The following is a 223,551-nucleotide window of genomic DNA, read 5'->3' as shown; positions in this document are numbered from 1 at the left end:
AACCCGTGGCTGGCCGAACTTCAGCAGGACATGTTCGTCGAGATCAATCCGCGCGATGCCAACAACCTTGGTATTCGAGACGGATCACAGGTCTGGGTCGAAGGTCCTGAGGGTGGCAAGGTCAAGGTGATGGCGATGCTGACCAACAGGGTCGGTGCCGGTGTGGCCTTCATGCCGTTCCACTTTGGTGGCCATTTCCAGGGCGAGGACCTCAGGTCGAAATATCCTGCAGGTGCCGATCCCTATGTGCTGGGTGAAAGTACCAACACCGCCCAGACCTATGGCTATGATTCAGTGACCCAGATGCAAGAGACCAAAGCGACTCTGTGCAAGATCTGGGCAGCGTAAGGAGGAGAAGAGAAAATGGCAGCAAGAGCAAAGTTTCTCTGCGACGCCGAACGCTGCATCGAGTGCAATGCCTGCGTCACCGCGTGTAAAAACGAGCACGAGGTGCCGTGGGGCGTAAACCGCCGCAGGGTGGTGACGATCAATGACGGTGACCCGGGCGAACGCTCGATCTCGGTGGCCTGTATGCATTGTTCGGATGCGCCTTGCATGGCGGTGTGCCCGGTCGACTGCTTCTATCAGAACGAAGAAGGGGTCGTCCTGCACTCCAAGGACCTGTGCATTGGCTGTGGCTATTGCTTCTACGCGTGCCCGTTCGGCGCGCCGCAGTATCCACAGGCGGGCAACTTCGGATCACGCGGCAAGATGGACAAATGTACCTTCTGCGCTGGCGGTCCCGAAGAAACGCACTCGACCGCAGAGTTCGCCAAATATGGTCGCAACCGGATTGCCGAGGGCAAATTGCCCATCTGCGCCGAGATGTGTTCCACCAAGGCCCTGCTTGCCGGTGACGGCGATGTGGTCTCGGCCATCTACCGCGAGCGCGTCGTTGCGCGCGGGTTTGGCTCAGGCGCATGGGGTTGGGGCACTGCCTACGACCAGAAGGACGGCTAAGACCGTTCTCTCCATGAACCAAACAGGCGACCCGCATCCGTGGGTCGCCTGATCTGGGATTATGACCGAGGTTCAGATGCTCCGCTTACTCATCGCATTGCTGTTCACCATTGGGCTGGCTCAGACCACCGTTGCGCAAACCAACGAGGCCGAGGCCCCTGCAACCGAGAATGAGCGCACCACAACCGGAGGCGCAACCACGCTTGAGGACATTCTGGCCCGGCAGCGTGGCGAAAAGGTGGATAATGCCTATCGCTCGGAAAACACCGGGCAAGGCAATGTTGAAGGACTGCTAGGTCAGTTCGGTGCAAGCGGCGTGGCCTCGGACAGCGACGTCTATCGGGCATTACGCTTTGGCTCGGCTGACGTCAGCGTTTCCTCTCATGGACCGGCTGACAGTGTTTTGATTCAGGACGGCGGCATGTGGTGGCTGAATTTCCGGACCGGGCCATTGCGCGAATATGGAACCTTTATTCTACTCGGCATGATCGCCATCATCGCGCTATTCTTCCTGCTCCGTGGAAGAATTCGGATCGATGGAGAAAAGACCGGCCGCACCGTCTTGCGTTTCAACAGTTTCGAACGGTTCGGCCATTGGCTGTTCGCTGGTTCGTTCATCGTGCTGGCGATTTCTGGTCTGCTAACACTTTATGGACGCGACTTCCTAATCCCGATCTTTGGCAAAGAAGGCTTTGCAACCATCGCGCAGGGGTGCAAATGGCTGCACAATAACCTCGCATGGGCCTTTATGCTGGGGTTAATCATCGTCACCCTAAACTGGATCGCCCACAACATTCCTAACCGGACCGACCTGAAATGGTTGGCCGCCGGAGGGGGCCTGTTCACCAAAGGCAGCCACCCACCCGCCAAGAAGTTCAACGCGGGCCAGAAAGTGATCTTCTGGGCCTGTATCCTGCTCGGCGTCTCGATCAGCTTGTCAGGTCTGTCGCTGCTCTTCCCGTTTGAGCTGCCAATGTTCGCGAAGACCTTCGCAGTGGCCAACTCAACCGGCATCCCGCAAGCCTTGGGCCTTAACCTGCCCGTTCAGATGTCACCGCAGGAAGAGATGCAATATGCACAAGTCTGGCACGTAATGGTCGCCTATGTATTCATCGCCATCATCATTGCCCATATCTACCTTGGCTCGGTCGGCATGGAAGGTGCCTTCGACGCCATGGGCACCGGTGAAGTCGAAGAGCAGTGGGCACGCGAGCATCACTCGCTTTGGCTGGAAGAGGTGCAGGAAAAAGAGGCCAGCAAGGCGGCGGCCTCACCCGCAGAATAGATGCGCTGGCTGGTTCTTGCAGTTGCCCTGATCCCCCTACCCGCCTGGGCTGAGTTCTTTACGCTCAAAGGCCATGGCGGGCCGATCATGGGGATCGCCACCGCCCCGGATGGGCGCATTGCAACCGCCAGCTTCGACAATTCGGTCGGTCTGTGGACCGGACAGACACCGGAATGGCTGGAGGGTCATGAGGCCGCAGTGAACTCGGTCGCCTTCAACGGAACCGCAATCTATTCCGCCGGGGATGATTTCACATTACGCCGCTGGCCCGGAGGCGAAGTGGTCGGGCAGCACAAAGGCAAGATCGTCGGTATCGCGGCGTCGAAAACACATGTTGCGACTGCGAGTTGGGATGGCACCATCGGGATATGGCCGGTGGATGGATCAAATCCGACTATACTTGGCCCAACCGGCAGCGGGGTGAACGCCGTCGCTTTTGCTCCGGATGGCACTTCGCTTTATTCCGCCGGTGTAGATGGTTCACTCCGCATCTGGGATGTCGCCAGTGGTCAGGAAACAGATCGCCTGATCGAGCATGGTTTTGGCATCAATGAGCTGGTTCTGAACACTCAAGACGGATGGATCGCTTATGGGGCGGTTGACGGCGTAACACGCATTCTGTACCTGAGCACCAGCGAAGAACGTGACTTTACCCTTGATCGACGTCCCATCCTCGCCATGGCGCTGAGCCCAGATCGCAAGCTGTTGGCAGTTGGCGATGGTGAAGGCTACATCATGGTCATCGACACCGAACAGTGGCACATCGCACAGGATTTTCGCGCCACGCTGCGCGGTCCGGTCTGGGCACTGGCATTTTCTGCGGACGGGCAGAACATCCATGCAGGCGGCATTGATGAGGCGATGTACAGCTGGCCAGTCCAGTCCCTGCGCGATCAGGAACAGATGGCAGCAGCTGAGCCGAGTTTTCTGAAAGACCCCGACGAGATGGACAATGGCGAGCGGCAATTCGCTCGCAAATGCTCCATCTGCCACAGCCTGAGACCGGATAGTGAACGGCGTGCGGGCCCCACCTTGCACCAGATTTTCGGACGGCGGGCTGGAACCTTGCCCGGATATTTCTACTCGGACACGCTGCAAGACTCTGATATCATTTGGAACGAAGAGACCATTAATGCTCTTTTCGACGAAGGCCCCGACCACTACATTCCGGGGTCAAAGATGCCGATGCAGCGGATCACGCAAGCACAGGACCGGATCGATCTGATCACGTTTCTGCAGAGCGCCACCGCATCACAGGAATGAGCCGGAGGACCAAATGAAAGCCTTTCTGACTGCTGTCGCCGCAATGGTCGTGATTACAGTCGCCGCCCCGTATACGCTGGATCAGTTCGGATTCAGCGCCGAGGATAAGACTTCTGGTTCGGCTGTCCGCCTCGACTGAATGCCGCAATACCTTACCACCAGAGAACTGGCTGATCTGCTACGCATTGGTGAGCGGAAAGCATATGATCTGGCCTCATCGGGAGAGATCCCCTGTGTGCGCGCCATGGGCAAACTTCTGTTCCCAAAGGCCGAGATCATCGCCTGGCTGAACGCCTCACGCTCAGGCCCGCAAGTGGCCCAGCCGCCTCTGCCGCCGATCGTCGCCGGCAGCCACGATCCGCTGCTGGATTGGGCTTTGCGGGAAAGTGGCTCTGGATTGGCAACCTACTACGATGGCTCTTTCGACGGGTTGAACCGTCTTGCCGATCGCAGCGCGCAGGCGGCAGCCCTGCACATCCATGAGCCGGATGGCTTCAACATCCAATCCCTACGCGACACAATGGGTGAAGCGCCGGTGATCCTTTATCAGATTGCACTGCGTCAACGCGGCCTGCTTCTGGCACCCGGCGTGTCAAGCATCTCGGGCTTTCAGGACCTGAAAGGCAGGCGGATCATCCTGCGGCAAGACAGTGCCGCCAGTCAGCGGCTATTTGATGCGCAACTCAGCGCCCACAACCTGACACGCAGTGATCTGAACACCCTGCCCGTCTGCGCCCGCACCGAAGAAGAACTTGCCACTGCCCTGCGGGATGGCAAAGCCGAGGTTGGGTTCGGCCTTGGCGCACTAGCCCGACCGAATGGCCTGAGTTTCGTACCCACTCATCCCGAGCGGCTTGATCTCGCTATCTGGCGACGCGCAATTTTCGAACCGCCGATGCAGACCTTGACCCAGTTCCTGCAATCCCGGCGTTTTAAAGAACGCGCAGCCGAACTGGGTGGGTACGACCTGACGGATCTGGGCCAAATCCACCACAACGGTGCCAGCGGCTGATCCTTCATCTTTTTCCAAATACTCTCGCCGAAGGTGAACTTACTTGGCGTTTGGAAAAAACAACTGCTCACCATCCAGCGCGTAAGACGCAATCGCCGCCTGCCCATCAGGACCGGTCAGCCAGTCGATGAACCTCTGCCCGGCAGCGGCGCGGACGCCTGTGTGCTTTTCAGGGTTCACAAGGATTACACCATATTGGTTAAACAGGCGCGGATCGCCCTCGACCAAGACCTCCAGATTGCCCCGGTTTCCGAAGGATAGCCAGGTTGCCCTGTCGGTCAGAGCATACGCGTCCATGCCGCTGGCCACGTTCAGCGTTGCCCCCATCCCCGATCCGGTCTCGCGATACCAGGTCCCCGACGCCGCCGTCGGGTCAACGCCTGTCGCCCCCCAATAGCGCATCTCGGCTTTGTGGGTCCCGCTGTCATCCCCGCGCGAGGCGAAGGGCACCTTCGTTTCGGCCACAGCTGTCAAAGCTGTTGTAATGTCGTTGCCCCCGGCAATTCCGGCCGGATCAGATTTCGGGCCAACCAACACAAAATCATTGTACATGACATCGAACCGTTGGACGCCCCAACCGTCTGCTACAAACTGCTCTTCAGCGGGCTTGGAGTGAACCAGAAGAACATCGCCATCCCCGTTGATGGCGTTCCGGATCGCCTGACCGGTCCCGACGGCCACAACGCGTACATCGATACCGGTTTCGGCCTCAAACCCCGGCAGGATATAGTCCAGCAGACCCGAATTCTGCGTCGAGGTCGTTGATTGCACAACGATAAAGGGTTCTTCGGCCAAACCTGCGCCTGCGGTTAGCCCAAGCGCAACAATTGATGCCCGAACGAAATCAGGGATCATTCGAAGTCTCCATCTCTGTTCATCAGGTTACCAGACCGCCAGCCAGATACCGGCGCGACTCGTTGCTTTTGGGGGCTTCTAGCACCTGCTGTGCCCTTCCGTGTTCCACCACTCGCCCTGCCTGCATCATCACAATGTCGGATGCCAGACGTCGCGCTTGCCCGATGTCATGCGTCACCATCACGATGCGCACACCCCGGGCCGAGGCGCGCAGCACCATCCGTTCGATCATCTGCATGGCGCTTGGATCCAATGCGCTGGTGGGTTCGTCCAGGAACAAGGTCTTGGGATCTAAGGCCAACGCGCGCAGGATCGCCAACCTTTGCGCCTCGCCACCAGACAGCGAACGCGCGGACTGACGTGCCTTGCCATCCAGTCCACCTTCGGCCAGCAAAGCTTCGATACGTTGCTTGCGCAGGGTACGGCGCATCGATTTCCGCTTTAGCACAAAGTCCAGATTGGCCGCGACCGAGCGGCGCAGCAGCACAGGGCTTTGAAACACCATCGCCTGCCGCGCTTTATGGGCCGCATTCAGCACGACACCGTCCTGGCAGACACGCCCCCTGTCGGGTTGGATCAGCCCATGCAGACAGCGCAGCAACAGACTTTTGCCAGCGCCGTTTGGACCCAAGATCATGGTCGGACCCGGGCCATCCAGACACAATTGCGGAACATCAAGCAGCACCTTGCCTTCGCGTGCAATGTGCAATCCACGAACTTCCAATACACCCGGCGCCTCAGTCACGACATCACGCATGGCGCAACCCTTCCCGCTCGGCCCGCAGGGTCAGCGCACTAACCATCGCGTTCACCGCCACGGCCAAACCGATCAGGATCAAACCCAAGGCCAGCGCCAGCGCCAAATTCCCCTTCGAGGTTTCAAGCGCAATCGTGGTCGTCATCACACGCGTCACGTGATTGATATTGCCGCCGACAATGATCACCGCCCCAACCTCGGCGATCGCCCGTCCAAACCCAGCCAGTAGTGCGGTGACCAGCGCCAGCCGCGCGTCCCACAACAGCACCGGCACCGAAGCCAACCGCGAAACGCCGAGCGAGCGGAGCTGTTCGGAATACTCCTCGGCCAATATTTCGACCACCTGCCGGGTAAGCGCCGCCATGATCGGCGTCACCAGCACCACCTGTGCTATGATCATTGCCGTGGGGGTGTAGAGCAATTCCAGCACCCCCAAAGGGCCGGATCGGGACAACATCAGATAGACCAGCAATCCTACAACCACCGGAGGGAACCCCATCAAAGCATTCACCAGAATGATCAGCGCGCGACGGCCCGGAAACCGCGCGACGGCCAGAGCTGCACCGATCGGCATCCCGATGATCGCCGAAATCAGCACCGCGAAGATTGAAACGCGCAGCGATAGCAGCACAATAGCCCACAGCTCAGAATCCCCTTCAAGGATCAGCGAAAGCGCGTGACTGAATTCTGATGCAAAACCCTGCATTTCCTACCGTTGCTGCCCCAATTTCTAACGAAATGCGTTAAAATACAGGGAAACACTAAAGACTCTGTCTCACAAGTACAGACACAAATTCGGCATTCAAAACAAGAAACGCGGCCCCGAAGGGGCCGCGCTAGACTAAAGCAATTTAAGCAGCGCTTAGTTCAGCGCAGCATCCGTGATCTGGTGGGTCCAGGCCCCATCAGGCTTCTGGGTGATTACCGGATCAGAGCCGCCTGCCAGCAGCGTATCAACCGTGCGGTCGAAATCTGCCGGGTCCAGCGCGCCATTCGATCCTGCGGTCAGCTTGGCGATCTCACCCATCATGCGCTTTTGATGCTCTTCAGTCTGGGCACCGGTTTCATCGTTCTCAAGAACGATCTCAGCGGCTTCATCCGGATTTTCTTCGGCGTATTTCCAACCTTTCATCGAGGCACGAACAAACCGTTCCATCTTGTTGGTGAAGTCTGCATCGCTCAGATTTTCTTCAAGCACATACAGGCCATCCTCTAGCGTGGCGACACCCTGATCCTCGTATTTAAAAGTCACCAGCTCTTCGGGAGTGACGCCCGCGTCGATGACCTGCCAATATTCGTTGTAGGTCATGGTGCTGATGCAATCCGCCTGACGCTGCAGCAGCGGGTCGACGTTAAAGCCCTGCTTCAGCACCTCGACACCACTGTCGCTTTTACCATCGGTGCTGATGCCCAACTGGCTCATCCAGCTCATGAACGGGAATTCGTTGCCGAAGAACCAGACCCCCAAAGTGCGGTTTTTCAGGTCCTCGGGTGAAGCAATCCCCGCATCTTTCCAGCAGGTGAGCATCATGCCCGAGCTTTTGAAAGGCTGTGCAATGTTCACCAGCGGCAGCCCCTTTTCGCGCGCGGCCAACGCAGCAGGCATCCATTCGACGGTTACATCGGCACCGCCGCCAGCAATAACCTGTGTGGGTGCGATGTCAGGGCCGCCGGGCAGAATGGTAACATCCAGCCCCTCTTCTTCGTAGAACCCTTTGTCCTTGGCTACATAATAGCCCGCGAACTGAGCCTGCGTGACCCACTTCAATTGCAATGTGACCTCATCCGCCGACCAGGCCGTGGTCGCGGCCAGGCTAAAGGCGGCAACCGCCCCGCTGAGTAGCTTTTTCATCTTCAAGTCTCCTAGTTGCTATTGTTGTCCCGTTTTCGGGATCTGTTGAATTGTTGCCCTTATCCGCGTTGCGACGGATGCCAGAAGGTCACCGCCTTTTCGATCATCGCTACCAGGCCATAGAAAGCGGTCCCTGCCAGCGCGGCCACCACGATCTCGGCCCACACCATATCCAGCGACAGCTGCCCGACGCTGGTTGATATCCGAAAGCCCATGCCCAAAGTGGGTGAGCCAAAGAACTCGGCCACGATAGCGCCAATCAAAGCCAGAGTCGTAGAAATCTTAAGCCCGTTGAAAATGAACGGCATCGCGGCAGGCAGGCGCAGCTTCAGAAAGCTTTGCCAATAAGTGGCCGCATAAGTTTCCATCAGATCACGCTGCATTGCTGTGGCCTCGCGCAGCCCAGCGACGGTGTTCACCAACATTGGAAAGAACACCATCACAACGACCACAGCCGCTTTGGAGTGCCAGTCAAACCCGAACCACATCACCAGAATGGGGGCCGTGCCCACAATCGGCAGCGCCGCGACGAAATTGCCTACAGGCAATAGGCCAAGGCGCAGGAAATCCCACCGATCCACGGCAATCGCCATCAGGAAGGCCGCACCACAGCCGATCAAATAACCACTCAGCGCACCTTTGATGATCGTCTGCACGAAGTCGGCCCAAAGGATCGAAAGGCTGTCACCAAAGCGCACCGCAATCACCGACGGCGCGGGCAGAATGACCAGAGGCACGTCGAGCCCGCGCACCAAAAGCTCCCACATGCCGATGATGGTCAAACCAAAGATCAGCGGAGCCAGAAGGCGCACCATCTGGCTGTTTGCCTGCGGCCCACTGGCAAGGCGGGTGTTGAGCCACCAGCCGAACAGCCACAAAAGGATCGCACAAAAAACCAGGATCATTGCGCCATCCCCATTCGCTTGAGAACCGTCCGCTCCAGCAGCCCTAACAAGCCCACAAGACAGGCGGCGAGAATGGCTGCTCCGAATAGGGCAGACCAGATTTGAACTGTCTGGCCATAGTAGCTGCCCGCCAGCAACCGTGCGCCCAGCCCCGCAACCGCGCCGGTTGGCAGTTCACCCACAATCGCCCCGACCAGAGACGCCGCGATCCCGATTTTTAGCGACGTGAACAGGTAAGGCATCGACGCAGGCAGGCGAAGTTTCCAGAAACTCTGCGAGCGGCTGGCGTTGTAAGTGCGCAGCAGGTCCAACTGCATCGCATCCGGGCTGCGTAAGCCTTTGACCATGCCGACGACGACCGGGAAAAAGCTGAGATAGGCCGAGATGATCGCCTTGGGGATAAGCCCCTGCACTCCGATGGAATAGAGAACCACAATGATCATCGGCGCCAGCGCAATGATAGGGATGGTCTGGCTGACAATCGCCCAAGGCATCACTGACAGGTCCATCACCTTGCTATGCACGATCCCAACCGCCAGCAGAATGCCCAACCCCGTGCCAATCGCAAAGCCCAAGATCGTCGCGCTGAGCGTTATCCAACCGTGATAAACCAGCGAACGTTTCGAGGTGATCTTCTTGTTGACCGTGGAATCCCACAGCTCAAGCACTACGTCATGCGGAGCAGGAAGACGGGGGCGATCTTGCTCCCAAGTCTCTGGAATGGCGAAACTATTGTCCCAGACCAGAATGATATCGTATTCCAGCAAGCGCTCTTTCGCGGTCGGCGGGTCCACCTCCTCGCCCGCGCGCTCGGCTGCGTTCAACGCGCTGTCGATATTCATCGGGATGCAGGCAATATACCAGATCGCCACAATGGCTGCGATGACCCACATTACGGCTGTGAACTGCTTCATGCCCGCCACTCCATCCGGATGACCGGGACCGTATCGGGCGGTACCGGCGGCTCCGTCCCTGTCTCAACAAACCCCTCGCGCCGATAAAACCGCTGCGCGTCGACGTTGGGCACGTGGGTCGTTAACCAAAGGTAGTCGCGACCCTCTTTGGCCTTTTCCAGCAATGTCTTGCCCATGCCCTCGCCTGTCCGCAGGCAATAAAGCGCTCCGATTTTCTTTTCGACCGGATCAACCGACATGTAGCAATCCACTGGATCGCCCGACACCCAGATGTCACGTTTTGGAAATGCCTCGCGGATCAAATCCTCTAGCTGTTGCTGAGGCAGGTCTTCAGGCATCCACTCCGTCTCATCGAGCCACGTCCAAATGACCCGAGCGCAAGCGGCCACGTCATCCACCGTTGCCTTTCTGATGTCATTGCCCGCCATCAAACGTCTTCCCCATGACCCGCCCGCAGCCCTTCGCGCACGCGGTGGGCCACTTCGATGAACTCAGGCGTATCACGAATGTCCAAGGGCCGCTCTTTCGGCAGCGGGCTGTCGATCACATCCGTAATTCGACCGGGCCGCGGACTCATCACCACAATCTTGGTGCTTAGATACACCGCCTCGGGGATCGAGTGTGTAACAAAGCCGATGGTTTTTTCGGTTCGCGCCCACAATGCGAGCAACTGTTCATTCAGGTGATCCCGCACAATCTCATCCAGCGCGCCGAACGGCTCGTCCATCAACAGGATATCGGCATCAAACGCCAAGGCCCGCGCAATGCTCGCCCGTTGCTGCATCCCGCCCGATAACTGCCAAGGGAATTTAGCACCAAACCCTGCAAGATCAACAAGTTCCAGCACTTTGTTGACACGTTCATCCTGCTCGGCTGAGGAGTATCCCATGATCTCAAGCGGCAACTTGATGTTCTTTGCGATGGTGCGCCAGGGATACAGCCCCGCCGCCTGAAACACATAGCCATACGCCCGCTTGCGCCGCGCTTCGTCCGGAGTCATCCCATTCACGGTCAGAGTTCCACCTGTCGGCATCTCAAGCGCAGCGATACAACGCAAAAAGGTCGTCTTGCCGCAGCCCGAAGGGCCGATGAAACTGACGAACTCCCCTTTTTCAATGGATAGGTTTACGTCCTTGAGGGCATGAACTGGCCCATCATTTGTTTGGAAGGTGAGGTCCAAGTTGTTGGCCTCGATAACTGTATTGCCTGCTTCGTTCATGTCTCTTTGTCCGTTGCCTTCCAGCGGGTGACCATATGCTCGGTCGCTGCAAAAAGGTTTCCATTTTTTGCCCTCAGACGCTCGCCACTGACGAAATTCTCAAGCCTGTCCCAATCTCGATAGAGCGCTGTGCGCCAGTAGTCACGCAAGATATCCTCGTCAATCGCGCCATGCTTGATCATCCGCGCCAACAGCCCATAAATGCTGAGAATATAACGCGCTAACCCGCGTTCCTCACTTTCCAAGTCGCCATAGTCTTGCGTGTGCAAGCCAGCAAAGAAACGCTGTCTCGCCTCGCGAAACTGTGCAGCCTGCAGAGTTTCGTGAATCACATGGATCGACTCTCGCAAGAACCGGCGCTCATCCTTGTCCTGCCCACGCGCTTGCAATCGCATCTGACGCCATACAAACGCAGTTGTCACGATCACAGCCAGCGCGGCAAGGATCGCCGCCACATCCGCCGAGATATCCAGCCAGAATTCCAAACTCATTTCAGCCGCGATCAAACCCCTGAGGCCGGAATGCCGGTCCGCTCAACAGGCCGAGGCGCTGTCAGCTCTTTCCAGGTGCTCAGCGCTTTGTTCACATGGGTATTGGCCTCACGCGCCACGAACTTCCCGTGCCCTTCCTGCGTCTGAATTTCTCCATCATGGACAGCCACTGCACCACGCGTCAGCGTGAACCGAGGCAACCCGCGTACCTCCTTACCCTCGAAAACGTTGTAGTCGATCGACGACTGCTGTGTCTCAGCAGAAATGACTTTGGCCTTGTCCGGGTCCCAAACCACCAGATCCGCATCCGCACCCACCAGAACTGCACCCTTTTTCGGATAGCAATTCAATATCTTGGCGATATTTGTTGAAGTCACGGCCACAAACTCGTTCGGCGTCAGGCGCCCGGTATTCACCCCATGAGTCCACAGCATCGGCATCCGATCCTCCAGCCCGCCGGTCCCGTTCGGTATCTTTGTGAAATCCCCCACGCCATAGCGTTTCTGTTCGGTGGTGAAGGCGCAATGATCCGTTGCCACAACGCTTAGCGTCCCTGATTGCAAACCGTTCCACAGGCTGTCCTGGTGCTGTTTGTTCCGGAACGGTGGGCTCATGACCCGCCGCGCCGCATGTTCCCAATCGTGGTGGAAATATTCGCCTTCATCCAGGGTCAAATGCTGGATCAAAGGCTCTCCCCATACCCGCTTGCCCTGCATCTTGGCGCGCCGAATGGCCTCATGGGCCTCCTCACAGGATGTATGCACCACATAAAGTGGTACTCCCGCCATGTCGGCAATCATGATCGCGCGGTTCGTGGCCTCACCCTCAACCTGAGGCGGGCGGGAGTAGGCATGCGCCTCTGGCCCGGTATTGCCTTCGGCCAGCAGCTTGGCACTCAGCTCTGCCACCACATCACCGTTCTCGGCATGGACCATGGCGGTGCCACCCAGCTCGGCCAGACGCTTGAACGAAGCGAACAGTTCATCATCATTCACCATCAACGCGCCTTTATAGGCCATGAAATGCTTGAACGTATTGATGCCGCGCGTCTCGATAACGGTTTTGATGTCATCAAACACCTGCTCGCCCCACCAGGTCACCGCCATATGGAACGAATAATCACAGTTCGCACGCGTCGACTTGTTGTCCCACCGCTTCAGCGCATCCAACAGGCTTTCGCCGGGATTGGGCAGCGCAAAATCCACAACCATCGTGGTTCCACCCGCCAGCGCCGCCCGTGTTCCGCTTTCGAAATCATCGCTGGAGTACGTCCCCATGAACGGCATCTCCAGATGCGTATGGGGGTCGATCCCACCGGGCATCACATAGCAGCCCGTTGCATCCAATTCCTTGTCGCCACGCAGGTCAGGCCCAATCTCGGTTATCACCCCGCCTTCGACCCTTACATCCGCCTTATAGGTCAGATCAGCCGTCACAACGGTTCCGTTCTTGATCACAGTGCTCATCTTAAACTCCCTGATGCGGTCTGCGCCGCTTGCTTCGTCTGGCTATAAATATCACGGGGGTGTCGCCCGTCGGGCGACGGGGGCAGAGCCCCCTATTCAACAATCTCTGCTGTCTCAACGACCGCATGCAACAGAACATCCGCCCCGGCTGCAGCCCAATCCTTGCTGATCTCCTCAGCTTCATTATGGCTCAACCCATCAACGCATGGGCACATCACCATCGCTGTTGGCGCCACCCGGTTGATCCAACAGGCGTCATGCCCGGCCCCCGAGATGATGTCCGTATGCGAATAGCCCAAACGCTCGGCCGCACCGCGCACCGCCGCTACGCAACCTTCGTCGAACTTGACCGGATCAAACCCACCGACCTTCTCAAACTCGATCTGCAGCCCCATCTCTTCAACGATATCTTCGGCGGCGACCCGCAGACGGTTTTCCATGTCGGTGATCACATCCAACTCGGGTGAGCGGAAATCGACCGTGAACACCGTCTTTCCCGGGATAACATTTCTCGAGTTCGGGTAGACATCGATATGGCCCGCCGCGCCAACGGCATGAGGCGCATGCGACCACGCAATCTCATCCACTTTTTCAAGAATACGCGCCATTGCCAGCCCGGCATTCTTACGCATTGGCATCGGCGTAGATCCGGTATGCGCGTCCTTGCCGGTCACCGTGACCTGCGTCCAGCTCAACCCCTGACCGTGCGTAACAACACCGATATCCTTGCCTTCGGCTTCCAGAATCGGTCCCTGTTCAATGTGCAATTCGAAGAACGCGTGCATCTTGCGCTCGCCGACCTCTTCATCACCGCGCCATCCAATACGATTCAGCTCATCCCCAAACTTTTTACCTTCGGCATCTTCGCGATCATAAGCCCAATCTTGTGTGTGCATTCCGGCGAATACGCCCGAAGACAACATTGCGGGCGCATATCGCGTCCCTTCTTCGTTGGTCCAGTTAGTTGCGACAATCGGATGCTTGGTCTTGATGCCAAGATCATTCAGCGTCCGAATGATCTCTAATCCGCCAAGTACCCCCAATACGCCATCATACTTGCCACCGGTTGGCTGTGTATCCAGATGCGATCCGACGTACACAGGCAGTGCCTCGGGATCGGCCCCTTCACGATGCGCAAACATGTTGCCCATCTGATCCAATCCCATGGTGCAGCCCGCATCCTCACACCATTTCTGAAACAAGGTGCGCCCTTCAGCGTCTTCGTCAGTCAAGGTCTGGCGATTATTCCCGCCCGCAACACCTGGGCCGATCTTGGCCATCTCCATCAGGCTATCCCATAACCTATCGCCATTGATCCTTAGGTTCTGCGCCGGAGCTGCCATCTTGTTCTTCCCTGTTGCTTGCGATTTGGCTCGCTTTTGGTGTCTTGATTTGACCATCTGGTCAAACTCACGCTATCACGGGTTCGACATCAGTCAAGAAATTGCAGTGACCTGCCGGAATTTTCGACATAATTGACGCCCATCTGGCCGAAAAAGAGACATCAGGTGAATATGCCCAAAGACCGCGCCCCTACCCGGATTCAACAAAAGAACCGTGCAGCGATTCTGGAGGCGGCCCTGAACGTGTTCTCTGCTCATGGTTTTCGAGGCGCAACCGTTGACCAGATCGCTGCCGAGGCTGGACTAAGCAAGCCAAACCTGCTGTACTATTTCCCATCGAAAGAGGCGATCCACACAGCGCTTTTGTCCGGGTTGCTCGAAGTCTGGCTCGCCCCCTTGCATGCACTGAATGAAAACGGCGACCCTCTGGAAGAGATACTGGCCTACATCCAGCGCAAACTTGAAATGAGCCGCGACCTTCCCCGCGAAAGCCGACTATTTGCCAACGAGTTGGTCCAGGGCGCGCCCCGAATTCACGATGCGCTGTCCACTGACCTCAAAAAGCTGGTCGATGAAAAAGCAGCGATTCTGACCCGTTGGATGGACCAAGGCAAAATCGCAAACTTGCATCCACACCATCTGATCTTCTCGATCTGGGCGCTGACCCAGCACTACGCAGATTTCGACGTTCAGGTCAGGGCGATTCTCGCGGACGAAGACCCTTATGAAGGTGCCTCTCCGTTCATAGAAACGCTCTATCGGAAACTGCTCACACCTTAATGGACGATTAACCCTACTGAGAAAAGCTCGGGGCATGATGACGTATCGGCCAGATCCCGAGCCATGGATCACTCAGCTTTTCTCATCCCGGTCTGCGCGAACGGGTGCCGTCGTGCGCCGCTCGGCTGCTTGGGTTGAGCGCGAAGTTGGTCACGCAGCCTTTCAGGCCGAAGTGAAACGGCGCGGATATCACCTGATCCGCACCGCCAATCAATATGTCATCATCTGCCACAACGGCCCGATCGACATTCTGTTCTAAGAAAATTCGTCGAATTTTCTCCACCAAGATTTTTCGACGAAAAATCTCTGACTACTCTGCTGCTTTTGCCATCGGGTTGTTCGGATGCGTCGTCCAGTTGGCATAATCTGGATCAACGACTTTGCCCGTGCGTGGATCAACGTCTCCTGCATCCATTGGCACCATCGAGATGCAGCCTTCAACTGGGCAAACATCCACGCAAAGATTGCAGGCCACGCATTCTTCATCGATGACCTCAAACACGCGGTCTGCCGACATCGAAATTGCCTGATGGCTGGTATCTTCGCAAGCAGCGTAACAACGGCCGCACTTGATACACTGATCTTGGTCGATCTTAGCCTTGGCGATGTAATTGAGATTGAGGTACTGCCAGTCCGTTACATTTGGCACTGCGCGGCCAATAACCTCTTCGACACTGGCATAGCCTTTTTTGTCCATCCATTCCGACAAGCCAGCCGTCAGTTCGTCAATGATCTTGAATCCATAGGTCATCGCTGCAGTGCAGACCTGAACATTGCCACACCCCAACGAGATGAACTCCGCCGCATCGCGCCAAGTGGTAACGCCACCAATGCCTGAGATCGGCAACCCATGCGTGGCCTCAGCCCGCGCAATCTCCGACACCATCGACAGCGCGATTGGCTTCACCGCCGGACCGCAATAGCCACCATGGCTGCCTTTGCCATCAATCGAGGGTTCGGGGCTAAACGTGTCCAGATTAACACTGGTGATCGAGTTGATCGTGTTGATCAGCGACACCGCATCCGCACCGCCATTCTTAGCCGCCGCTGCCGGTTTGCGGATATCTGTGATGTTGGGGGTCAGTTTCACGATAACCGGGCGATCATAATATTGCTTGCACCACCGAGTCACCATTTCGATGTACTCCGGCACCTGCCCGACGGCCGACCCCATACCGCGCTCGCTCATCCCGTGCGGGCAGCCAAAATTCAGTTCGATTCCGTCCGCACCGGTTTCTGCCACGCGCGGAAGAATGGCTTTCCAAGCGGCCTCTTCGCAGGGCACCATAATTGATGCGATGAGAGCGCGATCGGGATAATCCGCTTTTACACGGGCCATTTCTTCAAGGTTCACCTCAAGCGGGCGGTCGGTAATCAGTTCGATGTTATTGAGCCCCAGCAAACGGCGATCCGCGCCATAGATCGCGCCATAGCGTGGGCCGTTCACATTCACGACCGGGGGGCCCTCGGCCCCCAAAGTTTTCCACACCACACCGCCCCAACCGGCCTCAAATGCGCGGCGGACGTTGTATTCCTTATCCGTTGGCGGAGCTGAGGCCAGCCAGAACGGATTCGGACTTGAAATTCCCAGAAAGTTAGTCGTTAAATCAGCCATTTATCCGGCCTCCCTGATGCAAATTTGCATCTTTGTCTTAGAGTTTCACGCGCTCAGATTGGTGTGGATATCCATCGCGGCATCGCGGCCTTCGGCGACTGCAGTCACGGTCAGGTCTTCGCCACCTGCTGCGCAATCTCCACCAGCCCACACACCGGTCATTGAGGTACGTCCCGCCCCGGTAACAGCGATCTTGTTACCATCCAGCGTCAGCCCTTCCGGTGCACCATCCAGCGTCTGGCCTATCGCCTTGAGAACCTGATCAGCTGGCACGCGAACCGTTTCACCCGTACCGGCCAATCGACCATCATGGCTGGCAGTATACTCTAATTCGATCTCAGCTGCGGCCCCATTTCCGTGAACTGCCACAGGTTGAACGTTGCATAAAATCCGAACACCGTGCGACGCCGCCAAATCCTGTTCGTACCGGCTGGCCCCCATCGCGTCGCGACCGCGGCGATAGGCAATGGTCACATGCTCGGCCCCCAGCAGCTTCGATTTCACTGCCGCGTCCACCGCTGTCATGCCGCCGCCGATCACAACGACATTCCGCCCTACCGGAAGATCAGCCAAATCGCTAGCCTGCCGCACATCCGAAATGAAATCGACCGCAGGGCGCACCCCGTCTTTCTCGACTCCTTCAGCGCGCAGGGCGTTCACCCCGGCCAGTCCGATCGACAGGAATACAGCATCGTAGTTCTCCTGAAGCCCATCCAACGAAATCGTCTCGCCCAAAACCGAACCGGTCTCGATTGCGATTCCACCGATTTTCAACAGCCAGTCGACCTCGGCCTGCGCAAAATCGTTGGTCGTTTTGTATGCCGCAATGCCGTATTCGTTCAGACCGCCAGGCTTGGGTTTGCCTTCGTGGATGACCACATCATGCCCCAGCATCGCAAGACGATGCGCGCAGGCCAAACCCGCAGGGCCCGCCCCGACCACAGCAATTGTCTTGCCTGTTGGAACAGCGCGTTCGAAAGGATGAACGCCCGACGCCATCACATCATCGGTTGCATAACGCTGCAAGCGCCCGATCTCGACCGGTTTGCCCTCAGCTGTCTCACGCACGCAAGCCTCTTCACACAGAGTCTCTGTGGGACAAACCCGGGCACACATGCCGCCCAGAATGTTCTGTTCCAGAATGGTCTGCCCTGCCGCAGCTGGCTGTCCGGCCTGTATCTGGCGAATGAACAACGGAATATCGATATCCGTCGGACAGGCCGTCACACATGGCGCGTCATAGCAGAAATAGCATCGATCAGCGGCCACGGCGGCCTCGTGCGGGGCCAGCGGCGGATGCAGATCGGTAAAATTCGAGGTCAGCTCATCGCTGGAAAGCCGCCCGGAGACGATCCCGGGTGCCATCTGGCCCTGTGCCATCACTCTACTCCCTGTAGATATGTTTGTTCTGAGTTACAGCTTGCCACAAAGAAATTTTTTATCAATTGGTAAAATTTGCCAAATGGTCAAAAAATGAAAAATCGCGTCGGATTAACCCGGATTTGCGCTTATTTGCCTATTTTGGTGGCACTCATGGCGTTAGACCACTCCACCAAAGCGACCCAGCACCTTACGCTCGACGCAGGCGACAAATGAAACAACCCACATGATCCGGTCAATTCGAACGGCGAACCATTGCGCAAATTCCTTGTTGATCGGCTTCTTCAAGCATTCTGCAATGAGGGAAATTGAGTTCAAAATCGGGCCCGGATTCCAAACCAAGGTCTTTTGGGGTTTTGACGCCCTACACAGCTTGTTGTACTTCCCATTGAGGCAAATGCCGAATTCCGGCCCGATTAGAAAGCGCGACAAGATGCAGGCAAGCCCGAAGACATTCAACATCCTCATCATCGGGCAAAACAACCGCTTGCAATATGAGGTGCTTTTGTTTGCGGCCTCGCTGCGGCATAGCTCTCCGGGTTTCAAGGGGCGGTTGTTCGTGGGTGTACCGCAGCCCGGCCCGCTCTGGCCGCAGAGCCCCAGCCTTCAGGACCCCGAGGTGCTTGAGGCATTGCAGCACTTAGGTGCCGAAATCCTGCCCTTTGAATCTCGTGTCTTTGGAGCGCGCTATCCCTACGGCAACAAGATCGAAGCGCTGCTGGCGATGCCCGAGGGCGAGCCGTTCATTTTCTTCGACAGCGATACGCTGATCACGGGCGAGCTTGCCGATGTGCCGTTTGATTTCAACCGACCCGGCGCATCTCTGCGGGTTGAAGGAACATGGCCAAAACCAACGCTCTACGGCCCCGGCTATGAAGGTATTTGGCGGTCGCTGTACAACCGGTTTGGTCTGGATTTCGAAAGTTCACTCGATCCCAGCCAGCCGTCTGGGTATTGGCGGCACTACCTGTATTTCAACGCCGGTTATTTCTTCTATAAATGCCCCCGCCAGTTCGGAGAGCGTTTTCTGGACTACGCCCGCGCTATTCAAGACAAAGACATCCCAGAATTGACCGGGCAGGTTCTGGACCCGTGGCTGGATCAGATCGCCTTGCCCCTGGTCATTCATTCCTTTGGCGGTGGTCGGGATGTTTTGCCCGAAGGTCTGCTGGATGGATCGATCAGCTGTCACTATCGCCTGTTTCCGTTGCTGTACGCCCGCGAAAGCGATCATGTGGTCGAGGTACTGGAAACCGTAGTCGCCCCCAACAAGATCAAGAAAGTGCTCAAAGGATACGATCCGCTGAAGAAGCTGGTCATCCAACGCAAGGGCGCCAAAATCCGGGCGCTGTTTGATCGCAATACCCTGCCGGCGCGGGAACAGGTCATTCGCAAAACCATCAAGTCCAAGGGGCTTTGGCTGCGCTGACGCAAGCGTTGTGCCGAGCCGGGCAATGCCCTAGAGATTCATCAACACACATTCCAACAGGAGTTATTAACGATGTCTGACGGCCCCACCTACGGTTTCGATACGCTGCAAATTCACGCCGGGGCCCGTCCCGACCCCGCCACGGGTGCGCGCCAGACACCGATCTATCAAACCACGGCCTATGTCTTCCGCGATGCCGAGCACGCCGCAGCGCTGTTCAACCTACAGGAAGTTGGCTTCATCTATTCGCGCCTGACCAACCCCACCGTTGCAGTGCTGCAAGAACGCGTGGCGACCCTTGAAGGCGGTGTTGGCGCGGTATGCTGCTCGTCCGGTCATGCGGCGCAGATCATGGCGCTGTTCCCGTTGATGGGGCCGGGCTGCAACGTCGTTGCTTCGACCCGCTTGTACGGCGGCACGGTCACGCAGTTCAGCCAGACCATCAAGCGCTTTGGCTGGTCGGCCAAGTTTGTCGATACCGATGATCTGGACGCCGTGAAGGATGCCATCGACGAAAACACCCGCGCGGTGTTCTGCGAATCCATTGCCAACCCTGGTGGCTATGTCACCGACATCCGCGCGTTGGCAGACGTTGCAGACGGTGCAGGCATTCCGCTGATCGTCGACAACACCTCGGCCACGCCCTACCTTTGCCGCCCGATCGAACATGGTGCGACGCTGGTGGTGCATTCGACCACCAAATACCTGACCGGAAACGGCACTGTTACCGGCGGCTGCATCGTGGATTCGGGCAAGTTCGACTGGTCTGCGAATGAAAAATTCCCTTCGCTCAGCGAACCCGAAGCCGCCTATCACGGGCTCAAATTCCACGAAACATTCGGCCCACTGGCCTTCACCTTCCACGGCATCGCTATTGGTCTGCGCGATTTGGGCATGACGATGAACCCGCAAGCTGCGCACTATACGTTGATGGGGATCGAAACACTGTCCTTGCGGATGGAGCGCCATGTCGAGAACGCCCAGAAGATCGCCGCGTGGCTAGAAGCGGATGACCGCGTTGACTACGTGACCTACGCGGGCCTGCCCTCGTCACCCTATCACGACCGGGTCAAGGCGCATTATCCCCGCGGTGCCGGTGCCCTGTTCACCTTTGCGATCAAGGGTGGCTATGACGCCTGCGTCAAACTGGTCAATGCTCTGGAAATCTTCAGCCACGTCGCCAACCTCGGCGATGCCAGGTCGCTTATCATTCACTCGGCCTCGACCACACACCGTCAGCTGACGCCCGAGCAACAAGAGGCTGCAGGCGCAGGCCCTGGCGTGGTGCGGGTTTCGATCGGCATCGAGGATGCGGACGATCTGATCGCTGATCTGGATCAGGCTTTGTCCAAAGCAAGTGCCTGACCCGTGACCAAGCACAACACAAATGAACTGGGTCAACCCATCGGCTTGCCGGTCACGGGCGAGTTTCCTCGCCCCACCCCGCCTTACACACCGATGGAGGGCCGGTTCTGCTCGGTTGTGCCACTGGATGTAAATCGGCATGCGCCCGGCTTGTACCGGGCGTTTGCCAACGATACGGACGGCCACAATTGGACTTATCTGCCCTACGGCCCGTTCGACTCTGAGGCGGATTTCACCACATGGGCGCAGTCAAACTGCATGGATGCGGACCCGATGTTCCATACAGTGCTCAACGCGGATGAGGTACCCGTGGGGATGGCCTCGTACCTTCGGGTCGAACCAGCAGCGGGTTCAATCGAGGTAGGCCATATCCACTTCTCTCCCCTGCTCCAGCGTAAACCGCAATCGACCGAAGTGATGTATCTGATGATGCGCCGGGTATTCGATGAGCTTGGTTATCGCCGCTATGAATGGAAATGCGACGCCCTGAATGCGCCTTCAAGGCGTGCGGCCGAACGCTTGGGATTCACGTTCGAAGGCGTCTTTCGGCAGGCGACCCATTACAAAGGACGCAATCGGGATACCGCCTGGTATTCGATTATCGACGGCGAATGGCCGCGCATCCGCGCCGCATTCGAGAACTGGCTCGCGCCGGGGAATTTCGATGCGGCAGGCCAACAGCGCCAAGCGCTGCAAGCCCGCGCTGAGGCTTAGCCTACTCGGCGATCTCGAACTCCATCGCGATATTGACCGACACGGAAATCTCTCCGCCCGCGACAGGTACGCCACCCGCATCCGACATCGCCATTTCGCGCATCTGAGCCATCGGACGAACGCCCCCACCGTGATCGTTGATTGAAATCACCGGCCCGAGCGTGACGCCAGAGGCCTGTGCCAGTTGTTGCGCCTTTTCCGTCGCATCGGCCACAGCTTTGGCTCGTGCCTCGGCTTCAAGCGGTTTGGGCTCTTGCACACCAAAGCTCAGACCCCCGAAATCATTCGCACCGTCCTGTATGACAGCATCCATGATCTGGCCCAGCTTGTCCAAATCTCGAACGCGCACCGACACGCGGTTCGAGGCTGTAAAGCCGGTGATCTTTGGTGCCTCGTTGCTGGCATTGTTCCGCCCCGACCAAACCGGCGAAAGCGACAAATCGCGGGTCTGCACATCACGTGATTCCAGCCCCATTTCGTCCAGGCGTTTGAGAATCTGCGTCACCGCATCCGATGTCGCCTGCATCGCAACCGAGGCCTGAGCGTCCTGATTGGTCACGCCCAGCGTGATTGTCGCCATATCAGGTGCGGCGAGCGCTGTTCCGGTGCCGCTGACAGTGATGCGACGTTCTTCCGCATGGGCGGGCATTGCCGCCACTGCTGCGGTCATCGCAGCCAAAAAAGCAAGTGTCTTCAAGGTGATCCCTCCTGAATGCTTACCCTAAAGATGGAGGTGTCTGGTTGCACACGGCAAGGGGGAAACGCGCCTTTTTCTTTCCCTCGGCGGGTTCCTGCTCTAATCTCGTTGGGCAGACATCCAAGCGTTTGCATTGAAGCTGACAATTATGGTTCATCGCGATTATGAAACCCGCCTTTGCGCTGTCATTTTCTGAAAACGGCATTTCCTTGCATCATCAGTCGGATGGAGACTGGTACTGCATTGGAACCGTACCGTTGGATGCGCCGGATTTTTCGGATCAGATACAGGCCCTTCGGGAACAGGGATTCGCGCTGGAAAACGACCTGAGCTGCAAGCTTGTGATTCCATCAGATCAGGTTCGCCTGTTGTCGGTCGAGACAGAAGCGCTGGATTCAAAGGCGGCTGAACAGAAGATCGAAGAGACGCTTGCTTCAGCCACACCCTATGAGCTGTCGGAACTCTCTTATGTAACCGACGCGCAAGGGGTCGAAACCCAAGTTGCTGCGGTGGCTCAGCAAACATTGGACGAGGCCAGTGCATTCGCCACCGATCACGGCTTTATCCCCGAGGCATTCTGGGTCAGTGCAACCGGTGTGGATACTCTGGACCAGCCGTTTCTTGAATTGCCGATCGCAGGTGTTGAACCACCTGTGGTCGCGGCTGCGCCAGCCATACCCGAAGATGTGCCGGACATACCGGTCCACGCCATCGCTGAGGATGACGAACCACCGTCCTTTGAGCCCGCAACCAACGCGATCCCTGCACCCGAAAAGGCCGGGATCGACCTGAAACGCTTTGCCATTCCAGCGATTGCCGCGTCGGTGTTATTCGGGATGGTTCTGGGTGTCTGGTCCTTCAACAGTTCTGAGACTGAAAGCGTCGACGTGGCTGAGACGGCAGAGCTTGACCCCGAGCTGCAACCCGAGCCCGAAATCACATCGAACGAAACCGAGGTACTGCCCGAAGAGACAGAACCCGAAGCGGACGCAGAAGAAATCGCAAGCCTACCCTCTGAACCAGAGGTGCCAGAGCCGGCGGTGGACGCAGAAGAGGCCCTCACCGCAACGGACGAAGCGATCCTCGAAGCACTGAAGATTGAACCGCAACCCGTTGAGAGCATTGCTGAACCGCCTGAAACCCAAACCGAGTTTCTCGAGTTCACAGGATCAGTCCCCGCTGAGCCTTCCGATCTGACCGCCCCGCCCGAGCAGAGCGATGAGGACTTGTATCTCACATCCATAGATCGCTCGGACCTATCGACCGATGTCGTCGCGCTTCCCGATTTTGCCAGCCTGGATACAGACGCACCCTTTGAACCGATCTCTCTTCCCAGCCAGGCGGGGCAACGGTTCGAGTTGGATGAGCGCGGGCTAGTAACCCCAAGCACCGAGGGAACGCTGAACCCTGCCGGGGTAGTGGTTTATCTCGGGCGCCCCTCGTCAGCCCCCCCTGAGCCACCGACCCGATTCGAGACTGAGCCGGTTGTGATCGAAGAGGTCGATGAGCGGCTCGCAGGTATCCGCCCTCGCCCACGTCCGGAAAATCTTGTGGACCAATTTGAACGTCGGCAGTTGGGGGGACGCTCCCGGCAGGAGCTGGCGTCGGTTAGGCCCAAACTGCGACCAGATTCGTTGCAAGTTCCGCCGCAAGTTGACGAAACGCCGACAGCGCTGGCCGTCGTGCGCGTGCCTCGCCCAAAAATTCGACCTGCTGGAATTGCTGCCCGCGCAACGCAAAGGGCGAGCGCGGCCAGTGCCTCACAAGCATCAACTGCGAATGTGGCGAGCAATGCTGACGAACCCGGTTCATTCCAGCCCAGAACGGTTAACCCCAAGATCCCGTCCTCAGCATCCGTTGCACGACAGGCAACCATCGACAATGCGATTAACCTGCGCAAGTTGAACCTGATCGGCGTTTACGGCACCCCGGCCAATCGCCGTGCCTTGGTGCGCCTTCCCAGCGGCCGTTACAAGAAGCTGAAAGTGGGCGACCGCATTGATGGCGGGAATGTTGTGGCCATCGGCGACAGCGAGCTGCGTTACCAGAAACGCGGAAAGAACATCACCCTCAAGATGCCGCGCGGATAAACGCAAAGCGCCCCGTTCAGTGAACAGAGCGCTTTGTTTTCAAAATAAGCCTCAGGTCAGGCAGCCGAGATTTCACCCGATTCAATCTGTTCACGCTCGATCGATTCAAACAGGGCTTTGAAGTTACCCTCGCCGAATCCGTCATCCCCCTTGCGCTGGATAAACTCGAAAAAGATCGGGCCGATCACGGTTTTAGAGAAGATCTGCAGCAGGATCTTGGTCTCACCTCCATCGATGACGCCCTCACCATCGATCAGGATGCCGTGCTTCATCATGCGATGTTTGGGCTCATCATGGCCGGTCACACGGTCGTATGACATCTCGTAATAGGTCTCATTCGGGCCGGGCATGAATTTCAGACCCTTCTCGGCAATCGCATCGGTCGAGCCATAGATATCATCGCTACCCACCGCGATATGCTGGATACCCTCGCCATTGTATTTCTTCAGGTAAGACACGATCTGCCCAGTTTCACCCCGGTCCTCATTGATCGGAATGCGGATGCGACCGCAAGGAGAAGTCAGCGCACGGCTGAAAAGGCCAGTGTGCTTACCCTGAATGTCAAAGAAGCGGATTTCGCGGAAGTTGAACAGATCGCCGTAAAACTTGAACCACTTGTCCATGTTGCCCTTGAACACGTTGTGGGTCAGGTGATCGAGGTAATAGAACCCATCGCCGCGCGGTTTCGACTGCTCCAGCCACTCAAACTCCTCGTTATAGGGCGAGGTGTCATAATACTGATCGATGAAATAGATCAGCGAGCCACCGATACCCTTGATCGCCGGGACATTCATGGTCTTGTCGGCCCCATCATAGGGCTCAGCCCCTTTGGCGATCGAGTGCTCATAGGCCTTCTGAGCGTCCACAACGCGCCAGCCCATCGCAGGGGCGCAGGGGCCATGATCAGCCACGAACTTGGCGGCGAAGCTGTCGGGGTCCGCGTTCAGGATGTAGGTGACATCGCCCTGCTGCCACAGCTCGACCATGGGGGTGTCGCGGTGATGGCCAACATACTCGAACCCCATCCGCGCAAACAGATCACGCAGCTCCTGCGGCTCGGGGTGTGCGAATTCAACGAACTCGAACCCATCGGTGCCGGCTGGGTTTTCTTCGCTGATGACAGATTTCGGGGCGTTATGCGGGAAAGGACCCATGGCGCGTCTCCTCGGAAAACAGGAATTTCTTTGCTGATTCAAAAATACGCCTTATTCCGCGCTGTTTCTGCGCATTGTTTTCGTATAAACTAAGCTTGGATGCGTAATTTACGCATAATAACAACGAATTTCGAGGAAACACCGCACGTGCTGGATCGGATTGATATCGGAATACTCGCAGCATTGCAGCGTGACGCGCATCTGACGTCGCAACAACTGGGCGACGTGCTGAACCTATCTGCCAGTCAGGCGGGCCGCCGCCGACAGCGGCTTGAGGCCGAGGGGTATATCACCGGATACACCGCCCGGCTGGACCCGCTGAGGCTGGGGTTGCAGGTTCAGGGGTTCATTCAGGTGCATCTGGGCACGCATGGCCCCGAACAATCCGCAGGCTTTGCCCGCATGGTGAACACCCGCCCCGAGATCACTAGTGCCTGGACGATGACGGGTGAGGCAGATTACCTGCTTCATGTCTATTGTGACGACTTATCCGCACTCAATACCTTGCTTCACGAAGTGATCCTGCCGCATCCTGCAGTTGCACGGGTGCAAAGCCAGATCGTGATGGACCAATTGAAACGCGACGCGCCGCTCCCGACCTGAGCGGATTTAAGAGGACGATAATGAACGAGTTCCTTTATCAGGCATCGATCTATCTGGCAGCTGCGGTGATCGCGGTGCCACTTTCCGCCCGACTGGGTCTGGGATCGGTGCTGGGTTATCTGGCCGCAGGCATCGCGATTGGCCCCATTTTGGGCCTTGTCGGCGCCGAGACCGAAAGCCTGCAGCATGTGGCCGAATTCGGCGTCGTGATGATGCTGTTCCTGATCGGGCTCGAGCTTGAGCCCCGTGCCTTGTGGGATATGCGCGACAAACTGTTGGGCCTTGGCGGGCTGCAGGTCGGCCTGTCGACCGCAGCAATCGCGGCTGTGGCTTTCTTTGCGGGTCACCAATGGTCGGTGGCACTGGCGGTTGGATTGACCTTGTCGCTCTCATCCACAGCGATCGTGCTGCAGACCTTGTCCGAGAAGGGCCTGATGCAAACCAACGGAGGTCGAGCGACCTTCTCGGTCCTGCTGACGCAGGACATTGCCGTAATCCCGATCCTCGCCTTTCTGCCGCTGCTCGCCCTGCCCGCAAGCATTCACATCGAAGATGACGGCTCAATCGATCGCGGCGTCGACGCGTCCCATGGCGCAGATCACCACGCCACTCTGTCGCTGGTCGAAGGGCTGCCGGGCTGGGCCGTCACGCTGGTTACGATCGGAGCGGTCGTCTTTGTCGTACTGGCGGGTGTCTATCTGACCCGCCCTCTGTTCCGGTTCATTCACGCAACGCGACTGCGAGAAATGTATACGGCGCTGGCGCTGATGATTGTGGTCGGTATCTCTTTCCTGATGACACTGGTGGGGCTCTCCCCTGCCCTCGGCGCGTTTCTGGCGGGCGTGGTTCTGGCCAGTTCGGAATTCCGGCACGAAATGGAGAGCGACCTTGAGCCGTTCAAAGGGCTACTGCTGGGCCTGTTCTTCATCACCGTGGGCGCTGGGATCGATATCGGGTATTTCTTCGCCGATCCGTTTGACCTGATCGGATTGGCGCTGCTGGTCATACTCGCCAAAGGCATCATCCTGTTCATCGTCGGGCGCGCCTTCAAACTGCGCGGGCGCGATCACTGGTTGTTTACACTGGGTCTCGCGCAGGCCGGTGAATTTGGTTTCGTGCTGCTAGCCTTTTCAACGCAGCAGAATGTGATCCCACCCGGCCTGTCCCAGAAGCTGTTGATGATCATCGCCCTGACCATGCTGATCACGCCGCTGCTGTTCATCATCTATGATCTGCTGTCCCGCTCAATCGGTGAAAGCAAACCGCAGGTTGAGGCGGACGAGATCGATGAGCGTGGTCCTGTAATCATCGCCGGGATCGGCCGCTTTGGTCAGATCGTCAATCGACTGGTGCAGGCCAGCGGATTCAAGACCGTCGTTCTGGACCACGACATCGAAACAATCCAGCTGATGCGCCGGTTTGGTGTCAAAGGCTTCCTTGGCGATCCGACCCGCCCCGAGCTGCTGCGTGCCGCCGGGATCGAAAAGGCTGCGGTGCTGGTCGCGGCTATGGATGATTACAAGCAGGTCACCCGTCTGGTCGGCTATGCCCGTCGGCAGCGGCCCGATCTGCACATCATCGCGCGCGCGCGTGACCGTAATCATGTGTACGAGCTGTATCAGGCCGGAGCCAACGACATCGTGCGCGAGATGTTCGACGGATCGCTACGCGCAGGCCGCTATGTTCTGGAGAATATCGGCCTCAGTGAATACGAGGCCGCACAAGCCGAACAAACCTTTTATCACCACGACCGAGGATCGGTGCGAGAACTTGCAGAGCTATGGATTCCCGGCATGCCGACTGCGGAAAACAAGAAATACATCGAGCGTGCGCGGCAACTGGAAAAAGATCTGGAAACCGCGCTGCTGGAATTGGCCGAGGAACACGCCAAGAAGTCGGCTTAACCGTCAGTGACCCCCGCTTCGGCGAAGGTCGCCATGCCCGAATGGCAGGCCATGGCGCTTTTCAGGATGTTGATCGCCAACGCCCCGCCCGAGCCTTCGCCCAATCGCAAGCCAAGGCTTAGCAATGGTTCCTTGCCAAGCTTGTCCAACATTGCTGCATGAGCACCTTCGGCACTTTGATGGCCTGCAATAGTGTGATCCAGCGCGGTGTCCGAAATCTGCGCCAGACACGCTGCGGCGGCTGTGCAGATGAAACCATCCAGAATGACCGGAATGCGCAATACGCGCGCTGCGGCGATGGCCCCTGCCATGGCTGCGATTTCGCGTCCGCCCAGGCAACGCAGGATGTGCAAGCCGTCCCCTTGACCGTGTAGCGCGACGCCTTCGGCAACCACTCGAGTTTTGTTGGCAAGCCCGGCATCATCAACACCGGTACCGCGCCCAGTCCAGTCGGCAGCGTCACCGCCGAACAGTGCGCAGGCGACGGCAGCAGCCGGAGTTGTGTTTCCGATCCCCATCTCTCCGACGACAAGCAGATCAGCCTGCGGATCAACCGCCTGCCAGCCTGTACGCAGCGCGCTCAGCAATTCCTCTTCGCTCATCGCCGGGGTTTGAGTGAAATCTGCAGTCGGGCGGTCCAGCTCCAGCGCGTGCACATCCATCTTCGCACCCGCGGCTTTGGCCAGTTGGTTGATCGCTGCGCCGCCATGTTCGAAGTTCATGACCATCTGCACGGTCACCTCGGGCGGGAACGCAGAAACGCCCTGCGCCGTTACCCCGTGGTTCCCCGCAAATACGATGACCTGAGGCGCAGTGATCTGTGGCCGCGCATCCCCGCGCCAACCTGCGTACCAAATCGCCAGATCTTCAAGCCGCCCCAACGCGCCCGGTGGTTTGGTCAGTTGACCATTACGCTCTTCCGCACCCTGCCGCGCGGAGGTGTCCGGTCCGAGCGCACCGGTCAGCACATTGCGGAAACTGTTCAGATCTTTGAGTTCGGGCAGCATGAAAAGCCTCGTTGCATCAGAGTGGTCCTGTGTGTTTAACCGAAGCTGGCAATGCGACAAGACCTTGAAAGGCCTGGGAGTGACCAAAAACGACACCGACCCGTTTTCCCTGTGGGATATCCCGCTGGCTCTGGTCCTGCTGACCCGCCTGCCCCTGCCGCGCCTGCCCGATCAGGCGTTCGCCTGCCAGTCGCGCGCGGCTTGGGCCTATCCCATTGCCGGGCTTGTTGTCGGAGCGTTGGCGTGCGGGGTTGCCTGGATCGCCATCTGGGCGCAACTGCCCACTTTCGCCATCGCTGCTTTGCTGGTCGCCGTACTCATCATTACGACCGGAGCGATGCACGAGGACGGGCTGGCCGATACGGCCGACGGACTTTGGGGCGGCTTCACCACTGAACGCCGTTTGGAGATCATGAAGGACAGCCATATCGGCACCTATGGCGTGTTGGCACTTTTGTTTGCCCAACTGCTCAGGATTGCGGCTGTTATGGCTTTGATCGGCACAGGCCTGTTGACGGGTGTCTTGGCCGCCTGTGTCTTCTCGCGCGCCATGATGCCCGCGCTAATGCGCGCGTTACCTAACGCCCGCAAATCTGGGCTAAGCCATTCGGTTGGTGCTCCGCCTCTGTCTGCAGTTCTGTCTGGCATCGGGCTGGCCATGTTCCTGTCGTTGTTCCTGCTGGGAGGATCAGCCATCGTACCAATGCTCTGCGCCTTGATCGCGGCGGCGATTGTCGCGCGCACCGCCAAGATCAAAATCGGGGGTCAGACCGGCGATATTCTGGGGGCCACGCAGCAAATCTCGGAAATCACGTTCCTTTTGGCGCTGACAGCCGCGATCTAAGATGCCCCACCGGTTTCAATACGAAGCGTCGCACCACAATGCTTGCAATGAACCGCATCCGGGTCATGCCTGAACAGACCGCAGCTTGGGCATTTATAGCGCACCTTCTGCGGCATAAAGATCGCCTGCGCCAAACGCACAAATAGCGCCACGCCGACGACCATGATGAAAACGGAAAACAGCTTTCCCGCTGGTGTGCCCAGAGTAATATCGCCAAATCCCGTCGTCGTCAGCGTCGCCATCGTGAAATAAAGCGCATCGATATATGGCGTTTGCGCATCTTCAGGGACGAAAAAGACCAGCACTGCGGTCGAGGTTGCAAACACAAAGACCAACAGATTGATCGCTGCAATCACGGCGTCCTCATGCGTTCGAAAGAACGGGCTGTCGCGGCGCAGGTCACGAAGCAAATGATAGGAATGGATCAGCCGTAGCGCCCGCAATATCCGCAGGAACGCCAGGTTGCCGGTTAGAAACGGATCAAGCAGCAGAGATACGATCACAACGATATCTGCCAACGTGTAAATCTGGCGCAGCAATTTCCAACGGTCTTTGGAAATCCACATCCGGGCACAGAAATCCAGCAGGATGATCAGCCCGACCCCCATGCTAGCAGCAGTCAATCCCGGCCCGTGCGGGATGTTTGCAGTGGCAACAAAGAAGATGATCGATGCGATGTCGAACAGGATCAGCCCATAGCGGAACCAAACCGATATCGGCTCGTGGCTGATGTAGAGAAACTTGACAGTTTGCTTCATCATGACCCCGTATCTTCCTGCATTTGCGGAAAAATACCCGACAAACGCCATTCGACCAAGCATCAAGCCACGAAAAAGGGCCGCCTCGATCTTTGGGACGGCCCTTAATTGAATTCGAATGCGATCAGGCAGCGCGGGAGGTCAGCACCTCATCAACCTGCTTTGCGGCTGAGATTTCATCGGCACCGGACACGGCAGCCACTTCGCGGGTCAGACGCTCGAGCGCGGCTTCATAAAGCTGACGCTCGGAATAGCTCTGCTCGCGCTGATCATCGGTGCGATGCAGGTCGCGAACCACCTCAGCAATCGAGATCAGATCTCCCGAGTTGATCTTTTGCTCATATTCCTGCGCCCGGCGCGACCACATTGCGCGTTTGACTTTGGCCTTGCCCTTCAGCGTCTTCATCGCCTGGCTGATCACATCAGGAGAGCTAAGCGAACGCAGGCCGGATTCGGTTACCTTGTTCGTCGGCACACGCAGGGTCATCTTGTCCTTTTCAAAGGAGATCACGAACAGCTCAAGCGAGAACCCCGCAACGTCCTGCTCTTCGATCGAAATGATCTGACCCACGCCATGGGCGGGATAAACAACATAATCGTTCGGGCGGAACTCAAGCTTTTTCGACTTCGACATTCAGTTTCATCCTTCATTACAGATCGGGACATGAGACGGCAAAAACACCCCGAGCGTGGCCACACACGGCCCCGTCAGGCGCATCTCTTGTCATAAAATCAGGACTCCATAGTTGGCATACTAACGGAGCACTTCCCCATCACAGTCATCATTCAGATGTAAGTATATCACAAAATTACGACACTCGAAAGACCAGCCCCAGATCAGGGCTGAAAACGCATTTCAACTCAAGGGGATAAGGCATTTCCTGGTATTGGTACGGTCTGGCTTGGCAACCGAATCGCTTAGCCACCCTCGCCAGGCGCTTCCGAGAAATACTTCTCCATCTTACCCTCTTCGCCGTCGCGCTCTTCGGCTTCGGGCAGCGGGTCTTTCTTGGTCACAATCACCGGCCACATTTCTGAGAATTTCCGGTTGAACTCGACCCATTGTTCCATCCCCGGCTCGGTATCGGGGCGGATCGCATCGGCAGGGCATTCAGGTTCACAGACGCCGCAATCGATACATTCGTCAGGGTGAATGACCAGCGTGTTCTCACCTTCATAGAAACAGTCGACCGGACATACCTCGACACAGTCGGTGTATTTGCAGCCAATGCAGTTTTCGGTGACAACGTAGGTCATTGTTCAGTTCCCATGTGCGCTTTGGCCGACTAGCTAATTCAGTCTGCCCGCCTCTTCAAGAGAAGATCACCCCTTTGGGGTACGAGAAAGATCAAGCGCACGCCTTTCTTTCTTGGTTGGGCGACCTTTTCCTTCAAAACCCGGATTTTTGGGCGGTGCGTCCTGTTTTTCGGTCATATCGAAGTACAGCGTTTGCGCCTCAGGGGCCGGACCCCGGCGTTCGCCCAGCTTTTCGATGCGAACAACTCTGACGATCCGCCCCTGCGGAAAGGTCAGAACGTCTCCGGGTGCCACGGCTTGCGCCGGTTTCAGCACCCGGTTTCCATTCAATCTGACATGCCCGCCGCTGACCTGTTTGGCGGCCAGGCTACGGGTCTTGAAGAACCGCGCCTGCCACAACCACTTGTCGATCCGCAGCTTGGCCTGATCCATGACGGATCAGTTGCCGTCCTTCAGACCCATCAGCGCAGCCGCAAACGGGTTGTCGGGATCGATGGTCTTTTCCTTTTTCGGAGGCCGCGACGAGAAGGATTTGGCGCCCTGAGGCTTGCCGCCCTTCTTGCCATGAGGCTTACGGCCATCCTGAGGTTTGCCGCGCGGCTTGCCCTTGCCCTGCCCCTGCTCGCGGCGCGGGCCACGGTTTTGCTGACGCTGGCGGCCCCATGTGAAAGTGTAGAACACCTCAACCTCGGGCTCATCCGATGCCGGTTCCGTAACTTGAACCTCTGCGGGGGCCTCGGCTGCCGCCTCGGTGCTTTCGGTAGCCTCGGCGGGTGCGGCGACCTCTTCCGTTGCATTGTCTTGTGCAGGGGTCCCATCGGTCGCCGGTTGCTCTGTCGCTTCTGCTGCAGGTTGCTCCGCGGGGGCTGGCTTGACCTTGTCGCGCTCGCCGCGCTCGGCCTTGTAGCCCAATCCTTGCATCAGATCAGCGAACTGATCCAGCGTCATGCCGGTGATCGATAGCATATCGGGCTTGGCTTCGAACCCGCCCCGGCTGTCCTCGGACCGCAGCATGTCTGCGAGCCTTTCCAGCATGTCGATTCGGATCGAGCGTTCGCCCGCATCACGGTAGCCGCACATGGTGTCGTACCCTTGCGGTGCATCCTTGGCGACGGGCACAGTGACCAGTCCCGGAGGCGGCGCTTCGGGGAATTCCTGCAGACCGCTGGACAACGCCCAGAGCACCAAACGCAGGCGCGTTGGCGCGGGTTTCAGCAGCAGAGGCATGAAGATGGTGAACTGACCAAATCGGATGCCGTGCTTGCGCAGCGCGCCACGGGCGTCTTGATCCAGATCCTTGACCTCTTGCGCGACTTGCGCCCGGGGCAGCACGCCCAGCGCCTCGACCATGCGAAAGGCAAAGCCTTTGGCGAGGCCGGTAAGCTCTTCATCCCGCGATAGATTCAACAGAGGTTCAAACAGAGCAGCCACTTTGCGGTCGATGAAATGCTGCAAACGACGCTGCACTTTCTGTTCGACATCCGGCCCTGCGGCCTCATCCACTAAAACTTCAACCACAGGCCTAAGTGGTTCTGCCCCGGCAACCAGCTTGCCGACGGCATATTCGCCCCACATCAGGCCACCCTGATCAGTGAAATCAATTTCGGTATCGGGCGCATTGTAGAAGCGATCGGCACGCAGATGGAATTGCGGCGCGAGTGCTTGCAAAGAGGCCGATTTCAGGGCTTTCGCCTCGGTTCCCTGCGCGCTTTTGTCCGGTGTAAACCGGAACCCTTCCAGACGACCGACGAATTCGCCTTCGACGGTCACTTCACCCTTGTCATTTACTTCGGCCAAAAGGGCCTCCTTCTGTTTGAGCCGGCGCAGCAATACGGATGTGCGCCGGTCCACAAATCGCTGAGTCAAACGGTCGTGCAGAGCGTCTGACAGCCTGTCTTCTACAGTGCGCGTTTCTTCACGCCAATGGGATTCGTCACGCACCCAGCCGTTTCGTTGCGCAACATATGTCCAGGTGCGAATATATGCCAACCTTTTGGAGAGCGCATCGATATCTCCATCCGTTCGGTCGATCCGGCGGATTTGTCGCGCCATGAAGTCATCCGGGATCGATGCGCGTTCGTGCAAGTGGCCATAAATCACTTCAAGCAGGCTGGCGTGTTCGGCGTGGCTGATGCCGCGAAAATCGGGGATTCGGCAAACATCCCACAACAATCGGACCGACGGGCCATCGCTGGCACGCGCCATAACCTCGCTGTCCTGAGACAGAGATTTCAGCGCATTTAGGTCGTCAGCGGGGCGTGATTTGACCAGATGCTCGTCGTTCGGACCGACCTCAAGCGATGTGATCAGAGCTTCGATCGAGCCAAACCTAAGGGCAGCATTCCGCCAGTTCAGTTTTTTCATCGGCGTGAAGCGGCTGTCCATGATGGCTTGAGCCACGCCTTCGTCCAAAGGCGGCGCTTCGCCAGTCACGCCAAAAGTCCCATCGGACATGCCGCGCCCTGCCCGACCTGCGATCTGAGCCAATTCATTGGGGGCCAGCGGTCGCATCCGGCGACCATCGAACTTAGTCAGAGATGAAAACGCTACATGATTCACATCCAGATTTAAGCCCATTCCGATGGCATCGGTGGCGACCAGGTAATCAACCTCGCCGTTCTGATAGAGATCCACCTGCGCATTCCGCGTTCGCGGGCTGAGGGCGCCCATCACAACGGCAGCCCCGCCCTTTTGACGACGCAGCAATTCAGCGATTGCATAGACGTTTTCGACCGAAAACCCCACGATGGCGCTGCGAGCGGGCATACGGCTGATCTTTTTGGACCCGGAATAAACCAGTTGAGACATCCGCTCTCGCCGGACGAACTGTGCCTCAGGCACGAGCGCAGCAATGGCACCGCGCATGGTGTCGGAGCCCAGAAACAGCGTCTCATTGGTACCACGTGCCCGAAGCAAACGGTCGGTAAACACATGCCCACGTTCGGGATCGGCGCAAAGCTGAATTTCGTCAATCGCCACGAAATCCGCGCCCATGCCTTCGGGCATCGCCTCAACCGTGCAGACCCAATACTGTGTTCTAGGTGGCACGATCCGTTCTTCACCCGTCACCAGCGCAACGACCGAGGGGCCGCGAATGGCAACGATCTTGTCATAGACCTCACGCGCCAAAAGACGCAGCGGTAGACCGATGACACCCGTCCGGTACCCCAGCATACGTTCAATCGCGTAGTGAGTTTTTCCTGTGTTCGTCGGGCCAAGTACGGCCACTACCCGGGATGACCCGCTCACCTTTGCCCCCTGCGCCCTAAGACTTACAGCGCCTTGCCTTCAACCTGAGGCTTCAGCCGATTCACGGCATTGGTTACTTCTTCATGATGGGGATGTATAGCCAGCGCACGCGAATAGGCTTGAAACGCCTGTTCGGGCTTACCCACAATCTCGAAGATCAGGCCCAGACCATAGATGGCCTCATAATGGTTGGGATTAAGGGTCAGAGCGTGTTCAAGATCTGCCGCCGCCATGCCAAACCGATCGATGCCAAAGAAGACCGAGGCACGAACATGCCAACCTTCGGCAAATTCAGGCGCATGATCCGTCAGCGCCGTCAGGTGATCAAGCGCGGCATCGACATCACCGTCTTCCAACGCCTGTCGCCCACGCTCAAGCAGCAGATCTGCCGAGGCCGAGCCTGACTGTGACCACAGCGCCTGCAACTGCCGATCCAATCCCACCGCTTGTTCGGGCGTGGATTGCGCCAGTTTCTGCAGCAGCTCTGCCTCATCCCGCGAATCCGCCTCTTGCGCGGCGCAAGTGGAGGAAAACGTGACTATGACGACAAGTGCCGCGACGGTACCTTTGAGATTGTTGATTGCAATACCCATAACAATGGTCAGTGTAGCGTAGCGACCGAGGATGTCCATTCACGGCGCATGAACAAAATGAGGAAGACCATGAGCGATATTCTGGAAAAAGCCGCAGAGGCCTTGAACGAAAAACTGTCGGGCGGCGATTTCGATGCATCAGCCAAATTTGCAATCGCTGATCTGGGGTCTATCATTCTGGATGCAAGCGGCGCGCGCGTCAGCGATGAAGACGCCGACGTCACCCTAAGCGCCGATGCGGACACGTTCGAACAGATTCTCAGCGGTGACCTGAACCCCACGGGTGCGTTCATGTCTGGTAAGCTGAGCGTTGATGGAGACATGGGTATCGCCATGAAACTTGCCTCGGTGCTGGCCTGATGGATTTGTCGCCGGCCCCCTTTTTCGAAGATGTGGCCGGCGGTCCCGCCGGTGGAGCGGCGCATTGGCTGACAACGCAAGACGGCAAGCGCATCCGCGTCGGCCATTGGCGTCCCACCGGCGATGCCTGCGGTACAGTGATGCTGTTCCCCGGGCGCACGGAATATATCGAGAAATACGGCGATACTGCGAAGGAATTCGTTAATCGGGGCTTTGCCAGCCTTGCGATTGATTGGCGTGGGCAAGGTCTGGCGGATCGTTTGCTTGATGATCCTCGGATTGGCCATGTCGAGCAGTTCACCGATTATCAGCATGATGTACGCGCGACACTGGCACTCGCCCAGCATCTGGAACTGCCCAAACCATGGTACGTGATCGGCCATTCCATGGGTGGAGCAATTGGGTTGCGCGCGGTTCTGGAAAGCGCGGACTTCGCGGCCTGTGCCTTTACGGGCCCGATGTGGGGCATATTCTTTACCCCGATCATGAAACCGCTCAGCCAGTTGACCGCCTATTGGGGGCCGCGTCTGGGGCTTGGAGAAAAGACACCGCCCACGACAACGCTGGAAAGCTATGTCGCATCGCAACCTTTCGAGGGGAACGTGCTTACCCGTGATCCCGAAATGTATCAGATGATGCAGAACCAGTTGGCCGCGCATCCGGAACTCGCACTTGGCGCGCCATCCACGATATGGCTGCGCGAAGCGCTGGATGAGTGCATCTGGCTAATGGAGCAGACCGCACCAGACATCCCTGCCCTAACTTTCCTTGGAAGCCATGAGCAAATCGTCGATCGCAAGGCAATCCGCATCCGTATGGCGAACTGGCCCGGCGGGACTTTGGTTGAGATACCTGAAGGCGAGCACGAAGTCTTGATGGAAGCCCCCGAGGTGCGTGGACCGGTGTTTGATCAACTGGTGGCCCATTTCCTCAAAGCGGGATCCATATCCGAAAAAGAGCCCGCGCTGTCACGCTGATCCAAACAGGCTGCTTGTGATCCGGCAAAGCCGCGCCTAAATGTTTGCCAACACAGTCCATTGAGGTGATCCATGCGCGACCTTCCCTTCCCCGTCCGTGACGCAAATGCAGGTGGCGGTTCTGATGATCTGGGCAACTTGCCGGAATGGGATTTGACCGATCTCTACACCTCGGAAGACGCGCCGGAACTTTCCCGCGATCTAGACTGGCTGGAAGGCGAATGTGCGGCCTTTGCAACCGATTACGAAGGCAAACTGGCCGATTTGGATGCCGCAGCCCTACTGACCTGCGTGCAGCGAAACGAAAAGATCAACACCGTCGCCGGTCGCATCATGTCGTTCGCCGGACTGCGTTATTACCAGCTGACCACCGATGCCGACCGCGCCAAGTTCCTGTCTGACATGCAAGAGAAGATCACGGTCTTCACCACGCCGTTGGTGTTCTTCACGCTGGAACTGAACCGTATTGATGACGACGCGCTGGCCGCGCATTTCGCCGCCAATGCTGATCTGGCCCGGTATGAACCCGTGTTCCGCCGTATCCGCGCGATGAAGCCTTATCAACTTTCCGACGAGCTTGAGAAATTTCTGCACGATCTCGGCGTGGTCGGCGATGCATGGGAGCGCCTGTTCGACGAGACAATTGCGGGCCTGACCTTTACCGTTGATGGCGAAGAGTTGAATATCGAAGGCACGCTGAATCTGCTGACCGAGCAGGATCGTACCAAACGTGAAGCTGCCGCGCGCGAACTGGCCAGCGTTTTCCAAAGCAATATCAAAACCTTCGCGCGCGTGCACAATACGCAGGCCAAGGAAAAAGAAATCGTTGACCGCTGGCGCAACATGCCAACTGCTCAGACTGGTCGCCACCTGTCGAACGATGTTGAGCCCGAAGTTGTCGAAGCCTTGCGCGAGGCTGTCGTCGCGGCCTACCCCAAGCTGAGCCATCGTTACTACGAGCTGAAACGCAAATGGCTGGGTCTGGACGTCATGCAGGTCTGGGACCGCAATGCCCCTTTGCCGATGGAAGACACTCGCATCGTTGATTGGGCTGAGGCAGAGAAGACGGTGATGGACGCCTACAACGCCTTCGATCCGCGCATGGGTGAAATTGCAGCCCCATTCTTCTCGAAAGGTTGGATCGATGCGGCAGTGAAACCCGGCAAAGCACCCGGCGCCTTCGCCCACCCCACAGTCACCGAAGTTCATCCTTACGTAATGCTCAACTATCTGGGCAAACCACGCGACGTGATGACCCTGGCGCATGAGCTGGGCCACGGCGTGCATCAGGTTCTGGCTGCAGATCAGGGCGAGATGCTATCGTCCACACCGCTTACGCTTGCCGAAACCGCCAGCGTGTTCGGCGAGATGCTGACCTTCCGCAAAATGCTGGATCAGGCCGAGACCCCGGAACAGCGCAAGGTGCTGCTGGCCGGCAAAGTCGAGGATATGATCAACACGGTCGTTCGCCAGATTGCGTTTTACGACTTCGAGTGCAAGCTTCATGCTGCCCGACGCGAAGGTGAGCTGACCCCGGATGACATCAACGCCCTGTGGATGAGCGTCCAGGCCGAAAGCCTTGGGCCTGCGTTTGAATTCATGGATGGGTACGAGACCTTCTGGGCCTATATCCCGCACTTCGTCCATTCGCCCTTCTACGTCTACGCCTACGCGTTTGGCGATGGCCTCGTGAACGCACTCTATTCGGTCTACGAAAGCGGAGCGGACGGGTTCGAAGACAAGTATTTCGATATGCTGCGCGCCGGTGGCTCAAAACACCACAAGGAGCTGCTTGCCCCCTTCGGACTGGACGCCAGCGACCCCGAGTTCTGGGACAAGGGCCTTTCGATGATCTCTGGCTTCATTGACGAATTGGAAGCGATGGAAAGCTAAAGCCAAGGGGCAGCCGGTTCAGGCTGCCTCATTTCTCTTTGCTTGATTTCATCGTCGTCACGAAAATCGCCGTCACAATCAAAACCGCGCCAACAATCGCCAGCGGCGTGATCGTCGCGCCCAGAAACAGCGCCGAATTGATGAAAGTAAACACAACCGAGGCGGCAAATAGCAACGTCGCCGTCAAGGTCGAGACACGCGCGGCGGCCTCGTACCATAGATAATAGGCCAGCGCGGTCGGCAAAACGCCAAGTAGGATCAAGAAGACCACGTCATTTACGGTTGGTATCTGAAACGCGAACGCTGCCAATGGTACCAACAGCACCCCTGAACACAGGAAAACGCCAAACAGAAAGTTCAGCCTTTCGGCAGTAGTCTCTGACGATTGCATCGCGCGGCTGCTGGAAATCAGGAATACCGCCCAGCTAAGCCCCGCCCCGATTTCCATCAGATCGCCCAACAGAGGCTCTCCGCCGCCTTGAAAATCCCGATAGACCGTCAAAAACACACCAAGGATCGCCAACAGAGTTGCCAGCACGTCGGTGCGCCCGACGGCGGTATCTGCAAAGAAATACAGGAAAATCAGCACGAAAAACGGCGCAGTATTTTCCAGCACCATCGCATTCGCGGCACCAGTGTGTTCAAGGCCGATATGGAACAATATGTAGTTCACGACGGTAGACAACACCGCCAACTGAAAGTTCCAATCGCGATATTGGACCGAGACCCGTGCGCCCATCACCCGCAGCATGCAGTAAATCGCAAACGCAGCGATGAACAGGCGTGATACGGCGATCTGCAACCCGCCGAGATCGCTCGTCAGGTACCGAACGATGACACTGTGCGTACCCCAAAGAAACGCGGCCAGAAACCCAAGAAGCAACCCGTTATGCAGCAATGATTTCTGCGGTTGACCCTGCATCGGCGCTCCCAAAGTTACTTCAGCTGGCTGTCTTTCGACCCGCGCCGATTGATCCCGCTACGGGCCTTGAAACTGCTGTCACGCTCTTGCTGGCAATCGAGGCAGAGTTTGACGCCCGGCAGAGCCGCGCGGCGCTTTTCAGGAATCGGCTCTTCGCATTCGGCGCAATGGGTCAGGCTTGCGCCAACCGGCCGCTTTTGAGCCTGCATCCGCGCCAGTTCATCGGAAATCGACGCTTCGATTTGTTCGCTTACTGCGCCATCGCGCGCCCAACCGCCCGCCATAGAACCCTCCTGATCTGGTCGGATCAGGTTACGCGAGTCATTGCGGACGTTGCAAGCTACAGCGACATGGCGGTGTCAAAGACCTGATCGATCACCTCCTGCGTACCGCGCACGAATTCAAGCGGACAGGGATACGCGACCCCTTCGCGGATTGATCGGCCAAACGCTTCGACCTGCAATTGATAGTGGTTATCTGTGGGGAAACGCGTCACCTGAACCTCAAGCCCCGGTCGGTGCAGTTCAACCCGTGCCTCCCCGAACACACGAGGATTGAACGGAGCGGTTAGTCGGATCATGCCACCTTCACCGTGAAACGCCATTTCCTGATGCGGGTGCATGCGAGTCGAAACGTAAGTGGAATAGGTAAATCCCTGAAACTGCGCGCGAATTTCGGTGAAAACGTCCACGTCATTCTCCCAACGGATCGCACCGCTGACCGAATCTGGTTCTTGCCCCGTGGCAAATCGCGCGCTGCCGATCACATAGACCCCGATGTCACGCAGACCTCCGCCACCAGTCTCGGGACGGTTGCGAATATTTCCCGTGTCCGCCCGGTTGTCGTAGCTGAACGCACCGGTGACATGAATTAATTTACCTATCGCTCCATCGGCAATCAGCTTGCGTGTCAGATGCCACTGCGGATGATGCACGATCATATAAGCTTCGGCGGCCAGCAACCCGGTCTGACCCCGCTTGGCGATCAGCGCGTCAAACTCATCAGCCCGCATGGTCATCGGCTTTTCGCACAGCACATGCTTGCCCGCCTCCAGCGCCTTCAAGCTCCATTCAACATGAAGATGGTTAGGCAGTGGGATGTAGACCGCCTCAATCTCTGGATCTGCCAGCAGCGCGTCATAGCTGTTGTAGACGCTTAGATCAGGGCAATAGCTGATAAACGGGTCAGCTTTGGCCGGATCGGATGTCGCGAGCCCAGCCAACCGCGCACCATTAGCCGCATGGATGGCTGGTGCCATTTGCTGCCGGGCAAATTTCGCCGCGCCCAAGATGCCCCAATTCACCGGCTTATGCATATTCGTTCCCCCAAGATATTGATCGTGCCCACCAACAGCAGGCCCCTGCAATTCGGTCAGGAACTGTCTAGCAATCACCAACAAACATGTCAGGCCTTTCTGAACGCGCCTCGAAATCTCGCACTGTTTCAACAATTTTGATTGGGTTAAGAGAAGCGCATTAGATGACTGTAATTAAATATTAAAATACCCTTTCCTCATTCGCTGATTCAGAATCCAAAGCAGTTTTGTTGATCCACGCTGATGTTCCCTGCGTAGCCAAACTATCAGCGGGCAGGTGCATTCGCTCTGTCCAAAACCAAGGCATACAGGGTGGGAGGTATACCGAAATGCCAGCAACACACACGATTACTGAAAGGGTACTGCAAAGCGGTGCCCCTGGGACGTTTGACAACGACAACCAAGATTTCGACATCCTGCGCGAAGCGGTCATCTTGGCCGGGTTGGCAGACGCACTGAATGACCCGGAGGCTGCCCTGACGGTTTTTGCCCCAGCCGACGCTGCGTTTATCACTCTGGCGCAGACCCTTGGCTATCATGGCGCAGACGAAGCCGGGGCTTTGGGTCACATCGTCAAAGCGCTTACGCTGCTTGGCGGCGGCGACCCTCTACCTTTGCTGACCAATATTCTGCAATACCACGTAGTTGATGGCGAGTTCGACAGCGCCACGGTGATCAGCCTCGGGGATGGTGCCGAAATCCCCACACTGCTTGGGCCATCAGTCGAGCTGAACCTTGAAAGCGATCCACCAAGTCTGGGTGATGCAGACCCTGGCATTGCCGATCCAGGCTTGATCGCATTCGACGTCGAGGCCTCGAACGGTATTATTCATGTGCTCGATGGGGTTCTGTTGCCGGTGTCCGTGACAGGTATTCTCGGAAAGAAGAATACCGATTTCATCCTGGGCGATAGCAATGATGAATTCATCTATACTGGACGTGGGAATGATTTTGTTCTCGGCGATGGCGGTAATGATGTGATCAAAACCGGCTCGGGCAATGATGTGGCGCTTGGAGGCGTCGGAAATGACATCATCTTTGGCGGGCGCGGGAAGGATATATTGCGCGGTGACGAAGGCCACGATAAAATCTTCGGCGGTCGCGGGAAAGACATCATCGACGGTGGTGAGGGCAACGACAAGCTCTTCGGCGGTCGTGGTAAAGACATGTTCGTTTTCGAGGACGGCGACGGCCACGACTGGATTGTCGATTTCCGCGTCGGCAAGGACAAGATCGATCTGTCCGAGTACGATGGCATCACAAGCTTTGAAGACATCGAGGACGATATCGACGGCAAGTTCTTCGGCACCAAGATCGAACTGGACGAAGGCGACAGCATCTATCTATCGGGTGTCTGGGCAAGCCACCTGTCCGAGTCGGACTTCATTTTCGCATAAAAAATCAGCCCGCTCATTTGGCGGGCTGATGATTGGCTGGGGTCAGGTTGATCCCAGCATTCCCTTTTCGCGCGCAAGCTCTCGCATCTTCTTTTGCAGCTTTTCAAAAGCGCGCACTTCGATCTGGCGAATGCGTTCGCGGCTGACATTGTACTGTGTGCTGAGTTCTTCCAACGTCACGGCCTGATCCATCAGGCGGCGTTGGGTCAGAATGTCTTTCTCACGATCATTCAGCACGTCCAGCGCAGCGGCCAGCAGCTCACGACGGGCTTCAAGCTCATCACGCGCCTCATAGTCGCCTGCCTGGTCGGCATCTTCGTCTTCCAGCCAATCCTGCCATTGCATCGTACCTTCGCCCTCGGACCCAACGGTCGCGTTCAGCGAGGCATCGCCACCGGACATCCGGCGGTTCATGCTGATGACTTCTTCTTCGGTCACGCCGAGATCTTCTGCGATCTTGGCGACGTTTTCGGGACGCAGATCACCCTCTTCCAGCGCGCCAATGCGTGCCTTTGCTTTACGCAGGTTGAAGAACAGCTTTTTCTGCGCCGATGTTGTACCCAGTTTCACCATCGACCACGACCGAAGGACATATTCCTGGATCGAGGCGCGGATCCACCACATGGCATAGGTCGCCAGACGGAAACCCTTTTCAGGGTCGAACTTCTTGACCGCTTGCATTAGGCCCACATTGGCCTCGGAAATCACCTCGGCTTGCGGAAGACCATAGCCGCGATACCCCATAGCGATCTTGGCCGCCAGACGCAGATGCGACGTGACCATTTTATGCGCGGCCTCGGTATCCTGTTCCTCGACCCAACGCTTGGCCAGCATATATTCCTCTTCTGGCTCCAGCAGAGGAAACTTGCGAATCTCTTGCATATAGCGGTTCAGCCCCCCTTCAGGAGACGGCGCCGGAAGATTTGAGTAATTTGCCATTTATTTCTGCCCCTTGGACAAATGTTTAAGCCCTTAACATGGGATATGGGTACCTGACCCGGTACATTCAAGAGGATCTAATAACAGTCTGAAATTAACCATATGTAAAGGAAAGCTGAAAAGGCCATATTCACAAGCCTTTGCAGATTATTTCAACGGTTTTCTTAGATTTTCCAATAGCTCAGCCATATCCTGCGGCAGCGGCGCCTCAAAGCGTAGCGCCTCGCCTGTGACTGGGTGTTCGAACCCAAGTACGGCGGCATGCAGGGCTTGTCGTGGGAAAGCCTGCACCGCTTCTGCCGCCTCGGTTGTAAAGGCGCGCGCCGCCAGCTTGCGTTTGCCGCCATAAACCGGATCGCCAACCAGACCATGGCCAGCGTGGGCCATATGGACACGGATCTGGTGTGTCCTGCCCGTCTCAAGCCAGCATTCGATCAAGGACAGACCGCCGGGCGTTCCAAAAACTTCGACAATCCGTGCCCGTGTCACAGCATGACGGCCTCCGTGAAACAGCACGGCCTGCTTTTGCCGATCCGTCTTGTGCCGCGCCAGTTGAGTCGTAAGGCGCATGATGTTGCCGGGCTCAAAGCTAACGCCCTTGATCCCGCGCAACCGAGGGTCATTGGCATCCGGCACACCATAGCAGATCGCGCGATAGTAGCGCTCGACGCTATGCGCCTCGAACTGGGCAGCCAGCCCGTGATGCGCCGCATCCGATTTCGCCACAACCAGCAACCCGCTGGTTTCCTTGTCGATCCGGTGCACGATGCCCGGGCGCTTGACGCCCCCCACACCCGAGAGATCATCCCCGCAATGATGCAGCAGCGCATTGACCAGTGTCCCGTTCGGCGAGCCCGGCGCCGGATGCACGACCATCCCTGCTGGTTTGTTGATCACGATCAGATCGTCGTCCTCATAGACGACCTCTAATGGGATATCCGCGGGCCCGATATGGCTATCTTCGGCCTCGGCCACAGTAATTCCAACCAGCGCGCCTTCGGAAACCTTAGCCTTGGCGTCCTCAACCGAAATTCCATCAACGGTCACGGCCCCGTCACTGATCAGTCGGGCGAGCCGGGTACGCGATAGGTTCTCTTCCGCTGGCACATCCCGCGCAAGCGCCTTATCAAGGCGGGGCGGCGGTGAGGCCGCGATATGAAACTCTATCAGGCGGGTGCCCATGACTGTCCCTTCCGAACCTCAGGAACCGCTGGAAACGCCTCAGCTTCGATTGCTGCGGCGCATGGTCATGTTGCTGACCGCGGTAATGATTGGCGGGGTTCTAGTGACATTCGCCCTGATTGTCATCCGTCTATCGGATCGCACCCCGAGGCTGCCTGATCAGATCGAATTACCCGATGGTGCAAGGGCGCAGGCATTGACCATCGGCAGCAACTGGTACGCGGTCGTGACCGAAGACAACAGGATCATGATATTTGACAAGACAACCGGTAAACTGCGGCAAGAGATTGCGTTGGACTAAGATCACCCCTGCCCTGAAAGCCTGTTCAACTGATTGGTAAACCGCTTGTAGGGCGGATAAAGATCACGCGCTTTCTCTAGATACGGGCGAGCTTTGTTCTTGTTTCCGCGACGCAACTGAATCTGACCCGCCGCACCCTGAATGGCGACTGTGATTTCATCTTGATCGGCTGCTTCCAAGATTAGCTTCTCACCCTTCCCGGCTTGACCCGTCCGTTCAAGCAATCGGCCCATTGCAAACAAAAGAAACGGGCTTTCCGGGTCACAAGCCAACGCCTCGGCCATCGTTTTTTGGGCGGCCTTGAAGTCACCTTCTGCTTCATACAGCTCGGCCAGCCGTTTTTGATACAAAGTGCTCTCTGGCACGTCTGCCACGATATGCCGGACGTTATCGATCGCTTGGGCGCTGGAAATTTCGCCTAGATGTCTCTGCAGCATCACCTGCGCGCTCAGCAAACGCGGGTCATCTGCCGAAACGTCGGGCAGATCATCCAAAGCCACACTCAATGCCTCAAGCCTTTTGCGCTGATCGAACAACCGCCTTGCACGTTGATCAAGTGCCAGATCAGCCCAATCCAGCAGAACGAAATCGAAGTTGCAGGGCCGCCAGGACACCACCTTGTGCTGCACCAGATATAGGTTATTGAACGGCGGAAAACGGCGTTGCCGGACAGCCCTCTGTAGAGACCAATCAACCGGAGGCAGCAATCTGTGCGCCAGATGGGACCGATAGAGCATTCTGGACCCAAGCACCATAACGTCAGGTCGCAACGGCTTGGCCCAAAACGCTTTTGCAAAATGTCGGGTTGCAGCCCAACGTTTGCCCTGAACACCCAGAATGGCCCCGCGCAAGGCGCACATGACAGCGTAATCCTCAGGCCAGAGATGCGGGTTCTCTAACCCTTGCTTTGCAAGCGCCTCACTTTCCTGCCACTTGTCTAAATAGAAGCAATTCAAGGATTGCAGCAGCGGCATAAAGGCATTGTCAGCCCCAGCTTCCAGAATCGGCTTTGCGCTCTCATACGCCTCTTCACAGCGGTCCTGCGCTGACAGGTATTGTGCGGCCTTAGAATAGATGTGCGCCGCTTCCGAGGGGTTCAGAAACGCAGATGGCCCCTGTGCGACCCGTTCGATGACCCGTTCATTGGCCACTTGCAGCTCATCTTCGGTCAGCACATCGCGAAACACTTTGCGCTGTTGGCCGGATATCCGGGCCGCCGCCATTGAGAACGCAGAAATGTAAGGCGCGATGACCTGTTCGGCACGCGACATCGCATAAAGTTCAAGAAAATCCCGTTGCGCTCGAGGCAAGCTGGACAGATCGGCGATATCCGACATTTGCATGAGCTGCGGAAACCGCTGTTTGAAGCGGGCAATCAACTCGGGCTGATCAGAGAACATGATCGCCGTCTGGTCCTTGGATTTCTCCAGATGCGCCTCATAAAACTCCTCCGGTTCGATCTTTGCAGGCCAAGTCGAGTGCTTCCACGGCAAACCGTTCAGGATATCTCCGCGTCGGATGTGATAGGCCGATACCCCCTGCCCCGAAAGCTTCTGATCGGCGCGATCCATGATCTGGTGAATCTCTTCCACAAAACCAACGCTGCGGATAAAGTCGCGATAGCGCGGGCGGATGGCTTCGATATCTTCCCATGGGAATGCCAGCACCTCAAAGCCCTCTTCAACCAGAACCGACCGGCCCGACGCCAAATGGTCCAACAGCCGCTGCGGCGATGAATCGTTCTGGAATGCCCAAATCGGCAGAGCCGTCGCGCCCAGCGCGTCGAATTCGGATTGTTCAAGGAAATGTGCGTCCATCCAGTCAGAGGTGAACAATTCCTCAGGCTGATCCAGCTCCGGCGCGTCAGCGCCTTGCGGAAACCAGTTCACGCGGTAGTCGGTTCCGAAATCTTCGGCCAGCCGGATGCAGGTCAGAATCATCAGAAGACGTGCGCCCATCCGATCCTTGCGTTGACCAATGAATACGCCGGGCATCCGCTTCATGGAATGGTCCGGGCTGTCGCCCTAAAGCCGTTATTGCCCATCGCTTGAAGCATCAAGATATTCCCAATCCATATTCGCTTAATCTCTTATACAACCGCCACAGCTACGACGAGATGCGAAATGTATGAAGCATTGAGATCGCCACCGATGGAGGTCAGTCCGCAACAACAGGGCGTGCCTGCAACAAATCCGGAGATATTCGAATGGCCTGTGTTAGCTGGTTCAGGTGTGAAATCGAATTCTGAGAAATGATCCGTGCGGGAATGCGCGTCGCCGCCGCCAATGCGTCTGGCAATGAAACGCCAACTTGCTTTGTTAAAACGCTCAACGCCGTCGTCAGATCAAGATCGGCCCCGGCCAGCGTACCATTCTGCAGGGTCAACCTGCCGTTTTCACGCTGGATAATGCGGCCTTCCAATTGGAATTCGGTCAATTCTGTCCCCGCGACGGCCATCGCGTCACTGACCAGGAACAAGCGCCCTGGTCCTTGCTTGGCGGCGAAGGCTGCACGCATGGTTTGTGGGTGAACGTGGATCGCATCTGCAATCAGCCCGGCGGACATTTCCCCACTTGCCAGCGCCGCGCCAACAAGGCCCGGCTCACGATTGCCGAGTTGGCTCATGGCGTTGAAAAGGTGTGTTGCACACTGCGCGCCCGCCTTTGCGTAGGCCACGCAGGTTTCGAATTCGGCATCACTGTGCCCGAGCGAAACAACTACTCCAGCCTTTGCAAGAGTTTCGGCCTGAGCGGTTGTGACACTCTCGGGCGCAAGCGTAACCATCAAAGCTGGTAAGGCTCTAGCCGCATCTAACAACTGCTCCAGATCGGCCTCTTCCATGGGCCGGATTAGAGCAGCATCATGCGCCCCCTTGCGCCGCACGGATAGATGCGGCCCCTCAAGGTGCAGGCCGATAATCCCCTGAACGCCGTTCTGAATGGCGTGCTTCGCGGCTAAGATGGCCGCTGTCGTCTTTTCCGGCGTGTCCGTGATCAGTGTCGGCAGGATCGATGTTGATCCTAGTTGGCGATGCGCTGCGGCGATCCGCCGTAAAGTTTCGACCGATGGGTCGTCATTGAACATGACACCTCCACCGCCGTTGACCTGCAAATCGACGTAACCTGGGCTGAGAATATCGCCCGACAGGTCCTCAACCACTTCGTCTGAAGGCAACTGATCGTCGCGCAAAACGGATTCCAGCTTTCCACCGACGAACCGCGCAGCATGCCCCTCATGCACGTTGTCGCCGTCAAAGATCGGCCCGCCCGCGAAGGTGATCGATGCTCGGGTCATACCGTTTCCGTTACTTTCCTGAGGTGACGTGGAGCATCCGGGTTGATGCCTCGGCGTGTGGCGACCGTTTCGACCATTCCATAAAAGGATGCGATCGCGGCCACCGGGTCTGTCATCCAGTGCGACGTGCGCACATGCGGCAGCGAGACGGCTTTCGACACCTGATCGGTTGTTGCAAACACCTTTGCCCCCTTGCCTGCAAGTGCGTCGGCGACCTCAGCGATGTTGGATTCCGCTGCATCTCCCGACGAAAACGCAATCACCGGAAAGCCCTGATCGACGATAGACACCGGACCATGCAGCACCTCTGCCGAAGAATAGCTTTCTGCGTGGATCTGACAGGTTTCCTTGAACTTCAGCGCCGCCTCATTCGAAATCGCCCAAGTTGTTCCGCGACCCAGCGTAAACAGCGACTGCCCATCAACGGCCTCAACAACTGCACCCCAATCACAAGTGATCGCCTGCGCCAAGGAGGCTGGCAGCTTATGGATGGCGCGCAGCAAGGCATCGTCACGCTTGACCTCGGCCAATAGCCAAAGCCCGGTGACCAGCGAGGTCACGAAGGTCTTGGTAGCTGCCACGCTCAGCTCGGGCCCTGCATGTATCGGTAGTGCAGACGATGCAACGCCAGCCAATGCCGAGGTCGAATCATTCGTGATTGCAACCGAATAAGCACCACCTTCGGTCAGTGACTTAGTCAGTTTAACAATATCGGGGCTTTGACCGGACTGTGACACCGAAATACACAGCGTGCCGGGGCAGCACAGATCCACCCCGTAGATCGACTTCACGCTTGGCCCGACCGAGGCCATCGGCAGACCCAAAAGCAATTCGGACGCATATTTCAGATAACTGCAAGCATGGTCCGACGACCCCCGCGCGACCGAGATCAGAAAGCTGGGATCGTGGTCACGGATGGCGGTTGCAGTCTTGGCAATCGCCGTGCCACCTTCAGTGAGGAGACGCTCTACAGCGGCAGGTATCTCATTGATTTCCCGCCGCATTTGTGTTGTTTCAGGGAGCATGAACTACACCTTTCAGGTTGACAGCCGCAGCTCTGCCACAAAGTCGTAGGCATCGCCGAGATAGATGGATCGGGTCAGTTCAGCAACACGCCCGCTTTCAAGATATGATGTCCGCTGGATACTCAGCCCTGCCGTCCCTTCGGCCACGTTCAGCAAACCGGCCTCAGCCGCTTCGAGATTGATCGCCGAGATCTTCTGAATCGCACGGACCGGACGGTTTCCTGATTGTTCGAGGACCGCATACAAAGACCCGGTGACTTCAGTAGGATTTGGCAAAATATCCAACGGCAATGCTGCGCGCTCCAGGGCCATGGGTCGCCCTCCGGCAGCGCGCAATCGGTGGATACGCGCAACTTGGTCATTGGCTGACAGGCCAAGCGCCAACATCTCATCCGGCGATGGCAGGAATATCCCCCGTTCCAACCAGGTTGAAGTTGTTTCGTACCCACGGCGCTCCATATCCTCGGTAAACGAGGTGAGATGCGAAAGCGATTGCTCAACCCGCGCAACGGGCTGACGCACGAATGAGCCTGACCCCTGTCGCTGTTCGATCGCCCCCTTGCGCACCAGTTCCTGAATGGCCTTGCGGACAGTGACGCGCGACAAATCTGTCAGTTCAGCGATCTCGCGTTCCGGTGGGAGCGAGCTGTTCGGGGCCAGAATGCCTTCTTCAATCCCCTGCTCCAACCGATGGCGCAGTTGCACATAGCGCGGACCGGCAGTTTGACCCAACCACCCCTCGGGTTTCAGGAAGTCAGCAACGCTCATGTTCGATATCCTCCTGAAACACGTGAGCCAGCGCGATTGCTCCGGTCAGCGGATCCCCCAGCGGTTTGGTCAGGTCTTGCTGCATGAACTCTGGAAGATAAGTCGCATACTGCGGACCGATGCCTCCGGTCAGGCAAACCGGGAGGCCGGGTATCCATCCCATTGCCTCCAACTGATCCACCAGATACTGCGCACCGGATTCCAAGATCGAGACCGCAACTGCATCCCCTTGCGCAGCGTGTTGAGTCACCAAGGGTGCCAGCGCACCAAACTCGGTCGGCGACATCCCGGATGCCACCCGCACGATGCCCGCCGCACCATCAAAACGTGACAACAACACATTCGTCATTTCAGACATGGATCGAAGGCCATCGACACAGTCGAGCGTGCAAGCCAACGCACGCCTCCCAACCCATTGTGCCGAGGCCTGATCACCAAGCACCGGCCCCCAACCCCCGGCAAACAAACTTTGATCCCTCCTCTGGGCCGCCAGAAAAGAGCCGGTGCCACAATGGGCAACAAACCCATCTTTAGGCCCAAGCGCACCGCGCAATGCCGAGGGGCGGTCATCTTCGATGCGCGCGTGATCAAACGGCAGTTCTGCTGCCAACCGCCCTGCCAAAGCTTTACCAGTGACACCTGCAAGCCCGAGATAGGCGGGTGTACTGTTCAGCTGGCTTGCCTCCAATCCGATACGCTCTGCCAAAACGGAGATCCCTTGCCTCAATTCAGCGCAGGCAGCGCTGAAATCAGTCGACACATTCGCCGCCCCGACCTCAACCTGCTGAACGCGGGAGCCATCGGAAACAGCGATACGGCAGCGCGTGCCGCCGCCATCAGCGGCCAGAACAATGGTATCGGTAAGGCGACTCATGCAGATACCTTTATAATACCTATTTCCAATTTTGAAGACCTAATAATGACCAAACCGCACGCATATCGATAAAACACTGAAACATATCGACAGATAAATAAAATGGTAGACTAATGGTATCTAAAAGGTATGATATTCGAAATCTCGGGGGAGAATCACGTGGCCACGCCAGTAACGGAACAACTGCATCAAAAGGCGATCGGGCTTGACACCCGACCGCTGGCGGAAGTTGCCGAGCTGCTGGCAGGCTCCCAATCCGAAGCCGCAACTGCCCCCCTCACCGCACTGCCTGCGATATGCGCTGGCGCGAAGGCGATGGCGCAAACTATCCGCTCTGGCGGCACGCTTCGCTATGTTGCAGCAGGTTCATCCGGCTTGATGGCAGCTTCGGATGCGCTCGAACTTGGTGGGACATTTTCGATCCCCTCAGATCAGATTCGCATTCATATGGCAGGCGGTTTGCCGACCGGCACTGAAATGCTAGGTGATACCGAAGACGCTACAGACGGTCTTGCCGACGAATTGGCCGATCTGGCACCCGCCGATACCCTGATCGCTGTATCAGCCAGCGGAACCACCCCTTATACGGTCGCGGCGGCCCGCTACGCGCGCCAGCAAGGGGCTGCAATCATCGGCATTGCGAACAATCGCGATTCCGAGTTGCTGAGACTGTCCGATCACCCGATCCTTTTGCCCACACCGCCGGAACTGATATCGGGCTCAACCCGAATGGGCGCAGGGACGGCTCAGAAAATTGCTCTGAACATGCTGTCGACACTTATGGCGATGGAGTTGGGCCATATCCAGGACGGTATGATGATCAACTTGCGCGCCGACAACGACAAGCTGCGCGCCCGCGCCAATGGGATCGTTTGCCAACTGACCGGCGTTGATGTTGAACAGGCAGCATCGGCATTGATCTCGGCAAACGGGGACCTCAAGTGCGCCGCTCTTTTGGCCACCGGCGCGCAGTCTTTGGACCAAGCGCAAGCTGCGCTGCGCGAGACCAACGATCACCTTCGCCCCGCGCTGGAGAAGCTCAAAAACAAAGAAACTATCAACCTGGGAGATACAAAATGAAACGCAAAGTTCTAAGTCTTGCTTTGATGAGCACGGCGCTGGTCACAAGTGCCTACGCGCAAGACGCCACGCTGACGATCGAAAGCTGGCGCAATGACGATCTGGCCTTGTGGCAGGAAAAGATCATTCCGGCATTCGAGGCCGAACATCCCGGTATTAAGTTGGTTTTTTCGCCCTTCGCCCCAACCGAATATGATGCGGCGCTTAACGCCAAGCTCGAAGCGGGTTCAGCTGGCGACATAATTACCTGTCGCCCATTCGACCGCTCTCTGGGGCTGTACGAAAGTGGACATTTGTCTGACCTGTCTGATCTGGACGCCATGTCCAACTTCTCTGATGTTGCGAAAGCAGCCTGGCAAACAGACGACGGCTCGGCGACATTCTGTGTTCCGATGGCATCTGTGATCCACGGTTTCATCTACAACAAAGATGCGTTCAACGAGTTGGGCATCGAGGTTCCGGCCACCGAGGCAGAGTTCTTTGCCGCCCTCGACAAGATCAAGGAAGACGGTACCTATATCCCAATGGCGATGGGCACCAACGACCAGTGGGAAGCCGCAACAATGGGTTACAACAACATTGGCCCAAACTATTGGAAGGGTGAGGAAGGTCGTCTTGCCCTAATTGAAGGCTCACAAAAGCTGACTGATGAACAGTGGGTCGCGCCCTACGCGACTCTGGCCAAATGGGCAGACTATCTGGGCGACGGATACGAAGCGCAAACCTATCCCGACAGCCAAAACCTGTTCACACTAGGTCGCGCAGCAGTCTATCCGGCCGGTAGCTGGGAAATCTCCGGCTTTAACACATTGGCTGATTTTGAAATGGGTGCCTTCAAGCCGCCGGTTCAGAATGCGGGTGACACCTGCTATATTTCGGACCACACCGATATCGGTATCGGTATGAATGCGGCTTCAGAAAACCCCGAAGCCGCACGGGCATTCCTCGCATGGGTTGCGTCGCCAGAGTTCGCCAATATCTTCGGCAACGCCTTGCCTGGTTTCTTCCCATTGTCGAATGAACCGGTTGAGTTGGAAGATCCGCTTGCCAAGGAATTTGTAAGCTGGCGCGGTGATTGCGAAACGACAATCCGTTCGACCTACCAAATCCTGTCGCGCGGTGAGCCTAACCTTGAAAACGCGACCTGGGGCGCGTCCGTTGCCGCCATCAAGGGTGCCGAGACACCCGAAGCGCTGGGTCAGCAGCTGCAAGACGGTCTGGCCAGCTGGTACGCACCGCATCAGTAACACCTAGGTCACTCACACCGGACGCGGCCACCGCGTCGCGTCCGGACCTTTTTCCCTGGAGATTCCCATGCAGACCCGCCGCATACGCTGGCACATTGCCGTTTTCCTCGCCCCTGCGGTGCTGGTCTACACGGCAGTGATGATCTTCCCCTTGTTCAACACGCTGCGCCTCGCACTGTTCACCGAGGTTGATCAGACACGTATCTACGTGGGCCTGCAGAATTTCCGCACCCTGTTCTTCGATCCAATCTGGTCCGAGCAGTTCTGGAACGCTTTGGGCAACAACTTCTGGTTCTTCCTGATCCACATGCTGGTGCAGAACCCGATTGGCATCGCACTCGCTGCACTACTTTCGCATCCCCGCCTGCGGTTTGCGGCGCTCTACCGGTCCGCGATTTTCATTCCGACCATTCTGAGCTTTGTCATTGTCGGCTTCGCGTGGAAACTAATCTTGTCCCCGCTTTGGGGCATTGCACCTTCGATGCTGGACGCCGTTGGTCTGAAGTCGCTGTTTGCGCCCTGGCTGGGCAAGGAAGAATACGCGCTGACAACACTGGCACTTGTCTCGGTCTGGCAATTCGTCGGCATCCCGATGATGTTGATCTATGCCGCCCTTCTGTCGATCCCCGAAGAAATCCTTGAGGCCGGAGAAATAGACGGCATCACCGGCGCTTCGGCGTTCTGGAAGATCAAACTGCCGTTGATCATCCCTTCGATCGGCATCATTTCCATCCTGACTTTTGTCGGCAATTTCAACGCCTTCGACCTGATCTACGTATCGCAAGGCGCGCTGGCGGGGCCGGATTTCTCGACCGATATCCTCGGCACCTTCATGTACCGCACCTTCTTTGGCTTCCAACTGCAACTGGGCGACCCGCATATGGGCTCCGCCATCGCTGGCGCCATGTTCGCGATCATCCTTGTGGGTGTCTGCATCTACCTCTTCGGCATCCAGACCCGGATGCGACGGTATCAGCTGTGAGGGTGAACGCATGAACAAAGCACGCCATAACCCGCTGAACACGGCCGCCATGCACGGGGCGCTGATCCTCTACACGTTGATTGCCCTCTTCCCGGTCTTCGTGATCATCATCAACAGCTTCAAAACCCGACGCTCGATTTTCCGCGAGCCACTCGCCCTGCCCGATGCCGAAAGCTTCTCGCTGATCGGGTACCAGACGGTGATGAAACAAGGGGACTTCTTCCTTTATTTCCAGAACTCGCTGATCGTGACCGTGGTGTCGCTGGCCTTCGTCCTGCTGTTCGGCGCCATGGCCGCCTTTGCGCTGAGCGAGTACAAGTTCAAGGGCAACACCCTGATGGGCCTCTATCTGGCGCTTGGGATCATGATCCCGATCCGCATCGGCACTGTTGCGATACTTGAGATGATGGTTGCGACCGGGTTGGTGAACACCTTGTGGGCACTAATCCTTGTCTATACCGCACAGGGCCTGCCCCTAGCCGTGTTCATCCTGTCAGAATTCATGCGGCAGGTCTCGGACGACCTGAAGAACGCAGGCCGCGTCGATGGGCTGTCCGAATACACCATCTTCTTCCGATTGGTCCTACCGCTCGTCCGCCCCGCCATGGCAACGGTCGCCGTGTTCAACATGATCCCCATCTGGAACGACCTCTGGTTCCCGCTGATTCTTGCCCCGGCCGAGGAAACTAAAACCCTAACACTGGGCAGCCAGGTCTTTATCGGCCAGTTCGTCACCGACTGGAACGCGGTTCTGTCGGCGCTCAGCATGGCGATCCTGCCGGTGCTGGTGCTCTATGTCATCTTCTCACGTCAGTTGATCCGCGGCATCACTTCAGGAGCTGTCAAATGACCAAAGTTCTGATCGCCGGCCTTGGCAATATGGGGCTGAGTCACGCTTTGGCCCACCATCATCACCCGGACGCGCAGATTGTTGGGTTAGTGAACCGATCCGGTCGCGTGGATCATCCAGATCTGTCGATCTATCCGGCCTATTCGGATTTTCACACCGCTCTGGCCGAGACCAAGCCCGATCTGGTGGTCGTGGCCACCTACTCCGACAGCCACGCCGATTTCGCCTGCGCCGCGATGGAAGCTGGGACGCATGTATTTGTCGAAAAACCTCTAGCGACCACTGTGGCGGATGCCAAACGCGTCGTCGCAAAGGCTTTTGAAACCAACCGCAAACTGGTCATCGGCTATATCCTGCGCCACCACCCCTCTTGGATGCGCCTGATTTCCGAAGCACGCGGCTTGGGCGGGCCATATGTCTTCCGACTGAATCTCAACCAGCAAAGCAGCGGGGCCGAGTGGGAAACGCATAAGGCCCTGATGCAGACCACCTCGCCCATTGTCGATTGCGGCGTTCATTATGTCGACGTGATGTGCCAGATCACCGACTCCGACCCCGTGCGAGTCCACGGCATGGGCCTGCGTCTGAGCGATGAGATCGCCGAAGACATGTACAATTACGGCCAGTTTCAGGTGGTCTTCGAGGATGGCTCCGTCGGTTGGTACGAAGCCGGTTGGGGCCCGATGATGTCCGAGACAGCGTTTTTCGTAAAAGACATCGTCTCGCCCAACGGCTCAGTCTCGATCACCGATGGCAACAAGGGCGCATCCGCCGATATCGACGGCCACACCAAGGTCGGCGGCATTCTGGTACACCGCCCGGACGGCGATCAGACAATCGACATGCCCGATGAACCCGGCCATCAGGAGCTCTGCGACACCGAACAAGCCTATATGCTGCGCGCTATTGCAGAGGGTATCGACCTGACCCGTCACATGAACGACGCCGTGCAATCGCTCGCCGTCTGCCTCGCTGCAGATGAAAGCATCCGCACCGGCCAACCCATTTCGCTGAAAGAGGCATCCAAATGACCGCCCTGACGCTTACGAACGTGAACAAATCCTTCGGCTCTGTCGAAGTCCTCAAAGACATCAACATCGATGTGGAAGACGGAGAATTCGTGGTCTTTGTCGGCCCCTCGGGTTGCGGCAAATCCACCCTTTTGCGCGTGATCGCGGGGTTGGAGGATGTGACCTCGGGCGAGGTGCGCATTGGCGGAGAGCTGATGAACCTAACCCCGCCCTCCAAACGCGGCATCGCGATGGTATTTCAGAGCTATGCACTCTATCCCCACCTGAATGTGCGCAAAAACATGTCACTGGCGCTGAAACAGGAAGGTCAGAGCAAGCAGGTCATCGAAGAACGGGTCAACAAGGCCAGCAAGATGCTGAACCTTGAGCCCTATATCAACCGTTACCCCTCGGAATTGTCCGGCGGCCAACGCCAACGTGTCGCCATCGGCCGCGCCATCGTGCGCGAACCCAAACTGTTCCTGTTCGACGAGCCTTTGTCCAATCTGGACGCCGCTCTGCGTATGAACACGCGGCTGGAAATCGCAAACCTGCATCAGCAACTCGATGCTTCGATGATCTACGTCACCCACGACCAGACCGAGGCGATGACACTTGCCGACAAGATTGTCGTCCTGCGCGACGGGCGGGTTGAACAGGTCGGCAGCCCGATGGAACTATACAATAATCCCGCCAATCAGTTCGTTGCAGGTTTCCTCGGCGCGCCCTCAATGAACTTCTTTCCAGCCAGCCTGATCGGAGAAAGCGCGGATACCACCCTGGGCATCCGACCCGAAGACCTACAGCTGGCGGATGACGGCCCACTGACCGCAAACGTAACCCATGTCGAACATTTGGGCGGAGACACCAACGTGATCGCCATGATGCAAGACCACCAAATCACCGCGCGCCTATTCGGCCAACACCAGGTCAACGCAGGCCACCCCATCCGGTTTGGCTACACCAAAGACCGCACTTACCGCTTCGACGAACAAGGCGCGCGTTTAAACTGATGATGACCTGCTTCGATTTTCAGGATGTTGGTGCGGTCGAGAAGACTCGAACTTCCACGGGTGTTACCCCACAGCGACCTCAACGCTGCGCGTCTACCAATTCCGCCACGACCGCACTGCCAATGACTTGGTAGAGGGGCGTATAGACGCTGAACCGGGCGATGTGAAGAGGCAAAAACACAGCCGATTGAATTCCTTTGGCGCTGTCATATCTAAACGTGACTCGCCGAAGTTTCAGGAGCACCCCATGCCCTCGCCCAATCCCCGCCCCACCGTACAGATCGATGTCGTTTCCGATGTGGTCTGCCCCTGGTGTATTGTTGGATACCGCCAGCTCGATGCAGCATTGAAGCAAGAAAATGTGCTGGCTCAATTGCGCTGGCATCCGTTCGAGCTGAACCCCAATATGGGGGCCGAAGGGCAGAATTTGCGCGAGCATATTGCCGAGAAATACGGCTCGACGCCCGAACAAAGCCAGCAGGCGCGCGAGCGGTTGACCGGATTAGGGGCCGAACTTGGATTTACTTTCAATTTCAGCGATGACAGTCGAATTGTGAACACCTTCGCCGCGCATCAACTGCTGGACTGGGCCGAGGCGCAGGGGCGTCAGCATCCGTTGAAACTGGCTTTGTTCGACGCCTATTTCACCAAGCAGCAAGATGTCTCGGACACTGATGTATTGCTGAGCACAGTCGAGGCCGTAGGGCTGAACCCGAATGCGGCACATCAGGCGCTTGAAACAGGTGCGCATGTCCAGCTGGTGCGTGAGAAACAACAATTCTGGACCAGCAGGGGTATTTCAGGCGTGCCTTCGATGGTGTTTGGCGGAAAATACCTGCTGACCGGTGCACAAGGGGCTGACACCTATGCCCAGGTCCTGCAACGCTGCTTGGCCGAGGCCGCCTGACCCCTTTCCCCTACCCCGCAGACGGGCTAAGGAACGCGCATGGAATGGAAGACCACAGATCAGCTGATTGACTATGACGAGGCCACCGCCTTCATGGAGGCGCGTGTCGCTGCGATTGCGACGGGTGAGGCCGATGAATGTATCTGGCTGCTGGAACATCCGCCGCTTTACACAGCCGGCACGTCTGCGAAGCGAGAATATTTGACTGACCCCGATCGCTTTCCAGTCTATGAAAGCAAGCGTGGTGGTCAGTATACCTATCACGGGCCCGGACAGCGCGTGGTCTACGTCATGCTGGATGTCGGCAAACGCGGCCATGATGTGCGCCGCTTTGTAAAACAACTGGAAGAATGGGTGATCGCGGCGCTAGCCGAGTTCAATGTGACCGGAGAAATCCGCGACGGTCGCGTGGGTGTTTGGGTCCAGCGGCAGGACTTGCCGCTGACGATCAAAGGCCAGCCAGCAGAAGACAAGATCGCGGCCATCGGCATTCGCCTGCGGAAATGGATCAGCTTTCACGGCATCTCTATAAATGTCGAACCGGACCTGTCTCATTTCACAGGTATCGTGCCTTGCGGCATTCAGGAACACGGGGTTACGTCTTTGGTCGATCTTGGCCTGCCGGTGACCATGGATGACGTCGATGTCGCTTTAAAAAAGACCTTTGATAAGGTCTTCGCGACCGAAGGCGTCTAGTGCATAGGTGATTCCACGTATTCTGGGCGATCTGCCCAGAATGGCAGAACGACAATGCCGAAATTTAGGGCGCTCTGTTTCGAAAAAATCGTGTAAATTTCCATTGAATTGCCCCAATTCGCGTCAAATTCAGGGATTTTTCACATCCTCTCCTTACAAACGCCATCTGACCACATAGTATGTAGAGACCGTTCATGAGTGAGTGGTGTGTTAACCGGTGATCTCAGGGCTGCCCTGCGAAATCCGTGAAAGTGTTTGGTTACGAGTCTGCCGTTCCGACCCCATATCGGAACGGCAATTCTCGTTCTAGGGCCTCCGTTTTGCATTCAAATCAGCCTTAAAGCACAAGCGGGACCCCTTGCTGCTTCTCCAGCGAAATCGCCGCTAAACCCTTTCGGGCTTAGCTCAATGCAGCGCGGATTTTGTCGGCATGCTGAGCGATTAGGTCGAAATCTCCCATCTTGCCCGGCGGACGCAACGAGATGCCTTCGTGGCGCGGCAGAACGTGGACATGAAGGTGAAACACCTCCTGCCCCCCTGCCGCTTCGTTGAATTGCTGAATGGTAACGCCGTCTGCGTCAAAGGCGGCTTTCACGGCATGTGCCATCTTTTGCACGGTCGCCATCACCGCCGTCAGTTGTTCAGGCGTGGCATCCAGCATATTGCGGCAGGGTGTTTTCGGGATGACAAGCAGATGACCGTCGGCCCGGGGCATGATATCCATCAGGGCAATCGTGTCATCGTCTTCATAGACGCGGTTCGACGGGATTTCCCCGCGCAGTATCTTGGCAAAGACGTTTTCGGGGTCATAGGCGGTCATCTCGGGCCTCCGGTATTGGAACTTTCCGTTGTTCTGAGCCGCGCTGCCGTTTCGGTCAAGCGGGATTCCCCCAGCGCCACTTGAATTCAGGGACGGAACACCCAAATCCATCGCATCCAGGATCAAATAAACGCGCAGGCCCACCTGCCCGCGACAATTAATCTTGATCCAGATCAAACTCGACCATTGAAGGTCGCCCCTTGGCAAACTAAAACCAGCAGGAATCCCGCGCGTTGGAGAGGTCCGACTGCGCGGTGTAGTTGCAACAGGAGGCACCTAAATGGCAGACGCAGCCATTCATGGTCACGATCATGAAGACCAGCGCGGTTTCTTTACCCGTTGGTTCATGTCGACCAACCACAAAGATATCGGGATTCTGTACCTGATCTTCTCGGCACTCGCCGGTCTGATCTCGGTTCTGATGACCGTCTATATGCGGCTCGAACTGATGCACCCCGGTGTGCAGTACATGTGCCTCGAAGGGTTCATGGCCGACCCTTGTACACCAAACGGACACCTGTGGAACGTGATGATCACCTATCACGGTGTTCTGATGATGTTCTTCGTGGTCATTCCGGCCCTGTTCGGCGGATTTGGTAACTATTTCATGCCGTTGCAGATCGGTGCGCCGGATATGGCGTTCCCGCGGATGAACAACCTGTCCTTCTGGCTGTATGTCGCTGGTACCTCTCTGGGTGTTGCTTCGCTGCTGTCTCCGGGCGGTAACGATCAGCTTGGTTCGGGCGTTGGCTGGGTTCTTTATCCACCGCTGTCGACGACCGAGGGCGGTATGTCCATGGACCTTGCGATCTTTGCCGTGCACGTATCGGGCGCCTCCTCGATCCTCGGCGCGATCAACATGATCACCACCTTCCTGAATATGCGTGCCCCGGGCATGACACTGTTCAAGGTGCCTCTGTTCAGCTGGTCGATCTTCGTCACTTCGTGGCTGATTCTGCTGTCGCTGCCGGTTCTGGCAGGCGCGATCACCATGCTGCTGATGGACCGCAACTTCGGCTTCACCTTCTTTGATCCGGCCGGTGGCGGCGATCCGATCCTGTATCAGCACATCCTTTGGTTCTTTGGCCACCCGGAAGTGTACATTGTGATCCTGCCCGGCTTTGGCATCATCAGCCACGTGATTGCGACCTTCGCGCGTAAACCAATCTTCGGCTACCTGCCGATGGTCTGGGCGATCATCGCGATCGGTGTGCTGGGCTTCGTCGTATGGGCGCATCACATGTACACAGTTGGCATGTCGCTGCGCCAGCAGGCCTACTTCATGCTGGCCACGATGGTCATCGCGGTTCCGACCGGTGTTAAGGTCTTCTCGTGGATCGCGACCATGTGGGGCGGTTCGATCGAGTTCAAAACCCCGATGCTGTTCGCCTTCGGCTTCCTGTTCCTGTTCACCGTTGGTGGTGTGACCGGCGTTGTGCTGTCGCAGGCCGGCGTGGACCGTGCCTATCACGACACCTACTACGTCGTGGCACACTTCCACTATGTGATGAGCTTGGGTGCCGTCTTCGCGATCTTCGCTGGCGTGTACTTCTACTTCTCGAAGATGACGGGCCGTCAGTATTCAGAGTTCTGGGGCAAGGTTCACTTCTGGCTGTTCTTCATCGGCGCCAACCTGACCTTCTTCCCGCAGCACTTCCTGGGACGTCAGGGCATGCCACGCCGCTACATCGACTATCCCGAAGCGTTCGCGCAGTGGAACTTTGTTTCTTCGATCGGTGCGTTCATCTCATTCGCTTCGTTCCTGCTGTTCTTCGGCATCGTGATCTACGCCCTTCTGCGTGGCGCGAAAGAGACCCGTCCGAACCCGTGGAACGAATACGCGGATACGCTGGAATGGACCCTGCCCACCCCGCCGCCTGAACACACGTTCGAGCAGCTGCCCAAGCAGGAAGACTGGGACAAGGGCCACGCGCACTAATCCCGCCATCCAAACCAAATTCAACAAAGCCCCGCCTTGTGTGGGGCTTTGTGTTTTTGTGACCCCAGTCCGCAACTTGCTGCACCCAACACGTAGACGCACCAAAGATCAGGTCGCTAGTATTTGCGAAAGCGGCATAATCTACGACGGGTGCGCACCACATGATACTCCATCACGGCATCACACTTCGGCAACTGGTCAAAGGCTCTGCCGGGTTCATTTGCATCGTCATGGCCTGGATATTCCTGTTGGAGCTGATCGATGAAGTCACCCCGTTAGAGCTGATCTCGAACTCAAGCCCCCCGGTCACGATGCTGGGTCTGGCGGTGGCGTTTTTTCTGGGTTTCAAAAACACTTCGGCCTATGGGCGCTGGGTTGATGCGCGGAAAATCTGGGGCGATATGGTGAATGCGAGCCGCGACTGGGGAAATACGATCAGCAATCTGGTGCAGACGGATGGAACACCGCTTGATCCCGAAACCCGCCGCGAGCTGTTGGAGCGCCATATTGCGTGGCTGAACATGCTGGCCTTTCAGCTGCGTCAGCCCACCACCAACGGGCGATCCCGCCGCCCGTGGATGTTCGGGCACAAGCCCGTCTCAGACAAAATCGCGTTGCATCAGGATCCTGAGTGCTGGCGCAGCAGCCAGCTTGAAGCTGATCTGCCGCGGCTAGAGGGTAAATCCAACCGCGCTGCGTACCTGATGTTTCTGCAAGGTGAACGTCTGTCAGCCCTCGCCCAATCCGGCAAGATCGATCCCTACTGGCACGTGGCGCTGATGAACAGGCTGGCGCGGTTTACGGATGCGCAAGGCCAAAGCGAGCGCATCAAGAACACCCCTTTCCCTAGGCAAGTGGCCGAGGTTGGCAGGATCTTCAGCTATATTTTCATCTTTATGCTGCCGCTGGCCCTGAACGATCAGCGGTCGTTCACAGCAGGCATGGGTTTTCCCGTGGTAAAAGCGGTCGTGCTCGACTGGATGGTCTTTGCCCCAATCGGCGCGTTGGTGTGCTGGATTTTCTTCGTAACAGAACGCGTCAGCGCCTCGATGGAGGATCCGTTTGAGGGTGATGTCACTGATGTTCCAATCTCGTCCATCTGCCGCATGATCGAAATCGACCTACGCCAGATGACGGCCTGTGGCACTGCCCCTCAGCCAACCCAACCTATTGATAAGGCGATGCTCTGACTGCCTGATTTGGGCAAAGATCGAAAAATCCTTCATTTTGAGGTATTCTGGTAGGCACAGCCCCTTTTGACAGGAGCCCCACCATGCCCGAGATCGACTTTTGGTATTCCATCGGCAGCACTTACAGTTTTCTAACAATCACGCGCCTGGATGGCTGGTGCGAAGAAAACGATGCGACGGTTACCTGGCGCCCCTTCAACGTGCGCACGGTGATGTCGGAACAGCAGAATATTCCCTTTGCAGGCAAGCCTGTGAAATCCGCCTATATGTGGCGCGATATCGAACGCCGCGCTGCGAAGTACCATATCCACGCAAAGTTACCTGCGCCCTATCCGATCACGGATCTGTCGTTGGCCAATCAGGTGGCATTGCTGGGCATGCAAGAAGGTTGGGGCAAATCGTTTACTCAAAACCTCTATCGCATCTGGTTCGAGGAAGGCATTGAGGCGGGCAGCGAAAGTGCCATATCCGAGGCCCTGCTGCGGTGTCAGCAAGATCCGCGCCTGATCCTTTCGCGCGCCCATAGCCCCGAGGCTATCAGCGCACTTGAAGACGAGACAAATACAGCGATTCAGCTGGGCGTATTCGGCGCACCCAGCTTTGTTGTGCGCGACGAAGTGTTTTGGGGGGATGATCGTCTGGATGACGCCCTGTCCTGGGTGCGCGTCGGCCACGTCGTCTGACTTTTTGCTTCGCCTTGCGTACCTGCCGCGCTAGGTATCAGCCATGCCTTATCGATGGACGAAAAACTCGGATGCTGAACAGGAGTTGCGCCTCTGGCCGCACAACTCTCTGCCGCCGCGTGGCGCAATGATCGTCATCCTGTCGGTGTTTCTGTTCGGATTGATCCCTCTTTTGGCAATGCTGGGTTCGGTCGTCCTGTGGGGGCTGCTGCCCTTCCTGATACTGACAGTCTTGGGCCTGTGGCTGGCGATCCAAACCAACTATCGCGCGCGCAGCGTGTTTGAGGTGCTGACACTGAACCAAACGCAGGCGCGTCTTGTGCATCATCACCCGCGCAAAGGGGATCAGGAGTGGTCCTGCAACCGCTATTGGGCGCGCCCCGAGATGCACGCAAGCGGTGGGCCGGTGCCCCATTACGTCACGTTGATCGGCGACGGCCGCGAAGTCGAAATCGGTGCGTTCCTGTCCGAGGACGAACGGATCGCTCTATTTGATGATTTAACGCGAAAGCTGCGGAGCTAGCCGCCGTTTGACGCAGCGCACAGGTGGTCTTTGACCATTGGTCCGACCTTGCCGAAATCCATCTGCCCGGTATAGCGCGTCTTCAGCTCGCCCATCACCTTGCCCATATCGCGGATCGAACCCGCGCCAGTGGCCGTGATGGCGGTCAGAATCGCTTTGCTGACCTCGTCGTCGTCCAACTGCTTGGGCAGGAACTCCTCGATCACTTCAACCTCGCGCAGTTCGCGCTCGGCCAGGTCCAGGCGTCCGCCTTCTTCATAGGCGCGCGCGCTTTCCTTGCGCTGCTTGGTCATTTTCCCAAGGATCTCAAGCACCTCGGCATCACCGCAGCCCTTGGCCTCTTCGTTTTCTGAAGCACGCGATGCAATGTCACGATCCTTGATCGCGGCATTAATCAGGCGCAGTGTCGAAAGGCGCTCGGCGGCTTTGTCTTTCATAGCTTGCTTCAGGGCGGCATTCACCCTTGATCGCATATCCATATGGTCTGTCCATCCCCATGGCAAAGGAACCCTGACCATATCGAAACAAAAAGGCAGGCACAACAAGAGTGTTCGCAGTTAAGTCTTTGATTTTAAACAATAGCCTAAAATTTGAACAGACTTGACCCGGCGCACTAACCCCCTTAGGTATGCGTCCGTTTACCTTGCAGGAGAGTCGCGCCATGGCCCAGAACGCCCCGTCCAAGCCCACCGCATGTCTGGCTTTGGCCGATGGAACACTGTTCTACGGTATCGGCTTTGGCGCAGCCGGACAGACGGTTGCAGAACTCTGCTTTAACACTGCGATGACCGGTTATCAGGAGATCATGACCGATCCCTCATACGCGGGCCAGATCGTGACCTTCACCTTCCCCCATATCGGCAATGTCGGCGTAAACCCCGAGGATGATGAAACCGGCGATCCGGTTGCCGCGGGCATGGTTGTCAAATGGGACCCGACCGATGCATCGAACTGGCGCTCGACCGAAGAGCTGAAGACCTGGTTGGAAGGTCGCGGCCGTATCGCCATCGGCGGTGTCGACACACGCCGCCTGACCCGTGCCATTCGGCAGCAAGGCGCCCCGCATGTGGCGTTGGCCCATGACCCCGACGGCAATTTCGACATCGAAGCCCTGATCGCGGCGGCGCGCGGTTTTGCCGGGCTTGAGGGGATGGATCTGGCCAAAGAAGTCACCTGCGCCCAGAGTTATCGCTGGGATGAAATGCGTTGGGCATGGCCCGACGGCTACCCGAGGCAGGAGGCCCCGGCGCATAAGGTGGTCGCTATCGACTACGGTGCCAAGCGCAATATCCTGCGCTGCCTTGCCTCTGCTGGCTGCGACGTAACCGTATTGCCCGCCACCGCAACGGCTGCTGAGGTGCTGGCGCATGAGCCCGACGGAGTGTTCCTGTCAAACGGACCCGGCGATCCGGCAGCAACCGGCGAATACGCAGTTCCGATGATCAAAGAAGTTCTTGATACAACAGACCTGCCTGTCTTTGGCATTTGCCTGGGTCACCAGATGCTAGCGCTGGCTCTGGGTGGTCAGACCGTCAAGATGAATCACGGCCACCACGGCGCGAACCATCCGGTCAAGGACATGGAAACCGGCAAAGTCGAGATTACCTCGATGAACCACGGATTTGCGGTGGATGCACAATCTCTGCCCGACGGCGTGGTCGAAACCCATCGCTCGCTGTTTGATGGTTCGAACTGCGGCATCCGCATGACGGGCCGCCCGGTCTATTCAGTTCAGCACCACCCCGAAGCCTCACCCGGCCCGCAGGACAGTTTCTATCTGTTCGAACGCTTTGCCGCCGCGATGGCAGACCAAAAAGCACAGGTCTAAGCCTGAAATACCAGAGTTAACCGTGCGTTAACCCTGTTTGAGCAACCCTGTCGCCTGTGAATTGCGGCAGGGTTTTCTTATGGTTGAATTGAATTTGCAACGCCAGATACCGGCGCAACCGGTTCCTGACCCCCATGCACGCAAACCTTTGGGTGCCTGCCTCCGAGATCAAGGCGTTATTTCTGAGGCTCAATTGCAGCAGGCACTGCGCTTACAATCACGTCAGAATGCCCCTTTGGGTGAAATTCTGGTCGGCGAAGGCTGGGCCAGCCGGGGCGAGGTTCTCTCTGCCCTTTCCGTGCAAACCGGCCTGCAAATCGCCGATCTTGAGCAAACCCCGCCCTCTGCCGAGCTTTGCAAGATCAAACCGGTTGAGTTCTGGCTGGCCCATAATGCGCTGCCATGGATGCGTGTTGGCCCGATCTTATTGATCGCAACAGCAAGGCCAGACAGATTTGACGCCGTGCAGGACGCGCTTGGCGAAACGGGATATAACATCGTACCGGTTCTCGCAGGGACCGAACAGATTGACGCGGCCATCGCACACCGCTTTTCAACTGAATTGGTTGAGGCCGCTGAAACGCGTGTGAAGGCGCAGCAGAGTTGTCGCAATTGGACGTCGACGGCACAATCCAAACCCATCGTTGCTGCCTTGTTGCCGGTCGCCTTATTTGCCTCGTTTCCGACGCCAGGACTGACGATCCTGCTGTGGGCGACGCTGATCACTTTGGCGCTGTTTCTTACCCTTCGTTTGTCAGGGTTGATCGCCTATTTGATGCCTTCGAAGTCAATACCTGTCGCGGCTGAGCCCATTCGCTTGCCCTGCGTGTCTGTTTTGGTACCGCTTTATAAAGAAAAAGAAATCGCCGAGGTTCTGATCGCCCGCCTCCAGCGTTTGACCTACCCCAAGGCGCTGCTGGATGTCATTCTGGTGCTTGAAGAACAAGATGATGTCACCAAAGCAGCGCTAAGCGACGTCAAGCTTCCCAGTTGGATACGCGCGCTAGAGGTGCCGGAGCTGGGCAATCTGACCACCAAACCCCGCGCCATGAACTATGCGCTGGATTTCTGCCGGGGCGAGATTTTGGGCGTTTGGGATGCCGAAGACGCCCCTCTGCCGGATCAGATCGAAACCGTGGTCCGCCAATTTGCAACCGCCCCGAAGGATGTGGTCTGCGTGCAAGGCACTCTGGATTATTACAACCCCCGCACCAACTGGCGCTCGCGCTGCTTTACCATTGAATACAGCGGATGGTTCCGGGTCGTTCTGAAAGGCATCGCCCGGTTGGGGCTTGTGGTTCCGCTGGGTGGCACCACTTTCTTTTTCCGCCGGGATAAACTCGTCGAACTGGGCGGCTGGGATGCCCATAACGTTACTGAAGATGCCGATCTTGGCGTCCGCCTTTGCCGCGCCGGATACCGGACAGAGATCGTGAACACCACCACATATGAAGAAGCCAATTTTCGCGCCTGGCCGTGGATCAAGCAGCGCTCACGCTGGCTGAAAGGGTTTATGGTCACGTATCTGGTCCATATGCGCGCACCCCTGAGGTTGCTGCGCGATCTGGGGCCACTCCGGTTCCTGGGTTTTCAGGCATTTTTTCTTGGAACGATCGGGCAGTTCCTGCTCGCACCTGTCCTTTGGATCTTTTGGCTGGTGTATTTGGGCCTGCCGCACCCATTCCAGCACGTTGCGACGCCAGATTTCTTATACGGTTGCATCTATCTGTTTCTCATCGCCGAAGCTGCAAACCTGCTGGTCGGCATGCTCGGCGTTGTCGCGGGCAACAGGCGATTTTTGTTGCCCTGGGTGCCGACCATGGTCCTCTATTATCCATTGGGTGTGCTGGCGGCCTACAAAGGGCTCTGGGAACTCGCGGTTCGGCCATTCTTTTGGGATAAAACCCAGCACGGTCATGCGGTCGAAGAATGCATGACCCCTATTTCTCCCGCCGCACCGCATCCTGTTTCAAACGGGTCATGAACGCGACCGAAATATGGTCTTGCAGCGCGCGTGCTGCGCCATCTTCGTCACGTGCTGCGATGGCTTCCACGATGCCTTTGTGCTCACTCTGCGCGATCTCGCCTCGCCCCTCTACTGCTAGCGAAGTGGTTGCCATCAGCGCCATGGTCCGGTGAACCAGATCAAGTTGCTGAACAAGATAGCGGTTGTGCGAGGCCAGATGAATCTGTTCGTGAAACCGCCGATTGGCGCGCGACAATGCGGTAGGATCGTTCACCAGCGCATCATCTTCGGCAACCATATCCTGCAGGACCCGGATTTCTTCTTCGGTGGCATGTTTCGCCGCCAGCCGCGCGGCCAGCCCCTCCAGCTCACGCCGCACAACGTAAAGCTCGGCCATTTGGTTGTGATCCAGCGAGGCCACGATCAGTGATCGCCCGTCTCGTTCCAGCAATGATTGCGTCTCAAGCCGTTGCAGTGCTTCTCGGATCGGGGTTCGGGAAACACCAAACCTCTCAGCCAGCTCGCTTTCCACCAGCCGATCACCGGGTTTGTAAACGCCTACATCGATTGCTTCGAGAATAAGGCTGTAGGCGTCCGTATTGGACTGTTTGGATTGGGGCATGGGGTGCGTGATCTCCTCGTTCGGACATGTCTAGCCGCCTGATGCCACCGCAATCAAGAGCGGCATTGAAAACAGCTGCGCATCGCCCTAAACCACAACCATGGTCAAACCTGCTTTCGCTCACGTCACCCAATGGGTGTTCGACCTCGACAACACGCTTTATCCGCCACATATGCGCCTGTTCGATCAGATCGAGGTGCTAATGACGGATTACGTGGTGCAAGCCATCGGTGTCGACCGGCCCGAGGCCGACCGGCTACGCTCGCATTACTGGCGCGAATACGGAACCACGCTTGCAGGGCTTATGGCCGAGCATGATCTGGACCCCGATCCATATCTGCAAGCGGTGCATCAGGTGGACATGAGCCATATGGAACCCGATGCCACGTTGGCCGATCACATCCGCGCCCTGCCCGGTCGACGAATTGTCTATACCAATGGATCGGCGCCTTATGCCGAACGTGTGCTGGAAGCGCGCGGTTTGAATGGGTTGTTTGATGCGATCTACGGTGTCGAACACGCAGGCTATCGCCCCAAGCCCGAAAAGGCCGCGTTCGAGGCGATCTTTACCCAAGACGGGATCGACGCCGTAAAAGCCGCCATGTTCGAGGACGATCCGCGTAATCTGGCCGCCCCGCATGAAATGGGAATGCGCACTGTTCACGTCGCCCCCGACCCGCATGAGGCCGACCATATTCACCATCACACAGACGATCTGACCGGGTTTCTAGGTCGCCTGCGATAGGCTGTCACACTGCGACGATCTGTGCGTTTCGCGGACGCAGCATTGCCCCCATATGCAGCTCAGCGACGAACAGAATCGGAGACCCCAATGACCGCGCTTGAGATGCCGCAGCGCCTGCCTTTGTGGCAGCGCCTTTTGTTTGCAATCCCCCTGTTTGGCTGGTTGGCCCGGGACGCGGCAAATGCCGAGGCTGATGACTTGTTCTACACGGCCGCAGCGCTGATCAGCATGTGGGGCTGTTCGATCCTACTGTTCGGCCTGCCAGGCCTTTATATCCCGGCCCTGATGATGGTGCCGGTGATGTTCCTGATCCTTGTCCTGATCTCACGAGGATAAGGCGCGAGACAGGATGTCACTTGGCGGGCGACGCCCAACAGCACTAGTGTCTGCGGCAACGGAGACATACCTATGACTGACAGCTGCGACATCCTGATTTCCGGCGGAGGAATCGCTGGACTAACCGCCGCCGCCGCCTTTGGCGCGGCCGGGTTTGACGTGATCTGCGTTGACCCCACTCCTCCGATTACCGAGCGGGACGTGGATGGATCGGATCTGCGCACCACTGCATTTCTGCAACCCGCCCATGGTTTGCTCGAACAATGCGGCCTTTGGGCCAGGCTGGACGCCTATGCTGCGCCGTTGCAGATTATGCGCATTGTGGATGCCGGTGGAGATGTTCCAGAGCCCCGCGTCGTGCGAGATTTCAACGCGGCCGACATCTCGGATCAGCCCTTTGGATGGAACCTGCCCAACTGGCTACTACGCCACGAGATGGTAGCGCGACTGGCCGAGTTGCCCAATGTCGATTTCCGCCCCGGCACCGGTACGGTCAGCCTGTTCACCCGCACCAATGAGGCGCGCGTTGGTCTGAGCGACGGAACCCGCATCCGCTGCAAGCTGGTGATCGCCGCCGACGGACGTAATTCCCCAATGCGCGAGGCCGCCGGGGTCAATGTCCACACTACGCGCTACGGACAGAAGGCGCTGGCCTTCGCCGTCACCCATCCCATCCCGCACGAGAATGTCTCGACCGAGATCCATCGGTCCGGCGGGCCGTTCACCTTGGTGCCCCTGCCCGACTGGGAAGGCCAGCCGTCCTCGGCCATCGTCTGGATGGAACGCGGGCCACGTGCCGTTGAACTGCTAAACCTTGAATCCGACGCGTTTGAGGCCGCGATGACCGAACGCTCTTGCGGGTTATTCGGGGCACTGAAACTGGCCTCGCGCAGGACGATCTGGCCGATCATCAGCCAATCAGCCGAACGCTTGTCTGGCGAACGACTTGCCCTGATGGCCGAGGCCGCACATGTGGTGCCGCCGATTGGCGCACAAGGTCTGAACATGTCTCTGGGTGATCTTCGAACGCTGCTTGATCTGGCTGTGGACCGCCCTGACGGGCTGGGCGATGCGCAGATGTTGGATGCCTATCACAAGGCCCGCCACACTGAGATCGAGCTGCGCGTCAAAGGCATCGACCTGCTGAACCGCGCCTCGATGATCGAAGCGCGCCCGCTGCGCGATGCACGGGCGATGGGCTTGAACGCGCTCTATTCGCTTCCGCCGGTGCGCAAGACGCTGATGCAGATGGGCCTCGGCGTCCGCTAAGTATAGGGCGGGCTTCAGCCCGCCACAGGGTCAGAGCACCTGATCCAGAACGCGGGTCAGGCGCGCGATCGTGCCATCGACATCATAGAGCTTGTCCAAGCCAAACAGCCCCAGCCGAAACGTGCTGAACCCTTCAGGCTCATCACATTGCAGCGGGACGCCTGCAGCGATTTGCATGCCCAAAGCGGCAAATTTCTTGCCGTTCTGCACTTCCGGATCGGCAGTATAACTGACGACCACGCCCGGCGCGCCAAAGCCCTCGGCGGCCACTGACATCACGCCCTTATCCTTCAGATAAGCCCGCACTCCATCCCCCAGCGCCCATTGCGCCGCGCGCAGCTTTTCAAAGCCATGCTGCTGTGTCTCGGCCATCGTATCGCGGAAGGCGCGCAGCGAATCCGTGGGCATCGTGGCGTGATAGGCATGACCGCCCGCTTCGTAAGCCTGCATGATCTGTCGCCACTTTTTCAGATCAATTGCAAAACTGTCTGATGTGGTCTCAGCCAACCGGGCCTCAGCCCGTTCGGACAGCATAACAAGGCCGGCACAGGGCGTCGCGCTCCACCCCTTTTGCGGGGCCGAAATCAGCACGTCGACGCCAGTGGCCTTCATATCAACCCACGCACATCCCGAAGCGATGCAATCCAGCACCATCAGCGCGCCGACCTCATGCGCGGCAGCGGTCATCGCGGTTACATAGTCATCAGGCAGAATCACCCCGGCCGAAGTTTCGACGTGCGGAGCGAAAACAATCTCTGGCCGTTTTTCTCGGATTGTCGCCACGACCTCATCAATCGGAGCTGGAGCAAACGGAGAAGGACTGGCGTTACCGGTTTCGCGCGCTTTGAGCACCGTGGCAGAAGATGTCAGATCACCCGACTCGATAATCTGGCTCCACCGATATGAAAACCATCCGTTGCGCACGACCAGCACATTGGCACCTCGCGCGAATTGCCGTGCTACGGCTTCCATACCGTAAGTGCCCCCGCCAGGAATAACGGCGACGCCCTCAGCGTTGTAAACCTCGCGCAGCATCTGGGAAATATCGCGCATGACCTGTTGAAAGCTTGCGGACATATGATTGAGCGAACGGTCTGTAAAAACCACCGAGAATTCCTCGAGACCCTCGGGATCAACAGTATCCAGTAATGCCGGCATGACGCTTCCTTTCCATTGCGTTTTCTTCTTCTGCCTTGTCCTGCAGCGCTGGTAAAGCACCAAACCGGTCAGAAAGTTGACCTAAAGTAAACTACTGCCAGAAGTTTTACTTTGAGATTTTACGTGTCACTATTGCTAAAAATGACGCCAACTAGAGTCAGCAACCCTTTACACCCTAACGTGTTTCTGAACAGATACACTCACTTTGAACAAGAACGGATTATGTCACTCGTGACTGCGCAAAAGCGGATTAGTTTTCAGGTCGTCCGGGACGAAGTTAAACGTCGGATTGAATCCCGAATTTGGCCTCAGGGCTCAATTCTCCCCACCGAAACCCAACTAGCAGAAGAATTCAATTGTGCCCGCGCCACGGTAAACCGGGCGCTCAGGGAATTGGCGGAACAAGGCTTTGTCGAGCGCAAACGCAAAAGCGGAACCCGCGTCAAGAAAGAGCCTCGCAAACAGGCGAAACTGGAAATTTCTCTGGCACGCCAAGCAGTTGAGAACCAAAACTCAGCCTATCGCTATGCACTGGTTGAGCGGAACGTGGTCTATAGCCCCGGATGGTTGACCTCGCAGTTGAATGTCGAACCAGACGCGCGCGTTCTGCACGTGATCTGCATGCACTATGCCGATAACCGACCTTTTCAGCTGGAAGAACGCTGGATCAACATCGAGGCGGTGCCAGAGGTCGAGCAAGCCGATCTTAACAAAAGCGGACCGCATGAATGGCTGCTGAACGCCGCACCCTTTACCGAAGCCGAGATCGCCTTTTGCGCAATTTCTGCAGATAGTCGCCTGGCCGATTTCATGGGCACCACCACCGGCACCTCGATGATCCAATTAGAGCGAACCACCTGGAAAGACGGGCAGCCCATGACTTTTGCGCGCATGACCCACCACCCGGGGTTCCGAATCCGGACAAGATATTAACCGATCGGTCCTGGCAGGCGCTCCTCGCTCAGCAAGACATTGGCCTCGACATCCCCGGCCCCCGGTAAGGTCATTACCCTGCGTCGCAAGACCCGCTCGAAATCGGCCAAGTCTCGCGCCACGACGCGCAAACGGTAGTCATAAAGCCCAAGCACATGTTCTACAGTCTGAACCTCGGGGATCGCGCTGACGGCGCGTTCAAAATCTTCAAGGCTGACTTGCCCCTTGCGCGCCAGTTTCACGCCCAGAAACACGGTTACGCCAAAGCCCAGTGCTTCGGCATTCAAACGCAGCCGCCGCCCCTTGATCACGCCCGCCTCTTCCAGTCGACGAATGCGCCGCCAGGTTGCTGGTTGCGACAGGCCAAACCGCCGTCCCAGCGCCCCGGCGCTTTGGGTCGCGTCCTGCACCAGCGCGCGCAGGATTTTACGGTCGATCTCGTCCAGTTCGATCATACCGGTAATACCTCATCCCGCTTGACCCGCGCGATATGCATCAAAGCCTCGATATCCGCGATATGCGGCAGCGTTAGAATACGGTCACGATAGAGCTGTTGATAATGCGCCATATCCCGCGCCAGCACTGATAGGCGTACGTCTACCCGGCCCAGAAAAGTTTGGATCTCGATCACCTCGGCCACCTCGCGCGCCGCTGCTATGAATTCATCAAAGGCCCGCGCCTGCGTCTTGTCCAGCGTGATCCGCAAGGACACTTCGACCGCATATCCCAGTGCTGCCCAGTCGATCACGGCCTCCTGCCCTTCGATCACTCCAGCCGCCTGCATCTTTTCGATCCGCCGCCAGCAGACTCCTGAGGTGATTTGGCAGCGTTCGGCCAGTTCTGCCGTCGTCAGGCTGGGTTCGACCTGAAAATGGCGCAGAATCCGCCGATCGATATCATCAAGCATGATTTCTTCACTTTCTTAGAAGATTGCGAATTATTCTTCACCTTTTCTTCAAATACTCAATCCCAACCCTATCGCCAATACCAATCACTCGGGATAGAAGCACAGCAATCGAAACTGAAAGGACCGGCGAAATGCGCGTCTATTACGATCGCGATTGCGACATCAACCTGATCAAAGACAAAAAAGTGGCCATCTTGGGCTATGGCAGCCAAGGCCACGCCCACGCGCTGAACCTGCGCGACTCGGGCGCCAAGAACCTGGTCGTCGCCCTGCGCGAAGGCTCGCCCTCGGCCAAGAAAGCCGAAGCCGAAGGCCTGCAAGTCATGAGCATTGCCGATGCCGCAGCCTGGTGTGACCTGATTATGTTCACTATGCCCGACGAGCTGCAGGCCGAAACCTACAAGAAATATGTACATGACAATATCAAGCCCGGCGCAGCCATCGCGTTCGCCCACGGCCTGAACGTTCACTTCGGCCTGATCGAGCCAAAGGAAGGCGTCGACGTGATCATGATGGCCCCCAAAGGCCCCGGCCATACCGTGCGTGGCGAATACACCAAAGGCGGCGGTGTTCCTTGCCTCGTTGCAGTCGACAAAGACGCAACCGGCAAAGCGCTGGAAATCGGCCTGTCCTATTGCTCGGCCATCGGTGGCGGTCGTTCGGGCATCATTGAAACCAACTTCCGCGAAGAATGCGAAACCGACCTGTTCGGCGAACAGGCCGTTCTGTGCGGTGGTTTGGTCGAACTGATCCGCTGCGGCTTTGAAACTCTGGTCGAAGCGGGCTACGCGCCCGAGATGGCTTACTTCGAGTGTCTACACGAAGTGAAGCTGATCGTTGACCTGATCTATGAAGGCGGCATCGCCAACATGGATTACTCGATCTCGAACACCGCCGAATATGGTCAGTACGTCACCGGTCCGCGTATCCTGAAATACGACGAGACCAAAGCGCGCATGAAAGAGGTCCTCAACGACATCCAGCAAGGTAAATTCGTTCGTGACTTCATGCTGGAAAACGCCGTTGGCCAACCGACCATCAAAGCATCGCGTCGCGCCAATGATGAGCACATGATCGAGGAAACCGGTGCCAAACTGCGCGCCATGATGCCCTGGATCTCGGCTGGTAAAATGGTCGACAAAGAAAAGAACTAAGTCTGGCTTTTGTCAGCGAAAGGGCGGCCCCAGTGGCCGCCCATTTCATTTTCAGATCGCACCTGCGAAACATGTTGCGATCACATAGTCCCAGCCACCGCTATAGCCGTCGCGCTTGGCTTGCGCCTCGGCGGCCCAGACGTCCCAACCGGAATGGGTTAGCGTGACTTTGGTTTGTCCCTGCCCATGATCTTCAAACGTGACATCGACACGGGTTTGTTTCTCGGGATCGGTTCCCGGGTGCCAGCTCATACCAAATCCGCGGCCAGCCTCAAAGCTCAGTACCTTACCCCAATCTGCCCGGGCGCCGTCATGCATCATTTCATAGACCGCACCGCCAACCCGAGGCTCAATCACGACACCCAATGCCGCTTTGCCAGCTCCGGCGGATACCGCGTGCCGGTCCAGCGGCCACCATTTGGCTGTACGATTGACGAATATGTCGAATGCATGCTCTGGCGTCGCATTTACAACCACAGTTTTGATGATGGGATCAGTCATGTATCCTGCCTTCCTTCGTTAACCTCGGCTGCAAAACTTTCCAGAACTTCTGACCAGTATCGCTCCAGCCACTTTCGCATCTCACTTAACCCGCCGGGCCGCGCGGCATATATCCGGCGCGTGCCTTCTGCCCTGCACTCGACCAAACCGGCATCGGAAAGCACTTTCAGATGTTGCGATACCGCCGGACGGCTGACAGGCAATGCGCTGGCCAATTCACCAACTGGCTGTGGTCTTTCTGCGACCGCTTCAAACACTTGCCGACGCGTCGGATCACCCAATGCTGAAAATGTATCATGGTAAGTCATAACTTACGGTAAGAAAATACTTACATTAAGTCAAGATCACATCGTGACACCGGTCCGATCGCAGGCTAAGGGAATGGAATGGTTCAACAACCTGACCAACGCGACTGGAGCGGAATCGCAATACTTGGCCTCATCTGGGGTGCCACGTTCATGGTCGTTGCCATGGCGCTTGAAGGGTATGGCCCCGTCACCGTGGCGACCGCACGTACCACACTTGGCGCAGCCACCCTGCTGCTGTTGATGCGAGTTACACGGCGCAAATTGCCAAGTATGAACGCGCAGCTTTGGTGGTCAATCATCGTGATCGGAGCGCTTTCAACCGCCCTGCCCTTTATCCTGCTCAGCTGGGGGCAACAGTATGTGACGTCGGCCTTTGCCGGTCTCTCGATGGCGGTCGTGCCGCTGATGGTTCTGCCCTTGGCGCATTTCTTCTCGGATGAGCCGCTCATACTGCGTCGGGTTATCGGTGTTTTACTGGGCTTTTCCGGCGCGCTTGTGCTGATTGGCCCCGGTTTGCTGAACATTGGCCAAGGGGCCGGTCCTTTGGCTCAACTGGCCTGTATCGGGGCCGCGTTCTGCTATGCAAGCTCTTCAGTTATAACGCGTCGCTGCCCGCCAATTGATCCGGTCACGCTTTCTGCTCTGACGCTGGTCGTCGGATCGGTCATTCTACTGCCCCTCATGCTGCTGACCGAAGGCCTGCCCACATGGCAAGGCACCCGGCCTAGCCTGGCGATCATCACGTTGGGACTGATCCCAACCGCATTTGCAACCTTGCTACGGGTTGCCATCATCCGCAGTGCAGGATCGGTGTTCATGACGCTGGTCAACTACCAGGTGCCGATCTGGTCAATGATCTTTGGCACCTGGATTCTGTCCGAATCCCTACCGCTGCGATTTTACATCGCGCTGGCCATGATCCTGACCGGACTGGCGATCAGCCAATGGTTCAGTCTGCGCAAGCTACTGATTGGGCGCTAACTGGCTGCTGCTTCGACTTCGGCCACAATCCCGTCAACCACCTGGTACAACAGCGCGGAATCTTCGCATTCAGCCATGACGCGGATCAAAGGCTCGGTCCCGGACTTCCGGATCAGTAAACGCCCCTGTCCGTTCAAACGCGCCTCGGCATCCGATATCGCACTTTTGACGCTGGCAGCTTCAAGCGGAGCCTGACCGGCAGCAAAGCGCACATTCTTCAGCAGTTGCGGCACGGTTTCGAATTGACGCGACAGGTCCGAGGCTTTCTTGCCGCTTTGCACCAGTTCGGCCAGAAAATGCAGCCCTGCCATAAGCCCGTCACCGGTTGTGGCATAGTCGCTCATCACGATGTGGCCAGACTGTTCCCCACCCAGATTGAAGCCACCTTCGCGCATACGTTCGACCACATATCGGTCGCCCACCGCAGTGCGTTCCAGCCGCAGCCCCTGACCGGCCAGATACCGTTCCAGCCCAAGGTTCGACATCACTGTTGCCACCAACGCGCCGCCCTTCAACTGATCCGCCCGCGACCATGCAGTCGCTAACAGAGCCATTAGCTGATCCCCATCAGCAACAGCCCCGGTTTCGTCGATCACAACTACGCGGTCGGCATCCCCGTCCAAGCAGATGCCCACATCAGCACCATGTGAAACCACGGTCTCAGCCGCAACGCGCGGTTGGGTCGAGCCACAGCCAAGATTGATGTTCTTACCGTCCGGCGCTGTACCCACCGGAATCACATCCGCGCCCAGCTCCCATAGCACTTCGGGCGCGGTGCGGTGTGCTGCCCCATTGGCGCAATCAATAACCACTTTCAGCCCGTCCAGTCGCAGATCGCGCGGCAACGAGGATTTCACCCGTTCGCCATAGCGGAACCGCGCGTCATCCACACGGCGCGCGCGGCCAATATTCTGTGCTTGTGCAGGGCTTACCCCCTCTTCGATCAGCCGCTCGATCTCAAGCTCCGCCTGATCTGACAGCTTGAAACCGTCCGGCCCAAAGAACTTGATCCCATTGTCGATCGCCGGGTTGTGGCTGGCCGAGATCATTACGCCCAGATCGGCACGCATCGAGCGCGTCATCAACCCCACCGCAGGGGTCGGAACCGGCCCCAGCAAAAGCACGTTCATACCGGTCGAGGTCAATCCCGCCGTCAGCGCATTTTCCAGCATATAGCCTGACAGCCGCGTATCCTTGCCAATCACAACCCGGTGCACGCCCGACGCATCGCGGCGGAAATACCGCCCCACAGCCGCGCCGATACGCAAAGCCATTTCCGCCGTCATCGGGTGCGTATTGGCGGTGCCCCGCACCCCGTCGGTTCCAAATAGCTTGCGCATAAGTCGGTCTCCTGAAAATTCCTTTTGCCCGGATTACCGGACGGCAGCCCATAGACGCAAGGCCTGAGCCGTTTCGGCCACGTCATGAACCCGAACAATCTGCACGCCCTGCGACAATCCTGCCAGAGCGACGGCGATTGACCCCGGCGCACGCGCATCCTTGCGCGGCTCATTGCCTATCTGTCCGATGAACCCTTTGCGCGAAACGCCCAACAGAATGGGGCAGCCCAATCCGTGAAACAGGCTGAGATTACGCAAAAGCGTAAGATTATGGTCCAGATTCTTACCAAACCCGATGCCCGGATCGACGATAATGAGGTCTCGGTTCAGCCCCAGCGTTTCCAGATGCGCGATTTGCGAATCGAGGAAATCATAAACGTCCAGTAAAACGTCGTCGTACTGCGGATCATCCTGCATCGTGGCGGGATCACCCTGCATATGCATCACACAGACCGGAGTGCCAATTTCTGCGCAAAACGGCGCGAGTTCGGAATCGAACGTAAAGCCGGACACATCATTGATCAGCCCCGCCCCCGCCTGATGCGCCGCCTCGGCAACGCGAGCCTTACGTGTGTCGATTGAGATCAGCGCATCCGTCTCGCGCCGGATTACCTCGATCAAGGGGCGTGTGCGGGCGATCTCTTCGTCTTCGGGCACAAAATCAGCGCCGGGGCGCGTGGATTCTCCGCCAATGTCCAAAATGCTTGCCCCATGCGCCAACATGTCAGCAGCAGCGACCCGAGCGGCCTCGACCGAGTTGTGCACTCCGCCATCTGAAAAACTGTCCGGCGTGGCATTCAGAATGCCCATGACATGCGGTTGCGCCATATCAAGCCCGGCGATTGCTGGCCGCGCGCGGGTCAGACGATCCAACTGTTCCTCTGGAATTTCAACGGCATCGACGATCTGAGCGTTTTGCCCTCGTACGATCCGTTCGGCCTGCGTAAACCACAGCGCCTGCCCTGCCAGAGCCACCGCACCTTTTGGACGTGTGGCTCCGTGCTGCACCAATGGGCGGTAGTAGACTATCACAGTTGCGCCTGCTCCACTGGAACCGCACGCAAGGGCGTTTTGGGGGCTTCGGGCAGGTCTCCGCCGATAACCAGCATTTCGCTGGCCTCAAATGTAGCCGCGAACCATGCCGCCAGCGCCACCGAATCCGACGGTGCCGCCGAAGGACCATCAACCGCATCCAGCACAATCTTGGACGGGGCCCAAACACATATCTGGCCGTTTTTCATCGCCCAATCCAGCTCGGTTCGGGTTGAGACAACCACACAGCGATGATCGCGCGCGGCCAAGACCCATGCGTTCTGTTCGATGGCCAACAGATCGATCCGGCGTTGGGTCATCGCATGACCGGTCTGGGAAACAGCCAGATCAGAGGCACCAACACACAGGATCAACGGCCGCTGGCGGTTCTCAAGCTGATCGATCCAGCCGGTCAGATTGTCCGACGCAATCGCAGCATTTGACAAGAAGACCAACCGTGGATGCGGCCGCTCTTCCTCAGCCATATCGTGGTGCACCGCGTCCTTGCCGCGCACGATTTCGACACCCAAAGCTCCGGGGCCGCGATCCAGTTTTTCAATGCGAATAAAGGCTCTTACGGCCTGCGGCTCAAGCAATATGCGTTCTGCCACACGATCCGCCAATGTCTCAAGCAAGTTCAGCCGTTCTGCGGCCAGCTCGAACGCAATCGCCTCAGTCACCCGGTCATAGGACAGAATGCGATCCACATCATCATTGATGGGGTCCGTCAGCGGACGCACCTCAACCACGATGTTGAAACAAATCCGCTGGGTCGTGCCGCGTTCGGCCTGAAACGCCCCAATCTCGACCTCGACAATGTGGTCGCGCAGCGAGATGCGATCCAGCGGACCGCGCGTCGCGGTGGCCTCGGACCGTTCAGACGGGTGCGCAAAGGCGAGGCGGATTTCAGAGCTCATGCGGCGGACCTTTTCGGGCACGGTGGAATGATCAGCCCACTTTAGGCGTTTCGCGGGCGTATAACACCGCAACAAACGCCTTTCCAGCCATGGAATGCGGCGTCAGGCAACCCGGAACCAGCTCATCATCCCAGATGCCGCGTGACCAAGCATGTGGCAATGCAACAGCCAGTCACCAGGATTATCCGCCCTCAACGCAATCTGACGGGTCTGCCCGCGATCAACCAAAACGGTGTCGCGCCACGGTCCGAGACTGCCGTCAGCTAGGATCAAACGGAAATGATGGCCATGCAGATGCATCGCATGCGGAAATGCAGTTTCATTGGCAAATTCGATCCGATGAACTGATCCCAGCGGTACATCCAAAAACGGTTCAACTGGCCGTTCCGCGTGGCCGTTCAACGCCCAGAATCGTCCCAGCTGCGCCAGCTCTCGCCCCGAAAGCTCAGTCTCGCCCAAGCGCGCATTCTCAAGCCAGCGCATGGCGCCGCCCTGCATGGCCATGCGATGCAGCGGCGCGTCCTGCAATGTGACTTCTGGCACCGGGTTTGGTGGCAAGGGGTCAACGCCCTCTCTCGGAATGTTTGCCGAACTTCCGGCAACATCGAATTTGACCAAACCAAATGCGCCGTCGCGTTCCACACTGACAATACTTGCCACCTGACCAGAGGTGGCCGTTACATCCACGATCAGATCCGCCCGCTGTGCTGGTGCAAGCGGAAAACTGTCCTCCACCGGCAACGGCGCCTCAAGCGGCATTCCGTCCAGCGCCACAATCCAGCCTGTGATCCCGTCGAGCCCTACGTCGAAAATCCGCGCATTGGCCGCATTTATCAGTCGCAGCCGCAACCGCTCGGACGTCCGAACCGGGTACGATGGATCAAACCGTCCGTTCACGGTGACAAGATTGCCCAATCGGCCCGCATGGCTCAGATCATGGCCATTGTCGAAATCAGCAGAAATCTCGCCGTTCTCTGGGTTCAAGCGCCAATCGTCCAGCATAAGGACCAAGTCTTGATCAACATCGGGGCCGTCGGCCTCCTCAACGATCAAAGGCCCGTACAGCCCCCGCGCCACCTGCTCCATCGATTGGTTATGCGCGTGATACCAATAGGTTCCCGCATCCGGCACCGCAAAGTCATATTCAAAGCTGCCATTCGGCGGCACCACATCCTGCGTCAGCCCGGGCACGCCATCCATCGCATTGTCGATCCGGATACCATGCCAGTGAACAGTAGTAGGCTGCGGCAAAGCGTTGACCAGCTTGCGGCGCACCCGAGCCCCTTGCGGAACACGAATCTCCACCCCAGGGACACTGCCGCCATAGCTCCAGATCGGAGTTTCCGGATACCTATCGGGTGCGATCTGCTGGCTAGCAAGTTGTGCGACCAATTCGGTCTCAGATGCCAGTGCCACACGTGGCAGCACGGATAAGGCCAGGGTCGTTTGCAAAAACTGTCGGCGTGATATGGTCATTGCGAGCCTCCTGGCTCGCAACATAGTTGGTAAATTGATCACTGCCAGCACCCTTCCAGCGCTGGTGCGTCAATCAGTTACTCGCTGTGCGATAGTTGTGTTTATAAAAGATGTGCACGCCGATCCGCGCCGTTTCCTTATAAACACGCGACCAGGACGGGCGCACCGCCTTGGTGTGATAATGCGTAGCACCTGCAGTCATCTCGTCAGCCACACCATCGATTGCAGCACGGGCAACTTTCGAAACACGCTCATATGCGCGCTTTTCGTTGATCACTTCTTTATGGCCATCGCAAGTGTAGGTGAACTGACACTGATATCGCTTGCCGGTGCCTTGCTTGATCACGCCACACAGCGAATCCGGAAAGCGGCTGCTTTCGACCCGGTTCAGAATCACTTCGGCCACGGCGAACTGACCGCGCACGCTCTCACCACGGGCTTCGAAATACAGCGCTTCGGCAAGACAGCGAAAATGCTCGTCGCCAGTCGCCTTTGGCTGCTGGTCCAGCCAGCCTTTGGTATAGGAAATCTCGACCCTTTCCGGCGCCTTCCGTGGCTTGAACAGCTTCAGATAGTCGCGGAAATTCTGCGCTGGCAACTCGTTACGTGCAACCAACTCAACAGGTCTTGGTTCGTCCTGCCTTTCGGCAAAGGACGAATTCGGCAGCAAGGCTGCAGCCCCCACGGCAACAGCCACTATGTAGCGTCTCATCAGATAACCTCGCACAGGCACATGCGCGCCATACCCTCCCCCGGCGGGCGCGACGAGGCTAATACCCCAGACGAAGCGAGACGTCCAGTTCTGAAAAAAATGCAAGAGAAAAACCGCTCACGCCGCCAATTATTATCGACAGCGGAACGTTTCGTACGCCACTATTTCTAGGTAGGCGACAGTTAGTCAACCCCCAAGTTTGGACGAAATCGCCAGTTGAGCGGCAGACAGCCGAGCGACCGGCACCCGGAACGGAGAACAGGACACATAATCGAATCCAAGCGACCGGCAGATGGCGATTGATTCGGGGTTGCCGCCATGCTCTCCACAAACAGAAAGTGTAACGTCTGGCTGGGCTTCGCGCCCTCGCTCGGCCCCCAGCTTTAGCAATTCGCCCACGCCGTCTGCATCCAGAACGTGAAACGGATCTTCGCCAAACACGCCTTGGCGGACATATGCCGACATGAACCGCCCTGCATCATCGCGCGACAATCCATAGGTCATCTGGGTCAGGTCATTCGTTCCAAAGCTTAGGAACGCAGAATGCGGCGCAATCTCATTCGCGCGCAAACAGGCTCTGGGCGTTTCGACCATCACGCCCAAGCGATAGTCGAATTCCTGCCCTTGTTCCGAGGCTACTTCGGCCGCGACGGTATCAATCCGTGTTTTGACCAGTTCAACTTCGCGTTTGGCCGAAACCAATGGAATCATCACCTCGGGGACCACCGGATCGCCTTCTTTGCTGGCCTCAATCGTGGCTTCGAAGATCGCACGCGCCTGCATGTCGTAGATTTCGGGAACGGTCACACCCAGACGCACACCACGCAGTCCCAACATTGGATTATATTCGCTCATCGCCTCGACCCGACGCTCGACATCCGATACCGGCAGGTCCAGCGCCTCAGCCAGTTCTCGCTGTCCGGTGCGTGTTGTGGGCAGGAATTCGTGCAAAGGTGGATCGAACAGGCGGATGCAGACGGGCTGCCCCTCCATGATGCGGAACAACTGCACAAAGTCCTGCCGTTGCATCGGCAGCAGGCGTTCCAGCACAGCGGCCCGGCCCGAAGGCGTTTGCGCAAAAATCATCTCACGCATCACGGTCAGGCGACCGGGATCAAAGAACATGTGCTCCGTCCGGCACAGGCCAATGCCTTCGGCTTTGAAGTTCCGCGCGGTTTGCGCGTCAGCGGGCGTATCGGCATTGGCGCGGATCGCGATATCGCGTTCGGCATCTGCCCAGCCCATCAGCGTCTGAAAACAATCGTCCAACGCAGCTTCGAGCATCGCGGGCTCTCCGGCCAGCACCTGCCCCGACGTGCCGTCGATGGTCAGAATATCACCGGTCTTAAACACACGCCCATCTGGTGCGTTCAGCAGCTTTTTCTTGGTCTGAAACCGCATCTCGGACGCACCAACGATACAAGGCAGCCCCAACCCACGGCCAATCACCGCCGCATGGCTGGTGATCCCACCCTTTTCGGTCAGCACCGCCACCGAGGCATGCATCCCGCGTACATCCTCGGGCGAGGTTTCGCGGCGCACCAGAATGCACGGCTCACCACGGGCGGCGCTTGCCTGAGCCTCGGCAGCCGTAAACACTATGCGCCCGGTCGCGGCGCCTGGGCTGGCGGCGATAGCAGTTGTCAACACGTCGCGCTCGGCCTCGGGGTGAACCTGACGGTGCAGCAATTCATTCAACGAATGCGGATCGATCCGCATCACAGCCTCTTGCGGCGGAATGATTCCATCTTCGGCCAGTCGTACGGCGATCCGCATTCCAGCCCGCGATCCGCGCGGAACCCGGACGCCGTCCAGAATATGCACCTGCCCGTTCTGCACCACGAACTCAACCTGCATCTCTTCGCGCAGCTTCTCACGCATCTGCGCAGCGTGGGCTTTGAGATCGGCGAACGCTTCGGGTGCTACATCCTCCAGCGACGGACCGCGTTCATCCTTTTCCAGATACAGCGCGGCAACGCCTTCTCCCAGCGCGTCGCGCCCCTGACTCTGGCTCAAATACCGCCCCGTGATCTGCGGCAGACCGGTCGCCGGATCAATCAGTTGCAACACGCCTGAGCCGCATTCGCCCTGCCCGACACCCGGAATCATCTCTTGGATCACAAGCCCAAGTCCCGCATCCGCTGGCGCACCCTTGGCCTGCCGCAACAACCGGGCCGAGGTTCCGTCCCAGGCCCGCGCCATCGACCGAAGCACACCGATCAACTGCTCGCCCCGATCCTGAGGGAACGCCTCGTCGGTTTCATCTTCATAGGCACGCAGGGACAGGCTCAGCCCTTCGCGGCCATCCTCTCCGATATCGTCGAACACATCTGGGTCCAAGCGGGCCACGTGCAGCGCATAGCTCTGTACGAACCGCAGATACAGCGCCGCTGCCGCTTCTGCACCCATATCCGCTGATCGATCCAAATAGCGCGCGTCGTTCATGCCGATGTTCAACACGGCCCCCGGCCCGCCCCAATCGGGATCTTCCGAGCTGGGCCGCACGCATAACAGCGCTTCCGGATCAAACTGTTCCAGAATGGCCGCGATATCTGGGACGTCACCCTTGGCAATATGCTGCACTGCGTCAAAAGACAGTGCCACTGTACGCGGCACCGGCATGTCCAGCCGGACCAAGCGTTGCAGGCATTTCGCCCGCCCGCCATGGGTATTGGCGGCAACGGGCGCTTTTGAAGTGATAAGCGTGGTATGCGGATTATTCTGCACTGCGGCACCTTTTGGTTTCACCGCAGCATAAGCCCCTGCGCCCTTGGCGCAAGGGCGTTATCCCTCGATCAAAGACAGATCGGCAACACTGGAGCACACCTTGCGGATCTGGCTCAGCAGGTTCAGGCGATTACGGCGCAGGATGTCGTTGTCGGTGTTGACCTGCACATCCTCAAAAAACGCATCCACTGGTGCGCGCAAGGCTGCCATCGCCGCCATGGCCGCCGGAAAATCCTCTGCCCCAAGCGCGGCATCGATCTTGCCCTCCGCCGCGTCCAGCGCCCCAAATAGCGCCTTTTCGCTGTCGGTCTCGGCAAATTTCACATCCGCGCCATAGGAGTATTCGACCCCATCCTTCTCTTCCGCCTGAGACAGGATGTTGTTGGCCCGCTTGAATCCTTGCACGAGGTTCTCGCCATCCTCGGTCGCGATCACCGCATTCAGAGCGCGTGCACGTTTGACCAGCAGGTTGAGGTCGTCATTCCCCTCCATCGCGATACAGGCGTCGATGATGTCGTGGCGAATGCCTTCGTCCCGAAGGAAAACCTTGAGGCGGTCGTGGAAGAAGGAGAGGAGGTCAGAAGGAGCACTTGAGACTATCGAATTCACCGCCTCAAGTTGATGTGCCATGTCATGAACGCGCTTAGCTGCTGCCTGTGCTTCATCTTCTGATGCTTTAGCTTGAGTGGCTTTTGCACCCAGCAAAGCTGCCTGCCATTCCTCCTGTTTCAGCAATAGTTTCAATGCATCGGAGAATGTGTCGATCAGTGACAATCGGCGATCATTCGTCAAAACCAACCGAATAACCCCCAACGCCGCACGACGCAGGGCAAACGGGTCTTTAGACCCGGTGGGCTTCTCATCAATCGCCCAGAACCCGGTCAGCGTGTCCAACTTGTCGGCCAGCGCTACGGTCACCGACAGCGGCGCGGTCGGCACCTCATCCGACGGCCCAAGCGGCGAGTAATGTTCCTGCGCCACGGCGGCTACAGCGGCGTCTTCACCCGCCGCCTCGATGTAATAGCGCCCCATAAGCCCTTGAAGTTCAGGGAATTCATAGACCATCTCGGAACTCAGATCAGCCTTGGCCAGACGCGCCGCTTTTTCGGCCTGATCGGCATCCGCTCCGGTCACCGGGGCCAGTTCGCGGGCCAGAGCGGCGATGCGGTCGATCCGTTCCGCCTGAGTGCCCAGCTTGTTGTGGAAAGTCACATTCTCCAACGCGCGGGTCCATTGGGCGATGTCCGAGTTGGCCACGCGCAGGTCGTTCTCCCAGAAGAACTTGGCATCCGCCAGACGGGCCGAAAGCACCTTTTGGTTGCCCGCCAGAATGGTCGCGCCATTGTCGGTGGTCTCACGGTTGGCAACGGTAATGAAACGCTCGATCCGCCCCGTCTTAGGGTTCTTCACAGAAAAGAACTTCTGGTGTTCCTTCATCGAGGTCTGCAGCACCTCGGGCGGCAGTTCGAGAAACTCCTTGTCGATCTGCCCCATCAGCACCACGGGCCATTCGACCAGACCGGCCACCTCACTCAAAAGACCCTTGTCATCAACAACTTCCAGACCAGCGGCAAAGGCCATGTTCTGGGCATCGTTCCAGATATGCTCGGCGCGTTCCTCAGGCGACAGCAGCACGCAAGAGCGTTTCAGCTTGGCCTCGTAATCCTCGAACGATGTGACAGAAAACCGCCCCGGCGCCATAAAGCGATGGCCTTCGGTGCTGTCACCGGTTTTGATCCCTTCGACTTCAAGTGGCACGACCTGCGCCCCGGTCTCATCTGTTAGAATGCACAGGATCGAGTGCAAAGGCCGCACCCAACGCATCGACCCTGCCCCCCAGCGCATTGACTTGGGCCAAGGGAAGTTACGGATGGTCGCATCAAGCACCTCAGCCACGATCTCGGCCGCCGAACGGCCGGCTTTCTCGATGGTGGCGAAATAGACTGCACCCTTAGGCGTGTCGCGCTCTTCCAACTGGTCACGGGTCAGACCAGCACCACGCAGAAAGCCCTCGATGGCTTTATCAGGCGCGCCGACTTTGGGGCCTTTGCGTTCTTCCCGGATCGTGGGGCTTTCCGCCAGCAGACCCTCAACCGCCAGCGTTAGACGGCGCGGCGTGGTCAGCGCAGCGGCAGAGGCATAGGTCAGACCGCCCTCGACCAAACCGTCGGTGATCCGCTTTTTCAGGTCCTCACCAGCACGGGCTTGCATCCGTGCGGGGATCTCTTCGGAAAACAGTTCGATCAGCAGGTCGGGCATAGTCAGTCCTTAGAAACTCACGATCGTCTGGATGACGATGGCATTGGCGATATCCACAAAAAAGGCGGATACAAGGGGCAGCACGATAAAGGCAATAGGCGACGGGCCATATCGCTTGGTTACAGCGGTCATATTTGCAATTGCGGTGGGGGTTGCACCCAAGGCAAAGCCGCCAAAGCCAGCCGCCAGCACGGCAGCGCGGTAGTTCGATCCCATAAGCGGGAACAGAACCCACAGCACAAAAGCGACGGTAAATAGGGTTTGGGCAGTCATAATCACCGCGATGGCGAGGCCCAACTCCGCGATCGTCCACAGTTGCAGGCTCATCAGCGATATGGCAAGGAACGCGCCCAGAGCAAATTCCGAGATCAACGCCAGCGAGGGCGTGCGCGAGACCGGCTTTGCATTCGGTGCGAACATGGCGCGGAGATTCGCAATCACAATCCCCATGATCAGGCAGGGCACAAACAGCGGCAGTTTCAGCCCTGCGGCGCTGATTGCTTCGCTCAGGATCGCGCCTGAAATGATCGCAAGGTTGAGATACAGCAACACCCGCATGATCGTCAGATGATCGATCTCGGATTTCTGATCGACCTCATTGGGCAGACCCACAGTGTGTTCTTCTTCGGGTCGACTGGGGCTGAGCTTGCGCCCCTCGATCAGCAGCCGCGCAATCGGCCCCCCGACCAAAGCGGCCAGCACAAGGCCCAGCGTTGCAACGGCGACGCCAAGCTCGGTTGCACCGTCCAGACCTGTGGCCGCTGCAACCTCGGGCGCCCAGGCGATCGCGGTCCCATGACCACCGATCAGCGCGGCTGAGCCAAACAGCACCCCGGCCTGCGCCGGATAACCGAACATAGCGGCCCCTGCTGCGCCGATCACATTCTGGGCGACGATGGTCAGAAGTGTCAAAATCAGAAGCAAAAGCAGCGGCTTGCCACCTGCAATTAGGTCAGCCAATCGGGCGTTCAACCCAATTCCTGCAAAGAACAAAACCAGCAGGAAATCCCGCGCGGTCAGCCCAAAGGACAGCTCAACTCCAAAAACCAGATACAAGGCCAGCACCACGAGTGAGGCCAAAAGGCCTCCGGTCACAGGCTCGGGGATATTGAAGCTGCGCAAGGGGGCAACGCGTGCATTGATCTCGGCGCCCAGCAGATAGACCGCAAAGCCCAGCGTCGCGGTCAGAAAATCCGATATCTCAACGACCGACCCCATATGTATCAGCCCTCGGGTCTGGGCGGGCATTCCTCGCCCACGACCGTGCCGTCATAGGCCTTTTCGCCGCAATTGTTCAGCGCATGCCAGACAAAGCCCTTGCCGTCTTGTGTGACAGCCACGATACGGTCGACCCCATAGTGGATGTTCTTGGTGCCCATGTAAGCCTTTGCCTGCCCTGCTTTCAACGCATCGGCAAGCGCGACCGCGTCGTAGCAGTCAAACCATCCCGGAGCGGTGAGCGGTTCGGGGTTCTCAACCGCGGTAAACCCAGCCAACTCGTCCGGCGTCAAATCGGTTTCGAAGCAAGCCCGGTACCGGATCGGAGAGCTGTCGGCGTCAATCGCCTGAAAGGCGGAATACGCGATTGTCTCGGGCGTATCGGCCCCTTGTGCCAGCAAGACCACATCCTGCCCCGGGCGCGGCTCGACCTGATAATAGAACCCGTAAACCTGCAGATAGTACATCCCGGCACCGGCCAGAGCGGCAGAAATCACAAGGATCAGCGCAAGCAGTTTTCCAGTCATCGTCTACGCCGCCTCTTTCAAGTTCGCGGAAAATGGGACAGGTTCCCAATACTTACAGGCAGAAACGAGGCTAAAAGCATGGAAACCACCCTTGCCGTCGGATTCTTCGGCGCATTGTTCGCGATCATGAATCCGGTCACCAACCTGCCTGTGTTCCTGAGTGTTACGCAAGACCTGACCATTTCGGATCAACGCAAAGTGGCCGTGAAAACCGCGCTCTACTGCACGATCCTTGGCGGTGCCTTCGCCGCGATTGGTAGTCAGGCACTTGGGCTGTTCGGCATCAGCGTTGATGATCTGCGCGCTGCTGGCGGCCTTGTCGTTCTGATGATCGGCCTGAACATGCTGAACGGAAACGAAAGCAGCTCGCACCACGGGACCGATGGAGAAAAGAAATCCTACCCGGCGCCCGAAACGGTTGCGTTCTATCCCTTGGCCTTTCCGATACTGGTCGGGCCCGGTACGATCACCACTTTGATCCTGTATGCCCATCACATCAAGAATCCGGTCGAAGCCATTGTCTATGCAGGCGTATTTCTGTTCGTCTTGGCCTTGCTGTTGGTCACGTTCTGGAACGCCTCGGCACTGGCCAAACGGTTGTCGGACAATGCTCGTGTAATCATGAGCCGCTTCATGGGCATGATCCTTGCGGCTATCGCAATCAGCATGATCGCGGACGGCCTGAAAGCACTGTTGCCCGGTCTGGCCTAGGCGTTGCATCAAACCTCGAACCCGGCGGCCTCGGTCTGCACGAACGCATCGGCGCACTGCTTGGCCAGTGCGCGGACACGACCGATATAGGCCTGCCTTTCGGTGACCGAAATGACACCCCGCGCGTCAAGCAGGTTGAAGATGTGGCTCGCCTTGATGCACTGATCATAAGCCGGGTGCGCCATGATGATGCGCTTGCCGGTTTTCGGGTCGTCGTGTTCCTGCGCCAGAATGGTCGCACATTCGGCCTCGGCCTCTTCGAAATGGCGCAACAAAACTTCGGTGTTTGCCACGTCAAAGTTCCAGCGGGCATATTCTTCTTCGGTCTGCTTGAAGATATCACCATAGGTCAGCGGGCTGGGCGATTGCGGGTCATTGAATGGCATATCCATTACATGGTCTATGCCCAGCACATACATGGCCAGACGCTCCAGGCCATAGGTCAGTTCGCCCGAGACCGGCGTGCAGTCATGCCCCCCGACCTGCTGGAAATAGGTGAACTGGCTGACTTCCATTCCGTCACACCAGACCTCCCAGCCCAGCCCCCAAGCACCCAGGGTCGGACTTTCCCAGTCATCTTCGACGAACCGGATGTCGTGCAGCTCCATGTCCACGCCAATGGCCTCAAGGCTGCCCAGATACAGCTGTTGCAAATCCGGCGGGCTGGGTTTGATCAGCACCTGATACTGATAATAGTGCTGCAGCCGGTTCGGATTCTCACCATACCGCCCATCAGTCGGGCGACGAGAAGGCTGAACGTAGGCCGCAGCCCACGCTTTGGACCCCAATGCGCGCAGGGTGGTTGCCGGGTGGAACGTGCCCGCGCCAACCTCCATGTCATAAGGTTGCAATATCGCACAGCCTTTCGAGGCCCAATAGGTCTGAAGCCGCAGGATAATCTCCTGAAATGAACGGGGTGCGCTGTTGGGTTCAGTCATGTCAATTCCCTTGGACGTCCAAGCGCCCGGTTCCGGTGGGTTCGGCCCTTCCTATGCAAGGTGCCGAAGGGCGTCAACGGGCCAATGGGCACAGGCTGTCACTGCGCAGCCACACACAGAATTCCCCGTAATCCGGGCATGGCCATCGGGTCGCGATTCCGCGTACTCTGCGCCAAAGTGAAAACACTGCAGAACACGGGCAGACAATGACACGCGTATTTACGGTTATTACATTCTTTTTTCTCTTCGGCCTGCGCGCCGCCTTTGCCCAGCAAGACGCTGGCGTTTGGGTTCAGGTTGAGGCGCAGCCTTCGCTGCGTGAAGCTCAGGAACGGGCGCAGGCCTATGCAAATGCCCTGCCCGATGTAAACGGGTTTCGGCTGAACTCTGGCTGGTATGCCATTGTTATTGGGCCTTATTTGCGCGAGGATGCCGAACAGGTTTTGCGCGTCTATCGGGCCGAGCGTCAAATTCCCTCGGACAGCTACATTGCCTTTAGCAGCGCGCTGGGGCAGCAGTTCTGGCCCGTCGGCGCAAACATTCTGAACCGCGGCGTGGTCACCGCCCCGGTCCAGCCTGAGCCGCAGCCAGACCAATCTCTGGCCGGTTTGACGCCACAAGCGGCTGACGAAACGCGGTCGCAAGCGCTGCAAGGCGAACGGCTGCTGACAGCGCAGGAACGCAGGGACCTGCAAACAGCCCTGCAAGCGGCAGGGTTCTACAACTCCACCATCGACGGCGCGTTTGGTCAGGGCACACGCCGCTCGATGAGCGATTGGCAAAGCTTCAACGGGTTTGAGGCGACCGGCGTTCTGACCACCCTACAGCGAAAAACACTGATGGAGGACTATAACGCCCCGCTGATCAGCGTCGGGATGGCCCGCTATTCCGATCCGCAGGCTGGGATCGACATGGACATGCCATTGGGCGCGCTTGAGTTTGACCGCTATGAGGCCCCCTTTGCCCATTTCAAACCCAAATCCGATGTGGATGCCAAGGCGCTGCTGATCTCTCAGGAAGGCTCTGCCGCAACCTTGCGGGCGCTCTATCAGGTGATGCAATCGCTCGAAATTGTTCCGCTCGAAGGTGAGCGCGCATTGCGCAGCAATAGCTTCACCATCGAAGGCCGTGGCAAGGGCGTTGTCTCGTTCACCCAGGCAGCATTGGACGAAGGCAAGATCAAGGGGTTCACGCTGGTCTGGCCCGAAGGTGATGAGGCGCGTCGCGCTCGAGTTCTGGCTGCAATGCGCACCAGCTTCACCCTGACTGACGCCGTGCTGGATGCCGGTGCCGGTGCTGACGCCGAACAGCGCATCGATCTGATCTCGGGCCTGCAAATTCGCAAACCGCGCCTGTCGCGCTCCGGATTCTTTGCGGATGCCAACGGCACGGTTCTCACCGTCACCGAGGCCGCGAACAACTGCACCCGCATCACGCTGGATGGTGATCAAGAGGTTCAGGTGGCATGGCAGGATGCCGATCTTGGCGTCGCTGTTCTGCGCCCCAGCAAGACGCTCGCCCCAATCAGTGTCGCCGAGTTCCAAGCAGAGGTTCCGCGCATTCAATCTCAGATTGCCGTCTCGGGCTTTTCTTACGAGGGTGCTTTGGGCGCCCCAACCCTAACCTTTGGTGAGATCGCCGATATTCGCGGCCTGAACGGCGAAGATGGTGTCAAACGCCTCGCCCTGGCCGCGCAGCCGGGGGATGCGGGTGGACCAGTCTTTGATGACAGCGGCAGTGTCGTTGGCATGCTGCTGCCCACCCCGTCCGACGGTCGCGCCCTGCCCGGCTCGGTCAGCCTGGCCGCCAATGTCGCACGTCTGACGGATGTGCTGACCAAAGCCGGCATTTCCGGCCAATCCGCGCAAGCTTCATCACGGATTTCACCAAATGAGCTGAGCCGCCGCGCCAACGGGATGACCGTTCTGGTGCATTGCTGGGATTAAGCCACTAAAAGTTCAGAGAAAGGCGCTGCATCCAAATGCAGCGCCTTTCTTGTGTCTACAGAATTTCTGGAGTGATCCGGATCAGCGTTGGCCCATCGGCCTTGAAAGCGGCGCGAACAGCTGTTTGCATCTCATCCAGTGACGCTGGCGCAGCCGAATGCGCGCCAAATACCTCGGCCAGTTTGCAGAAATCCGGGTTGCGCGCGATCACCGCGTTCGGTGCAATCTGCCCGCGCACCATGCTGTCCTCAATCTCTTTCAACTTGCCATTGTCCCAAAGGATAATGGGCAGCGAAAGCCCCAGTTCCACAGCCACGCCAAGCTCTTGCATCGTGTAGTGAAACCCATAATCACCCGCGATCACCGCAGTAGGTTTGCCGCGCCGTGCGACCGCGCCGCCGATCCCGGCAGGCAGAGCGTAACCCAAGGTGCCAAAGCCGGTCGGGTGATGCCAATGATAGGGAAAGGCCATATCCCAGATTTCTTTCGAGACATAAGCAAATTGCGTCATATCCGAATAGATCATCGTATCCGGCGGCATGGCCGCCCTTAGCGCATCAACCACTGGCACGATCCCTGGGCGTTCGGCATTCACCTCAGCCCGCCAACGCGCGCGCGCATCGCGTACCTCATCCGCGGACCAACCCGTGGCCGGTTTCATCTGGTCGATTGCGAACCACAGTGCTTGGGCAAAGCTTTCACCATCTGTCTGCAGCTTCACCGCGGCGCGGTGGTGATCTGACAGAACCTGTGGGTCCAGATCTACGCGCACCATGTTCGCGGTATGCCCCAGATCACGCCGCCAAAGATCCACTTCGCCAAGCTCGGCCCCTACGACAACGACCAGATCGGCTGACGCGATCACCTCGGCGCTGCCCGGCCGGGGCAGCATGGAACCAAAATCAAGCGGATAGTTTACCCCGGCCAGCCCTCGCCCGGCATAGGTCGTGAAACAAGCCGCGCCAAGCTGGGTCAGGATCTGCCGCCACAGGTTCGACCGACAGCCACCACCCAAGATGAACAGCGGCCGTTTCGCGATATTGAGCAAAGACAATACAGGCGCGACATCCGGCGGATGGCTTTTGTTACGCAAAGCAGGCTGGTTCGGGAACGGTGCGGGCTCAGCTTCTCCCTCTAGCTGCACAATAGGAACCTGAATATGCTTAGGGCGCGGGCGTGAAAGCTCAAACTCTTCGAAGGCACGCTCGATCAGCCCATAGGCAGCCTGCGTGTCATTTGCCTGATAGGACCAGTCAGCCACCGTATCCGCCGCAGCGCGTTGATCTTTCATCTGATGAAGCTGACCGTGCTGCGCCTGAACATCGCTCAGACACGAAGACAACACCAGCATTGGCACCGAATCCGAATAGGCCTGCCCAATCGGTGTCATGATATTACACAGGCCTGGACCGGTGATCACATAGGCGACCCCGGGATTGCCTGTTGCACGGGCGTACCCATCGGCCATAAACCCGGCCCCTTGCTCGTGCCGGGCCAGAACGTGGGTGATCCCCGCCTCCTCAATGCCGCGATACATTTCCTGATTGTGCACGCCAGGAATGCCAAAAATCACATCGACACCGCGATCTTTCAGCATGTGCGAGATTTGCGCCCCAAGGGGTCTTTTCATCAGTCTCTCCAGAATTGAACGGTAAATATTGCGTAGACGGCCAGCAGCTCAAGCCGCCCGACCAGCATGCCTATGGTCAGCAACCATTTGGCGCTATCATTCAGACCGGCGAAATTGCCCGCAGGTCCGATCTGATCCCCAAGCCCCGGCCCTACGTTGGCCAGCGCAGTCGCAGCCCCTGAAACCGAAGTGATGAAATCCAACCCGGTTAGCGCCAGCGCCCACGACAGAACCCCCATCGACAGCGCGAAGAACATAAAGAAACTCATGACCGAGGTCAGCACGTCGCGACTAATAGGTCGCCCGTCATAGCGCGGTACGAACACACCATGAGGCGAGCGGATGCGGCTGATCTGGGTTTTGATCGACGCAAACAGCAACTGATAGCGGAACACCTTGATCGAGCACGCGGTCGATCCCGCACACCCGCCTATCAGCCCGATCAGAAAGAACAGCATCACCGGAAAGCTGCCCCAGCCCATATAATCGACACTGGCATAGCCGGTGCCCGAAATGATCGACGTTATGTTGAACAGCGACTCGCGAAATGCCCGTTCCCAATGGTGCGGAAAGACCGAGGTCAGAAACACCGACATCGCCACCACCAGAACCACAATGGTCGCCAGAAAAGCCCTTATCTGGCTGTCTTTCCACAGCGAGCTTGTATTGCCGTTGGCCAATTGCACATAGCGCACAAACGGCAACGCCGCGAGGATCATGAAAACGGCCGCAGCATATTCCATCGGACCCGAAAAACGCGCGAATGAGCTATCGTAGTTCGAAAACCCACCTGTGGCGATTGTGGTCATGGAATGCACGACGGCATCAAAAAAGCTCATGCCAAATCCGGCATAAACGAGCGCGCAAACAAAAGTGAGAAACACATAGATCAACGATATCTGCCCGGCGATTTCCTGCGCACGCGGCAGGATTTTCCCCATCGTCTCAAAGCCTTCCGAGCGGAAGATCTGCATTCCTCCAACGCGCAATTCGGGCAGAAACACCATGGCAACGACGATGATGCCAATACCGCCCAGCCATTGCAGCACGCCGCGCCACAACAGCAGACCCTGAGGCAAATCATCAAGGCCGGAAATCACGGTCGAGCCTGTGGTAGTCAGCCCCGACATTGCTTCGAAATAGGCATCGACAAAGCGCAGTTCAGTCTCGCCGAAAATGAACGGGATGGCGCCAAATACCGGCAGCGCCACCCAAACGCCCGAGGTCAGCAAAAAGGTCTGGCGGATGGTCAGGCCTTCGCCCACTCCGTTCGAGCAGCTCATTGCAAGAACACTGCCGGTCAGCAGCGTGATGACCGCGCTTTCAAAGAAAACATGCCATTCGCCGCGTCCTTCGACAAAATCGACAAGCATCGGCAGCAGCATGGTCGCCCCAAGTATGGCGACTAACAGGCCAATCACATATCCGACCGGGCGAAGATCCATCATGACGGGCAGCGTTGGCGCGCCAGCCCGACAGTGTCAAGCAGATGATCCCTCTTAGCTGTCTGATTTCTCAGCAGCGGCCGGCATTGCCAGGGGTTTCGACGGCGCACGGGTGCGACGCGTGGCGGGTGCGGTCGCCTCTGTGGTTGGCTTTTCCAGGGCTGCCTTCGCGGGTGCGGGTTTGGGCTGAGCGGGTTTTGCAGCAACCGATTTGAATTCAGCAGCTTTGGTCTCAATCGGTTTTGGGGCCGCAGGCTTGGCGACAGACGGTTTCGCCGCAGCGGGCTTTGCTGCAACACGTTTAGGCGCCGCTTTAGCAGCAGGCTTGGCAGCAGCGGTTGGCTTCGGAGCACTGGGTTTAACGGCTGCTGCCGGTTTTGTGGCAGCTACAGCCTTCGGCTCTGCGGCTGATTTCGCACCCGGCTTCGTGGCAGCCGCTTTTGGCGTGGGCTTCGCGACAGGTGCCGCCTTAACAGCGGCAGGTTTCGCCTTGGGCGCAGCCTTCGCCTTGGGCGCGGGCTTAGGTTTCGCGGCGACATTCGGCTTTGACGCCGCAACCTTTGGCTTAGCGGCAGGCTTCGCCCGATTGGCGACGGCTGGCTTCGCCGGCGCCGCCTTGCGCGCCGCTGGCGCTTGCGCTGTGGTTGATGTCTTCAGCGATGTCATTGGCAGTTCAAACGCCGCGCGGGTCATGATTTGCATGATCTCCATCTGGCTGACCATCGCATATCCGGCCATACGGATGGCCGCTGCCTGAAACTCAAGCGGTTGGGAAATCGGATTCATTGCATGTTTCTCCTGACAAAACAGAGGCAGCCGGAAAGAGAGTAAAGGACCTTACCCACCCAAATCGTCCGGGCGGGATTGCAGGTTCGCGGTCCAAAGCGTGGCACGTCCCGGCTTCCTTTCAGGCTACACCCCAATGATCTCTTGGGTATGCAGCAGCTGCACTCCGGGATAATTTAACGCGATTCACAACGCAGATGCAGCAATATTTGCTGCATTGCGGCAATAAAGCGCCAATGGCCGAGTTTTGACTGTTTTTACAGCATCTTCCGCTGGGTCAATCAGCCGACATGGAACAGGGTCGTAAACAAACGCGGGTCCAGGCTGGCCGAGTCGAAGGTGGGACCCTCGGTTAGAATCGACACCGCATCATGGCTGTGCAGGCTTTCCTGGTGGCTGGCAATCACGCGGAAATCGCCGACGTGATGGTCGGCCTGAAGCTCGGCGCAGAACAGACGCGCGGCGTCTTCAACAAAGATCGGATTGGCTGCGTTCAGCTCGGCAAAGGCCTGTTCATCTTCACGCTTGACCATCACCTGCGTCTCGGTCGGCACCGCCCGACGGCACAGCGCGATCAGGTCTTCGAACCACAGACAATCGGCGTTGCAATCTACAACAACCGAAATACGCGCGACCGAGCGCTGTGAGTGTGGCGTTGCCAACTGCCCCCGCGTGGCGCGCGCATGTTCGCTCAGCTCCAGCGAGCAGGGACAGGTCGAGGAATAGACATAGTCCAGATGCATGATCTTCAGGCGCTCTCCACCCCGCTCGACCAGTTCCAGCGCGATATCATAATACTGATAGCCGGACAGGCCCGAGCGCAAGCTGTCAATCCTGTCGGGATAGGAAAACCGCATCTGAATGCGCGCATCCAGACTGTCCAGATCGGACAGATAATCGCTCAGCGCTGCTTCCATTACTTCGAAGCTAAATGTCCGCTCGGAATGCTTGTAGAACGACCGCATGATCCGGGACATGTTGATGCCCTTCTTCTCGGCCTCAAGGCTGACCGACCCGGTGACTGAGGTTTCAAGCGTCAGCTCGGCACCGCTTTTGCGGTGAAATCGGATAGGCAGGCGGAAATTCGAAATGCCGACATGCTGGATCTGCTGCTTCGATCCCCGGATCAGGCTGGATGGGCCATTTTGCAGATCAGGCAAGGTGGCCTTGTAGGCTGCATCCGCCTCAAACCCTTCGGGATATTCGCGTGATAAGGCAGGATATTCTGCCTGAGACAGCCCCGGAACAAGCTGCGCAACGGCCGGGTCTAGTTGACTGATTTCTGCAGCCGACGCCGATTTCGCCCATTCGCGCAGCACCTTGAGCGCTGCGGCGGCTTGGTCGTGATCGGGTGTCTCGTTGATATCGCGCGGATGAATGTTCATTGGCACGGATCCCTTGCTAGGCCGTCGGTTATATACGACCGAGGTTTAATTACCAGTCCGGAACGATACGCGCCAAATATCATCCCGGATCGAAATTAGATGGGAAAAACCGTCACTTTTCAACCAAAAGCGCCCGATCAGGCGGATCACACCCGCCTGATCATGGGTTATCAGCGCAGTCCTAGCTCTGCGAGATGGCCAAAGCGCGTTCAATATCCGCCAACAGATTACCAGTATCTTCCAGCCCCACCGACAGGCGGATCAGGCCCGGAGTGATACCCAACTCATCGCGCTGATCTTCGCTCAGTCGCTGATGGGTGGTTGTGGCCGGGTGGGTTGCGATCGACTTGGCATCGCCTAGATTGTTCGAGATCACAGGGATCGTCAGCGCATTCAGGAACGCAAATGCCGCCGCTTTGCCACCCTTGATGTCCAGCGACAGAACCGTGCCGCCCTTGCCGCCCAGTTGCTCTTGCACCAGTGCGTTTTGCGCATGGGTTTTCAGGCCGGGATACAGCGTCCGCTCCAGCGCCGAATGCCCTTCCAGAGCTTCTGCAATCTTCTGTGCGCTGTCAGCTTGCGCATTCACACGCAAGGCCATGGTTTCAAGACCTTTGACCATGATCCACGCACTAAACGGGCTCAGCGCACCACCTGTATGCTTCATATAGGGCTCAACCGTGCCGCGGATGAATTCCTTGGTGCCGATGATCACACCGCCCAGCGCGCGCCCCTGCCCGTCAATATGTTTGGTCGCAGAATAGACGACCACATCCGCACCCTGTTCGATCGCGCGTGAGAACACGGGGGTTGAGAACACATTATCCACGATCACAACCGCGCCCACGGCATGGGCTAGCTTCGAGACAGAGGTGATATCGATCACCTCAAGCGTCGGGTTCGACATGGATTCGAAAAACACCGCCTTGGTGTCGGATCGGATCGCGGCCTCCCATGCGTCAAGATCGGTGCCGTCGACAAAGGTGACCTCAACTCCGAACCGGATCAGGATGTTTTCAAGGATATAAAGACAGGACCCGAACAGCGCCTTGGCCGAAACCACATGGTCGCCCGCCTTCAGCATCGAGGTCAGCGCGCCATTGACCGCCGCCATGCCCGAGGCCGTGGCAAAAGCGTCCTCGCCCCCTTCCAGCGCCGCAATACGCTGTTCGAACATCGAAACAGTCGGGTTGCCATAGCGGGCATAGATGAACTCATCCGGGCCGCTTTCGATAAACCGGGCCTCGGCTTGCTCGGCGTTTTCGTAGACAAACCCCTGCGTCAGAAAGATCGCCTCGGACACCTCGTTGTACTGACTGCGACGGATACCGCCATGCACAGCTTGGGTACGTTTGTTCCAGCTCTCGCTCATCTCATTCCTTTCAGCCCCGCTTGGGAGGCAAACAAAAAACCCCAGACGCGGCCAAGCGAAAGGGGTCTTTCATCCTGACCTTTTAGCGGTGTTGTTTAGCGTGGCCCGCAATCCGGTAACAAATCGCCACGTGGTAGGCACGCGTTTACGCCGCGTCCTGAACCTCGTCAAGCCCACCCGGCCATCTGTCACGCTTTCGTAACAGGGCTCGGCGCCCTCTTGCCGTTTGCGCAGAAAGCTTCATGATCGCCACAACCCAAGGAGGCCCCATGATTGATCTTTATTTCTGGCCCACGCCCAACGGCTGGAAAGTGTCCATCGCGCTGGAAGAGATGGAGCTGCCCTACAAAACCCATCTGATCAACATCGGCAAAGGCGACCAGTTCGACCCCGAATTTCTAAAGATTTCGCCCAATAACCGAATGCCCGCCATCGTTGACCCGGACGGCCCCGAGAACGCACCCGTCTCAGTCTTCGAAAGCGGCGCGATCCTGATGTACCTCGCCCGCAAGACCGGGCGGTTCTATGGCGAAACCGAGCGCGATCGGATCGCGGTCGAAGAATGGCTGATGTGGCAGATGGGCGGCGTCGGCCCCATGGCGGGTCAGGCGCACCATTTCCTCAAATACGCCCCGCAATTGGACCCGCCACAAGACCTGCCTTACCCCAAAGATCGCTACCGCTCCGAGGTCGGGCGACTCTATGGCGTACTGGATCGCAGGCTTGCTGAGCATGAATTTGTCGCAGGCGATTTCTACTCGATCGCTGACATGTCGATCTGGGGTTGGGCAAGCCTGTGGGAAGGCCAGCAACAGGTGCTGGAAGACAAACCCCACTTCACCCGCTGGCTGCACATGATGAGCGCCCGCCCTGCGGTGCAAGCCGGTCGAGCCCTACATGCGGAGCTAAGAGGGGATCATCGGGACAAGCAGTCTCAGGGTGTTTTATTCAGGCGGTAAACTCTTATGCCTAGGTCCGCATTAGAGCCCGAACTGGACATTGCAAGTTTGTGCGACAATCGCAGTTGGCACTGAGATTTTGGGCACGCAACTGTCTGTTTTCACCACTACGTGAAACCCAAGCATTCTTGTTTATGAAAATCGCTTTTGAACTGCCAAGAGCTTTGAATTGAGCCTTTAGGCATCCTTGCTTTAGGAGCGCTAGAGGAAGACCTCATTGAAGCCAAATACGAACCCAACTGCACCTACAATAAAACCCGCAGGCAGACTGTATAACAGGAGCATTGGTTTGAGCTCCTGTGCGTCACTCCGCTGCGAGGTGTCGGCTTCATCTGATAAGGCGGGCGCTGACATATCTGACAAAAAGAAGACAAAGGTATTTATGAAGCCAATAGGAATAAACCAGTAAATGACACTTTGCCAGAATGCTGGCTCTTCAGATCCCACCCAAAAGACAACAGCTAACCCGAGCAACGCCCCAACGACAAAAAGGACAACCAATGTGGCCCAGTCACTCATCGTCATTCTACGGCGGTCGCTCATGTCTGGAATTCCAAGATTGGCCTATCGAAATACTTAATATCTAGAATGAAGTTCTAGTAATTCATTTTTCTGCTTACATCAAAACGATTTGAAGCTGAGCAAGCGCTGGTAACAACGGTACATCTTTTGCCCAATTTCAGATGGCAGGAACTCAACGGTAGAATGATACAAAAGTGAACGGCGGCAAAGTCTCGCAAAGCCGCCTCGCCAAATCTCGGAACCGAAACCAAACAAATGCAACGAATCCACACACGCGACACCCTGAGTCGCAATTGAGGCTGGAAACACTCACCTCCCTTCACTAAGGAAGAATTCGAACATCGAAAAAGGAAGACGCACGCAATGGCAAAGATCACCTATGTCGAGCATGGCGGTACCGAGCACACAGTCGAGGTCGCCAACGGACTGACCGTCATGGAAGGGGCCCGTGACAACAATATTCCCGGCATCGAGGCCGATTGCGGCGGCGCCTGTGCCTGTTCGACCTGCCACGTCTACATCCATCCCGATTGGGTCGAGAAAATCCCGACCAAAGATGACATGGAAGAGGACATGCTGGATTTTGCCTATGAACCCGACCCGGAGCGCTCGCGCCTGACCTGTCAGATTAAGGTTACTGATGCGCTGGATGGTCTGGTTGTCCAGATGCCCGAAAAGCAAATCTGATGCATCTAATAGCGCCGCGTCCACCCATCCGCCTGTGGCGATCATGGGCACGCGGCGCGGCTCTGACATCATGCATGTGGCTGGCCGGCGCAATTCCCGCGGTCGGCGCAGATTTCAGCGTATCAGCTCGCTTCACCGAACCAACTACGCGCTATGCACATGGGGTGTTGGGCGATGCTATCGAATATGGCGCTCTTGAAATCAGTGTTGCAACTGAACCTGCCTCCACGACTTCGCAAACACAAGCAACCGCAAATCCCGCGAACGTAACAGTCCGCCTGCCCAATGACCGCGTTTTCGAAGACCTTTCACCGCGCCTCACCGATGTCGATCAGGATGGAGTACCTGAGCTTATCGTTGTGGAGTCGCACCAACAAACCGGAGCACAGTTGGCGATCTATGACATCAAAGGTCAGAAAATCGCCGCCACCCCGCATATCGGCACCCGCAACCGCTGGCTCGCACCCGTCGGGGCCGCCGATCTGGACGGCGACGGCCGTATTGAGATCGCCTATATCGACCGCCCGCACCTCGCCAAAACCCTGCGCATCTGGCGCTTTGAAAACGGCGCTCTGACCGAAATCGCCTCAATCCCCGGCCTCACTAACCATCGGATCGGAGAAGATTTCATCTCAGGCGGTCTGCGCCAATGTGATGGCCCACCCGAACTGATCCTCGCCAGCGCTGACTGGTCCCGCATCATCAGCGTTTCATACCAATTTGGCTGGCAAACAAAGGACCAAGGACGCATCAACGGTCCAAAGGATCTGACCAACGCCCTAAAGTGCTGATCCGCCCTTCATCTGGCCATAAATATCTCGGGGAGCGCGAGGGGCTGGCCCCTCGCCTCGAAATCATCAAGCCGGGCGCAGCCCGACCGCTAACCTACAGCGCGCGCCAGCCGATATCGCGGCGATAGAACCCTTCGGGCCAATCAACACCTTCAACCATGCCATAAGCCCGATCCCGCGCCTCTTGCAGCGTGTCCCCTCGCGCAGTCACATTCAGAACGCGACCACCCGAGGCCTGAATCTTACCCTCAGCGGCCTTGGTGCCCGCGTGGAACACCATGTTGCGGCTATCTTCGGCCAGATCATCCAGACCGTTGATCACCGTCCCTTTTTCATAGGAACCAGGATACCCGTTGGCTGCCATCACGACCGTGATCGCATGATCGTCAGCCCAGTTCACCCGGGTCTCAGCCAGGCGACCTTCGGCGGCTGCATGCATCAGGTCCATAGCCTGCGCGCCAAGGCGCATCATCAGCACCTGACATTCCGGATCACCAAAACGCACATTGTATTCCACCAACCTGGGCTGGCCATCCTTGATCATCAGACCCGCATACAAGACCCCCTGAAACGGAGTGCCGCGCCGCTTCATCTCGGCCACTGTGGGGCGCACGATCTCATCCATCGCGCGCGCCTCAATCTCGGCACTCAGGACAGGTGCGGGCGAATAGGCTCCCATGCCACCGGTGTTAAGCCCGGTATCACCTTCGCCCACACGCTTGTGGTCCTGCGCGGTTCCGATCGACAGAATGTCCTCTCCATCACAGAGCACGAATAGCGAGGCTTCCTCGCCCTCCATGAACTCCTCGATCACCACTTCGGCCCCGGCACCGCCAAAGGCACCGCCGAACATATCGTCAATCGCGTCCAGGGCGGTTTGTTCATCCATCGCAACGATCACCCCCTTGCCGGCAGCCAGCCCATCGGCCTTGACCACGATCGGAGCGCCCTGCGCACGGATGTATTCCTTGGCTGGTCCGGCCTCGGTGAACCGTGCGTAACCCGCCGTCGGCGCGCCAGACGCGTCGCAAATTTCCTTGGTAAAGCTCTTCGAGGCCTCCAGCCGTGCCGCTTCCGCCGACGGACCAAAAACCAACACACCCGCCTCGCGCAGCCGATCGGCAACCCCTGCCGCCAATGGCGCTTCGGGCCCAACGATGACGAAATCAATCGCGTTTTCCTCGGCAAAGCTGACCACAGCTCCGCCATTCTCGATATCCAGCGCCGCACACTCTGCGATCTGAGCGATCCCTGCATTCCCCGGAGCCACAATCAGTCGATCACATTTGGGGTTCTGCATCACCGCCCAGGCCAGACTGTGCTCGCGTCCACCGCTACCGAGAATGAGGATATTCATGAAACGCTCCGATCTGCTTGGCCTTGCCTGCGCGGCGTTCTAAGCTGCGCAGAGATTTGACACAAGGCGCTGAAATGTCCGACCTGCTTGATGACCCGATTCCGGGCCAAAACACCCCCGAGTACACCGTTTCGGACATCTCGGGTGAGGTGAAGCGCACGCTCGAAGGCACCTTTGGCCGAATCCGTGTGCGTGGCGAGGTCGGGCGCGTATTCAAGGCGCGCTCGGGGCATCTCTATTATGACATTAAAGACGACCGGAACGTACTGGCCTGCACCACCTGGAAAGGGCAGATTTCAGGTCTTTCTGTCGTCCCCGAGGAAGGCCTTGAGGTCGTCGTCACTGGTCGTCTGACGGCGTTCGGAGCCCAATCGAAATACAATCTGAACGTCGATGAGGTCGCCGTCGCCGGGCAAGGCGCGCTGATGGCGTTGCTGGAAAAGCGCAAGAAACAGCTCGAGGCCGAAGGATTATTCGCGCCCGAGCGCAAGAAACCGCTACCCTATCTGCCACAGATCATCGGCGTGGTGACCTCGCCGTCTGGCGCGGTTATCCGAGACATTCTGCACCGCCTGCGCGACCGTTTTCCCCGCAAGGTGCTGATCTGGCCCGTCGCGGTGCAAGGTGCGAACTGCGCCCCCGAAGTGACCCGCGCCATCGAAGGCTTCAACAACCTTACCCCCGGCGGGGCCCTGCCCCGACCCGACCTGATCATCGTCGCCCGAGGCGGCGGTTCGATCGAGGACCTTTGGGGCTTCAACGAAGAAATCGTCGCTCGCGCGGCTGCCGCCTCAGATATCCCGCTGATCTCGGCTGTCGGGCACGAGACCGACACCACCCTGATCGACTATGTCTCAGACCGCCGTGCGCCCACGCCGACCGCTGCCGCCGAACTTGCCGTGCCCGTGCGGATGGAACTTCTGGCCTGGACCAACGAACAAGGCGCCCGCCTGTCACGCGCCGCAACTGATGCCGTGCAGCGCCGCAGCCAACGCCTGCGCGATCTGTCCCGCGCCCTGCCGCGTCCCGACACGTTGCTGGAAAGCCCACGCCAAAGGCTGGATCAAATATCAGAGCGCTTGCCCAACGCGCTGATCCGGGGTGTTCAGAACCGCCGCGTCAAACTGCTCGGCAGCGCGGCCCGTCTGCGCCCATCGACCCTGCGCAGCTTTGTTGAAACGCGCCGCGACCGCTGGCGCAACCTGTCCTCGCGACTGTCGCTGCGCCCAATCCAGCGCGAGTTGGAAGCCCGCCGCGATACCCTCGACCGTCTATCCGAACGCCTGAACACCGCGCAAACAACGCGGCTGGACCGCCTGCGGCAGCAGATGGATGCCACCGACCGCCTGCGCGAAACGCTCAGCTACAAGGCGACGCTTGGGCGTGGCTACGCCGTGGTGCGCGCCGAAGGAGAGGTCATCACAACCAAAGCGCAAGCCTCCGGTCACACTGTTCTTGAGATCGAATTCGCGGACGGTCGCCTCAGCACTGGGGCGGCGGGCAAGGCGCCACCCAAGAAATCCAAACAAGCACCCCCTGATCAGGGTTCGCTGTTCTAACCGATGCTGACGATCTGGGGCCGCAAAACATCCTCGAATGTACAGGCCCTGATGTGGTGCGTGGGCGAACTTGGCCTCGAATACCAGCGCCACGATCTGGGCCACAAATTCGGTGGGCTGGACAGTGAGGCATTTCAGGCCCTGAATCCAAACCAAACCATCCCCGTCCTGCAAGATGGCGACGATCCACCGCTTTGGGAAACCGGCGCGATCCTGCGCTATTTGGCGGCTCAGTATGGTGAGGACGCTTTCTGGCCCTCAGAACCCTCCCGCCGTGCGCAGATCGACAAATGGGCGGAATGGGCCAAGCTCAACGTGGCGATGGCCTTTACGGTTCCAGTTTTCTGGCAAGTGGTCCGCACAGCTGCCGAACATCAGAATGAGGCCAAAATCCGTCATGCTATCAGCAATTTAGAAACCAAACTTGAAATCGCAGACGCTCAGCTTGCAGACACGTTCTATCTGGCTGACAATGCGTTCACTCTGGCCGATATCCAACTCGGCCACGTCCTTTACCGGTACTATGATATCGAGATTGACCGCGCATTGCTCCCGCATCTGCGCCGATACTACGACGCACTAACCCAAAGACTCGCGTTTCAACGACATGTCATGATTGACTATGACGAACTCAGACCACCCAACGCCTGACGTCAGACCCCAACATCCGGCCCATAGCACAGCATCTCTTCGCCGATATCCTCGGCCTCGTATAACTCCGTCGCAGTCGGATCACCTTCGAATTGTGCGATCAAACCGCCGCCGAACTCGGTGAACACCCAGCATTGCGGCGCCAATTGATCCTCATAGACAAAGCAAATCTGCTCTTCCCACTCGTACCAGACCCCTTCCATGCAATTGCCATCCAGAAATGACCAGATTACACGCCGATTGGGCAGATACCGCTCGACCCCATAGGCCTGCCCATCAAACCCATAAAACAGTGTTTTCCCGCGCGTATAGGCATCAAATTCTTTCGCAGTCAGGGGGGACTGCGCCGCAACGGGCTGCGCAACAAGGGCCAGCAGAATCAAGAAGGCTCTGAACATGCTCTCAGTCTGTCAGATGCTGCAGCCAAGCGCCATTCAACCTTTCCTGTTCGGCCAGATCGGCAAGATAACTCTACGTCACGCCTTGATGCACAATCCTGATCATGGCGAGATCGACAAAAACCGGGGAAACACGATGACAGCACTGCTTTTTTGGGCCGCCGTGGCCTGCGCGCTGGCCTACCTGCCGCTTACCGCGCACCCTGCCAGTTTGCTGCGCAGCACGCTGAAAACCGTATCAATTGCCCTGCTGGCCGTGATCGCAATGCTGGCAAGCGCGCCTTCGTTGCTGATCCTCGCGCTCGCCCTCTGCGCTGTCGGCGATGCCCTTCTATCTCGCGAAACCGACAGCACATTCATGGCAGGTATCGGGGCATTCGCCGCAGGTCATTTGGCCTATATCGCGCTGTTCCTGACCCATCCCAGCAGCGACCCTGCCCTGATATTCGATCAACCGGCCATCTTCTGGTCTCTCATCATCCTTGGCGTCATAATGGCCACCCTACTCGCCCCGCGCGCCGGAGAGCTCAAGATCCCCGTCCTCGCCTATATCCCGATCATCCTCGGCATGGGCGTCACGGCTCTGGCCGTCCCGGACACGGGCGCCCTGCGGTGGACGCTGCCCGCCGCGATGGCTTTCATCGCCTCGGACCTGATCCTTGCGACAGAAAAGTTCCTGCTGCCTGCCAAGCATCCGGCCCTGAAGCTTGCGCCCTATCTGGTCTGGCCTCTCTACTGGGGTGCACAGGCCGGGTTCCTGATCGCCTTCACCTGACCCTTTGCAACTGCCGCCAATCCGCATTAGGTGAGGGGAACACCTGCGGAGACCGAAAATGGCGTTTTTTTCAAAGCTCAAGGACAAGCTGTTCAAATCCTCCTCGCGCCTCGAAGAGGGGCTGGATGCGATTGTCGAGGATGGCGGCGAGGAGTCCGCTCCCGATCCAGTGATCCCGCAGCCCGAACCAGAGCCGCAACCCGTTCCCGAGGTGCCCAGCCCTGCTCCCACCCCGGAACCAGCCGAGCCTCCTGAACCCGCTCCCGCTGACCCTGCGCCAGCTCCAACGCCCCCGGAAGTCCCTGAATCCAAAGGTCTGTTGGGTCGCCTGTTCAACCGCGGCGAAACCCAGACCGTCGTCCGCCGCACGCTGGACGATGACATGCTGGAACAGCTCGAAGAGCTGCTGATTGCCTCGGATATGGGGGTCGACACCGCCCTGCGCGTCACCTCCAACATGGCCGAGGGGCGCTTTGGCCGCAAACTCTCGACCCAGGAAATCAAGCAACTGCTGGCACAGGAAGTCGCCCGCGTGATGGAACCTGTTGCCAAACCCATGCCGCTCTACCCCAAACGCCCGCAAGTGGTTCTGGTCGTGGGCGTCAACGGGTCTGGCAAAACCACCACCATCGGCAAGCTTGCCAGCCAGTTCAAAGCCGCAGGCAAAAAGGTCGTCATCGCTGCCGGAGACACCTTCCGCGCCGCCGCTGTCGAGCAGCTGCAGGTCTGGGGTGACCGCGCGGGCGTGCCCGTGCTGACCGCCCCCGAAGGCTCCGATCCCGCCTCGCTGGCCTTTGATGCGCTGACCAAAGCGCAAAACGAAGGCGCTGACCTGCTGATGATCGACACAGCAGGCCGCCTGCAAAACCGCGCCGACCTGATGGAGGAACTGGCCAAAATCGTGCGCGTCATCCGCAAGGTTGACGACACCGCCCCGCACAATACCCTGCTCGTTCTGGATGCGACTACCGGCCAGAATGCCCTCAGCCAGGTCGAAACTTTCCGCAAACTCGCCGATGTCTCGGGCCTTGTTATGACCAAGCTCGACGGCACCGCCAAAGGTGGCGTTCTGGTCGCACTCGCGGATAAGTTCGGCCTGCCGATCCATGCCATCGGTGTCGGCGAACAAATCGACGACCTCGCCCCGTTTGATCCCGAGGAATTCGCCGCCGCCCTGACGGGCCTGCAAACCTGATCCGCCCCTTCATCTGGCCACAAATATCCCGGGGGTCCGGGGGCAGAGCCCCGGCCTGTCCGCCCAAGCGAAAGCCCTGATTTGAGCGACTGGCTGATCTCCCTCGAAGGCACCGAAGCGGGCCATCACCTCGCCCTCGCCCTCGCGCTGATGGCCGCGTTCCTGCACGCCGTGTTCGGCGCCCTGCAAAAGGGCCGCCACGACCCATGGATGTCGCGCGGCGCCATCGATGCCTGCTATTGCCTGATGGCGATGCCTTTTGCGTTGTTCGTTGTCCCGTGGCCCGAGCCTTACATGTGGCCCATCTTTGGTGTCGTCTGGCTCATCCATATCGGCTACAAAACCCTGCAGGCCGCCGCCTATACCAAAGGGTCCTACACCGTCGTCTACCCGGTCGTGCGCGGCACCGGCCCGCTTTTTACTGTCATTGGCGCCTATCTCCTGTTCGGAGAAACCTTCTCGGTCACCCAATGGCTTGGCGTCGCTACGCTGATGGCGGGCATCTTCGGCCTCGCCGCCTATAATCTGCGCTATCTCGAAACCAACCGCGAAACGCTGGGCATTGCGCTGGCTCTGGCGCTCGTCACTGGCCTCTTCGTGGCGCTTTATACGACCTACGACGCTTACGGCATCCGCGCCACAGCCGATCCCTTCACCTTCCTCGCGTGGTTTTTCATGATCGACGGAGCCGCGATGCCGTTCTACGCCGCACTCCGATACCGCGCCATGACCCACCGCCCCGCGCTTGGCCCCCTGATGTTGCGTGGTCTGGCAGGCGGTATCATCGCGCCAATGTCCTTTGGCGCCATCATGCTAGCCACGCGGCTCGACAAGGTTGGTGAGGCCGCTGTATTGCGCGAAACCTCCACCGTCTTTGCGGCGCTCATCGGCTGGCTGGTCCTGAAAGAAACTGTCGGCCCCAGGCGCATCGCATTGATGGCATTGATTGCACTCGGCGCCGTAATAGTTGAAATGGGCGGGTAAGCAGCAGGTCGGAATCATGGCACAGAAAAAAGACATCAATCCATTCCTCAAACAGGTGCTGGAACTTGGGCCTCCGCTCGCGTTCTTCCTCATTTACCTGCGTCTGCGTGATGACAGTTTCGTGATCGGCGGCACCGAATATTCAGGCTTCATCGTCGCCACCATCCTGTTCGTGCCCCTCATGCTGGCCGCCATGGGCATCCTCTGGTATCTGACCGGCAAACTCAGTCGGATGCAGATTTTCACCGCCTTCATGGTGATTTTCTTCGGAGGCCTGACCGCGTGGTTCAATGACGAGCGGTTCTTCAAGATGAAAACCACGCTGGTCTATGGCTTCTTCTCCCTCATCCTCGGCATTGGCCTTTTGCAGGGAAAGTCCTATCTGGCATACGTTCTGGACGAAATGCTGCCCATGCGCCACGAAGGCTGGATGATCCTGACACGGCGCCTTTGCGCCTGCTTCGCGGCGCTGGCTGTGGCCAACGAATTGGTCTGGCGCACACTATCGACAGACCTCTGGGTCAAGATCGAAACCTTTGGGTTTCCAATCGCTTTGATGGCGTTTCTGATGCTCCAGTTCAACATACTCCAGAGCTATATGGATGATCCCGATCAGCAATAAACCTTCATGGTTTTGCAGGGTATACTAACAATATTTCTTGGCTTAAGCGCAAAGCTGTGAAAAGTTAGGTCACCACCCGCACCACTCAATCCCGGAGACCAATGCCCGTATGATGGCTTTCCCAAACAGCGGATTCCTTTCCGAGGCTTCCGAAGAACTTCGCGAAATGCTGGCCGCCCAGGCCACCGAACTCACTCTGGACAAAGGCGAAGTCTTGTTCGAGCAGGGCGATGAGGGGGACGCGCTCTATGCCATTCTATCAGGCAATCTAGAGGTTTCGTTCCTTGCGATGAGCGGGCGCAAGCTGTCGCTCAGCATGATGCGCCCGGGTGAAGTTTTTGGGGAAATCGCGCTGTTTGACAACGACTCCCGAACCGCGACCGTAACAGCCACCGAGCCTTCAAAGGTGCTTCGGGTCCGTCGGCGCGATGTGATGGCGCAGATCCGTGAACATCCCGATCTGGCGGTTGACCTGATCCGACTGGCAGGCGTGCGTATGCGCCGGATGGGCGCGCAGCTGAATGAGCAAGTGTTCCTGCCGATGCCAATCCGCCTGGCGCGCAGGCTGTTGTATCTGGCCGGTCAGCAAGACTCGCCTAACGCAAAAATCACGCTCTCACAAAGCGAGCTAGCCGAATTTGTGGGCGCCACCCGCGAGGCGGTATCAAAAACCATTTCCATCTGGAAACGCGACAATGTGGTCGAAGCCTCGCGCGGCGGGCTACAGATTCACGACTTCGACGCCCTGCGCCAACTGGCTGAATCCGATTTAATCTAAATTTTCGGCACAGGTGTGATCCGCTTCACATACGGAAGCCATAGATTACCCTAGGGTCAACCCTGTTACCGTAGGAGGTCGGCTTTATCATCCCCGATATCTGTCCACCGACCTCTCCCTGTACCAGAGCCATATGCCTTCCCCGGCATATGGCTTTTTTCATAACAATGTATGAAAAAGGCCGGGCAACTGGCCCGGCCTTCCATATTCTATTCTGAATGCGGAACTTACTGTTCGAGGCTCAGCGCCACGAAACGCGGTTCACCACCGCGCCGCACCAGCAGCAACAGCGATTTGCGCCCCGCTTCCTGCGCCTCTTCCATGCGGGCTTCAAGATCAGCGATAGAAGTCACCTTCTGCTGCCCCGCTTCGGTGATAAGATCACCGGCGCGTAGGCCTTTCTCAAAGGCTTCCGAGGTCTCATCCACATTGGTAACCAGCAGCCCTTCGGCCTCGGCATCCAATCCCAAATCCTCACGCTGGCTGTCGCCCAGCGGGGCAATGGTCAGACCAAGAATATCCTTGTCCTCTTGCGCAGGTGCTTCGGCCTCGGGCTCCTCGCCATTTTCGGCGCGCTCGGCATCCTCGCGGCGGCCCAGCGTTACAAGCACGGTCTGCGTGCCGCCATCGCGGTGCACAACCACGCGCACGGACTTGCCCACGGTGGTTTCACCCACCTGACGCACCAGACCTCGCGTATCTTCGACCTCAACTCCATCAAAGCTGATGATCACATCTCCGGCCAGCAAGCCCGCTTCTTTGGCGGGGCCGTCCGGGACATCACTGATCAGCGCGCCGCCGGGTTTATCGAGGCCCATCGCCTCGGCCATATCCTCCGTCACGTCCTGAATGCGTACACCCAGCCAGCCGCGGCGGGTTTCACCGAACTCGCGCAGCTGATCAACGACCTTGATCACCACGTTCGACGCCATCGAGAATCCGATTCCGATCGAGCCGCCATTGGGCGACAGGATGGCGGTGTTCACGCCGATCACTTCGCCATTCATATTGAACAGCGGCCCGCCCGAGTTGCCCCGGTTGATCGCCGCATCTGTCTGGATGTAATCGTCATACGATCCGCTCAGCGCCCTATTCCGCGCCGAAACAATTCCTGCCGAAACAGAAAAGCCCTGACCCAGCGGGTTGCCCATCGCAATCACCCAGTCCCCGACGCGGGCCGTATCGCTATTGCCGAACTGTACATATTTCAGTGGCCCTTCGGCCTCGACCTTCAGCAGTGCGATATCGGTTTTTTCATCCTTGCCGATCACCTTGGCCACCAGCTCTTCTGCAGGCTGGCCATCCCCGGGGAAGAATTCGACCAGAATTTCATCCGCCTCGGCGATGACGTGATTGTTGGTGACGATATAACCGTCTTCCGAGATCACAAAACCGGACCCTAGCGCGTTACTACGACGCGGGCGGTTTTCATCATCCCCGCCATTGCGATCCTGAAACTCGCGGAAGAAATCTTCGAATGGAGAGCCCTCGGGCACAATCCCCTGAGGGCCGGTCTGACCTTCGATCAGAGTCGAAGTGGTGATATTCACCACCGCCGGGCTGATCTGTTCAGCCAACGGTGCCAGACTTTCGCCCCGTGCCTGCGCGGCCACGGATTGCGCCAAAACCAGCAACATCCCAACAAAGGCCAGCCACATCAGCCGCATCATTACCAAAACATCGTCCCGCCGGACGGACACACTGCGCGCTTTTGCCTGCACTTGGGGTCTCCTTGTCGACAATTCTTTTGCGGGTACCGATCAGATACCCCTCTTGGCAACCAATGTAGTCAGTTTGGCCAAGCCCGCAACTCGAGATCGCGGGGAAATCACCGGCGCGTGAAACCGTCGCATCAGAATCCGACCTGATACGCGCCCCACAACAGCACCAGCCCGCTGACGACGCAGAGCAATCCCATCAGCCGTCGCGCCTGTTCAGGCAGCGCGCGCAGCGCTTCAAGCATGCGCTCAATAAGCGAAGGGGCCAGCGCATAGGCCAGCCCCTCGACAATCAGCACCAGCCCGAAGGCCAGAAGGATCATACCCATTATTCAGAAGCCGAAGCCGCTGGTGCCCGCCGCCCGGTTGGCGAGGCAAGGTAGTTGAAGAATTCGGAATCCGGGCTCAGGATCAACGAACTGTTGCTGCCTTGCAGGGCATTCTCATAGGCCGTCAGCGAGCGGTAGAATTCGAAGAATTCCGGGTCCGCGCCGTAAGCTTCGGCAAAGATTGCGTTGCGTTCAGCATCCGCCTCACCGCGAATGATCTCGGCTTCACGGTTTGCGTCCGACACCAACTCGACCACAGTCCTGTCTGCTTGCGCACGCACACGCTGCGCCGCCTCGTTACCACGGGCGCGTTCGTCGGTGGCCTCACGTTCCCGCTCCGCCTTCATCCGGTCAAAGGTCGCTTCAAGGTTAGCCTGCGGAAGATCGGTTGCCTTCAGACGCACGTCGATCACGCTGACGCCCAGCGCCTGCGCCTCGGCAATCGCGCTGTTGCGGATGCGCAGCATCAGCGCGGCACGGTCCGAGCTCAGGATGTCACGGGACGATACCGAACCCAGAACCTCACGTGTTTCAGCACGCAGGATACGGTCCAGACGATCCTCGGCGACCGGGATACCACCGACACCAACGGCCTGACGGAACTGTTCCAGATTAGAAATCCGATAGCGCGCAAAAGCATCCACAACCAGACGGCGGTCATCCAGAGGTGTTACCTCCAGCGGCTGCACGTCGATCGACAGGATGCGGTCGTCATAACGCACCACTTCCTGAATCAGCGGGATCTTAAAGGCAAGACCTGGATCTTCTTTCACAGCCACAACGCGGCCAAATTGCAGAACCAGAGCACGCTCACGCTCATCCACGATGAAGATTGAGGACAGGATGCCGACGATTGCGACGAAAACGATCGGCAGAATGATTGTCGTTTTACGCATCAGTTGTTCTCCCCTGCAGGGTTACGGCGCAGTTCATTGAGCGGCAAGTAGGGTACAACTCCCTGCCCCGAACCTGATGTATTTTCATCCAGAATAATCTTGTCGACATCGCCCAGAACCTGCTCCATCCGCTCCAGATACAGACGCTTGCGCGTTACATCCGGCGCTTTGGAATATTCCTCCAGAACTGCGCTGAAACGGCTGGCTTCACCCATGGCGCTGTTGATCTGCTGGGCGCGATAGGCTTCCGCCTCTTCCAGAACCTGCGCCGCTTCACCGCGCGCTTCCGCCAGAACACGGTTGGCATATGCGTCGGCCACGTTCTGCAACCGGTCACGTTCCTGCGCGGCGGCCTGAACGTCACGGAAGGCCGCGATCACCTCTTGCGGTGGGTCGGCTTTGTCAAAGTTCACACGGATGATGTTCACACCCGAATCGTAGCTGTCCATGGTCGACTGGATCAGTTCCTGCAAACGCTCGGCGATGATACCGCGATCCCGGTTCAGGATCGGTGCCAGCTCGCTCTGCGCAATAATCTCACGCATCGCCGATTCCGACACCGCGCGGATCGTCTGGCGCGGGTCGCGCAGGTTGAACAGGAACTTGGCCGGGTCGTTAATATTCCAAACGACCTGATAATCGATATCGACCACGTTCTCATCGCCAGTCAGCATCAGACCATCATCGCTGCCACGTGCGCCGCCCATATCCTCGGTCTGTTCGCGAGTGACCGGGATAACCTCAGCCGTCACAACGGGCCATGGCGCGAAGTTCAGACCCGGGTTCCCAACAGCGGAAAACTCACCCAGAAACAGCTCAACAGACTGTTCTTCGGGTTTCACAGTGTAGAAACTGGCTGCAGCCCAAAGTCCAATCGCAACCAGAGCTCCGATCGCAACCGTTCCCTTGGTGAAGATAGGGCCTCCGCCGCCACCGCCGGAACCATTTGTGCCGCGGCCACCGCCGCCTCGACCGCCCATCAGGACGCGCAGCTGTTCCTGGCCTTTTTTCATCAGCTCATCGATTTCGGGAATCTGCGGGCTATCGCCTTCGGGGGGCTTGCGCCCGTCCCCGTTATTGCCCCGATTTCCTCCGCCACCGGATGAGCCTCCGCCCCCCCAGGGGCCGCCGCTGTTGCCCGCCATATGTGTCTTATCCCTTGTATTGGACCAGTTGTAGGACCGTGTGATCACGGGTTCCCTTGTAACTTGTGTGCGCGCAGTTGCAAATCAAGCCGTGCGCACGGGTTGCCGCATTGTCACCAATTCCTCGGCCATGACCGGGTGAACGGCGACCGTGCGGTCAAAATCTTCCTTGGTTGCGCCCATCTTGACCGCAATCCCCGCCAGCTGAATCATCTCACCCGCGCCAGGCGCGACGATGTGACAACCCAGCACCTTCCGCGTGGCCTGCGAGACGATGAGCTTCATCAGAACCCGCTGCGTGCCGCCAGCAAAGGCCTTCTGCATTGGCTTGAACGAGGTCGCATAGACCTCGATCGGTTCTTGTGCAGCGGCGTCTTCCTCGCTCAGGCCAATTGTTCCGAATTCCGGCTGCGTGAAGATCGCGGTGGGGATCAGCTCGTGATCCACCGGTGTCGGGTTGCCCTTGAAGACCGTCTCGACAAAGGCCATGCCCTCGCGGATCGCAACCGGTGTCAGGTTAACCCGGTCGGTCACATCCCCGATGGCGTAGATCGAGGGCACGCCGGTCTGGCTGTACTCATCCACGATGATCTCACCTTTGCGACCGCGTTCAACGCCCAGCGCCTCAAGCCCAAGATCATCCGCATTTGGAGCACGCCCCGTGGCGTACATGACAACATCGAACAGCTGCTCAGACCCGTTCGTGGCCTTCACCCAGATCTTGTCGCCCTGCTGTTTCATCTCCAGCACATTGGTGCCCAGATGCAGATCGACCCCGTTCTGGCACATCTCATCGCTGATCAGGCCACGCGCCTCTTCGTCAAAACCGCGCAGAATCTGCGCGCCGCGATAGAACTGAGTCGTCTTGACCCCCATCCCGTTCATGATCCCGGCAAATTCGCTTGCAATATAGCCGCCGCCAACGATCAGGATGCTTTCCGGCAGCTTCTCCAGATGGAAAATCTCGTTCGACGTGATTGCCAGGTCCGAGCCCGGGAACTCGGGCACAACCGGGCGACCACCGGTGGCGATCAGGATATGCTTGGCCGTTTTGCGGGCGCCATCGGCCAGCTCAACGGTGTGCGGATCAACAACGCTGGCGCGCTGATCAAAGCTTTCGACGCCATTGTTCTTCAGGATACTCCGATAAATGCCTTCCAGCCGGTCCAATTCCGCAACCAGCTTGCCGTGGAACGTATCCCAATTGAGCGCACCGGGCTGAATATCCCAGCCATATTCCTGCGCATCGCCGACCATGTCCGAGAACTCGCTGGCAAAGACCATCAGCTTCTTGGGCACACAGCCCCGGATCACGCAGGTCCCGCCATAGCGATCCTCTTCCGCCAGCGCCACCTTGGCCCCGGTTTCGCCAGCTGCCACACGCGCCGCGCGCACCCCGCCCGAGCCGCCTCCGATGACGAACAGATCATAGTCAAAGCTCATGTAAGAGTTCCTTTTATTCCGCGAGGTCAAAATTCACTGGATATCTGGGCGCAAATCCCAAACTGCCAACCCCTGGCGATTGAATTTTCGCGTTTTTTTGAGGTTCGGCACACCACCTGTCCGGTCGTCAGTCTGCAATATCGGAAAACAGGTTGTCCCCGCCGTCGCCCAGCATATCGGTCAGAACAGTGCCTTCGTTCAGATCGCGCAACTCAACCCGCCCGTCGCCATAGCCGACGATAACTTTGTCGCAGATATCGATGAACAACCCGTTCTCGACCACGCCGGGGATTTGGTTCATGACCAAGGCCAGCTGCCGCGCGTTGCCGATCCGCTTGAGGTGCAGGTCCAGAATGTGATTGCCCTCATCCGTGACCTTGGGCGCCTCGCCATTCATCCGCAACGTGACCGAAGTGCCCAGCACATCCATTGTGTCCAGCGCCTCTTCGATCAGCGTGCGGGTGGTCTGCCAGCCAAACGGGATCACCTCAACCGGCAAGGGGAATGCACCCAGCGTTTCCACCTCTTTGCCCGCATCCGCGATGACAACCATCTGGTCGCTGGCGGTGGCCACGATCTTTTCCTGCAGCAGCGCAGCACCACCACCCTTGATCAGATTGAACTCACGATCAAACTCATCCGCGCCGTCGATGGTCAGGTCCAGCCACCCGGCCTGATCCAGCGAGATCACCTCGATCCCCTCTTCCCGTGCCAGTTGCGCCGTCGCGGTCGAGGTCGGAACGCCTCTGATCCTCAGCCCTTCGTCGCGCACCCGCTCGCCCAGGCGGCGCACCAGCCACGCGGCGGTCGAGCCCGTCCCCAGACCCACACGCATTCCGTCTTGAACAAGATCGGCGGCGCGCCAGGCAGCAACATATTTGGCTTTGTCGATGGGCGACAAATCTTTGATCATGGCAGCATCCCCTCAGAATTCTGACGGACTTATACGGAATGCCCCGCGCAACTGCGAGAGGCAAAACACCCCTTCCTTGTGCTAACATGTCGCTGAAATGCGCGTTTCCGATAGGAAACGTCGCAATCAGCCCCTATTCTGATCGCCAGACACCCTAGATAGACGCCATGGAATCGCCGTACCGCCTGCATTACGCCCCCGACAACGTCTCGTTGGTGATCCGACTGGTGTTGGAAGAGATGGGCCAGCCCTACGAGACCGCACTGGTCGATCGCGCCCGCGATGCCCAGAATGGTGCAACCTACCGGGCGTTGAATCCCAATGGGCTGATCCCGGTGCTGGAAACTCCCCAGGGTCCGATCTTCGAGACCGCCGCGATCCTGCTGTGGCTGGCCGATACGCATGCGCAGATGGCCCCGGCCGCAGACAACCCGGATCGCGCAGCCTTCCTGAAATGGCTGTTCTTTGCCTCCAATACTCTGCACGCCGATCTTCGCATCCTGTTCTATGCCGAGAAATACATCGCCGTCGATCAGGCCGACACGCTGCGCGCAGGTATCCGCCCCCGGTTGCGTCTGCACCTGACCCTGCTGGATGCTTTGGCAAAGGATGATCCGGAGTGGTTCAGCGCTGATAATCCCTCGGTCCTGACGATCTATGTCGCCTGTATGATGCGCTGGATGGCACTGTATCCTGCAAAGGCCGACCGCAGCTGGTACCAACTGGCTGATACGCCTTATTTGCAGAAGATCCTCATGCAGCTTGAACACCGCGCCTCAACCCGCGCAGCCATCGCCGCCGAGGGGCTGGGGGTTACCCCCTTCACCTCGCCAACTTATGCCACCCCACCAGAAGGCTCAGCTACCTGACATGTTTCTCTCTGTCTTCGATATGTTCAAAGTGGGCATTGGCCCGTCGTCGTCCCACACCATGGGCCCTATGGTGGCCGCCGCGCGGTTTCTTGACATGATGCGCGCCTCGCCGTTCGAATTCACCGGCCTGCGCGGCTCGCTTCACGGATCACTGGCCTTTACCGGCGTCGGTCACGCCACAGATCGCGCCACGATCCTGGGCCTCGCCGGGTTTGTGCCCGACACCTACGACAACGACAAAGCCGAGGCCGCACTGGCCCAAATCTCCGAAACCCACACGGTCACACCCGAAGGCCTGCCGACGCTCAGCTTCGATCCCAAGGCCGATCTGATCTTCGACTACGACAACAACCTGCCCGGCCATGCCAACGGCATGATCCTCATGGCCACCGATGCGCAGGGCGATGTCATCCTGCGGCAGGTCTATTACTCGATCGGTGGAGGCTTCGTCCTGACCGAGGAAGAACTCGCCGAAGGCAAAGCGACCGATGAAGGCGACCCTGTGCCCTTCCCGTTCAAATCCGCCGCCGAGATGCTTGAAATGGCGAAGACCAGCGGCAAGAGCATCGCCCAGATGAAGCGCGAGAATGAAATCTCACGCGGCTGTGCGGATAGCTTTGCCAAAGGCAGCGCGCGTCTGTGGCAGGTGATGAATGACTGTATCGAACGCGGCCTCAAGACCGATGGCATCCTGCCCGGCGGCCTCAGCGTGCGCCGCCGCGCCAAGGGCATCCACGATGCTCTGCTGGCGGAACGCGGCATGAACCTGAACGCGCCCCACACGATTAACGACTGGATGAGCGTCTATGCGATGGCCGTGAACGAAGAAAACGCCGCTGGTGGTCAGGTTGTCACCGCCCCCACCAACGGCGCGGCAGGCGTGCTGCCTTCGGTCCTGCGCTATTACCTCGATCACGTCCCCGGCGCGTCCGAAAGCCATATAGAAGACTTCCTGCTGACTGCCGCCGCCATCGGCGGGCTGGTCAAGTTCAACGCCTCGATCTCGGGCGCCGAAGCGGGCTGTCAGGCCGAGGTCGGAAGTGCCTCTGCCATGGCTGCGGCAGGCATGTGCGCCGTGATGGGCGGCACGCCCGAGCAGGTCGAAAACGCCGCCGAGATCGCTTTGGAGCATCACCTCGGCATGACTTGCGACCCGGTCGCGGGACTGGTGCAGGTGCCTTGTATCGAACGCAATGGCCTCGGCGCGATCAAGGCAGTCTCAGCCGCCTCGCTGGCCCTGCGCGGCGACGGCAAACATTTCATGCCGTTGGACGCGGCCATTGAAACCATGCGCCAGACCGGCGAGGATATGCACGAGAAATACAAGGAAACTTCATTGGGCGGCTTGGCCGTCAACGTGCCGAACTGCTGATCTGACAGCAAGAAAGAGCGGGTGACATGCGCGGACATTGCCTGTGCGGCAAGATCGGATATCAGGTTGATCCTCCGGTTTTGTCCTGTGTCACCTGCCACTGCGACAGCTGCCGTCGCCAATGCGCCGCGCCCATGACCACCTATTTCGGGGTACGCGACGGCAATTGGCGCTGGACCGGAGAGCCCCCGAAAGTTTTCAACTCCTCCCCCGGGGTCGAGCGCAGTTTCTGCCCCGATTGCGGCACTCCGATCTCCTTCCGCTCGACCGTAATGTCGGATGTGATGCACCTTTACGTGGCAACGCTGGAAAACCCCGAGGCGCTGACACCAACCCTGCATGTCGCGCATGAGGAAAAGCTAAACTGGCTGCAACTCAACGACGACCTGCCCACCTGCATCGGCCCGGACTACACCAAAGTCCAACCCCTGCCTGACGCCTGAGATCAGAGCTTTCCCCGGTGCCGCGAAACCGCTAGCGTCGCGCATATGACTCAGGATCGCCCCGTACTAGGCATCATATTGATGCTCGGCTTTTGCGTGCTCGCACCGCTTGGTGACGGGATGGCCAAGCTGTTGGGTGAAACCATTGCCGTGGGCCTTCTAGTGTTGGTGCGGTTCGGCGTGCAGGCCATGATCCTGATCCCTCTTGTCGCCGTGACCGGCAAGCAATGGCGCATGACGCCGCGCGTTCTGCGCCTGACGCTGATCCGCACGCTGCTGCATATCGTGGGGATCACGGCGATGTTTACCGCGCTTCAGTATATGCCGCTGGCCGACACCGTCGCCATCGCCTTTGTGATGCCCTTCATCATGCTGTTGCTTGGCAAATACATCTTGGGCGAACAGGTCGGCCCGCGCCGCCTGATTGCCTGTGTCGTGGGTTTCATCGGCACTTTGCTGGTGATCCAACCCAGCTTTGCGCAAGTTGGTGCTCCCGCCCTGCTGCCTGTGATCGTCGCGGTGGTCTTTGCCTTGTTCATGCTGGTCACACGGCAGATTGCCAAGCAAACCGACCCGATTGCGCTGCAAGCCGTGTCTGGCGCTATGGCGACGGTGCTTCTTCTACCCATCCTGCTGTTGGGAACACAAACCAGCCTGCCACTGCTGACCCTATCAGTGCCACCAGCCGATGCGCTGTGGCTGCTGCTGGGCATTGGCGTGCTGGGCACCGTGGCACATCTGTTCATGACATGGTCGCTCCGCTATGCGCCATCAGCGACACTTGCCCCGATGCAATATCTGGAAATCCCGGTGGCCACCCTGTTCGGCTGGCTGATCTTCCACGATCTTCCGAATGGGTTGGCCGCGCTAGGCATCGGCATCACCATAGCGGCCGGGCTTTACGTCATCTTGCACGAGCGGGCCAACGCCCGGTCCGGCCCGACTGAAACGCCCGCATGACCTGATCCAAAGCCGCGCGCGGCAAGATCGTCAGCAGGCCAGGCTCGTCGACCTCAAGCGTGAATGCGCCCAGCGCTCGGTTCGAAGTCCCGACCTGCCCATCCGGCTCCAGCACCAGATTATCAATCGGCCATTCCAGTCCGGTGCTGCGCCCTGTCACCCGCCTCAGCGGAAACAATGACACGGTGTCACCGGGCGTTAGCTCCAAAGCGATACGAGGCGGCGTATGGAAAACGATCTCTTGCGCGCCCAGCAAAACGCAGGGCCGGTCCTGCCGCCTTACCAGCGCACTGAACGCCACCAATTGGTGGTCCACCCGCGCGCCCAGAAACCCAGCGGCCAGCACCACCGGCGCATCGATATTGCGCAGTGCCTTGTCGAAATCGGTGCTGTTCTGCTCGGAAATCTGGTGCAGCCGACCCTCGGGGATACGGGCGCGATATTCTGCCGTAATCGAGTCGAAATCGCCGATTACCACATCCGGCAACCGCCCCGAATCAATCAGAGCAACTGCCCCACCATCCGCCGCAACAGCGGAACTGACGCGGTTTAGCACCAGATTTACGTCCTCTGGCCCGACTTCTCCGCCGCCAAACAGCCCGATTGGCTCGTTCGAGCGAACAATTACCCCATTTTCCACAAGATTGACCATATTTTCTAGTTTTGGACATAATGAAACCACAAAATGATAGCTTCATCGCTAGAGTTTCGAGTCGGTTGCCCGTGCTGTGTCTGGTAATCGACCTGGTAGTTTGTAAAGGACATGCGTCTGATGGTACAGAACAACAAGGTACTCACCGTTTCATACGGCACCTTCTCGTGCACCCTCGAAGGCTTTGACGATTCATTTGAAACAATGAAGGCGATCGCCGAGTATTTTCGGGACCTTGCCGCAGATGACCGATACTTTGGTTCGGAACCTCCTCAACCTGACGCCGAGATGCTGACCCGGATCGCGCAGCGTGACGCCGCGCAAAAGGTAGAAGCCAGCCAGAACGAGACCGGCCTGTTACTGCGCGCCACCGAAGCCGCCCCAGCTGCAGCACCGACCCCCGCTGCAATTGCGCCCGCCCCGACGCCAGAACCCGTTCAGCCCGTCACCAATGTTGCTCCCCCCGCTCCATCTGCCCCCCTGGTCGAGGACGGCCCTGCCGCCGACAGTATCGCAGCCAAGCTGCAGCGCATCCGGGCTGTTGTCTCACATTCCGACGCAGCCCCTGCTGCATATGCCGAGGATGAAGACGTCAGCTATCTTCAGCCCGCAAAGCCCAAGGTCGATGCAATCTCTGCCGCCTTCGAGGCCGGTGCGTTGAACCCTGCGGATTTTGAGGACGCGGCCGAAGACGACACTCCAGCTGTTGAAACCGAAACTGAACAAGCAGCTGAACCTGAAATCGAACAAGCAGCTGAACCCGAAATCGAACAGTTTGCAGCGCCCGAGCAGGTCGAAGAGGTCGCCGAGGTTCCGGTTGAAACTAAAGAACCCTTTGCAGAGGCGCTGGTCGCAGAGGCACCTGCCCCTGTCGAAGCTGAGCATTATGAAATTGAAACAACCACGGCAATCACTGCATTAGATGCCGAAGACGAAGACGATGAACAGCCGACCGCTGAGGTCACCGACAAAGATGTGCTGTTCTCGGATCTCGACGATACCTCTGAAGCCGAAGACGAAGGCCCTGCGAATATTCTGGGCGAAGACCAGGAAATCGACGCCGAGGATGAACCCGATCTCTCTACCCTCGCCCAGGGCGTCATCTCTGCCGAGGATGAAGCGCTTCTGCTCGATGAAATGGCTCTGGTCGAATCCGAGCTTGAGGCGAACACAACAGCAGAACTGCCCGATATGACAGGTTTGGATCAGGACGTCTCGCGCCTGATGGACGAAGCTGGCGCTCAGTTGGATGACCCTGCAACCAGCGGTCAGCGCGACACCTATTCGCATCTACGTACCGCCGTGGCGGCCACCGAGGCTGAGCGCGAAGAAGGCAAGGGCAATGATGATACTCCCGAAGACCAGTATCGCGGTGATCTGGCGTCGGTCGTGAATCCGCGCCGTCCCGAAGTCGAAGTCACCAGCGCGCGCCCCGTTGTCGCCGCCGCCGCCCCCCTAAAACTGGTAGCCGAACAACGGATCGACACCGAAACCGCAGACACGGGCCCGGTGACACCGCGCCGCGTGATCTCGCCCGATGAAGATACGGCAACCGACGAAGAAGGTGGGTTTGCCACCTTTGCCCAGGAACAAGGCGCACAGTCGCTGCTTGACCTTTTGGAAGCGGCCGCAGCTTACCTCTCCTTCATCGAAGGCCAGGAACAGTTCTCGCGCCCGCAGTTGATGAACAAGGTTCGCTCGCTCAAGCAAGACTCGTTCAACCGCGAGGAAAGCCTGCGCTCGTTCGGCCAGCTGCTGCGTGACGGCAAGATTGAAAAGGCCGGAGGTGGCCGTTTCGCCGCCTCCAATCAGATCGGGTTCCGCCCGAATGACGACGAACGCGCTGCGGGTTGATCCCGCGCGCACCCAAATACCCCCTCAAGACGCGACAGGGCCAGAGGCAACTCTGGCCCTTTCATTATGCCTATATCTTAGTCAATCGGCGACAATTTGCTTTTTCTAACCATGCGACCTTAACGCAGTCATGCTGCAGTGCAGAAATTCGCTATGATGACCGCATAGACAATCTAAAATTTGCTTCTGGATACCCAAGTTTCTGACCTGAGGTAACTGTTATGTACGATCTTGCAATTCGACGTCTGCGTGTCTTCGACAAGCCCCTTGTGGCAGCTCACTTCCAAAACCTTGAACCCGAGGTGCTGCGATCGCGGTTTGGTCTGTTCGTCCCTGATGAATTTCTGGAGCAATATGTGTCGTCCCTATTCGACGACGCTTCTCTTGTTTTTGGCGCCTTTCCCGATAGCTGTCTGCGCGGAATGGCCGAGCTTAGAATGATCGTTGACGGTGACCACCGCAGGGCCGAGGCCGCTTTCAGCGTCGAGACCTCTTGGCAGGATCGCGGTATCGGAGACGCTCTGCTGTCGCGCATCATCGCGGGTGCCCGTAACCGCGGGATACGTGAGGTGCACATGATCTGCCTCGCCACCAATCAAAGGATGCGTCATCTGGCCAGCAAACACAGTGCCGATCTAAAGCTTATGACTGGCGAGGTCGCGGCGACCCTTACACCGGCCTGGCCAACGCCGATCAGTATGGCACAGGAAATTGCCGGGGAATATCACGCATTTGCCCGTGCAGTTTTTAGTTGGCCAGACTAAAAGTTGAACGCCAGCGCAACGTAAGGTCCTGTCAGGATCAGATCGATCACATTTCGGTTGTCTTCAAACTCGACATCCAGATGGCGGTATCCGCCTGCGACGCTGATATTCTCGCGCCATTTCCAGCTTGCTTGCACCAGCGCTTCCCACTGGAATTCCGAGCCATAGCCGAAACCGCCAATGTTGCCCATCGCCGCCAGACTCCAGCGCTCATTTAACACCCGGCTGTACCGCATTCCGATTAGCGGATCGGTCCAGCTTTGATCTGTACTAAAAGTGCGCCTCAGCACTGTGGTTGAAACATCAAGATCCCAATGACGCAGCCCAGCCAGGGCCTCAAGCCGTGCCTCAGCATCTTCGTAAACGGCATAGCTGGCCGCCAAGGTGGCCATTGTGCCCTCAAGGTCCCAGCTGGCGGCGTTGTCAATCCGCCCCACAGAAACTTCGTCTCCAAGGTTGAGATAGTTGAACTCGCCACCGATCGACCAGCGACCATTCCGGGCCTCACCCGCGATCAGGAAAGCCCCATTGAGAATATTGAAGATCGAGGTATCCCCATCAACCGGCGGGTTTGGCCCCACATCCAATGAGGTCCTGAATTCCGGCCCCCAGAAATAAGGCGCAATCGTATAGCTCCACTCATCAGCCAAAGCGCTGCACGCGACACAAGTTGCCGCTACTGACGCCAATACCCGGTTCTTCATGTCCTGCTGCCTCTGGTTGCCACAAGTCAAAGTTGCAAGCACCGTGCCACGCGGCGGACATCAAAACAATCGGGGGTCTTAGTGTTGATCCTGATCCGGGTCTTCTTTGCCCACCCCGCGGAAGACAAACTTGAAGGGCAACGCCCAGACAATGCCAAGCGCGACATAGACCAGAAGTTCCAGCCAGATTGGTGGACGATCCAGCCAGTTCACGATTGTCACCACCGCAACGATGTAAACGGGCAACCCGATCAGCAGCAGTACCATCGACCAGCGCCGCCGTGCCTTATAGCTGAGGCCGGGCTTTCCGTTCCCACTCATCAATCTGCAAACGGGTCGGTCACCAGTATGGTGTCCTCCCGCTCCGGGCTTGTGGACAAGAGTGCAACCGGGCATTCGATCAACTCTTCTACGCGGCGCACATATTTGATCGCATTCGCGGGCAACTCCGCCCAGCTGCGCGCGCCTTCAGTGGATTCGCTCCACCCCGGCATCTCTTCATAAATCGGCAGGCAGCGCGCCTGCTGGTCGGCAGCGGTTGGCAAATAGTCCAGACGTTCGCCATCCAGCTCATACCCAACGCAGATTTTCAGCGTCTCAAACCCGTCCAGTACATCCAGCTTGGTCAGCGAAATGCCATTCACACCACTGGTTGCACAGGTTTGGCGCACGAGGCAGGCATCGAACCACCCGCAACGGCGCTTGCGGCCTGTTACAGTTCCGAATTCATGCCCACGTGTGCCAAGCCGCAATCCGTCATCATCATCCAACTCGGTCGGAAACGGCCCCTCACCTACGCGCGTGGTATAGGCTTTGACGATTCCAAGAACAAAATCCACCGAACCCGGGCCAATTCCAACGCCCGTCGCAGCCTGGCCTGCAATGACGTTTGAAGACGTCACAAACGGATAGGTCCCGAAATCAATGTCCAGCAAAGCGCCCTGCGCGCCTTCGAACAGGATACGCTTACCCGCTTTGCGCTTTTCATTCAGAACCTTCCAGACCGGCGCCGCAAAGGGCAGTATCTGGGCCGCAATCTCTTTCAGCTGCGCCACCAAGGCATCGCGTTCCACCGGTTCGATGCCCAACCCTTTGCGCAGCGGATCATGATGCTGCAATGCGCGATCCACACGTGCCTCCAGCGTGGCTTCGTCCGCCAGATCGGCAACCCTGACCGAACGCCGCCCGACCTTGTCTTCGTAGGCCGGACCAATCCCGCGCCCCGTCGTACCGATCTTGGTGCCTTTGCTGGCCGCTTCCTCGCGCGCGCGATCCAGCTCTCCGTGAATGGGCAGGATCAGCGGCGTGTTTTCAGCAATCATCAGCGTGTCTGGCGAGATTTCAACGCCCTGAGCCCGAATCGACTCGATTTCCTTCACCAGATGCCATGGATCAAGAACAACGCCATTGCCGATCACGCTCAGCTTGCCGCCGCGGACCACACCCGAAGGCAGTGCGTTCAGCTTGTAGACCTCTCCATCAATGACCAGAGTGTGCCCGGCATTATGCCCGCCTTGAAAACGCGCGATCACATCTGCCCGCTCGCTGAGCCAGTCGACGATCTTGCCTTTTCCTTCGTCACCCCACTGGGCGCCGACAACAACCACATTGGCCATATCCGGTCCTTTTGCGCTGAATATTCAAACCCGGCTCATATAGCGGGGCACAGACGGCAGGGAAACCGATATTTCGCCGCAGTAGCAAATCGCGCTGCGCGCGATGCCTCCGGCGGGGATATTTTTAGCCAGATGAAGAGCGGATCCCTGCTTCATCTGGCTATAAATATCCCGGGGGAGTCGCCCGCACGGGCGGCGGGGGCAGCGCCCCCTATCGTTGCCCCAGATGCACGGGCTGTCCATGAGGCGTTGTCAGATAAGCCTCTTCCCAGGCAGCGCTTAGACTTCGGACATCATCAGCGGATGCCTCCCCCTGCTCTGCCAGCAGAAGCTCCAAAGTTTCCAACCAAGCGCGAAAATAATCGTCGCCGCCATCCAGCTCTTTTTTGAGCCCATGGAGCTGTAATGTCTTCGAAAACCGTTCCGCCCAGTCAGTCCAATCAAACCGACCCGCCTCGTTTAGCGCGACAGTGACCGCAAAGACCTGCGCATGCCAGGGTTCGGCAAAAACCGGCTCGGGGGCTGAATGGGTGATGCAATCGTTCATGCGGGCTCCAGATAAGATTGCCACAGGTCCAATACGACCTCATCCGCCGGGTGCTCAGGATTTGCCCAAAGCTCCGAGGCGGGAAACGCGACCGCGTAGAGTGGTTCGGGGGCCTCACCCAATCCATGGGCGTTGGAATCCGGCAGCACGTGGGTGCCATGCAGCCTCAGGATGCGCCCTGTCGCGCCAGCCGCGTAGACCGGCAATCGGGTGTGACCACCTTCGACCAAACGATTGGCGCTCTGAGCCGAAGTTCGGACGGCTTGCCCAGCTTGAAACCGAACCGCAAGGTTTGAAGGGCGATCTGCAGGCCCGCCCTTGGCCAACGCAGCCTCGACCGCCTCCGCCTTTAGCATTCGTTCGGCCAGAGGGTGCGTCGTTTCCTGATCGACCCCGCGCAGGTCGTCCAGTGTCAGAACACCGTTTTCAACCAGAAGATCGGCCAAACCGGATATCCATTTCTCATAGTATGAAAACCGCGCGTAGTCCTTGGGCGACAGCCTTTCTCGCGCATGGCGTGACACATCGATGTTCCACTGCCCCAGAAACCCTGCGGCCAGAGTGACCGCAAGCGCCCGAGCGTGCCAATCTTCGGCAAATACCGGCGCATCCTCGGTCTCTGGGTTTACCAGACCATCGCCAAATCGCCCGCCCATATCATGAACCCGCGTCATGAGGGCACCTTGGGCAACCCGGTGCCGATCATGCTGTCGCGCGTCACCAGCGTGGTTAGCTCATCCTCGCCCAACCCCTCGCTCCCATCAGGGCGCATTGGTAGGACAAGATAGCGAATCTCGGCAGTCGAATCCCAGACGCGCACGGATGTGTCTTCAGGCAGGGTCACTCCAAATTCGGCCAGAACCTTGCGCGGTTCGCGCACGGCGCGGGCACGGTAGGCATCGGATTTGTACCAGCCGGGTGGGATGCCCAGCAGCGGCCACGGATAGCAGCTGCACAAAGTGCATACGACCATGTTGTGCTGCCCGGGCGTGTTTTCCATCACAACCATGTGCTCACCCTGCCGCCCGTAGTATCCCAGATCGGCCACGACCGAAGTGGCGTCTTCCAGCAGCGCCGCTTTGAAAGCAGGATCGCTCCAGGCTTTGGCAACAACACGCGCACCGTTCTGCGGACCGATCTTGTTTTGATAGGTATCAATGATTTCATCCAAAGCGGCCGGATCGATCAGCCCCTTGCGGGTTAGAATCGTTTCAAGCGCCTTTACGCGAAGCACGGGTTCAGGGGGCAACAGGGCGTGCGGGTGGTCGTGATCATCATGTGGCATGGGGCGCAGCCTGCGCGACTGAACGGCGCTCTGTCCAGTCTCTTTGATGTGATATGAAACATCACCGCACGTGATGCCAACTCGTGACTTGCCCCCAGCATCAAACTTGCATAAGTACCACGCGATACACGCCACGCTGTACAGGACCACCATGGAAAACGTCGTTCTCATCATCCACCTTCTTCTGGCTTTGGGCCTGATTGTCGTTGTGCTGATGCAACGTTCCGAAGGCGGCGGCCTTGGCATGGGTGGCGGTGGCGGCGGGGCCATGACGGGCCGCGCGGCAGCAACGGCGTTGGGCAAGCTGACATGGATTCTGGCTGCGTGTTTCATCGTGACCTCGATCACGCTGACGATTCTGGCCGCTCAGAAATCGTCTGGCAGCTCGGTGATTGACCGCCTCGGCGTCCCTGCCCCGGCCTCGACCGAGGAAAGCACGCCAGCGGTTCCATCTGCGGATGATCTTCTGCCCCCGGCGCAGGGTGACAACGCTCCGTTGATCCCGCAGGCTGCCGACTAAGCCACAAAACCTAGAAATCCATAAGGGAACTGCAACAGCATCTTGCGGTTCTCTTGCGCTGTGCGCGCGAATCCTTTATATGTGAAGTCCCGTGATGCAGCGGTTTTTTCGAACCGCCGGGCAGCTGATTTTGACGTCTCACGGGAGCAAGCCGAACAACATGGCGCGATTTATTTTCATCACTGGTGGTGTGGTTTCGTCCTTGGGCAAAGGACTGGCATCGGCGGCTCTGGGCGCTTTGCTGCAGGCACGGGGATATTCGGTACGGCTGCGCAAGCTTGACCCCTATCTGAACGTCGACCCCGGCACCATGTCACCGTTCGAACATGGCGAGGTTTTCGTCACCGATGACGGGGCCGAAACCGATCTGGACCTTGGCCACTACGAACGCTTCACCGGTGTGGCCGCGCGCAAGACCGACTCGGTCAGCTCGGGCCGGATCTATTCCAATGTGTTGGAAAAGGAACGCCGCGGAGACTACCTCGGCAAAACCATTCAGGTGATCCCGCACGTCACCAACGAGATCAAGGATTTCATCGCCATCGGCGAGGATGAGGTCGATTTCATGCTCTGCGAAATCGGCGGCACCGTGGGCGACATCGAGGGCCTGCCGTTTTTCGAAGCCATCCGTCAGTTCAGTCAGGACAAGCCGCGCGGTCAGTGTATCTTTATGCACCTGACGCTGCTGCCTTACATCAAAGCCTCAGGCGAGTTGAAAACCAAGCCGACCCAACACTCGGTGAAAGAGCTGCGCTCGATCGGTCTGGCCCCCGACATTCTGGTTTGCCGCTCCGAAGGCCCGATCCCCACCAAAGAACGCGAAAAGCTGGCCCTGTTCTGTAACGTCCGCCCCGACAGTGTGATCGCAGCGCAGGACCTCAGCACCATCTACGACGCCCCGCTGGCCTATCACCGCGAAGGTCTGGATCAGGCGGTTCTGGACGCGTTCCAGATCAGCCCTGCCCCCAAGCCCGATCTGGCCAAATGGGAAGACGTCAGCGACCGCATCCACAATGCCGAAGGTGAGATCAAAGTTGCCATCGTGGGCAAATACACGCAGTTGGAAGACGCTTATAAATCCATTGCCGAGGCACTGACCCATGGCGGTATGGCCAACCGGGTCAAGGTCAAGGTCGAATGGGTTGATGCCGAGGTCTTCGACACCGAAGACGCCGCCCCGCATCTGGAAGGCTTCCACGCCATCCTCGTCCCCGGCGGCTTTGGCGAACGCGGCACCGAAGGCAAGATCAAAGCCGCGCAATATGCGCGTGAACACAAAGTGCCCTATCTGGGCATCTGTCTGGGCATGCAGATGGCCGTGATCGAAGCCGCACGCAACGCGGCGGGAATCACCGAAGCCGGGTCCGAGGAATTCGACCACGAGGCTGGCAAAAAGCGTTTTGAACCCGTTGTTTACCACCTGAAAGAGTGGGTGCAAGGCAATCACAAAGTCGAACGCAAGGTGGGCGACGACAAGGGCGGCACCATGCGTCTGGGCGCCTATAACGCTGTGCTGGCCGAGGGCTCGAAGGTCGCCGATGTCTATGGCGGCACCCAGATCGAGGAACGCCACCGCCACCGCTATGAGGTCGACATCAAATACCGTGACAAGCTGGAAAAGGCTGGCCTGAACTTCTCGGGCATGTCGCCCGATGGCCGCCTGCCGGAAATCGTCGAATGGTCGGATCACCCGTGGTTCATTGGCGTTCAGTACCACCCGGAACTGAAATCCAAACCTTTCGACCCGCACCCCCTGTTCCGCGAGTTTGTGCGCGCCGCGAAAGACACTTCGCGTCTGGTCTGATCACGGGCTAAAAACTGATTTGTACCAGTCGGCGCGAAATATCTTTACGTGCCGACGGTTTACACGGTTAACTGCCGCCATAGCAGCGACAGGAGACCGGACATGACCGATCAGATTACCCAAGCGGAACAGTTTGCAGCCCTGCATAAAAAGGGCGATCCGGTCATCCTTTATAACATCTGGGACCCAGGCAGCGCCGCCGCCGTGCGCGACGCGGGGGCCAAGGCGCTGGCCACTGGCAGCGCTCCGGTAGCGATGGCGCAGGGCTTTTCCGATGGCGAAAAGATCCCCTTCGACATGGCTCTGGACAATGCAAGTCGCATTGTCGATGCCGTCGATATCCCGGTCACCATGGACCTCGAAGGCGCTTATGCCGAGGATGCGTTCGGCATCTCGACCAATGTCACCCGTGCGCTTGAAACCGGGGTGGTGGGCTTTAACTTCGAAGACCAGATCGTTGGAACCAAAGACCTTTATGACATTGAAACCCAATGCGCCCGCGTCGCCGCCATGCGTGAATCCTGCGATGTCGCAGGCGTACCAGCGTTCATCAACGCCCGCACCGATATTTTCCTCAAGGCCGCCCCAGACACACATGATCAGGCAATGCTGGACGATGCCATGGCCCGCGCGGCAGCCTATGCCGATGCCGGGGCCAGCGGGTTCTTTGCGCCGGGCCTGAAGGACGAAGCCATGATCGGCCAGCTTTGCGCGGCCACCGACCTGCCCGTCAACATCATCGCCCTGCCCGGCACGCCCGACACGCCCACGTTGGCGAAACTTGGCGTGGCGCGGATCAGCTATGGCCCCGTGCCCTATCGGCAAATGATCGCTTGGCTGCAGGAGTCGGCCCGCGCGGCGCTTCAATCCGTCGGCTGATCCACTTTTAGGGGATTGCAATTCTACCCGTTCCTCCGCACCTTGCATGCAAAAGCAGCGGAGGACGCCTCGTGGCCAAAGGATACTGGGTTGCCCATGTCGATGTTGACGACTTTGAAACCTACAAATCGTATATCGCGGCTAACGCGACCCCTTTTGCCGAATACGAAGGAAAATTCCTTGTCCGTGGGGGTGAGAGGACCGAACCCGAGGGCAAGGCTCGCGCCCGTACGGTGGTGATTGAGTTTCCCAGCTATGAACAGGCGCTGGCCTGCTATGAAAGCGATGCCTATCAAGCCGCAAAAGCCCTACGCGATCCGGTTTCGACCGGCGATCTCGTGATTATTCAGGGCTACGATGGCTAGCACCGCTTGGCGCGCCTCGAATTACGGAATATCCTGACCCTATGCTGAAAAAGTTCTTTCAGGCCTTCCGGCCACCGCAACATGACAAACTGCCCGATCCCGATGCGGAATTGGCGCTGGGAGCGTTACTGGTGCGCGTGGCGCAGGCCGACCGCGACTATAAGCTGGAAGAGATCAGCCTTATCGACCGCATCCTCGCCCGCCTCTATCAGCACAACGCGATCGAGGCAGCCAAGGTCCGCGCCACCTGCGAAAAACTCCACGCAGCGGCCCCCGACACCGATACCTTCGGTAAACTTATCCGTGAAACCACCGATCTCAAGGAACGTCTGGCCGCGCTGGATGCCCTTTGGGAGGTCGTGCTGGCCGATGGTGACTCGGATGAGGGCGAGGTCAAGATCGTCGAAGAAGCCCGCATTGCCATGGGCCTCAGCTTCAACGACAGCAAGGCCGCGCGCGAACGGATACAAAGCCGCTTAGAAGCGACCTAAGCAACTTCTCTTGATCTGGCGCGCGATTTGGCCCGAAAACCGGTTCCCACTTTTCGGATCGCGCTCTATATATTTGACCATGTTCAGCGATTTCCTGTCCCGGCTCACGCAGCCGCAGCCCGACCCGCTTGTCGAAGATGATGCCCGTCTGGCTCTCACCGCCCTTTTGGTGCGCATCGCGCGGTCCGACAATGACTATGCCGATACCGAGATGGCCCGGATCGACCGCATCTCGGCCGAACGCTACGGCTTGTCGCCATTTGAGGCCGCAGCCCTGCGCGCCCGCGCCGAAGATCTTGAGGCTGAGGCCCCCGACACCGTCCGCTTTACCCGCGCCATCAAAGAAGCTATCGCCTATGACGACCGCCTCGCCGTCGTGCAGGCCATGTGGTCGGTCGCCTTGGCAGACGGCCAACGAAGCGGAGAAGAGGATTCGTTGCTGCGCCTCGTCGTCAGCCTGCTCGGCGTAAGCGATGTAGATTCGGCGCTTGCAAGACAAAAGGCGGCGAAGGCCTGATCAACTGGCAAGCCTTCGGCTTTGACTGCGCTATGAATCGCTGCCCTCAAGCTCGTTCAGAAACTTGTAGTCCGTCGGCGGGTCGTCGCAGATACCCGGTCCGCATTCCAGAAGCGCAGAACCTGCGTTCGCAACGGCTAAAGCCAAGATCAGGAAAAACACCGTTTTGGCCAACGCACTTCCACCAAACCGTTCGGTTGCTCGAACATCCGAGGCAAGATCATACTGCTTCTCAAAGACCAGCATGACTGCGGTCCCAAGGATGATCAAACCAAACGCAACTCCCGCCCAGGTATAAAAGTGCAGGCCCAGAACAGGGGACCCATAGTGTCCTGTACCGGGCACTATATGCAGCAGGATTTGGCGGATCGAAACGCTGATCCCAAAAATCGCCGCTACAAGCACGATGCCATAGTTTCTGGCACGCGTGCCCCACAACAGGTTCAGCGCCAGCCCAAACCCAACAGCCACGAATCCCACGCGTTGAAGCAAGCATAGCGGACAGGGCAGTTCATAGAGGACAAGCTGAAAGTAGAAGGCAAGCACCAGAACCAGGCAGACCGCCAGTGCGCCAATTGCGTTCATGTTCCGAGCAAATTCAGGTGACATAGAACGACCTCACAGCTGTATGGTTAGAGGAGTCGTGGCGTGAAACTTCAGCCAGTAGGTACTCGCCAAAAGTGTCAGCACGAACAATGCGTATGAAATTCTGACCAGCTTAAAGTAGGCCAGCACCATCGTGCCGGCGAATAATGCAAATAAAAGCGCAATCACAAGAAGCCCCTTATGTGAATTGAATTCGTATATATCAATCTTTAACCCAAAACGAATTATTCCCAAATTCAAACAGTTTCGGCGATTGGATCAAGTCAGTTCAACAAGTTTGGTTTCGCGAAAAATCACCATGGTTGATCCAAAATCCAGTGAACTGAATCCCAGGGCCACAATCAAGAGATTGATCTGGCTGACCCGTCGATAGTTATGCAACGAGTCACATACTGCGCCCAACAAACTGACAGTTTAGACAGCGCGACCGCCCATTTTGGCCATTTCGCCACGTGAACTTGTCATTTGCGCATTGCATTGGCCCGATTTTTAAGCCCTATTACCGCACCAACACCAACCATATCTGGACTGCCCGTGACAGACACCGCTCCCGTCATTGAGATCAAGAACCTCCACAAAAGCTTTGGCAATCTCGAGGTTCTCAAAGGTGTCGACATCACAGCCCATCGCGGCGACGTCGTTTCGCTGATTGGCTCGTCCGGATCTGGAAAATCCACCCTTCTGCGCTGCTGCAACCTGTTGGAAGACAGCCAAGAGGGTGAGATCCTGTTCAAGGGCGAACCCGTGCAATGGTCCGGCAGCCAGCATCATCGCCGCCCCGCTGATCCCAAGCAGGTGCTGCGAATCCGCACCAACCTGTCGATGGTGTTCCAGCAGTTCAACCTTTGGGCCCATATGACCATCCTGCAAAACGTGATGGAGGCTCCGGTAACCGTTCTGGGCCGCGACCGGGCCGAGGTTGAGGATAGCGCGCGCAAATATCTGGAAAAGGTCGGCATCGGTGACAAGTGTGACGTCTATCCGGCACAACTATCGGGTGGTCAGCAACAGCGCGCCGCAATCGCGCGCGGGCTGTGTATGGAACCGCAGGCACTGCTGTTTGACGAACCGACCTCGGCGCTTGACCCTGAGCTGGAACAGGAAGTGATCAAGGTGATCAAGGACCTGGCCGCCGAAGGGCGCACCATGATCATCGTGACCCACGATATGAAAATGGCCGCCGATATCTCCAGCCACGTCGTGTTCCTGCATCAAGGCCTGATCGAAGAAGAAGGCACACCCGAAGACATTTTCGCCGCCCCTGAATCCGAAAGACTCCGGGGCTTTCTCTCCGCCACACAGGCGGCTTAACCAACGGACAGAACCAATAAGGGGAGTTACAATGAAAAACCTGATTCTGACCACTGCAGCACTGGCGCTGACCGCCGGTATCGCCATGGCCGACACCGTTCGCATGGGCACCGAGGGCGCCTACCCTCCGTACAACTTCATCAATGACGCGGGTGAAATCGACGGCTTCGAGCGTGAAGTTGGCGACGAGCTGTGCAAGCGCGCCGGTCTGGAATGCGAATGGGTCAAGAACGACTGGGATTCGATCATTCCGAACCTGGTCTCGGGCAACTACGACACCATCATCGCGGGCATGTCGATCACGGACGAGCGTGATGAGGTCATCGACTTCACTCAAGACTACTATCCTCCCACCGCTTCAGCATACGTTGCGACTTCTGATGCGGCAGATGTGACAGGCGGTATTGTTGCGGCGCAAACTGCCACAATCCAGGCTGGCCACGTTGCCGAATCCGGCGCAACCCTTGTCGAGTTTGCAACCCCCGAAGAAACCATCGCAGCCGTTCGCAACGGCGAAGCCGATGCAGTTCTGGCAGACCGCGATTATCTGGTCCCGTTGGTCGAGGAATCGGGCGGTGAGCTGGTGTTTGTCGGGGATCCGGTTCCACTGGGCGGTGGCGTCGGCATGGGCCTGCGTGAAAGCGACGGTGAGCTGCGCGGCAAGTTCGACGAAGCCATCACCTCGATGAAAGCCGATGGTACACTGAACGAAATGCTAACCAAGTGGTTCGGTGAAGGAACCGCCACATACGGTGCTGACGGTTCAGTCGTCACCAACTAATTCCTAACATATCCCGGTCCGGTGCCTCAGCGCCGGGCCGAGACGCTGGCTTTGCCGGTAAAGACGTTCGAAAGACGCCACATGTTCTCCTACTGCGCTGATCCTGACACGCTGGGCACGTTCCGCTGGTTCTCGTGCTATCTGACCAATGGCGTCCACTGGTCGTTTTACCTGTCTTTCCTCAAGGTGCTGGGCCTGCTGGCCGTCACCGCGCCCGTCGCGCTAGGCTTTGGTTTTGCCGGAGCTATGGCCGCCCGGTCGCATTTCCCGCCGCTTAGCTGGCTGGGCAAAGCCTATATCGCCATCGTGCGCGGCGTGCCTGACATTGCCTTCTTCCTGTTCTTTGTCATTGCTCTGGATCAGGGGTTCGAATGGCTGCGCCACAAGGTGCTCTGCCCCGATTGGACCGAACCGGTTCGGCAAGGCAATGACTTCCTCGTCTGTCAGGCTGCCAAACTGCCGTTGGGCACAGCGCCAGAATGGGTGCATGAAACCTATGGCTTCTTCCTTGCGGTGATAACATTCTCCATCGTTTTTGGTGCCTTCGCGGCCAACGTCCTGTTCGGAGGCATGCGTGCCGTGCCCCACGCCCAGTTGGAAACAGCGGCGGCTTATGGCATGACCCGCCGCCAAACGTTCTGGCGCATCCTCGTGCCGCAAATGTGGGTTTACGCCCTGCCCGGCCTGTCGAACCTGTGGATGGTGCTGATCAAGGCTACGCCCCTGCTTTTCCTGCTGGGCATCGAGGACATCGTCTACTGGGCGCGTGAACTGGGCGGCACCAAGACATCACGTTTCACCGACTACCCCCATGGTGACTGGCGCATGTGGTACTTCCTCGCCCTGCTGATCTTTTACCTCGGCATGACCCGCGTGTCCGAGATCGGGCTTGAGAAACTGATGCGCCGCCTGTCCCACGGTCAGGCCACATCGGGCGGAGAGCTTCTGCGCAAGGAGACCACCGCATGAGCTGCATCCAGACCATTCAGGATTACGGCCTCCGTTCGCTGGGCTTCGGCGAGCGCCTGTTGCCCAAAACCGATTTCACACTGTGCGAGCACTTCACGCTGATCGGCTCGGGCATGATCTGGAATATCTATTTCGGGATCATGGCGATGGTCACGGGATTCTTCCTCGCCACCGCGCTCGCCGTCGGCAAAGCCTCGTCGAACAAATGGCTGCGCAAACCGTCCGAGTGGTTCATCTTCCTGTTCCGCGGCTCGCCGCTATTCATCCAGTTCTTCTTTGCCTATTTCTTCTTCCTGTCGCTGAAGAAGCCCTATCCGATGTTCGACGCCTTCACCTCGGCCTGGCTAGGGGCGCTGATCGTGCTGTTCCTGAACACCTCCGCCTATTCGGGTGAGATCTTCTATGGCGCGCTGCGTTCAATCCCCAAAGGCGATATTGAGGCGGCGGATGCCTATGGCATGTCCGGCTGGTCGCGGTTCCGCCGCATCATCTGGCCCACCATGCTGCGGCTGGCCTGGCCCGCCTATACGAACGAGGCGATCTTTGTCTTCCAATCCACCACGCTAGTCTTCTTCTCGGCCTTCCCGGCATGGCAACAACGCGGAGACGCGCTGTATTACGCCAGCTACTTCGCGGACAAGACGTTCAACCCGTTCATCCCCTACCCGATTCTGGCGTTCTATTTCATCCTGCTAACGCTGGTCATCGTTTGGGGCTTCGGAAGGGTCAACAAACGCCTGAACCGCCACCTGCCTGCCGAGCGGAAAGCCAAGATGCGCTTCCGACTAAACCTGGCGCGCTAAGCCCACTCCACCGGGTTCAGTCGGAACAGTTTCGAAAGCTGCTCATAGACCTCAGGCACCTCGTGCTTCAGTGCTTTCGGGCGTTCAAAAAACACCTCGACTGAGACGGCAAAGAACTCTTCATGCCCGGTCGCGCCATACGGATCGATGACAGTCCGCCGCCCGCTTTCAACCGCATGGACATGCGCGTCATAGGCGGTCAGGAACACCTTTTCCCATTCGGCGAATGTCTGCCCTTCACTCAGGATCGGTACGCCATTTGTGCCCCCGGACAGATCATCGATCTGATGCGCAAATTCATGCAGCACCACGTTCTGCCCGTCCCGGTCGTTCAGCGCGCCCTGCTGGCTGTGCGCCCATGACAAAATGACCGGCCCGCGATCCCAGCTTTCCCCGGTCCGCACGATCTCTTTCTCTGACACAACATAGCCCGAGCGCCGCTGCTGCTTTGACTTGAATGCATTTGGATAGATCAGGATGGTCGTCAGGTTGTCATACCAAATGTCACTGTTGATCACGAGCAAACAGGCCTGCGCCGCGATTGACAGCTCCATCTCCTCGGTCACTTCCAACCCATCGCAGCCGTAGAAATCCACCTGATCCAGAAACAGGTTCACCTTGCCATCCAAGTGGCTGCGCAACCCGTCAGGCAGCCGCCGGATGATAGGGACCTGCTGTTCGATAATGTCCCGTTGATGCGTCGTCAGTGGGGTCGCCAATAGCGCAGCACGCGCCTGTCTCTTGGACCAGACGTAATAGCCGACCCCGCCTGCGATCAGTAACACGATGGTAAGAAAGATGAACATACAGGTGACTATAGGCATCCCCGCGACAGGCACAATCTACTGACTGAGAGTTGTACAACTCGGAAGAAAACAGGTTTGGACCCTGTACAAGTCAGATGATTTCCAGCTCAAGTCACTGTCCAAATTGCAGTGTGTGAAAATTTGATCAAATTTAGTGACAATGCCCAAAACCTGTTCTACACCTCTCGTGACAAGACCACGGAGCCCCAAATGGACCTGAGCGCCCTGCACACATTTCGCGTCGCCGCCTGTGACCTGAACGGCCAAATGCGCGGCAAACGCGTGCCGCCATCCTATGCCACGAAGCTGGATAAAGGGGCGGTGCGAATGCCGTTCTCGGCGCTGAATGTCGATCTGTGGGGGGCAGATATCGATGGCAGTCCGCTGGTTTTTGAAAGCGGTGATGCCGATGGTGCCTTGCGCCCGACAGGGCGCGGCCCCGTCCCGATGCCCTGGCTTGAAACGGCCACCGCATTGGTGCCCATGTGCCTCTATCACGACGATGGAACACCCTTTGCAGGTGATCCCCGCCACGCGCTGTCGGCGATTTTGGACCGCTATGCCCAGCGAAGTTGGTCCGTCATCGCTGCCACCGAGCTAGAGTTCACTCTGCTCGACGCCTCAGGCGATCAGCCGCAGCCTCCGATCAACCCCGTCACCGGTCGCAGGCTTCAGGACGAGGCCGTCTTGTCGATGGCTGAAATGGATGCGTTTGATGCGTTCTTTACCGATCTCTATGATGGTTGTGCTGCGATGGGCATTCCCGCCCAAACCGCCATATCAGAAAGTGGTATCGGTCAGTTCGAGATCAATCTGAACCATCAGGACGCTTTGCGCTGCGCCGATGATACGTGGCTTTTCAAAGGCTTGACGCGTGGCCTTGCCCGTAGACACGGGTTCACGGCAACCTTCATGGCCAAGCCTTACGCCGAGGATGCGGGCAATGGGATGCATGTGCATTTTTCAGTCGTCGATGCAAAAGGTCAAAATGTCTTCGACAACGGCGGGCATGAGGGCACCGAGATACTACGCTCTGCCGTTGCAGGATGTCTGGCCGCAATGCCCGGATCGACCCTGATATTCGCACCACACGGCAATTCTTACACGCGGCTCGTCCCCGGTGCGCATGCTCCAACCGGGGCCAGTTGGGCCTATGAAAACCGCACCGCCGCCTTGCGCATTCCGGGCGGAGCACCTGCCGCCCGGCGGATCGAACATCGCGTCGCCGGGGGTGATATCAACCCCTATCTGATGCTGGCCGCAGTCCTGGGGGCAGCCCTGATCGGGATCGAAGACGACATGCAACCCCCCGCCCCGATATCTGGGAATGCCTATGAAGTTACCAACCTTCCGCAACTCGCCCCTGACTGGCCGTCGGCCATTTCCGCGTTTGAGACCGACCCCTTGGTTGCGCGCATCTTTCCCGCCGATCTGATCCGCAACATGGCGATGACAAAACGGCAGGAAATTGCGCGTTTCGCCGATCGTCCGCCCGAGGACCACTGGCTCAGCTATCTCGAGAGCGTATGAGCCCCTTGCCCGCCTCGCTCAGCCCCGCTAGAGTAAATTTGATCAAATTTGGTGAATCATGAAAATCGGCATCCTAGTAACCGGCCACCCACCCGATGAATTGCATGATCAATTTGGGGAATATGATGGCATGTTTCGCGCATTACTGGGCGGAAATGGGTTTGAGTTTCAGACGTATAACGTGGTCGATGGCGAGTTCCCTAAAGATGCGCTTCAAGCAGATGGGTGGGTCATCACGGGTTCACGTCATGGTGCTTATGAGGATCATCCTTGGATACCGCCGCTTGAACAGTTGATCCGGGATATTCAAAGAACTGGAAATCCGTTGATCGGGGTGTGCTTTGGCCATCAGATCATCGCGCAAGCCCTTGGTGGAAAAGTAGAAAAGTTCAAAGGCGGCTGGGCCGTTGGACGTACGGAATACAGCGTTGGCGATCAGACCGTTACGCTGAACGCATGGCATCAGGATCAAGTGACCAAGCTGCCGGAAGGCGCTGAGGTTACCGGTACGAATGACTTTTGCCAAAACGCCATGGTCAGTTATGGCGATACGATCTGGACCGTGCAGGCCCATCCCGAATATGGAAACGACTTCATTCAAGGCTTGATGGAAACCCGAGGCAAAGGCGTTGTACCCGATTCACTGATGCAGGCCGCTGCGAACCGGCAGAATGCCCCGGATGACAATGCCAAGATCGGCCGCTACATGGCTGATTTTCTCAAGAAAGCGAGGGCCTGATGGCCGACTGGACAGAACAACTGCCACAGGCAGCACGCAGCTATTTCGACGGAAAGCGACTGGATGAGGTTGAATGCATCATCTCGGACCTGCCCGGCATCGCCCGTGGCAAGGCGGTTCCAGCGTCGAAGTTTGCCAAACAATCCTATTTTCACCTGCCCGACAGCATTTTCTACCAGACCATCACCGGAGACTGGGGAGAGGCTGCGGGTGAGGACGGCTTTATCGAACGCGATATGATCCTGAAGCCGGATTTTTCGACCGCATCCGCCGCCCCTTGGACGGGCGACTGGACGCTGCAGGTCATCCACGATGCGTTCGACCGGGACGGAGAGCCGATCCCCTTCAGCCCGCGCAATGTGCTGAAGCGCGTTGTGAAGATGTACCATGACAAAGGCTGGAAACCGGTTGTCGCACCCGAGATGGAATTTTTTCTGGTCGCCCCCAATGTGGATCCAGCGCAAGGAATCAAACCCATGATGGGCCGTTCGGGCCGCCCAGCAGCGGCACGGCAGGCCTATTCCATGACTGCGGTTGACGAATTTGGTCCGGTGATCGACGACATCTACGACTTTGCCGAACATCAGGGCTTCGAGATCGACGGGATCACCCAGGAAGGCGGTGCCGGGCAACTTGAAATCAATCTGCGTCATGGCGATCCGGTAAAGCTGGCGGATGAAGTGTTCTACTTCAAGCGCCTGATCCGCGAAGCGGCCCTACGGCACAATTGTTTTGCCACTTTCATGGCCAAACCGATTGAGGATGAGCCCGGCTCGGCCATGCATATCCATCACTCGATCATCGAAATGGAGACGGGCCAGAACATATTCTCGGGCCCGCAAGGCGGAGAAACGGATGCGTTTTATCACTTCATCGCCGGGCTGCAGAACCATCTGCCCGCCGGGCTGGCGGTGATGGCGCCCTATGTGAACTCGTATCGCCGCTATGTGAAAGACCACGCCGCACCGATCAATCTGGAATGGGCGCGGGACAACCGCACCACGGGCATCCGCGTGCCATTGTCCGGCCCCGAAGCGCGCAGGGTTGAAAACCGCATCGCGGGGATGGACTGCAACCCGTATCTGGGCATCGCGCTTTCGCTAGCCTGCGGCTATCTGGGCCTGATCGAACAAGAACGACCACGTCGGCAGTTCTATGGCGATGCCTACGAAGGCGAAGGTGACATCCCGCAAGTCATGGGCAACGCACTGGATTTGTTCGACGAAGCCACAGCGCTGCACAAGGTGCTGGGCCCGGAATTTGCCCGTGTCTTTAGCATCGTCAAGCGCGCAGAGTACGAAGAATTCCTGCAGGTTATTTCTCCGTGGGAGCGTGAGCATCTGCTGATGAATGTCTAAGGCGTCGACGCAATGAACCTGCTGTATTCCAATGACCGCAAGGCGGAGTTCCCGCCCAGTTGGTACGCCGCAACGGCACATCCGTTCGATCGCTTTCCTGCGCTTGAGGGCGAGCAAACGGCGGACGTTTGTATCGTTGGAGGTGGCTACACAGGGCTTTCGGCTGCTTTGCATTTGGCTGAGGCCGGGTTCGATGTTGTTCTGCTGGAAGCCCATCGCGCGGGCTTTGGCGCATCCGGGCGCAATGGCGGGCAATTGGGCAGCGCGCAACGTTTGGATCAGGAAGATCTTGAGCGGCTTGTGGGTGACGCGGATGCGTCAAAGCTGTGGGATCTGGCCGAGGATGCCAAGGATCTGGTCAAATCGCTGATCACAAAGCACCAGATCGATTGTGATCTCAAACCCGGTATTGCGGTTCTGGGGTTCAATGATTCCGAGCGGGCTGAGTTGCACGATCACGCTTCGCATCTATCGGGCAGATATAACTACGATCAAATTGAACCTCTGGGTGCCGAAGCCGCGCGCAAACTTTGCCCTTCACCCGCTTATGCGGGAGGATATTTAGATAACGGAGCGGCACATCTGCATCCGCTGAACTACGCACTCGGTCTTGCGCGCGCCGCCGTCAAGGCTGGGCTGAGGCTGTTTGAAGGCACCGAAGTTCTTGGTATTGATCAGGGTTCTCGCGTCACAGTACGCACGGACAAAGGCAATGTGACTGCAGATCACGTCATTCTGGCCTGCAATGGCTATCTGGGTGATCTGAACCGACAGGTTGCATCGCGCGTGATGCCCATCAACAACTTCATCGCGGCGACAGAACCTTTGGGCGAGGAGACTCAGAACGTCTTGGCCAAGGACATTGCGGTTGCGGATACGAAGTTCGTGGTGAACTATTTCCGGCTCAGCGCGGATGGCAGGCTGCTGTTTGGTGGCGGCGAGAGCTATGGCTATCGCTTCCCCCAAGACATTGCCGCGAAAGTCCGCAAACCGATGACCGAGATCTTCCCGCATTTGCGCGACGTGAAAATCGACTATGCTTGGGGTGGCACGCTGGGTATTACCATGCGGCGCATGCCGTATTTGACCCGGCTGGCTCCGAACATTCTGTCCGCCTCGGGCTATTCCGGACACGGTGTTGGCACTGCGACCCATGCGGGGCAATTGATGGCACTGGCAATTCAGGGCCAGTCCGAGGGGTTTAACACCATGGCTCGCGTGCCTGCCCTGCCTTTTCCGGGCGGTCCTGCGTTACGGTCACCGCTGTTGGTGCTGGCCATGACCTGGTACGCGATGCGCGACCGGCTTGGCGTCTGAGCACGTCCTTTACGACATTTTGGTGAAATCTCGCCGACTTAGCGAAATGGGACTTGGCTTGCCAGCGCTTTGAATTTATATTTCCCAAAGATAAAATTCGGGAAATCCAAATATGACGCTTGTACCCAACGTTCATGAAGCCGAACCCATCCCCGCAGCCGCAAGAGACGCCATTGATGCCCTGATGCAATCAGGCGATCTGTTTCGATATACCGCACCGCAGGATGCGCCTGTCGCCCTGCTGGAATCCGAGTTCGCCGAATTGCTTGGCACGAAATACGCGCTGGCGGTTTCGTCCTGTTCTGCCGCCCTGTTTCTATCGCTCAAGGCGCTGGGTTTACCCCGCGATGCGCGGGTTCTGATTCCCGGATTTACCTTTGCAGCCGTCCCCTCATCCATCGTGCACGCAGATTGCATCCCGGTTCTGGGTGAAGTTGGCGAAAACTATCGTGTCGACGTGGTCGATTTCGCGGCCAAGCTGGACAGCGTTCAGGCTGTGATCATCAGCCATATGCGCGGCCACACCTCGGATATGGACGCGATCATGGAGCTATGTATCGCGCGCGACATTCCGGTGATCGAGGACGCCGCACACTCGCTAGGCACAACTTGGCATGGTCGCAATATTGGCACCATTGGCAAAGTAGGCTGCTTTTCGTTCCAGTCCTACAAGATGATCAATGCGGGCGAAGGCGGCATTCTGGTCAGCGACGACGCTGATCTTGTGGCACGCGCGGTGATCATGTCGGGTGCTTACGAGCATAATTGGAAAAAGCACACAGGCTCGCCCGAGCTTGAGCAGGCCTTTGCCAAATGGCAAAACCAATTGCCGTTGTATAACCTGCGGATGAGCAATCTGAGCGCGGCCGTTATCCGCCCGCAGATACCCGAACTTGCGCGCCGTGCGCGTGACGGGTTGGCAAACCATGACTATGTAGCCGAACGCTTGAACACGTCGCCTTATATCGATGTCCCGGCGCCTCTGGCACCTGAACAGCGGGCACCGGATTCAATTCAGTTCAATCTGGTGGACCTCAGCGACGATGAAATCCGCGCCTTTGCTGAGGCGTCTGAGGCGCGCGGCGTCAAGGTTCAGGTCTTTGGCTTAAGTCAGGATAATGCACGGGCCTTCTGGAACTGGCAGTTCCTGCCCGAGAGATTCGAGTTGCCTCAAACACGCGCGATGCTGATGAGAGCCTGCGATGTACGTCTACCCGTTCGCCTGACGCGTGAAGAGCTGGACGTGATCACCGACATCCTGCTGGCATCTGTTGGCGAGGTTGTCGGGCCAATGCCGGTTTATGGGACCTGACGCAGCAAGACATCCGCATCAAACTGCTGGGTAGACAAAAACAGCGCATCAATGCCTTCGGGGGTTGGTGCGATGCGCGACAATATTCCGGCGACAGCGGGTCCGGCTTCGGTCTGCACCAGAAACGGAGCACCGGAATCTCCCATCATGACCGGGCAAATGGTGTGCATTAAGCCTTGCCCTGCTGGTTCGGATGCGCATGTATCAGTTCGGCTCAGCACATGAGGTCGCAGACCCGCATAGCCCGCGAACCAACCAGTCTGCGGAACCGCCTTGTAAATATCCAGATAACCAACCTGTTCACCAATTGGGTCAGCCAATTCCAAAACGGCCCAATCAAGATCGGCGCGGTTGTTGAACGTGCCTTCGGTCCGTTGTTCTGAATCCAAATAATAGGCGGCAACCGGTGATGCAGCAGAGGCTTCACCGCGATGATAACCCGCTGCAAAGCGGATACTTGACGGCGGGATCCAGGTGTTACGGGCAGAGTTGTAAAGACAATGCGCAGCGGTCAGTACCAGACGTTCCGATACCAGCACGCCAGTGCAGTGCGAGCGCTGGCTACGACTGGCAAAATTAACGCGCCCAATGGCGCGCCATGGCTCTGCGGACGCATCCAGAATTTCGCGGGCGCGAATATCATCGCAGCCTTCGGCGGTATCCTGACCCATGGTACAAATCGGCTCCCACACCGATTTGAACTGGCCCTGAGCGAGCGTTGTTTGGGCCCAGATCATCGCGCATAGCACAGCCAGCCAGCGCATGGCTCGGGTTAGCTCAGCTTCGAAAGCTTTTGCTGCAGCTCGGCGAGTTGCTTCTTGATGTCATCCAGATCCTCTTTGGGTTCTGATGTCGCCTGAACCTCTTCATCGCCGCCGGACCAATTTCCGGCCAATCCACCGGTCATGGCTTTGAGGAACGCTTTTTGCTGCGCTTGCATCGCCTCGAACCCCGGCATCTGCGACATCGGGTTCATGGCGTTCATGTTCTCCATCATCTTGGTTTGGCTTTCGCGCAGCATTTCGAACGAGCTTTGCAGGAATTGCGGCATCATACCTCCGCCCGGCACCATGTAGCTGCGCACCAGATCATTCAGCACGTTGATAGGCAGCACATTTTCACCGCGGCTTTCATGTTCGGCTATGATTTGAAGCAGATATTGACGGGTCAGATCATCACCGGTTTTCAGATCAATGATCTGAACTTCGCGCCCTTCGCGGATAAACCCGGCGATATCTTCAAGCGTCACGTAATCGCTGGTCTCGGTGTTATACAGCCGACGGCTGGCATAGCGCTTGATCAGCAGCGGTTTATCTTGTTCTGGCACCCTGTACCCTCCCCAAGGATGATGCATTGCAGCAGAGGTTATGCGACTGCAGAACAAAAAGAAAGGGCAGGTCAAAAGACCTGCCCCAGCGATTGCACCATTTGGGAGGAATGGGTGCTAATTCGCAGTCTTATCTTACTTGGTGGTTGCTGCTTTCTTTGCGGCAGCGGTCACCTCGTTGGTGGCCTTTTTGACTGCTGCGGTTGCATCTTCTGCAGCGTCTTTGCCAGCCGCCATCAGCAGCTCAACAGTTTCGGTCTGAACTTTTTTCGCGATTTCTGCGAACGCAGCCATGTTTTCAGCAGCAACTTCAGCAGACGCGCTTGCGAAGTCGGTTGCGGCTTTTGCGTAATCCGCAGGCTCGGTTTTTGCTTTCGACATCTCGGTCAGTTTGGCCAGAGTTTCTTTGGTCCATTTGTTCGAGATTTCAGCCGATTTCTCAGCTGCGTCCAGAGCAACACCCGACAGCTTTTCGTTCAGCGAAGCGGTCGATTTGAATGCATCTTCCAGAGCGGTTGTGTCAACCGGGAACGCGCCCATCATGTCTTTCAGGGTCGCGGTAAAGTCTTGGGTCTTTGCCATTGTCCTAAATCCTTCTAGCCGTTCCGGGCCCACCCCGGTTCTCATCAGCTTGAAGATAATATGATTGCTGCATCGCAGCATTGCAAGTTTTTTCTTGCTGCAGCGCAGAAAAATTTCAGTTTCAGAATGAAATCAGCGGTTTGCCTTGACCAAAACATAGGTCCCCGGTGCTGGACACAGGCGCGGATGATCCGAATCGCCGGTATCTCGGGCAGGAACCTGCTTGCCTGACCGCTTTTTCAACCATGCCTCCCACATCGGCCACCATGACCCTTCGTGGAAGTCGGCCTCGTTCAGCCAGGTATCGGCATCTGACTTGAGATCAGGATTGGTGTAATGGCCGTATTTCTTCTTGCTGGGTGGATTTACGATACCCGCGATATGGCCGGATTCTGAGACCACGAAGGTCTTTTTCTTCGAACCCATCTGCTGCACACCGCGATAGCAATCCTTCCAGGCGGCGATATGGTCCGTCTCGCAGGTGATGGCCATCAAAGGCACGTCCACATCCTTGATATGGAGCTTATGCCCCATCAGTTCGAACCCGTCGGCGACAAAATCATTGCTCTGGCACAGACCGCGCAGATATTGAATTGCCATCCTGCCAGGCAGGTTGGCCCCGTCTCCATTCCAGAACAGCAGATCGAAGGCTGGCGGTGTTTCACCCATCATGTAGCTGCGGATCGCAGGGGTATAAATCAGATCCCTTGAACGCAGGAAAGACATCGTGCGCCCGATGATCCACGCCTTTAGAATGCCGTCTTTCGAGACCTGCTCTTCAATCCCGTCAACAAAATCATTCTGAAGGAAGGGCGTAAACTCGCCCTGCTCTCCAAAGTCTGTCAGGGTCGTAAAGAACGTGGCGGATTTGACAGATTTGTCGCCACGTTGCTTCAACAGTGATAGCGTAAGACTAAGCGTCGTACCCGCAATGCAATAGCCCACCGCATTGACCTGTTTGACCTTGCAGATCTTCTTGGCCTCTTCGATGGCAGTCAGGAACCCTTCCTGAATGTAATCCTCCATCCCGATATCGGCATGCGAGCTGTCCGCATTCACCCAACTGACCACAAACAAGGTGTAACCCTGCTCGGTGACCCATTTGATCAGGCTATTCTGGGCCTTCAGGTCCAATATGTAGAACTTGTTAATCCAGGGCGGGAACAGAACAATCGGTGTTTCGTGCACCGTTTCAGTCACCGGCTTGTATTGGATCAGTTCCATCATCCGGTTGCGATAAACAACGTCACCGGGTGTTGTCGCGATATTCCCGCCGATCTCAAAGGCGCTTTCGTCGGCCAGCCGAACAACCATTTCGCCGTCATTTGCCTCAAGGTCTGCCACCAGGTTCTCAAGCCCCTTGATCAGTGACTGACCCTCGGTCTCGATTGCCTTTTCCAGTGCATCCGGGTTGGTCGCCAGGAAGTTGGTCGGCGCCATCATGTCAATGATCTGTTGCGAGAAGTACTGAAGGCGCTGCTTGTCCTTGGCATCTATGTCATCAACCGATGCGACAGCTTGCGAGATTGCTTCGGCGTTGGTCTGGTATTGCTGACGGATAAGGCGAAAATAGGGGTTGGAGTCCCACATCGGATTGGAAAACCGCTTGTCCTTGATCGTGGACTCAGGCTGCTCATCTTCACCAGAGGTCAGCGCCTTCTGCGCTTCGGCAAAGTTGAGAACTGACTTCCCCCAATATTCGATTTGTTGTTCCAACAGCTTTGTCGGGTTCTGCCAGGCCTCAGCCCAATAGGCAGTTGCTGCTTTTGCGAAAAGCTCTTGATTCGGACCGTCTAAAGCGGGGGTATGCGAGGACTTGCTCGCCATGATTTCGACCAGCCGTCTGGACAGGTCTTCGACCCTGCCCATATTTTCTTTAATTTTTTCAATATTTTCTTCAGTCAATTTAGGTGCTTGGCCGTCGGTAGTTGTCATTTTAACAATATCCCCGTAATCTCGCTGCTATGCAGAATAACGTCGTGGGCGTCGGGGGGCAAAGCGGCGAATGGTCCAGACTCTCAAGCCGATACCGAGGAGACACATTCGATGCGCTACATGCTGACCTACGACTTGATGGAAACCATGCGTAACACCAACCAGTGGCTTGGTGCAACTGCAAGCGCAATGGCGTCCTATCCCGTTTTCTCGATGACACCCAACCCTGCGTTCAACTGGATGGCCGCTTGGGGTGAAGTGACCGAACGTACTTTTCAGCGCATGGTCGTCAAACCCGATTGGGGCATTCGAACGTTCACCTGTGAAGATGGCAAGGACCATCTTGTTGATATTACACCCGTGATGGAGCGCCCCTTCGGCGACCTTATCCATTTCCGCGTCAATGGTCGTGAAGAACAGCCTCGCAAGGTTTTGCTGGTGGCGCCGATGTCCGGCCACTACTCCACGCTGCTTCGTTCGACTGTCAAAAGCCTGCTGGTCAATTGTGAAGTCTACATCACCGATTGGCATAACGCGCGCGATATCCCCGTTTCCGAAGGTAAATTCGATGTCGAGGATTACACGCTCTACCTTGTCGATTTTATGAAAGAGCTAGGGCCGGACACTCATGTTGTGGCCGTCTGTCAGCCCGCACCTCTGACGCTTGCTGCGACCGCTTATCTAGCCGAAGTCGAGCCCAAAGCGCAGCCCAGTACGCTGACGCTGATCGGCGGCCCGGTCGACCCCGACGCAACACCAACCGAAGTCACTGATTTCGGGCGTCGTGTGACAATGGGCCAATTGGAAGAAACCATGATCCAGCGGGTTGGTTTCAAATACAAAGGCGTTGGCCGGATGGTTTATCCGGGGCTTTTACAACTTGCCTCGTTCATGTCGATGAACGCGGAACGCCACTCCAAAGCGTTCACCGATCAGATCCTTCGTGTCGTTCGTGATGAAGCCTCAGAGCATGATGCCCATAACCGGTTCTACGATGAATATCTTGCCGTGATGGATATGACGGCCGAGTTCTATCTGTCGACAGTCGAGCGGATTTTCAAAAACCGAGAGATTGCCAGGAACGAGTTTGTGGTTGCTGGCCACAAGGTCGATATCGGCAAGATCACCGACGTTGCTGTCAAATCGGTCGAAGGCGCGAATGATGATATCTCGGCCCCTGGTCAGTGCATAGCCGCACTTGATCTTTGCACCGGTCTGCCGGACAGCAAGAAAGCCAGCCATGTGGAGCCCGGAGCAGGCCACTATGGTATCTTTGCTGGCCGCAGCTGGCGCGATAACATTCGCCCGCTTGTGATTGATTTCATGAATGAAAATAGCCGCAAACCACGCCGTCGCGCAGCCAATAGCAACAAAGTGGCATGACGGGTACCACGGCAAAGGATCTCTCCTTTAGCTGCGATTGTGGTGCGCTCACCGGGCACATCACGCAACAGGGCGTGAAATCCGGTACGCATGTTGTGTGTTTCTGCCACGATTGCCGCGCTGCTCAGTTGTACTTCAATCAGCCAGACCCAGCACCCGGACCGATCGAGATTCTCCAGATGGCACCGGAAGAGATCGTGATCGAAACCGGCGCAGAACATCTTGCCGCGATGCAGCTAAGCCCCAAGGGTATGCTGAGATGGTATGCCAAATGCTGCAACGCACCGCTGGCAACGACACCGTTGACCCCCAAGTTTCCGTTTGCCGGTTTCATCGTTAAACGCATCCCTGACGCCAGCAGTCTGGGCCCCGTTACCACACGTGGGTTCGTGCCCGGACCTAATGGCAAGCAATCTCATGAAAAAGTTCGCTATGCCGCCTTTGGCTTGCTGAAACGCGTTCTGAAATCACGCCTGTCCGGAAGCTGGAAACTAACCCCTTTCTTCAAGCCCGAGACGGGTGCACCAGTCGCGCAGCCGACCATTTTGACTAAAGAAGAACGCGCGGCTTTCTACGACTAGGTCAGCCGCAAGGGCGTCTTCAACCAATCCTGCAACATTGCATTTACGCGTTCGGGCGTTTCCAGCGTTGGAAAATGCCCTGCTTCGTCAACCACTTGTAGCCTTGCATCCGGGATAAGGTCGGCCAGAAAGGATTGCTTCCGAACAGTATTTTCCGCGTCATGGGTACCGCAAATGATCAAGGTCGGCGCTTGAACGCGGCGCAACGCGCCCTGCTGATCGGGACGACGCTGCAAAGTGCGCATCTGGCGCACGAACACATCCGGGCCCAAATCCTCGGCCATTTGCAGAGCATCGTTCAGGATCGGAATGCGTTGTGCCCCGGGGGCCAATATATCGGAACCGATTACCTTGCGCATCACATCGCTTAGTCGACCAGACTGCGCCGCAACAATCAGATCTTCGCGGCTTGCTGCGATCTGAGGCGTGTCGGCCTGCGCATCTGTTGCGATCAGACAAAGCCGAGACACCCTTTCTGGCGCACGCCGCACAATTTCAAGCGCGACGCTACCGCCGAGATCAAACCCACACAGCGCAAACCGATGCGGCAATTGATCCAGCAGACCCGAGGCGATCTCTTCAAGCCGCTCGCCGCCAGTGATTGGCGCGATCATGACCGCTCTTTCTTGCGACAAAGCGGTGATCTGCGCACGAAATAGCCTAGCGTTACACATCAGTCCGGGCAGCAAAACCATTGGCTCAATCACCTCGGCGCCCTCCGCTCGTTTCTATTGTTTTGTTCCAGAATGAGAGCTTTGCCAACGTCTGGCAAGCCGAACTTCAGGGATATTTAATAGCACGGAATGGCGGGAAATCTGCGTACCGAGCCTGCCTTTGGGCTAGTGGTTCGTTGGGTTCAGCCCCGGGCCGCAACAAGCAGCCGCGCGGCGCGATATAACTGTCGATGCGCCTAGCAGGTTTAGGCCGCCACACCAGATTGAACGCGCAGAGTTTCGGAAAAAACCAAATCTCTGAGTAGTCCAGATGGTCATGCATCCACCAGGCAAGATCCCGCCAATCTCGCCCCTTTGCGTAGCGGTCGGCAAACCACGGGATCACCACCGAAGCTCCGGCCACGCGCGCATCGCCGTCATCCCAATCCCAGATGTGGCACTCCAACGGGTTGTCGTTGCGGGCGCAATTCAGCTTGTTCTCATTTCCGTACTGATTCAGAGATCGTGAGCGATAGCCCGAGCGCACGGCGACACGGCCAAAAGTCTCCTCCAGCGGATCCATCAGCGTTTCGCAAAAGGCACGTCCAGTTTCGATCGCAAGATCAGGATCGTCCGGGATGTTCTGGCGCGCGTGAAAGTTTCCGATCTCGGAATACAGGAAATCCCGCATAAAGAAATGCCGGGATAAGCGCACCCGACCCAACGTTTCAAGGCTCCACATACTGCCCGGTCTGCGCATGATCAGCCCCCGCTTTGTCCTTGAATTCCCTGCTCGGACAGCCAGTCCAATATACCCGCGACTGCAGCGTCGGTCTGACCCGGCGACATCAAACGCCCCGCGATAACATGCGAGGCCGGATCGTCCCCCGGCCCCATTGTCACAAGCTTTACCGCCGCAGGGCCACCCCAGGCCTCGGCCACCTGATGAGTCCGGTCCGGCCTTACCACCTGATCGTCATCCGAGAACCAAAACAGCGCCGGGATCTGGGCAGTCGAGAAATCCAGCGCGTAGACCGTATCCACAAGGGCAGACATCGGTACGACTGCTTCCCACGGGTAAATGACCGTCCAGTATTTGTTTTTCTCTGGGTCAGCGCTGGATACATCCCGCGCATCCCCCATCAGCAAAGGCAACCATTCTCGTGCCCACGGCATAGACGGCACCCAAGCCGCAAATGTGTTTACGCCGAAATTCGGCGACACGAACACTAACGCGGCCACGTCTTCGCTCAGCTCAGAATCCAGCGCGGCCGCCGCTGCCAACGTGCCGCCCGTGGACGTCGAAATCACAACGACCCGCTCACCGACCGCACGTGCGGCGGCTAACGCTTCGGCCGTATCCAGCATCCATCCTGACGCCGTGGCTTCCGCCATCGCATCGCTATCTCGCCCATGCCCTTGAAGCCGGGTGTAAACAAGGTTCGCACCTAATGCATTCGCCACTTGGTCTGGCACTGGTCTGATCTCCTCGGATGAGGCTGAAAACCCATGGAGGTAGAGCACCGAATAAGTTGTGCGTCGCTCATAATACCCATCCTGCCAGACCACGCGCTTCTCAACACCCGGCACAATGTCGTCAAAGGTGGATTCGATGCTTTCAAAATAGACCTGCACGCCTTCGCCAAACTTGCGCGGATCGAAACGCGGATGCAGGTCCACTGGTTCGCGCGGGCCGAAGAAGTACAGCGCCCCCCCCACCAGCAACAATCCCAGAAGAAGTCGCCCCAAAATCCAGCCAAAGCGCTGCATCAGATGGCCCCCATCACGTCCTGAAGAGCTTCCTCGATCAATCTCAGACACGGACCATCCGAGAACCTATGATCGGCGTCTTTGACCAGCAACAACTGCATATCCGGGCCGGTCGCATGATCCAACAGGCGCACCGCAGTCTGGGTTGAGACTGCAGTATCAGCCGTGCCTTGCAAGAAACGTACCGGGAAAGGCAGATCAAGGGGTGAGCGCAGAACCAACCGCTTGCGCCCATCCTCAATCATCCGCTTGGTGATGACATAGGGCTCCATATAATCCGACGGCAGTTCCACATGTCCAATGGCCTCAAGATCCGACTTCTGCTGATCCGAAAACGAGGCCCAATACCCGTCCTCGGTGAAATCCGGCGCTGCTGCGATTGTCACCAAACCCGCAATCCGATCGGGCATCGCGCGCGCCAGCAACAATGCCTGCCATCCACCCATGGATGATCCGACAACCACCAAGGGTCCATCGGTTAGCTCAGACAACGCCGCAAGCGTATCCTCATGCCAGTCCCCGATACAGCCATCTGTAAACGCGCCCGAGCTTTCACCATGCCCCGAATAGTCAAAGCGCAAAAACCCCTGCCCGCGCGCCTGCGTCCAAGCCTCAAGATGCACCGCCTTGGTGCCTTCCATATCCGATTTGAGCCCACCCAGAAAAACAATGGTCGGCCCCGCCCCTTCACTCTTGTGATAGGCCAACCTTCGCCCTTGCGCTGTCTCCAGAAAATCCGTCGCTGCCATGAAACCCTCGTCTATGTTTCCCGCATCATGCACGCCAAACTAGCAAGCGCAATTCCCCGATACCCCTTCAACTGGCCACAAATATCCCGGGGAGCCGCCATTGGCGCGCTTTTGGGTCGAGCGCCAATGACGGCGGGGCTGGCCCCTCACTCCCACCCTTGACACCTGTGTCCCCACCTGCCACATGAGCCGAACGCAACCGGGCGTTCAGTGGGCGCCAAACCGACGAGGAGAGCCGATATGGCCCTGGACTCACAGTCAGTCTCCCTTACTTTTCCCGATGGCAATTCCCGATCCTACGATGCAGGCGTGACGCCCGCACAGGTCGCTGCCGATATCTCGACCTCGCTGGCCAAAAAGGCGATCTCGGCCACGGTGAATGGCAAGCACTGGGACCTGCAATGGCCCATCGAGGCTGATGCGCAGATCGCCATCCACACGATGAAGGACGAGGCGCAAGCCAATGAGCTGATCCGTCACGATCTGGCCCATATCATGGCCCGTGCCGTGCAGGAGATCTGGCCTGACACCAAAGTCACCATCGGCCCCGTGATCGACAACGGCTGGTATTACGACTTCGACCGGGCCGAGCCGTTCACCCCCGAAGACCTTGGGAAGATCGAGAAAAAGATGAAAGAAATCATCAACAAGCGCGACGCCGTGACCACCGAGGTCTGGGATCGTCAGCGCGCGATTGATTTCTACACGCAGAACAATGAGCCTTATAAGGTCGAACTCATCGACGCCATTCCGGGCGACGAACCGCTGCGCATGTATTGGCACGGCGACTGGCAAGACCTGTGCCGTGGCCCGCATCTGCAGCATACCGGTCAGGTTCCGGGCGATGCGTTCAAGCTGATGAGCATCGCAGGCGCCTATTGGCGTGGCGATAGCTCGCGCCAGATGCTGCAGCGCATCTATGGCGTGGCGTTCACCGGCAAGGAAAAGCTCAAGGCGCATCTGCATATGCTGGAAGAGGCCGCCAAACGCGACCACCGCAAGCTAGGCCGAGAGATGGACCTGTTCCACATGCAGGAAGAGGCTCCGGGTCAGATATTCTGGCACCCCAACGGCTGGACCATTTATACCCAGCTGCAGGACTACATGCGTCGCGCACAGCATCGCGGCGGTTATGTCGAGGTGAACACACCACAGGTTGTTGACCGCAAGCTATGGGAACGCTCAGGCCACTGGGATAAATATCAGGAAAATATGTTCATCGTCGAAGTTGATGAAGAACATGCCCGCGAAAAGGCGATTAACGCGCTCAAGCCAATGAACTGCCCCTGCCATGTTGAGATTTTCAAACAGGGCCTGAAATCCTATCGCGACCTGCCACTGCGCATGGCCGAATTCGGCTCGTGTGCGCGGTATGAACCGTCGGGCGCGCTGCATGGGATCATGCGGGTGCGTGGCTTTGCGCAGGACGATGCGCATATCTTCTCGACCGAAGATCAGATCGGCGATGAATGCGCCCGCTTCATCGGGTTCCTGACGGACGTCTATAAAGATCTCGGGTTTGACAGCTTTAAGGTCAAATTCTCGGACCGCCCGGAACAGCGCTCGGGATCAGATGAAGTTTGGGACCGCGCTGAAGAAGCTCTGCTGACAGCGACTCGGGCGGCTGGTGTTGAACCGGAACTGAATCCGGGCGAGGGTGCATTCTATGGGCCAAAACTGGAATTCGTTCTGACCGACGCGATTGGTCGTGACTGGCAATGTGGCACGTTCCAGGTGGATTTCGTTCTGCCCGAACGGCTGGACGCCACCTATATCGGTGCAGATGGTGCAAAACATCGCCCTGTCATGCTGCACCGCGCATGCCTTGGCTCGTTCGAGCGTTTTATCGGCATCCTGATCGAAGAGCACGCAGGCAAACTGCCCTTCTGGCTGGCCCCGCGTCAGGTCGTGGTCGCCTCGATCACGTCCGAGGCGGATGAGTACGTCCTGGAAGTGGTTGAGACGCTCAAAGCTGCAGGCATCCGCGCCGAGGCGGATATCCGTAATGAAAAGATCAATTACAAGGTCCGCGAACATTCGGTCGGCAAAGTGCCTGTCATTCTGGCGGTTGGCCATCGCGAAGTCGAAGAGCGGACTGTGACCGTCCGGCGTCTGGGTGAAAAACAAACTCAGGTTCAATCGCTTGAGACTGTAACAAATGAGTTGAGCCAGGCGGCAACCCCGCCCGATTTGCTGTAACAATCGGCAAACAAGCGCTAACAATTCGGCCCTCTGATCGGGGCCGAATTGAAACATTTTCCATTTTTCAATTCAAAAACAATTTGTTAACCTGCAAGAGTGCATGACGATCTTTGACGGGGTTGTGAGACACGGGCTCGTGAATTCAACTCTCGCCTCCGAGCTACTACCTTTGTCATTGTCACAAGCAGACATACGCAGTCATTAAAAGGATTACCGAGATGTCGAACACTGCAAAAACCCTGGTTATCGCAAGCGCCGTTGCCGCTGCCGTTTCAGGTGCCGCCACAACCGCAACTGCCCAAGCAAAAGAGAAATGCTATGGCGTTTCGCTGGCCGGTCAGAACGATTGTGCAGCCGGCCCCGGCACCACATGCGCAGGCACCTCGACCGTTGACTATCAGGGCAACGCATGGACCCTGGTTGACGCCGGTACTTGCGCCGACATCGAGCTGCCAAAAACAGCAGATGGTTCGGATCGCAAAGGCTCGCTCGAGCCGCTGGATCGCGACCTGCCCGCATAAGGCTTTTCCGAATGAACCGGAAAGGGCGGGCAAGATCGCCCGCCCTTTCCACGTGATCAGGGGATTTGCACATGTTGGACAACGCGCTCAGATCGAACCGGCTACCTGCGGCACCGGGCGTGGGCTATAAGCCGCAGCATTTCTCGCAGATTCTAGAACAGGCCAAGCCTGTGGCGTGGCTGGAAATCCATGCTGAGAACTACATGGGCGATGGCGGTAGACCGCTGGCCCAGCTACGCCACTTATCCGAACAGTTTCCCATTTCCGTTCACGGCGTCGGCCTTTCCATCGGAGGTGAAACCCCGCTGGACCCCGATCATCTGGCGCGCCTGAAACATCTGGTTGGCTGGTTGAACCCCGCGAGCTTTTCGGAACATCTGGCGTGGTCCACCCATGACAACCACTTCCTGAACGACCTGCTGCCCCTGCCCTATACCGACGCCACGCTTGCCCGCGTTTGCGATCACATCGATCAGGTGCAGGATGTTGTCGGGCGGCAAATGCTGTTAGAGAACCCCTCCAGTTATTTGGCGTTCAAAGAAAGCACATGGTCCGAGCCCGATTTCCTGCGCGAAATCACACGGCGCACCGGGTGCGGGCTTTTGCTGGACGTGAACAATGTCTTTGTTTCAGCCACCAACCTGGATTTCTCACCGCAGGGCTATATCGATGCCTACCCACTGGAGCAGGTTGGAGAGATTCATCTGGGCGGTCACGACGAAGACGAAGACGACCACGGGCATCCCTTGCTGATCGACAGCCACGGGCGCGAGGTGGTCGATCCGGTTTGGGCTTTGCTGGACTATGTTCTGGACAAATCCGGCCCCAAACCCCTGCTGATTGAATGGGACACCGATGTGCCGGATTGGCCCGTTCTGCGTGCAGAAGCAGAGCGCGCGCAAAAAGCCCTGGATCGTGTGCCTGCATGAGTGTGTCGCAAGCAACATTCCACGGTGCATTGCTGGACGCCAGTCAGCCGATCCCGGATGGGTTGCTGGATGCCGAGGCGCAACCAGCCGGGCGCCGTTTTAGTGTCTATCGCAACAACGTCGCTGTTTCGCTGACCGAGGCAATGCATCAGGCTTTTCCGGTTATCACAAAACTGCTGGGACCGCACAACATGGATGGGCTGGCCGGGATATTCCTGCGTCAGCATCCGCCGTCCTCACCGCTGATGATGTTTTACGGCGAAGAATTCCCCGCCTTCTTGGAGGGCATGGAGCAGCTTTCTCATCTTAGGTATTTGCCAGATGTTGCCCGGTTGGAACTGGCTTTGCGGCGCGCCTACCACGCGGCTGATGGCCAACCCATTGAGGCCGAAGCGCTTTCGATCCCGCCGGAAGAATTGATGCAAGCCCGGCTGACCCTGGCCCCAGCTTTGCAAGTGCTGCGCTCGGATTGGCCCGTTTATGCGATCTGGCTTTTCAACACTCAGGAAAATGCCCCCAAGCCCGAGGCTGAGGCGCAGGACAATCTGATCACGCGCCCTGAATATGATCCCATGCCACATCTGCTTCCACCCGGCGGCGCGGACTGGATCGCACGAATTCAGGATGGACAAACCATCGGCGTGGCATTTGAAGCCACCGCGGTCGAGATACCCGACTTTGACCTTGGAACCACTCTGGCATTGCTTTTGCAGGGCGGTGCAATAACTTCTGTGACTATCGAAAGGCTGGACACATGACTGCCCTCATCTCAACTTACAATAATGCGATGGAAAAAGCGGATCACGCGTCCGGTTGGCTAACACCAACTCTGGCTCGGGTAGTCTTTATCGCCGTTTTGTTTGTTTACTACTGGAACTCGGCTACGCTGAAGATCGACGGCTCGATTTTTACGCCGTCTGCCGGTGCCTTTGGGCAAATCTTCCCCAAAGCTGCCGAAGCCGTGCTGTATGACGTCACCCAAATGACCTTTTTTCAGCGGATCGTCATTTTCTTTGGCACAGTCGCTGAATTTGTCCTGCCCGTACTGTTGCTGGTGGGCCTTCTGACGCGCGTCGCCGCGCTAGGTATGATCGGCTTTGTATGGGTCCAAACGCTAACCGATGTCGTTGGACATGGCATCAAACTTGGCGGTTTGTTCGACAACGCCATCACGCTGATGGATCAGCGCGTGATGTGGACCTTTCTGTTGCTGGTCATCGTGATCAACGGCGCAGGCCCGCTATCGCTGGATCGGCTGCTGCGCCTGAAGTGATCTAGAAATGCGCCTTGGGCTCGTCCGGTTTTCCTGCGGCGAGCCCAAGCAATCCTGCCACGCCCGCAAAGGCAATCGGGAACATGGTGAAGACGCCGAAACCAAAGGCGTAATACATCCCTGCCGCAGAAATTAGCAGCAAAATACCAGCGACCAGCGCCCGCGAATGGGCCATCGCGCCACCAATAATCGCCAAAAGCGGTGCGACAATCGAAGCGGTCTGGATCAATTCGGGGTTTTGCACCTGCTCTGCGATGCCTTCGATCTCACCAAACCGGTCGATCAATTCTACAAATCCGTAGCCGAAAAATCCGACAATCATTCCGATCAGCCCGGCAATCACGCCCAGTATCATGGCTGCGTTACGCATTCAAAGGTCTCCGATTGTTGCCTGTGTCACATAGGCAGTCCTTCAGGCAACACCAAGGGCCTGTCGGTTCTCAGGCGTCCAACCCAGATACATTTGGGCTTCCGTTTCAATCAAAGGACGCTTCATCAGCGTCGGATGATCAACCAGCAAATCAAGCACCGGCCGATTTCGCGTTACTTCATCCAATCCACGCCAAGTTGTTGACCGCGTATTGAGCAAGGCTTTGCCGAATGTCTCATACGCCGCTAACAAGACTGTTTCAGGAACACCTTCGGCACGAACGTCAACAAACTCAGCACTTGGCAGTGATTTCAATGCCTTACGGCACGTATCGCAATTCTTTAACCCGTAAAGGCGCATATTTGTTTGTCCCTGTTACTGCTGCAATTTTGGACATCCCGCTTGGACTGCCCGAGTTATTCTTGATTTTTTACTTCACCGTGCAATGTTGAAAAAGACGAAACACGCAACGCGGGCTGTATCGTGTGGGCGAACAGTGATGCGTTGCGGTCTTGTCAGGCACTGCCCCCACCAATTTGTGGGACAACGTGAAAGTAGAAGGAGACACGGGAAATGCCAACCGGCACCGTGAAATGGTTTAATACAACCAAAGGCTATGGTTTTATTGCACCCGACGAGGGTGGCAAAGATGTGTTTGTTCATATCTCGGCCGTAGAACGATCCGGTCTAACCGGACTCGCTGACAATCAGAAAGTCTCGTACGAGTTGCAGGACGGACGTGACGGCCGCCAGATGGCTGCTGATTTGAAGCCGCTGTAAGGCAAGGCCCGCCCCGGCGGGAAATTAGATAAGGTTGACGGCCAATTTCCGGCCGTTAACCGTTACCAACCATGGAACGCGCCCATCTCGGGACGCGCGCGTTTTTTGTTTTTCAACCCTCGCGTATGACCGCCTCAAACTCGCGCCATTCCCGCGCAGTCATGCCCGAGTTTTCTTGGGTCACATTCTCACCGCTCAGCATGCGGCGCAGGCAAGTTACCATCTGCGCTGAAAGGTTGACCGCGCCCAGGCGATAATCCTCAAACGCGCGATACGCAAACGGCACCCAGTCGGCGACGATCTTGCACATGGTTTCGGCGTAGATCCGGATCTCGTATTGGGCGTGTGGATCTGCGCGCAGACGGAGGAAGTGGAACAGGTTGTGCAAATCAACCTTCCAGTACCATTGCGTGTAAATGTTCGCAGGCAGGTTCATCCGCGCCAGCTCACGAGCCAGCCCCTGCTGGCCATCCTGACCGATCATCGCCTCGTAGTTGTCATAGCAGCGTGCACTGTCCGCTTTCAAAATCTCCAACACGCGCGCGGCTTCTTCGCCCTGCAGCGTATCCCCTCGCCCCTGGTTGTTGACCTCGGACTGCGCGGCGACGTGTTCGGGCGCTGGTATGTAGAACTCGCGATCCAGAATCGAATAGCGCGCCGAGTATTCGTTCACATTCGCCGTCCGGTGACGGATCCACTGGCGGGCGACGAATACGGGCAGTTTGACGTGCAGCTTGATCTCGCACATTTCAAAAGGGGTCGAATGCCAGTGACGCATTAGATAGCGGATCAGGCCTTCGTCATTTTGAACCGATTTCGTACCTTTTCCATATGATACCCGCGCAGCCTGACAAATCGCTGCATCATCGCCCATGTAGTCGATAATACGAACAAATCCGTGATCCAGAACCTGATGCGCCGTGTACAGATGATCTTCCATCCCTTCGGCAACGACGCGGCGGGTCGGGCTCGACTGTGCGCGCTGAGCTTCGATCTCGGCCAGTTGGTCGGAAGACAGAGGCATGAAATTATCCTTTCCAGCAATGAGTCGCCCACCACTATATATCGACAAACCCGCCATCGGAACCGCGATATGTGCGGCGCATTGCGCGAATTCAGAATTGTGTCTCGCCCGCCCCTCGACATCAGATGACGGCGCGCTAAGGTGCTGCGCATCACAATTAATGTAAGGAATGTCGCGATGGGGCTGAAATACCTCCACACCATGCTTCGCGTAAAGGATCTTGAGAAATCTATAGCGTTTTATGAACTGCTAGGTCTGAAAGAAACCCGCCGCTATGAAAGCGAAGCGGGCCGGTTTTCACTCATCTTTCTTGCCCCACCGGGACAAGAAGATGCGCCGATTGAATTGACCCATAACTGGGATGGCGATGACGCATTGCCCAGCGATAGCCGCCATTTTGGCCACCTCGCCTATGGCGTCGACAACATCTACGAAGTTTGCCAGCACCTTCAGGATAATGGCGTTGTGATCAACCGACCACCGCGTGACGGGCGCATGGCTTTTGTGCGTTCGCCCGACAATGTCTCAGTCGAATTGCTTCAGAACGGCGAGGCGCTGGAACCGGCCGAACCCTGGGCCAGCATGGAAAGCACCGGCCACTGGTGATCCGCTGGTTGCCATCTCTAGGGCTGTCTATTTCAGGCAGCCCTGTTTGGGCCGAGCAATGCAGGCTCGCGCTGGCCCTCGCGATGGATATTTCAACCTCGGTTGATGCTGCTGAGGATGCGTTGCAGCGAAAAGGGTTGGCCGCTGCTTTGATAGCGCCCGAGGTGCAAGAGGCATTCTTTGTTTCTCCACAACCTGTCGCATTGGCGGTTTACGAATGGTCCGGCAGTTTCAACCAGAAATTATTACTGGATTGGCAACTGATTGAGACCGCCGCCGATCTGGTGACCGCCGCACACCGCATAGGACTATCCGAGCGATCCGCCAATGATTCACCTACCGCCATGGGTCACGCTCTGGCCTATGGTGCCAGGCTGATGCAACGTGCACCGCGCTGCCTGTTTCAAACCATCGATATCTCGGGCGATGGCAAAAACAACGATGGCTACGGGCCGCAGATTGCGTACAAGCATTTTCCGTTCAACAATACGACTGTGAATGGACTTGTGATCAACGCCGCGGATTTCGAAGGCGAAATCGACCTGATCCAGTTCTTTCAGGATACTGTTCTCTACGGCCCAGGTGCTTTCTTGGAAATCGCTGCGGGATTTGACGATTTTGAGCGCGCGATGCGCCGCAAGCTTGAACGGGAATTGAAAGGCCTTGAACTCAGTGCAATTCATCTGGATGCGGTAGAATGATCCGCCTTTGGGCAATGCTACTTTGTCTGATGGCAGGCCCATCGGCTGCACAATGCCGACAAGCTCTGGCACTTGGTCTGGATGTGTCGGGCTCGGTCGACAGTCAGGAATACCGGCTGCAACTCAATGGTCTTACCGCCGCTCTGAACGATCCTCATGTCGTTGACCTGATCCTGTCTAACCCCTCCGCCCCTGTTCGAATTGCGATCTTTGAGTGGAGCGAACCGGGCCATCAGCGGCTTTTGTTGGAATGGACCGAGATCAATACTCCCGTGGATCTGCAACGCATCAGTCTGCTTATTGAAACGACTGAGCGTTCTTCGGCACCTCAGGGAACTGCGGTCGGGTCGGCAATGTCTTACGGTGCAGAACTGCTGATGGCGCAGACCCAGTGTTGGAGACGAACCCTGGACTTGTCAGGTGATGGCAAACACAATCTCGGCCCCCATCCGCGCGCTATCAAAGAGGCCCTGCAGGCCAACGGACTTACAATCAACGGTCTTGTTATAGGTGCCGACGATCCGGTTCATGGCGACAAGCGCTATGTTCAGATTGGGGAGTTATCGGCCTACTACAATACCTGGGTCATCTTGGGGCCCAACGCTTTTGTCGAGGTTGCGCTGGGTTTCGAAGCTTACCAAGAGGCGATGACCCGTAAATTGATCCGCGAACTGGACGGTTTGAGTTTGTCCGGGGTCAAGCCACCCCAACGTTCAGTAAATATAGCGGATCTGGTCAGTCCAATAGCGCTCGACCCGCCGCAGTGAGTTCGTGATCTCTTCGATCCCATCCGTCGCGATCACGTCTCGGTTTTGCAAGCCTTCCGCGTGGCGGGCAAACAGGTCGGATACGATGTCGCGAATCTCGCGCCCGCGAGGCGTCAGCCGAACCCTGACCGAGCGGCGATCAATCTCGCATCTCTGATGATGCATATAGCCCATCTCGACCAGTTTCTTGAGATTGTAGCTGACATTGCTGCCTTGATAGTATCCCCGGCTTTTCAACTCTCCAGCGGTGACTTCGTGATCGCCGATGTTGAACAGCAGCAGCGCTTGAACGGCGTTGATTTCCAAAACGCCAACACGTTCAAATTCATCTTTGATGACATCCAGAAGCAAGCGGTGCAGGCGTTCAACCAGCGCCAACGCCTCAAGATAACTGGTCATGAACCCCTTGGTCCCGGGCGCGGCGACCTGTAACTCTATACTCATCCGATCCTCCGATTCATCGCGCTGTTTCTGAAAACATGACGCGAATTTCCGAAAAATCGGTTAAGCCAGATTATTGCTTATTTCTGAAAGGTTTGCGCGATGTCCGCTATCAGGTCAGCCAACGGTGCTGGTGGGGCGGCTTGACCAGTAACCCATTGGTACAAATCTTGATCGTTCTCATGCAGCATGGCATCGTAGGTGTTCAGCTCGTCTTCATCCATCAAAGGCAGATTGCGATCAGCATAGGCACTCAGGATCAAATCCATCTCTTTGATCCCACGCCGCATCGAGCGCATTTTCATCCGCTTGATCCGTGTTTCGCGGGGTTCTGTCATTGATTGCGTTCCAATTTAAGGCGCAGCGATTTTTCGACTCTGGCCAAGCGCTCAGAACTCGCACGCATCTCACCCCGGATCGTGCGCAATTCTGCCACCAGATCACGCAGTTCCGAATCCACGTCCCCGTTCAGGCTGGTCTCGTCCATACCGTCGCCTTCTCCGGTCAGAAGCCACATGATCGAGACATTCAGCAGCCCGGCCATCATCGACAGTTTATTGGCCCGAGGTTCCGACAGGTCATCTTCCCACGAGATGATCGTAGCCTTCTTAACCCCAAGTCGACGAGCCAACTGAGTCTGGTTCATCCCTGCAACTTCGCGCGCGCCTGCGACGCGATCTCCGAAGGTTGCTGTGTCCGGTCCGAACCAGTCCGTCTCGTCGTTCATTGAGGTCTCCAACAGGTGGGTGCAATTGGGTTGATCGTTATTTCGACGCACCCTATGACAGTCAGGCTGAACATACAAACCGAGGCCAACCATGAGTTTCCTGTCTGCGACATTGTCACGCGTAAAACCTTCGCCCACGATCGCGATGACAGCGAAGGCGGCTGAACTGAAAGCCGCGGGGCGCGATGTCATTGGGCTGAGCGCGGGCGAGCCTGATTTTGACACGCCGCAGAACATCAAAGACGCGGCTGTCGCGGCAATTGCAGCAGGCAAGACCAAATACACCGCACCAGATGGTATCCCCGAGTTGAAACAGGCGGTCTGCGCCAAGATGAAGCGGGATCACGGGTTGGACTACACGCCTGCTCAGGTCTCGGTTGGAACCGGAGGCAAGCAGACCCTCTATAACGCGTTGATGGCAACGCTGAATGAGGGAGATGAGGTTGTCATCCCAGCGCCCTATTGGGTCAGTTACCCAGACATGGTGCTGTTGGCCGGAGGAACACCGGTGATCGCCGAAACCTCGCTGCAGACCGATTTCAAACTGACAGCGGATCAGTTAGAAGCGGCAATTACGCCGAAAACCAAATGGTTCATCTTCAACTCTCCGTCCAACCCAACTGGTGCGGGCTATAGCCGAGCGGAGTTGAAAGAGCTGACTGACGTACTGATGCGGCACCCTCATGTCTGGGTAATGACCGATGATATGTACGAGCATCTGGCCTATGACGGATTCGAATTCTGCACGCCCGCGCAGGTCGAGCCTGGGCTCTATGACCGGACGCTCACCTGCAACGGCGTGTCAAAAGCCTATGCCATGACGGGTTGGCGCATCGGTTATGCTGCAGGCCCTGTTGAATTAATCGCAGCGATGCGCAAGGTGCAGTCGCAATCCACCTCGAACCCCTGCTCGGTCAGCCAATGGGCCGCGCTTGAAGCCCTGAATGGGACGCAAGATTTTCTTGCACCAAACAATGAGATCTTCAAACGCCGCCGCAATCTTGTCGTCGAGATGCTTAACCAGATCGACGGGATTTCCTGCCCGACACCTGAAGGCGCATTCTATGTCTACCCGTCTATCGCTGGCCTGATCGGAAAAACCACTCCAACTGGCACCGTGATCGACTCGGACGAGGCGTTTGCAATCGCCCTTCTTGAAGAGGCCGACGTCGCCGTGGTGTTTGGCGCAGCCTTTGGTCTGTCGCCCAATTTCCGCGTCAGCTATGCAACCTCGGATGAAGCCTTGACCACAGCCTGCACGCGTATCCAGAATTTCTGTGCGTCTTTGACCTGAGGTTCCTATGTCGACAGCCCTGCCCGAATACTATTTCCGTGTACGCGAAAATGGCGCGGCGGTGTTCAAGATCGACACAGAAAACCGCCAGCGTCGAATTGAGATGGACCAGATCGCGGTGATCAATATCCGCAATGGCGAGGTCAAGCCGCAGGGTAAGCATGCATTGACCGACGCTGACAAAGCCGAAATCGCGCGCTGGATGGAAGAACGAGCGGCCCTATTAGCCCGCCGCGACATGGATGACATTCACCGTGCGGTTGATCACCTGAACCTGACGACGCAGTGGGCTCAGTCCAAAGCAACCGATGAGCAATTGGAAGAGATCACGGACAGGCTGTTAATGGCTATGCACGATCTGCGGTCGGTTCTGGTTCGCAAGAAATCAGACAGGATCAGCAAGGGATAGCCCCTTAGGCGGGGACTTCTCCAACATAACGCACAGATCGCAACCAAAAGCGGGCCATCAGAAGAACCGCGGCGCAGGCAAGGCCCAGAACAAGGCCAAGCCAGACACCGATCCCCTCCATCCCCTGTACGAATCCAAAGAAATACGAAGACGGGATGCCAATCACCCAATAGCTAAGCGCGGCCATCACCATCGGCATTTTGGCATCCTGCAAACCACGCAGCAGGCCCAGCGCGATCACCTGTGCGCCATCCACAAGCTGGAACAAAGCCGCCATGGCCAGAAGCCCGGTTCCGATCATCAAGATCTGAGACCGCTGTGGATCATTGGCCTCCATGAACAGCGAAATCAAATGCTCGGCACAAGTCAGGAACAGGATAACCGTCAGAACCGACATGATCAGAGACATTCCAGTCACCGTAATCGCGCCCTTTTCAAGATGCGCACGATCGCGACGCCCCAGCGCATTGCCCGCTCGGATGGTTGCGACATTTGACAGACCCAGGTGCACCATGAAGGTTGCAGATGCGAGGTTCAACGCGATGCCATGCGCTGCCAGCGGCACCGGACCCAGCCAGCCCATCATGACGGCCGAGATCGCGAACAGCGACACCTCGGCCAGCGTTGTCAGGCCGATGGGCACACCCAGACGCAGGACGTTCATGAACATCTCCCAATCCGGGCGCCAGAAACGTTGGAACAGGCTGTGTTCTGGCAGCGCACGCACCGCATAGATCACGACCGCAACAAGCGACACGATCTGTGTGACCACCGAGGCGATTGCCGCACCGATCACCCCCAACTCGGGCGCGCCCCAGTTGCCGAAGATAAGCGCATAGTTCGTTACGCCATTGACCACGGCAGCCACAACTGTAATCCACAGCACTATCTGCGTGCGTTCAAGCGCGGCCAGATAGGACTTCAAAACCATCACCAGCAACGCCGGGAACAAACCCCACCCTGCCACGCGCAGGTATTGTGATGCAGTTTCAGCAACTTGCGGCTCTTGCTTCAAGGCAATAAGCACCGGATAGGACCACCACATCAACGGCATCATAACCGCAGCGTAAATCAGCGAAAGCCACAGCCCCATGCGTGTCGAACGACGAATACTGGTCTCATTTTCTTCTGCAGCTGCGGTCGCCACCATCGGCATGACCGCCCAGCCAAACCCGGCACCAAACAGGAACAGTACAAAGTAGTAGCTACCGGCCAGCGTAACGGCAGCCAATGCCTCAATCCCATACCAGCCCAGCATGATCGTGTCGGTCAAACCAATCGCATACTGTGCAAGATGCCCGCCGATTAACGGCAGGCCCAGCACCGTAATCGCACGCAGATGGCCGGGATATGTCATCACCTTGTTCATTCCGCCAGCCTTAGGCTTGCCCGAAGCGCAAGACAAGGGCGGAACAGTTTTATTTCAATATGAGACCTTCCTGCGAAGCACCAACAGGGCCATCAGCCATTCAGGTAATGGCCCCACTTGTTAGCCAACCTTGGCATCAGGATGCAGAGCTGTACCAAGAATATGTTCCGAGCGGTGAATAACGTGATGGGCCTGCCCAACGATCAATGGATCAGGATCACCAACAATTCTGTGATCCTTGTCCGGATAATCCAGAGTCGACAGAAAATGGCGCATGCAATTCAGACGCGCGCGTTTCTTGTCATTGGATTTGACGATGGTCCAAGGCGCATCGGCGGTGTCGGTATAGAAGAACATAGCCTCTTTCGCCTCGGTATAGTCATCCCATTTGCTGAGGCTGGCCTTATCTATCGGTGACAGCTTCCATTGCTTCAGCGGGTCCGTCTCACGGCTACGAAAGCGCCGTTGTTGCTCTGGCTGCGTAACCGAGAACCAGTATTTGTAGAGCTGAATGCCCGAGCGCACCAGCATCCGCTCTAGTTCAGGCGTCTGCCGCATGAATTCCAAATACTCGTTGGGCGAGCAAAACCCCATTACCCGTTCTACGCCCGCGCGGTTGTACCAGGACCGGTCGTAGAACACCATTTCTCCTACAGTGGGCAGTTGTTGCACATAGCGTTGATAATACCACTGCCCCTTTTCCTCATCCGTCGGCTTGTTCAGCGCCACCACACGTGCCTGACGCGGGTTTAGATGCTCCATGAACCTTTTGATGGTTCCACCCTTCCCGGCGGCGTCGCGACCTTCGAACAATAGTACAAATCGCTGTCCGGTTTCTTGCGCCCACAATTGAACTTTAAGCAATTCAGCCTGCAACTCGGCCTTTTGTGCTTCGTAATCTCTGCGTGCCATCTTTTGGCTGTAAGGATAATTCCCGCTTTCAAAGGCTTGCCGGATTTTCTCGGAGCTTGGTGCGGAAACTTCCGCCTTCGAGGCAGTCACGGCATTGATCTGTGGTGATTTCTGATCGGTCTGGGGTGTTGCATCCATGCATGTTCTCCTCGGTTTCACTGTCCGAAAGAGGGCTAGCAAATCTCCACCAATCTCGCTTTGATTGGTGTCAAATAGACTTAGGTTTTATCGAGGCGTGAAAGCTTGTGACCCGATCCTCTCTTGATCGGGCCTTGCTTTGATGGATGCGCCATTTGTTCGGCCACTAAGGTGGGCAAGGTTGCCACCTTTACCGATGCCCCCAATCATCTGGGTTGTCAGAGTTATTCGGCGATAGGCCCAGAACGTCCCCTTCAGTTGAACATCCAAGGCCCAATACGGTTCGATTGGCATAGGAAAAATACGAACACACTTGGTTAATCTCCAGGATTTCACCATCGTCCCACCCGGCATCTCGCAGGGCAATGACATCGGCTTCAGTCAGTTCGCCCGGTGCCTCAGTCAGTTTACGCGCATAATCCATCGCAATGACCTGCGCATTGTCCAAAGGCGCCGACGCCGGATCACGCGCCTCAATCGCCGCCCGGATCGCATCGCCGCGCGCTTGGTCCCGCAACAATCGCTGCAACCCGTTGAAGTGATGCTCAACGCAATATCCGCACCGGTTCAGCGAACTCACCCATACGCCCAGCGTTTCAAGAAACCACTTCGGGATCGTATTAGCCGAATGATGCAGAACATTCTTATAAAGCGCCATATGGCCTTCCATCGAATGCGGCCGCAGAGAGTGCGCCATCATGATATTATCGACATTGTTGTCCGGTCCAGTGACCCGGTTATAGAGCTTCTTCAGCTTTCCTGTGGCTTCTTCGAATGGAATGGTTCTGATCCAGCTCAACGCGTTTGCTCCCATAAATTTTGCTTACGTAGCGAAACCTAGTTTGGTTTTCGAAACTTAGCGAGACATTGAAGGATTTGCCTTTAGACAACACTCTATTCTGCATCGCCGATAAACAATGGGCAGCTTCCCCCGGCAGCTGATATGCCCACAGGAACACCTTCAGGAAAGAAATCTATTCAACTTTGCAACTTCTCATCTTTTTTCTTACTCTCTCCGTTTGCGCCTTTTTCTTAGCCATACTCAATCCTGCGTATTTGGATTGGATATTGCTTGCAGGTCCGTGCGCCATGGCGAGTGCGATACTGCTGCTCAGGAAAGGACTGCACCGGCTCAAAACCTCGAAAGACTGGGCTGTTGTAGATGGATCAAATGTTCTCCACTGGAAGGACGGCGCGCCAAGTATCGCGACTGTGCGTGAGGTCGTCGACGCTCTGAAAGCAGAGGGGCTGACAATTGGCGTCGTCTTCGATGCCAATGTCGGGTATAAAATCTCTGACCGCTATATGAACGACAAAACCCTTGCACATTTGCTTGGATTGCCGTCCAGCCACGTGATGGTCGCTCCAAAGGGTACACCCGCCGACCCGCTGGTTCTCCAAGTCGCCCGTGATCATAGTGCAGCCATCGTAACAAATGATCGATTCCGTGACTGGGCCGACGAGTATCCAGATGTGCTCGAGAAAAACGCAAGAGTTCATGGTGGCTATAAGAAAGAAGCTCTTTGGCTATCGTTGTAAACGCGATGGAATGCGGCGCAGAACGACAATCCAGCCACAACACCTCGCGGCCCTCTTCCCCCGGACCACATCACCTGCCATAATGGGGGAAACTCAAAAACAAGAGCAGCACCCATGCCCGACGATTTGTTGACGCCCGAAGTGACCAATACCTATGACGCCTCCTCGATTGAGGTGCTCGAAGGGCTGGAACCGGTGCGCAAACGCCCGGGCATGTATATCGGCGGCACGGATGAGCGCGCGTTGCACCATATGGTGGCTGAAATCCTCGACAACTCAATGGACGAAGCTGTTGCGGGCCACGCCAACCGGATCGAGGTTGAGCTGCACGCAGATTACGCTCTGACCGTTCGTGACAACGGGCGCGGTATCCCGATCGACCCGCACCCGAAATTCCCTGACAAATCCGCGCTTGAGGTCATCCTGTGTACCCTGCACGCGGGTGGTAAATTCTCGGGCAAGGCCTATCAGACCTCGGGCGGTCTGCATGGCGTGGGTGCGTCGGTGGTGAACGCTCTGTCGGATTCGATGGTCGTGCAGGTGGCACGCGACAAGCAGCTATTCGAACAACGCTTCTCGCGCGGTATCCCTCTGGGGCCTGTCGAAAAAGTCGGCGCAGCCCCCAACCGGCGCGGCACCACGGTGACCTTCCACGCGGATGCGGACATCTTTGGCCATCACAAGTTCAAACCGGCCCGGCTGTTCAAATCCATACGCTCCAAGGCCTATCTGTTCTCGGGCGTTGAGATTCGCTGGAAATCCGCCATCGACGATGGTGAAACCCCGACCGAGGCGACGTTTCACTTCCCCGGCGGTCTGTCGGATTACCTGAAGGAGACAATGAACGGCTCGTCGACCTATGCCGAGCAGCCCTTTGCCGGCACCGTGGACTTCAACGAGAAATTCGGCACCCCCGGCAAGGTCGAATGGGCGATCAACTGGACGCCCTCGCGCGACGGGTTCATCCAGTCATACTGTAACACCGTCCCCACCCCCGAAGGCGGCACCCATGTCGCCGGGTTCTGGGCCGCCGTCCTTAAGGGGATCAAGGCCTATGGCGAGTTGATCAACAATAAGAAGGCCGGTCAGATCACCCGTGACGACCTGATCACCGGCGGCTGCGCGCTGGTGTCCTGCTTTATCTCGGAACCGGAATTCGTCGGCCAGACAAAAGACCGCCTCGCCACGGTCGAGGCGCAGCGGCTGGTCGAAAACTCGGTCCGCGACCATTTCGACAACTGGCTGGCGGCTGACACGAAATCCGCCGGGGCGATCCTCGACTTCCTCATCCTGAGGGCCGAAGAACGCCTGCGCCGACGGGCCGAGAAGGAAACACAACGCAAGTCCGCCACTAAGAAACTTCGTCTCCCCGGCAAGTTGGTGGACTGTAGTAGTTCAACACGCGACGGCACGGAGTTATTCATTGTCGAGGGCGATTCTGCGGGCGGTTCTGCCAAAATGGGTCGGGATCGCAAGACGCAGGCCTTGCTGCCTTTGCGCGGTAAGATCCTGAACGTGCTGGGCGCGGCCAGTTCCAAGCTGGGCACCAATGCCGAGATCAACGATCTGACGCAGGCGCTGGGTGTGGGCCTTGGCACCAAGTTCAACGTCGACGACCTGCGCTATGATAAAATCATCATCATGACCGATGCGGATGTGGACGGGGCGCATATCGCCTCGCTGCTGATGACGTTCTTCTTCACCCAGATGCGGCCGATGATTGACGCGGGGCACCTCTACCTCGCCTGCCCGCCCCTCTACCGTCTGACCCAAGGCGCCAAACGCGTCTATTGTCTGGACGAGGCCGAGCGTGACGAATGGCTGGAAAAAGGTCTGGGTGGCAAGGGCAGGATCGACGTCTCGCGCTTCAAGGGTCTGGGTGAAATGGACGCCAAGGACCTGAAAGAGACCACGATGGACCCGGCCTCGCGCAAACTGATCCGCGTCACCATTGACGAGGACGAACCCGGCGAAACCGGCGATCTGGTCGAGCGCCTGATGGGCAAAAAACCCGAATTGCGGTTCCAGTATATTCAAGAGAACGCGCGGTTTGTGGAGGAGTTGGATGTTTGAGAAAATAGATGTGCCCCAAAATCGTCGATGAGTATAGCTACGATTCGGGGATTCCTAGAGAAGATTTCAAGATCAGAATTCCTTGCAAATCGGCAAGTGATTTATGGCAAGGAAATCATGGGGCAATTCAGTTTGATAGGTTGAGATACATTCAATCTCAGCTTGTTGAGATATTTAGATTATATGAAATCAGAAATCAGTACATTGAGTCTTACAAAAAGACAAAGGGCAAACCCAACCCAAATTTCACATCACCATCTGGCATTGTGCTTCCTGAAGCTTTTTCCTGTACGCTAGAAGATGTGCTTCAGGGAGATTTGCATTCCAAACGTGCCCTTGCGATAGGCGACAAAGGGATTCATTTTGCCTCGATGAATCTAATTTCAAATATTAGACGGTTTCTTGACATACATCTTCAAATACTCTGCGTTGAAAAACTCGGAGGAAAAAAAGCCGACGGTTCAATAGTAATTTCCTATGATAGCATTGGTAAAATTCTAAATAAGAAAGAGAATGGTTCTACTGCAAAACGCGCACGAATTCTACTTTGGGGGTCGGAGGAATTTTCAGGCCCGTACTATGATTTTATTAAGCTAATCGACACTATTTCAAATTGTATGAAACATCACTATATGCACGAATTGATCATCAATTATATAGACGAAGACAAACCGTCTATTTTGGCATTCGAAGCTAAGAACAAAGAACCCGAAAACGTAGTCTATCACAAACATCAAGCTTGGCAGATCGTTTCAGGATTTCAGATCACCGTTGATCAATTGATTGGAAACTTTGAATAGATATGGCTGAAGAAGCGATACACTTTTCTCCAACCCTTGCCTAACCCGTTGATCCCGTTCACACTTACCCTCAATCCGTCATCCAAGAACGACCTTTGAGGTTCCGAGCGTCCAAGGCCCAATTTAACCACGAACAAATTTCCGAACGGGAGGACGACATGAAAACACTAACCCTCGGGCTGGCCCTGACCCTGATGGCCTCGGCAGCCCCTGCGCAGCAGATGCTCAGCACTGCATCGCCCATTCCGGACGGCGCCGAGACGCGGTTTTGCTACTATGACGGCATGGCCTATTCGCCAGACTCGTTCATTCTGCTGACCGGCGACAATACCGTCACCTCAACCATCAGCACACGCGAGGAACGGTTGCTGCGGTGCCATCGCAATGACGATGGCTCTTTGACATGGCGACCACAGAGCACGTTTCAGCTGAACAAGTAGGATGGGTTTCTAACCCATCACTGCAGAACAAGTGCGATGGGGTGAAACCCCATCCTACCCTGCTTTATCATCCAGCCACGCGGCAATCTGTTCGGCTGGCCCTTCCCATCCCGGCTCCATGAACAGAAAATGCGCGTGGTTTTCCGCGGGCAGAAACGTCGCGCGATCTCCGTAGAGCTTCGCCAGCGCGCGGCAGGTGTTGGGGTTCACGGCCCGGTCCTCGGTACCTGAAACGATCAGAACCGGGCAGTCGACATTGTCGATATCCACCTTCATCGCATGGTGGTCATCGAACATCCAGAAAAACATCTCGAACATCACCCGCCCGCTTTCGGGGCCGAGTTGGTCGAAGACCTGATGCTGCTGCGCCTCGGGCATCTTGTTCAGCGCAAAAGGGGCCATCAGGTCGAAATCGACGCGCATGGGCTGTTTCCAGAATGCCCCACCCTCCATCAGCGCGCGCGGCACGGCGCGTTCGTCGTCGGTTTCGGGTAGCGTACCCCAAGCCGCGTTCGGATTGATCAGGACGATGGCGCTGGCCAAGCCGCGGGACGCCACCTGCTGCGCCACCACCCCGGCGATGGCGTGGCCGAGTAGCACGGGTTTGCTATCCAACCCCTGCACGAAGGCTGCAATATCATCGGCATAGTCCATGACACTGGTATCGGTGAGGCCCGGATCGGGATCAGCCTTTGGGTCTCCACCATGATAACGCAGCGCGGGGGTATGCACCGTCCAACCTCGTTCCCGAAAGAACCCGGCATAATCCTGCATGCACCACGGACCAGCAAAGGCACCGTGGATCAGAACAATCTCTTTAGTCATGAATATCTCCCTCACCTCTGATCAGTATGAGAGGCGAGGGATGGGGTCTGCAAGCCTGTTAAAGCGCGGTTTCGAACAGGGTGGTGAGATTGTCCTCAGTCAGCTCGATGGGGTTGCCACCGCAGGACGGATCAATGATCGCACCTTTGACCAGGTCAGGTATGGAATCCTCGGTCACGCCCAGATCGGAGAGCTTCCGGGGGATGCCAAGTGAGTCGTTGAACTCCTGCACGAATGTGCGGAAGCCATCGAAGCCGCCCTCGATGCCCAGATAGGCAGAAGCGTGCCGAAAGCGATCCGCGATAACCGAGGCGTTGAAGTCCAGAACCGAAGGCATACAGACCGCGTTCGTGGTGCCGTGATGGGTGTTGAACACCGCTCCAATTGGATGGCTCATCGCGTGGATCGCGCCAAGGCCTTTCTGGAAGGCAGTGGCGCCCATGGCTGCCGCGCTCATCATCTGCGCGCGGGCTTCGATATCGGCGCCGTCGGCAAAGGCACGTGGCAGATAGTCCTTGACCAGCCGCATTCCCTCCAGCGCGATGCCCTGAGACATCGGATGATAATGCGGGCTCGAAAACGCTTCGACGCAATGGGCGAACGCATCCAGTCCAGTGCCTGCGGTGATGAATTTGGGCATGCCCACGGTCAGCTCAGGGTCGCAAATCACAACCGTTGGAAGCACTTTGGGGTGGAAGATGATCTTCTTGGCATGTGTCTCAGAATTGGTGATGACGCTGGCGCGCCCCACCTCGGACCCGGTTCCGGCGGTCGTGGGAACGGCGATGATCGGCGCGATGGCATCTGCGTCCGCGCGGGTCCACCAGTCGCCGATGTCCTCAAAGTCCCAGACCGGGCGGGTTTGACCGCACATGAAGGCAACCATCTTGCCAAGATCCAGCCCCGAGCCGCCACCAAAAGCGATCACCCCATCATGGCCACCCGCGTTATAGGCTGCAACACCAGCCTCGAGGTTCTTTTCATCGGGATTCGGGTCCACCTCGGAAAACAACCCGCGGCCCAAACCTGCGGCCTCCATGATATCCAGCGTCGCAGTTGTGATTGGGAGATCAGCCAGTCCCTTGTCTGTGATTAGCAGTGGCTTGCTCATACCCGCAGCCGCACAAGCCTCGGGCAATTCCTTGATCCGCCCTGCCCCGAATTTGATCGCAGTCGGATAAGACCAGTTTCCAACAAGTGTCATGTCAGATTTCCTTTTTTAATAAGGGCCTGCCCCGGCGAGGGGGTCAATCCGGGGCAGGCAAATCGTCCTTAGCCCGTTACCTTCTTAAGGTGATAGGATTTGGGACGTGTCAGGTTGTGGTAGCCGATGACAGACAAGCCGCCACCGCGCCCAGTGTTTTTGCAACCCGTCCAGCAAAGGCCGGGGTCTAGGTAGTCCGCTCGGTTCATAAAGACGGTGCCTATTTCGATTAGATCGCCAACACCCGCAGCCCGATCCACATCGCGCGTCCAGAGGCTCGCGGTCAGGCCAAACTCGCTGTCATTCATCAGCGCGATAGCTTCCTCGTCTGAGGACACTTTCATGATGCCGACGACGGGGCCGAAGCTTTCATCCCGCATGACCCGCATGTCATGGGTGACATTGGTCAGTATCTGAGGCGTCAGATAAGCGCCGCCATCATCCTCGGCGAAGGTGTCGATATGGGCCACTGCTCCTGCTTCAACCGCCTCGGCAATCTGCGCCCGCACCTCATCGGCAAAGCGCACATTGGCCATGGGGCCAATCGTTGTCTCAGCGTCCAGCGGATTGCCCAGCTTGTAACCCTTCACGATCTCAACCGCCTTGGCGACAAAGTCATCATACAAGCTTTCGTTGACATAGATCCGTTCGATCCCGCAACAGCATTGGCCCGAATTGAACATGGCTCCGTCGATTAGTGTGTCGACCGCAGCGTCCAAGTCGGCATCCTCCATCACATAGCCGGGATCTTTGCCCCCCAGCTCGGTGCCTACGCCGGTAAAGGTGCCGGCCGCCGCACGCTCCATCGCTTGCCCACCGCCGACTGAGCCGGTGAAGTTCACGAAGTCAAACGCATTGCCCGCGATCAGATCATTGGTGATGTCATGGCTCAGAAAAACGTTCTGGAACACATCTTCAGGCACGCCCGCCCCATGAAAGGCTTGCGCCATGCGCTCGCCCACCAGCAGGGTCTGCGTGGCGTGTTTCAGGATCACTGTATTACCTGCAATCAGCGCAGGAGCCACCGTGTTGATCGCCGTCATATAGGGATAGTTCCAGGGCGCAACCACAAACACCACCCCATGTGGGACGCGCTTGATATAGCGCTTGAACGTCTCATCCTCGCCCACGGCAATATCGGTCAGCGCCTCTTCGGCAATCCCGGCCATATGGCTGGCGCGCTCGTTGAAGCCGCCGAACTCACCGCCATAGCGCACTGGACGGCCCATCATGTGGGCCAACTCGGGCACGATCTCATCATTCATCGCGCCTACTGCGGCGACACCCGCCATCACGAGATCAACGCGCTCCTGCAAGGGCCGTGCCCCCCAAGCCGCCTGTGCGGCCCGCGCCCGGCCCGCAGCCTCAAACGCCGCCTCCCGCGCCAGAATCTCACGCTCCGCAAAAACCGACCCATCGATCGGCGAGATGCATTTCAACACCTGCCCCATAGTCACTCCATTTCCGATAAAAACAGGATCCCTGCTTCATCTGGCCATAAATATCTCGGGGGCCGCCATTGGTGCGCCATTGGTTCGAGTACCAATGGCGGCGGGGCTGGCCCCTCGCCTTCACCCTCTCAAGCCCGTTCAAACCCTCGGGCAATTTCCCAATCGGTCACCACGCGCTCAAACTCCTCGATCTCCACCTCGGCCGCGCGCGCATAGTGGTCGACAACGTCATCTCCCATCGCGGCCCGCAACATGACCGAGCCATACAGCGCATCCCGCGCCGCGCGCAAATTGCCGGGAATCATCCCCGTCTCGCCCTGATAGACGTCACCTGTGGTCGGTGGTTGCAATTCCAGCCCTTCTTCGATGCCAGCGATCCCGGCGGCCAGCATCCCCGCCATCGCCAGATAGGGGTTCATGTCCGAGCCCGGAATACGGCATTCCACTCGTACCGCCTTGGTGCCATCACCGCACAGGCGGAACCCGGCGGTGCGGTTATCAACCGACCAGATGACCCGCGTCGGTGCAAAGGTACCCTTCATGAACCGCTTGTAGCTGTTGATATAGGGCGCCATGAAACAGGTGTAATCGGCGGCGTATTTCAGCAGACCCGCCATGTAGCTTTTCATCACATCCGACATGCCGAGCGGATCTTTTTCGTCGAAAAAGATCGGCAGCCCCTCGGACCAGAGCGATTGGTGCACGTGGGACGAACTGCCCACCTTCTCATGATGCCATTTCGGCAAAAACGTCGCCGCATGCCCGTGCTGCCACGCGATCTCTTTCACCGCATTCTTGGCGATCGAATGATACTCGGCCGTCTCCATCGCAGGCGCATATTTGATGTTCAGCTCTTCCTGCCCGGTCTCGGCCTCGCCTTTCGTGTTCTCAACCGGTATCCCCGCATCCCACAGATGGTTGCGGATCGGGCGCATCACATGCTCTTCCTTGGTGGTCTGGAGAATGTGATAATCTTCATTATACCCCGAGATCGGCTCAAGATCGCGAAAACCTTCCTTGCGGATCGCGTCAAAGCTTTTCTCGAACAGGAAAAACTCCAATTCAGTCGCGCACATCGCATCGTAGCCCATCGCCTTCAGTCGGTTGACCTGACGTTTGAGGATCGAACGAGGTGCATGCGGCACTTCTTCATGGGTATGATGATCCAGCACATCGCACATCACCATCGCCGTCCCTTCCAGCCAGGGCACAGGGCGCAGGGTGCTCAGGTCCGGTTTCATCACATAATCGCCATACCCCCGCTCCCAGCTGGTTGACGCATAGCCATCGGGCGTTCCCATTTCGAGATCGGTGGCCAGCAGGTAGTTACAGCAATGGGTTTCCTCCCACGCGCCAGCAACAAAGTGCCCTGCGTGAAACCGTTTGCCCATCAAACGGCCCTGCATATCGACCATGCAGACCAGCACGGTATCAATCTCTCCGGCAGAAACCTGCGCCTTAAGATGCTCGAACGTCAGCATTATTCACCTCTGCGATACGCGAGAATTTTCGTCGAAAATTCTTGAACTCTGTTTGGACCGGCCCGCCCTCAAACGAGCCGGTCCTGTTCTATCAGCCGTAGCGGTATGGCCGACCGGCCTTGAGCATCTCGGCATTGTAGCGTTTGAAGATATCAACAACCTTTGCCTTGGTCTCGGATTCTGCGGCGATTTCGTCCCAGAACTTCACCGCAGCCTCTTCGACCGTTGCCCATTCCGCGTCGGGGATGGTGGTCAGTTGCATCTTGGTTCCGTTAACCCGCAGATTGGCCTCGCCACCCCAATACCACCACTGACGATAATAATGCGACTGGTCACAGCACACTTTGAACAGCGTCTGCAGATCTTCGGGCAACTCGTTCCAGCGGTCCATATTGGCAAAGAAATGGCCCGCCCAGGCACCTGAGATGTTGTTGGTTAGGAAATAGTTGGTCACATCCGCCCAACCCACAGTGTAGTCTTCGGTGATACCTGACCAGGCGATACCGTCCAGCTCGCCGGTCTGTACCGCAACCTCGATATCCTCCCATGGCAGAGTCACAGGAACCACACCAAACTGGCTGAGGAACCGGCCCGCCGTTGGGAAGGTAAAGACGCGCTTGCCCTGCAAGTCAGCCAGACTGTTGATTGGGTCTTTGGTGGCAAAGTGGCACGGGTCCCACGCTCCGGCGCTGATGTGTTTGACACCGACCTTGGAATATTCTTCGTCCCAGATCTCGTTCAGGCCCCATTGGTTGAACAGCACCGGCACATCGAGCGAGTAGCGTGAGGCGAACGGGAAATAACCACCGAACACCGTGACCTCGGTTGGCGAGGCCATCGAATCGTCGTCCGACTGCACCGCGTCGATGGTGCCCTTCTGCATGGCGCGGAACAGCTCGCCGGTCGGGACCAGCTGATCGGCATAGAACAGCTCGATCTGCATGCGGTCACCAGCGATCTGGTTGAACATCTTGATGGCCGGATCGATCACATGCTCGGCCAGTGCTGGGCCCGCATAGGTCTGCATCCGCCAGGTGATCGTGCTCTGCGCCAGTGCGGGCGTTGCCAAAGGTGCTGCGGCAACACCGACACCTGCGGTTTTCAGAAACTTACGTCTTGTCGTCATGTCAATTTCCTCTCCGTTAAAGTTTGGGTGCCCGTTTGCCGGGCCTTCTGGTTAATTTCCGTAAACATACCCGGGCAGCCACAAGGCGATCTCAGGGAACGTCATTATGATCGCGAGGGCCAGGATCATCACCCCGACAAAAGGCACGATCGAGCGGTAGATGTCCCGCAGGCTGATCTCTGGCGGCGCCATGGCGCGCATGAGAAACAGATTATAGCCAAAGGGTGGCGTCATATACGCGATTTGGGTGGTGATTGTGTAAAGCACGCCGTACCAGATCAGATCAAAGCCGAGCGCACCGACCAATGGCACATAAAGCGGGGCGACAATGACCAGCATCGCGGTGTCGTCCAAAAACGTACCCATCACGATAAAGCTGAGCTGCATCAAGATCAGGATCAGCCAGGGTGACAGGCCCAGTTGCTCGGTGAACAGGTTCTCGATGGCTTTGACCGCGCCCAGCCCGTCAAACACCGCACCAAAACCCAGCGCCGCAAGGATGATCCACATGAACATGCAGGAAATCGCGAGCGTCTGCTTGGTGCAATTTTCAAAGATCTTGCACGTCATCCGACGCTTGAGGATCGATGCAACCAGTGCCGCCAACGCTCCGATGGCCGAACTTTCCACCAGTGATGTCCAGCCATTCACAAAGGGCACCATCATCGCGGCAAAGATGATCAGCGGCAGCGCCCCCGCCCCGAGAAGACGCAGTTTTTCAGCCCGCGGCACCTGATGCGCGTCTTCCATCGCAGGGCCCAGATGCGGCTGAATGCGGCACCGTATCCAAATGTAGAGGATGAACATGGACGCCATCAGCAATCCCGGAACAATCCCCGCCAGCCATAACTGGCCCACAGGTTGCCGCGCGATCATGGCGTAGAGCACCAGAACGACCGACGGCGGCACGAGGATGCCAAGGCTCGACCCGGCCTGAATGACACCGGTCACCATGGTCTTGTCATAGCCGCGCCGAAGTAGCTCGGGCAAAGCAATCGTCGCCCCGATGGCCATCCCGGCCACGCTGAGTCCGTTCATGGCCGAAACCAGCACCATCAGGCCAATCGTACCGATCGCGAGGCCCCCGTTCACCGGCCCCATCCAGACGTGGAACATGCGGTACAGATCGTCAGCCAGGCGGCTTTCGCTGAGGACGTAGCCCATGAAGATGAACATCGGCAGCGTCAGCAGCGGGTACCATTTCATCAGCTTCATCGCCGCCGAAAACGGAATGTCCTGACCGCCTGTCCCCCAAAGCGCCAACGCGGCAACGGCCGCGACGGCGCCAATCGCCCCAAAAACGCGCTGCCCGGTGAACAGCATCAGCATCATCGAGGCGAACATGAAAATGGCGATAAATTCCTGGCTCATGCCCGCGCTGCCCCGATCTCTTGCCCGTTGATCCGCGCAATGTCTTTGAAGAACTCTGATATCGCCTGCAGCAGCATCAGGAAGAAGCCGAAGACCATGATCGCCTTGACCGGCCAGATGTAAGGCCGCCATGCGGTGGATGAACGCTCCAGCCGCCCAATCTCTTCGCTGCCGGTTAGAAGGCCGGTGAAATAGGTGACAGGTTCATGACCCCAATAGCCAAGGCTGTAGGCGGTTGAGCCGAGGCCGCCATAGAAAAGAACGCCGAGATACAGGATCAGTAGCATCACTGTGAAAGCGTCGAACCATGCCTTCTTGCGATGGCTCCAATTGTGGTAGAACAGGTCCATCCGCACGTTCGAGCCCAGCTGGATCGAATACGGACCCCCCATGATGTAATAGGTCACCATCGCAAACTGCGCCATTTCCAGCGTCCAGAGCGACGGCAGGAAGAACGTCTTCGAGATCGAGGACCACAGCAGAATGGCCATCATCACAAACAGGCCCCACATCATCACCCGGCCAATCCGATAGTTCATCGCATCGACCACACGCACATATGTTGCCATCGCCCTGATCATGCGACGTCTCTGCTGCGCATGATCGACAATGTGCGATTGATCCATGGCGCCAGGCAATCCGCCATGACTTGCTGCTGCTCATGGGTCTGGATCAAGTCGTTTCGGATCTCGATCATGACATTCAACAGCCCATTGGGCATCGCATGGCAATCCAACGTATGAGCAACACCATCTACTGCTGAATAGGGTTCGTTCAGGCGCGTAATCAGCGGCAAATCGGGGTCTGCGCTGGTTAGCATCTTTTTGGCGAAACGCGCATCCTTGCCATGTAGCAACCCGAGTTCAACATCACGGGGAGTGCCCCTATACACAGGTGTGAAGCTGTGCACCGTTACCATCAGCTCTAACGAATGAATGTGCTGGGATATGGTATCATTCAGCGCCTGCGCAAATGGTGCATAGACGCCATCAACGCGATCTTGACGCGCCTTTGGTGCCAAATCGACATTGGCGGGGATCACGGTGTCTTCGCTCTGTGCCGGTATTGCATCGCGTGCCTCGGGCGGGCGGTTACAGTCATAGACCAGCCGCGAAATTTCACCCTGCACCAGAATGCCGTCCAGCTGTCGGGCAAGCGACTGCGCAACCGGCAGCGCGCCCGGATCCCAAGCGATGTGGCTGCTCAGCGCTTCGGGGCTTAGCCCCATGTCCCCCAGCCAAACCGGGATTCGACGAGACGCATGTTCGCACACCACCACGACCTTGGGCTCACCTGTCGTCTCGCCGATGCGAACAACCGGACCAAAGTCAGCGCAAACATTGATTGCAGAGGGGTCGCGTGATTCCATTTGGAAAAATTTCCACAGACAATCTTCACCTGTCAATAATTTTCCTGTACAAAACCCTACACACAAGATTGCTTTGTCAAATTTTATACAGCAATGTGTCCGTCAACTGACTGAGGAACTTGCCGTGCGGGTGACAGAAAGGCTCCTTGCGCATCGCGAAACGATGACGCCCTCTGAACGACAGTTGGTAAATGTGCTTTTGGATGATTATCCGATGGCGGGCCTTGGCAGCATAACGGAACTGGCGAGCGTCGCCTCGGTATCGACGACCACAGTTACACGGATGCTGCAGAAAACTGGATTTGAGGGTTACCCCCAGTTTCAGGCTGCAATCCGTGGCGAAGTGAAAGAGATGATCTCGGGTCCCGTGGCCAAGCGCGATGTCTGGCAAAATGACCTGCCTGAAGAACATATCCTCAACCGTTATTCACGTCAGGCGCTTGAAAACCAGAAACGTTCGATTGATGAGATTGACCCGGCAGAATTTGACAGTTTCTGCCGCCTGCTCTGTGATCCCAGTCGGCGCGTTTTCATCACCGGGGGCCGGATCACCGGTGCGCTGGCACAATACCTATATCTTCACCTGCAAATGATCCGCCCGGATGTGAAGCTGTTGTCTGACGCCGCTTCTTGGACCCACGATCTTCTGGAAGTGCGTGAGGGCGATGTGTTGGTCGCATTAGATGTGCGCCGGTATGAGAACACGACCCTGCTGATCGGACAGCTCTGCCACGAACGCGGGGCCGAGGTGGTTCTGCTGACAGACCAATGGCGATCCCCGATCCATCGACTAGCGAAACATACATTCGCCGCCCGTATCGCAGTACCTTCCGCCTGGGACTCGATGGCGTCGTTGTTGGTTTTGCTAGAATGCGTGGTTGCAGAGATGCAGGAACGCCTATGGGACAGCGTCAAACAGCGTACAGACGAGTTAGAGCAGGCGTTCGACCGCACAAAACTGTTCCGCAAATTCGGCCAAAGCTCTGGGTCCTGATCAAATCCAAAGTGTCATCCGTTACAACTGCGCGTGAGGACTGTTGTCAGTTTCCGCGCAGGCCGTACACTCCCCTCCATGACATTTATTGCCGACAATCAACTGCCGCTGCTGATCCTGGCCTTCCTGATTGGCCTGATCGGCACCGGGTTCCTATTCCGTAAGCCCGCAGGCCATCGGGCGTGGAAACTTGCGGATCTGGTCTGGGTCGTCCTGGGCGGGATTGGTGCGCTGGTGGCGGTCATGGCGGGGCTCTACACGTCGGACAGTTCTCGGCTGGACCGTCAGATTGATGTGGCCTATGCCGCCACACTTGCGTTCGACCGAGATGCCGCAAGGTTCCGACTGCGTTTCTGCGATCCGGCCTATGACCCGGACACGGCCGTTTTATGTGAGAAAGTGGAATTTCTGTCTGCCTCGACCGCAAGCAATGCCGATTTACCGTTGTTTATTGCCGTCACAAACGAAGTGGCGCCGCTGCAAGGGCTTCATTTTCTGTTCGCCCGCACCACTCAGGATGACATGGACGAGGCGCGCGAAATGACGGCAAAGGCGGACGCGTTCAGCATTGATCAGTTCCTTGTTTTCACCTCACTGGATGAAGCAACACAAACCGCGATTGACAACATGCGGCGCAAAGTGCCTGCAATTGCAGGGGATTATCTGATCCTGGCTCAGAGTTACGACGATCTGATCGAACAGGTCGGCAAGCTCAAGGACGAATGGGAATACCTGCAGGCAAATGCGCATATTTTAGTGCTGCAGATTATCGCCTTGTGCCTCGTCAGCTTTGCCGCGCCCTTCCGGCTGGGCAAATCCATCGTCGAACTGCGCACCGCGTTCAACCCCGATACGACTGCGCCAAAAGGTGCGGATCAGCCCCAAGAAAGTACCGTGCCAGAGTCCAAAGGTTCCGTGCACCCCGCCGAAACCAACCCTGACGGATATAGCGTTCCGCACTCGTAACCGCGTCAGCCTTTAACAGTACAGGGCGCGGCAATGCACGGATCAAGGCCACGTCCTCCATAAGCGGTTGATCCGGGAACCCCCCAGCCGAAGTATAGTCTTGGCGACGCACCAGCAGCCCCTGATCGCCATAAGGCAATCGAAACAAACGGCTACGCAGATTGGCCCAAGCGGCGACCCAGCTGGCACCAAACCCGCTGGCACGAAATCGTAACCGGAATGCTGCTGGCTGCTCTGTTTCCAGATGCTCTGCAACCAGGGCACTCCAACCCGATTGCAGCTCAGTGTCGGCATGCAGAATCAATAGCCAATCGCCCAGGGCCTCTGCACATCCCCGCTGCAATTGCCCGCCGCGCGAAGCTGGGCCGGTCACGATCCGGGCGCCTGCCTCATCAGCGATCTCCAGCGTCGGGTCTTCTGAGCCACCATCGCTTATAATCAACTCGCGGATCAGTCCGGTCTGGAGCCCTTCCATCAACGCCTGCAAGGTGCCTGGCAGGGCCTGCCCCGCATTCAAGGTTGGAATCACGATAGAGATCGGGGCGGACACGTCTGAAACCCTCTGGTCATGGCAGCGCGATCTCCTATATCACGAGGCCAGACGAAATGACGAGGATCAACCCATGTCCAATCGCCGCATTCTGCGCCTGTCCGGCAAGGATACCGAAAGCTTTCTGCAGGGGCTGATCACAAATGATGTGCAGCGACTGGACGACGGTCTGGTCTATGCCGCTCTTTTGACCCCACAAGGTAAGTATCTGGCCGACTTCATTCTGAAGCGGGATGGTGGCTCGATTTTGCTGGATGTGGCCGATACACTGGCCGATGGGCTTGCCAAACGGTTGACCATGTACAAGCTGCGCGCAGATGTATCCATCGACGAAACTGATCTCAATCTTCAGCGCGGCACCGGCCCTGCGCCGGATGGCGCCCTGCCCGACCCTCGGCATTCTGATCTGGGATGGCGCGCCTACTCTGCTGCGCCCGAAGGCGATGACGGAACCGACTGGAATGCGATCCGAGTCCGGCATTGTATCCCCGAAACAGGTATCGAATTAACACCCGACAGCTATATCCTTGAATCCGGTTTCGAGGCCCTGAACGGGCTCGATTTCAAGAAGGGCTGCTATGTGGGTCAGGAAGTTACCGCGCGCATGAAGCACAAGACCGAGCTGCGCAAAGGGCTACGTGTTGTCGAGATCGAAGGCGCGGCACCGGTTGGGACCGAGATTCAATCAGGCGGCAAACCCGCCGGTGTGTTGTTCACGCAGTCTGACGGTAAGGCGATCGCTTATCTTCGGTTGGATCGCGCGAGTGATAACATGCAGGCGAGCGACGCGAGGCTCAAACTGCCAAGCTGATCTTTGTTGCCGAACCGGCACGGCCTCTTGCCTCTAGACTAATGCGCAGTTGAAGCTGCCAAGCTGCTCGGTATCACTATTGGTATTCGGCCAAACGGGGTACTTGGATGTTACGCCTTTATACTGCGATATGGCGTGTCAGCGCCGGGCGGCAAATCATTCTCATATTACTGTCCTTGGCAGTCGCTGCGCTTGCTGCAGCACCGCTGGAGTTTCAGCGCGACATCATCAACCACCTGACCTCCGACAGTATCGAGGTTGATCACCTGCTATTGCTTGGCGCTGGAATGATAGGTGTCATTTTACTGAGCCTCGCGTTGAAATGGGTGCTTGGGTATCGGGCCGGAACACTGGGCGAAGACATCATCCGCCTTATCCGGGGGCGACTGCTGGTGCGCGCAATTGATGTCAAAGCCGAGGGGCCAGACCTGGGTTCAGGTACAATGACAACAGCCATATCCGCCGAGGCGGAAGAGCTGGGTAAATTCGGAGGCGGTGCGTTTTCTGATCCGGTTGTGCAGATCGGGACCTTAATCAGCGTGATCGGCTACATCTCGGCCACACAACCAGGGCTGGGATTGATCGCGCTGTCCATGATTGTACCGCAGATCATCATTGTGCTGGCTTCGCAGCGTAAGGTGAATGTCTTCGTGGCCGAGCGTGTACGGATCCTGCGCAGCGCAACTGACAGTGTGACGCATGAGGACCTTGAAGCAGCCTCAAAAGCGATTGAGACGCAATTTGACGAGATATTCGAGACCCGCCGCAAGATGTTTATCTGGAAACTCTCGGCCAAGTTTCTACTGAGCGTGATCAACGGCGCGGGTACCGTCGGCATCCTGATGCTGGGCGGCTGGCTTGTTCTGCAAGGTCGCACCGATGTCGGCACCGTTGTGGCCGCGATTAGCGGCCTTGGCCGCATTCAAGGACCAACAGCATTTCTGATCGCGTTTTATCGACAGGTCAGCGCCAATCGCATCAAGTACGAGTTGATGTTGGAGCTGTTCGGAGATCACCCCGAGCGCTATCGCGTTCGCCCCCAATAAAAAAGGGCCGCTCAGCGACCCTTTGTTTGGTGAAGCTGCAGGACGTCAGGCGCGTTCGGAATATTCCATGGTCTCGGTATTCACCACAATCATCTCATCCTGTCCGACAAAGGGCGGAACCATGACCTTCACGCCATTGTCCAGAACGGCCGGTTTGAACGAGTTCGCGGCGGTTTGCCCTTTGACGACTGGCTCGGTCTCGACGATCTTGCAGGTGACCTTCTGAGGCAGCGTGGCGTTCAGAGCCTCGCTCTCGTAAAACTCGACCACAATGGTCATGCCGTCCTGCAGAAACGGGCGGCGTTCGCCCAAAAGGTCCGAAGGCAGTTCGATCTGTTCGTAGGTCTCGGAATCCATGAACACCAGCATGCCATCGGATTCGTACAAGAACTGCTGATCTTTTTGCTCAAGCCGTACACGCTCAACTTTATCTGCCGAACGGAACCGTTCGTTCAGCTTTGAGCCATTGCGCAGGTTGCGCAGCTCGACCTGTGCAAAAGCACCGCCTTTACCGGGCTTTACATGATCCACTTTGACTGCAGCCCAAAGCCCATCGTTATGCTCAAGCACATTGCCGGGGCGAATTTCGTTCCCATTTATCTTGGGCATGACTTAAATCCTTCACAAACGGTTGATGCGTCAGTTGTTGTCCCTATATCTGGCGTGACCACACCTGACAAGACAACGAAACCTAGTGCTGCACACGCAGCAAGCTATGCAAATGACGCAAAGTAGTTATGCAATTTAGGTGTATCCGAATCGCATCTAATAGGTCATAAGGACCGTCACGCCGAAAATTGCAAGAGCAAGAAAAACAGGAAAAACGAGATGAGAGATTTCGTTGACGGCACGGCCTTTAACAACGAACAAGGCAATCGTGCACGTAAACTTTTCGCAGCCGTTGTACTGGCTGCACTGGATGATGCCATCGCTGATGACAAAAAGTATGGCAATGGACCAGAACAAATTGCCCGCTGGGCGCGTTCGCGCGATGGGCGCGAAGTATTGTCATGTGCCGGTATCGACCCAAATGAGCGGGTTGTCGGTGGGTTGATGGAGTTCGTTGGACGTGGCGTGCGCACATCTGTTGCACTGTCGCGCGAAGAAAGCGAACGCCGGAATGCGGCACAGCAGGCTGAAGCGGCCTGATTGATCCCGGCATCCAATTGAAAAAACGCGCCCTGACATCAGGGCGCGTTTTTCATTTGTGAAATCAGAAATACATGATCCATTGCCGCGCAACCCAAAGCTCGGCTGCAAGCAGAACTGTAAACAGCAGTTTTGAAGAAGCTGACAAACCGCGCCGCCATAAGACTGCATAGGCAGCGATGCACATGGCCATTGAGACCGGTGCAACCCAAAACGCGTGATGTGCGCTGTCCCAATAACTGACCGGACTGTGAAAAACCCAGGAACTGAATGGCCAGAACTGCGGGCGACCATCACCTGCATGCAAGAAAAAGTCCATCACGAGATGCAGCAACCCTGCCGATGCACCGGCGGTTAACAGGCGCCATCCTCGCCACAGCCCCAGCCCAAGCGCCAATCCCCACAGAACAAACGAGTTATCGATCGCGAATACGGTTTGCCATGCCGGCGAAAAGTAGAGCTGATCAAACACAACTTGCGGCGGGATATTCAAGACAAACACCGAGACACTGACCATCACATAGAGCGACAGGTCCGGCAGCAACGATCCGAACAGCGCAGCCCCAAGGGTCGGCCCCCGAGCCGGGCGCGCAAAAACGGCAGCGCCGATCAAAAGATGCGCAGGTGTGTTCATCTGGGGCTTTTCCTTTGGCCTTGAATCAGGTCATCTGCGCCTGAGCATAGGAGACAGGCCATGGCACGGTCCATCATGATTCAGGGCACTGGCAGCAATGTCGGCAAATCGGTTTTGGTGGCCGGCTTGGCTCGCGCCTACACCAGACGTGGGCTAAGGGTCGCTCCGTTCAAGCCGCAGAACATGTCGAACAATGCAGCCGTGACCGAAAACGGCGGAGAAATCGGGCGCGCGCAAGCCTTGCAAGCGCGGGCGGCAAAACGGCCAACCCATACGGATATGAACCCGATCCTGTTGAAGCCTGAAACCGATACGGGCGCTCAGATTATCCTACAGGGTCAGCGCGCTGGCACCATGAAAGCAGGCGACTACCGCAAGGACAAATCCAAGCTGCTGGGTGCAGCTTTGCAAAGCTTCGACCGGCTTTGCTGCGATGCCGATCTGGTGCTGATCGAAGGTGCAGGAAGTCCGGCAGAAACCAATTTGCGCAAAGGTGACATTGCAAATATGGGATTTGCCTGTACCGCTGGGGTTCCGGTTGTTCTGGTCGGCGATATCCATCGCGGCGGCGTGATTGCCCAGATCGTTGGGACTCAGGCCGTTCTAGAGGCCGGGGATCTCGAGATGATCCGAGGCTTTGCAATAAACAGGTTCAAAGGAGACGTTTCCCTATTTGATGAAGGGCGCGATGATATCGCTACCCGAACCGGTTGGCCCTGCTTGGGTGTAGTGCCATGGTTCCATGATGCCTGGAAACTTCCTGCCGAAGATATGATGGACATTCGCTCTCACGCTGGGGGCGCGTGCAAGATCGTTGTGCCGCAGCTTGAGCGTATGGCGAATTTCGACGATCTCGATCCACTTTCTGCAGAACCTGAGGTCACGGTCGAGATCGTCCCCGCAGGTCGCCCTCTGCCTGGAGATGCCGATCTGGTGCTACTGCCTGGCAGCAAATCTACAATCGGTGATCTCGCCTATTTCAGGGCACAGGGCTGGGACATCGACCTCTACGCTCATGTCCGCCGTGGTGGCCATGTTCTTGGTCTGTGCGGTGGTTATCAGATGCTGGGAAAAACCATCTCTGATCCTGATGGCGTCGATGGCCGCCCCGGTCAGGTCGACGGGCTGGGGCTACTGGATGTCAGCACCGTTATGGCAGGCAAAAAGCAAGTCACCCTGCGCTCAGCAACCGCCCTGCCCGGTCGTGAACCTGTCAGCGGTTATGAAATCCATATGGGCAGAACCGACGGCCCGGATTGCGCCCGCGCTTGGTTACAGATCGAGGGGCGCCCAGAGGGCGCCGCCAGCGCCAATGGGCGTGTACGTGGAAGCTATCTGCACGGGATTTTCACATCAGATGCATTTCGCGCCAGCTACCTCGGCGAATTGGGTGTGACATCAGAAAACGCCTATGAGGATGGCGTCGAACAAGTGCTGGATGACCTTGCCGACCATCTGGAACAGCATATGGATCTGGATCTGCTTTTATCGTTGGCACAGACGCCGCGAGAGACCTAACCCTTAGTCCACATCCGACGCGGCCATCGCACGCGTTATCTCGCGCCGAACCATCTTGCGCAGGTTCTTTGTAATCCGCTCTCCCAGCGCGCCTTGCAGCTCTTCCCGGACTATTTGAGCGACAAGTTCACGCAATTCTTCCTCGCCAATCGTCACATCCGTTGGCTCTTGTGCCATAGCCTCCACCACGGCCGGATCACGTACAAAAGTCGCCTCCGATCTGGCCCCTGTTTCTTGAGATTGCGAAATGTTCTTGTCTACTGGCCATTCGACAGCATCTGTCTTTGTACCCGAGTATTCATCATCGCTCTCACCGTCTGGCTCCCATTGATCCTCGGTGCGGGCGATGGCAGCTTCCAAGGCTTCGATCTTCGCGCTGAGGCTGCCCGCAAGATCACGCTGTGGCGAGTCCGGCTTTGCGTCGGTCTTACCCGCCCGCACGATATCGCTGGGCTGCAATCTCATGGGTTCGGTGGGAATGCTTGGTGCATTCGCGGGCTGTTTTGGAGAACTGTCAATGGTACTTTGCTGAGGCATCAACTTCACCGGTGCGGCCTTCTTGGCAATCAGCGGTTCGTCGCTGACGCGCAGCGCATCCGTCAATACCAGCCGCCCCGGCTTGGGCGCCGAAGCGGTTGGGACAAAAATAAACTCTGATTCGTCATGCACGTCCTCGTTGACCATTCGCTTGACCGACGAAAGAACGTCCTGAATATTGGCGTTTACCACACGATCTGACATTATTTACTACCGCTCTAACCTTGATCCGATTGTAACCAATCCGGACCAGCGCCACAACAGGTAGCTATGCCATTTAGTCGCGGCGCAATGCCTTGAGCACCCGATCCAGATCCTGACTTTGCTTGCTTACTTGCGATGGCGCCTTTTTGACCAAATTGTAGTACAGCGTCGGATCATAGATCTGAACAGCAAGACCCAAACGTTCTGCGGTCAGCAAACCCTGCGCCTGAAGCAGTTCATATGCCGCCCGAGACCGCTCGGTCCGCGAAGCCACCTCGGCCAATTGGGCGTCCAACAAATCCTGCTGAGCATTCAGGACATCCAAAGTTGTCCGTGCTCCCAACGTCGCCTCTTCCCGAATACCGTCAAACGCGACCTGCGATGCGCGCACGCGTTCTGTGGATGCCCGCAAGCTAGCAGTCGCGGCTTGAAATGCCGCATAACGGTCGGCAACGCCCTGGGTGATGTTCTTCTGTACGTTCAACAGGTTTGCTCGTGATGCATCCCGCGTGGCCATGGCCCGACGCACCGCAGCAGCAAGGCCGCCACCGGCATAGATGGGCTGATTGAAGTTCAGCGAGATCGAAGCATCATTGACGTAGTCGTCGTTGTCATAGCTCTCGGTCACACCGGCGTCCGCATTCAAGCTGACATTCGGGCCCAGGTTGGCGCGCTGCTGTTGTACGATAAGATCCAGTGCACGGACCTGATGCTGTGCTGAAATAATTGCAGGGTGATTGCGCTGGGCCAGGTTAACCGCGTCAGACTCTGAACGTGGGAGGTTCGGCAGCCTTGGCTGACCCGCGGTGCGTCCGGGCGATTTGCCAACAGCGTTCACGTATTCAGCCTGTGCAATGCTTAGGTTACCGCGCGCCACGGCCAAATCAGCTTGGGAACTGGCCAGCTGCGCCTCGGACAAGGCGACGTCCGTTCGCGTGACCTCACCCACTTCAAAACGATCCTGAGATGCACGAAGCTCTTCAGCCGATACTTCAACGTTGTTTTGGCGGATCGCGACTGTCTCTTCTTGCAGCAGCACACCAAGATAGGCATTTGCAGCCCGGATCAGGATTTGTTGTTCAATATCAATCAGCGACTGACGCGTGGACAACACTGTTTCCTGTGCGGATTGCTTACCAAGAACCGAAGCGCCTCCGTCATAAATCAACTGGCTCAGTGTAAGCCCTGAAAAAAATCTCGAAGGATCAGCAGTGTTGATCAGGTTATTTGTATTGGTACGCGAGTAGTCTTGGCTAACGCGCACGGTCCAGTTGATGATCGGACGCAAAGCAGAAAGAGCGATCGCGACATCCTCATCCGCTGCCCGCAGCAGTGCACGGTTCTGCTCAAGCAGACCGCTGGTGTTATACGCTCCGATAAACGCATCAGTTAGATTGTCAGCCCAAACCGACCGTCCGGGCACCGCACTTAACGCGATGCCAGCAGCCAAAGTGAGGCCTTTGACCAGCTTTCCTGTCGTCGTCCCGCGCATCACCAAATCCTCTCAAATCGAAATTACGCAACCACCAGCGCAGTTTGCGCCGGTGTTTTCAAGTAATCAAGGCATCAAAAAACTTCTATCGCCAACTATAGCGAAAATGCACACTCGGCGCAAAAGGCGGGTAAAATCGGAGCGCTGGCATTGAATGCATAACGCCAGGAAACCCGACCTGCAGACTTCAGCCCCACGCGCACTGTCCCAAGATCGCCTTCCATAAACAGGCAAGCGATCCGACCTCCATCCTTAAGTTGATCTAACAGTGCGTTAGGCACCTGTTCGACCCCACCCTGAATCATGATCACATCATACGGTCCGTGTTCTACCGCTCCTTGATCGAGCGGGCCTTCATGAACAATCGCATTGTCAACGTCTGCTTCCATCAGAAGATTTTGTGCCTCAGCAGCCAAACCTTCATCAGCCTCCACGGCGACGACAAGCTCTGCCATACGCGCGGCAATCGCGGTCGAGTAGCCCAAACCGGGGGCGATATCCAAAACCATCTCATCGTTGGAAATATTCACTGCATCCAACATCTTAGCCAGGGTTCTGGGCTCAAGCAGGCAGCGCCCGCCACCCAATTCGATCAGATCGCCGACATAAGCCGCTTCACGTTGCGCATCAGGAACAAAATTCTCGCGCGCCACGTTCAACATTGCATCAATGATAGGAAACTTGGTCACATCTGAAGGCCTGACCTGAGTGTCAACCATCGTGAGACGCCGGGCTGCGAAATCTGTCATGTGATCGCTCATTCCTTATCAGATCGTTATTCGGCTTTTGCCACATCCTATTGTCAGCAGCAACGGGCCAGATCGTATTTACCGGCGCGGCAAAATTTCCAACAGAGTCCGGAATATTCGCGCTCATGGCTCTGGACCTTCACCTTCAAAGCTGTTAGAACGCCGACCACACCACAGCAAGTAATTGATTTTGCTTGAAAAGGCGAGTTGGCGGAGTGGTGACGCAGCGGATTGCAAATCCGTGTACACCGGTTCGATTCCGGTACTCGCCTCCACAATATCTTGTAAAATTCGGCGAATTCACCCTTCCAAACACAAGATATAGTCACGCAAAATTCGTGCACAATTCGTACACAGTCCGCGTGCAGATTCGAATGCAATTTGAGACCTTTTGCCGTATACTGAGAAAAAACAGGCAACTAGGCGAAGCAGCACGCGATGAGCTACGGCGTTACCACTGTAAATGTGCACAAAAAACTGAAGCTGGATAAGCGCGAAGGCAGCGAGAATTGGTACGTGCGGCTGACTTTGGACAACGGCAAACGTGTCGTGAAAAGCACAAAAACGGACGACTTAGAGGACGCAAAAGAGCGCGCAATTGAGTTGTACCACGAGACCAAAGCGCGCATCAAAAACCACCTCCCTGCCCAAACCCGCAAATTCAAGCACGTTGCTGAATATGCGATGGCGCGAATGCAGCGCGAACTAGATGAGGGCGGCGGCAAGCAAGCTTACAAGGATTACTTCTCAGCATTGCGTATTTGGCTCATCCCGTACTTTGGCAGCACAGATGTAGCAAAGATAGATTTGGCTGCGCTTACAGCTTTTGATGCGTGGCGCACTGAGACAAACAAAAAGCCGTTCTCTCAAAGCGGCATCAACAATCACAACGCTGCACTGAACAGAGTTTTGGACGAAGCGGAGCTACACGGCTGGATCGTAAAATCCATGCGCCCTACCCTGCTCAACAAAGGCGTCAAAAGCGAAAGCAGAGGCAGCTTCACAGACGCAGAGTACAAGAAGATTTATACGGCGCTGCGGACTTGGCACAAAAAGACAAAAGACAAAAAGGCGACAGCGACGCGCGAAGTGCTGCGTAACTACGTGCTGTTTCTTGCAAACACTGGCGTGCGGCACGGCACAGAGGCTTTGCGGCTGCGTTGGCGCAACATTGAATGGCAGGAGAATGACGGCGAGCGCTATTTGGTGGTGAACGTAGACGGAAAAACGCGAAAGAGAAGCGCGGTGGCGCGAGACACAGTGGAAGGCTACTTGGACAGGCAAAGCAAACTGAACCCCAGTCTCAGCTACGACAGCTTCGCTCAGCTAATCGCAGCCAAAAGCAACGAGCATGTTTTCACGACGCGTTTAGGTGCAGTCGCCAACAATGCCAGTTTGAGTCGTGCGTTTATTGCACTGCTGGATAACTTGGGATTAAAAGTTGGCGCTGATGGCAAATCGCGGAGTCTGTACAGCTTGCGGCACTACTATGCGACGCGTGATTTGAAGCGCGGCATCAGCACACATGCCCTGAGCAAACAAATGGGCACTGGTACTACGATGATTGATAAGCACTACAGCAAGTTTAGCCCCATTTTGAATGCTGAGATGCACAGCGGGCGCGACATGCGAAAGAGCCCAAAGAAAGAGGCGATGGCAAACAGCGACGGTGTGGTGGAAACAGCATTCGATATGCTTGCAGCGGGCAAACTGGATGAAGCAGGGTTGTTGGCGGCTTTGGGCGTCGAACGACAGAATTATGTGGTGACAGAAGAGATTGCGATGAAAGCGCTGGCGGCAAAGAATGATGACTTGGTAGAGCGCGATACACTACTGCGGATACTGAATGGATAGGTATATTGCTTACGCAATACTAACTGTCGAACAGAGCCTTTATCGTCTTCAACATCGCCTTAAGCTCAGCCTCCCGCATGTTGACGGTCCTACCATGCATAATTGCGTTTCTGATGTCGAATACACTCCTAAGTGTTACCAACTGATCCTTGTCTAGACCAAGGCTGTTCAGAGTGCTTATTTTGCTAAACCTATTAAGAACATCTGTCATATTCCAATTTTCAATGCGCTTCCGTATCGCAGTCTCAGTTGCAGGGAGCGCGGCAACGGAATCCATTAATTTTTGACGTATGAGTGCCTCCGCGGAAACAGCTGCTTCCAAGTGCGCACCGCGCACGTCACCTGTTGCCAGCCTGCGGTTAGCCTCATGAAAAATGTCAATCCAAATTGGTGTTTGCTCGCCCGCTTGAAGCTTGCTTTGAATTAGCCCCCAGTTTTGAATCGAAACACTTTGACGGAGGTAGGCATAAATCACATCGTTGAAGCTTGCTACGTACTCAAGAGGGTCAACCGATGCAAGATACCGCCAACCCGGGTGAGCTTCGTGGCGTTCAAGCGGCAACCCAATGTATGATGAACCCGTTACCCATCTTGTAACACTGCACCAATAGTCAAAGGCACGGGACGCGATATTCGATAGCTTCCGCCCCTCATTTCTAAAATCCTCATCGGTGTTCTGCTCCCAGAACAGATGATTGGTTCTCGATCCTGATGTAACCATTTCCTCTGTTAAATTGAAGTTATCACCTTCCAGCACCTGTACAGTGAGGAACAGTTTCTTCACGGAAAGCTCTAAGCACTTCTTGTGGTTCCATTTAAAGCACTCTGCGATCTCAGATGCGTCGTGATCAGGCTCTTCGTCATAGCGAGAAAAATAGCGCGTCGACAGATTCACACTTATCTCGCGCCCCTCAAATCCGAACTTGTGCTCTTTTCCAAGCAACTCCCGTTCAACAGATAGGTCGACTGGCATTTCACAACGAAGAACAAATTCCATTGTCACACTCAATAAATTTGAATGCCTTACGCTAGCTTGCAAAGTAGGAAGTTGAAACAATCCTCAAACAAAAAACGCCGCATAGATTGCGGCGTTTCTCAGTTCTTGCGCAGTTGGACCTACGCAGATGTCTTGCGCTGTGTTGCCTTCGCAATCGCATCGTCCAGTTCACCAGCGTTTGTCGCCGCCTTCAACGTGTTCAGCGCGCCAGCAACTTCTTTTAGTGCCTTCACAAAGACCGCGTTTCCGTTGCCTATCGTCAGCGCCTTGTTTCCGTACTTGCACTGCACGTACCAGCCGACGTCCTGCTCAAAAAACCACGGGCGAACTTTACGCAGCTTATCCACCAGCACTTTTTCGCCCTGATCGTTCTTGATCCATGTCTTGCGCGTCACCTCGTAGGTTTCGCCCTTTGTCGCAGCCGCAGCCACCTTCACCTGCTCTTCGAGTGCAGCGACAAGTTTGCGGCGCCTTAGTTGAACAGGGTCTTGCTTGCTGGCACGGGTGACGGATTTTACGGTCAGTTTGGATAGTACAGACATGATTTTGCTCCTTGTACAGCTTCTTCACGTCTGCTTTCTTCTCCTTGTTTGGTCGATCAAATTCAGAAACTTACAGGCACCAAGAACGGGTTCAGGCAATGCAAACCGTCGAAGAAAAACTCATTTGGATTGCGAATTTTGCAATCAACACCGACGCGGCATTGAAGGCAGAAATTGGGTTTGTAGGCGCTGCCAAGGCAGGTGAACTTGATCCAAGTGTTGTTGATGAACTGGAGTTGTTTTCCCTTGGGTTCAACACAAAGCTACCTCGCAATGGCGACCGCATATTTGGAGTCAATAGAAGCCTTGATGATACCGTTCAAAAAGTACTTGGATTTGACTTTGATAGCCCAGACGACAATGGAACTAGCGGCGGGGTTGTAAGCTTAAGCTGCAAGCTGCGGTCCACAAATCTCTTTGGACCAGCAATCTGCGAAAACCTTGTTCGAGATTACAACATCCTTTTGTGCTTCACAGTAGACGCAGACATATTGGATAACGACAACATCACGCTGGCTGCATTTGGATCGTTTGAATCTGCCCGCTGCGAACCTATTCAAGAAATGCTGGATGAAACAGAGCTTAGCGCACTAGTGGACGATGCAGTTTTGAGACTGAAGTTGCTGCATGACAAATGCCTAACAACCAAAGACTATTCGCCATTTGATGACGTAGTCAGGGCATGGGATCAAGACTAGGGAAATTGCCCCATCCCTGCACTTTCAATCATTCTCTCAGCCTGCTTGATATAGCGCGAAACAGTAGAGGAAACAGTACGGCGGTAGTTTTCAACAGTGTTGATTTCGTCCTTCTTTTCGCGCTCCTGCACCTTAATCTTGGCACGCTTTGCCAGTTCAAAATTCCCGACTTTCTCGCCTTTCTCTAATGCCGCCTGTTTTGCATCGTATAGGTCAAAGCACTTTTTGAGAGCATCAGGCACAACGGGTTTTTCCATGCTGTAACGCGCCTTGCTCTTGCGCACAGATTTCACAGCACGGGCGGCTTCAGGCTTGAGGTGTTTTTTCAGTATGTTGTTCAAGCGCCATTCAATGTGTTGCCGCTGCGCATCCAGCGGGATGTTCACAAGCAGACGCTGCGGGTCCGCGATTGCGCCCTCCGCCATGTCCAAGTCATTTACAATCGAAACGCTTTTGCCTGGTAATACAGGTTCCGCGAAGAGATAGGCACCGCGCGTCTCAAGCGTGTTAACACGTTCGCGCCACCAGCCACAAAATGCGAAATAGCGATTACCTTCGTAACGCACGTCACCGAAGTCCTCGTAGACCTGCTCAAAACCGCCGCCACTGCGTTCGCTGGCTTTTTCGTATTTCTCATTCAGCGTCAGCGCATACCACCACCAGTAATAAGGCGATGATTCGACTTTGAAGGGCACCGGATCTTTGTAGCTGCCAAAAGTGGGGTGTTGTGAGATAAAATATCGCCTCATGTGTTAACAACCATTGATATTATCAATCCTTGCTCGAAGTTAACAACAGCTACCTAAACTATAACTTAGTCATCGCTTGTAAGAAAGCGTAATTGCTAAAACAGAAAGGAAAAGCAATGACTAAGAACGTTGACATCAAAAACACCACCCTCGCCGCATTCCAGAAGCGTGTTAACACGCTTTTTGCAGATCGTGAAGAATGGCAGAGTACTTTGTACGCAACTGCCAACCAGCGCCTGTATGAACTGCTTGGCGACATTTACACGATCTACTTGGACGCCAAAGACGGCAATGACGTTGATGCAGACAAATACGACTGGCTGCTGGGCGAAGTCCAAAAGCGCAATATCTCAACTGCCAAAACTCCCACCTTCATTCAGCTTGTCACCAAGTATGTATTCAGCGACAGCGATACAGATAGCCGCCGCGTCAATTCATACGCTCGCGTTCTGAGCTGCGCAGCCCAAGAAGGCGTTGGGACAGGCAACGCAATTGCGAGCTTTATTACTGACCGTGGCGGCATCGAAGAAATCCGTTCGGCACTCGCCAAAAACACCAAAACGCCAAAACAGCGCGCAGTTGAAGGTCGCAAAATTGCTAATGCCGCCAACAACATCGTTGAAGTTGCCTGCGAAGAAATCTCGCAATACGCGACGGATGCGGTGGGACAGTATGTTGTGCTTGTTGGGACGCTAAATGCACGTGGCAACGTTGAAGTAAAGCACGTTGTTTTCGAAGACGAAGTTAGCAAAGAGCGTATCCCAGGCAAAACTGTAGTTTCTGGCGCTCTGTCAAATCTCTACAGCACCAAAGCAAAAGCGGCGAAGAAAACCGCTAAGCGCGAGGCTGAGGAAGCGGCTGCTGATGAACAGAACAGCGCTTTTAACAAGCGTGTTCGCGATGAAAAGCGCGAAGACGAAAAGCAAGCGGCATAAGGAGCGACGACAATGACAAACACTGCGCCTCAATCTACCGCCGAAATGGTCTTCGCAAACAGCACCGTCGAAAACCAAATCAATGCGCTCATCACAGGCAGCTATCCCTTTCCTGCAAGCGGCAAAACTGCCCTGTGCCTTTACGGAACATATGGCACTGGCAAGACAACTTACTCCCACATCTTTTGCCGTGAATTCGAACAAGCGCGAAGCGGCGAGGAAATCGAAGTCTTCCCAAAAATAATTTCCTGCCAAAAAACTGAAAGCATCAGGGAGATATTGAAGGCATGCACAGCACAAACCAAGTTTGTGTCATACAATGCTAGCTCGCTTCACTACTTCATTTTCGACGAAGTGGACAACCTGACCGACGATGCGCAGCGCGCGCTGAAAGCGTTTCTCAACACCCCTAATATCGTTTGTGTTTTGACCACAAACTACTTGGATAAGCTGGACAAAGGTTTACTCAGCCGTTGCGTAAGAATCAATTTTAACGCCGCCGATCCAAAACGAATCCGCGCTCGTGTACAGCACATCTTGCACACTGAAGGGAAGCAACTGAGCACAGACGAAATAGACGAGATCATCAGAAGCAGCGACGGCAGTTGGCGTGAAATTGTGCCCACGGCATTGATGCTCGCTGAACCTACAACGCACCCGCCAAGTTCAACCCTACGCATCGTCAAATAACTAAAAAGCCTCAGCGTTGCTGGGGCTTTTTTCTATTTCACCGCCTCGAATCAAGCGTGTTAACACGCTTTCCCGCTCAAACACCGCTTGCTCTCACAATACTCCTTAGCTCGCTAAAGCTAAATACGGGCAGGAGAACAAGATGAAATTAAACGATCTAAAAGACTCGATTCGTCGCCTGCAAGCTGCACATTGCGGTAACAATATTGCGGACCGCTTGGCGATTGCTGGTGCACTCTTGGAGCTAACAAGCCAATACATCCAGCAGCTTAGCACAGACTTGAACGAAAGCGGCACAACGACCCAACGGCGAAAAGCGAAAGAGCGAGAAACCGCAACAGACCCCAAGCCACCTGTCAAACCCGTGCGTGTTGCAGAGCCGTCAAAACCCAAAAAGCCAAAATATTCTGGAAACCACGCACCGTCTGCGCGCAGATGATAAATAACTTTAACAGGCTAAGGCACATGCCGCCTGCCCTACAAACTGACCTTAAGGTTAGCACGCCAGTCGTAATCGTGCTGTGAATCCGTTCTGCTGTGTGACGGTAAGCAATTGCATTGTCAGTAATGCGCTTCAACAGTCTACCCTGCCATCGCGCGCAGGATGCCTAAAGTGCACTGCCATTGCAGAACTGCGCTTACTGTTGTCGTAGTGGTTGTAGCGCAGAGATGTGCGAATTTTGTGAGACGGATCGACACGCTGCTTTGCAGTACCCGTCATCGCGTTGGATCAAGCTTTGCTACGCCAGCCCAACGCGTGCGTATGATGTCCCTATAATTGAGATGATAGCAAAACCTGCTCTTCCAGAAATGGTTTGGGGTGCGTAGCCAAAAAACCGCGATGGGAAAAGTCGCCAATAGGATCATGCCGCAACTAGGCGTGATCCTATTGGCTCCGGGAAAAGCCTCATCCCAGACAAGTTTGATTCAAGCAAAATTCAGAAAGCATAACTCTGCCTGAAAACTGCTGATGCGGCAAATGTGAAGCGACAGCGAAACGATTTGCTGTAGCGGCTGCTGATGCGAAGCAGCAGCAAAAAACAATGGCAAAGATGCCAACTCATTCGACTTAAGGAGATTTCAAATGTCATTGATGGAACAAATATTTGCGGAACTACATGAGCACTCGTTTGTGCAAACTGCTGAGCAATTCAGCACGGACTGGTGCTGGCGCAGCAAAAGCTGGTTTGCTGTTCAAAAGACGAAACAAAGCGACTTCTCAATTCCCACCGCGATCAACTGCCTGCACAAAACCAAGATAAAAATCGCCTTTGCTCACATGAGCCGCAAAAAACTTGGCAGCATCGCAGATAGCGACCTTCGAGTACTAAATGGGATCAAAGACGAACTGGAAACCTACTTGCTTGAGCACCATAAGATTGCTGCGATTGCGGGTGACGATGCATTACCGGCAAAATGTTAGGTTATATGTGATCCTTAACATTTTTGCCGAACTGTATTTGAATACAAAGACTTAGCCTAAGTGCCTTTTTCGATCGTTTGATAAAATGTGTGGTTTTACAATGAACTACAGTGAAACCACACATTTAGGCTGAGATATGAAACAAGCAAAGCTACTTACAAAAGCGGAACAGAAACGCGTTTATGCAGTCTTAGACGCTCATCGCTACAGCGCCCGCAACCGCGCCATTTTCGCCTTCAGTTTTTTTGCGGGGTTGCGCGCATGTGAAATTGCAGCACTGCGTGTTGATGATGTGTTCGAAGTTGAAGGTAGGGTTCGTGATACGATCTACTTAACAGCGGATCAAACGAAGGGTGAAAACGCAGCAACAGTGCTGGTAAGTAAGCGTCTGAGCAAGACGTTGACAACCTACGCAGCAAAGTACCCGCGTCACGTGCGCAACCAAGATACGTCGCTTTTTTTCAGCGCAAAAGGCGGCGGGTTCAGCTCACAGACAATCATCAACTTATTTGCTCGCTTCTATAAACTGGCTGGCATCAAGGGCGCAAGTTCGCACAGTGGTCGTCGCCAGTTCCTGACAGAGTTGGCTGACAAAGGCATCAATGCACGTGTGATCCAAGCCCTTGCGCGCCACAAGCACCTGAACACAACAATGCGCTATATTGACTTGAACGAGAACAAGTTACGAAACGCGATTGAATCGCTTTAGTCCGTTTGCATTCGGAGAATCTATTCAAGATGCCCGATGAGGGATGCCAGCAGCGGGTAGGCAAGCAACGGCGGCACTGCGTCTCCAACAATCTTTTGAAAGTGTGCCCGTTTCAGCTCTGCCTTTATCGCGGGTGCCCAATATTTGTCCGGGAAGCCTTGTACCCGTCCCGCCTCTCGAATGTTTATGACGCGCCGCTCGCGAGGGTGTATGTAACGCCCTCTACCTGGCGACCCAAAGCCGGTTGTTATCGTGGTCATAGGTTGATCACCACGGATCCTTCCATAAACCGACGGGTAGGTATGCTCATCTTGATGGCATTGAGGTCTTTCGCCATTTGGTAGTTCAAAAAGATTGTTGTCATGCAGGAAATCAACACGGGCTCTGTTCTCCTCAGATAACTGCCCATTCGCTTCAATCATGGAGAGTTCAGGATCCAGACCTGGCATATCCGAGCAGATCGTATCAAAGGAAATGCGATCTACCATAAACTGTTCAAGTGACGGAGCTAATGTGGGGCGCGACTTGTTGCTTGCGACCAGAAAGTGCCGAGACCTTGTTTGGGCAGTGCCAAAATCCGCAGCGTTAACTACAGTATCTTCTACTTGATAACCGTTAGCCTCAAAAATTCGGCGTGTTAGAGGAACGACTTCTTCTTTGGCGTTATTAATGCTTGGAACATTTTCAATAATGACATGAGGAACGTTTAACGCGACAGCAAATGCGGGCATTATCAGATACAGAAGATTACGGCTATCAAATCGACGAGTACGATTGTTAAGGTTTGAATGACCCTGACAAGGCGGTCCTCCGACTAAGAGATCAACCTTCCCCTTGAACTGCGCTATCTGACTATCGACGATTTCAGGGCTTACAACAAAGTCATCCAGATTGCCCGAAAGGTCCACGTCGTAGCGAATAAGGTCTTCCACGGACTTTGCTCTGGAGACCAGTGGTCTAAATTGTCTCTTGACTAGCTCAAGAGCGTTCTTGTCTAAGTCTACAGCCGCAAGCAATCGCGATTGACGTCCAAGAAACTGGCTAGCTTGAGTAACCCCAAGGGAAAGCCCACCTCCACCACAAAACAAGTCTATGTAGTTTAGCCGCTTTGACGGCGAGCCTGACTCTGCTTGCACAGGTTCAGACAGCCGGGAAACAAAGAAATCGGCAGCGGGTTCAAGGTCTGGTTTTGTCGAGAGAACCGTTTCCCGAAACACACGACCGTTGATTGCAACGGATCGCTCAACCACACCCCCAGTTCGTTTTATCTCGCTTAGTTCAGTTTCGGTACACGTTTCCGCCGCTAGCACTAGATTCCCTCTTCTCGCAGTCTTCCTATGAGTTGTTTACACTCAGTATAGGTAAGATGCGAGAACGTCGAGCCGGAAGTCCACGCCCGAAGTGCCGGTATTACCTTGGTTCGGAGTTCCAGTGTGCCCACTTGCACCTGCCCGTTTGCATCATAGATGATGTCTAGGAATGCTTTAACGAACTCCCTGTCCCGTCCAAAGTCCTGCCGGAGAATGTGTGACCGCCAAACATCGCTAGAACCTCGCCGCGCATAATGGTACGGGTCTTCGGCTGACGCGTCGTACATCTTATGACCCCGAAGCCAAGCGCGATAGAAATAAACCTCAATGATGGAACCCGGTGAAGTTATACCCCAATTCACCTGCTGCTCACTTTCAAACCGCCATTTAATAAACTGCCAAAGCGAGCCGTTACACGAAATATTGCTCAGCCAACGCCAAAAACCCAATTGGCTCAATTGGTAAGCTGTTGCATGATCCTTTAACGCTCTGTGAACTGGCTCCACTACGTCAGCATCAATTAGACCACCGACATTCTTTTTATTTTTTTCGGCGTACTTGTGCCGAACGTCTAGCAAATGATCGTTGAGCTCAATTAACTCTAGGTCTGATAGAGATTCGTCTTCATCATCTGAGCCGACAAAGTCCAAAACTAGCTCAGAAGCGTCGTATGAGTCATGATCTCGCATGGAATTCCAAGCGATCGTCGCTTGTTCATTAGTGATAACAGGCAGCTTCATGACCGACGATAACCTCCGAACTTAACACCGCTCAATGTTGCAGCAATCTTAGTAGACCTCTGGACTGCACGAGATACAATTGAGACGACACGCAGTTGATCTAACCGGTCGCCTTTTTGATAGTCAGCTGCAAGTTCATCAAAATCCAAGTTTATGCTCCTGAACAACTCAAGCATCTTCTCATGAAGCGATCCTTCTAATGGCTCGTGCTCAAGTTCGGCGCACCTAAGTGTGTTTTCTGCTAGATCGGCAATAATTCTATCTACAACCATTCTTACAGACAGTTCGCCGAAATGTGAGTTGTTTTCCAGCCTCTTAAACTGTGTCTTCAGATCGTTGTTTGCTTTGACTTGAAAGCACTCTGTATGTGGAGTGTCCGAGACCTGATCACTCACCCAATCAACAAAGTATAATACGTGCTTTCTGTCCTCATGGTCTTTAAACGTTGTCCAAGCGATCTCGAAAAGTGCTTCATCTACTGAAGACTTCACTACGAAAGTCGACTCAGAAACAATCTGTGACTTTGACCAAATTATTCCAGAGTTTTGGCTAACGTCACTGATACGCGCAACAAAACACCGAACAATAAATCCTCTACTGAAACCAAAATCTGGGTCGTCATACAGATCTACTTTAAACGTGCGTCGTTCCACTAAGTCGGCTGCGCCAACGCTAAGAATCGGCTTTCGGATGCCAAGCGCGATGTCTTCAAGCGTTATATGAGCTTCAAACTCTTCTGGGTCTGCATCCAGTAACTCCTTCAACAAATTCCCAAATGGCAGAATTTCGACTGTCGGAGCGCACTCACTTTGAAAATCGAAACCAACTGCCTCCTGCTGCCGAACTCCCTGCTCACTGCTTAATTCATCTCCGGCTCCAGCAGAGAAGAGAAAAACCTCGTCAAAACTGGCAGCAAAGTTGAATAGCAAGTCCGATCGTGTGACCGAAAAGATGAGTTTTCTATCCTTAGTCGACATCAAACTCTCCGTTCTCCGCCACGCACTTGCACTGAACCACGTAATTGTGTCTTCCGGGATTGTCGAACTCCACGTCAAAATCCAATGCCATACCTCTAGAGAAATTGTAGTTGAGTGTGGGCTTGCTGCCCTCAGCCAGCACTTTGCCTGTCTGATCCCTAATCAAGAAATCCATGTGTTTAATTGCAACCTTCTTCGCGTCTCCCGCTAGTGAAATTGATGGATTCAATGTCAAAGTGAATGGCGCTTCCGGAGTGTGCTCGCAGTCATGAACTTGGAGCCTCCAAACAGATTTGTCTGCTTCGCGTTTTCTGTGTGTCAAATGCAGCGACACAGGGTTGTGGAAGGTTTTTTTCGGCGGTGCGTCGCCTTTCGTACCTGACAGCGCTCCGGTCAAAAGCCTTGCAAGCAAGCCACTTTCACTTCGGCTTTCGGAAACATCGGGCTGAAGATTTCTCTGAAAATCAACGAACCGACTCTTCACAGCACTGTTCACGCGAGCGACAAGTTTTTTCCCTATGCTAGGATGGTTTTGCTGAAGTCGTCTCGAATGCTCGCTCCACTCAGAATGTGCTGCATTTTCTGCGAGTTGAAGGTAAGGATAAATGTCCTCATGTGCGAGAAACACCCCGACCGCAGGCTCATACTGGTCCCCGCCCATTTTGGCGTAGTTGATTACCATCCCGGTCCCCCGCATAATTGCAACACAGTTGCGTCGAGTTGAAACTGCCTCGTCGGGTTCGGCGGCTTCAAATGCAATGCGACCTATTCCTTTACTCTCAACCTTATTCAACGAGTCGACCCTAATGGTCTCCTCCTTTGTCACTTCGGAGCTTGAGGCTTTTTTGTAGAGTCGAACAAACTGATCAAGGTCCTGGCGGGTAAGAACCGATGGCACATCAAGGTTCTCTTTCTCGTCAATGAAGCGTACCGACAAGTCGTTAGAAATAAGTGCTGGGAAGTAGTAGTCCTCAATAGCCCTCTTCAGCTTCTCAAGATCAAGGGAGTCCATCAGAATAAGAATGTCGGTCCCTTTGATCTTTTCATTTCGGCTCAGATCGACTCCGAAAATTTCAGAAACACTGTCCCACATTTGTGCCGCAGCATCATCTGCATATGGGGCTGCAACAGCGCTATTGGCACCGGATGGCGCACCGAAATATGCAAAACCACCGTAGTTGTCGCCTTGGTATTCATGCTTTGGATAAACGCCAGCGCCCATCAGACGCCGCTGCACGCCTTCGCTGTCTTTGCTAGCATCAAACACCGAATGATAGATAACTGTGTTGATGTTTGAACTCTTGGCATAAGTTGTCTTGCCCAAGCCGTACGAGCCGCCCGAATTTGCATCTTCGTCAGCCTTGTCATCTAAGTTGAGTGCACATACCAGGCGAGCAAAGTGATCGCCGCGCTCATACCTGTCCCACTTTCCGCCTAAGCCGCAGGTGTTGTAATCTCGAATGAGCAACGCCGAGATTGTCTTACCGTTCAGAAATGCCTCTAGGCTCTTCGCAAAGAGACTATTTCTTTTTTCTTTCTTGAAGATCTCAAGGCGCGGCTCCAGTAATTCGCGGAATTTGAACAGCTCAAGCAGTTGCTCTTTCTTTTCGCCGCTAGCGGTCAGCTTCTGAAAAACTAACTGCGTGATGCCCTTTTCTTTTCGCCCGGCATCCATTGAGTTCTGCCCGCCCTCGCGCGCCGCAACCTCTTCTGGAGAGAACTCTCGATGATCATATGCAGTGAGAAAGCCTCCGGTATGGATGGGATTTTTCCCATCCATCAAGTTCATTTCCCAAACGCTCTTCAACTCACTCACCACTATCTTTTCCTCCCAGATGGAACTCGCTGTCGCCATCGCGCTTGAGACCGATATCAAACGCCGCCTTGGCGCTTTCGGTCTCCCGCCTTATCGCTTGAAATATCTGCCGCACGTCTTCCGGCGAATACTCATAGTGGCTCCGATTCGATAGCTTTGAAATCGAACGAAGCATCGATATTGCCTTCGTCACACGCGCTTCCGCTAAACGCTGAAATCGATCCGACTTTGTTTCCATTTCTGATCCACAAACTGTTCGTGATGATCAAAATGCTACGCTTCTCTGTGTCACACAAGGTATTTTACTGTCATAATCGCAAAATATGGTGATATTTTCGCTTAGTGACACACTGTGTTCGGAAATTGGAAACAGAGCGCCGCCTGAAATCTAAATCGAACAAAGTGTACAGATCTCTGTACCGATCCCTGATTTGCGATTTAGAGCGTTGGTTTAGTCTATTTCTTTGATGTTGATCTCTTGTAGATTCCATAACACTGGATCAGTTCCGGTGCTAGCTTCCATTTATTTCCAGCCGCTTAGCTGACTTCACTCTTTGCCCTATCATTGGTGATTACAATTGCGTTTACAGTTTTGCCCTCGCAACATTTCTTCTCGCGCCTCAGCAAACCTGCTCTTAAAATGCCACGTAAGCACCCGTTCAAATTCTTTAGTCGGCGTGTAAGGTATGAAGCGAGTATTTGATTACCTCTCAGACAATACGTCCGTACCAAGTATCCAGCTCGCCGTTATTGTTATTCTGGTCAAAATCTGGGCTACGCTGCCATCGTATGATAGTGCCTGCCTCGTTCACATCGACTTTGAAACACTGCCAAGTGCTTGGATCCGAATTCATTTTTTCGCTTGAACAATATTGCCCATTCTGAACCGTCCAAGCTCGCCTCTGGTTGCCATAGGTTGTGGTCCCGTTCCTATTGAAAGTTTGCTTGATCCCCGCACCAGTGTTGCTTTGATTAGTGTACACGACCGTGCGCCCACCCACTATTGCCATCAGCGCAGCCGCGTTTTCGACAGGCATGAAACTCTGCTCGGCGCTGGTGCCCAAGTGTGGATTTGTGGCTTGGCAAGCCGTGAGTGCAAAAGCTCCAAGTAAAAATACGCGTCTTTGCAAGTTCTCTCTCCTTAAGAGTGTTGAGCCGCGCAAAACACGGCTTGAAAATACGTTTTTCACAACAAACGGTATTTCCAATCCGATCTCAAGCCGGAATTTTCGATTTACAAGCCGTGTATGGCTTTGGATTTGAAACAAGAAGTTGGGTCGCGTGTGAAAGCTGCGCGCAAAATGCGCGGTATGACACAGGCGGCGTTGGCTGAAGCAATTGGTATGTCATTTGAAACTGTATCGAATTTGGAACGCGGCAAAACTGCGCCGAACTTCAACACCTTGAGCGATATTGCAACAGCGCTTGAGGTTGAAATGAAGTTCTTCTTCGATTTCCAGTCCGACAACAGATCGAAGCTGCGGAGTCGTATTTTGAGCGAACTGAATGCAACTACGCTTGAAGTTGATGATGAAAAGCTGGCGCTGATCGTAGACTTAGCAAAAGTTGTCGCTGAGCGTTGACTCCCTTGGTACACAAAACGGAACACATAGTAAAAAAATACTTTAAAAAATTGTTTTCTAACGATTATCTGTGCTGTTGATCTCTTGCAAATCCGTGTACACCGGTTCGATTCCGGTACTCGCCTCCATTTTATTCTAAATCATTGACTTAGCCCTGCGGTGCTCGGGTGTGACACAAAGTGGGACACACCTACAATGAAATTGTCATCCTATCTAACCCTCTCAAGACATGGCGTTTATTACTTTCGCTGGCCTATCCCTCCCTCTACAAAGGGAAAGCGGCGAACAATTCGGATTTCACTCAAAACACGCTGCCCAGATCGAGCAGGCACACTGGCTCGCTATCTCGCATCTTATGGGCAGCTAATAAGGGACAGCGGGACTTTGGCCGGACTTAGGCAGGATGAAATAAGGACGAAGGTCCAATCTTTCTTCAAAGCGCAACTGGATCAGTACCTTGCATGGCTGGATCGCCGTGGACTATCTCAGAACGCTCTACTACACGCCCGAGAAGAGCTGGCGGACCATGAAAGTTTCATGGAAATCAATAGTGCCTTCCCTTTGTGGCTTCCAATAGATCGATTCAAGAGCAAGATGAGCGTGTCACACGCGGACTGGGATGCCAGTATGCCTAGGATCGCAACTGAGTTGAGGAAAGGCCGCAGGGACCTACTACAGCGCATCTTAGAAGCCGCAGAGCGCCTTGAGCACTATTCCTTCGACGACGCACCTGCCATCGTTGGCACTACTCCAACTCCGACGCTGCCTACATCCGCTGCTTTGGGAGCTGCGGTTGATGACTTCATCGCAGAACACTCGCGTCAGTGGGCTGAAAAAACAATCGGCCAGAACCGTGCGTATCTGAACATCCTAATCGAGTACTTCGGGCCAGACCGGTTACTGAGCACGATTACGAAGCAGGATGCCAACGAAGTCAAAAAGGTTCTTCAAGCCCTACCATCTAGTCGGAACACCAAGCCCGCACTAAAAAACATGCCTTTGATGGAAGTCATAAAGCTGCCGGGTCAGAAGAAGATCGCCCCAAAAACGATCAATAGTCACATACAGATGTTCAAGGGTTTCTTTGATTGGGCCGAGCGGCACGGTTACTCTCCGCACAGCCTCTTCGACGGCATGAAGGTAGCTAAAGACAAAAACCGTAAAGGCCAGCGTAGACCCTTCTCTCCTGAGCAAATCCGGCTGTTGCACACCGAACTTACCATGAACCCGTCCGGGTTGGTGCGAAAGGACAGCCACAAGTGGGGGATGCTGCTTGGCATGTTCACTGGTGCCCGGTTGAATGAAATATGCCAACTCGACATCAATGATGTGCAGCAGGAATGCGGAACATGGTTCCTCAACATCACAGATGAAGGTGATGACAACAACAAGCGTGTGAAGTCGACAGCAGCTAGACGGAAGGTCCCGATACACCCGGATTTGGTCAACCTAGGCTTCTTGGACTTCGTGGATAGCCGCCGGAATGGAACCCGTCTTTTCCCCGACTACAACTTCAACGCTAACGGTGGGTTCACTAGTTTGCGTTCCGCTTTGCCACCTGTCCTAGACAAGCACCTCGCATAGCGTGCTTGCACTTCCTGCCTTCGCCTGCGCTGACCTACCGTTCTTACAGACAGGTCGGTGCATAGGTTTTCTAGATAAGCCCTGAGCGTTGGGCTGTTTGTAGTCCACTGTGGGTCAAATGGGCGGGAGCTCACGGCTACATCTATCTTCTTTTCAGCCAATGCTGCGCAGGAAGCATGTGACGATTTTGTAGGCAGGTTCGAAGCAGGCAAGCACTTGCTCGTCCGGGTCCACCTCGCCATGCAACAGGGCATTGCGCATCGCGTAGAGGGTTTCGACAAGGCCAGCCAACAGGTCTTCGTTTGTGCATTGGAAATGCATCGTCGATACCTGCAACTGTGGGCCACCACCTTGCACCAAGTCCACCATCGGGCGCGGGTTGCACCCGTCATAGAAGTTTCTGAGCCGGGTCTGTTGTGCCACTGACAGGTTGTTTATGAAGTCAGGTAAGCCGTACACCGTTGCAGGATCGTATTGCTCTTGAACGTGTTCAAACTTCACGTTCCCGTTGTTGATCGTAACCACCGATACTTCGAAGTGCCCGCCCTGTATCTTGCGCGCTCGATACCGCTGGCCACTCCTGTCGAGTTGCTCGTCTTGCAGGTGCTTTGGCGCGATACACACTTCGCGCAATGAAACCCGCTCCATGCGCCCCTTGGGTGTAACCTCCCAATGGATTTCATCCAGTTGAAGTTGAAGGTCACATATCGCCTGTTTCAGACGCTCCGCGTCGGCAGTGGTGTTGTTGTCTTGCAGCAAGGGTAAAGCATGGACGTAAGCAGTTTCGTCGATGGCGTACGAAGGGTCTTTAAAGACGAAAACCTTGCTTATGAAGTCGATGAGGACGGGGGTGTTCACCCACTTGTCGACAGTGCGTTTAGCGCTTCAAGGCAATCGTCAATTGCTGCATTAAATGAAGAAAGGTACTCAGCCACGTCAAAATGCGTTGAAACAATCGACTTTCATCTAATGCAAGAACCAGTCGACTACATTGGAGCAATTCGATCCGCTTTCAGCGCAAACGAAAATCTCTTCAAACTAATGTACAAAGTCCCCCGGTTGGACGCGCGTTCTGCAGGCGAAAAACTAGGAAGGGAACTTCAAGCCCTTTATTCCGATCATCCAACTTTGCAAGCAGCTTCTGGGAAGTCATTGGAATCCTTCAAGGATTGGATCAATGCAGCTCACTTTTATCGGCATGAGCAAGGTATTGAGACCCCTAATCAGCCCACTGAGGAGGCGGCAATTCTACTTGTTTCACAAGGTCTTTCCTTTGTTAGGTGGCTCGCACAAATAGATCGGAACAAGGGATCGTAGTTGCGTCGGCATGGTCAAGTTGAACGCGCCATGCCGATCCCGCAACAAATCCCGCAACATTTTCGGGACCTGGGGAGAGCAAAATTCACCTAACAAATTGTTTTTATTTATTTTTAATTTTTCTTAGGTTCGATTTCAAAACAGGTACTCGCCTCCATTTTATTCTAAATCATTGACTTAGCCCTGTGGTGCTCGGGTGTGACACAAAGTGGGACACACCTACGATGATGCAGTCATCCTATCTAAGCCTTTCTAGACACGGCGTTTATTACTTCCGCTGGCCTATCCCTCCGTCTTACCAGTAAAAGCGAACATCTGTAAGAATATCGCTGCGTAGCGTAGTTTCTCGCGCTCCAGTGTGTCGAAGATCTCTATGTTCTTACAAAACGCAACAACGGTAGCGAATTGAAGCTACTAGGCCATGTGATTTGATTGAGACCAAAGTCTGAAAGAAGCAGCCTAGTTGCAGCCACCAAAATCGGCCTTAGTCTGCACTTAGTGGCCAGCGAGCGGGACACTCGGTTTTATAGCGGTGCAAGAACGCACGAAACTCTGCCCAGTCTTGTCGTTCATAGAGTTCAGAAATCTTCTGTTGGTGCCAAAAACATGCTCGTTCGTGCAAAGACATAAGCTGATCGTCCTTCGTCAAGCGCGCCTTCTCGGCAGTTGCGCGATTCCATAGTGGAAGGATCGTGCGATCCTCAACGAGGTTCGCGTTCATATTGTGCCAGTAGGCTTCGGCCTGGTCATCGTGGATGTGATTAGTCTTTCCACGATCGCGCTTGACCAGAAATGACCCGATTGAGCGGGTAACATAGTGATGAAGACGGGCGAAATCGTGGCGATAACCGGACTTAGCTCGCCACGTTACTGCTTCTGGATCGAGGAGCTGCCCGCCTCCGTCCACCCAACGTATCTCGGCAGCGCGCTCGGGCGCAACGCCTTTTGGCCGGTGCGGGCCATAGCGGGTAAACAGACCATTGTTGCGCGTGATACTCTTCAACCCTCCGGCCACGCCCGAGTAGAACCCTTGTTCGGTATCACAGAGAAAAAACTGCTCAGCCACGGGCGTATCAACAAAGTCTTCAACACCTCCGCATCCGAAAATTTTCCAGGCAAAGGAGGCGACATCAAAGGGCCCATCTGCTGTCTCCTCGAGCTTTTTCAACAGGTTCTGCAGAGACGGGTTTGGAAGTCGGATATTCAGATACTCATCAACATCCAAGCCGAAGGTCCAATCGGCATCCTTAAATCGCGGATGGCTGCGCACGCGCCTGAGCATGGTGTTCTGAGGGCTTTGGCCGGGTTTGACCGAATTGTCGATATGGGATGCAACGCCCAGATGTTCCAGCCGTTTTGCGATCAGGTTAGTGCCATCATCACAGTCATTGGTGTAGATCAGGAAATGTTCAACACCCAGCGACAGATAGTAAGAGACCCAATCAATCATAAATGGTCCCTCATTTTTCATGGTCGTGTAGACGACAATTCTGTCACTCATTGCGCAACCATAATCAGACAAGAGACACATCCGGGTCATCGGCCAAGCCGTGCTTAACCAATAGCCCTCCAAAAAAACTGGAAGCGAGCAACCGTCCACGGGAGCGGGCGAGCCGCGGGCGCATTACTGATGAAAAGAAATGAATAGAGCTTTGGGATTTCCAATCGTATTGGTCCAACTGGCCTACATCCTCGCGAACCCATTCACGACGGCTGACAAAAGGAAGCGCACTGTATTCTCTTTCGGGCAAGACCCGTTCGATTTCTCCACTCTCTAAAAGAAAATGATATGCCGACAGTGGGCCAATCGTTCCCAAAGGAAGCGTACTGAAAGAAGCTTTCTTGCCGTAGAGACGACGATAAACTCGTGATGTACGCTGATCCCACCACGGCGGAATGCAGGGCTTTGAGCCAACAAATTCAAGCCAAGCCTTCAAAGCAGGACTGTCCGGAGGGAGTCGAAGAACACAGTTTTGAACGCGTCGTTGTCCATCTCTGCGACTGGACACCAGATAACCTTCATCCGATCTAAATGGTTTGAGCGCATAGATATCACAATCCACCCAAATTTCGTCAGTCTTGGACATAAGTTGCAAGCGGAACAGATCCGCATGGACCGCCGGAGACTGAAACACGGGATCGACGTGGATTCTGCCGTTTGCGTCCAACGGCAACACATGGTTTGCATCTCGCACTTCAACGTAGGACGGGAGGTTTTCGATTGGATCATAACAATACAGGATCGGTGTCTGACCAATATCGTGGAAAGACTTTAGGCAAAGTCTCTCCAATACCGACAACCGTCGACCAATCCATAGCGAAGCGACCCGTTCAGACAAACAGTTTCTCCCAGAACTTATGCTGAAGTGAATTGGCGGATTCTAATAGAGATATCGCCCTATCTTCCAAGTTGCATTTTTGATTTGTCTGCACTTTTTTGGCATCTCTTATCAAAGCTTCTGAACCGCAACCTGTGCGCCCTTTATCGCCTTAAGGCGAAGCCCAGCGGCATTTGCACCCAGAAATTCGTGGAACGCGCGCATCACGCCGTCTTTCCACCAGCCCCGCCTGTGATAGTCATCAAGCATAATGACACCACCCTCGATCATCTTGGGGAGAAGCGCATCCAGATCAGCCTTTACGCCTTCATAGGAATGATCGCCATCGAGGTAAGCAAATCCGATGCTATGGTCTTCGAACAGGCCAAGTGCCGGGATCGAAAAGTCACGTATAATCGAGACTTGTCCTTTCGCGATCTCGGTGCTGTATTTGTTCGCGACCTCATCATAGATGCGATCCATGTCGTTCTGACTTTTGGCTCCGGCCAGCGAGGCACCGCCATTGGGATCAGGTTGAACCCCCCAGGGATCGATGAGGCACAGCTTGGAAGGGCGAAGTTCTTCAAGCAAAATCTGTGAAAATTCGCCCCGCCAAACACCAATTTCAACGCTAAGGCGTCCGTGCGGCATGGTCCTCAGCATTTCGCGCCGCAACGTATCTTTACGCTCTCGCTGCTGTGCCTGCTGTTTGCGGCGATCTTTGGCAGTCGCGGGGTCAGCCATGGGCTTCTTCTCCGGAATAGGAATTTCGCAGCGCGTCGACCAGATCGGCCCAGTCTGGCCGGGCTTTCAATTCTTCGGCTTTCGCACGATGCCATTCGCACGCCTTTTGATGCAGGTCTGCAAGTTGCGGATCTGCCATCATTTCGGCTTTGATCTCATACATTGCCGGTGTGTGTTTCAAAAGCGAGCGATCTTCCACATGATTGTGGTTCATCATCATCCAATATTTGAGACCCTGATCTTGCCCGACATGATTGGTGCGTCCCCGATCTCGTTTGACAAGAAAGCTATCGGTGCTGCGGACAGCATAGTGGTGGATACGAGCATACTCGTGGCTGAAACCGCGCCATGCTTTCCATTTCACTTGATCAGCCGGGTAAAGGTTGCCACCTGCGTCTCGCCACAATATCCCTTCGTATGGCACGTCTGGGTTGGGCGCGTCTTCCGGGTTAATTCGGGGCCGATGGGCGCGAAAACGGCTGAATTTGCCATTGTTCCGGAACAGCGTTTTGAAGCCTTTCGCCCGATGATGGGGATACGACTCTTCCGGCGCTGCGCAGAAAAACATCTCGGGCACGGGCTGATCAACAAAATCATTCAACCCTGCATTGCCGAACATTCGCCAGCAGATTGAAATCGCGTCTGCCTCTCCGCTGGTTTCTACAAAGCTGCGGATGTTACCCTCGGGCAAACGGATGTTGATGTATTCGTCAACATCCAAGCTCATGATCCAATCTGACGAATGGTAGCTTTGATGACTCAGAGCGCGTGAAAACGCACGACCCTGAGGCGCAGCCCGAGGACCGACCTTGTTCCGCTCGTGATGCGCCCAACCTAGCGTCTGCATCCGGTCGGCTATCGTGTCGGTGCCGTCCGCACAATCATTCGTGTAGATCAGAATATCGTCAAAACCGATTGCGCGGTTGTAAGCCACCCAATCGATCATGAAAGGCCCTTCGTTCTTCATCGTGGTCACGATGAGAAAGGTCTCATTCGTCATAAGTTATACTCTTGCCTGTGCCGTTATCGGACTCTTGTCGACCTGTTTAGATTAGCCTTGGAATTTTGTCCAACTCGGTCACTAGGCAAGCACAGAGTAATGAATCAATCGTTCAGACGATTTTGCGGGATCACTTCATAGCCTGGCTCTTCCGGTTCATCATCCAGCATCTCGGTTGGAAATCCTGACGCTTGGATATCAAGCCCGGTCGCGTCTTCCAGCCGTCGGATGATATTCGGAGACAGCTCTCTCTCACCATATCGCGCGATGCCATCCTCGAATATCTTGATCATTAGCGGATTCATTTCCAGCGGCACACCTGCTCGGTCCGCTACCTCTTGAAACAGTCCGATATCCTTTTTCACCAAATCCATGGTGAATGAGATATCCCGCGAACCATTCAGAATGACTTGGCTTTCGGTCTCATGCACAAACGAAGTGCCCGATGAGATTTTGATCGCCTCGTATGTGGTTCCAAGGTCCATCCCGGCGGCCTTGGCGGTCACCAAAGCCTCGGCGCAGGTGATCAGGTTGGCGGTGGCAAGGAAGTTTGTCATCACTTTCAGAACCGAGGCCGAGCCCAGCTCGCCCGTGTGCAGAATGCGCCGCCCCATAGTGGTCAGGAAAGGCAAGATGCGCTCGAACGTCTCGCGATCGCAGCCCGCGAAAATCGAGATGTTGCCTGTCGCGGCGCGGTGGCACCCGCCTGAAACCGGGCAATCCACCGCTGCGCCGCCTCGTTCAATGACCATTGCGCCAAGGCGTTTAACTTCGGCTTCGTCGGTGGTGGACATCTCCATCCAGATTTTGCCAGGACCGACCTCTGGCAACATCTCCTGCATCACCGCGTCCGAAGCGGCAGGCGAAGGCAAGCAGGTGATGACCGCATCGCAATCACGCATCAGCTGCGCCGGACTTTCGGCAGCTTTGGCCCCTTTCGCGACAAATGCAGACACCAGCTCTGGATTCAGATCGTGTACCGTCAGATCGATTCCATTGCGCAGCAGTGAACCCGAGAGCTTGCCGCCCACATTCCCTAGCCCGATAAACCCAACTTTCATGCGCTGCATCCTCCTGTACGCGTCTTGCAACCATGCCACCACGACGCTGCAAACAGATCATGCCGCCCAGCGACCCAGACAGGTCGCTTTTTACCTGCGATATCACGGAATATCGCGACTCGCTTGACAAGCAGTACATCAGTGCCGCATGTCCCATCCGTTGGTGTCTGCGCAAGCAGATGAAAAGGGAATGCGTCAGCGGAATCACCGTCAAACGCAGCCGCCCCCGCGACCGTGACCGGAGAGGGTGCCCAAGCCACTGGCGAATGCCGGGAAGGCGGGACATCCGACAGAGGCTTCCTCTGACATCCGCAAGCCGGGAGACCTGCCAACGCCCGAAGATGAAACCGGACGGGGTGTTCCGGTGTGGGGCTTTGATTGGCCCGCATGAAACCCCGTCCCCCACGAAGAGGATTTGGGGGGATGAGAGACATGACCGAGACCGCTCCGGTCGAACTGCTGGTTTGCACCACCTGCCGTCGCGGTTTGCCTGTCGAAGACGATGCGCAACGCCCCGGCAAGTTGCTGCACAAGGCGCTTGAACAGGCGGACCTGCCCGATGGCATTACTCTGAAAGCTGTGGAATGCCTGTCCAATTGCGATGAAGGATGCTCGATCGTGCTGCGCGGAGGACCGGATCGCTGGACCTTTGTCTATGAGCATCTGAACGAAACCGACCATGTTGACGTGATCGTCGACGGTGCCACCAAGTACCTCGCCACCGAGGACGGTTTGGTCAAATGGCGCGAACGTCCCGAACATTTCCGCAAAAACTGTGCGGCCCGCATTCCCCCGATTGGAGCCCAGAAATGAGCAATCTTGAGAAACTCCCCGTCACCGTGATCACCGGCTTTCTGGGCTCGGGCAAAACCACACTGGTGCGCCATCTGATGCAAAACCCGCAGGGCAAGCGCTTGGCCGTTGTGGTCAACGAGTTTGGCGATGTTGGCGTTGACGGCGACATCCTGAAATCCTGCGCCATCCCGGATTGCCCGGCTGAAAATATCATGGAGCTGGCCAATGGCTGCATTTGCTGCACGGTCGCCGATGACTTCATCCCGACCATCGAGGCTCTGATGGCGCTGGAACCGTGTCCTGATCACATACTGATCGAAACCTCCGGCCTCGCCCTGCCCAAGCCGTTGCTGAAAGCGTTCGACTGGCCCGATATCCGCTCGAAAATCACCGTGGATGGCGTGATCGCGCTGGCCGATGCCGAGGCTGTTGCTGCGGGTCGCTTTGCGCCGAATGTCGAAGTCGTGGACGCTCAGCGCCTGGCCGATGACTCGATTGATCACGAAACGCCTCTGTCCGAGGTGTTCGAAGATCAGATCTCGTGCGCGGATATCATCCTCCTGACCAAGCCGGATCTGGCCGGTCCCGAGGGTGTGGCCAAAGCCAAGGAAATCATCGCCGCCGAAGCGCCCCGCCCCCTGCCTGTTGTCGAGGTCGCCGAGGGTGTCGTCGACGTGCGTGTGGTATTAGGCCTGGAAGCGGCGGCCGAAGATGACATGGAGGCCCGTCCCAGCCATCATGATGGCCACCATGATCACGAGCATGATGATTTCGAAAGCATCATCGTCGAACTGCCGGAACAATCCGACCCGCTTGATCTGGTCGCGAAAATTGAACGTCTGGCCAAGGAACTGAACATCCTGCGCGTCAAAGGCTATGCCGCCGTTCAGGGCAAGCCGATGCGCTTGCTGGTTCAGGCCGTTGGCGCGCGGGTGCGTCAGCAATATGACCGCCCGTGGCAACCCGATGAGGCACGCCGTTCGCGCCTTGTGGTCATTGCCGAGCATGACGACATCAAAGAAGCCGAAATCCGCGATATCCTCGTGGGTGTAACCGAGGCTGCCGAGTAAGCCATGCACGTCGTCTTCCGCGAAAACCACGGGCTCGAGGAAACCGAGACCCCAACCGATCTGGGCCAGAGCCCGGCGGATCTGGTGGTGCTGTCCTTTTCCGACAGTGACCTTGGTGCATTCGCGGCGGGCTGGCATCGCGGTGGCGGGCCCGAAGGACGCATGCCAACCCTCAGGCTGGCGAACCTAACGGCGCTGAAACATCCCCTCTCGGTCGATACCTATGTCGAACAGACTTTGAACGGTGCCAAAGGCATCCTCATTCGCTTGATCGGCGGGGTTCCCTATTGGACCTATGGCTTGCAGCAGGTTCTGGCACTGGCGCAGGCCAAAGGGATAGCGCTGGCCGTTCTACCTGCAGATGGGCGCGAAGATACGCGACTGGATGAATATTCCACCCTGCCCGTCTCAACCCTGCGACGGTTGGCGCATCTATGCGACACGGGCGGAAAGGTTGCAGCGCAAGCCGCATTGGCGCAGATGGCGCTGGCCGCAGGTTTGTATGCCGGCCCGGTCATGGGCGCCAAAACTGTCCCCGAATGCGGTGCGTGGTGTCCGGATCGCGGCGTGATTCCGGTGGAAAACGCCCTGACGGGCGACGCCGACCGCATCATTGTGACCTTTTATCGCGCATATCTGACCTCAGCGGATACAGCCCCAATCGCAGCCCTGATCCGCAGCTTAAGGGCGCGGGGATTTGAAGCGACCGGCCTCTATGCTCCGTCGCTTAAGGCGCCCAATGCCGCCCCCTGGCTGCGCGAGTCCCTTGTTGCGCTGAAACCTGCAGCGATCATCAACGCCACTTCCTTCTCAGGCAAAGGTACATCGGGCACCTCCCCTCTGGATGCGGCGGGGTTTCCTGTCTTTCAAGTCGCGCTCGCCACTTCGCGCCGCAAGGCCTGGGCCGAGGCGGAACGTGGTCTTTCGCCAGCGGACCTTGCCATGCATGTGGTTCTGCCCGAGGTGGACGGCCGGATCAACGCGGGCATCATTTCGTTCAAAGAACCGGGCAAACGCGATCCGCATCTGGAATATTCACGCTTTGCGCACCGGGCTGAACCGGAACGGATCGAGGCGATTGTTGACCGCGTCACCGGCTGGTTGAACCTCAACAACACTCCGAAGGCAGATCAAATCCCGGCGCTGGTGCTGTCCACCTACCCCGGCAAGGATTGGCAGATGGCACATGCCGTCGGGCTGGACGCGTTGGCCTCAGCCGAGGCGATACTGTCTGATTTGCAGGCTGAAGGCTATGATGCCGCGCCTGCCGAACCGCTTGCCCAAACCTTGTTGGACGCCCGAATTTCTTGGCTTCTGCAAGACTACAAGGCCGCGCTTGAAACCCTGCCCGAGCAATTGCGCGATGATCTGCAAACCGTTTGGGGTGAGCCCGAGAATGACGCCTGCTTTGCAAATGGCTCGTTCCAGTTCACCGCTTTGCGACGAGGCAAGGCCTTGGTCGCCCTCCAGCCCGAGCGAGGGACACCTGAGCTGCGCGACGACGACTATCACGACCTGTCGCGCACCCCGCGCCACAGCTACGTCGCTTTCTATCTCTGGCTGCGCGAAAGTCTCGGCGCGGATGCCCTGATCCATATCGGTGCCCATGGGACGCTCGAGTGGCTGCCGGGCAAATCGGTCGCTTTGTGCAACGAATGCTGGCCCGAAGCACTGATCCGAGACTTACCAGTGATCTACCCCTTCATCGTCAACGACCCCGGCGAGGCCGCACAGGCCAAGCGCAGGATCGGGGCGGTTACGCTGGGGCATATTCCGCCGCCCATGAAGGAAAGCGGTACGCCCGACCGAATGGTACGGTTGGAATCGCTGTTGGACGAGTTTTCGAACGCTGATGGCTTGGACCCCAAACGCCGCGATCGCCTGCAGGAGGATATCCGGGACGAGGCGCAGGCCATTGGGCTTGAAAGCGATCTTGGCCTTGATCAAGCCACCAGCACGGCTGAGGCGATCACTCGCATTGACCGATTTGTCTGTGACATCAAGGAAAGCCAGTTCGGCGACGGGCTACATATCTTTGGCCGCGTGCCACAGGTGACTGGCAATTTCGACCCCGCCCCATCAGCCCATGCCGAGCGCAAAGCCCTGATCGATGCGATGGCTGGGAAACGGATTGAGGCCGGCCCCTCGGGCTCGCCCTATCGCGGGCGCACGGATGTGCTGCCGACGGGGCGTAATCTTTATACCACCGATCCGCGATCCGTGCCCACACGCGCCGCGTATACTCAGGGCGTCAAACTCGCAGAAGAGCTGGTTCGTCGGCATCTGCAGGAAGAAGGCGATTATCCCAAGGGACTGATCGTCGATCTGTGGGGCTCGGCCACAATGCGCACTGCCGGTGAAGAATTCGCGATGGCGCTTCACCTTCTTGGGGTTAAGCCGATATGGGACAAGGGCTCCGAGCGGGTTTCCGGTATCGAAGTTCTGCCGATCACTGACCTTAGCCGCCCGCGACTGGATGTTACACTGCGGGTCTCGGGGCTGTTCCGTGATGTGTTTCCGACCCTTTCTGCACTCTATGGCCAAGCTGTCCGCGCATTGTCCGCACGCGATGAAGCGTCAGACTGGAATCCGTATGCCGGACAAGAACCCGCCGCGCGTGTGTTCGGCCCGGCCCCCGGGAGTTATGGTCTGAATATGACACAACTGTCCGAGACCTATACGGACGAAGCGCGTATTCAGGCCGGTGAGGCGTGGCTTGAGGCGAGCTCGTTTGCTCTGGAAGGTGAGCATATCGCCCAAGACAAAGACGGAATCACGCAGCGCGTTGCCAACGCTGACAGCTTTGTCCACCTACAAGACCTGACCGAAACCGACCTGCTGCTGGCCAATGATTATGCTACGCATGAGGCCGGGTTTGCAGCGGCCAAAAAGATCGCAGGCGGCCCCGTTCAGCTCTATCATCTGGACAATACCAATCCCGATAATCCGCGCGCGCGAACGTTGACTGAGGAAATCAGCCGCGTTGTTCATGCGCGCGCAGCCAATCCGGATTGGATTGCCGGGATGCAGCGGCATGGGTTCCGCGGGGCCGCGGAGATCGCGGCGACGCTGGATCACATGGCCTCTTTCGCGCATCTGTCCGGAACGGTCGCGCCGCATCTGTTCGATCTGTATCACGACGCAACGCTTGGCGACGAAGAGGTCGACGCCTTTCTGCAGGACGCCAATCCACAAGCACATCAAGCCATGCAAAACCGTTTCCGCGCGTTGCTGGAGGCCGGGCTGTGGAGCACGCGCCGGAACTCGATCCGCGCTGATCTGGAGGCACTGCGATGAGCATGCCCATCGTCCAAGGTTGGTGCCCGGGTGCCCACCGTCCGATGATGTCGGGGGATGGCCTGGTCGTCAGGGTGCGCCCAAGACTGGCGCGTCTGGACGCTGAGCAAGCGAAAGGTCTGTGTAAGCTGGCCGAGCAGTTTGGCAATGGCACCATCGACCTGACCAACCGGGCCAACTTGCAGTTGCGCGGCGTTCAGGAAGACAGCCACCAACCGCTCTTGGCCGAGCTGGCTGCGCTTAATCTGTTGGATGCCGAACCTGGTATCGAAATACGGCGCAACATACTGGTTTCACCGCTCTATCAAGCTGGTGATCTGACGGCGCAATTGGCGCAAGAGTTGATCGACCGTTTAGCGGAATTGCCTACGCTACCAGGAAAATTCGGCTTTGCGATTGATACCGGCCCCGAGCGTCTGCTGGCGTCGGATTCAGCCGATATTAGGCTTGAACGCAGCGCTGAGGGCCTGATTCTGCGCGCAGACGGTGCTGACACCGGGCGTCGGGTGTCCGGTTCCGACGCCATCGATCACCTGATCGCACTGGCGAACTGGTTTGCCGAACACCACACGTCTGAGACCCGGCGCATGGCACGGATCGCGGCATCACTTGGATTGCCCGACGAATGGCAAGGCACCGTACCCGGCCCGATTGGCCCGCTGCCTCAACCCGGTGCCTGCACTCAAGGCGCAATTTACGGAGCTGTCTTTGGGCAGTTACCAGCGAGCGTGCTTTGTGATTTGATCGAACAAAGCGGTGCCGCTGCTATTCGCGTCACCCCTTGGCGTTTGATCCTGCTGGAAGGTGGGGCAGCTATGCCCACCTCTGATTTCGTCACTGATGGCAACGACCCGCTGATGGCCACCGACGCCTGCCCCGGCACACCCTTCTGCCCGCAGGCTCAGGTAGAAACACGCGACATCGCCCGCGCCTTGGCAACGCGCGTAGCGGGCAGTCTGCATGTGTCGGGCTGCACCAAAGGATGCGCCCGCATGGGGCCAGCCGATGTCACATTGGTAGGCCATGCCGGACGATTTGACCTTGTCAAACAAGGCCGCGCAGGGGATGAGCCCTGCCTACGCGGCCTGACCGAAGAAACACTTATGACCATGGACTTCACCTGATGCCCTATGAATACGAAACCGACGGCGCGGCGATCTACAAGCAGAGCTTTGCCACCATCCGGTCCGAGGCCGATCTGGCCCGCTTCGATACCGATGAAGAGCAGGTTGCCGTCCGCATGATCCACGCTGCGGGTATGGTCGGTTTGGAAGACTTCGTCCATTTCTCGGACGGTTTCGTTCAGGCGGCCCGCACGGCGCTGGAAAACGGTGCGCCGATCCTGTGTGATGCCCGCATGGTCAGCGAAGGTGTTACGCGTTTCCGCCTTCCCGCCGAGAACGAGGTGATCTGTACTCTGCATGACGACCGCGTGCGCCCTCTGGCCACTGAAATGGGCAACACGCGTTCCGCTGCTGCATTGGAACTGTGGCGTCCGCATCTGCAAGGCGCATTAGTCGCCATCGGCAATGCCCCCACCGCGTTGTTCCACCTGCTCAATATGCTGGAAGACCCTGATTGCCCGCGCCCTGCTGCAATCATCGGTTGCCCGGTCGGGTTCGTCGGAGCGGTCGAATCCAAAGATGCGCTGTGGGAGGCGCAGCCGGTGCCGTCTTGTATCGTCAAGGGACGGCTCGGTGGCAGCGCCATAACCGTTGCCGCCATCAACGCCATCGCGAGCCGCGCAGAATGAGCGCGGGCAAGATCTATGGCGTGGGCCTCGGCCCCGGCGATCCGGACTTGATGAGCGTCCGCGCGGACCGCCTGCTGCGCAACGCACGCCACGTAGCATTCTTTCGCAAACCCGGTCGGACGGGGCAAGCGCGTAAGATCGTGAACGGAATGCTACCGGGCGACGCCATCGAATTTCCGATGGAGTATCCGGTGACAACTGAAATCCCAGTGTCGGATCCAAAGTACAACGAACTCCTTTCGGGGTTCTATGAAGATTGCGCAGCGCATTTGAAGATCATTACTGAACGTGGCGAGGACGTTGTGGTGCTGTGTGAGGGTGATCCATTTTTCTACGGATCATTCATGCATCTTTACAACCGGTTACGAGAACAAGCTAATGTAGTGGTTGTGCCAGCCATTACCGGTATGTCGGGCGCTTGGACCGCGACTGGTGATCCGATTACTTGGGGTGATGATGTCCTAACGGTTCTAGTCGGAACACTTCCCGAGGAAACCTTGACCGAACGCATGAGCCAAACTGACGCTCTGGTCGTCATGAAGATAGGGCGCAACTTCGACAAGGTAAAACGAGCACTTCGAAATGCAGGTCTTTATGACCGCGCATGGATTGTCGAATACGCTCAGATGCCGAACCAGAGGGTTTGCAAGCTGTCCGACAATTGCGAAGGTCTGACACCCTACTTCTCGATCATTCTGGTCCATGGTCAAGGGCGGCGCCCATGAGTGGTTGGATCAAGATCGCTGGCCTTGGGCCGGGAGACGAAGCTTTGGTGACGCCCGAAGTGACGGCTGCTCTGGCCGACGCAACGGATGTTGTGGGTTATATCCCCTACGTCGCGCGCGTGGCCGAACGTGAAGGGCTGACCCTCCATGCCAGTGACAACCGAGTTGAGATCGACCGATCTCAGCATGCGTTGCAGATGGCCGCTGAGGGAAAGCGCGTTGTTGTGGTCTCATCCGGCGATCCTGGCGTGTTTGCCATGGCTGCAGCCGTGTTTGAGGCTCTGGAAAACGGGCCGGTAGGCTGGCGCGACATCCAGATTGATGTGTTGCCAGGCATTACAGCGATGCTGGCGGCTGCGGCCCGTGCCGGTGCCCCTTTGGGGCATGATTTCTGTACCATCAATCTAAGCGACAATCTTAAGCCTTGGGGTTTGATCGAAAAGCGCCTGCGCCTTGCCGCTCAGGGTGATTTTTCGATGGCATTCTACAATCCGCGCTCAAAGTCCCGCCCGGAAGGTTTTGTAAAAACGCTGGAAATCTTGCGCGAGGAATGCGAGCCGGAACGCCTGATTATTTTCGCCCGTGCGGTGTCGCGTGAAGATGAAGCGCTGCGAATATCAACGCTGGACGAGGCAACGCCCGACATGGCGGACATGCAAACCGTCGTCATCGTCGGCTCATCCCTGACCCGCGTGATCGAACGTGACGGTACGCCGATCGTCTATACTCCGAGATTCACATTGGCCAAGGATCAGGTATGAGCCAGCCAGTCCAAGACCTGCGAGACCTTCTCGAATTCAGTCCGCTGCGGCACAGCGGGTCGGTCGATCATCAGGACGGGCAGGCCCAGCAGCCGCGCGGCATCAAGCTTGGCGCGCGCACCTGTGCCGCCCGCATTCTTGGACACTACCAATTGCGTGCTGTGGCGTTGCATCAGTGCGCGGTCATCTTCCACCGTAAACGGACCGCGCGATACAACCACATCGCTGTGAGGCAGCGGCACGGTTTCCGGTGCATCCACCAACCGCAGCAGATAGTGATGTTGGGGTTGGGCTGCAAACTCCTGCAGATGCATGCGACCAACGGCCAAAAAAACGCGCTGTGCCGGGCCGCGCA

General features: G+C 56.8%; 232 protein-coding genes, 2 tRNA genes, 1 pseudogene and 2 riboswitches (2 of these 237 only partly in view). Of the genes and pseudogenes, 112 read left to right on the top strand and 123 right to left on the bottom strand.

From position 1 onward, the window contains the following. The 6 genes from ACR0B3_RS01440 to ACR0B3_RS01415 all read left to right on the top strand — a co-directional run. Positions 1–348 carry the 3' end of a formate dehydrogenase subunit alpha gene (locus tag ACR0B3_RS01440; protein ID WP_480807543.1) on the top strand. 2,547 nt of this gene lie to the left of the window's left edge, so only the last 348 of its 2,895 coding nucleotides appear in the window; the start codon falls outside the window, past its left edge; its stop codon occupies positions 346–348. 15 nt (positions 349–363) lie between these two features. Continuing rightward, on the top strand, positions 364–960 hold the full coding sequence (gene fdh3B / locus ACR0B3_RS01435) for a formate dehydrogenase FDH3 subunit beta (RefSeq protein WP_039530246.1): 597 nt from the start codon (positions 364–366) through the stop codon (positions 958–960). A 76-nt stretch (positions 961–1,036) separates the two neighbouring features. Then, positions 1,037–2,245 (top strand): formate dehydrogenase subunit gamma, encoded by a 1,209-nt coding sequence (locus ACR0B3_RS01430; protein ID WP_480807542.1) that lies wholly within the window; start codon positions 1,037–1,039, stop codon positions 2,243–2,245. Next, positions 2,246–3,508, top strand: coding sequence for a c-type cytochrome (locus ACR0B3_RS01425; protein ID WP_480807541.1), 1,263 nt, complete (start codon positions 2,246–2,248; stop codon positions 3,506–3,508). 13 nt (positions 3,509–3,521) lie between these two features. Beyond that, on the top strand, positions 3,522–3,647 hold the full coding sequence (locus ACR0B3_RS01420; RefSeq protein ID WP_480807540.1) for a hypothetical protein: 126 nt from the start codon (positions 3,522–3,524) through the stop codon (positions 3,645–3,647). After that, positions 3,648–4,520 carry a substrate-binding domain-containing protein gene (locus tag ACR0B3_RS01415; protein ID WP_480807539.1) on the top strand — a complete coding sequence of 291 codons (873 nt, stop codon included), beginning with the start codon at positions 3,648–3,650 and terminating at the stop codon, positions 4,518–4,520. 39 nt (positions 4,521–4,559) lie between these two features. Here ACR0B3_RS01415 and ACR0B3_RS01410 read toward each other — a convergent pair whose 3' ends face one another. The 11 genes from ACR0B3_RS01410 to ACR0B3_RS01360 form a co-directional block, all read right to left on the bottom strand. After that, positions 4,560–5,375: an ABC transporter substrate-binding protein gene (locus ACR0B3_RS01410; protein ID WP_480807538.1), complete on the bottom strand. Its 816-nt coding sequence runs from the start codon at positions 5,373–5,375 to the stop codon at positions 4,560–4,562. A gap of 22 nt (positions 5,376–5,397) precedes the next feature. Beyond that, positions 5,398–6,132: an ATP-binding cassette domain-containing protein gene (locus ACR0B3_RS01405; RefSeq protein ID WP_480807537.1), complete on the bottom strand. Its 735-nt coding sequence runs from the start codon at positions 6,130–6,132 to the stop codon at positions 5,398–5,400. Continuing rightward, positions 6,125–6,838, bottom strand: a complete 714-nt coding sequence (locus ACR0B3_RS01400) for an ABC transporter permease (RefSeq protein WP_480807536.1) — start codon at positions 6,836–6,838, stop codon at positions 6,125–6,127. The genes ACR0B3_RS01405 and ACR0B3_RS01400 overlap by 8 nt, the downstream gene beginning before the upstream one ends. A gap of 156 nt (positions 6,839–6,994) precedes the next feature. After that, a complete protein-coding gene (locus tag ACR0B3_RS01395) occupies positions 6,995–7,984 on the bottom strand; it encodes an ABC transporter substrate-binding protein (RefSeq protein WP_480807535.1) in 990 nt (329 codons plus the stop codon). Between the two features lie 59 nt (positions 7,985–8,043). Then, positions 8,044–8,889, bottom strand: a complete 846-nt coding sequence (locus tag ACR0B3_RS01390) for an ABC transporter permease (protein WP_170682958.1) — start codon at positions 8,887–8,889, stop codon at positions 8,044–8,046. Continuing rightward, on the bottom strand, positions 8,886–9,803 hold the full coding sequence (locus tag ACR0B3_RS01385; protein ID WP_170682959.1) for an ABC transporter permease: 918 nt from the start codon (positions 9,801–9,803) through the stop codon (positions 8,886–8,888). Before ACR0B3_RS01385 ends, ACR0B3_RS01390 begins: the two co-directional genes overlap by 4 nt. Then, positions 9,800–10,231 (bottom strand): GNAT family N-acetyltransferase, encoded by a 432-nt coding sequence (locus tag ACR0B3_RS01380; protein ID WP_480807534.1) that lies wholly within the window; start codon positions 10,229–10,231, stop codon positions 9,800–9,802. The genes ACR0B3_RS01385 and ACR0B3_RS01380 overlap by 4 nt, the downstream gene beginning before the upstream one ends. After that, a complete protein-coding gene (locus tag ACR0B3_RS01375) occupies positions 10,231–11,022 on the bottom strand; it encodes an ABC transporter ATP-binding protein (protein WP_480807533.1) in 792 nt (263 codons plus the stop codon). Before ACR0B3_RS01375 ends, ACR0B3_RS01380 begins: the two co-directional genes overlap by 1 nt. After that, complete coding sequence (locus tag ACR0B3_RS01370; protein WP_170682962.1) at positions 11,019–11,513, bottom strand: DUF4760 domain-containing protein; 495 nt, start codon at positions 11,511–11,513, stop codon at positions 11,019–11,021. The genes ACR0B3_RS01375 and ACR0B3_RS01370 overlap by 4 nt, the downstream gene beginning before the upstream one ends. A gap of 11 nt (positions 11,514–11,524) precedes the next feature. Continuing rightward, a complete protein-coding gene (hydA, locus tag ACR0B3_RS01365) occupies positions 11,525–12,979 on the bottom strand; it encodes a dihydropyrimidinase (RefSeq protein ID WP_480807532.1) in 1,455 nt (484 codons plus the stop codon). Positions 12,980–13,071: 92 nt separating this feature from the next. Next, complete coding sequence (locus ACR0B3_RS01360; RefSeq protein ID WP_480807531.1) at positions 13,072–14,322, bottom strand: Zn-dependent hydrolase; 1,251 nt, start codon at positions 14,320–14,322, stop codon at positions 13,072–13,074. A gap of 171 nt (positions 14,323–14,493) precedes the next feature. Here ACR0B3_RS01360 and ACR0B3_RS01355 point away from each other — a divergent pair, with 171 nt between their 5' ends. Together ACR0B3_RS01355 and ACR0B3_RS01350 are read left to right on the top strand one after the other, a co-directional pair. Further along, positions 14,494–15,102 carry a TetR family transcriptional regulator C-terminal domain-containing protein gene (locus ACR0B3_RS01355; protein WP_480808010.1) on the top strand — a complete coding sequence of 203 codons (609 nt, stop codon included), beginning with the start codon at positions 14,494–14,496 and terminating at the stop codon, positions 15,100–15,102. Positions 15,103–15,136: 34 nt separating this feature from the next. Continuing rightward, the gene (locus ACR0B3_RS01350) at positions 15,137–15,361 is read left to right on the top strand and encodes an N-(5'-phosphoribosyl)anthranilate isomerase (protein WP_170683475.1); all 225 of its coding nucleotides are present in this window, start codon (positions 15,137–15,139) and stop codon (positions 15,359–15,361) included. Positions 15,362–15,412: 51 nt separating this feature from the next. Here ACR0B3_RS01350 and preA read toward each other — a convergent pair whose 3' ends face one another. The 3 genes from preA to ACR0B3_RS01335 form a co-directional block, all read right to left on the bottom strand. Further along, complete coding sequence (gene preA / locus ACR0B3_RS01345; protein ID WP_480807530.1) at positions 15,413–16,717, bottom strand: NAD-dependent dihydropyrimidine dehydrogenase subunit PreA; 1,305 nt, start codon at positions 16,715–16,717, stop codon at positions 15,413–15,415. Positions 16,718–16,762: 45 nt separating this feature from the next. Continuing rightward, positions 16,763–18,097 carry an NAD(P)-dependent oxidoreductase gene (locus ACR0B3_RS01340; RefSeq protein WP_480807529.1) on the bottom strand — a complete coding sequence of 445 codons (1,335 nt, stop codon included), beginning with the start codon at positions 18,095–18,097 and terminating at the stop codon, positions 16,763–16,765. A gap of 159 nt (positions 18,098–18,256) precedes the next feature. Further along, on the bottom strand, positions 18,257–18,385 hold the full coding sequence (locus ACR0B3_RS01335) for a hypothetical protein (RefSeq protein WP_480807528.1): 129 nt from the start codon (positions 18,383–18,385) through the stop codon (positions 18,257–18,259). A gap of 145 nt (positions 18,386–18,530) precedes the next feature. Here ACR0B3_RS01335 and ACR0B3_RS01330 point away from each other — a divergent pair, with 145 nt between their 5' ends. The 3 genes from ACR0B3_RS01330 to ACR0B3_RS01320 all read left to right on the top strand — a co-directional run bounded on the left by ACR0B3_RS01330 (position 18,531) and on the right by ACR0B3_RS01320 (position 21,605). Beyond that, positions 18,531–19,526: a hypothetical protein gene (locus ACR0B3_RS01330; protein WP_480807527.1), complete on the top strand. Its 996-nt coding sequence runs from the start codon at positions 18,531–18,533 to the stop codon at positions 19,524–19,526. A gap of 72 nt (positions 19,527–19,598) precedes the next feature. Further along, complete coding sequence (locus ACR0B3_RS01325) at positions 19,599–20,891, top strand: O-acetylhomoserine aminocarboxypropyltransferase/cysteine synthase family protein (protein WP_480807526.1); 1,293 nt, start codon at positions 19,599–19,601, stop codon at positions 20,889–20,891. Between the two features lie 3 nt (positions 20,892–20,894). Next, positions 20,895–21,605: a GNAT family N-acetyltransferase gene (locus ACR0B3_RS01320; protein ID WP_480807525.1), complete on the top strand. Its 711-nt coding sequence runs from the start codon at positions 20,895–20,897 to the stop codon at positions 21,603–21,605. A gap of 1 nt (position 21,606) precedes the next feature. Here ACR0B3_RS01320 and ACR0B3_RS01315 read toward each other — a convergent pair whose 3' ends face one another. Then, the gene (locus ACR0B3_RS01315) at positions 21,607–22,302 is read right to left on the bottom strand and encodes an SIMPL domain-containing protein (protein WP_480807524.1); all 696 of its coding nucleotides are present in this window, start codon (positions 22,300–22,302) and stop codon (positions 21,607–21,609) included. Positions 22,303–22,466: 164 nt separating this feature from the next. On the opposite strand from ACR0B3_RS01315, the gene ACR0B3_RS01310 reads away from it, so the two are divergent. Beyond that, positions 22,467–24,392, top strand: a complete 1,926-nt coding sequence (locus ACR0B3_RS01310) for a hypothetical protein (protein ID WP_480807523.1) — start codon at positions 22,467–22,469, stop codon at positions 24,390–24,392. 56 nt (positions 24,393–24,448) lie between these two features. On the opposite strand, the gene hppD is transcribed toward ACR0B3_RS01310, so the two are convergent. Next, the gene (hppD, locus tag ACR0B3_RS01305) at positions 24,449–25,546 is read right to left on the bottom strand and encodes a 4-hydroxyphenylpyruvate dioxygenase (protein WP_480807522.1); all 1,098 of its coding nucleotides are present in this window, start codon (positions 25,544–25,546) and stop codon (positions 24,449–24,451) included. 147 nt (positions 25,547–25,693) lie between these two features. On the opposite strand from hppD, the gene ACR0B3_RS01300 reads away from it, so the two are divergent. Both ACR0B3_RS01300 and ACR0B3_RS01295 read left to right on the top strand, forming a co-directional pair. Further along, positions 25,694–26,149, top strand: a complete 456-nt coding sequence (locus ACR0B3_RS01300) for an Lrp/AsnC family transcriptional regulator (RefSeq protein ID WP_170405101.1) — start codon at positions 25,694–25,696, stop codon at positions 26,147–26,149. Positions 26,150–26,169: 20 nt separating this feature from the next. Then, the gene (locus tag ACR0B3_RS01295; RefSeq protein ID WP_480807521.1) at positions 26,170–28,053 is read left to right on the top strand and encodes a monovalent cation:proton antiporter-2 (CPA2) family protein; all 1,884 of its coding nucleotides are present in this window, start codon (positions 26,170–26,172) and stop codon (positions 28,051–28,053) included. Here the strand turns inward: ACR0B3_RS01295 and cobT are convergent. Then, positions 28,050–29,060 carry a nicotinate-nucleotide--dimethylbenzimidazole phosphoribosyltransferase gene (cobT, locus tag ACR0B3_RS01290; protein WP_480807520.1) on the bottom strand — a complete coding sequence of 337 codons (1,011 nt, stop codon included), beginning with the start codon at positions 29,058–29,060 and terminating at the stop codon, positions 28,050–28,052. The two genes, ACR0B3_RS01295 and cobT, sit on opposite strands and share 4 nt — an antisense overlap. 79 nt (positions 29,061–29,139) lie before the next feature. On the opposite strand from cobT, the gene cobS reads away from it, so the two are divergent. Continuing rightward, a complete protein-coding gene (gene cobS, locus ACR0B3_RS01285) occupies positions 29,140–29,904 on the top strand; it encodes an adenosylcobinamide-GDP ribazoletransferase (RefSeq protein ID WP_480807519.1) in 765 nt (254 codons plus the stop codon). Here the strand turns inward: cobS and ACR0B3_RS01280 are convergent. From ACR0B3_RS01280 to ACR0B3_RS01255, 6 genes are all read right to left on the bottom strand, one after another. Beyond that, on the bottom strand, positions 29,901–30,662 hold the full coding sequence (locus tag ACR0B3_RS01280; protein ID WP_480808009.1) for an ion channel: 762 nt from the start codon (positions 30,660–30,662) through the stop codon (positions 29,901–29,903). The genes cobS and ACR0B3_RS01280 overlap by 4 nt on opposite strands. 124 nt (positions 30,663–30,786) lie before the next feature. Further along, positions 30,787–31,296, bottom strand: a complete 510-nt coding sequence (locus ACR0B3_RS01275; RefSeq protein WP_170572040.1) for a CarD family transcriptional regulator — start codon at positions 31,294–31,296, stop codon at positions 30,787–30,789. A 284-nt stretch (positions 31,297–31,580) separates the two neighbouring features. Continuing rightward, a complete protein-coding gene (gene fdxA, locus ACR0B3_RS01270) occupies positions 31,581–31,919 on the bottom strand; it encodes a ferredoxin FdxA (protein ID WP_170682977.1) in 339 nt (112 codons plus the stop codon). A gap of 66 nt (positions 31,920–31,985) precedes the next feature. After that, on the bottom strand, positions 31,986–32,351 hold the full coding sequence (locus ACR0B3_RS01265; protein WP_480532949.1) for an RNA-binding S4 domain-containing protein: 366 nt from the start codon (positions 32,349–32,351) through the stop codon (positions 31,986–31,988). A 6-nt stretch (positions 32,352–32,357) separates the two neighbouring features. Further along, positions 32,358–35,168 (bottom strand): helicase-related protein, encoded by a 2,811-nt coding sequence (locus ACR0B3_RS01260; protein ID WP_480807518.1) that lies wholly within the window; start codon positions 35,166–35,168, stop codon positions 32,358–32,360. 23 nt (positions 35,169–35,191) lie between these two features. Continuing rightward, the gene (locus ACR0B3_RS01255; RefSeq protein WP_480807517.1) at positions 35,192–35,800 is read right to left on the bottom strand and encodes a tetratricopeptide repeat protein; all 609 of its coding nucleotides are present in this window, start codon (positions 35,798–35,800) and stop codon (positions 35,192–35,194) included. A gap of 30 nt (positions 35,801–35,830) precedes the next feature. Between ACR0B3_RS01255 and ACR0B3_RS01250 the strand changes: the two genes are divergently transcribed. From ACR0B3_RS01250 to ACR0B3_RS01240, 3 genes are all read left to right on the top strand, one after another. Beyond that, positions 35,831–36,121 (top strand): SCP2 sterol-binding domain-containing protein, encoded by a 291-nt coding sequence (locus ACR0B3_RS01250; RefSeq protein ID WP_170719688.1) that lies wholly within the window; start codon positions 35,831–35,833, stop codon positions 36,119–36,121. Beyond that, on the top strand, positions 36,121–37,098 hold the full coding sequence (locus ACR0B3_RS01245; RefSeq protein WP_480807516.1) for an alpha/beta fold hydrolase: 978 nt from the start codon (positions 36,121–36,123) through the stop codon (positions 37,096–37,098). The genes ACR0B3_RS01250 and ACR0B3_RS01245 overlap by 1 nt, the downstream gene beginning before the upstream one ends. A 72-nt stretch (positions 37,099–37,170) precedes the next feature. Further along, the gene (locus tag ACR0B3_RS01240) at positions 37,171–38,991 is read left to right on the top strand and encodes a M3 family oligoendopeptidase (protein ID WP_480807515.1); all 1,821 of its coding nucleotides are present in this window, start codon (positions 37,171–37,173) and stop codon (positions 38,989–38,991) included. 28 nt (positions 38,992–39,019) lie between these two features. On the opposite strand, the gene ACR0B3_RS01235 is transcribed toward ACR0B3_RS01240, so the two are convergent. The 3 genes from ACR0B3_RS01235 to ACR0B3_RS01225 are packed head-to-tail and all read right to left on the bottom strand — an operon-like array spanning position 39,020 to position 41,228. Continuing rightward, complete coding sequence (locus tag ACR0B3_RS01235; RefSeq protein WP_480807514.1) at positions 39,020–39,913, bottom strand: DMT family transporter; 894 nt, start codon at positions 39,911–39,913, stop codon at positions 39,020–39,022. 14 nt (positions 39,914–39,927) lie between these two features. Next, positions 39,928–40,197: a DksA/TraR family C4-type zinc finger protein gene (locus ACR0B3_RS01230; RefSeq protein WP_170757855.1), complete on the bottom strand. Its 270-nt coding sequence runs from the start codon at positions 40,195–40,197 to the stop codon at positions 39,928–39,930. Positions 40,198–40,253: 56 nt separating this feature from the next. Beyond that, positions 40,254–41,228 (bottom strand): Gfo/Idh/MocA family protein, encoded by a 975-nt coding sequence (locus tag ACR0B3_RS01225; RefSeq protein ID WP_480807513.1) that lies wholly within the window; start codon positions 41,226–41,228, stop codon positions 40,254–40,256. A gap of 329 nt (positions 41,229–41,557) precedes the next feature. Here ACR0B3_RS01225 and ACR0B3_RS01220 point away from each other — a divergent pair, with 329 nt between their 5' ends. Next, the gene (locus ACR0B3_RS01220) at positions 41,558–42,625 is read left to right on the top strand and encodes a fasciclin domain-containing protein (RefSeq protein WP_480807512.1); all 1,068 of its coding nucleotides are present in this window, start codon (positions 41,558–41,560) and stop codon (positions 42,623–42,625) included. A 42-nt stretch (positions 42,626–42,667) separates the two neighbouring features. Here the strand turns inward: ACR0B3_RS01220 and rpoH are convergent, their stop codons facing one another. Both rpoH and ACR0B3_RS01210 read right to left on the bottom strand, forming a co-directional pair. Next, complete coding sequence (gene rpoH, locus ACR0B3_RS01215) at positions 42,668–43,564, bottom strand: RNA polymerase sigma factor RpoH (protein WP_480807511.1); 897 nt, start codon at positions 43,562–43,564, stop codon at positions 42,668–42,670. A 147-nt stretch (positions 43,565–43,711) separates the two neighbouring features. Further along, entirely contained in the window at positions 43,712–44,746 is a 1,035-nt protein-coding gene (locus ACR0B3_RS01210) for an RluA family pseudouridine synthase (RefSeq protein ID WP_480807510.1), read from the bottom strand. On the opposite strand from ACR0B3_RS01210, the gene ACR0B3_RS01205 reads away from it, so the two are divergent. Next, complete coding sequence (locus tag ACR0B3_RS01205) at positions 44,745–45,047, top strand: DUF6476 family protein (RefSeq protein ID WP_170719703.1); 303 nt, start codon at positions 44,745–44,747, stop codon at positions 45,045–45,047. The two genes, ACR0B3_RS01210 and ACR0B3_RS01205, sit on opposite strands and share 2 nt — an antisense overlap. 2 nt (positions 45,048–45,049) lie before the next feature. On the opposite strand, the gene ACR0B3_RS01200 is transcribed toward ACR0B3_RS01205, so the two are convergent. From ACR0B3_RS01200 to ACR0B3_RS01180, 5 genes are all read right to left on the bottom strand, one after another. Beyond that, complete coding sequence (locus ACR0B3_RS01200; RefSeq protein ID WP_480807509.1) at positions 45,050–47,050, bottom strand: tetratricopeptide repeat protein; 2,001 nt, start codon at positions 47,048–47,050, stop codon at positions 45,050–45,052. Between the two features lie 154 nt (positions 47,051–47,204). After that, positions 47,205–48,341, bottom strand: coding sequence for an N-acetylglucosamine-6-phosphate deacetylase (nagA, locus tag ACR0B3_RS01195; protein WP_480807508.1), 1,137 nt, complete (start codon positions 48,339–48,341; stop codon positions 47,205–47,207). After that, positions 48,338–49,366 (bottom strand): SIS domain-containing protein, encoded by a 1,029-nt coding sequence (locus ACR0B3_RS01190; RefSeq protein ID WP_480807507.1) that lies wholly within the window; start codon positions 49,364–49,366, stop codon positions 48,338–48,340. Before ACR0B3_RS01190 ends, nagA begins: the two co-directional genes overlap by 4 nt. Positions 49,367–49,378: 12 nt before the next feature. Next, complete coding sequence (locus ACR0B3_RS01185) at positions 49,379–50,134, bottom strand: GntR family transcriptional regulator (RefSeq protein WP_480807506.1); 756 nt, start codon at positions 50,132–50,134, stop codon at positions 49,379–49,381. After that, complete coding sequence (locus ACR0B3_RS01180; protein ID WP_480807505.1) at positions 50,121–51,008, bottom strand: glucosamine kinase nucleotide-binding domain-containing protein; 888 nt, start codon at positions 51,006–51,008, stop codon at positions 50,121–50,123. The genes ACR0B3_RS01185 and ACR0B3_RS01180 overlap by 14 nt, the downstream gene beginning before the upstream one ends. Before the next feature lie 159 nt (positions 51,009–51,167). Between ACR0B3_RS01180 and ACR0B3_RS01175 the strand changes: the two genes are divergently transcribed. The 6 genes from ACR0B3_RS01175 (at position 51,168) to ACR0B3_RS01150 (ending at position 57,190) form a co-directional block, all read left to right on the top strand. After that, positions 51,168–52,088 carry an N-acetylmuramic acid 6-phosphate etherase gene (locus ACR0B3_RS01175; protein WP_480807504.1) on the top strand — a complete coding sequence of 307 codons (921 nt, stop codon included), beginning with the start codon at positions 51,168–51,170 and terminating at the stop codon, positions 52,086–52,088. Beyond that, complete coding sequence (locus tag ACR0B3_RS01170) at positions 52,085–53,335, top strand: ABC transporter substrate-binding protein (protein WP_480807503.1); 1,251 nt, start codon at positions 52,085–52,087, stop codon at positions 53,333–53,335. Before ACR0B3_RS01175 ends, ACR0B3_RS01170 begins: the two co-directional genes overlap by 4 nt. 67 nt (positions 53,336–53,402) lie before the next feature. After that, the gene (locus tag ACR0B3_RS01165; RefSeq protein WP_039534942.1) at positions 53,403–54,317 is read left to right on the top strand and encodes a carbohydrate ABC transporter permease; all 915 of its coding nucleotides are present in this window, start codon (positions 53,403–53,405) and stop codon (positions 54,315–54,317) included. 10 nt (positions 54,318–54,327) lie between these two features. Then, entirely contained in the window at positions 54,328–55,167 is an 840-nt protein-coding gene (locus ACR0B3_RS01160) for a carbohydrate ABC transporter permease (RefSeq protein WP_170393445.1), read from the top strand. Further along, on the top strand, positions 55,164–56,198 hold the full coding sequence (locus tag ACR0B3_RS01155) for a Gfo/Idh/MocA family protein (RefSeq protein WP_480807502.1): 1,035 nt from the start codon (positions 55,164–55,166) through the stop codon (positions 56,196–56,198). The genes ACR0B3_RS01160 and ACR0B3_RS01155 overlap by 4 nt, the downstream gene beginning before the upstream one ends. Next, complete coding sequence (locus tag ACR0B3_RS01150; protein ID WP_480807501.1) at positions 56,195–57,190, top strand: ABC transporter ATP-binding protein; 996 nt, start codon at positions 56,195–56,197, stop codon at positions 57,188–57,190. Before ACR0B3_RS01155 ends, ACR0B3_RS01150 begins: the two co-directional genes overlap by 4 nt. 28 nt (positions 57,191–57,218) lie before the next feature. On the opposite strand, the gene ACR0B3_RS01145 is transcribed toward ACR0B3_RS01150, so the two are convergent. After that, positions 57,219–57,305: transfer RNA gene (locus ACR0B3_RS01145), tRNA-Leu, on the bottom strand. A 132-nt stretch (positions 57,306–57,437) separates the two neighbouring features. Here ACR0B3_RS01145 and ACR0B3_RS01140 point away from each other — a divergent pair. Together ACR0B3_RS01140 and lipB are read left to right on the top strand one after the other, a co-directional pair. After that, complete coding sequence (locus ACR0B3_RS01140; protein ID WP_480807500.1) at positions 57,438–58,097, top strand: DsbA family oxidoreductase; 660 nt, start codon at positions 57,438–57,440, stop codon at positions 58,095–58,097. A gap of 39 nt (positions 58,098–58,136) precedes the next feature. Then, on the top strand, positions 58,137–58,793 hold the full coding sequence (lipB, locus tag ACR0B3_RS01135; protein ID WP_480807499.1) for a lipoyl(octanoyl) transferase LipB: 657 nt from the start codon (positions 58,137–58,139) through the stop codon (positions 58,791–58,793). Between the two features lie 400 nt (positions 58,794–59,193). Here lipB and ACR0B3_RS01130 read toward each other — a convergent pair whose 3' ends face one another. Continuing rightward, positions 59,194–59,613: an HIT family protein gene (locus tag ACR0B3_RS01130; RefSeq protein WP_480807498.1), complete on the bottom strand. Its 420-nt coding sequence runs from the start codon at positions 59,611–59,613 to the stop codon at positions 59,194–59,196. 280 nt (positions 59,614–59,893) lie between these two features. Here ACR0B3_RS01130 and ctaD point away from each other — a divergent pair, with 280 nt between their 5' ends. From ctaD to ACR0B3_RS01110, 4 genes are all read left to right on the top strand, one after another. Further along, on the top strand, positions 59,894–61,552 hold the full coding sequence (gene ctaD, locus ACR0B3_RS01125; RefSeq protein WP_170683003.1) for a cytochrome c oxidase subunit I: 1,659 nt from the start codon (positions 59,894–59,896) through the stop codon (positions 61,550–61,552). A gap of 161 nt (positions 61,553–61,713) precedes the next feature. Further along, positions 61,714–62,742, top strand: coding sequence for a bestrophin family protein (locus ACR0B3_RS01120; RefSeq protein ID WP_480807497.1), 1,029 nt, complete (start codon positions 61,714–61,716; stop codon positions 62,740–62,742). 83 nt (positions 62,743–62,825) lie between these two features. After that, entirely contained in the window at positions 62,826–63,425 is a 600-nt protein-coding gene (locus ACR0B3_RS01115; protein ID WP_480807496.1) for a DsbA family protein, read from the top strand. Positions 63,426–63,468: 43 nt separating this feature from the next. Continuing rightward, positions 63,469–63,948: a DUF2244 domain-containing protein gene (locus ACR0B3_RS01110; RefSeq protein WP_480807495.1), complete on the top strand. Its 480-nt coding sequence runs from the start codon at positions 63,469–63,471 to the stop codon at positions 63,946–63,948. Here ACR0B3_RS01110 and ACR0B3_RS01105 read toward each other — a convergent pair. Beyond that, on the bottom strand, positions 63,945–64,427 hold the full coding sequence (locus ACR0B3_RS01105; RefSeq protein WP_170719791.1) for a GatB/YqeY domain-containing protein: 483 nt from the start codon (positions 64,425–64,427) through the stop codon (positions 63,945–63,947). The genes ACR0B3_RS01110 and ACR0B3_RS01105 overlap by 4 nt on opposite strands. 182 nt (positions 64,428–64,609) lie before the next feature. On the opposite strand from ACR0B3_RS01105, the gene carA reads away from it, so the two are divergent. Both carA and ACR0B3_RS01095 read left to right on the top strand, forming a co-directional pair. Next, positions 64,610–65,776: a glutamine-hydrolyzing carbamoyl-phosphate synthase small subunit gene (carA, locus tag ACR0B3_RS01100; protein WP_480807494.1), complete on the top strand. Its 1,167-nt coding sequence runs from the start codon at positions 64,610–64,612 to the stop codon at positions 65,774–65,776. Positions 65,777–65,855: 79 nt separating this feature from the next. Then, entirely contained in the window at positions 65,856–67,760 is a 1,905-nt protein-coding gene (locus ACR0B3_RS01095) for a glycosyltransferase family 2 protein (protein ID WP_480807493.1), read from the top strand. On the opposite strand, the gene ACR0B3_RS01090 is transcribed toward ACR0B3_RS01095, so the two are convergent. Next, positions 67,717–68,364 (bottom strand): GntR family transcriptional regulator, encoded by a 648-nt coding sequence (locus ACR0B3_RS01090; RefSeq protein ID WP_170683010.1) that lies wholly within the window; start codon positions 68,362–68,364, stop codon positions 67,717–67,719. The genes ACR0B3_RS01095 and ACR0B3_RS01090 overlap by 44 nt on opposite strands. Before the next feature lie 100 nt (positions 68,365–68,464). Between ACR0B3_RS01090 and ACR0B3_RS01085 the strand changes: the two genes are divergently transcribed. From ACR0B3_RS01085 to ACR0B3_RS01075, 3 genes are all read left to right on the top strand, one after another. Next, the gene (locus ACR0B3_RS01085; protein ID WP_480807492.1) at positions 68,465–69,109 is read left to right on the top strand and encodes a pyrimidine 5'-nucleotidase; all 645 of its coding nucleotides are present in this window, start codon (positions 68,465–68,467) and stop codon (positions 69,107–69,109) included. 87 nt (positions 69,110–69,196) lie between these two features. Beyond that, positions 69,197–69,445, top strand: coding sequence for a hypothetical protein (locus ACR0B3_RS01080; protein ID WP_170757875.1), 249 nt, complete (start codon positions 69,197–69,199; stop codon positions 69,443–69,445). Between the two features lie 72 nt (positions 69,446–69,517). Then, positions 69,518–70,714: a UbiH/UbiF family hydroxylase gene (locus tag ACR0B3_RS01075; RefSeq protein WP_480807491.1), complete on the top strand. Its 1,197-nt coding sequence runs from the start codon at positions 69,518–69,520 to the stop codon at positions 70,712–70,714. Between the two features lie 30 nt (positions 70,715–70,744). On the opposite strand, the gene ACR0B3_RS01070 is transcribed toward ACR0B3_RS01075, so the two are convergent. Then, positions 70,745–71,872, bottom strand: coding sequence for an aminotransferase class V-fold PLP-dependent enzyme (locus ACR0B3_RS01070; protein WP_480807490.1), 1,128 nt, complete (start codon positions 71,870–71,872; stop codon positions 70,745–70,747). A 222-nt stretch (positions 71,873–72,094) separates the two neighbouring features. Here ACR0B3_RS01070 and ACR0B3_RS01065 point away from each other — a divergent pair, with 222 nt between their 5' ends. Then, positions 72,095–72,805 carry a GntR family transcriptional regulator gene (locus tag ACR0B3_RS01065; protein ID WP_480807489.1) on the top strand — a complete coding sequence of 237 codons (711 nt, stop codon included), beginning with the start codon at positions 72,095–72,097 and terminating at the stop codon, positions 72,803–72,805. Here ACR0B3_RS01065 and ACR0B3_RS01060 read toward each other — a convergent pair. Together ACR0B3_RS01060 and ACR0B3_RS01055 are read right to left on the bottom strand one after the other, a co-directional pair. Further along, positions 72,802–73,260, bottom strand: a complete 459-nt coding sequence (locus ACR0B3_RS01060) for an Lrp/AsnC family transcriptional regulator (RefSeq protein ID WP_480807488.1) — start codon at positions 73,258–73,260, stop codon at positions 72,802–72,804. The two genes, ACR0B3_RS01065 and ACR0B3_RS01060, sit on opposite strands and share 4 nt — an antisense overlap. After that, complete coding sequence (locus ACR0B3_RS01055; RefSeq protein ID WP_480807487.1) at positions 73,257–73,712, bottom strand: Lrp/AsnC family transcriptional regulator; 456 nt, start codon at positions 73,710–73,712, stop codon at positions 73,257–73,259. Before ACR0B3_RS01055 ends, ACR0B3_RS01060 begins: the two co-directional genes overlap by 4 nt. A gap of 131 nt (positions 73,713–73,843) precedes the next feature. Between ACR0B3_RS01055 and ilvC the strand changes: the two genes are divergently transcribed. After that, complete coding sequence (gene ilvC, locus ACR0B3_RS01050) at positions 73,844–74,866, top strand: ketol-acid reductoisomerase (RefSeq protein WP_480807486.1); 1,023 nt, start codon at positions 73,844–73,846, stop codon at positions 74,864–74,866. 51 nt (positions 74,867–74,917) lie between these two features. On the opposite strand, the gene ACR0B3_RS01045 is transcribed toward ilvC, so the two are convergent. Further along, complete coding sequence (locus tag ACR0B3_RS01045) at positions 74,918–75,367, bottom strand: SRPBCC domain-containing protein (protein ID WP_480807485.1); 450 nt, start codon at positions 75,365–75,367, stop codon at positions 74,918–74,920. Further along, positions 75,364–75,675, bottom strand: coding sequence for an ArsR/SmtB family transcription factor (locus ACR0B3_RS01040; protein ID WP_480807484.1), 312 nt, complete (start codon positions 75,673–75,675; stop codon positions 75,364–75,366). The genes ACR0B3_RS01045 and ACR0B3_RS01040 overlap by 4 nt, the downstream gene beginning before the upstream one ends. 78 nt (positions 75,676–75,753) lie before the next feature. Between ACR0B3_RS01040 and ACR0B3_RS01035 the strand changes: the two genes are divergently transcribed. Continuing rightward, entirely contained in the window at positions 75,754–76,656 is a 903-nt protein-coding gene (locus ACR0B3_RS01035) for a DMT family transporter (protein ID WP_480807483.1), read from the top strand. On the opposite strand, the gene glmM is transcribed toward ACR0B3_RS01035, so the two are convergent. From glmM to ACR0B3_RS00990, 9 genes are all read right to left on the bottom strand, one after another. Beyond that, positions 76,653–77,996 carry a phosphoglucosamine mutase gene (gene glmM, locus ACR0B3_RS01030; RefSeq protein ID WP_480807482.1) on the bottom strand — a complete coding sequence of 448 codons (1,344 nt, stop codon included), beginning with the start codon at positions 77,994–77,996 and terminating at the stop codon, positions 76,653–76,655. The two genes, ACR0B3_RS01035 and glmM, sit on opposite strands and share 4 nt — an antisense overlap. A gap of 33 nt (positions 77,997–78,029) precedes the next feature. Beyond that, positions 78,030–79,025 carry a dihydropteroate synthase gene (gene folP, locus ACR0B3_RS01025; RefSeq protein ID WP_480808008.1) on the bottom strand — a complete coding sequence of 332 codons (996 nt, stop codon included), beginning with the start codon at positions 79,023–79,025 and terminating at the stop codon, positions 78,030–78,032. Next, on the bottom strand, positions 79,025–79,945 hold the full coding sequence (locus tag ACR0B3_RS01020) for a dihydroneopterin aldolase (protein WP_480807481.1): 921 nt from the start codon (positions 79,943–79,945) through the stop codon (positions 79,025–79,027). The genes folP and ACR0B3_RS01020 overlap by 1 nt, the downstream gene beginning before the upstream one ends. Before the next feature lie 102 nt (positions 79,946–80,047). After that, entirely contained in the window at positions 80,048–81,421 is a 1,374-nt protein-coding gene (locus ACR0B3_RS01015) for a multicopper oxidase family protein (protein WP_480807480.1), read from the bottom strand. Positions 81,422–81,494: 73 nt separating this feature from the next. Then, positions 81,495–82,133 (bottom strand): cell wall hydrolase, encoded by a 639-nt coding sequence (locus tag ACR0B3_RS01010; protein WP_480807479.1) that lies wholly within the window; start codon positions 82,131–82,133, stop codon positions 81,495–81,497. 186 nt (positions 82,134–82,319) lie between these two features. Beyond that, entirely contained in the window at positions 82,320–84,881 is a 2,562-nt protein-coding gene (locus ACR0B3_RS01005) for a putative PEP-binding protein (protein ID WP_480807478.1), read from the bottom strand. A 36-nt stretch (positions 84,882–84,917) separates the two neighbouring features. Continuing rightward, the gene (gene glyS, locus ACR0B3_RS01000; RefSeq protein WP_480807477.1) at positions 84,918–87,119 is read right to left on the bottom strand and encodes a glycine--tRNA ligase subunit beta; all 2,202 of its coding nucleotides are present in this window, start codon (positions 87,117–87,119) and stop codon (positions 84,918–84,920) included. 9 nt (positions 87,120–87,128) lie between these two features. Next, positions 87,129–88,337 carry a sodium/glutamate symporter gene (gene gltS, locus ACR0B3_RS00995; RefSeq protein ID WP_480808007.1) on the bottom strand — a complete coding sequence of 403 codons (1,209 nt, stop codon included), beginning with the start codon at positions 88,335–88,337 and terminating at the stop codon, positions 87,129–87,131. A gap of 5 nt (positions 88,338–88,342) precedes the next feature. After that, positions 88,343–88,864, bottom strand: coding sequence for a DUF6446 family protein (locus ACR0B3_RS00990; RefSeq protein ID WP_480807476.1), 522 nt, complete (start codon positions 88,862–88,864; stop codon positions 88,343–88,345). 78 nt (positions 88,865–88,942) lie between these two features. Between ACR0B3_RS00990 and ACR0B3_RS00985 the strand changes: the two genes are divergently transcribed. After that, entirely contained in the window at positions 88,943–89,575 is a 633-nt protein-coding gene (locus tag ACR0B3_RS00985; RefSeq protein WP_480807475.1) for a MarC family protein, read from the top strand. An 8-nt stretch (positions 89,576–89,583) separates the two neighbouring features. On the opposite strand, the gene ACR0B3_RS00980 is transcribed toward ACR0B3_RS00985, so the two are convergent. After that, entirely contained in the window at positions 89,584–90,513 is a 930-nt protein-coding gene (locus ACR0B3_RS00980) for a glycine--tRNA ligase subunit alpha (RefSeq protein WP_170683030.1), read from the bottom strand. 206 nt (positions 90,514–90,719) lie between these two features. On the opposite strand from ACR0B3_RS00980, the gene ACR0B3_RS00975 reads away from it, so the two are divergent. Next, entirely contained in the window at positions 90,720–92,459 is a 1,740-nt protein-coding gene (locus ACR0B3_RS00975) for a serine protease (protein ID WP_480807474.1), read from the top strand. A 55-nt stretch (positions 92,460–92,514) separates the two neighbouring features. On the opposite strand, the gene ACR0B3_RS00970 is transcribed toward ACR0B3_RS00975, so the two are convergent. The 5 genes from ACR0B3_RS00970 to metZ form a co-directional block, all read right to left on the bottom strand. Continuing rightward, positions 92,515–94,089 (bottom strand): thiamine pyrophosphate-binding protein, encoded by a 1,575-nt coding sequence (locus ACR0B3_RS00970; protein ID WP_480807473.1) that lies wholly within the window; start codon positions 94,087–94,089, stop codon positions 92,515–92,517. Continuing rightward, positions 94,089–95,537 carry a TrkH family potassium uptake protein gene (locus tag ACR0B3_RS00965; protein WP_480807472.1) on the bottom strand — a complete coding sequence of 483 codons (1,449 nt, stop codon included), beginning with the start codon at positions 95,535–95,537 and terminating at the stop codon, positions 94,089–94,091. The genes ACR0B3_RS00970 and ACR0B3_RS00965 overlap by 1 nt, the downstream gene beginning before the upstream one ends. 51 nt (positions 95,538–95,588) lie before the next feature. After that, the gene (locus ACR0B3_RS00960; RefSeq protein WP_480807471.1) at positions 95,589–96,320 is read right to left on the bottom strand and encodes a hypothetical protein; all 732 of its coding nucleotides are present in this window, start codon (positions 96,318–96,320) and stop codon (positions 95,589–95,591) included. A 281-nt stretch (positions 96,321–96,601) separates the two neighbouring features. Continuing rightward, positions 96,602–97,705 (bottom strand): GTP cyclohydrolase FolE2, encoded by a 1,104-nt coding sequence (gene folE2 / locus ACR0B3_RS00955; RefSeq protein ID WP_480807470.1) that lies wholly within the window; start codon positions 97,703–97,705, stop codon positions 96,602–96,604. 181 nt (positions 97,706–97,886) lie between these two features. Continuing rightward, entirely contained in the window at positions 97,887–99,077 is a 1,191-nt protein-coding gene (gene metZ / locus ACR0B3_RS00950; RefSeq protein WP_480807469.1) for an O-succinylhomoserine sulfhydrylase, read from the bottom strand. 62 nt (positions 99,078–99,139) lie between these two features. Further along, positions 99,140–99,217, bottom strand: a riboswitch (SAM riboswitch). A 129-nt stretch (positions 99,218–99,346) separates the two neighbouring features. On the opposite strand from metZ, the gene ACR0B3_RS00945 reads away from it, so the two are divergent. Then, complete coding sequence (locus ACR0B3_RS00945; protein ID WP_480807468.1) at positions 99,347–100,036, top strand: glutathione S-transferase N-terminal domain-containing protein; 690 nt, start codon at positions 99,347–99,349, stop codon at positions 100,034–100,036. A 201-nt stretch (positions 100,037–100,237) separates the two neighbouring features. Here ACR0B3_RS00945 and ACR0B3_RS00940 read toward each other — a convergent pair whose 3' ends face one another. Next, positions 100,238–100,579, bottom strand: a complete 342-nt coding sequence (locus ACR0B3_RS00940) for a hypothetical protein (RefSeq protein WP_480807467.1) — start codon at positions 100,577–100,579, stop codon at positions 100,238–100,240. 342 nt (positions 100,580–100,921) lie between these two features. Between ACR0B3_RS00940 and ACR0B3_RS00935 the strand changes: the two genes are divergently transcribed. Together ACR0B3_RS00935 and ACR0B3_RS00930 are read left to right on the top strand one after the other, a co-directional pair. Next, positions 100,922–101,245 carry a 2Fe-2S iron-sulfur cluster-binding protein gene (locus ACR0B3_RS00935; RefSeq protein WP_170683039.1) on the top strand — a complete coding sequence of 108 codons (324 nt, stop codon included), beginning with the start codon at positions 100,922–100,924 and terminating at the stop codon, positions 101,243–101,245. After that, positions 101,245–102,036 carry an FG-GAP repeat domain-containing protein gene (locus ACR0B3_RS00930; RefSeq protein WP_480807466.1) on the top strand — a complete coding sequence of 264 codons (792 nt, stop codon included), beginning with the start codon at positions 101,245–101,247 and terminating at the stop codon, positions 102,034–102,036. The genes ACR0B3_RS00935 and ACR0B3_RS00930 overlap by 1 nt, the downstream gene beginning before the upstream one ends. 94 nt (positions 102,037–102,130) lie before the next feature. Here ACR0B3_RS00930 and purD read toward each other — a convergent pair whose 3' ends face one another. Continuing rightward, the gene (gene purD, locus ACR0B3_RS00925) at positions 102,131–103,393 is read right to left on the bottom strand and encodes a phosphoribosylamine--glycine ligase (RefSeq protein WP_480807465.1); all 1,263 of its coding nucleotides are present in this window, start codon (positions 103,391–103,393) and stop codon (positions 102,131–102,133) included. Positions 103,394–103,467: 74 nt separating this feature from the next. Between purD and xseA the strand changes: the two genes are divergently transcribed. Both xseA and ACR0B3_RS00915 read left to right on the top strand, forming a co-directional pair. Continuing rightward, entirely contained in the window at positions 103,468–104,952 is a 1,485-nt protein-coding gene (xseA, locus tag ACR0B3_RS00920) for an exodeoxyribonuclease VII large subunit (protein WP_480807464.1), read from the top strand. Between the two features lie 3 nt (positions 104,953–104,955). After that, positions 104,956–105,603, top strand: a complete 648-nt coding sequence (locus ACR0B3_RS00915; protein ID WP_480807463.1) for a glutathione S-transferase family protein — start codon at positions 104,956–104,958, stop codon at positions 105,601–105,603. Between the two features lie 2 nt (positions 105,604–105,605). Here the strand turns inward: ACR0B3_RS00915 and ACR0B3_RS00910 are convergent, their stop codons facing one another. Then, positions 105,606–106,001, bottom strand: a complete 396-nt coding sequence (locus tag ACR0B3_RS00910; RefSeq protein ID WP_480807462.1) for a hypothetical protein — start codon at positions 105,999–106,001, stop codon at positions 105,606–105,608. A gap of 136 nt (positions 106,002–106,137) precedes the next feature. Here ACR0B3_RS00910 and ACR0B3_RS00905 point away from each other — a divergent pair, with 136 nt between their 5' ends. From ACR0B3_RS00905 to ACR0B3_RS00885, 5 genes are all read left to right on the top strand, one after another. Next, a complete protein-coding gene (locus ACR0B3_RS00905; protein WP_480808006.1) occupies positions 106,138–106,776 on the top strand; it encodes a lysoplasmalogenase family protein in 639 nt (212 codons plus the stop codon). Between the two features lie 58 nt (positions 106,777–106,834). After that, positions 106,835–107,971, top strand: coding sequence for a signal recognition particle-docking protein FtsY (gene ftsY, locus ACR0B3_RS00900; RefSeq protein WP_480807461.1), 1,137 nt, complete (start codon positions 106,835–106,837; stop codon positions 107,969–107,971). A gap of 81 nt (positions 107,972–108,052) precedes the next feature. Beyond that, positions 108,053–108,955 carry an EamA family transporter gene (locus tag ACR0B3_RS00895; RefSeq protein ID WP_480807460.1) on the top strand — a complete coding sequence of 301 codons (903 nt, stop codon included), beginning with the start codon at positions 108,053–108,055 and terminating at the stop codon, positions 108,953–108,955. Positions 108,956–108,971: 16 nt separating this feature from the next. After that, positions 108,972–109,577, top strand: coding sequence for an inner membrane-spanning protein YciB (locus ACR0B3_RS00890; RefSeq protein WP_480807459.1), 606 nt, complete (start codon positions 108,972–108,974; stop codon positions 109,575–109,577). A gap of 109 nt (positions 109,578–109,686) precedes the next feature. Next, positions 109,687–110,355, top strand: coding sequence for a Crp/Fnr family transcriptional regulator (locus ACR0B3_RS00885; protein WP_170719868.1), 669 nt, complete (start codon positions 109,687–109,689; stop codon positions 110,353–110,355). Positions 110,356–110,582: 227 nt separating this feature from the next. Here ACR0B3_RS00885 and ACR0B3_RS00880 read toward each other — a convergent pair whose 3' ends face one another. From ACR0B3_RS00880 to rpiA, 6 genes are all read right to left on the bottom strand, one after another. Then, entirely contained in the window at positions 110,583–112,025 is a 1,443-nt protein-coding gene (locus tag ACR0B3_RS00880; RefSeq protein ID WP_480808005.1) for a Do family serine endopeptidase, read from the bottom strand. Between the two features lie 182 nt (positions 112,026–112,207). Beyond that, a complete protein-coding gene (locus ACR0B3_RS00875; RefSeq protein WP_170669666.1) occupies positions 112,208–112,402 on the bottom strand; it encodes a DUF2065 domain-containing protein in 195 nt (64 codons plus the stop codon). Beyond that, on the bottom strand, positions 112,402–113,298 hold the full coding sequence (gene hflC, locus ACR0B3_RS00870) for a protease modulator HflC (RefSeq protein WP_480807458.1): 897 nt from the start codon (positions 113,296–113,298) through the stop codon (positions 112,402–112,404). The genes ACR0B3_RS00875 and hflC overlap by 1 nt, the downstream gene beginning before the upstream one ends. Continuing rightward, positions 113,298–114,443, bottom strand: coding sequence for an FtsH protease activity modulator HflK (gene hflK / locus ACR0B3_RS00865; protein WP_480807457.1), 1,146 nt, complete (start codon positions 114,441–114,443; stop codon positions 113,298–113,300). The genes hflC and hflK overlap by 1 nt, the downstream gene beginning before the upstream one ends. Before the next feature lie 84 nt (positions 114,444–114,527). Continuing rightward, on the bottom strand, positions 114,528–115,886 hold the full coding sequence (gene gor, locus ACR0B3_RS00860; RefSeq protein WP_480807456.1) for a glutathione-disulfide reductase: 1,359 nt from the start codon (positions 115,884–115,886) through the stop codon (positions 114,528–114,530). Positions 115,887–116,013: 127 nt separating this feature from the next. Further along, on the bottom strand, positions 116,014–116,799 hold the full coding sequence (rpiA, locus tag ACR0B3_RS00855) for a ribose-5-phosphate isomerase RpiA (RefSeq protein ID WP_480807455.1): 786 nt from the start codon (positions 116,797–116,799) through the stop codon (positions 116,014–116,016). Positions 116,800–116,966: 167 nt separating this feature from the next. On the opposite strand from rpiA, the gene ACR0B3_RS00850 reads away from it, so the two are divergent. Genes ACR0B3_RS00850 through ACR0B3_RS00835 form a run of 4 tightly spaced genes read left to right on the top strand, consistent with a single transcriptional unit; the run spans position 116,967 to position 120,446 of the window. Beyond that, positions 116,967–117,668: a glutathione S-transferase family protein gene (locus tag ACR0B3_RS00850; RefSeq protein WP_480807454.1), complete on the top strand. Its 702-nt coding sequence runs from the start codon at positions 116,967–116,969 to the stop codon at positions 117,666–117,668. Position 117,669: 1 nt separating this feature from the next. Then, a complete protein-coding gene (locus tag ACR0B3_RS00845; protein WP_480807453.1) occupies positions 117,670–119,043 on the top strand; it encodes an L-serine ammonia-lyase in 1,374 nt (457 codons plus the stop codon). 26 nt (positions 119,044–119,069) lie between these two features. After that, positions 119,070–119,486 carry a GFA family protein gene (locus ACR0B3_RS00840; RefSeq protein WP_480807452.1) on the top strand — a complete coding sequence of 139 codons (417 nt, stop codon included), beginning with the start codon at positions 119,070–119,072 and terminating at the stop codon, positions 119,484–119,486. Positions 119,487–119,531: 45 nt separating this feature from the next. After that, entirely contained in the window at positions 119,532–120,446 is a 915-nt protein-coding gene (locus tag ACR0B3_RS00835; RefSeq protein ID WP_480807451.1) for a DMT family transporter, read from the top strand. Here the strand turns inward: ACR0B3_RS00835 and ACR0B3_RS00830 are convergent. Beyond that, a complete protein-coding gene (locus ACR0B3_RS00830) occupies positions 120,391–121,098 on the bottom strand; it encodes a thiamine diphosphokinase (protein WP_480807450.1) in 708 nt (235 codons plus the stop codon). The two genes, ACR0B3_RS00835 and ACR0B3_RS00830, sit on opposite strands and share 56 nt — an antisense overlap. A 120-nt stretch (positions 121,099–121,218) precedes the next feature. Here ACR0B3_RS00830 and ACR0B3_RS00825 point away from each other — a divergent pair, with 120 nt between their 5' ends. Further along, positions 121,219–122,952 carry a hypothetical protein gene (locus tag ACR0B3_RS00825; protein WP_480807449.1) on the top strand — a complete coding sequence of 578 codons (1,734 nt, stop codon included), beginning with the start codon at positions 121,219–121,221 and terminating at the stop codon, positions 122,950–122,952. A gap of 221 nt (positions 122,953–123,173) precedes the next feature. Further along, positions 123,174–123,716 (top strand): N-acetyltransferase family protein, encoded by a 543-nt coding sequence (locus ACR0B3_RS00820; protein WP_480807448.1) that lies wholly within the window; start codon positions 123,174–123,176, stop codon positions 123,714–123,716. Here ACR0B3_RS00820 and ACR0B3_RS00815 read toward each other — a convergent pair. From ACR0B3_RS00815 to nthA, 6 genes are all read right to left on the bottom strand, one after another. Beyond that, positions 123,713–124,420, bottom strand: a complete 708-nt coding sequence (locus ACR0B3_RS00815) for a porin family protein (RefSeq protein ID WP_480807447.1) — start codon at positions 124,418–124,420, stop codon at positions 123,713–123,715. The two genes, ACR0B3_RS00820 and ACR0B3_RS00815, sit on opposite strands and share 4 nt — an antisense overlap. A gap of 78 nt (positions 124,421–124,498) precedes the next feature. Next, complete coding sequence (locus tag ACR0B3_RS00810; RefSeq protein ID WP_480807446.1) at positions 124,499–124,741, bottom strand: DUF2842 domain-containing protein; 243 nt, start codon at positions 124,739–124,741, stop codon at positions 124,499–124,501. Continuing rightward, entirely contained in the window at positions 124,741–126,036 is a 1,296-nt protein-coding gene (locus ACR0B3_RS00805; RefSeq protein WP_480807445.1) for an adenylosuccinate synthase, read from the bottom strand. The genes ACR0B3_RS00810 and ACR0B3_RS00805 overlap by 1 nt, the downstream gene beginning before the upstream one ends. A 211-nt stretch (positions 126,037–126,247) precedes the next feature. Beyond that, a complete protein-coding gene (locus tag ACR0B3_RS00800) occupies positions 126,248–126,583 on the bottom strand; it encodes a nitrile hydratase accessory protein (RefSeq protein ID WP_480807444.1) in 336 nt (111 codons plus the stop codon). After that, positions 126,580–127,257, bottom strand: a complete 678-nt coding sequence (gene nthB, locus ACR0B3_RS00795) for a nitrile hydratase subunit beta (RefSeq protein ID WP_480807443.1) — start codon at positions 127,255–127,257, stop codon at positions 126,580–126,582. The genes ACR0B3_RS00800 and nthB overlap by 4 nt, the downstream gene beginning before the upstream one ends. Next, positions 127,254–127,868 carry a nitrile hydratase subunit alpha gene (gene nthA, locus ACR0B3_RS00790; protein WP_480807442.1) on the bottom strand — a complete coding sequence of 205 codons (615 nt, stop codon included), beginning with the start codon at positions 127,866–127,868 and terminating at the stop codon, positions 127,254–127,256. The genes nthB and nthA overlap by 4 nt, the downstream gene beginning before the upstream one ends. A 151-nt stretch (positions 127,869–128,019) precedes the next feature. Between nthA and secG the strand changes: the two genes are divergently transcribed. The 6 genes from secG to ACR0B3_RS00760 all read left to right on the top strand — a co-directional run bounded on the left by secG (position 128,020) and on the right by ACR0B3_RS00760 (position 132,444). Continuing rightward, a complete protein-coding gene (gene secG, locus ACR0B3_RS00785; RefSeq protein ID WP_170683483.1) occupies positions 128,020–128,388 on the top strand; it encodes a preprotein translocase subunit SecG in 369 nt (122 codons plus the stop codon). A gap of 160 nt (positions 128,389–128,548) precedes the next feature. After that, positions 128,549–130,192, top strand: coding sequence for a CTP synthase (locus ACR0B3_RS00780; RefSeq protein WP_170683065.1), 1,644 nt, complete (start codon positions 128,549–128,551; stop codon positions 130,190–130,192). 102 nt (positions 130,193–130,294) lie between these two features. After that, positions 130,295–131,071 carry an isocitrate lyase/PEP mutase family protein gene (locus tag ACR0B3_RS00775; protein ID WP_480807441.1) on the top strand — a complete coding sequence of 259 codons (777 nt, stop codon included), beginning with the start codon at positions 130,295–130,297 and terminating at the stop codon, positions 131,069–131,071. Positions 131,072–131,142: 71 nt separating this feature from the next. Continuing rightward, a complete protein-coding gene (locus ACR0B3_RS00770; RefSeq protein WP_170683067.1) occupies positions 131,143–131,436 on the top strand; it encodes a DUF1330 domain-containing protein in 294 nt (97 codons plus the stop codon). 41 nt (positions 131,437–131,477) lie between these two features. Beyond that, positions 131,478–131,927: a tellurite resistance TerB family protein gene (locus ACR0B3_RS00765; protein WP_170683068.1), complete on the top strand. Its 450-nt coding sequence runs from the start codon at positions 131,478–131,480 to the stop codon at positions 131,925–131,927. 79 nt (positions 131,928–132,006) lie between these two features. After that, positions 132,007–132,444 (top strand): tellurite resistance TerB family protein, encoded by a 438-nt coding sequence (locus tag ACR0B3_RS00760; protein ID WP_480808004.1) that lies wholly within the window; start codon positions 132,007–132,009, stop codon positions 132,442–132,444. A 30-nt stretch (positions 132,445–132,474) separates the two neighbouring features. Here the strand turns inward: ACR0B3_RS00760 and ACR0B3_RS00755 are convergent, their stop codons facing one another. Together ACR0B3_RS00755 and ACR0B3_RS00750 are read right to left on the bottom strand one after the other, a co-directional pair. Further along, on the bottom strand, positions 132,475–133,053 hold the full coding sequence (locus ACR0B3_RS00755; RefSeq protein ID WP_480807440.1) for a disulfide bond formation protein B: 579 nt from the start codon (positions 133,051–133,053) through the stop codon (positions 132,475–132,477). A gap of 9 nt (positions 133,054–133,062) precedes the next feature. Then, on the bottom strand, positions 133,063–133,218 hold the full coding sequence (locus ACR0B3_RS00750; protein WP_480807439.1) for a DUF5993 family protein: 156 nt from the start codon (positions 133,216–133,218) through the stop codon (positions 133,063–133,065). Positions 133,219–133,584: 366 nt separating this feature from the next. Between ACR0B3_RS00750 and ACR0B3_RS00745 the strand changes: the two genes are divergently transcribed. The 4 genes from ACR0B3_RS00745 to ACR0B3_RS00730 all read left to right on the top strand — a co-directional run bounded on the left by ACR0B3_RS00745 (position 133,585) and on the right by ACR0B3_RS00730 (position 136,914). Then, positions 133,585–134,361, top strand: a complete 777-nt coding sequence (locus tag ACR0B3_RS00745; protein ID WP_480807438.1) for an ABC transporter ATP-binding protein — start codon at positions 133,585–133,587, stop codon at positions 134,359–134,361. 31 nt (positions 134,362–134,392) lie between these two features. Further along, a complete protein-coding gene (locus ACR0B3_RS00740) occupies positions 134,393–135,142 on the top strand; it encodes a transporter substrate-binding domain-containing protein (RefSeq protein ID WP_480807437.1) in 750 nt (249 codons plus the stop codon). Positions 135,143–135,223: 81 nt separating this feature from the next. Then, a complete protein-coding gene (locus tag ACR0B3_RS00735) occupies positions 135,224–136,111 on the top strand; it encodes an ABC transporter permease (protein ID WP_480807436.1) in 888 nt (295 codons plus the stop codon). Next, positions 136,108–136,914, top strand: coding sequence for an ABC transporter permease (locus ACR0B3_RS00730; RefSeq protein ID WP_480807435.1), 807 nt, complete (start codon positions 136,108–136,110; stop codon positions 136,912–136,914). The genes ACR0B3_RS00735 and ACR0B3_RS00730 overlap by 4 nt, the downstream gene beginning before the upstream one ends. Here the strand turns inward: ACR0B3_RS00730 and ACR0B3_RS00725 are convergent. Next, complete coding sequence (locus ACR0B3_RS00725; protein WP_480807434.1) at positions 136,911–137,720, bottom strand: M90 family metallopeptidase; 810 nt, start codon at positions 137,718–137,720, stop codon at positions 136,911–136,913. The genes ACR0B3_RS00730 and ACR0B3_RS00725 overlap by 4 nt on opposite strands. A 210-nt stretch (positions 137,721–137,930) precedes the next feature. Between ACR0B3_RS00725 and ACR0B3_RS00720 the strand changes: the two genes are divergently transcribed. From ACR0B3_RS00720 to ACR0B3_RS00700, 5 genes are all read left to right on the top strand, one after another. Further along, positions 137,931–139,250, top strand: coding sequence for a glutamine synthetase family protein (locus ACR0B3_RS00720; RefSeq protein WP_480807433.1), 1,320 nt, complete (start codon positions 137,931–137,933; stop codon positions 139,248–139,250). A gap of 58 nt (positions 139,251–139,308) precedes the next feature. After that, positions 139,309–139,989 carry a type 1 glutamine amidotransferase gene (locus ACR0B3_RS00715; RefSeq protein WP_480807432.1) on the top strand — a complete coding sequence of 227 codons (681 nt, stop codon included), beginning with the start codon at positions 139,309–139,311 and terminating at the stop codon, positions 139,987–139,989. Continuing rightward, positions 139,989–141,347: a glutamine synthetase family protein gene (locus ACR0B3_RS00710; RefSeq protein ID WP_480807431.1), complete on the top strand. Its 1,359-nt coding sequence runs from the start codon at positions 139,989–139,991 to the stop codon at positions 141,345–141,347. The genes ACR0B3_RS00715 and ACR0B3_RS00710 overlap by 1 nt, the downstream gene beginning before the upstream one ends. A 12-nt stretch (positions 141,348–141,359) precedes the next feature. Beyond that, entirely contained in the window at positions 141,360–142,664 is a 1,305-nt protein-coding gene (locus tag ACR0B3_RS00705) for an NAD(P)/FAD-dependent oxidoreductase (protein ID WP_480807430.1), read from the top strand. A gap of 112 nt (positions 142,665–142,776) precedes the next feature. Beyond that, entirely contained in the window at positions 142,777–143,976 is a 1,200-nt protein-coding gene (locus tag ACR0B3_RS00700; RefSeq protein ID WP_480807429.1) for a DegT/DnrJ/EryC1/StrS family aminotransferase, read from the top strand. Here ACR0B3_RS00700 and ACR0B3_RS00695 read toward each other — a convergent pair. From ACR0B3_RS00695 to ACR0B3_RS00680, 4 genes are all read right to left on the bottom strand, one after another. Continuing rightward, positions 143,964–144,740 carry a trypsin-like serine peptidase gene (locus tag ACR0B3_RS00695; protein ID WP_480807428.1) on the bottom strand — a complete coding sequence of 259 codons (777 nt, stop codon included), beginning with the start codon at positions 144,738–144,740 and terminating at the stop codon, positions 143,964–143,966. The genes ACR0B3_RS00700 and ACR0B3_RS00695 overlap by 13 nt on opposite strands. Before the next feature lie 8 nt (positions 144,741–144,748). Next, positions 144,749–145,303 (bottom strand): polyhydroxyalkanoate synthesis repressor PhaR, encoded by a 555-nt coding sequence (phaR, locus tag ACR0B3_RS00690; RefSeq protein WP_170719922.1) that lies wholly within the window; start codon positions 145,301–145,303, stop codon positions 144,749–144,751. Between the two features lie 135 nt (positions 145,304–145,438). Further along, positions 145,439–145,885: a phasin family protein gene (locus ACR0B3_RS00685; RefSeq protein WP_039536858.1), complete on the bottom strand. Its 447-nt coding sequence runs from the start codon at positions 145,883–145,885 to the stop codon at positions 145,439–145,441. 132 nt (positions 145,886–146,017) lie between these two features. Next, entirely contained in the window at positions 146,018–147,820 is a 1,803-nt protein-coding gene (locus ACR0B3_RS00680; RefSeq protein WP_480807427.1) for a PHA/PHB synthase family protein, read from the bottom strand. 111 nt (positions 147,821–147,931) lie between these two features. Between ACR0B3_RS00680 and phaZ the strand changes: the two genes are divergently transcribed. Beyond that, positions 147,932–149,203, top strand: coding sequence for a polyhydroxyalkanoate depolymerase (phaZ, locus tag ACR0B3_RS00675; protein WP_480807426.1), 1,272 nt, complete (start codon positions 147,932–147,934; stop codon positions 149,201–149,203). After that, the gene (locus tag ACR0B3_RS00670) at positions 149,200–149,784 is read left to right on the top strand and encodes a DUF6151 family protein (protein WP_480807425.1); all 585 of its coding nucleotides are present in this window, start codon (positions 149,200–149,202) and stop codon (positions 149,782–149,784) included. The genes phaZ and ACR0B3_RS00670 overlap by 4 nt, the downstream gene beginning before the upstream one ends. Here the strand turns inward: ACR0B3_RS00670 and ACR0B3_RS00665 are convergent. From ACR0B3_RS00665 to ACR0B3_RS00650, 4 genes are all read right to left on the bottom strand, one after another. Then, complete coding sequence (locus tag ACR0B3_RS00665; RefSeq protein WP_480807424.1) at positions 149,781–150,479, bottom strand: alpha/beta fold hydrolase; 699 nt, start codon at positions 150,477–150,479, stop codon at positions 149,781–149,783. The genes ACR0B3_RS00670 and ACR0B3_RS00665 overlap by 4 nt on opposite strands. An 85-nt stretch (positions 150,480–150,564) precedes the next feature. Then, complete coding sequence (locus ACR0B3_RS00660) at positions 150,565–151,179, bottom strand: hypothetical protein (protein WP_170720205.1); 615 nt, start codon at positions 151,177–151,179, stop codon at positions 150,565–150,567. Positions 151,180–151,199: 20 nt separating this feature from the next. Then, positions 151,200–152,207 (bottom strand): alpha/beta hydrolase, encoded by a 1,008-nt coding sequence (locus tag ACR0B3_RS00655; RefSeq protein ID WP_480808003.1) that lies wholly within the window; start codon positions 152,205–152,207, stop codon positions 151,200–151,202. Next, on the bottom strand, positions 152,207–152,956 hold the full coding sequence (locus tag ACR0B3_RS00650) for an alpha/beta hydrolase (protein WP_170719933.1): 750 nt from the start codon (positions 152,954–152,956) through the stop codon (positions 152,207–152,209). Before ACR0B3_RS00650 ends, ACR0B3_RS00655 begins: the two co-directional genes overlap by 1 nt. Before the next feature lie 240 nt (positions 152,957–153,196). On the opposite strand from ACR0B3_RS00650, the gene thrS reads away from it, so the two are divergent. From thrS to ACR0B3_RS00625, 5 genes are all read left to right on the top strand, one after another. After that, positions 153,197–155,155 carry a threonine--tRNA ligase gene (gene thrS, locus ACR0B3_RS00645; protein WP_480807423.1) on the top strand — a complete coding sequence of 653 codons (1,959 nt, stop codon included), beginning with the start codon at positions 153,197–153,199 and terminating at the stop codon, positions 155,153–155,155. Positions 155,156–155,376: 221 nt separating this feature from the next. Continuing rightward, positions 155,377–155,679 (top strand): BufA1 family periplasmic bufferin-type metallophore, encoded by a 303-nt coding sequence (locus ACR0B3_RS00640; RefSeq protein WP_170683089.1) that lies wholly within the window; start codon positions 155,377–155,379, stop codon positions 155,677–155,679. Positions 155,680–155,750: 71 nt separating this feature from the next. Next, positions 155,751–156,608: an MNIO family bufferin maturase gene (gene bufB, locus ACR0B3_RS00635; RefSeq protein ID WP_480807422.1), complete on the top strand. Its 858-nt coding sequence runs from the start codon at positions 155,751–155,753 to the stop codon at positions 156,606–156,608. Beyond that, positions 156,605–157,366, top strand: a complete 762-nt coding sequence (locus tag ACR0B3_RS00630; RefSeq protein WP_480807421.1) for an HvfC/BufC family peptide modification chaperone — start codon at positions 156,605–156,607, stop codon at positions 157,364–157,366. The genes bufB and ACR0B3_RS00630 overlap by 4 nt, the downstream gene beginning before the upstream one ends. Continuing rightward, on the top strand, positions 157,363–157,881 hold the full coding sequence (locus ACR0B3_RS00625) for a hypothetical protein (RefSeq protein WP_480807420.1): 519 nt from the start codon (positions 157,363–157,365) through the stop codon (positions 157,879–157,881). The genes ACR0B3_RS00630 and ACR0B3_RS00625 overlap by 4 nt, the downstream gene beginning before the upstream one ends. Position 157,882: 1 nt before the next feature. Here the strand turns inward: ACR0B3_RS00625 and ACR0B3_RS00620 are convergent, their stop codons facing one another. Together ACR0B3_RS00620 and ACR0B3_RS00615 are read right to left on the bottom strand one after the other, a co-directional pair. Further along, positions 157,883–158,251 carry a hypothetical protein gene (locus ACR0B3_RS00620; protein WP_480807419.1) on the bottom strand — a complete coding sequence of 123 codons (369 nt, stop codon included), beginning with the start codon at positions 158,249–158,251 and terminating at the stop codon, positions 157,883–157,885. A gap of 42 nt (positions 158,252–158,293) precedes the next feature. Then, positions 158,294–158,611, bottom strand: coding sequence for an arsenate reductase family protein (locus tag ACR0B3_RS00615; protein ID WP_480807418.1), 318 nt, complete (start codon positions 158,609–158,611; stop codon positions 158,294–158,296). 213 nt (positions 158,612–158,824) lie between these two features. Here ACR0B3_RS00615 and ACR0B3_RS00610 point away from each other — a divergent pair, with 213 nt between their 5' ends. Then, the gene (locus ACR0B3_RS00610) at positions 158,825–159,031 is read left to right on the top strand and encodes a cold-shock protein (protein WP_008758035.1); all 207 of its coding nucleotides are present in this window, start codon (positions 158,825–158,827) and stop codon (positions 159,029–159,031) included. Positions 159,032–159,143: 112 nt separating this feature from the next. Here ACR0B3_RS00610 and thyX read toward each other — a convergent pair whose 3' ends face one another. Continuing rightward, positions 159,144–160,055 carry an FAD-dependent thymidylate synthase gene (gene thyX, locus ACR0B3_RS00605; protein ID WP_480807417.1) on the bottom strand — a complete coding sequence of 304 codons (912 nt, stop codon included), beginning with the start codon at positions 160,053–160,055 and terminating at the stop codon, positions 159,144–159,146. Positions 160,056–160,232: 177 nt separating this feature from the next. Between thyX and ACR0B3_RS00600 the strand changes: the two genes are divergently transcribed. Genes ACR0B3_RS00600 through ACR0B3_RS00590 form a run of 3 tightly spaced genes read left to right on the top strand, consistent with a single transcriptional unit; the run spans position 160,233 to position 162,129 of the window. Continuing rightward, entirely contained in the window at positions 160,233–160,661 is a 429-nt protein-coding gene (locus ACR0B3_RS00600) for a VOC family protein (RefSeq protein ID WP_170683486.1), read from the top strand. After that, on the top strand, positions 160,658–161,362 hold the full coding sequence (locus tag ACR0B3_RS00595) for a DUF1194 domain-containing protein (RefSeq protein WP_480807416.1): 705 nt from the start codon (positions 160,658–160,660) through the stop codon (positions 161,360–161,362). Before ACR0B3_RS00600 ends, ACR0B3_RS00595 begins: the two co-directional genes overlap by 4 nt. After that, entirely contained in the window at positions 161,359–162,129 is a 771-nt protein-coding gene (locus ACR0B3_RS00590; RefSeq protein ID WP_480807415.1) for a DUF1194 domain-containing protein, read from the top strand. The genes ACR0B3_RS00595 and ACR0B3_RS00590 overlap by 4 nt, the downstream gene beginning before the upstream one ends. Here ACR0B3_RS00590 and ACR0B3_RS00585 read toward each other — a convergent pair. From ACR0B3_RS00585 to ACR0B3_RS00575, 3 genes are all read right to left on the bottom strand, one after another. Beyond that, positions 162,076–162,573, bottom strand: coding sequence for a winged helix DNA-binding protein (locus ACR0B3_RS00585; RefSeq protein ID WP_170683098.1), 498 nt, complete (start codon positions 162,571–162,573; stop codon positions 162,076–162,078). The genes ACR0B3_RS00590 and ACR0B3_RS00585 overlap by 54 nt on opposite strands. Before the next feature lie 77 nt (positions 162,574–162,650). After that, a complete protein-coding gene (locus tag ACR0B3_RS00580; RefSeq protein WP_480807414.1) occupies positions 162,651–162,908 on the bottom strand; it encodes a succinate dehydrogenase assembly factor 2 in 258 nt (85 codons plus the stop codon). Continuing rightward, positions 162,905–163,297 carry a helix-turn-helix domain-containing protein gene (locus ACR0B3_RS00575; protein WP_480807413.1) on the bottom strand — a complete coding sequence of 131 codons (393 nt, stop codon included), beginning with the start codon at positions 163,295–163,297 and terminating at the stop codon, positions 162,905–162,907. The genes ACR0B3_RS00580 and ACR0B3_RS00575 overlap by 4 nt, the downstream gene beginning before the upstream one ends. A gap of 91 nt (positions 163,298–163,388) precedes the next feature. Here ACR0B3_RS00575 and ACR0B3_RS00570 point away from each other — a divergent pair, with 91 nt between their 5' ends. Together ACR0B3_RS00570 and ACR0B3_RS00565 are read left to right on the top strand one after the other, a co-directional pair. Next, complete coding sequence (locus ACR0B3_RS00570) at positions 163,389–164,591, top strand: pyridoxal phosphate-dependent aminotransferase (RefSeq protein WP_480807412.1); 1,203 nt, start codon at positions 163,389–163,391, stop codon at positions 164,589–164,591. A gap of 7 nt (positions 164,592–164,598) precedes the next feature. Beyond that, positions 164,599–165,000: a hypothetical protein gene (locus ACR0B3_RS00565; RefSeq protein ID WP_480807411.1), complete on the top strand. Its 402-nt coding sequence runs from the start codon at positions 164,599–164,601 to the stop codon at positions 164,998–165,000. Between the two features lie 4 nt (positions 165,001–165,004). On the opposite strand, the gene ACR0B3_RS00560 is transcribed toward ACR0B3_RS00565, so the two are convergent. From ACR0B3_RS00560 to ACR0B3_RS00550, 3 genes are all read right to left on the bottom strand, one after another. Next, on the bottom strand, positions 165,005–166,369 hold the full coding sequence (locus tag ACR0B3_RS00560; protein ID WP_480807410.1) for an MATE family efflux transporter: 1,365 nt from the start codon (positions 166,367–166,369) through the stop codon (positions 165,005–165,007). Positions 166,370–166,489: 120 nt separating this feature from the next. After that, positions 166,490–167,419: a polyphosphate kinase 2 gene (gene ppk2 / locus ACR0B3_RS00555; RefSeq protein WP_480807409.1), complete on the bottom strand. Its 930-nt coding sequence runs from the start codon at positions 167,417–167,419 to the stop codon at positions 166,490–166,492. A gap of 190 nt (positions 167,420–167,609) precedes the next feature. Then, entirely contained in the window at positions 167,610–168,218 is a 609-nt protein-coding gene (locus ACR0B3_RS00550) for a carboxymuconolactone decarboxylase family protein (RefSeq protein WP_480807408.1), read from the bottom strand. 290 nt (positions 168,219–168,508) lie between these two features. Between ACR0B3_RS00550 and ACR0B3_RS00545 the strand changes: the two genes are divergently transcribed. The 4 genes from ACR0B3_RS00545 (at position 168,509) to ACR0B3_RS00530 (ending at position 172,271) form a co-directional block, all read left to right on the top strand. Beyond that, entirely contained in the window at positions 168,509–168,958 is a 450-nt protein-coding gene (locus ACR0B3_RS00545) for an NYN domain-containing protein (protein WP_480807407.1), read from the top strand. 114 nt (positions 168,959–169,072) lie between these two features. After that, positions 169,073–171,031 (top strand): DNA topoisomerase IV subunit B, encoded by a 1,959-nt coding sequence (parE, locus tag ACR0B3_RS00540; protein WP_480807406.1) that lies wholly within the window; start codon positions 169,073–169,075, stop codon positions 171,029–171,031. Positions 171,032–171,039: 8 nt separating this feature from the next. Further along, positions 171,040–171,831, top strand: a complete 792-nt coding sequence (locus ACR0B3_RS00535; RefSeq protein ID WP_480807405.1) for a hypothetical protein — start codon at positions 171,040–171,042, stop codon at positions 171,829–171,831. 158 nt (positions 171,832–171,989) lie between these two features. Then, positions 171,990–172,271: a hypothetical protein gene (locus tag ACR0B3_RS00530; RefSeq protein ID WP_480807404.1), complete on the top strand. Its 282-nt coding sequence runs from the start codon at positions 171,990–171,992 to the stop codon at positions 172,269–172,271. 54 nt (positions 172,272–172,325) lie between these two features. On the opposite strand, the gene ACR0B3_RS00525 is transcribed toward ACR0B3_RS00530, so the two are convergent. The 8 genes from ACR0B3_RS00525 to ACR0B3_RS00490 all read right to left on the bottom strand — a co-directional run bounded on the left by ACR0B3_RS00525 (position 172,326) and on the right by ACR0B3_RS00490 (position 181,098). After that, entirely contained in the window at positions 172,326–173,096 is a 771-nt protein-coding gene (locus ACR0B3_RS00525; RefSeq protein ID WP_480807403.1) for an alpha/beta hydrolase, read from the bottom strand. 58 nt (positions 173,097–173,154) lie between these two features. After that, positions 173,155–174,300 carry an iron-containing alcohol dehydrogenase gene (locus ACR0B3_RS00520; protein WP_480807402.1) on the bottom strand — a complete coding sequence of 382 codons (1,146 nt, stop codon included), beginning with the start codon at positions 174,298–174,300 and terminating at the stop codon, positions 173,155–173,157. A 68-nt stretch (positions 174,301–174,368) separates the two neighbouring features. Next, positions 174,369–175,751, bottom strand: coding sequence for an aldehyde dehydrogenase family protein (locus tag ACR0B3_RS00515; protein WP_480807401.1), 1,383 nt, complete (start codon positions 175,749–175,751; stop codon positions 174,369–174,371). Positions 175,752–175,879: 128 nt separating this feature from the next. Next, a complete protein-coding gene (locus ACR0B3_RS00510; protein ID WP_480807400.1) occupies positions 175,880–177,232 on the bottom strand; it encodes a glutamine synthetase family protein in 1,353 nt (450 codons plus the stop codon). Positions 177,233–177,323: 91 nt separating this feature from the next. Next, the gene (locus ACR0B3_RS00505) at positions 177,324–178,358 is read right to left on the bottom strand and encodes a TRAP transporter substrate-binding protein (RefSeq protein WP_170683113.1); all 1,035 of its coding nucleotides are present in this window, start codon (positions 178,356–178,358) and stop codon (positions 177,324–177,326) included. Between the two features lie 51 nt (positions 178,359–178,409). After that, positions 178,410–179,729 (bottom strand): TRAP transporter large permease, encoded by a 1,320-nt coding sequence (locus tag ACR0B3_RS00500; RefSeq protein WP_480807399.1) that lies wholly within the window; start codon positions 179,727–179,729, stop codon positions 178,410–178,412. Beyond that, entirely contained in the window at positions 179,726–180,310 is a 585-nt protein-coding gene (locus tag ACR0B3_RS00495) for a TRAP transporter small permease subunit (RefSeq protein ID WP_480807398.1), read from the bottom strand. Before ACR0B3_RS00495 ends, ACR0B3_RS00500 begins: the two co-directional genes overlap by 4 nt. Next, positions 180,307–181,098 (bottom strand): N-formylglutamate amidohydrolase, encoded by a 792-nt coding sequence (locus ACR0B3_RS00490; protein WP_480807397.1) that lies wholly within the window; start codon positions 181,096–181,098, stop codon positions 180,307–180,309. The genes ACR0B3_RS00495 and ACR0B3_RS00490 overlap by 4 nt, the downstream gene beginning before the upstream one ends. A 130-nt stretch (positions 181,099–181,228) precedes the next feature. Between ACR0B3_RS00490 and ACR0B3_RS00485 the strand changes: the two genes are divergently transcribed. After that, on the top strand, positions 181,229–182,092 hold the full coding sequence (locus ACR0B3_RS00485; RefSeq protein WP_480807396.1) for a MurR/RpiR family transcriptional regulator: 864 nt from the start codon (positions 181,229–181,231) through the stop codon (positions 182,090–182,092). A gap of 841 nt (positions 182,093–182,933) precedes the next feature. Here the strand turns inward: ACR0B3_RS00485 and ACR0B3_RS00480 are convergent. Next, positions 182,934–183,608 carry a TIGR04283 family arsenosugar biosynthesis glycosyltransferase gene (locus tag ACR0B3_RS00480; RefSeq protein ID WP_480807395.1) on the bottom strand — a complete coding sequence of 225 codons (675 nt, stop codon included), beginning with the start codon at positions 183,606–183,608 and terminating at the stop codon, positions 182,934–182,936. Between the two features lie 73 nt (positions 183,609–183,681). Between ACR0B3_RS00480 and ygfZ the strand changes: the two genes are divergently transcribed. Together ygfZ and ACR0B3_RS00470 are read left to right on the top strand one after the other, a co-directional pair. Further along, entirely contained in the window at positions 183,682–184,419 is a 738-nt protein-coding gene (ygfZ, locus tag ACR0B3_RS00475; protein WP_480807394.1) for a CAF17-like 4Fe-4S cluster assembly/insertion protein YgfZ, read from the top strand. A 107-nt stretch (positions 184,420–184,526) separates the two neighbouring features. Further along, a complete protein-coding gene (locus ACR0B3_RS00470; protein WP_480807393.1) occupies positions 184,527–185,465 on the top strand; it encodes an ABC transporter transmembrane domain-containing protein in 939 nt (312 codons plus the stop codon). 45 nt (positions 185,466–185,510) lie between these two features. On the opposite strand, the gene efp is transcribed toward ACR0B3_RS00470, so the two are convergent. Beyond that, positions 185,511–186,074 (bottom strand): elongation factor P, encoded by a 564-nt coding sequence (efp, locus tag ACR0B3_RS00465; protein ID WP_170591483.1) that lies wholly within the window; start codon positions 186,072–186,074, stop codon positions 185,511–185,513. Between the two features lie 219 nt (positions 186,075–186,293). On the opposite strand from efp, the gene ACR0B3_RS00460 reads away from it, so the two are divergent. Then, positions 186,294–186,614, top strand: a complete 321-nt coding sequence (locus ACR0B3_RS00460) for a DUF6280 family protein (protein ID WP_008757056.1) — start codon at positions 186,294–186,296, stop codon at positions 186,612–186,614. 64 nt (positions 186,615–186,678) lie between these two features. Here ACR0B3_RS00460 and ACR0B3_RS00455 read toward each other — a convergent pair whose 3' ends face one another. Beyond that, positions 186,679–187,248 (bottom strand): cobalamin biosynthesis protein CobQ, encoded by a 570-nt coding sequence (locus ACR0B3_RS00455; RefSeq protein WP_480807392.1) that lies wholly within the window; start codon positions 187,246–187,248, stop codon positions 186,679–186,681. A 60-nt stretch (positions 187,249–187,308) separates the two neighbouring features. Between ACR0B3_RS00455 and ACR0B3_RS00450 the strand changes: the two genes are divergently transcribed. Next, complete coding sequence (locus ACR0B3_RS00450) at positions 187,309–188,766, top strand: cobyric acid synthase (RefSeq protein ID WP_480807391.1); 1,458 nt, start codon at positions 187,309–187,311, stop codon at positions 188,764–188,766. Positions 188,767–188,769: 3 nt separating this feature from the next. Here ACR0B3_RS00450 and ACR0B3_RS00445 read toward each other — a convergent pair whose 3' ends face one another. The 3 genes from ACR0B3_RS00445 to ACR0B3_RS00435 all read right to left on the bottom strand — a co-directional run bounded on the left by ACR0B3_RS00445 (position 188,770) and on the right by ACR0B3_RS00435 (position 191,748). Beyond that, entirely contained in the window at positions 188,770–189,507 is a 738-nt protein-coding gene (locus ACR0B3_RS00445) for a hypothetical protein (RefSeq protein ID WP_480807390.1), read from the bottom strand. A 73-nt stretch (positions 189,508–189,580) separates the two neighbouring features. Continuing rightward, complete coding sequence (locus tag ACR0B3_RS00440; protein WP_480807389.1) at positions 189,581–190,999, bottom strand: TolC family outer membrane protein; 1,419 nt, start codon at positions 190,997–190,999, stop codon at positions 189,581–189,583. 95 nt (positions 191,000–191,094) lie between these two features. Beyond that, complete coding sequence (locus ACR0B3_RS00435) at positions 191,095–191,748, bottom strand: protein-L-isoaspartate O-methyltransferase family protein (RefSeq protein ID WP_480807388.1); 654 nt, start codon at positions 191,746–191,748, stop codon at positions 191,095–191,097. Between the two features lie 201 nt (positions 191,749–191,949). Here ACR0B3_RS00435 and ACR0B3_RS00430 point away from each other — a divergent pair. Both ACR0B3_RS00430 and ACR0B3_RS00425 read left to right on the top strand, forming a co-directional pair. Beyond that, a tRNA-Cys gene (locus ACR0B3_RS00430) sits at positions 191,950–192,023 on the top strand. Positions 192,024–192,186: 163 nt separating this feature from the next. Continuing rightward, positions 192,187–193,602 (top strand): tyrosine-type recombinase/integrase, encoded by a 1,416-nt coding sequence (locus tag ACR0B3_RS00425; protein WP_480807387.1) that lies wholly within the window; start codon positions 192,187–192,189, stop codon positions 193,600–193,602. Between the two features lie 19 nt (positions 193,603–193,621). On the opposite strand, the gene ACR0B3_RS00420 is transcribed toward ACR0B3_RS00425, so the two are convergent. Further along, a complete protein-coding gene (locus tag ACR0B3_RS00420; protein ID WP_480807386.1) occupies positions 193,622–194,599 on the bottom strand; it encodes a hypothetical protein in 978 nt (325 codons plus the stop codon). Positions 194,600–194,718: 119 nt separating this feature from the next. Then, positions 194,719–195,141, bottom strand: coding sequence for a hypothetical protein (locus tag ACR0B3_RS00415; protein WP_480807385.1), 423 nt, complete (start codon positions 195,139–195,141; stop codon positions 194,719–194,721). Positions 195,142–195,239: 98 nt separating this feature from the next. Here ACR0B3_RS00415 and ACR0B3_RS00410 point away from each other — a divergent pair, with 98 nt between their 5' ends. Beyond that, positions 195,240–195,839: a hypothetical protein gene (locus tag ACR0B3_RS00410; RefSeq protein ID WP_480807384.1), complete on the top strand. Its 600-nt coding sequence runs from the start codon at positions 195,240–195,242 to the stop codon at positions 195,837–195,839. Here the strand turns inward: ACR0B3_RS00410 and ACR0B3_RS00405 are convergent. After that, positions 195,836–196,588 carry a hypothetical protein gene (locus ACR0B3_RS00405; protein WP_480807383.1) on the bottom strand — a complete coding sequence of 251 codons (753 nt, stop codon included), beginning with the start codon at positions 196,586–196,588 and terminating at the stop codon, positions 195,836–195,838. The two genes, ACR0B3_RS00410 and ACR0B3_RS00405, sit on opposite strands and share 4 nt — an antisense overlap. A gap of 116 nt (positions 196,589–196,704) precedes the next feature. Between ACR0B3_RS00405 and ACR0B3_RS00400 the strand changes: the two genes are divergently transcribed. The 4 genes from ACR0B3_RS00400 (at position 196,705) to ACR0B3_RS00385 (ending at position 200,345) form a co-directional block, all read left to right on the top strand. Next, entirely contained in the window at positions 196,705–197,523 is an 819-nt protein-coding gene (locus ACR0B3_RS00400) for a hypothetical protein (protein WP_480807382.1), read from the top strand. A gap of 12 nt (positions 197,524–197,535) precedes the next feature. Then, positions 197,536–198,213 carry an AAA family ATPase gene (locus ACR0B3_RS00395; protein WP_480807381.1) on the top strand — a complete coding sequence of 226 codons (678 nt, stop codon included), beginning with the start codon at positions 197,536–197,538 and terminating at the stop codon, positions 198,211–198,213. Between the two features lie 1,084 nt (positions 198,214–199,297). Continuing rightward, positions 199,298–199,636, top strand: a complete 339-nt coding sequence (locus ACR0B3_RS00390) for a hypothetical protein (protein WP_480807380.1) — start codon at positions 199,298–199,300, stop codon at positions 199,634–199,636. 136 nt (positions 199,637–199,772) lie between these two features. Then, on the top strand, positions 199,773–200,345 hold the full coding sequence (locus tag ACR0B3_RS00385) for a tyrosine-type recombinase/integrase (RefSeq protein ID WP_480807379.1): 573 nt from the start codon (positions 199,773–199,775) through the stop codon (positions 200,343–200,345). Between the two features lie 20 nt (positions 200,346–200,365). Here ACR0B3_RS00385 and ACR0B3_RS00380 read toward each other — a convergent pair whose 3' ends face one another. From ACR0B3_RS00380 to ACR0B3_RS00355, 6 genes are all read right to left on the bottom strand, one after another. Then, positions 200,366–201,481 carry a DNA cytosine methyltransferase gene (locus ACR0B3_RS00380; RefSeq protein ID WP_480808002.1) on the bottom strand — a complete coding sequence of 372 codons (1,116 nt, stop codon included), beginning with the start codon at positions 201,479–201,481 and terminating at the stop codon, positions 200,366–200,368. A gap of 173 nt (positions 201,482–201,654) precedes the next feature. Further along, entirely contained in the window at positions 201,655–202,395 is a 741-nt protein-coding gene (locus ACR0B3_RS00375; protein WP_480807378.1) for a DUF6339 family protein, read from the bottom strand. Beyond that, positions 202,392–203,372, bottom strand: coding sequence for a hypothetical protein (locus ACR0B3_RS00370; RefSeq protein ID WP_480807377.1), 981 nt, complete (start codon positions 203,370–203,372; stop codon positions 202,392–202,394). Before ACR0B3_RS00370 ends, ACR0B3_RS00375 begins: the two co-directional genes overlap by 4 nt. After that, the gene (locus ACR0B3_RS00365; protein WP_480807376.1) at positions 203,362–205,188 is read right to left on the bottom strand and encodes a hypothetical protein; all 1,827 of its coding nucleotides are present in this window, start codon (positions 205,186–205,188) and stop codon (positions 203,362–203,364) included. Before ACR0B3_RS00365 ends, ACR0B3_RS00370 begins: the two co-directional genes overlap by 11 nt. Then, positions 205,181–205,426 carry a hypothetical protein gene (locus tag ACR0B3_RS00360; RefSeq protein ID WP_480807375.1) on the bottom strand — a complete coding sequence of 82 codons (246 nt, stop codon included), beginning with the start codon at positions 205,424–205,426 and terminating at the stop codon, positions 205,181–205,183. Before ACR0B3_RS00360 ends, ACR0B3_RS00365 begins: the two co-directional genes overlap by 8 nt. A gap of 472 nt (positions 205,427–205,898) precedes the next feature. Further along, positions 205,899–206,396, bottom strand: coding sequence for a hypothetical protein (locus ACR0B3_RS00355; protein ID WP_480807374.1), 498 nt, complete (start codon positions 206,394–206,396; stop codon positions 205,899–205,901). 39 nt (positions 206,397–206,435) lie between these two features. Here ACR0B3_RS00355 and ACR0B3_RS00350 point away from each other — a divergent pair, with 39 nt between their 5' ends. The 3 genes and pseudogenes from ACR0B3_RS00350 (at position 206,436) to ACR0B3_RS00340 (ending at position 208,355) form a co-directional block, all read left to right on the top strand. Continuing rightward, complete coding sequence (locus ACR0B3_RS00350) at positions 206,436–206,771, top strand: helix-turn-helix domain-containing protein (protein ID WP_480807373.1); 336 nt, start codon at positions 206,436–206,438, stop codon at positions 206,769–206,771. A 195-nt stretch (positions 206,772–206,966) separates the two neighbouring features. Next, positions 206,967–207,110 (top strand): annotated as a pseudogene (locus ACR0B3_RS00345) (DUF6538 domain-containing protein); the annotation flags it as partial. Between the two features lie 198 nt (positions 207,111–207,308). Beyond that, positions 207,309–208,355 carry a hypothetical protein gene (locus ACR0B3_RS00340; protein WP_480808027.1) on the top strand — a complete coding sequence of 349 codons (1,047 nt, stop codon included), beginning with the start codon at positions 207,309–207,311 and terminating at the stop codon, positions 208,353–208,355. A 153-nt stretch (positions 208,356–208,508) separates the two neighbouring features. Here the strand turns inward: ACR0B3_RS00340 and ACR0B3_RS00335 are convergent, their stop codons facing one another. From ACR0B3_RS00335 to ACR0B3_RS00310, 6 genes are all read right to left on the bottom strand, one after another. Next, positions 208,509–209,213 (bottom strand): hypothetical protein, encoded by a 705-nt coding sequence (locus tag ACR0B3_RS00335; protein ID WP_480807372.1) that lies wholly within the window; start codon positions 209,211–209,213, stop codon positions 208,509–208,511. A 943-nt stretch (positions 209,214–210,156) separates the two neighbouring features. Beyond that, positions 210,157–211,173, bottom strand: coding sequence for a glycosyltransferase family 2 protein (locus tag ACR0B3_RS00330; protein ID WP_480807371.1), 1,017 nt, complete (start codon positions 211,171–211,173; stop codon positions 210,157–210,159). A 13-nt stretch (positions 211,174–211,186) separates the two neighbouring features. Continuing rightward, on the bottom strand, positions 211,187–212,011 hold the full coding sequence (locus ACR0B3_RS00325) for a hypothetical protein (protein ID WP_480807370.1): 825 nt from the start codon (positions 212,009–212,011) through the stop codon (positions 211,187–211,189). Between the two features lie 111 nt (positions 212,012–212,122). Beyond that, positions 212,123–212,734, bottom strand: a complete 612-nt coding sequence (locus tag ACR0B3_RS00320) for a class I SAM-dependent methyltransferase (RefSeq protein ID WP_480807369.1) — start codon at positions 212,732–212,734, stop codon at positions 212,123–212,125. Next, positions 212,727–213,734 (bottom strand): glycosyltransferase family 2 protein, encoded by a 1,008-nt coding sequence (locus ACR0B3_RS00315; RefSeq protein WP_480807368.1) that lies wholly within the window; start codon positions 213,732–213,734, stop codon positions 212,727–212,729. The genes ACR0B3_RS00320 and ACR0B3_RS00315 overlap by 8 nt, the downstream gene beginning before the upstream one ends. 104 nt (positions 213,735–213,838) lie before the next feature. Continuing rightward, complete coding sequence (locus tag ACR0B3_RS00310; RefSeq protein ID WP_480807367.1) at positions 213,839–214,804, bottom strand: NAD(P)-dependent oxidoreductase; 966 nt, start codon at positions 214,802–214,804, stop codon at positions 213,839–213,841. A 135-nt stretch (positions 214,805–214,939) separates the two neighbouring features. After that, a riboswitch (cobalamin riboswitch) is annotated at positions 214,940–215,142 on the top strand. A gap of 85 nt (positions 215,143–215,227) precedes the next feature. On the opposite strand from ACR0B3_RS00310, the gene ACR0B3_RS00305 reads away from it, so the two are divergent. From ACR0B3_RS00305 to cobJ, 7 genes are read left to right on the top strand one after another with little or no spacing between them, the layout of a single operon-like run. Continuing rightward, the gene (locus ACR0B3_RS00305; protein ID WP_480807366.1) at positions 215,228–215,608 is read left to right on the top strand and encodes a DUF1636 family protein; all 381 of its coding nucleotides are present in this window, start codon (positions 215,228–215,230) and stop codon (positions 215,606–215,608) included. After that, the gene (cobW, locus tag ACR0B3_RS00300; RefSeq protein ID WP_480807365.1) at positions 215,605–216,660 is read left to right on the top strand and encodes a cobalamin biosynthesis protein CobW; all 1,056 of its coding nucleotides are present in this window, start codon (positions 215,605–215,607) and stop codon (positions 216,658–216,660) included. Before ACR0B3_RS00305 ends, cobW begins: the two co-directional genes overlap by 4 nt. A 3-nt stretch (positions 216,661–216,663) precedes the next feature. After that, positions 216,664–219,957, top strand: coding sequence for a cobaltochelatase subunit CobN (cobN, locus tag ACR0B3_RS00295; protein WP_480807364.1), 3,294 nt, complete (start codon positions 216,664–216,666; stop codon positions 219,955–219,957). Then, positions 219,954–221,081 (top strand): cobalamin biosynthesis protein CobG, encoded by a 1,128-nt coding sequence (locus ACR0B3_RS00290; RefSeq protein ID WP_480807363.1) that lies wholly within the window; start codon positions 219,954–219,956, stop codon positions 221,079–221,081. Before cobN ends, ACR0B3_RS00290 begins: the two co-directional genes overlap by 4 nt. Continuing rightward, complete coding sequence (locus tag ACR0B3_RS00285) at positions 221,081–221,710, top strand: precorrin-8X methylmutase (RefSeq protein WP_170720033.1); 630 nt, start codon at positions 221,081–221,083, stop codon at positions 221,708–221,710. Before ACR0B3_RS00290 ends, ACR0B3_RS00285 begins: the two co-directional genes overlap by 1 nt. Continuing rightward, positions 221,707–222,435, top strand: coding sequence for a precorrin-2 C(20)-methyltransferase (locus ACR0B3_RS00280; protein WP_480807362.1), 729 nt, complete (start codon positions 221,707–221,709; stop codon positions 222,433–222,435). Before ACR0B3_RS00285 ends, ACR0B3_RS00280 begins: the two co-directional genes overlap by 4 nt. After that, the gene (gene cobJ / locus ACR0B3_RS00275) at positions 222,432–223,196 is read left to right on the top strand and encodes a precorrin-3B C(17)-methyltransferase (protein ID WP_480807361.1); all 765 of its coding nucleotides are present in this window, start codon (positions 222,432–222,434) and stop codon (positions 223,194–223,196) included. The genes ACR0B3_RS00280 and cobJ overlap by 4 nt, the downstream gene beginning before the upstream one ends. Here the strand turns inward: cobJ and ACR0B3_RS00270 are convergent. Then, a protein-coding gene (locus tag ACR0B3_RS00270) for a cobalt-precorrin-6A reductase (RefSeq protein ID WP_480807360.1) crosses the window boundary here: on the bottom strand, positions 223,187–223,551 show its final stretch. It continues 367 nt past the right edge of the window; only the last 365 of its 732 coding nucleotides appear in the window; the start codon falls outside the window, past its right edge — the gene reads right to left on this strand; its stop codon occupies positions 223,187–223,189. The genes cobJ and ACR0B3_RS00270 overlap by 10 nt on opposite strands.

Source organism: Ruegeria sp. CE9 (genome assembly GCF_056537425.1).
This window is presented reverse-complemented; position numbering and strand designations above follow the sequence as displayed.

Excerpts from the sequence above, each read along its gene's own strand:
- ACR0B3_RS00615 (WP_480807418.1), bottom strand. The coding sequence starts at position 158,611 with ATGCGCCTTTACGGGTTAAAGAATTGCGATACGTGCCGTAAGGCATTG.
- ACR0B3_RS00285 (WP_170720033.1), top strand. The coding sequence starts at position 221,081 with ATGCCCTATGAATACGAAACCGACGGCGCGGCGATCTACAAGCAGAGC.
- ACR0B3_RS00825 (WP_480807449.1), top strand. The coding sequence starts at position 121,219 with ATGGTACAGAACAACAAGGTACTCACCGTTTCATACGGCACCTTCTCG.
- ACR0B3_RS01060 (WP_480807488.1), bottom strand. The coding sequence starts at position 73,260 with ATGATCGAACTGGACGAGATCGACCGTAAAATCCTGCGCGCGCTGGTG.
- ACR0B3_RS00740 (WP_480807437.1), top strand. The coding sequence starts at position 134,393 with ATGAAAAACCTGATTCTGACCACTGCAGCACTGGCGCTGACCGCCGGT.
- ACR0B3_RS00420 (WP_480807386.1), bottom strand. The coding sequence starts at position 194,599 with ATGGAATTTGTTCTTCGTTGTGAAATGCCAGTCGACCTATCTGTTGAA.
- ACR0B3_RS01430 (WP_480807542.1), top strand. The coding sequence starts at position 1,037 with ATGCTCCGCTTACTCATCGCATTGCTGTTCACCATTGGGCTGGCTCAG.
- ACR0B3_RS00410 (WP_480807384.1), top strand. The coding sequence starts at position 195,240 with ATGCAAACCGTCGAAGAAAAACTCATTTGGATTGCGAATTTTGCAATC.
- ACR0B3_RS00725 (WP_480807434.1), bottom strand. The coding sequence starts at position 137,720 with ATGTTCATCTTTCTTACCATCGTGTTACTGATCGCAGGCGGGGTCGGC.
- ACR0B3_RS01350 (WP_170683475.1), top strand. The coding sequence starts at position 15,137 with ATGATGACGTATCGGCCAGATCCCGAGCCATGGATCACTCAGCTTTTC.
- bufB (WP_480807422.1), top strand. The coding sequence starts at position 155,751 with ATGTTGGACAACGCGCTCAGATCGAACCGGCTACCTGCGGCACCGGGC.
- ACR0B3_RS00640 (WP_170683089.1), top strand. The coding sequence starts at position 155,377 with ATGTCGAACACTGCAAAAACCCTGGTTATCGCAAGCGCCGTTGCCGCT.
- ACR0B3_RS00815 (WP_480807447.1), bottom strand. The coding sequence starts at position 124,420 with ATGAAGAACCGGGTATTGGCGTCAGTAGCGGCAACTTGTGTCGCGTGC.
- ctaD (WP_170683003.1), top strand. The coding sequence starts at position 59,894 with ATGGCAGACGCAGCCATTCATGGTCACGATCATGAAGACCAGCGCGGT.
- carA (WP_480807494.1), top strand. The coding sequence starts at position 64,610 with ATGGCCCAGAACGCCCCGTCCAAGCCCACCGCATGTCTGGCTTTGGCC.
- ACR0B3_RS00565 (WP_480807411.1), top strand. The coding sequence starts at position 164,599 with ATGTCGACAGCCCTGCCCGAATACTATTTCCGTGTACGCGAAAATGGC.
- ACR0B3_RS00585 (WP_170683098.1), bottom strand. The coding sequence starts at position 162,573 with ATGAGTATAGAGTTACAGGTCGCCGCGCCCGGGACCAAGGGGTTCATG.
- ACR0B3_RS01020 (WP_480807481.1), bottom strand. The coding sequence starts at position 79,945 with ATGAGCTCTGAAATCCGCCTCGCCTTTGCGCACCCGTCTGAACGGTCC.
- ACR0B3_RS01045 (WP_480807485.1), bottom strand. The coding sequence starts at position 75,367 with ATGACTGATCCCATCATCAAAACTGTGGTTGTAAATGCGACGCCAGAG.
- ACR0B3_RS00810 (WP_480807446.1), bottom strand. The coding sequence starts at position 124,741 with ATGAGTGGGAACGGAAAGCCCGGCCTCAGCTATAAGGCACGGCGGCGC.
- ACR0B3_RS01200 (WP_480807509.1), bottom strand. The coding sequence starts at position 47,050 with ATGAAGCGGATGCCCGGCGTATTCATTGGTCAACGCAAGGATCGGATG.
- folE2 (WP_480807470.1), bottom strand. The coding sequence starts at position 97,705 with ATGAACATTCATCCGCGCGATATCAACGAGACACCCGATCACGACCAA.
- ACR0B3_RS00370 (WP_480807377.1), bottom strand. The coding sequence starts at position 203,372 with ATGTCGACTAAGGATAGAAAACTCATCTTTTCGGTCACACGATCGGAC.
- ACR0B3_RS00620 (WP_480807419.1), bottom strand. The coding sequence starts at position 158,251 with ATGCGTAACGCAGCCATGATACTGGGCGTGATTGCCGGGCTGATCGGA.
- ACR0B3_RS00525 (WP_480807403.1), bottom strand. The coding sequence starts at position 173,096 with ATGACTAAAGAGATTGTTCTGATCCACGGTGCCTTTGCTGGTCCGTGG.
- parE (WP_480807406.1), top strand. The coding sequence starts at position 169,073 with ATGCCCGACGATTTGTTGACGCCCGAAGTGACCAATACCTATGACGCC.
- ACR0B3_RS01420 (WP_480807540.1), top strand. The coding sequence starts at position 3,522 with ATGAAAGCCTTTCTGACTGCTGTCGCCGCAATGGTCGTGATTACAGTC.
- ACR0B3_RS00435 (WP_480807388.1), bottom strand. The coding sequence starts at position 191,748 with ATGACAGATTTCGCAGCCCGGCGTCTCACGATGGTTGACACTCAGGTC.
- ACR0B3_RS01165 (WP_039534942.1), top strand. The coding sequence starts at position 53,403 with ATGCAGACCCGCCGCATACGCTGGCACATTGCCGTTTTCCTCGCCCCT.
- phaZ (WP_480807426.1), top strand. The coding sequence starts at position 147,932 with ATGCGCTACATGCTGACCTACGACTTGATGGAAACCATGCGTAACACC.
- ACR0B3_RS00805 (WP_480807445.1), bottom strand. The coding sequence starts at position 126,036 with ATGGCCAATGTGGTTGTTGTCGGCGCCCAGTGGGGTGACGAAGGAAAA.
- ACR0B3_RS00680 (WP_480807427.1), bottom strand. The coding sequence starts at position 147,820 with ATGACAACTACCGACGGCCAAGCACCTAAATTGACTGAAGAAAATATT.
- ACR0B3_RS00710 (WP_480807431.1), top strand. The coding sequence starts at position 139,989 with ATGGCCGACTGGACAGAACAACTGCCACAGGCAGCACGCAGCTATTTC.
- cobN (WP_480807364.1), top strand. The coding sequence starts at position 216,664 with ATGCACGTCGTCTTCCGCGAAAACCACGGGCTCGAGGAAACCGAGACC.
- ACR0B3_RS00455 (WP_480807392.1), bottom strand. The coding sequence starts at position 187,248 with ATGAACACACCTGCGCATCTTTTGATCGGCGCTGCCGTTTTTGCGCGC.
- cobJ (WP_480807361.1), top strand. The coding sequence starts at position 222,432 with ATGAGTGGTTGGATCAAGATCGCTGGCCTTGGGCCGGGAGACGAAGCT.
- xseA (WP_480807464.1), top strand. The coding sequence starts at position 103,468 with ATGTCCGACCTGCTTGATGACCCGATTCCGGGCCAAAACACCCCCGAG.
- ACR0B3_RS00630 (WP_480807421.1), top strand. The coding sequence starts at position 156,605 with ATGAGTGTGTCGCAAGCAACATTCCACGGTGCATTGCTGGACGCCAGT.
- ACR0B3_RS00985 (WP_480807475.1), top strand. The coding sequence starts at position 88,943 with ATGGAAACCACCCTTGCCGTCGGATTCTTCGGCGCATTGTTCGCGATC.
- ACR0B3_RS00820 (WP_480807448.1), top strand. The coding sequence starts at position 123,174 with ATGTACGATCTTGCAATTCGACGTCTGCGTGTCTTCGACAAGCCCCTT.
- ACR0B3_RS01115 (WP_480807496.1), top strand. The coding sequence starts at position 62,826 with ATGCCCGAGATCGACTTTTGGTATTCCATCGGCAGCACTTACAGTTTT.
- ACR0B3_RS01095 (WP_480807493.1), top strand. The coding sequence starts at position 65,856 with ATGGTTGAATTGAATTTGCAACGCCAGATACCGGCGCAACCGGTTCCT.
- nagA (WP_480807508.1), bottom strand. The coding sequence starts at position 48,341 with ATGACCCGAGCATCGATCACCTTCGCGGGCGGGCCGATCTTTGACGGC.
- ACR0B3_RS00390 (WP_480807380.1), top strand. The coding sequence starts at position 199,298 with ATGTCATTGATGGAACAAATATTTGCGGAACTACATGAGCACTCGTTT.
- ACR0B3_RS00450 (WP_480807391.1), top strand. The coding sequence starts at position 187,309 with ATGGCACGGTCCATCATGATTCAGGGCACTGGCAGCAATGTCGGCAAA.
- fdh3B (WP_039530246.1), top strand. The coding sequence starts at position 364 with ATGGCAGCAAGAGCAAAGTTTCTCTGCGACGCCGAACGCTGCATCGAG.
- ACR0B3_RS01395 (WP_480807535.1), bottom strand. The coding sequence starts at position 7,984 with ATGAAAAAGCTACTCAGCGGGGCGGTTGCCGCCTTTAGCCTGGCCGCG.
- ACR0B3_RS00890 (WP_480807459.1), top strand. The coding sequence starts at position 108,972 with ATGGCACAGAAAAAAGACATCAATCCATTCCTCAAACAGGTGCTGGAA.
- glyS (WP_480807477.1), bottom strand. The coding sequence starts at position 87,119 with ATGCCCGACCTGCTGATCGAACTGTTTTCCGAAGAGATCCCCGCACGG.
- ACR0B3_RS00440 (WP_480807389.1), bottom strand. The coding sequence starts at position 190,999 with ATGCGCGGGACGACGACAGGAAAGCTGGTCAAAGGCCTCACTTTGGCT.
- ACR0B3_RS01140 (WP_480807500.1), top strand. The coding sequence starts at position 57,438 with ATGCCCTCGCCCAATCCCCGCCCCACCGTACAGATCGATGTCGTTTCC.
- ACR0B3_RS01400 (WP_480807536.1), bottom strand. The coding sequence starts at position 6,838 with ATGCAGGGTTTTGCATCAGAATTCAGTCACGCGCTTTCGCTGATCCTT.
- ACR0B3_RS00835 (WP_480807451.1), top strand. The coding sequence starts at position 119,532 with ATGACTCAGGATCGCCCCGTACTAGGCATCATATTGATGCTCGGCTTT.
- purD (WP_480807465.1), bottom strand. The coding sequence starts at position 103,393 with ATGAATATCCTCATTCTCGGTAGCGGTGGACGCGAGCACAGTCTGGCC.
- ACR0B3_RS01235 (WP_480807514.1), bottom strand. The coding sequence starts at position 39,913 with ATGCAGGGTCAACCGCAGAAATCATTGCTGCATAACGGGTTGCTTCTT.
- ACR0B3_RS00625 (WP_480807420.1), top strand. The coding sequence starts at position 157,363 with ATGACTGCCCTCATCTCAACTTACAATAATGCGATGGAAAAAGCGGAT.
- ACR0B3_RS00425 (WP_480807387.1), top strand. The coding sequence starts at position 192,187 with ATGAGCTACGGCGTTACCACTGTAAATGTGCACAAAAAACTGAAGCTG.
- ACR0B3_RS01340 (WP_480807529.1), bottom strand. The coding sequence starts at position 18,097 with ATGGCACAGGGCCAGATGGCACCCGGGATCGTCTCCGGGCGGCTTTCC.
- ACR0B3_RS01065 (WP_480807489.1), top strand. The coding sequence starts at position 72,095 with ATGTCACTCGTGACTGCGCAAAAGCGGATTAGTTTTCAGGTCGTCCGG.
- ACR0B3_RS01160 (WP_170393445.1), top strand. The coding sequence starts at position 54,328 with ATGAACAAAGCACGCCATAACCCGCTGAACACGGCCGCCATGCACGGG.
- gltS (WP_480808007.1), bottom strand. The coding sequence starts at position 88,337 with ATGGGGTCGGTCGTTGAGATATCGGATTTTCTGACCGCGACGCTGGGC.
- ACR0B3_RS01325 (WP_480807526.1), top strand. The coding sequence starts at position 19,599 with ATGTCTGACGGCCCCACCTACGGTTTCGATACGCTGCAAATTCACGCC.
- ACR0B3_RS00800 (WP_480807444.1), bottom strand. The coding sequence starts at position 126,583 with ATGAACGATTGCATCACCCATTCAGCCCCCGAGCCGGTTTTTGCCGAA.
- ACR0B3_RS00530 (WP_480807404.1), top strand. The coding sequence starts at position 171,990 with ATGAAAACACTAACCCTCGGGCTGGCCCTGACCCTGATGGCCTCGGCA.
- ACR0B3_RS00975 (WP_480807474.1), top strand. The coding sequence starts at position 90,720 with ATGACACGCGTATTTACGGTTATTACATTCTTTTTTCTCTTCGGCCTG.
- gor (WP_480807456.1), bottom strand. The coding sequence starts at position 115,886 with ATGAGCTTTGACTATGATCTGTTCGTCATCGGAGGCGGCTCGGGCGGG.
- ACR0B3_RS00775 (WP_480807441.1), top strand. The coding sequence starts at position 130,295 with ATGACCGATCAGATTACCCAAGCGGAACAGTTTGCAGCCCTGCATAAA.
- ACR0B3_RS00350 (WP_480807373.1), top strand. The coding sequence starts at position 206,436 with ATGGCTTTGGATTTGAAACAAGAAGTTGGGTCGCGTGTGAAAGCTGCG.
- ACR0B3_RS00515 (WP_480807401.1), bottom strand. The coding sequence starts at position 175,751 with ATGGGGCAGGTGTTGAAATGCATCTCGCCGATCGATGGGTCGGTTTTT.
- ACR0B3_RS00305 (WP_480807366.1), top strand. The coding sequence starts at position 215,228 with ATGACCGAGACCGCTCCGGTCGAACTGCTGGTTTGCACCACCTGCCGT.
- ACR0B3_RS01075 (WP_480807491.1), top strand. The coding sequence starts at position 69,518 with ATGACTGACAGCTGCGACATCCTGATTTCCGGCGGAGGAATCGCTGGA.
- ACR0B3_RS00760 (WP_480808004.1), top strand. The coding sequence starts at position 132,007 with ATGTTCAGCGATTTCCTGTCCCGGCTCACGCAGCCGCAGCCCGACCCG.
- ACR0B3_RS00580 (WP_480807414.1), bottom strand. The coding sequence starts at position 162,908 with ATGACAGAACCCCGCGAAACACGGATCAAGCGGATGAAAATGCGCTCG.
- ACR0B3_RS01375 (WP_480807533.1), bottom strand. The coding sequence starts at position 11,022 with ATGAACGAAGCAGGCAATACAGTTATCGAGGCCAACAACTTGGACCTC.
- ppk2 (WP_480807409.1), bottom strand. The coding sequence starts at position 167,419 with ATGGATGCAACACCCCAGACCGATCAGAAATCACCACAGATCAATGCC.
- ACR0B3_RS01055 (WP_480807487.1), bottom strand. The coding sequence starts at position 73,712 with ATGCTTGATGATATCGATCGGCGGATTCTGCGCCATTTTCAGGTCGAA.
- ACR0B3_RS01085 (WP_480807492.1), top strand. The coding sequence starts at position 68,465 with ATGGTCAAACCTGCTTTCGCTCACGTCACCCAATGGGTGTTCGACCTC.
- ACR0B3_RS00445 (WP_480807390.1), bottom strand. The coding sequence starts at position 189,507 with ATGTCAGATCGTGTGGTAAACGCCAATATTCAGGACGTTCTTTCGTCG.
- ACR0B3_RS00460 (WP_008757056.1), top strand. The coding sequence starts at position 186,294 with ATGAGAGATTTCGTTGACGGCACGGCCTTTAACAACGAACAAGGCAAT.
- ACR0B3_RS00935 (WP_170683039.1), top strand. The coding sequence starts at position 100,922 with ATGGCAAAGATCACCTATGTCGAGCATGGCGGTACCGAGCACACAGTC.
- ACR0B3_RS00600 (WP_170683486.1), top strand. The coding sequence starts at position 160,233 with ATGGGGCTGAAATACCTCCACACCATGCTTCGCGTAAAGGATCTTGAG.
- thrS (WP_480807423.1), top strand. The coding sequence starts at position 153,197 with ATGGCCCTGGACTCACAGTCAGTCTCCCTTACTTTTCCCGATGGCAAT.
- ACR0B3_RS00385 (WP_480807379.1), top strand. The coding sequence starts at position 199,773 with ATGAAACAAGCAAAGCTACTTACAAAAGCGGAACAGAAACGCGTTTAT.
- ACR0B3_RS01255 (WP_480807517.1), bottom strand. The coding sequence starts at position 35,800 with ATGGACATCCTCGGTCGCTACGCTACACTGACCATTGTTATGGGTATT.
- ACR0B3_RS00360 (WP_480807375.1), bottom strand. The coding sequence starts at position 205,426 with ATGGAAACAAAGTCGGATCGATTTCAGCGTTTAGCGGAAGCGCGTGTG.
- ACR0B3_RS00945 (WP_480807468.1), top strand. The coding sequence starts at position 99,347 with ATGATTGATCTTTATTTCTGGCCCACGCCCAACGGCTGGAAAGTGTCC.
- ACR0B3_RS00670 (WP_480807425.1), top strand. The coding sequence starts at position 149,200 with ATGACGGGTACCACGGCAAAGGATCTCTCCTTTAGCTGCGATTGTGGT.
- ACR0B3_RS01410 (WP_480807538.1), bottom strand. The coding sequence starts at position 5,375 with ATGATCCCTGATTTCGTTCGGGCATCAATTGTTGCGCTTGGGCTAACC.
- ACR0B3_RS00505 (WP_170683113.1), bottom strand. The coding sequence starts at position 178,358 with ATGACGACAAGACGTAAGTTTCTGAAAACCGCAGGTGTCGGTGTTGCC.
- ACR0B3_RS00930 (WP_480807466.1), top strand. The coding sequence starts at position 101,245 with ATGCATCTAATAGCGCCGCGTCCACCCATCCGCCTGTGGCGATCATGG.
- nthA (WP_480807442.1), bottom strand. The coding sequence starts at position 127,868 with ATGCCACATGATGATCACGACCACCCGCACGCCCTGTTGCCCCCTGAA.
- hppD (WP_480807522.1), bottom strand. The coding sequence starts at position 25,546 with ATGGGTCCTTTCCCGCATAACGCCCCGAAATCTGTCATCAGCGAAGAA.
- ACR0B3_RS00495 (WP_480807398.1), bottom strand. The coding sequence starts at position 180,310 with ATGATCAGGGCGATGGCAACATATGTGCGTGTGGTCGATGCGATGAAC.
- ACR0B3_RS00405 (WP_480807383.1), bottom strand. The coding sequence starts at position 196,588 with ATGAGGCGATATTTTATCTCACAACACCCCACTTTTGGCAGCTACAAA.
- ACR0B3_RS00510 (WP_480807400.1), bottom strand. The coding sequence starts at position 177,232 with ATGCTGACGTTCGAGCATCTTAAGGCGCAGGTTTCTGCCGGAGAGATT.
- ACR0B3_RS00290 (WP_480807363.1), top strand. The coding sequence starts at position 219,954 with ATGAGCATGCCCATCGTCCAAGGTTGGTGCCCGGGTGCCCACCGTCCG.
- ACR0B3_RS00400 (WP_480807382.1), top strand. The coding sequence starts at position 196,705 with ATGACTAAGAACGTTGACATCAAAAACACCACCCTCGCCGCATTCCAG.
- ACR0B3_RS00470 (WP_480807393.1), top strand. The coding sequence starts at position 184,527 with ATGTTACGCCTTTATACTGCGATATGGCGTGTCAGCGCCGGGCGGCAA.
- nthB (WP_480807443.1), bottom strand. The coding sequence starts at position 127,257 with ATGACGCGGGTTCATGATATGGGCGGGCGATTTGGCGATGGTCTGGTA.
- ACR0B3_RS01265 (WP_480532949.1), bottom strand. The coding sequence starts at position 32,351 with ATGGATCAGGCCAAGCTGCGGATCGACAAGTGGTTGTGGCAGGCGCGG.
- ACR0B3_RS00590 (WP_480807415.1), top strand. The coding sequence starts at position 161,359 with ATGATCCGCCTTTGGGCAATGCTACTTTGTCTGATGGCAGGCCCATCG.
- hflK (WP_480807457.1), bottom strand. The coding sequence starts at position 114,443 with ATGGCGGGCAACAGCGGCGGCCCCTGGGGGGGCGGAGGCTCATCCGGT.
- ACR0B3_RS00970 (WP_480807473.1), bottom strand. The coding sequence starts at position 94,089 with ATGAAAAGACCCCTTGGGGCGCAAATCTCGCACATGCTGAAAGATCGC.
- ACR0B3_RS01275 (WP_170572040.1), bottom strand. The coding sequence starts at position 31,296 with ATGTCGAAGTCGAAAAAGCTTGAGTTCCGCCCGAACGATTATGTTGTT.
- ACR0B3_RS00840 (WP_480807452.1), top strand. The coding sequence starts at position 119,070 with ATGCGCGGACATTGCCTGTGCGGCAAGATCGGATATCAGGTTGATCCT.
- ACR0B3_RS01295 (WP_480807521.1), top strand. The coding sequence starts at position 26,170 with ATGAACGAGTTCCTTTATCAGGCATCGATCTATCTGGCAGCTGCGGTG.
- ACR0B3_RS00845 (WP_480807453.1), top strand. The coding sequence starts at position 117,670 with ATGTTTCTCTCTGTCTTCGATATGTTCAAAGTGGGCATTGGCCCGTCG.
- glmM (WP_480807482.1), bottom strand. The coding sequence starts at position 77,996 with ATGCGCAAGCTATTTGGAACCGACGGGGTGCGGGGCACCGCCAATACG.
- ACR0B3_RS00765 (WP_170683068.1), top strand. The coding sequence starts at position 131,478 with ATGCTGAAAAAGTTCTTTCAGGCCTTCCGGCCACCGCAACATGACAAA.
- ACR0B3_RS00695 (WP_480807428.1), bottom strand. The coding sequence starts at position 144,740 with ATGCGCTGGCTGGCTGTGCTATGCGCGATGATCTGGGCCCAAACAACG.
- ACR0B3_RS00575 (WP_480807413.1), bottom strand. The coding sequence starts at position 163,297 with ATGAACGACGAGACGGACTGGTTCGGACCGGACACAGCAACCTTCGGA.
- ilvC (WP_480807486.1), top strand. The coding sequence starts at position 73,844 with ATGCGCGTCTATTACGATCGCGATTGCGACATCAACCTGATCAAAGAC.
- ACR0B3_RS01245 (WP_480807516.1), top strand. The coding sequence starts at position 36,121 with ATGGATTTGTCGCCGGCCCCCTTTTTCGAAGATGTGGCCGGCGGTCCC.
- ACR0B3_RS00340 (WP_480808027.1), top strand. The coding sequence starts at position 207,309 with ATGGAAATCAATAGTGCCTTCCCTTTGTGGCTTCCAATAGATCGATTC.
- ACR0B3_RS01370 (WP_170682962.1), bottom strand. The coding sequence starts at position 11,513 with ATGAGTTTGGAATTCTGGCTGGATATCTCGGCGGATGTGGCGGCGATC.
- ACR0B3_RS01110 (WP_480807495.1), top strand. The coding sequence starts at position 63,469 with ATGCCTTATCGATGGACGAAAAACTCGGATGCTGAACAGGAGTTGCGC.
- ACR0B3_RS00310 (WP_480807367.1), bottom strand. The coding sequence starts at position 214,804 with ATGCAGCGCATGAAAGTTGGGTTTATCGGGCTAGGGAATGTGGGCGGC.
- ACR0B3_RS00395 (WP_480807381.1), top strand. The coding sequence starts at position 197,536 with ATGACAAACACTGCGCCTCAATCTACCGCCGAAATGGTCTTCGCAAAC.
- ACR0B3_RS00990 (WP_480807476.1), bottom strand. The coding sequence starts at position 88,864 with ATGACTGGAAAACTGCTTGCGCTGATCCTTGTGATTTCTGCCGCTCTG.
- ACR0B3_RS00720 (WP_480807433.1), top strand. The coding sequence starts at position 137,931 with ATGGACCTGAGCGCCCTGCACACATTTCGCGTCGCCGCCTGTGACCTG.
- ACR0B3_RS00570 (WP_480807412.1), top strand. The coding sequence starts at position 163,389 with ATGAGTTTCCTGTCTGCGACATTGTCACGCGTAAAACCTTCGCCCACG.
- ACR0B3_RS00730 (WP_480807435.1), top strand. The coding sequence starts at position 136,108 with ATGAGCTGCATCCAGACCATTCAGGATTACGGCCTCCGTTCGCTGGGC.
- ACR0B3_RS01080 (WP_170757875.1), top strand. The coding sequence starts at position 69,197 with ATGACCGCGCTTGAGATGCCGCAGCGCCTGCCTTTGTGGCAGCGCCTT.
- ACR0B3_RS01205 (WP_170719703.1), top strand. The coding sequence starts at position 44,745 with ATGACTGTCCCTTCCGAACCTCAGGAACCGCTGGAAACGCCTCAGCTT.
- ACR0B3_RS01310 (WP_480807523.1), top strand. The coding sequence starts at position 22,467 with ATGAAACCCGCCTTTGCGCTGTCATTTTCTGAAAACGGCATTTCCTTG.
- ACR0B3_RS00875 (WP_170669666.1), bottom strand. The coding sequence starts at position 112,402 with ATGGGTATGATCCTTCTGGCCTTCGGGCTGGTGCTGATTGTCGAGGGG.
- metZ (WP_480807469.1), bottom strand. The coding sequence starts at position 99,077 with ATGAGCGAGAGCTGGAACAAACGTACCCAAGCTGTGCATGGCGGTATC.
- hflC (WP_480807458.1), bottom strand. The coding sequence starts at position 113,298 with ATGCGTAAAACGACAATCATTCTGCCGATCGTTTTCGTCGCAATCGTC.
- hydA (WP_480807532.1), bottom strand. The coding sequence starts at position 12,979 with ATGAGCACTGTGATCAAGAACGGAACCGTTGTGACGGCTGATCTGACC.
- ACR0B3_RS01425 (WP_480807541.1), top strand. The coding sequence starts at position 2,246 with ATGCGCTGGCTGGTTCTTGCAGTTGCCCTGATCCCCCTACCCGCCTGG.
- ACR0B3_RS00960 (WP_480807471.1), bottom strand. The coding sequence starts at position 96,320 with ATGAATCCGATTTCCCAACCGCTTGAGTTTCAGGCAGCGGCCATCCGT.
- ACR0B3_RS00415 (WP_480807385.1), bottom strand. The coding sequence starts at position 195,141 with ATGTCTGTACTATCCAAACTGACCGTAAAATCCGTCACCCGTGCCAGC.
- ACR0B3_RS01105 (WP_170719791.1), bottom strand. The coding sequence starts at position 64,427 with ATGGATATGCGATCAAGGGTGAATGCCGCCCTGAAGCAAGCTATGAAA.
- ACR0B3_RS01185 (WP_480807506.1), bottom strand. The coding sequence starts at position 50,134 with ATGAGCGTTGCTGACTTCCTGAAACCCGAGGGGTGGTTGGGTCAAACT.
- ACR0B3_RS01035 (WP_480807483.1), top strand. The coding sequence starts at position 75,754 with ATGGTTCAACAACCTGACCAACGCGACTGGAGCGGAATCGCAATACTT.
- ACR0B3_RS01380 (WP_480807534.1), bottom strand. The coding sequence starts at position 10,231 with ATGGCGGGCAATGACATCAGAAAGGCAACGGTGGATGACGTGGCCGCT.
- ACR0B3_RS00915 (WP_480807463.1), top strand. The coding sequence starts at position 104,956 with ATGCTGACGATCTGGGGCCGCAAAACATCCTCGAATGTACAGGCCCTG.
- rpoH (WP_480807511.1), bottom strand. The coding sequence starts at position 43,564 with ATGGCAAATTACTCAAATCTTCCGGCGCCGTCTCCTGAAGGGGGGCTG.
- ACR0B3_RS00940 (WP_480807467.1), bottom strand. The coding sequence starts at position 100,579 with ATGAGCGACCGCCGTAGAATGACGATGAGTGACTGGGCCACATTGGTT.
- ACR0B3_RS01280 (WP_480808009.1), bottom strand. The coding sequence starts at position 30,662 with ATGAAGCAAACTGTCAAGTTTCTCTACATCAGCCACGAGCCGATATCG.
- ACR0B3_RS01130 (WP_480807498.1), bottom strand. The coding sequence starts at position 59,613 with ATGACCGCCTATGACCCCGAAAACGTCTTTGCCAAGATACTGCGCGGG.
- ACR0B3_RS00320 (WP_480807369.1), bottom strand. The coding sequence starts at position 212,734 with ATGGCTGACCCCGCGACTGCCAAAGATCGCCGCAAACAGCAGGCACAG.
- ACR0B3_RS00980 (WP_170683030.1), bottom strand. The coding sequence starts at position 90,513 with ATGACTGAACCCAACAGCGCACCCCGTTCATTTCAGGAGATTATCCTG.
- cobT (WP_480807520.1), bottom strand. The coding sequence starts at position 29,060 with ATGCTGCCCGAACTCAAAGATCTGAACAGTTTCCGCAATGTGCTGACC.
- ACR0B3_RS01415 (WP_480807539.1), top strand. The coding sequence starts at position 3,648 with ATGCCGCAATACCTTACCACCAGAGAACTGGCTGATCTGCTACGCATT.
- ACR0B3_RS00910 (WP_480807462.1), bottom strand. The coding sequence starts at position 106,001 with ATGTTCAGAGCCTTCTTGATTCTGCTGGCCCTTGTTGCGCAGCCCGTT.
- ACR0B3_RS00880 (WP_480808005.1), bottom strand. The coding sequence starts at position 112,025 with ATGATGCGGCTGATGTGGCTGGCCTTTGTTGGGATGTTGCTGGTTTTG.
- ACR0B3_RS00755 (WP_480807440.1), bottom strand. The coding sequence starts at position 133,053 with ATGTCACCTGAATTTGCTCGGAACATGAACGCAATTGGCGCACTGGCG.
- ACR0B3_RS00965 (WP_480807472.1), bottom strand. The coding sequence starts at position 95,537 with ATGATGGATCTTCGCCCGGTCGGATATGTGATTGGCCTGTTAGTCGCC.
- ACR0B3_RS00850 (WP_480807454.1), top strand. The coding sequence starts at position 116,967 with ATGGAATCGCCGTACCGCCTGCATTACGCCCCCGACAACGTCTCGTTG.
- ACR0B3_RS01190 (WP_480807507.1), bottom strand. The coding sequence starts at position 49,366 with ATGCTCCCTGAAACAACACAAATGCGGCGGGAAATCAATGAGATACCT.
- preA (WP_480807530.1), bottom strand. The coding sequence starts at position 16,717 with ATGGCTGATTTAACGACTAACTTTCTGGGAATTTCAAGTCCGAATCCG.
- ACR0B3_RS01405 (WP_480807537.1), bottom strand. The coding sequence starts at position 6,132 with ATGCGTGATGTCGTGACTGAGGCGCCGGGTGTATTGGAAGTTCGTGGA.
- ACR0B3_RS01010 (WP_480807479.1), bottom strand. The coding sequence starts at position 82,133 with ATGAGACGCTACATAGTGGCTGTTGCCGTGGGGGCTGCAGCCTTGCTG.
- ACR0B3_RS00700 (WP_480807429.1), top strand. The coding sequence starts at position 142,777 with ATGACGCTTGTACCCAACGTTCATGAAGCCGAACCCATCCCCGCAGCC.
- ACR0B3_RS00905 (WP_480808006.1), top strand. The coding sequence starts at position 106,138 with ATGACAGCACTGCTTTTTTGGGCCGCCGTGGCCTGCGCGCTGGCCTAC.
- ACR0B3_RS00500 (WP_480807399.1), bottom strand. The coding sequence starts at position 179,729 with ATGAGCCAGGAATTTATCGCCATTTTCATGTTCGCCTCGATGATGCTG.
- ACR0B3_RS00830 (WP_480807450.1), bottom strand. The coding sequence starts at position 121,098 with ATGGTCAATCTTGTGGAAAATGGGGTAATTGTTCGCTCGAACGAGCCA.
- lipB (WP_480807499.1), top strand. The coding sequence starts at position 58,137 with ATGGAATGGAAGACCACAGATCAGCTGATTGACTATGACGAGGCCACC.
- ACR0B3_RS01250 (WP_170719688.1), top strand. The coding sequence starts at position 35,831 with ATGAGCGATATTCTGGAAAAAGCCGCAGAGGCCTTGAACGAAAAACTG.
- ACR0B3_RS00780 (WP_170683065.1), top strand. The coding sequence starts at position 128,549 with ATGGCGCGATTTATTTTCATCACTGGTGGTGTGGTTTCGTCCTTGGGC.
- ACR0B3_RS01040 (WP_480807484.1), bottom strand. The coding sequence starts at position 75,675 with ATGACTTACCATGATACATTTTCAGCATTGGGTGATCCGACGCGTCGG.
- ACR0B3_RS01330 (WP_480807527.1), top strand. The coding sequence starts at position 18,531 with ATGCAGGCAAGCCCGAAGACATTCAACATCCTCATCATCGGGCAAAAC.
- ACR0B3_RS00560 (WP_480807410.1), bottom strand. The coding sequence starts at position 166,369 with ATGAACAAGGTGATGACATATCCCGGCCATCTGCGTGCGATTACGGTG.
- efp (WP_170591483.1), bottom strand. The coding sequence starts at position 186,074 with ATGCCCAAGATAAATGGGAACGAAATTCGCCCCGGCAATGTGCTTGAG.
- ACR0B3_RS00685 (WP_039536858.1), bottom strand. The coding sequence starts at position 145,885 with ATGGCAAAGACCCAAGACTTTACCGCGACCCTGAAAGACATGATGGGC.
- ACR0B3_RS00315 (WP_480807368.1), bottom strand. The coding sequence starts at position 213,734 with ATGACGAATGAGACCTTTCTCATCGTGACCACGATGAAGAACGAAGGG.
- thyX (WP_480807417.1), bottom strand. The coding sequence starts at position 160,055 with ATGCCTCTGTCTTCCGACCAACTGGCCGAGATCGAAGCTCAGCGCGCA.
- ACR0B3_RS00490 (WP_480807397.1), bottom strand. The coding sequence starts at position 181,098 with ATGGAATCACGCGACCCCTCTGCAATCAATGTTTGCGCTGACTTTGGT.
- ACR0B3_RS01015 (WP_480807480.1), bottom strand. The coding sequence starts at position 81,421 with ATGACCATATCACGCCGACAGTTTTTGCAAACGACCCTGGCCTTATCC.
- ACR0B3_RS01150 (WP_480807501.1), top strand. The coding sequence starts at position 56,195 with ATGACCGCCCTGACGCTTACGAACGTGAACAAATCCTTCGGCTCTGTC.
- ACR0B3_RS00715 (WP_480807432.1), top strand. The coding sequence starts at position 139,309 with ATGAAAATCGGCATCCTAGTAACCGGCCACCCACCCGATGAATTGCAT.
- ACR0B3_RS00705 (WP_480807430.1), top strand. The coding sequence starts at position 141,360 with ATGAACCTGCTGTATTCCAATGACCGCAAGGCGGAGTTCCCGCCCAGT.
- ACR0B3_RS01180 (WP_480807505.1), bottom strand. The coding sequence starts at position 51,008 with ATGAGTCGCCTTACCGATACCATTGTTCTGGCCGCTGATGGCGGCGGC.
- ftsY (WP_480807461.1), top strand. The coding sequence starts at position 106,835 with ATGGCGTTTTTTTCAAAGCTCAAGGACAAGCTGTTCAAATCCTCCTCG.
- ACR0B3_RS01355 (WP_480808010.1), top strand. The coding sequence starts at position 14,494 with ATGCCCAAAGACCGCGCCCCTACCCGGATTCAACAAAAGAACCGTGCA.
- ACR0B3_RS00280 (WP_480807362.1), top strand. The coding sequence starts at position 221,707 with ATGAGCGCGGGCAAGATCTATGGCGTGGGCCTCGGCCCCGGCGATCCG.
- ACR0B3_RS00735 (WP_480807436.1), top strand. The coding sequence starts at position 135,224 with ATGTTCTCCTACTGCGCTGATCCTGACACGCTGGGCACGTTCCGCTGG.
- ACR0B3_RS01230 (WP_170757855.1), bottom strand. The coding sequence starts at position 40,197 with ATGGCGGGCGGTTGGGCGCGCGATGGCGCAGTAAGCGAACAAATCGAA.
- ACR0B3_RS01070 (WP_480807490.1), bottom strand. The coding sequence starts at position 71,872 with ATGCCGGCATTACTGGATACTGTTGATCCCGAGGGTCTCGAGGAATTC.
- ACR0B3_RS00665 (WP_480807424.1), bottom strand. The coding sequence starts at position 150,479 with ATGGTTTTGCTGCCCGGACTGATGTGTAACGCTAGGCTATTTCGTGCG.
- ygfZ (WP_480807394.1), top strand. The coding sequence starts at position 183,682 with ATGTCCAATCGCCGCATTCTGCGCCTGTCCGGCAAGGATACCGAAAGC.
- cobW (WP_480807365.1), top strand. The coding sequence starts at position 215,605 with ATGAGCAATCTTGAGAAACTCCCCGTCACCGTGATCACCGGCTTTCTG.
- ACR0B3_RS00520 (WP_480807402.1), bottom strand. The coding sequence starts at position 174,300 with ATGACACTTGTTGGAAACTGGTCTTATCCGACTGCGATCAAATTCGGG.
- ACR0B3_RS01360 (WP_480807531.1), bottom strand. The coding sequence starts at position 14,322 with ATGGCAGCTCCGGCGCAGAACCTAAGGATCAATGGCGATAGGTTATGG.
- ACR0B3_RS01220 (WP_480807512.1), top strand. The coding sequence starts at position 41,558 with ATGCCAGCAACACACACGATTACTGAAAGGGTACTGCAAAGCGGTGCC.
- ACR0B3_RS00655 (WP_480808003.1), bottom strand. The coding sequence starts at position 152,207 with ATGCAGCGCTTTGGCTGGATTTTGGGGCGACTTCTTCTGGGATTGTTG.
- ACR0B3_RS00650 (WP_170719933.1), bottom strand. The coding sequence starts at position 152,956 with ATGGCAGCGACGGATTTTCTGGAGACAGCGCAAGGGCGAAGGTTGGCC.
- ACR0B3_RS01385 (WP_170682959.1), bottom strand. The coding sequence starts at position 9,803 with ATGAAGCAGTTCACAGCCGTAATGTGGGTCATCGCAGCCATTGTGGCG.
- fdxA (WP_170682977.1), bottom strand. The coding sequence starts at position 31,919 with ATGACCTACGTTGTCACCGAAAACTGCATTGGCTGCAAATACACCGAC.
- ACR0B3_RS01390 (WP_170682958.1), bottom strand. The coding sequence starts at position 8,889 with ATGATCCTGGTTTTTTGTGCGATCCTTTTGTGGCTGTTCGGCTGGTGG.
- ACR0B3_RS00375 (WP_480807378.1), bottom strand. The coding sequence starts at position 202,395 with ATGAAGCTGCCTGTTATCACTAATGAACAAGCGACGATCGCTTGGAAT.
- ACR0B3_RS01090 (WP_170683010.1), bottom strand. The coding sequence starts at position 68,364 with ATGCCCCAATCCAAACAGTCCAATACGGACGCCTACAGCCTTATTCTC.
- rpiA (WP_480807455.1), bottom strand. The coding sequence starts at position 116,799 with ATGATCAAAGATTTGTCGCCCATCGACAAAGCCAAATATGTTGCTGCC.
- ACR0B3_RS00330 (WP_480807371.1), bottom strand. The coding sequence starts at position 211,173 with ATGAGTGACAGAATTGTCGTCTACACGACCATGAAAAATGAGGGACCA.
- ACR0B3_RS00535 (WP_480807405.1), top strand. The coding sequence starts at position 171,040 with ATGTGCCCCAAAATCGTCGATGAGTATAGCTACGATTCGGGGATTCCT.
- ACR0B3_RS00660 (WP_170720205.1), bottom strand. The coding sequence starts at position 151,179 with ATGTGGAGCCTTGAAACGTTGGGTCGGGTGCGCTTATCCCGGCATTTC.
- secG (WP_170683483.1), top strand. The coding sequence starts at position 128,020 with ATGGAAAACGTCGTTCTCATCATCCACCTTCTTCTGGCTTTGGGCCTG.
- ACR0B3_RS01170 (WP_480807503.1), top strand. The coding sequence starts at position 52,085 with ATGAAACGCAAAGTTCTAAGTCTTGCTTTGATGAGCACGGCGCTGGTC.
- ACR0B3_RS01210 (WP_480807510.1), bottom strand. The coding sequence starts at position 44,746 with ATGGGCACCCGCCTGATAGAGTTTCATATCGCGGCCTCACCGCCGCCC.
- ACR0B3_RS01155 (WP_480807502.1), top strand. The coding sequence starts at position 55,164 with ATGACCAAAGTTCTGATCGCCGGCCTTGGCAATATGGGGCTGAGTCAC.
- ACR0B3_RS01225 (WP_480807513.1), bottom strand. The coding sequence starts at position 41,228 with ATGCATAAGCCGGTGAATTGGGGCATCTTGGGCGCGGCGAAATTTGCC.
- ACR0B3_RS01240 (WP_480807515.1), top strand. The coding sequence starts at position 37,171 with ATGCGCGACCTTCCCTTCCCCGTCCGTGACGCAAATGCAGGTGGCGGT.
- ACR0B3_RS00610 (WP_008758035.1), top strand. The coding sequence starts at position 158,825 with ATGCCAACCGGCACCGTGAAATGGTTTAATACAACCAAAGGCTATGGT.
- ACR0B3_RS00545 (WP_480807407.1), top strand. The coding sequence starts at position 168,509 with ATGGCGAGTGCGATACTGCTGCTCAGGAAAGGACTGCACCGGCTCAAA.
- ACR0B3_RS00885 (WP_170719868.1), top strand. The coding sequence starts at position 109,687 with ATGATGGCTTTCCCAAACAGCGGATTCCTTTCCGAGGCTTCCGAAGAA.
- ACR0B3_RS01120 (WP_480807497.1), top strand. The coding sequence starts at position 61,714 with ATGATACTCCATCACGGCATCACACTTCGGCAACTGGTCAAAGGCTCT.